The sequence below is a fragment of the Roseateles subflavus genome (assembly GCF_030285365.1).
Taxonomy (GTDB): Bacteria; Pseudomonadota; Gammaproteobacteria; order Burkholderiales; family Burkholderiaceae_C; genus Roseateles_B; species Roseateles_B subflavus.
In genome coordinates this window covers 508,917-734,407 of record NZ_JASVDS010000002.1, presented here as the reverse complement: position 1 = coordinate 734,407, position 225,491 = coordinate 508,917, and the positions used below count along the sequence as shown (strand labels likewise).

The 225,491-nt window shown below is 70.3% G+C and carries 203 protein-coding genes, 4 tRNA genes and 2 pseudogenes (2 of these 209 cut by a window edge); 104 read left to right on the top strand and 105 right to left on the bottom strand.

The window, feature by feature from the left end; translation table 11 throughout:
• On the bottom strand, positions 1-254 hold the start of the coding sequence (locus QRD43_RS09100) for a DNA recombination protein RmuC (RefSeq protein ID WP_285982166.1). Its footprint begins 1,237 nt before the window's first position; the window shows 254 of its 1,491 coding nt (coding positions 1-254); it begins with the start codon at positions 252-254; its stop codon lies beyond the left edge, outside the window.
• 109 nt (positions 255-363) lie between these two features.
• On the opposite strand from QRD43_RS09100, the gene QRD43_RS09095 reads away from it, so the two are divergent.
• Positions 364-1,419 carry an RNA methyltransferase gene (locus QRD43_RS09095; protein ID WP_285982165.1) on the top strand — a complete coding sequence of 352 codons (1,056 nt, stop codon included), beginning with the start codon at positions 364-366 and terminating at the stop codon, positions 1,417-1,419.
• A 34-nt stretch (positions 1,420-1,453) separates the two neighbouring features.
• Here QRD43_RS09095 and QRD43_RS09090 read toward each other — a convergent pair whose 3' ends face one another.
• The 5 genes from QRD43_RS09090 to QRD43_RS09070 form a co-directional block, all read right to left on the bottom strand.
• Positions 1,454-1,873 (bottom strand): VOC family protein, encoded by a 420-nt coding sequence (locus tag QRD43_RS09090; protein WP_285982164.1) that lies wholly within the window; start codon positions 1,871-1,873, stop codon positions 1,454-1,456.
• A gap of 132 nt (positions 1,874-2,005) precedes the next feature.
• The gene (locus QRD43_RS09085) at positions 2,006-2,977 is read right to left on the bottom strand and encodes a 2-hydroxyacid dehydrogenase (protein WP_285982163.1); all 972 of its coding nucleotides are present in this window, start codon (positions 2,975-2,977) and stop codon (positions 2,006-2,008) included.
• 8 nt (positions 2,978-2,985) lie between these two features.
• Positions 2,986-3,699, bottom strand: coding sequence for a nitroreductase (locus QRD43_RS09080; RefSeq protein ID WP_285982162.1), 714 nt, complete (start codon positions 3,697-3,699; stop codon positions 2,986-2,988).
• Entirely contained in the window at positions 3,696-4,172 is a 477-nt protein-coding gene (locus QRD43_RS09075; protein WP_285982161.1) for an acyl-CoA thioesterase, read from the bottom strand. Before QRD43_RS09075 ends, QRD43_RS09080 begins: the two co-directional genes overlap by 4 nt.
• Positions 4,169-5,128 (bottom strand): histone deacetylase family protein, encoded by a 960-nt coding sequence (locus tag QRD43_RS09070; RefSeq protein WP_285982160.1) that lies wholly within the window; start codon positions 5,126-5,128, stop codon positions 4,169-4,171. Before QRD43_RS09070 ends, QRD43_RS09075 begins: the two co-directional genes overlap by 4 nt.
• A 272-nt stretch (positions 5,129-5,400) precedes the next feature.
• On the opposite strand from QRD43_RS09070, the gene phaP reads away from it, so the two are divergent.
• On the top strand, positions 5,401-5,958 hold the full coding sequence (gene phaP, locus QRD43_RS09065) for a TIGR01841 family phasin (RefSeq protein ID WP_285982159.1): 558 nt from the start codon (positions 5,401-5,403) through the stop codon (positions 5,956-5,958).
• Positions 5,959-6,319: 361 nt separating this feature from the next.
• A complete protein-coding gene (locus QRD43_RS09060) occupies positions 6,320-7,336 on the top strand; it encodes a DUF3667 domain-containing protein (protein WP_285982158.1) in 1,017 nt (338 codons plus the stop codon).
• Here QRD43_RS09060 and QRD43_RS09055 read toward each other — a convergent pair.
• Entirely contained in the window at positions 7,314-8,303 is a 990-nt protein-coding gene (locus QRD43_RS09055) for a patatin-like phospholipase family protein (RefSeq protein ID WP_285982157.1), read from the bottom strand. The genes QRD43_RS09060 and QRD43_RS09055 overlap by 23 nt on opposite strands.
• 185 nt (positions 8,304-8,488) lie before the next feature.
• On the opposite strand from QRD43_RS09055, the gene QRD43_RS09050 reads away from it, so the two are divergent.
• The 3 genes from QRD43_RS09050 to QRD43_RS09040 are packed head-to-tail and all read left to right on the top strand — an operon-like array spanning position 8,489 to position 14,894.
• Positions 8,489-10,348, top strand: a complete 1,860-nt coding sequence (locus QRD43_RS09050; RefSeq protein WP_285982156.1) for a patatin-like phospholipase family protein — start codon at positions 8,489-8,491, stop codon at positions 10,346-10,348.
• Positions 10,345-14,178 carry a non-ribosomal peptide synthetase gene (locus QRD43_RS09045; RefSeq protein WP_285982155.1) on the top strand — a complete coding sequence of 1,278 codons (3,834 nt, stop codon included), beginning with the start codon at positions 10,345-10,347 and terminating at the stop codon, positions 14,176-14,178. The genes QRD43_RS09050 and QRD43_RS09045 overlap by 4 nt, the downstream gene beginning before the upstream one ends.
• On the top strand, positions 14,175-14,894 hold the full coding sequence (locus QRD43_RS09040; protein WP_285982154.1) for a TVP38/TMEM64 family protein: 720 nt from the start codon (positions 14,175-14,177) through the stop codon (positions 14,892-14,894). The genes QRD43_RS09045 and QRD43_RS09040 overlap by 4 nt, the downstream gene beginning before the upstream one ends.
• On the opposite strand, the gene QRD43_RS09035 is transcribed toward QRD43_RS09040, so the two are convergent.
• Both QRD43_RS09035 and QRD43_RS09030 read right to left on the bottom strand, forming a co-directional pair.
• A complete protein-coding gene (locus QRD43_RS09035) occupies positions 14,873-15,727 on the bottom strand; it encodes a fumarylacetoacetate hydrolase family protein (protein ID WP_285982153.1) in 855 nt (284 codons plus the stop codon). The genes QRD43_RS09040 and QRD43_RS09035 overlap by 22 nt on opposite strands.
• A gap of 51 nt (positions 15,728-15,778) precedes the next feature.
• The gene (locus QRD43_RS09030; RefSeq protein WP_269629795.1) at positions 15,779-16,204 is read right to left on the bottom strand and encodes an Lrp/AsnC family transcriptional regulator; all 426 of its coding nucleotides are present in this window, start codon (positions 16,202-16,204) and stop codon (positions 15,779-15,781) included.
• 193 nt (positions 16,205-16,397) lie between these two features.
• Here QRD43_RS09030 and ocd point away from each other — a divergent pair, with 193 nt between their 5' ends.
• Entirely contained in the window at positions 16,398-17,441 is a 1,044-nt protein-coding gene (gene ocd, locus QRD43_RS09025; RefSeq protein WP_285982152.1) for an ornithine cyclodeaminase, read from the top strand.
• Positions 17,442-17,554: 113 nt separating this feature from the next.
• On the opposite strand, the gene QRD43_RS09020 is transcribed toward ocd, so the two are convergent.
• Complete coding sequence (locus QRD43_RS09020) at positions 17,555-18,082, bottom strand: hypothetical protein (protein WP_285982151.1); 528 nt, start codon at positions 18,080-18,082, stop codon at positions 17,555-17,557.
• Between the two features lie 290 nt (positions 18,083-18,372).
• Here QRD43_RS09020 and QRD43_RS09015 point away from each other — a divergent pair, with 290 nt between their 5' ends.
• The 3 genes from QRD43_RS09015 (at position 18,373) to QRD43_RS09005 (ending at position 23,114) form a co-directional block, all read left to right on the top strand.
• Complete coding sequence (locus tag QRD43_RS09015; protein ID WP_285982150.1) at positions 18,373-19,005, top strand: thiol:disulfide interchange protein DsbA/DsbL; 633 nt, start codon at positions 18,373-18,375, stop codon at positions 19,003-19,005.
• A 4-nt stretch (positions 19,006-19,009) separates the two neighbouring features.
• Entirely contained in the window at positions 19,010-19,933 is a 924-nt protein-coding gene (gene ybiB / locus QRD43_RS09010) for a DNA-binding protein YbiB (RefSeq protein WP_285982149.1), read from the top strand.
• Positions 19,934-20,366: 433 nt separating this feature from the next.
• On the top strand, positions 20,367-23,114 hold the full coding sequence (locus QRD43_RS09005) for a collagenase (RefSeq protein WP_285982148.1): 2,748 nt from the start codon (positions 20,367-20,369) through the stop codon (positions 23,112-23,114).
• 164 nt (positions 23,115-23,278) lie between these two features.
• Here QRD43_RS09005 and QRD43_RS09000 read toward each other — a convergent pair whose 3' ends face one another.
• The 4 genes from QRD43_RS09000 to QRD43_RS08985 form a co-directional block, all read right to left on the bottom strand.
• Positions 23,279-23,845 (bottom strand): DUF6891 domain-containing protein, encoded by a 567-nt coding sequence (locus tag QRD43_RS09000; RefSeq protein WP_285982147.1) that lies wholly within the window; start codon positions 23,843-23,845, stop codon positions 23,279-23,281.
• Positions 23,846-23,892: 47 nt separating this feature from the next.
• Entirely contained in the window at positions 23,893-25,605 is a 1,713-nt protein-coding gene (locus QRD43_RS08995; RefSeq protein WP_285982146.1) for a LeoA/HP0731 family dynamin-like GTPase, read from the bottom strand.
• Positions 25,605-27,833, bottom strand: a complete 2,229-nt coding sequence (locus tag QRD43_RS08990; RefSeq protein WP_285982145.1) for a hypothetical protein — start codon at positions 27,831-27,833, stop codon at positions 25,605-25,607. The genes QRD43_RS08995 and QRD43_RS08990 overlap by 1 nt, the downstream gene beginning before the upstream one ends.
• 199 nt (positions 27,834-28,032) lie before the next feature.
• Positions 28,033-28,182 carry a hypothetical protein gene (locus tag QRD43_RS08985; RefSeq protein WP_285982144.1) on the bottom strand — a complete coding sequence of 50 codons (150 nt, stop codon included), beginning with the start codon at positions 28,180-28,182 and terminating at the stop codon, positions 28,033-28,035.
• 64 nt (positions 28,183-28,246) lie between these two features.
• Here QRD43_RS08985 and QRD43_RS08980 point away from each other — a divergent pair, with 64 nt between their 5' ends.
• The 12 genes from QRD43_RS08980 (at position 28,247) to QRD43_RS08925 (ending at position 39,952) form a co-directional block, all read left to right on the top strand.
• Complete coding sequence (locus QRD43_RS08980) at positions 28,247-28,867, top strand: GNAT family N-acetyltransferase (protein ID WP_285982143.1); 621 nt, start codon at positions 28,247-28,249, stop codon at positions 28,865-28,867.
• A 90-nt stretch (positions 28,868-28,957) separates the two neighbouring features.
• Positions 28,958-29,725 carry a sulfite exporter TauE/SafE family protein gene (locus tag QRD43_RS08975; protein ID WP_285982142.1) on the top strand — a complete coding sequence of 256 codons (768 nt, stop codon included), beginning with the start codon at positions 28,958-28,960 and terminating at the stop codon, positions 29,723-29,725.
• A 19-nt stretch (positions 29,726-29,744) separates the two neighbouring features.
• Entirely contained in the window at positions 29,745-31,436 is a 1,692-nt protein-coding gene (locus QRD43_RS08970; protein ID WP_285982141.1) for a nitrite/sulfite reductase, read from the top strand.
• A 20-nt stretch (positions 31,437-31,456) separates the two neighbouring features.
• A complete protein-coding gene (locus QRD43_RS08965) occupies positions 31,457-31,954 on the top strand; it encodes a DUF934 domain-containing protein (protein ID WP_285982140.1) in 498 nt (165 codons plus the stop codon).
• Between the two features lie 11 nt (positions 31,955-31,965).
• Entirely contained in the window at positions 31,966-32,769 is an 804-nt protein-coding gene (locus QRD43_RS08960; protein ID WP_285982139.1) for a phosphoadenylyl-sulfate reductase, read from the top strand.
• Positions 32,766-33,725, top strand: coding sequence for a sulfate adenylyltransferase subunit CysD (cysD, locus tag QRD43_RS08955; RefSeq protein WP_285982138.1), 960 nt, complete (start codon positions 32,766-32,768; stop codon positions 33,723-33,725). Before QRD43_RS08960 ends, cysD begins: the two co-directional genes overlap by 4 nt.
• A gap of 90 nt (positions 33,726-33,815) precedes the next feature.
• Positions 33,816-35,123 (top strand): sulfate adenylyltransferase subunit 1, encoded by a 1,308-nt coding sequence (locus QRD43_RS08950; RefSeq protein WP_285982137.1) that lies wholly within the window; start codon positions 33,816-33,818, stop codon positions 35,121-35,123.
• A 40-nt stretch (positions 35,124-35,163) separates the two neighbouring features.
• Positions 35,164-35,940, top strand: a complete 777-nt coding sequence (cobA, locus tag QRD43_RS08945; RefSeq protein WP_285982136.1) for a uroporphyrinogen-III C-methyltransferase — start codon at positions 35,164-35,166, stop codon at positions 35,938-35,940.
• A 71-nt stretch (positions 35,941-36,011) separates the two neighbouring features.
• The gene (fdxA, locus tag QRD43_RS08940) at positions 36,012-36,335 is read left to right on the top strand and encodes a ferredoxin FdxA (protein ID WP_269629811.1); all 324 of its coding nucleotides are present in this window, start codon (positions 36,012-36,014) and stop codon (positions 36,333-36,335) included.
• A gap of 55 nt (positions 36,336-36,390) precedes the next feature.
• Entirely contained in the window at positions 36,391-37,485 is a 1,095-nt protein-coding gene (locus QRD43_RS08935) for an NAD(P)/FAD-dependent oxidoreductase (protein ID WP_434063845.1), read from the top strand.
• 184 nt (positions 37,486-37,669) lie between these two features.
• On the top strand, positions 37,670-38,002 hold the full coding sequence (locus QRD43_RS08930) for a DUF1484 family protein (RefSeq protein ID WP_285982134.1): 333 nt from the start codon (positions 37,670-37,672) through the stop codon (positions 38,000-38,002).
• 285 nt (positions 38,003-38,287) lie between these two features.
• Positions 38,288-39,952 carry an ATP-dependent nuclease gene (locus tag QRD43_RS08925; RefSeq protein ID WP_285982133.1) on the top strand — a complete coding sequence of 555 codons (1,665 nt, stop codon included), beginning with the start codon at positions 38,288-38,290 and terminating at the stop codon, positions 39,950-39,952.
• A 932-nt stretch (positions 39,953-40,884) separates the two neighbouring features.
• Here the strand turns inward: QRD43_RS08925 and QRD43_RS08920 are convergent.
• On the bottom strand, positions 40,885-41,472 hold the full coding sequence (locus QRD43_RS08920) for a hypothetical protein (RefSeq protein ID WP_285982132.1): 588 nt from the start codon (positions 41,470-41,472) through the stop codon (positions 40,885-40,887).
• A gap of 683 nt (positions 41,473-42,155) precedes the next feature.
• Here QRD43_RS08920 and QRD43_RS08915 point away from each other — a divergent pair.
• The 9 genes from QRD43_RS08915 to QRD43_RS08875 all read left to right on the top strand — a co-directional run bounded on the left by QRD43_RS08915 (position 42,156) and on the right by QRD43_RS08875 (position 51,615).
• Positions 42,156-42,353 carry a hypothetical protein gene (locus QRD43_RS08915; RefSeq protein ID WP_285982131.1) on the top strand — a complete coding sequence of 66 codons (198 nt, stop codon included), beginning with the start codon at positions 42,156-42,158 and terminating at the stop codon, positions 42,351-42,353.
• A 184-nt stretch (positions 42,354-42,537) separates the two neighbouring features.
• Positions 42,538-43,422 (top strand): REP-associated tyrosine transposase, encoded by an 885-nt coding sequence (locus QRD43_RS08910; RefSeq protein ID WP_285982130.1) that lies wholly within the window; start codon positions 42,538-42,540, stop codon positions 43,420-43,422.
• 254 nt (positions 43,423-43,676) lie between these two features.
• On the top strand, positions 43,677-45,335 hold the full coding sequence (locus QRD43_RS08905) for a serine hydrolase domain-containing protein (protein ID WP_285982129.1): 1,659 nt from the start codon (positions 43,677-43,679) through the stop codon (positions 45,333-45,335).
• A 414-nt stretch (positions 45,336-45,749) separates the two neighbouring features.
• Positions 45,750-47,909, top strand: a complete 2,160-nt coding sequence (locus tag QRD43_RS08900) for a TonB-dependent siderophore receptor (protein WP_285982128.1) — start codon at positions 45,750-45,752, stop codon at positions 47,907-47,909.
• A 106-nt stretch (positions 47,910-48,015) separates the two neighbouring features.
• Positions 48,016-48,091, top strand: a tRNA-Asn gene (locus tag QRD43_RS08895).
• 141 nt (positions 48,092-48,232) lie between these two features.
• Positions 48,233-48,308 (top strand) — tRNA-Asn (locus QRD43_RS08890).
• Positions 48,309-48,355: 47 nt separating this feature from the next.
• A tRNA-Asn gene (locus QRD43_RS08885) sits at positions 48,356-48,431 on the top strand.
• Between the two features lie 417 nt (positions 48,432-48,848).
• Positions 48,849-51,017 (top strand): hypothetical protein, encoded by a 2,169-nt coding sequence (locus QRD43_RS08880; RefSeq protein ID WP_285982127.1) that lies wholly within the window; start codon positions 48,849-48,851, stop codon positions 51,015-51,017.
• Positions 51,018-51,270: 253 nt separating this feature from the next.
• Positions 51,271-51,615: a zinc ribbon domain-containing protein YjdM gene (locus QRD43_RS08875; protein ID WP_285982126.1), complete on the top strand. Its 345-nt coding sequence runs from the start codon at positions 51,271-51,273 to the stop codon at positions 51,613-51,615.
• A gap of 9 nt (positions 51,616-51,624) precedes the next feature.
• Here QRD43_RS08875 and QRD43_RS08870 read toward each other — a convergent pair whose 3' ends face one another.
• Positions 51,625-52,527 (bottom strand): AraC family transcriptional regulator, encoded by a 903-nt coding sequence (locus tag QRD43_RS08870; RefSeq protein WP_285982125.1) that lies wholly within the window; start codon positions 52,525-52,527, stop codon positions 51,625-51,627.
• Positions 52,528-52,716: 189 nt separating this feature from the next.
• Between QRD43_RS08870 and QRD43_RS08865 the strand changes: the two genes are divergently transcribed.
• Positions 52,717-53,262 (top strand): carboxymuconolactone decarboxylase family protein, encoded by a 546-nt coding sequence (locus tag QRD43_RS08865; RefSeq protein ID WP_285982124.1) that lies wholly within the window; start codon positions 52,717-52,719, stop codon positions 53,260-53,262.
• A 10-nt stretch (positions 53,263-53,272) separates the two neighbouring features.
• Here QRD43_RS08865 and selD read toward each other — a convergent pair whose 3' ends face one another.
• Entirely contained in the window at positions 53,273-54,331 is a 1,059-nt protein-coding gene (gene selD, locus QRD43_RS08860) for a selenide, water dikinase SelD (protein ID WP_285982123.1), read from the bottom strand.
• Between the two features lie 59 nt (positions 54,332-54,390).
• On the opposite strand from selD, the gene mnmH reads away from it, so the two are divergent.
• The 7 genes from mnmH (at position 54,391) to QRD43_RS08825 (ending at position 63,381) form a co-directional block, all read left to right on the top strand.
• Positions 54,391-55,443: a tRNA 2-selenouridine(34) synthase MnmH gene (gene mnmH / locus QRD43_RS08855; protein WP_285982122.1), complete on the top strand. Its 1,053-nt coding sequence runs from the start codon at positions 54,391-54,393 to the stop codon at positions 55,441-55,443.
• 110 nt (positions 55,444-55,553) lie between these two features.
• Entirely contained in the window at positions 55,554-57,797 is a 2,244-nt protein-coding gene (locus QRD43_RS08850) for a M1 family metallopeptidase (RefSeq protein WP_285982121.1), read from the top strand.
• The gene (locus tag QRD43_RS08845) at positions 57,794-58,696 is read left to right on the top strand and encodes a hypothetical protein (protein WP_285982120.1); all 903 of its coding nucleotides are present in this window, start codon (positions 57,794-57,796) and stop codon (positions 58,694-58,696) included. Before QRD43_RS08850 ends, QRD43_RS08845 begins: the two co-directional genes overlap by 4 nt.
• 60 nt (positions 58,697-58,756) lie before the next feature.
• Positions 58,757-60,343 carry an FAD-binding domain-containing protein gene (locus QRD43_RS08840; RefSeq protein ID WP_285982119.1) on the top strand — a complete coding sequence of 529 codons (1,587 nt, stop codon included), beginning with the start codon at positions 58,757-58,759 and terminating at the stop codon, positions 60,341-60,343.
• A gap of 1 nt (position 60,344) precedes the next feature.
• Positions 60,345-60,518: a DUF2256 domain-containing protein gene (locus QRD43_RS08835; RefSeq protein ID WP_434063844.1), complete on the top strand. Its 174-nt coding sequence runs from the start codon at positions 60,345-60,347 to the stop codon at positions 60,516-60,518.
• The gene (locus QRD43_RS08830) at positions 60,515-61,828 is read left to right on the top strand and encodes a DASH family cryptochrome (protein WP_285982118.1); all 1,314 of its coding nucleotides are present in this window, start codon (positions 60,515-60,517) and stop codon (positions 61,826-61,828) included. The genes QRD43_RS08835 and QRD43_RS08830 overlap by 4 nt, the downstream gene beginning before the upstream one ends.
• Positions 61,825-63,381: a cryptochrome/photolyase family protein gene (locus QRD43_RS08825; protein WP_285982117.1), complete on the top strand. Its 1,557-nt coding sequence runs from the start codon at positions 61,825-61,827 to the stop codon at positions 63,379-63,381. The genes QRD43_RS08830 and QRD43_RS08825 overlap by 4 nt, the downstream gene beginning before the upstream one ends.
• A gap of 67 nt (positions 63,382-63,448) precedes the next feature.
• Here QRD43_RS08825 and QRD43_RS08820 read toward each other — a convergent pair whose 3' ends face one another.
• Positions 63,449-65,647: a M3 family metallopeptidase gene (locus QRD43_RS08820; protein WP_285982116.1), complete on the bottom strand. Its 2,199-nt coding sequence runs from the start codon at positions 65,645-65,647 to the stop codon at positions 63,449-63,451.
• A gap of 87 nt (positions 65,648-65,734) precedes the next feature.
• Complete coding sequence (chrA, locus tag QRD43_RS08815) at positions 65,735-67,126, bottom strand: chromate efflux transporter (RefSeq protein ID WP_285982115.1); 1,392 nt, start codon at positions 67,124-67,126, stop codon at positions 65,735-65,737.
• Positions 67,127-67,277: 151 nt separating this feature from the next.
• Between chrA and QRD43_RS08810 the strand changes: the two genes are divergently transcribed.
• The 3 genes from QRD43_RS08810 to QRD43_RS08800 all read left to right on the top strand — a co-directional run bounded on the left by QRD43_RS08810 (position 67,278) and on the right by QRD43_RS08800 (position 70,026).
• Complete coding sequence (locus QRD43_RS08810; RefSeq protein ID WP_285982114.1) at positions 67,278-68,594, top strand: O-acetylhomoserine aminocarboxypropyltransferase/cysteine synthase family protein; 1,317 nt, start codon at positions 67,278-67,280, stop codon at positions 68,592-68,594.
• 55 nt (positions 68,595-68,649) lie between these two features.
• Entirely contained in the window at positions 68,650-69,255 is a 606-nt protein-coding gene (locus tag QRD43_RS08805; protein ID WP_285982113.1) for a nucleotidyltransferase family protein, read from the top strand.
• Positions 69,256-69,480: 225 nt separating this feature from the next.
• The gene (locus QRD43_RS08800) at positions 69,481-70,026 is read left to right on the top strand and encodes a PEP-CTERM sorting domain-containing protein (RefSeq protein ID WP_285982112.1); all 546 of its coding nucleotides are present in this window, start codon (positions 69,481-69,483) and stop codon (positions 70,024-70,026) included.
• Between the two features lie 82 nt (positions 70,027-70,108).
• Here QRD43_RS08800 and QRD43_RS08795 read toward each other — a convergent pair whose 3' ends face one another.
• Both QRD43_RS08795 and QRD43_RS08790 read right to left on the bottom strand, forming a co-directional pair.
• A complete protein-coding gene (locus QRD43_RS08795; protein WP_285982111.1) occupies positions 70,109-70,579 on the bottom strand; it encodes a GNAT family N-acetyltransferase in 471 nt (156 codons plus the stop codon).
• A gap of 68 nt (positions 70,580-70,647) precedes the next feature.
• The gene (locus tag QRD43_RS08790) at positions 70,648-70,860 is read right to left on the bottom strand and encodes a putative motility protein (RefSeq protein WP_285982110.1); all 213 of its coding nucleotides are present in this window, start codon (positions 70,858-70,860) and stop codon (positions 70,648-70,650) included.
• Between the two features lie 170 nt (positions 70,861-71,030).
• Here QRD43_RS08790 and QRD43_RS08785 point away from each other — a divergent pair, with 170 nt between their 5' ends.
• The 8 genes from QRD43_RS08785 to QRD43_RS08750 all read left to right on the top strand — a co-directional run bounded on the left by QRD43_RS08785 (position 71,031) and on the right by QRD43_RS08750 (position 80,535).
• Positions 71,031-72,056, top strand: a complete 1,026-nt coding sequence (locus tag QRD43_RS08785) for a sulfate ABC transporter substrate-binding protein (protein ID WP_285982109.1) — start codon at positions 71,031-71,033, stop codon at positions 72,054-72,056.
• A gap of 22 nt (positions 72,057-72,078) precedes the next feature.
• Positions 72,079-72,960: a sulfate ABC transporter permease subunit CysT gene (gene cysT, locus QRD43_RS08780; protein ID WP_285982108.1), complete on the top strand. Its 882-nt coding sequence runs from the start codon at positions 72,079-72,081 to the stop codon at positions 72,958-72,960.
• Positions 72,957-73,856, top strand: a complete 900-nt coding sequence (cysW, locus tag QRD43_RS08775) for a sulfate ABC transporter permease subunit CysW (protein WP_285982107.1) — start codon at positions 72,957-72,959, stop codon at positions 73,854-73,856. The genes cysT and cysW overlap by 4 nt, the downstream gene beginning before the upstream one ends.
• A complete protein-coding gene (locus tag QRD43_RS08770; protein WP_285982106.1) occupies positions 73,853-74,905 on the top strand; it encodes a sulfate/molybdate ABC transporter ATP-binding protein in 1,053 nt (350 codons plus the stop codon). The genes cysW and QRD43_RS08770 overlap by 4 nt, the downstream gene beginning before the upstream one ends.
• Before the next feature lie 19 nt (positions 74,906-74,924).
• Entirely contained in the window at positions 74,925-75,848 is a 924-nt protein-coding gene (locus QRD43_RS08765; protein ID WP_285982105.1) for a CysB family HTH-type transcriptional regulator, read from the top strand.
• 125 nt (positions 75,849-75,973) lie between these two features.
• A complete protein-coding gene (locus QRD43_RS08760) occupies positions 75,974-76,990 on the top strand; it encodes a sulfate ABC transporter substrate-binding protein (protein WP_285982104.1) in 1,017 nt (338 codons plus the stop codon).
• Between the two features lie 653 nt (positions 76,991-77,643).
• Complete coding sequence (locus QRD43_RS08755) at positions 77,644-79,980, top strand: TonB-dependent receptor plug domain-containing protein (protein ID WP_285982103.1); 2,337 nt, start codon at positions 77,644-77,646, stop codon at positions 79,978-79,980.
• A 72-nt stretch (positions 79,981-80,052) separates the two neighbouring features.
• Positions 80,053-80,535: an ExbD/TolR family protein gene (locus tag QRD43_RS08750; RefSeq protein WP_285982102.1), complete on the top strand. Its 483-nt coding sequence runs from the start codon at positions 80,053-80,055 to the stop codon at positions 80,533-80,535.
• Positions 80,536-80,667: 132 nt separating this feature from the next.
• Here QRD43_RS08750 and QRD43_RS08745 read toward each other — a convergent pair whose 3' ends face one another.
• Positions 80,668-81,375, bottom strand: coding sequence for a Bax inhibitor-1/YccA family protein (locus QRD43_RS08745; protein ID WP_285982101.1), 708 nt, complete (start codon positions 81,373-81,375; stop codon positions 80,668-80,670).
• 23 nt (positions 81,376-81,398) lie between these two features.
• Positions 81,399-81,740: an HPF/RaiA family ribosome-associated protein gene (locus tag QRD43_RS08740; RefSeq protein WP_285982100.1), complete on the bottom strand. Its 342-nt coding sequence runs from the start codon at positions 81,738-81,740 to the stop codon at positions 81,399-81,401.
• 267 nt (positions 81,741-82,007) lie between these two features.
• Between QRD43_RS08740 and QRD43_RS08735 the strand changes: the two genes are divergently transcribed.
• The 8 genes from QRD43_RS08735 (at position 82,008) to QRD43_RS08700 (ending at position 90,867) form a co-directional block, all read left to right on the top strand.
• Entirely contained in the window at positions 82,008-83,054 is a 1,047-nt protein-coding gene (locus QRD43_RS08735; RefSeq protein ID WP_285982099.1) for an SPFH domain-containing protein, read from the top strand.
• Between the two features lie 71 nt (positions 83,055-83,125).
• The gene (locus QRD43_RS08730) at positions 83,126-84,712 is read left to right on the top strand and encodes a DUF4178 domain-containing protein (RefSeq protein ID WP_285982098.1); all 1,587 of its coding nucleotides are present in this window, start codon (positions 83,126-83,128) and stop codon (positions 84,710-84,712) included.
• A 58-nt stretch (positions 84,713-84,770) separates the two neighbouring features.
• Complete coding sequence (locus QRD43_RS08725) at positions 84,771-84,995, top strand: DUF350 domain-containing protein (RefSeq protein WP_285982097.1); 225 nt, start codon at positions 84,771-84,773, stop codon at positions 84,993-84,995.
• Positions 84,996-85,079: 84 nt separating this feature from the next.
• Positions 85,080-85,376: a YciI family protein gene (locus tag QRD43_RS08720; RefSeq protein ID WP_285982096.1), complete on the top strand. Its 297-nt coding sequence runs from the start codon at positions 85,080-85,082 to the stop codon at positions 85,374-85,376.
• 1 nt (position 85,377) lies between these two features.
• Positions 85,378-86,952 carry a polyamine aminopropyltransferase gene (locus QRD43_RS08715; protein ID WP_285982095.1) on the top strand — a complete coding sequence of 525 codons (1,575 nt, stop codon included), beginning with the start codon at positions 85,378-85,380 and terminating at the stop codon, positions 86,950-86,952.
• A gap of 2 nt (positions 86,953-86,954) precedes the next feature.
• Complete coding sequence (locus QRD43_RS08710; protein WP_285982094.1) at positions 86,955-88,565, top strand: flavin monoamine oxidase family protein; 1,611 nt, start codon at positions 86,955-86,957, stop codon at positions 88,563-88,565.
• Positions 88,566-88,754: 189 nt separating this feature from the next.
• The gene (locus QRD43_RS08705; RefSeq protein WP_285982093.1) at positions 88,755-90,026 is read left to right on the top strand and encodes an NAD(P)/FAD-dependent oxidoreductase; all 1,272 of its coding nucleotides are present in this window, start codon (positions 88,755-88,757) and stop codon (positions 90,024-90,026) included.
• Positions 90,027-90,072: 46 nt separating this feature from the next.
• Positions 90,073-90,867, top strand: coding sequence for a hypothetical protein (locus QRD43_RS08700; protein ID WP_285982092.1), 795 nt, complete (start codon positions 90,073-90,075; stop codon positions 90,865-90,867).
• Positions 90,868-90,888: 21 nt separating this feature from the next.
• On the opposite strand, the gene QRD43_RS08695 is transcribed toward QRD43_RS08700, so the two are convergent.
• The 6 genes from QRD43_RS08695 to QRD43_RS08670 all read right to left on the bottom strand — a co-directional run bounded on the left by QRD43_RS08695 (position 90,889) and on the right by QRD43_RS08670 (position 97,684).
• Positions 90,889-91,542 (bottom strand): nucleotidyltransferase family protein, encoded by a 654-nt coding sequence (locus QRD43_RS08695; protein ID WP_285982091.1) that lies wholly within the window; start codon positions 91,540-91,542, stop codon positions 90,889-90,891.
• Positions 91,524-92,579 carry an XdhC family protein gene (locus QRD43_RS08690; RefSeq protein WP_285982090.1) on the bottom strand — a complete coding sequence of 352 codons (1,056 nt, stop codon included), beginning with the start codon at positions 92,577-92,579 and terminating at the stop codon, positions 91,524-91,526. Before QRD43_RS08690 ends, QRD43_RS08695 begins: the two co-directional genes overlap by 19 nt.
• Before the next feature lie 12 nt (positions 92,580-92,591).
• Entirely contained in the window at positions 92,592-94,856 is a 2,265-nt protein-coding gene (locus tag QRD43_RS08685; protein WP_285982089.1) for a xanthine dehydrogenase family protein molybdopterin-binding subunit, read from the bottom strand.
• 11 nt (positions 94,857-94,867) lie between these two features.
• Complete coding sequence (locus tag QRD43_RS08680) at positions 94,868-95,341, bottom strand: (2Fe-2S)-binding protein (RefSeq protein WP_285982088.1); 474 nt, start codon at positions 95,339-95,341, stop codon at positions 94,868-94,870.
• 160 nt (positions 95,342-95,501) lie between these two features.
• Positions 95,502-96,479: a LysR family transcriptional regulator gene (locus tag QRD43_RS08675; protein WP_285982087.1), complete on the bottom strand. Its 978-nt coding sequence runs from the start codon at positions 96,477-96,479 to the stop codon at positions 95,502-95,504.
• Between the two features lie 41 nt (positions 96,480-96,520).
• Complete coding sequence (locus tag QRD43_RS08670) at positions 96,521-97,684, bottom strand: questin oxidase family protein (protein ID WP_285982086.1); 1,164 nt, start codon at positions 97,682-97,684, stop codon at positions 96,521-96,523.
• 107 nt (positions 97,685-97,791) lie between these two features.
• Between QRD43_RS08670 and soxR the strand changes: the two genes are divergently transcribed.
• On the top strand, positions 97,792-98,277 hold the full coding sequence (gene soxR, locus QRD43_RS08665; RefSeq protein WP_285982085.1) for a redox-sensitive transcriptional activator SoxR: 486 nt from the start codon (positions 97,792-97,794) through the stop codon (positions 98,275-98,277).
• Positions 98,278-98,298: 21 nt separating this feature from the next.
• Here soxR and QRD43_RS08660 read toward each other — a convergent pair whose 3' ends face one another.
• A complete protein-coding gene (locus QRD43_RS08660) occupies positions 98,299-99,132 on the bottom strand; it encodes an inositol monophosphatase family protein (RefSeq protein ID WP_285982084.1) in 834 nt (277 codons plus the stop codon).
• Positions 99,133-99,238: 106 nt separating this feature from the next.
• Here QRD43_RS08660 and QRD43_RS08655 point away from each other — a divergent pair, with 106 nt between their 5' ends.
• A complete protein-coding gene (locus tag QRD43_RS08655) occupies positions 99,239-99,982 on the top strand; it encodes a helix-turn-helix domain-containing protein (RefSeq protein ID WP_285982083.1) in 744 nt (247 codons plus the stop codon).
• A gap of 25 nt (positions 99,983-100,007) precedes the next feature.
• Here QRD43_RS08655 and speD read toward each other — a convergent pair whose 3' ends face one another.
• The 8 genes from speD to QRD43_RS08615 are packed head-to-tail and all read right to left on the bottom strand — an operon-like array spanning position 100,008 to position 108,797.
• Entirely contained in the window at positions 100,008-100,382 is a 375-nt protein-coding gene (gene speD, locus QRD43_RS08650) for an adenosylmethionine decarboxylase (protein WP_285982082.1), read from the bottom strand.
• Between the two features lie 19 nt (positions 100,383-100,401).
• A complete protein-coding gene (gene moaD / locus QRD43_RS08645) occupies positions 100,402-100,656 on the bottom strand; it encodes a molybdopterin converting factor subunit 1 (RefSeq protein WP_285982081.1) in 255 nt (84 codons plus the stop codon).
• Entirely contained in the window at positions 100,653-101,918 is a 1,266-nt protein-coding gene (locus QRD43_RS08640; protein WP_285982080.1) for a molybdopterin molybdotransferase MoeA, read from the bottom strand. Before QRD43_RS08640 ends, moaD begins: the two co-directional genes overlap by 4 nt.
• Positions 101,908-103,317: a threonine synthase gene (thrC, locus tag QRD43_RS08635; RefSeq protein WP_285982079.1), complete on the bottom strand. Its 1,410-nt coding sequence runs from the start codon at positions 103,315-103,317 to the stop codon at positions 101,908-101,910. The genes QRD43_RS08640 and thrC overlap by 11 nt, the downstream gene beginning before the upstream one ends.
• Positions 103,314-104,807, bottom strand: coding sequence for a hypothetical protein (locus tag QRD43_RS08630; RefSeq protein ID WP_285982078.1), 1,494 nt, complete (start codon positions 104,805-104,807; stop codon positions 103,314-103,316). The genes thrC and QRD43_RS08630 overlap by 4 nt, the downstream gene beginning before the upstream one ends.
• Positions 104,804-106,159: a hypothetical protein gene (locus QRD43_RS08625; protein ID WP_285982077.1), complete on the bottom strand. Its 1,356-nt coding sequence runs from the start codon at positions 106,157-106,159 to the stop codon at positions 104,804-104,806. Before QRD43_RS08625 ends, QRD43_RS08630 begins: the two co-directional genes overlap by 4 nt.
• 53 nt (positions 106,160-106,212) lie before the next feature.
• Positions 106,213-107,535 (bottom strand): homoserine dehydrogenase, encoded by a 1,323-nt coding sequence (locus QRD43_RS08620; protein ID WP_285982076.1) that lies wholly within the window; start codon positions 107,533-107,535, stop codon positions 106,213-106,215.
• 35 nt (positions 107,536-107,570) lie between these two features.
• Positions 107,571-108,797, bottom strand: coding sequence for a pyridoxal phosphate-dependent aminotransferase (locus QRD43_RS08615; protein ID WP_285982075.1), 1,227 nt, complete (start codon positions 108,795-108,797; stop codon positions 107,571-107,573).
• A gap of 168 nt (positions 108,798-108,965) precedes the next feature.
• Here QRD43_RS08615 and QRD43_RS08610 point away from each other — a divergent pair, with 168 nt between their 5' ends.
• The 4 genes from QRD43_RS08610 to QRD43_RS08595 all read left to right on the top strand — a co-directional run bounded on the left by QRD43_RS08610 (position 108,966) and on the right by QRD43_RS08595 (position 113,014).
• Complete coding sequence (locus QRD43_RS08610) at positions 108,966-109,358, top strand: Mth938-like domain-containing protein (protein WP_285982074.1); 393 nt, start codon at positions 108,966-108,968, stop codon at positions 109,356-109,358.
• Between the two features lie 205 nt (positions 109,359-109,563).
• Complete coding sequence (locus QRD43_RS08605; RefSeq protein WP_285982073.1) at positions 109,564-110,043, top strand: peroxiredoxin; 480 nt, start codon at positions 109,564-109,566, stop codon at positions 110,041-110,043.
• Positions 110,044-110,331: 288 nt separating this feature from the next.
• Positions 110,332-112,110, top strand: coding sequence for a PhoH family protein (locus QRD43_RS08600; protein WP_285982072.1), 1,779 nt, complete (start codon positions 110,332-110,334; stop codon positions 112,108-112,110).
• 61 nt (positions 112,111-112,171) lie between these two features.
• Entirely contained in the window at positions 112,172-113,014 is an 843-nt protein-coding gene (locus tag QRD43_RS08595) for an HAD family hydrolase (RefSeq protein ID WP_285982071.1), read from the top strand.
• A 748-nt stretch (positions 113,015-113,762) separates the two neighbouring features.
• On the opposite strand, the gene QRD43_RS08590 is transcribed toward QRD43_RS08595, so the two are convergent.
• From QRD43_RS08590 to QRD43_RS08555, 8 genes are all read right to left on the bottom strand, one after another.
• Positions 113,763-114,782 carry a 2-dehydropantoate 2-reductase gene (locus tag QRD43_RS08590; protein WP_285982070.1) on the bottom strand — a complete coding sequence of 340 codons (1,020 nt, stop codon included), beginning with the start codon at positions 114,780-114,782 and terminating at the stop codon, positions 113,763-113,765.
• Entirely contained in the window at positions 114,779-116,290 is a 1,512-nt protein-coding gene (locus QRD43_RS08585; RefSeq protein ID WP_285982069.1) for a tripartite tricarboxylate transporter permease, read from the bottom strand. Before QRD43_RS08585 ends, QRD43_RS08590 begins: the two co-directional genes overlap by 4 nt.
• A 9-nt stretch (positions 116,291-116,299) precedes the next feature.
• Positions 116,300-116,830 (bottom strand): tripartite tricarboxylate transporter TctB family protein, encoded by a 531-nt coding sequence (locus tag QRD43_RS08580; RefSeq protein WP_285982068.1) that lies wholly within the window; start codon positions 116,828-116,830, stop codon positions 116,300-116,302.
• A gap of 581 nt (positions 116,831-117,411) precedes the next feature.
• Positions 117,412-118,416, bottom strand: a complete 1,005-nt coding sequence (locus QRD43_RS08575; protein WP_434063861.1) for a Bug family tripartite tricarboxylate transporter substrate binding protein — start codon at positions 118,414-118,416, stop codon at positions 117,412-117,414.
• A gap of 146 nt (positions 118,417-118,562) precedes the next feature.
• Positions 118,563-120,080, bottom strand: a complete 1,518-nt coding sequence (locus QRD43_RS08570; RefSeq protein ID WP_285982066.1) for an acyl--CoA ligase — start codon at positions 120,078-120,080, stop codon at positions 118,563-118,565.
• Between the two features lie 43 nt (positions 120,081-120,123).
• A complete protein-coding gene (locus tag QRD43_RS08565) occupies positions 120,124-120,948 on the bottom strand; it encodes a phosphate/phosphite/phosphonate ABC transporter substrate-binding protein (protein WP_285982065.1) in 825 nt (274 codons plus the stop codon).
• A gap of 326 nt (positions 120,949-121,274) precedes the next feature.
• The gene (locus tag QRD43_RS08560; RefSeq protein ID WP_285982064.1) at positions 121,275-123,281 is read right to left on the bottom strand and encodes a M3 family metallopeptidase; all 2,007 of its coding nucleotides are present in this window, start codon (positions 123,279-123,281) and stop codon (positions 121,275-121,277) included.
• Positions 123,282-123,451: 170 nt separating this feature from the next.
• A complete protein-coding gene (locus tag QRD43_RS08555; RefSeq protein ID WP_285982063.1) occupies positions 123,452-125,371 on the bottom strand; it encodes a propionate--CoA ligase in 1,920 nt (639 codons plus the stop codon).
• Positions 125,372-125,628: 257 nt separating this feature from the next.
• Between QRD43_RS08555 and QRD43_RS22745 the strand changes: the two genes are divergently transcribed.
• Entirely contained in the window at positions 125,629-126,531 is a 903-nt protein-coding gene (locus QRD43_RS22745; RefSeq protein WP_434063843.1) for a C40 family peptidase, read from the top strand.
• Between the two features lie 66 nt (positions 126,532-126,597).
• Here QRD43_RS22745 and QRD43_RS08545 read toward each other — a convergent pair whose 3' ends face one another.
• From QRD43_RS08545 to QRD43_RS08510, 8 genes are all read right to left on the bottom strand, one after another.
• Complete coding sequence (locus QRD43_RS08545) at positions 126,598-126,969, bottom strand: ankyrin repeat domain-containing protein (RefSeq protein WP_285982062.1); 372 nt, start codon at positions 126,967-126,969, stop codon at positions 126,598-126,600.
• Positions 126,970-127,094: 125 nt separating this feature from the next.
• Complete coding sequence (locus tag QRD43_RS08540) at positions 127,095-129,080, bottom strand: S9 family peptidase (RefSeq protein ID WP_285982061.1); 1,986 nt, start codon at positions 129,078-129,080, stop codon at positions 127,095-127,097.
• Between the two features lie 220 nt (positions 129,081-129,300).
• Positions 129,301-130,467 carry a BMP family ABC transporter substrate-binding protein gene (locus tag QRD43_RS08535; protein ID WP_285982060.1) on the bottom strand — a complete coding sequence of 389 codons (1,167 nt, stop codon included), beginning with the start codon at positions 130,465-130,467 and terminating at the stop codon, positions 129,301-129,303.
• Between the two features lie 68 nt (positions 130,468-130,535).
• A complete protein-coding gene (locus tag QRD43_RS08530; protein ID WP_434063842.1) occupies positions 130,536-131,462 on the bottom strand; it encodes an ABC transporter permease in 927 nt (308 codons plus the stop codon).
• A 9-nt stretch (positions 131,463-131,471) separates the two neighbouring features.
• Positions 131,472-132,536, bottom strand: a complete 1,065-nt coding sequence (locus QRD43_RS08525) for an ABC transporter permease (RefSeq protein WP_285982059.1) — start codon at positions 132,534-132,536, stop codon at positions 131,472-131,474.
• The gene (locus QRD43_RS08520; protein WP_285982058.1) at positions 132,523-134,070 is read right to left on the bottom strand and encodes an ABC transporter ATP-binding protein; all 1,548 of its coding nucleotides are present in this window, start codon (positions 134,068-134,070) and stop codon (positions 132,523-132,525) included. The genes QRD43_RS08525 and QRD43_RS08520 overlap by 14 nt, the downstream gene beginning before the upstream one ends.
• Positions 134,071-134,094: 24 nt before the next feature.
• A complete protein-coding gene (gene guaD, locus QRD43_RS08515; RefSeq protein WP_285982057.1) occupies positions 134,095-135,453 on the bottom strand; it encodes a guanine deaminase in 1,359 nt (452 codons plus the stop codon).
• Positions 135,450-136,418 (bottom strand): LysR family transcriptional regulator, encoded by a 969-nt coding sequence (locus QRD43_RS08510; protein ID WP_285982056.1) that lies wholly within the window; start codon positions 136,416-136,418, stop codon positions 135,450-135,452. The genes guaD and QRD43_RS08510 overlap by 4 nt, the downstream gene beginning before the upstream one ends.
• An 87-nt stretch (positions 136,419-136,505) precedes the next feature.
• Between QRD43_RS08510 and xdhA the strand changes: the two genes are divergently transcribed.
• Together xdhA and xdhB are read left to right on the top strand one after the other, a co-directional pair.
• Positions 136,506-138,062 carry a xanthine dehydrogenase small subunit gene (gene xdhA, locus QRD43_RS08505; protein ID WP_285982055.1) on the top strand — a complete coding sequence of 519 codons (1,557 nt, stop codon included), beginning with the start codon at positions 136,506-136,508 and terminating at the stop codon, positions 138,060-138,062.
• Complete coding sequence (gene xdhB, locus QRD43_RS08500) at positions 138,059-140,407, top strand: xanthine dehydrogenase molybdopterin binding subunit (protein WP_285982054.1); 2,349 nt, start codon at positions 138,059-138,061, stop codon at positions 140,405-140,407. The genes xdhA and xdhB overlap by 4 nt, the downstream gene beginning before the upstream one ends.
• A gap of 60 nt (positions 140,408-140,467) precedes the next feature.
• Here the strand turns inward: xdhB and QRD43_RS08495 are convergent, their stop codons facing one another.
• Together QRD43_RS08495 and QRD43_RS08490 are read right to left on the bottom strand one after the other, a co-directional pair.
• The gene (locus QRD43_RS08495; protein ID WP_285982053.1) at positions 140,468-141,298 is read right to left on the bottom strand and encodes an HDOD domain-containing protein; all 831 of its coding nucleotides are present in this window, start codon (positions 141,296-141,298) and stop codon (positions 140,468-140,470) included.
• 196 nt (positions 141,299-141,494) lie between these two features.
• A complete protein-coding gene (locus tag QRD43_RS08490) occupies positions 141,495-142,247 on the bottom strand; it encodes a Crp/Fnr family transcriptional regulator (protein ID WP_285982052.1) in 753 nt (250 codons plus the stop codon).
• A gap of 119 nt (positions 142,248-142,366) precedes the next feature.
• Between QRD43_RS08490 and QRD43_RS08485 the strand changes: the two genes are divergently transcribed.
• Entirely contained in the window at positions 142,367-142,954 is a 588-nt protein-coding gene (locus QRD43_RS08485; RefSeq protein WP_285982051.1) for a hemerythrin domain-containing protein, read from the top strand.
• A 19-nt stretch (positions 142,955-142,973) separates the two neighbouring features.
• On the opposite strand, the gene QRD43_RS08480 is transcribed toward QRD43_RS08485, so the two are convergent.
• Together QRD43_RS08480 and QRD43_RS08475 are read right to left on the bottom strand one after the other, a co-directional pair.
• Positions 142,974-144,296 (bottom strand): glycerate kinase type-2 family protein, encoded by a 1,323-nt coding sequence (locus QRD43_RS08480; RefSeq protein WP_285982050.1) that lies wholly within the window; start codon positions 144,294-144,296, stop codon positions 142,974-142,976.
• A 41-nt stretch (positions 144,297-144,337) separates the two neighbouring features.
• Positions 144,338-145,531: a urate hydroxylase PuuD gene (locus QRD43_RS08475; RefSeq protein ID WP_285982049.1), complete on the bottom strand. Its 1,194-nt coding sequence runs from the start codon at positions 145,529-145,531 to the stop codon at positions 144,338-144,340.
• Positions 145,532-145,768: 237 nt separating this feature from the next.
• Between QRD43_RS08475 and QRD43_RS08470 the strand changes: the two genes are divergently transcribed.
• Positions 145,769-146,290 carry a copper chaperone PCu(A)C gene (locus QRD43_RS08470; RefSeq protein WP_285982048.1) on the top strand — a complete coding sequence of 174 codons (522 nt, stop codon included), beginning with the start codon at positions 145,769-145,771 and terminating at the stop codon, positions 146,288-146,290.
• A gap of 24 nt (positions 146,291-146,314) precedes the next feature.
• Here QRD43_RS08470 and xdhC read toward each other — a convergent pair whose 3' ends face one another.
• Together xdhC and uraH are read right to left on the bottom strand one after the other, a co-directional pair.
• Positions 146,315-147,127, bottom strand: a complete 813-nt coding sequence (gene xdhC / locus QRD43_RS08465) for a xanthine dehydrogenase accessory protein XdhC (protein ID WP_285982047.1) — start codon at positions 147,125-147,127, stop codon at positions 146,315-146,317.
• Positions 147,128-147,130: 3 nt separating this feature from the next.
• On the bottom strand, positions 147,131-147,493 hold the full coding sequence (uraH, locus tag QRD43_RS08460) for a hydroxyisourate hydrolase (protein ID WP_285982046.1): 363 nt from the start codon (positions 147,491-147,493) through the stop codon (positions 147,131-147,133).
• 83 nt (positions 147,494-147,576) lie between these two features.
• On the opposite strand from uraH, the gene QRD43_RS08455 reads away from it, so the two are divergent.
• From QRD43_RS08455 to QRD43_RS08415, 9 genes are all read left to right on the top strand, one after another.
• Positions 147,577-148,281, top strand: a complete 705-nt coding sequence (locus tag QRD43_RS08455; RefSeq protein WP_285982045.1) for a GntR family transcriptional regulator — start codon at positions 147,577-147,579, stop codon at positions 148,279-148,281.
• On the top strand, positions 148,278-149,222 hold the full coding sequence (gene puuE / locus QRD43_RS08450; protein WP_285982044.1) for an allantoinase PuuE: 945 nt from the start codon (positions 148,278-148,280) through the stop codon (positions 149,220-149,222). The genes QRD43_RS08455 and puuE overlap by 4 nt, the downstream gene beginning before the upstream one ends.
• A 3-nt stretch (positions 149,223-149,225) precedes the next feature.
• The gene (gene uraD, locus QRD43_RS08445; RefSeq protein ID WP_285982043.1) at positions 149,226-151,019 is read left to right on the top strand and encodes a 2-oxo-4-hydroxy-4-carboxy-5-ureidoimidazoline decarboxylase; all 1,794 of its coding nucleotides are present in this window, start codon (positions 149,226-149,228) and stop codon (positions 151,017-151,019) included.
• Positions 151,016-152,254, top strand: coding sequence for a M20 family metallopeptidase (locus QRD43_RS08440; RefSeq protein ID WP_285982042.1), 1,239 nt, complete (start codon positions 151,016-151,018; stop codon positions 152,252-152,254). The genes uraD and QRD43_RS08440 overlap by 4 nt, the downstream gene beginning before the upstream one ends.
• 130 nt (positions 152,255-152,384) lie before the next feature.
• Positions 152,385-153,170 carry a substrate-binding periplasmic protein gene (locus QRD43_RS08435; protein WP_285982041.1) on the top strand — a complete coding sequence of 262 codons (786 nt, stop codon included), beginning with the start codon at positions 152,385-152,387 and terminating at the stop codon, positions 153,168-153,170.
• Positions 153,171-153,229: 59 nt separating this feature from the next.
• On the top strand, positions 153,230-153,637 hold the full coding sequence (locus tag QRD43_RS08430) for a DUF2946 domain-containing protein (RefSeq protein WP_285982040.1): 408 nt from the start codon (positions 153,230-153,232) through the stop codon (positions 153,635-153,637).
• 176 nt (positions 153,638-153,813) lie between these two features.
• Positions 153,814-156,225, top strand: a complete 2,412-nt coding sequence (locus tag QRD43_RS08425) for a TonB-dependent receptor (RefSeq protein WP_285982039.1) — start codon at positions 153,814-153,816, stop codon at positions 156,223-156,225.
• A 16-nt stretch (positions 156,226-156,241) separates the two neighbouring features.
• A complete protein-coding gene (locus QRD43_RS08420; RefSeq protein ID WP_285982038.1) occupies positions 156,242-156,802 on the top strand; it encodes a YcnI family copper-binding membrane protein in 561 nt (186 codons plus the stop codon).
• A 588-nt stretch (positions 156,803-157,390) separates the two neighbouring features.
• The gene (locus QRD43_RS08415; protein ID WP_285982037.1) at positions 157,391-159,106 is read left to right on the top strand and encodes an MFS transporter; all 1,716 of its coding nucleotides are present in this window, start codon (positions 157,391-157,393) and stop codon (positions 159,104-159,106) included.
• 85 nt (positions 159,107-159,191) lie between these two features.
• Here QRD43_RS08415 and QRD43_RS08410 read toward each other — a convergent pair whose 3' ends face one another.
• Positions 159,192-160,442 (bottom strand): class I SAM-dependent methyltransferase, encoded by a 1,251-nt coding sequence (locus QRD43_RS08410; protein ID WP_285982036.1) that lies wholly within the window; start codon positions 160,440-160,442, stop codon positions 159,192-159,194.
• Positions 160,443-160,706: 264 nt separating this feature from the next.
• Between QRD43_RS08410 and QRD43_RS08405 the strand changes: the two genes are divergently transcribed.
• Positions 160,707-162,236, top strand: coding sequence for a hypothetical protein (locus tag QRD43_RS08405; RefSeq protein WP_285982035.1), 1,530 nt, complete (start codon positions 160,707-160,709; stop codon positions 162,234-162,236).
• Between the two features lie 43 nt (positions 162,237-162,279).
• Here QRD43_RS08405 and argJ read toward each other — a convergent pair whose 3' ends face one another.
• The 4 genes from argJ to secA form a co-directional block, all read right to left on the bottom strand.
• Positions 162,280-163,509, bottom strand: coding sequence for a bifunctional glutamate N-acetyltransferase/amino-acid acetyltransferase ArgJ (gene argJ / locus QRD43_RS08400; protein ID WP_285982034.1), 1,230 nt, complete (start codon positions 163,507-163,509; stop codon positions 162,280-162,282).
• A 158-nt stretch (positions 163,510-163,667) separates the two neighbouring features.
• On the bottom strand, positions 163,668-164,321 hold the full coding sequence (locus QRD43_RS08395; RefSeq protein ID WP_285982033.1) for a PEP-CTERM sorting domain-containing protein: 654 nt from the start codon (positions 164,319-164,321) through the stop codon (positions 163,668-163,670).
• 25 nt (positions 164,322-164,346) lie between these two features.
• Positions 164,347-164,877: an FxDxF family PEP-CTERM protein gene (locus QRD43_RS08390; protein ID WP_285982032.1), complete on the bottom strand. Its 531-nt coding sequence runs from the start codon at positions 164,875-164,877 to the stop codon at positions 164,347-164,349.
• A 224-nt stretch (positions 164,878-165,101) separates the two neighbouring features.
• Entirely contained in the window at positions 165,102-167,846 is a 2,745-nt protein-coding gene (gene secA / locus QRD43_RS08385) for a preprotein translocase subunit SecA (protein WP_285982031.1), read from the bottom strand.
• A 372-nt stretch (positions 167,847-168,218) separates the two neighbouring features.
• Here secA and QRD43_RS08380 point away from each other — a divergent pair, with 372 nt between their 5' ends.
• Positions 168,219-168,557 (top strand): hypothetical protein, encoded by a 339-nt coding sequence (locus QRD43_RS08380; RefSeq protein WP_285982030.1) that lies wholly within the window; start codon positions 168,219-168,221, stop codon positions 168,555-168,557.
• 76 nt (positions 168,558-168,633) lie between these two features.
• Here the strand turns inward: QRD43_RS08380 and QRD43_RS08375 are convergent.
• The 6 genes from QRD43_RS08375 to petA form a co-directional block, all read right to left on the bottom strand.
• Positions 168,634-168,709: transfer RNA gene (locus tag QRD43_RS08375), tRNA-Thr, on the bottom strand.
• Positions 168,710-168,820: 111 nt separating this feature from the next.
• Positions 168,821-169,378: a ClpXP protease specificity-enhancing factor gene (locus tag QRD43_RS08370; protein ID WP_285982029.1), complete on the bottom strand. Its 558-nt coding sequence runs from the start codon at positions 169,376-169,378 to the stop codon at positions 168,821-168,823.
• Between the two features lie 12 nt (positions 169,379-169,390).
• Complete coding sequence (locus QRD43_RS08365; protein ID WP_183103385.1) at positions 169,391-170,008, bottom strand: glutathione S-transferase N-terminal domain-containing protein; 618 nt, start codon at positions 170,006-170,008, stop codon at positions 169,391-169,393.
• A gap of 142 nt (positions 170,009-170,150) precedes the next feature.
• Positions 170,151-170,921 carry a cytochrome c1 gene (locus tag QRD43_RS08360; protein ID WP_285982028.1) on the bottom strand — a complete coding sequence of 257 codons (771 nt, stop codon included), beginning with the start codon at positions 170,919-170,921 and terminating at the stop codon, positions 170,151-170,153.
• A gap of 21 nt (positions 170,922-170,942) precedes the next feature.
• Positions 170,943-172,343 carry a cytochrome b gene (locus QRD43_RS08355; protein WP_285982027.1) on the bottom strand — a complete coding sequence of 467 codons (1,401 nt, stop codon included), beginning with the start codon at positions 172,341-172,343 and terminating at the stop codon, positions 170,943-170,945.
• 20 nt (positions 172,344-172,363) lie between these two features.
• Positions 172,364-172,960: a ubiquinol-cytochrome c reductase iron-sulfur subunit gene (gene petA / locus QRD43_RS08350; protein WP_285982026.1), complete on the bottom strand. Its 597-nt coding sequence runs from the start codon at positions 172,958-172,960 to the stop codon at positions 172,364-172,366.
• A 239-nt stretch (positions 172,961-173,199) separates the two neighbouring features.
• On the opposite strand from petA, the gene mscL reads away from it, so the two are divergent.
• Complete coding sequence (mscL, locus tag QRD43_RS08345) at positions 173,200-173,637, top strand: large conductance mechanosensitive channel protein MscL (protein ID WP_285982025.1); 438 nt, start codon at positions 173,200-173,202, stop codon at positions 173,635-173,637.
• A 184-nt stretch (positions 173,638-173,821) separates the two neighbouring features.
• Positions 173,822-176,344 carry a DUF1631 family protein gene (locus tag QRD43_RS08340; RefSeq protein ID WP_285982024.1) on the top strand — a complete coding sequence of 841 codons (2,523 nt, stop codon included), beginning with the start codon at positions 173,822-173,824 and terminating at the stop codon, positions 176,342-176,344.
• 60 nt (positions 176,345-176,404) lie between these two features.
• On the opposite strand, the gene pdxA is transcribed toward QRD43_RS08340, so the two are convergent.
• Together pdxA and QRD43_RS08330 are read right to left on the bottom strand one after the other, a co-directional pair.
• On the bottom strand, positions 176,405-177,439 hold the full coding sequence (pdxA, locus tag QRD43_RS08335; protein ID WP_434063841.1) for a 4-hydroxythreonine-4-phosphate dehydrogenase PdxA: 1,035 nt from the start codon (positions 177,437-177,439) through the stop codon (positions 176,405-176,407).
• A complete protein-coding gene (locus QRD43_RS08330; RefSeq protein ID WP_285982023.1) occupies positions 177,439-178,233 on the bottom strand; it encodes a Nif3-like dinuclear metal center hexameric protein in 795 nt (264 codons plus the stop codon). The genes pdxA and QRD43_RS08330 overlap by 1 nt, the downstream gene beginning before the upstream one ends.
• Before the next feature lie 49 nt (positions 178,234-178,282).
• Between QRD43_RS08330 and QRD43_RS08325 the strand changes: the two genes are divergently transcribed.
• A complete protein-coding gene (locus QRD43_RS08325) occupies positions 178,283-179,422 on the top strand; it encodes a S1C family serine protease (protein WP_285982502.1) in 1,140 nt (379 codons plus the stop codon).
• A gap of 46 nt (positions 179,423-179,468) precedes the next feature.
• Here the strand turns inward: QRD43_RS08325 and tatC are convergent, their stop codons facing one another.
• The 14 genes and pseudogenes from tatC to argB all read right to left on the bottom strand — a co-directional run bounded on the left by tatC (position 179,469) and on the right by argB (position 187,496).
• Entirely contained in the window at positions 179,469-180,251 is a 783-nt protein-coding gene (gene tatC, locus QRD43_RS08320) for a twin-arginine translocase subunit TatC (protein ID WP_285982022.1), read from the bottom strand.
• Between the two features lie 39 nt (positions 180,252-180,290).
• A pseudogene (gene tatB, locus QRD43_RS22740) lies at positions 180,291-180,434 on the bottom strand (Sec-independent protein translocase protein TatB); the annotation flags it as partial.
• Positions 180,435-180,523: 89 nt separating this feature from the next.
• Positions 180,524-180,752: pseudogene (gene tatB / locus QRD43_RS22735) on the bottom strand (Sec-independent protein translocase protein TatB); the annotation flags it as partial.
• Positions 180,753-180,763: 11 nt separating this feature from the next.
• Positions 180,764-180,988 carry a Sec-independent protein translocase subunit TatA gene (gene tatA, locus QRD43_RS08310; RefSeq protein WP_285982020.1) on the bottom strand — a complete coding sequence of 75 codons (225 nt, stop codon included), beginning with the start codon at positions 180,986-180,988 and terminating at the stop codon, positions 180,764-180,766.
• A 101-nt stretch (positions 180,989-181,089) separates the two neighbouring features.
• Positions 181,090-181,437 carry a histidine triad nucleotide-binding protein gene (locus tag QRD43_RS08305; protein ID WP_285982019.1) on the bottom strand — a complete coding sequence of 116 codons (348 nt, stop codon included), beginning with the start codon at positions 181,435-181,437 and terminating at the stop codon, positions 181,090-181,092.
• 51 nt (positions 181,438-181,488) lie between these two features.
• A complete protein-coding gene (locus tag QRD43_RS08300) occupies positions 181,489-181,953 on the bottom strand; it encodes a DUF4870 family protein (RefSeq protein ID WP_285982018.1) in 465 nt (154 codons plus the stop codon).
• Positions 181,954-182,059: 106 nt separating this feature from the next.
• Complete coding sequence (locus tag QRD43_RS08295) at positions 182,060-182,395, bottom strand: phosphoribosyl-ATP diphosphatase (protein ID WP_285982017.1); 336 nt, start codon at positions 182,393-182,395, stop codon at positions 182,060-182,062.
• A gap of 19 nt (positions 182,396-182,414) precedes the next feature.
• Positions 182,415-182,807 carry a phosphoribosyl-AMP cyclohydrolase gene (gene hisI, locus QRD43_RS08290; RefSeq protein ID WP_285982016.1) on the bottom strand — a complete coding sequence of 131 codons (393 nt, stop codon included), beginning with the start codon at positions 182,805-182,807 and terminating at the stop codon, positions 182,415-182,417.
• A 13-nt stretch (positions 182,808-182,820) separates the two neighbouring features.
• Entirely contained in the window at positions 182,821-183,279 is a 459-nt protein-coding gene (locus QRD43_RS08285) for an NUDIX domain-containing protein (protein WP_285982015.1), read from the bottom strand.
• Positions 183,280-183,284: 5 nt separating this feature from the next.
• Complete coding sequence (locus tag QRD43_RS08280) at positions 183,285-184,217, bottom strand: ATP-binding protein (RefSeq protein WP_285982014.1); 933 nt, start codon at positions 184,215-184,217, stop codon at positions 183,285-183,287.
• 61 nt (positions 184,218-184,278) lie between these two features.
• Positions 184,279-184,944 carry a nucleoid occlusion factor SlmA gene (gene slmA / locus QRD43_RS08275; protein WP_285982013.1) on the bottom strand — a complete coding sequence of 222 codons (666 nt, stop codon included), beginning with the start codon at positions 184,942-184,944 and terminating at the stop codon, positions 184,279-184,281.
• Positions 184,945-185,011: 67 nt separating this feature from the next.
• Positions 185,012-185,695, bottom strand: a complete 684-nt coding sequence (locus QRD43_RS08270; RefSeq protein WP_285982012.1) for a response regulator — start codon at positions 185,693-185,695, stop codon at positions 185,012-185,014.
• A 108-nt stretch (positions 185,696-185,803) separates the two neighbouring features.
• Positions 185,804-186,571, bottom strand: coding sequence for a pyrimidine 5'-nucleotidase (locus QRD43_RS08265; RefSeq protein WP_285982011.1), 768 nt, complete (start codon positions 186,569-186,571; stop codon positions 185,804-185,806).
• Between the two features lie 13 nt (positions 186,572-186,584).
• A complete protein-coding gene (gene argB, locus QRD43_RS08260) occupies positions 186,585-187,496 on the bottom strand; it encodes an acetylglutamate kinase (protein WP_285982010.1) in 912 nt (303 codons plus the stop codon).
• 174 nt (positions 187,497-187,670) lie between these two features.
• Here argB and QRD43_RS08255 point away from each other — a divergent pair, with 174 nt between their 5' ends.
• From QRD43_RS08255 to QRD43_RS08240, 4 genes are read left to right on the top strand one after another with little or no spacing between them, the layout of a single operon-like run.
• Positions 187,671-188,573: a cation diffusion facilitator family transporter gene (locus tag QRD43_RS08255; protein ID WP_285982009.1), complete on the top strand. Its 903-nt coding sequence runs from the start codon at positions 187,671-187,673 to the stop codon at positions 188,571-188,573.
• The gene (dtd, locus tag QRD43_RS08250) at positions 188,570-189,010 is read left to right on the top strand and encodes a D-aminoacyl-tRNA deacylase (RefSeq protein WP_285982008.1); all 441 of its coding nucleotides are present in this window, start codon (positions 188,570-188,572) and stop codon (positions 189,008-189,010) included. Before QRD43_RS08255 ends, dtd begins: the two co-directional genes overlap by 4 nt.
• A gap of 16 nt (positions 189,011-189,026) precedes the next feature.
• Positions 189,027-189,416, top strand: a complete 390-nt coding sequence (locus QRD43_RS08245) for a VOC family protein (protein ID WP_285982007.1) — start codon at positions 189,027-189,029, stop codon at positions 189,414-189,416.
• Positions 189,417-189,433: 17 nt separating this feature from the next.
• Entirely contained in the window at positions 189,434-189,802 is a 369-nt protein-coding gene (locus QRD43_RS08240; protein WP_285982006.1) for a cupin domain-containing protein, read from the top strand.
• Positions 189,803-189,832: 30 nt separating this feature from the next.
• Here the strand turns inward: QRD43_RS08240 and QRD43_RS08235 are convergent, their stop codons facing one another.
• From QRD43_RS08235 to QRD43_RS08190, 10 genes are all read right to left on the bottom strand, one after another.
• Positions 189,833-190,753 (bottom strand): hypothetical protein, encoded by a 921-nt coding sequence (locus QRD43_RS08235; protein ID WP_285982005.1) that lies wholly within the window; start codon positions 190,751-190,753, stop codon positions 189,833-189,835.
• A gap of 129 nt (positions 190,754-190,882) precedes the next feature.
• On the bottom strand, positions 190,883-191,821 hold the full coding sequence (locus tag QRD43_RS08230) for a tripartite tricarboxylate transporter substrate-binding protein (protein ID WP_285982501.1): 939 nt from the start codon (positions 191,819-191,821) through the stop codon (positions 190,883-190,885).
• A gap of 180 nt (positions 191,822-192,001) precedes the next feature.
• Entirely contained in the window at positions 192,002-193,249 is a 1,248-nt protein-coding gene (locus QRD43_RS08225; RefSeq protein WP_285982004.1) for a phenylacetate--CoA ligase family protein, read from the bottom strand.
• Positions 193,242-193,541 carry a hypothetical protein gene (locus QRD43_RS08220; protein ID WP_285982003.1) on the bottom strand — a complete coding sequence of 100 codons (300 nt, stop codon included), beginning with the start codon at positions 193,539-193,541 and terminating at the stop codon, positions 193,242-193,244. The genes QRD43_RS08225 and QRD43_RS08220 overlap by 8 nt, the downstream gene beginning before the upstream one ends.
• 134 nt (positions 193,542-193,675) lie before the next feature.
• A complete protein-coding gene (locus tag QRD43_RS08215) occupies positions 193,676-194,482 on the bottom strand; it encodes an ABC transporter ATP-binding protein (RefSeq protein WP_285982002.1) in 807 nt (268 codons plus the stop codon).
• A gap of 209 nt (positions 194,483-194,691) precedes the next feature.
• Positions 194,692-196,020, bottom strand: a complete 1,329-nt coding sequence (locus tag QRD43_RS08210; RefSeq protein WP_285982500.1) for an ABC transporter substrate-binding protein — start codon at positions 196,018-196,020, stop codon at positions 194,692-194,694.
• A gap of 56 nt (positions 196,021-196,076) precedes the next feature.
• The gene (locus tag QRD43_RS08205) at positions 196,077-197,141 is read right to left on the bottom strand and encodes a branched-chain amino acid ABC transporter permease (protein ID WP_285982001.1); all 1,065 of its coding nucleotides are present in this window, start codon (positions 197,139-197,141) and stop codon (positions 196,077-196,079) included.
• A 30-nt stretch (positions 197,142-197,171) separates the two neighbouring features.
• Positions 197,172-198,101 carry a branched-chain amino acid ABC transporter permease gene (locus QRD43_RS08200; protein ID WP_285982000.1) on the bottom strand — a complete coding sequence of 310 codons (930 nt, stop codon included), beginning with the start codon at positions 198,099-198,101 and terminating at the stop codon, positions 197,172-197,174.
• A 12-nt stretch (positions 198,102-198,113) separates the two neighbouring features.
• Entirely contained in the window at positions 198,114-198,920 is an 807-nt protein-coding gene (locus tag QRD43_RS08195; RefSeq protein ID WP_285981999.1) for an ABC transporter ATP-binding protein, read from the bottom strand.
• 35 nt (positions 198,921-198,955) lie between these two features.
• Positions 198,956-200,914, bottom strand: coding sequence for an AMP-dependent synthetase/ligase (locus QRD43_RS08190; protein WP_285981998.1), 1,959 nt, complete (start codon positions 200,912-200,914; stop codon positions 198,956-198,958).
• Positions 200,915-201,111: 197 nt separating this feature from the next.
• On the opposite strand from QRD43_RS08190, the gene QRD43_RS08185 reads away from it, so the two are divergent.
• Entirely contained in the window at positions 201,112-201,861 is a 750-nt protein-coding gene (locus QRD43_RS08185; protein ID WP_285981997.1) for a Crp/Fnr family transcriptional regulator, read from the top strand.
• A 10-nt stretch (positions 201,862-201,871) separates the two neighbouring features.
• Here the strand turns inward: QRD43_RS08185 and QRD43_RS08180 are convergent, their stop codons facing one another.
• Together QRD43_RS08180 and QRD43_RS08175 are read right to left on the bottom strand one after the other, a co-directional pair.
• Positions 201,872-202,522, bottom strand: a complete 651-nt coding sequence (locus QRD43_RS08180; RefSeq protein ID WP_285981996.1) for a class I SAM-dependent methyltransferase — start codon at positions 202,520-202,522, stop codon at positions 201,872-201,874.
• A gap of 61 nt (positions 202,523-202,583) precedes the next feature.
• Complete coding sequence (locus tag QRD43_RS08175; RefSeq protein WP_285981995.1) at positions 202,584-203,210, bottom strand: GNAT family N-acetyltransferase; 627 nt, start codon at positions 203,208-203,210, stop codon at positions 202,584-202,586.
• Positions 203,211-203,558: 348 nt separating this feature from the next.
• Between QRD43_RS08175 and QRD43_RS08170 the strand changes: the two genes are divergently transcribed.
• The 8 genes from QRD43_RS08170 to QRD43_RS08135 all read left to right on the top strand — a co-directional run bounded on the left by QRD43_RS08170 (position 203,559) and on the right by QRD43_RS08135 (position 213,184).
• Positions 203,559-204,452: a recombinase RecA gene (locus QRD43_RS08170; RefSeq protein WP_285981994.1), complete on the top strand. Its 894-nt coding sequence runs from the start codon at positions 203,559-203,561 to the stop codon at positions 204,450-204,452.
• A gap of 1 nt (position 204,453) precedes the next feature.
• A complete protein-coding gene (locus tag QRD43_RS08165) occupies positions 204,454-206,283 on the top strand; it encodes a Y-family DNA polymerase (RefSeq protein WP_285981993.1) in 1,830 nt (609 codons plus the stop codon).
• Positions 206,284-206,424: 141 nt separating this feature from the next.
• Positions 206,425-209,973, top strand: a complete 3,549-nt coding sequence (locus QRD43_RS08160; protein ID WP_285981992.1) for an error-prone DNA polymerase — start codon at positions 206,425-206,427, stop codon at positions 209,971-209,973.
• Between the two features lie 516 nt (positions 209,974-210,489).
• Positions 210,490-210,792, top strand: coding sequence for a hypothetical protein (locus QRD43_RS08155; protein ID WP_285981991.1), 303 nt, complete (start codon positions 210,490-210,492; stop codon positions 210,790-210,792).
• Between the two features lie 228 nt (positions 210,793-211,020).
• Positions 211,021-211,581 carry a TlpA family protein disulfide reductase gene (locus QRD43_RS08150; protein WP_285981990.1) on the top strand — a complete coding sequence of 187 codons (561 nt, stop codon included), beginning with the start codon at positions 211,021-211,023 and terminating at the stop codon, positions 211,579-211,581.
• 259 nt (positions 211,582-211,840) lie between these two features.
• Positions 211,841-212,266, top strand: a complete 426-nt coding sequence (locus QRD43_RS08145) for an MAPEG family protein (protein ID WP_285981989.1) — start codon at positions 211,841-211,843, stop codon at positions 212,264-212,266.
• 52 nt (positions 212,267-212,318) lie between these two features.
• Positions 212,319-212,789 carry a hypothetical protein gene (locus QRD43_RS08140; RefSeq protein WP_285981988.1) on the top strand — a complete coding sequence of 157 codons (471 nt, stop codon included), beginning with the start codon at positions 212,319-212,321 and terminating at the stop codon, positions 212,787-212,789.
• Positions 212,786-213,184 (top strand): hypothetical protein, encoded by a 399-nt coding sequence (locus QRD43_RS08135; protein WP_285981987.1) that lies wholly within the window; start codon positions 212,786-212,788, stop codon positions 213,182-213,184. Before QRD43_RS08140 ends, QRD43_RS08135 begins: the two co-directional genes overlap by 4 nt.
• Before the next feature lie 26 nt (positions 213,185-213,210).
• Here the strand turns inward: QRD43_RS08135 and QRD43_RS08130 are convergent, their stop codons facing one another.
• The 3 genes from QRD43_RS08130 to QRD43_RS08120 all read right to left on the bottom strand — a co-directional run bounded on the left by QRD43_RS08130 (position 213,211) and on the right by QRD43_RS08120 (position 215,779).
• Positions 213,211-214,380, bottom strand: coding sequence for a lysophospholipid acyltransferase family protein (locus QRD43_RS08130; RefSeq protein WP_285981986.1), 1,170 nt, complete (start codon positions 214,378-214,380; stop codon positions 213,211-213,213).
• Entirely contained in the window at positions 214,377-215,522 is a 1,146-nt protein-coding gene (locus QRD43_RS08125; protein WP_285981985.1) for a hypothetical protein, read from the bottom strand. Before QRD43_RS08125 ends, QRD43_RS08130 begins: the two co-directional genes overlap by 4 nt.
• Positions 215,523-215,608: 86 nt before the next feature.
• Positions 215,609-215,779 carry a hypothetical protein gene (locus QRD43_RS08120; RefSeq protein ID WP_285981984.1) on the bottom strand — a complete coding sequence of 57 codons (171 nt, stop codon included), beginning with the start codon at positions 215,777-215,779 and terminating at the stop codon, positions 215,609-215,611.
• 278 nt (positions 215,780-216,057) lie between these two features.
• Between QRD43_RS08120 and QRD43_RS08115 the strand changes: the two genes are divergently transcribed.
• From QRD43_RS08115 to QRD43_RS08095, 5 genes are all read left to right on the top strand, one after another.
• Positions 216,058-216,525 carry an energy transducer TonB gene (locus QRD43_RS08115; protein WP_285981983.1) on the top strand — a complete coding sequence of 156 codons (468 nt, stop codon included), beginning with the start codon at positions 216,058-216,060 and terminating at the stop codon, positions 216,523-216,525.
• 115 nt (positions 216,526-216,640) lie between these two features.
• Entirely contained in the window at positions 216,641-216,862 is a 222-nt protein-coding gene (locus QRD43_RS08110) for a SlyX family protein (protein WP_285981982.1), read from the top strand.
• Positions 216,863-216,878: 16 nt separating this feature from the next.
• Complete coding sequence (locus QRD43_RS08105; RefSeq protein ID WP_285981981.1) at positions 216,879-217,418, top strand: cysteine hydrolase family protein; 540 nt, start codon at positions 216,879-216,881, stop codon at positions 217,416-217,418.
• 67 nt (positions 217,419-217,485) lie between these two features.
• Positions 217,486-219,045, top strand: coding sequence for a hypothetical protein (locus QRD43_RS08100; protein ID WP_285981980.1), 1,560 nt, complete (start codon positions 217,486-217,488; stop codon positions 219,043-219,045).
• A gap of 69 nt (positions 219,046-219,114) precedes the next feature.
• Positions 219,115-220,020, top strand: a complete 906-nt coding sequence (locus tag QRD43_RS08095) for a penicillin-binding transpeptidase domain-containing protein (RefSeq protein ID WP_285981979.1) — start codon at positions 219,115-219,117, stop codon at positions 220,018-220,020.
• Positions 220,021-220,023: 3 nt separating this feature from the next.
• On the opposite strand, the gene nudC is transcribed toward QRD43_RS08095, so the two are convergent.
• Both nudC and QRD43_RS08085 read right to left on the bottom strand, forming a co-directional pair.
• Complete coding sequence (gene nudC / locus QRD43_RS08090) at positions 220,024-220,881, bottom strand: NAD(+) diphosphatase (protein ID WP_285981978.1); 858 nt, start codon at positions 220,879-220,881, stop codon at positions 220,024-220,026.
• Between the two features lie 19 nt (positions 220,882-220,900).
• Positions 220,901-221,890, bottom strand: a complete 990-nt coding sequence (locus QRD43_RS08085) for a LysR family transcriptional regulator (RefSeq protein ID WP_285981977.1) — start codon at positions 221,888-221,890, stop codon at positions 220,901-220,903.
• Positions 221,891-221,996: 106 nt separating this feature from the next.
• On the opposite strand from QRD43_RS08085, the gene QRD43_RS08080 reads away from it, so the two are divergent.
• Positions 221,997-223,031 (top strand): zinc-binding alcohol dehydrogenase family protein, encoded by a 1,035-nt coding sequence (locus QRD43_RS08080; protein ID WP_285981976.1) that lies wholly within the window; start codon positions 221,997-221,999, stop codon positions 223,029-223,031.
• Positions 223,032-223,316: 285 nt separating this feature from the next.
• Entirely contained in the window at positions 223,317-223,940 is a 624-nt protein-coding gene (locus tag QRD43_RS08075; protein WP_285981975.1) for a YdeI/OmpD-associated family protein, read from the top strand.
• 18 nt (positions 223,941-223,958) lie between these two features.
• Here QRD43_RS08075 and QRD43_RS08070 read toward each other — a convergent pair whose 3' ends face one another.
• Positions 223,959-225,197 carry a hypothetical protein gene (locus QRD43_RS08070; RefSeq protein WP_285981974.1) on the bottom strand — a complete coding sequence of 413 codons (1,239 nt, stop codon included), beginning with the start codon at positions 225,195-225,197 and terminating at the stop codon, positions 223,959-223,961.
• Between the two features lie 187 nt (positions 225,198-225,384).
• Here QRD43_RS08070 and QRD43_RS08065 point away from each other — a divergent pair, with 187 nt between their 5' ends.
• Positions 225,385-225,491: the 5' end (the start) of a YciI family protein gene (locus QRD43_RS08065; protein WP_285981973.1), read on the top strand. 235 nt of this gene lie beyond the right edge of the window; the window shows 107 of its 342 coding nt (coding positions 1-107); it begins with the start codon at positions 225,385-225,387; its stop codon lies beyond the right edge, outside the window.

Sequence of the window (225,491 nt, the reverse complement as noted above, 5' to 3'; positions counted from 1 at the left end):
CTCTGCCCCATCAGCGCCTGCTGGAACTGCGCCAGCTGGCCGAGCGTCTCCTGCCGCAGCGCCGTGCTGCTGCGCTGCAGCTCCTCGCGCAGCTCGCGCTCCAGGCGCTCCGTCTGGCGGCTCTGCGCTTCCTGTCCCTGCAGCAGGGCCTGCAGCTGCGGGGATTCCGAGGGCTGGCGCGGACGCAGGGCCAGCACGAGCAGGACGACGATCAGGGCCAGGCAGGCCAGCAGGAGCAGTTCGGCAAGAGTCATGGCGCGATTGTCTCAGGCACCCGGCTTGCCGGCCGTCCGTCACGCCGGCTGGCGCACGGCCCGGCACCGCGGCCAAGGCCGCGACGCCGCATAAAATCCGGCGCTCACCATGCCGCGCCTCCACAGCCTCCAAGACATCCGGGACCGCCTGCGCGCGCTCGGCGCCCTGCCGAAGCACGAGCACCGCGTCCTGCGGCTCTGGAGCCAGGCCCTGCCCCAGGCCACCGCCAAGCGCCCCATCGAGGACTTCCTGCCCAAGACCCTGCGCGAGGCGCTGCCCGCACTGGAGGCTGAGCTCGAGGCGCTGGCCCGCGTGCAGAGCGAGCACCCCGCACAGGACGGCTCCAGGCGTCTGCTCGTCGAGCTGGGCGACGGCCAGACGGTCGAGAGCGTGCTGCTGCCGCGGGACGGGCTGTGCGTCTCCAGCCAGGTCGGCTGCGCGGTGGGCTGCCAGTTCTGCATGACGGGCCGCTCGGGCCTGCTGCGCCAGGTCACCAGTGCCGAGATCGTCGCGCAGGTGGTGCTGGCCCGCCGCCAGCGGCCGGTGAAGAAGGTCGTGTTCATGGGCATGGGCGAGCCGGCCCACAACCTCGAGCACGTGATGGAGGCCATCGAGCTGCTGGGCACCGCGGGCAATATCGGCCACAAGAGCCTGGTGTTCTCGACGGTGGGCGACCCGCGCGTGTTCGAGCGCCTGCCGCAGGGGCCGGTGAAGCCCGCGCTGGCGCTGTCCCTGCACACGAGCAAGGCGGCGCTTCGCGAGCAGCTGCTGCCGCGCGCCCCCCGCCTTACGCCCGAGGAGATCGTGGCCGAGGGCGAGCGCTATGCGCGGCTCAGCGGCTACCCCATCCAGTACCAGTGGACGCTCATCGACGGCGTGAACGACGGCGAGGACGAGCTCGACGGCATCGTGCGCCTGCTCAAGGGCCGCTTTGGCGTGCTCAACATGATTCCCTACAACAGCGTGCCGGAGCTGCCCTTCCGGCGCCCGGCCTGGGAGCGGGCCGCCGAGATCGCCCGCCAGCTGCACCGCCGCGGCGTGCTGACCAAGCTGCGCAACTCCGCGGGACAGGACGTGGACGGCGGCTGCGGCCAGCTGCGCGCCCGCGCCCTCGACGGCACGGTGCCGGTGCGCGTCGTGCGCGGGCCTGCGCCCGCCGCCTGAGCGCCGACTGAGCGCCGCCGACCGCTCCGACCGCTCAGGCCGCGGCAGGCTCGGTGTTCACCATCCAGGGGACGCCGAAGCGGTCCACCAGCATGCCGAAGCCCGGGGACCAGAAGGTCGCGCCATAGGGCATCGTGACCTTGCCGCCGTCGGACAGGGCCCGGAACAGGCGTTCGCCCTCGGCCTTGTCGCGGGCAGGCACGGTGAGGGTGAAGCCCTTGTAGCCCTCGAAGGGCATGCCCGGCGGCATGTCCGAGCCCATCAGCGTCAGCCCGCAGGCCTCCAGGCGGGCGTGCATGATGCGGTCCTTCCAGGCGTCCGGCGGGGCCGGCATGTCGGGCGAGGCCGGCGCCTCCGCATAGGTGGACCGCATGGTCTTGCGGCCGCCGAGGCAGGCCGCATAGAAATCCAGGGCGGCGTCGCAGCAGCCGTCAAAGCTGAGATAGGCAATCATGGGAGGCTCCTCCTTCACAAGGGGTGAACACGGACGTGGCCTGACGCCTGTGTACCCTGAACGGCAGCACGGCGTCACGACGGAACGGGGGACGTCCCCTGGGCAAGGGGCACGCCCGGCCGCGCAGGCGCCTCAGTTCAGCGGCGTCTTCATCGCGCCCCCCGTCAGCGCGGCGATGAGGTTGTCCACCGCCAGGTCGCACATGGCGCGGCGCGTGGGAATGGAGGCGCTGGCGATGTGCGGCGTCAGCACGACGTTGCGGCAGGCCAGCAGGTCCGGGTGCACCTCGGGCTCGCCCTCGAACACGTCCAGGCCCGCCGCGGCCAGGCGACCGGCCTGCAGCGCCGCGGCCAGGGCGGCGTCGTCCACGATGCCGCCGCGCGCGATGTTGGTCAGCGTGGCCGTGGGCTTCATGAGCGCCAGGGCGTCCGCGTCCACCAGGTGATGGGCCTCGGGGCTGTAGGGCACGACGATGACCAGGTGGTCGGCCTCGCGCAGCAGCTCGTCCTTGCTGACCCAGCGTGCGCCCAGCGGCTGCTCCAGCGCGGGCGCGAGGCGGCTGCGGTTGTGATAGATCACCCGCATGCCGAAGCCCAGCGCGCCGCGCCGCGCAATGGCCTGCCCGATGCGGCCCATGCCCAGGATGCCCAGCGTGCGGCCGTGGATGTCCGCTCCCACGAGCAGGTCGACATGCCACTGCTGCCAGCGCCCCTCGCGCAGGTAGCGCTCCGCGTCGCTGATGCGGCGTGCCGCTGCCAGCATCAGTGCGAAGCCGAAGTCGGCGGTGGTCTCGGTCAGCACGTCCGGCGCATTGCTCACGCGCACGCCGCGGGCCGTGCAGGCCGCCAGGTCGACGTTGTTGTAGCCCACGGTCATCAGGCAGACGGCGCGCAGGTCCGGGCAGGCGTCCAGCAGCGCGGCGTCGATGCGCTCGGTGCCGGTGGCGAAGACGCCCGTCTTCCCCTGCAGGCGCCGGATCAGCTGCTCGGGCGGCAGCGGCTCGTCGCTGTCGGTCTCGTCGACGTCGGCGTGCGCGCGCAGCCGCTCCACGATGTCCGGGAAGATGCGGCGGGCCACGAACACGGCGGGCTTGGTGGGGCTCATGGGGCGCCTCAGGTGTCGAGGAAACGGACGAACTCGTCCAGCGAGGCGCGCTCGGTCACGAGGCTGTTCTCGATGGCCGCGGGGTCGGCGTAGCCCAGGGCCATGCCGCACACCAGCATCTGCTCGGGGGCGAACTGCAGCTCCTCGGCGATCAGGCGGTGGAACTGCGTGAAGGCCGCCTGCGGGCAGGTGTGCAGGCCGCGGCCGCGGGCGGCGACCATGAGGTTCTCGAGGAACATGCCGTAGTCGAGCCAGCTGCCCTGCTGCATCACGCGGTCGATGCTGAAGATCAGCCCGACCGGCGCATCGAAGAAGCGGTAGTTGCGGCCGTGCTGCGCGTGCATGCGGGCCTTGTCGCCCTTGGTGATCTCCAGCAGGCCGTACAGGTCCCAGCCGACCTTGCGGCGGCGGTCGATGTAGGGCGAGGTCCACTCGCGCGGGTAGTAGGCGTACTCCTCCTGGTGCTCGGCCAGGGCCGCCGGGTCGTTGTAGACGGCCATGATGCGGTCGCTCAGGCGCTGCAGCGCGGCGCCGGTGAGCACGTGCACCTGCCAGGGCTGGGTGTTGGTGCCGGACGGCGCGCGGGCGGCCACGCGCAGGAGGTCCTCCAGGGTCTCACGCGGGACGGGCGTGGGCAGGAAGGCCCGCATCGAATGGCGGGTGCGGATGGCCTCGTCCACGGCCGCCTGGGCCTCGGGGCTGGGTCGATCAAAGACGCTCACAGGGGAAATCCTTCCAGGGCTTGCAGGGCATTGAGGTAGGCCGCGGGCAGGGCCGGCACGGGGCGGCGCGACTCGCGGTCGACGTAGACATGGACGAAGTGGCCGCGCGCGGCGCTCAGCGGCGCGCCCTCGGCGAACAGGCCGATCTCGTAGCGCACGCTGGAGCGCCCGCGATGCGCCACGCGCAGGCCTGCTTCCACGCGCTGCGGGAAGGCCAGGGACTCGAAGTAGTTGCAGCGCGTCTCCACCACCAGGCCGATCACCGTGCCGCCGTGCAGGTCCAGAGCCCCCTGCTCGATGAGGTACTGGTTCACGGCCGTGTCGAAGAGGCTGTAGTAGATGACGTTGTTGAGATGGCCGTAGAGATCGTTGTCCATCCAGCGCGTGGTGAGCGGCACGAAGCGGGCGAAGGCACTGCGGGGCTCGGGGCCGGGCCGGGCGTCAGCGCGGGGGGCGGGGGCGGCGGTCGTCATGGGGCGATTGTTCCATCGGCTTCCTGCCAGCGCTGCCACGCGCGCGACGCGGCGCGCACGGTCGCGAACTGCACCTCGACCATGGCGGCGAGGTCCGCCCCGTAGCCGCCGGCCATGCTCAGGGCGACGGGCAGACGCCGCTGCCAGAGCCAGTCCAGCACGCGCTCGTCCCGCGCCAGCAGGCCCGCGGCGGTGAGCTTGAGCCGGCCGAGGCGGTCGCCCTCGTGCGGGTCGGCGCCGGCCAGGTAGAAGGCGAGCCCCGGCGGGTGCGCCTGCAGGCGCTGCGCCACCGCGGCCAGGGCCCCGTCCAGGGCCGCAAGATAGGCCTCATCGCCCGTGCCGTCCGGCAGCTCGACGTCCAGGCTGCTGGCCTCCTTGCGGAAGGGGAAGTTGCGCGCTCCGTGCAGCGAGAGGGTGAAGACGCTCGGGTCGTCCCGGAAGATGGCCGCCGTGCCGTTGCCCTGGTGCACGTCGAGGTCGATCATCAGCACGCGCAGGCCGGGCCGACTGCTGCCACGCGCCCGGTGCCACTCGGCCTGCATCAGACGCGCCGCCACCGCCACGTCATTGAACACGCAGTAGCCGCTGCCCTTGTGGGCATAGGCGTGATGCGTGCCCCCGGCCAGGTTCATGGCCACGCCCTCGGCCAGGGCGGCGCGGGCCGCCGCGATGGTCGCGCCCACCGAGTGCCGGGAGCGCACCGGCATGGCGGGCGACCATGGGAAGCCGATCTCGCGCTGCTCGGCCTCGCTCAGCTGGCCCTCCAGCACCCGGGCGATGTAGTCCGGCTCGTGCGCCAGGGCGAGCTCGGCCTCGCTCGCCGCCGGCGCGGGGCAGAGCCACACGGCGCCGGGATCGGCCTCGATGCGCTCGCGCAGCAGGCGGTACTTGGCCTGCGGAAAGCGGTGCTGCGCCGGCAGATTCAGCGCATGGGCGTCGGCATGGAAGGCCTGCATGGATCCCGTGTTCGTGCCTGGATGGGTTCTGGAGGTCTCCACAAGGCCGGGGCGCCACCCCAGCAGAGCGGGGTGACAGCGCTGTGAAGACGCCCGCGGATTGTGACCTGCCGCGACATTTGTCCCCTTTTGCTGCGGCGCAGCAAAAAGTGCTTGCAAGCGGCCGGCGAGCCCTTCACAATGCGATTCATGTTGCAGTGCAACATTATCGCTGTCACGACGTATCCATCAGGACACCCGCGGGTTCCCCCGCCCAGACTCAGGAGAGCATCATGCTGACTGCAGAACAAATCTTCGCCGCACACAAGGCCAATGTCGAAACCCTGTTCGGCCTGACCAACAAGGCCTTCGAAGGCGTCGAGAAGCTGGTCGAGCTGAACCTGCAGGTGGCCAAGGCCACCCTGGCCGAAGTCGCCGAGAACACCCAGGCCGCCCTGTCGGTGAAGGACGCCCAGGAGCTGCTGGCCCTGCAGACCTCGCTGCTGCAGCCGAGCGCCGAGAAGGCCGCCGCCTACAGCCGCCACCTCTACGACATCGCCACCGCCACCAATGCCGAAGTGGCCAAGGTCGCCGAGGCCCAGTTCGCTGACGTGCAGACCAAGTTCAACGCCGTGGTGGACAACGCCGCCAAGAACGCCCCGGCTGGCACGGAGAATGCCGTCGCCCTGGTGAAGTCCGCCGTGGCCGCCGCCAACAACGCCATCGAGAACATCCAGAAGGCGGCCAAGCAGGCCACCGAAGTGGCCGATGCCAACTTCCAGGCCGTGACCAACACCGCCGTGAAGGCCTCGCAGAACGGTGCGCGCGGCAAGCGCTCCACCGCCGCCTGAGATCCGCCGATGGTCAGCGCCCGCCGGCGCTGAATGGTTGTCTCCTCGGTACCCCGTGGGGCTCGGCAGCCTGCCGCGTCACCCAGGTACCCTTGAAGCCCGATGCCCCGCGCATCGGGCTTTTTTTATGCGCCGGCCGGGCGGTACGGGGCACGCGGCGCGGGCGGGAATCTCCCTGTGCGAATGGCGGCGTCGGGCCGGCATGGCGCTGCTAGCATCCGCGCCTGACCATGCATGCGCCCGCCCGTCCTCCCCTGACCGATCGCCTGAGCCGGCCCCCGGCGTGCGCGTCGCGGACCGGGGCCCCCCTCGTGCCGCCATTCGGCCGGTTCGTCCTCTCCCTGCTGTGGACGGTCGTCGCATGAACTGGTTTCGCAAGCAGCTGCAGGCGCCGTCCCCGGTGCCCGGCCACTGTGCCAACTGCGGCACGCCGCTCGCCTCGCCGCGCCCGCGCTTCTGCAGCGCCTGCGGCCAGGAAACGGAGATCAAGGCGCCCACGCTGGGCGAGTTCCTGCAGCAGTTCGGCGGCGCCTACTTCTCGACGGAGGGCGCGCTGTGGCGCACGCTCTGGCGCCTCGTCCTGCTGCCGGGGCAGCTGACCCTCGAGTACTGGGCGGGCCGCCGCCGCCATTACGTGCTGCCGCTGCGGCTGTACCTCACCGTCTCGCTCGTGCTGCTGCTGGCGCTGCGCTTCACGCAGCAGCTGGAGTGGACCGTCGAAGGCCCGGCATCCGCAGCCTCCGCGGCATCGGCCGCCTCCGCCGCGTCCGCCGCCGGTGCCTCGGCGTCCCCCGGCCTCCGGACCCAGCCCCAGGGGGGCGTGGTGATCGGACCGCAGCCGCCGCTGGTGATCGACGAGGGGGACCGCCGGGAGATGACGCTGATCGAGCTCGGGCCCTGGCGCGCGGGCACGCACGAGGGGAAGTTCTACTGCGAGGGGCTGAGCCCGCGCTTCTGCGAGCGCCTCGAGCGCCGCCTCATGGCCGACCAGGCCACGCTGATGCGCGAATTCGCGGACCTGCCCTCCCGGGCGCTGGACCACCTCGGGCAGGCGATGTTCGTCCTGCTGCCCGCATTCGCCCTGTGGCTGAAGCTCTTCTACGTGGACAAGCGCCGCCGCTACACCGAGCACCTCGTCTTCGCGCTGCACCAGCACGCGTTCTGGTTCGCGATGCTGGCGCTGCTGACGGTGAAGCTCGAGCCCGTGGCCGTGTTCTGCGGCATGGCGATCATGGTCCACCCCCTGATCGCCCTGCACCGCGCCTACGGCACCCGCTGGTGGAGCACGCTCCCCCGGGCGCTGGCCCTGATGATGGCCTACACCGTGAGCCTGGCCGTGGTGCTCGCGGCCATGTTCATCTACCTGTTCGCGTCTTAGCCGCGATCCGCTGGCGCAGCTGGGGCAGCGCCGCCTGCGCGGCGTCGCGCCCGGCCTGGATGCTGCGCTTGCGGGCGGAGAAGTCCGCGCTGCCCACGCCCTCCAGCTTCGGGCGGATGATGACGTCGGCCTCGCGCAGCTCGAAGTTGTTGATCGAGCGGCCCATGATCGAGAAGGTCTGCAGCAGCATGCGCATCGCATCACCGGGCGGCTTGGGCTCGGGCGGCTCGGAGATGTCGACCGCGATCACCAGCTCGGCCCCCATCTGCTTGGCATAGCGCACCGGCACCGGCGCGACGAGGCCGCCGTCCACGTACTCGCGCTGGCCGATCTTCACCGGCTGGAACACGGCCGGCACCGAGCTGGAGGCCCGGACCGCCGCGCCGGTGTCCCCGGTGCGGAAGAGGATGGGGGAGCCGTCGGAGAGGTCGGTCGCGACGATGCCCAGCGGCAGGGGCATCTGCTCGATCAGGCGGTTGCCCGTCTTCTCGCGCACGAAGCGCGCCAGCGCCTCGCCGCGGATCAGCCCGCGCGTGGGGAAGGCCCAGTCGGTGATGGCGCCCTCGTCCATGGACTCGGCCATCTGGGCCAGCTCCTTGCCGTTCTTGCCCGACGCATACATCGACGCCACCAGACTGCCCGCCGAGGTGCCCGCCACGAGGTCCACCTTGATGCCGTTCTCTTCCAGCACCTGGATCACGCCGATGTGCGCGAAGCCCCGCGCCGCGCCGCCGCCCAGGGCCAGGCCGACCTTGGGCGGCTTCGGCGGCGGCAGCGGGACGATGGGGTCCACCGGCTGCACGGGCTGGGCCGGCGGCGGCGTCTCGGGGGCAGCCTGGCGCGTGGGCGCCGTGGCACAGGCGGCCAGGCCCAGCGCCAGCAGCGCGGCCAGGGCGCCGCGGCGGGTGGCGGCCTGAGGGCCGGGGCGCCCGGAGGCGGCAGGAGTCGGGAAAGCAGACGTTCGCATGGCGCGGCATTCTATTGACCTCGCCGGTGCGCCCCGTGCCGGGCCCGGCCGGCCGAGCGCCGCTGCCGCGTCCCGCAGACAGGCTGCGGCGCCGGGGCCACGTCTTGCCCGCGACGCCAGAGGGGCGGTGCCACAATGCACCAGCGCCCGGCTGCGGGGCCGGCGCCCACCCCGGGGAGTCGCACGTGGACGAGTCGGCACAGGTCAGGGAACGCATCGCCGCCATGCTGCGCAGCAGCCCGGTGTTCGGCCCGCTGTCCGATGCCCTGCGGCTGGCCCTGGCGGCTGCCATGCGGCTGCACGCCGTCCCGGGCGGCAGCCCCCTCTTCCACGAGGGCGAGCCGGCGGACAGCATGGCCGTGGTGCTCAGCGGCGGCCTGCGGGCCTGGCGCCAGACACCGGCCGGCGAGCTGCTGCTCTACAACCAGTTCCATCCGGGCCAGAGCGTGGGCGAGCTGGCCATGATCCTGCAGCAGGCGCGCGCCCAGCACGTCACGGCCCTGCGCGATTCCGTCGTCGCGCTGCTGGACCGGCCGGCCTACGAAGGGCTGCTCCTGCAGCATCCGCTCGAGCTGAACCGGGTGATGATCAAGACGGTGGCCGACCGCCTGCGCGGCCCCTCGGACAGCGGCGAGCAGCGGCTGGCCCAGACCTTTCTGGTCGTGCCGCTGGCCCCCGATCCCGCGACCTGCCACGCCGCCGCCGCGCTTGCCCGCCGCCTGAGCGGCGCACTCGGGCGTCTGGGGCACGCCGGCCACCTGCTGGAGCGCGGTCCCGAGGCCACGCTGCAACTGGACGGCCAGCCCTGGCCGCGCGAGCGGCTGCTGGAACTCGACGACAGCCACGACTACCTGGTCTACGAGGCCGATGCCGTCTGCAGCGACTGGACCCGCTACGCCTTCCGCCACGCTGACCAGCTCGTGCTCGTGGGGCGCGCCGGCGCCCCTGCCGGGCTGAGCGCGATCGAGCGACAGTTGCAGCAGGAGACGGGCTGGTCACTCAAGCGCCAGCACCTGGCCCTGCTGCATCCGGCCGACGCGCGCGAGGCCGAGGCGCCGGCGCCCTGGGCCGGCGGGCGGTCACTGGAGCGCATCTATCCCCTGCGCGAGGGCCACGACGAGGACGTGGCGCGCCTGGCGCGCTTCCTCACCGGCCAGGCCGTGGGGCTCGTGCTGGGCGGCGGCGGTGCCCGCGGCTTCGCGCACCTGGGCGTGCTGCGCGCGCTGCGCGAGGCCGGCGTGCCGGTGGACCTGATCGGCGGCAACAGCATGGGCGCGCTGATCGGCGCCCAGCTGGCCCAGGGGCACGACATCGCCACGGTGCTGGCGCAGACGCGCCGCTTCGCCACCGGCGGCGAGCGACTGACGCTGCCGCTGGTCTCGCTCGTCGGCGGCCGGCGCATCGAGCGGGACCTGCGCGCGCTGTTCGGCGAGCAGCAGATCGAGCGCCTGTGGCGGCCCTTCTTCGCCGCCAGCTGCAACCTGAGCCGCGGCAGCACCACGGTGCTCGACCACGGCCCGCTGTGGCGCGCCGTGCTGGCCAGCAACTCCCCCGCCGGCCTGCTGCCCCCGGTGTTGCACGACGGCGAGCTGCTCGTGGACGGCGCCATCCTGGAGAACGTGCCCGTGCAGGCGATGCGCGTGCGCCTGGGCACACCCCTGGAGCGCCGGCGGGGCAACGGGCAGGTCATCGCCATCGATGTCGATGCCCGCGCCGAGCTGCGGGCAGACCCGCAGCTGCACCGGCTGAGCCCGGGTAGCCGGCTGCGCGCCCTGCTGCGGCGCGGCGCGCCGGCCGTGCCGGGCATCGCCGACATCCTCTATGCCGCGGGCCACGTCGGCGGAGCCAGCCAGCGCGGTCGCACGATTGCCCAGGCCGACGTCTACCTGCAGCCCGACCTGCGCCGCTATGCGCTGATGGCCTATGCCCGGGCCCAGGAAATCGCGGACGAAGGCTACCGCCATGCACTGGAGCAGATCGAGCAATGGCAAGACCTGACCCCGTCGTCCCCACCCACGAGCCAGCCGACGCCGGCGCGCGAATGAGCGAGGCTGCGCCGCTGCCCCTGTCACTGAGCCAGCGCGAGGTCTGGCTCGACCAGCGCGCCTGGCCCGGCAGCGCCCATCTGCACATCGGCGGCTTCGCCTTCCTGCACGGACCGCTGGACCCGGCCCTGCTGCGGCAGTCCCTGCAGCAGCTGGTGCAGGAGCACGAGGCCCTGCGCCTGCAGATCCGTCCGGAGGGCCGGCAGGTCCTGCTCGAACATTTCAGCGCCCCGCTGGAGATCCTGCCGCTGCCCCCCGACCAGGACCTGCGCGCCGCCATGATCGCGTGGTGGCACAACGAGTGCCACCAGCGCTTCGACCTCGACGCCGCGCCGCCCTGGCGCTGCGTGCTGCTGACGGACGGGCAGGCGCTGCACGGCCTGTCCATCCGCTTCCATCACCTCGTCATGGACGGCTGGTCCACCCAGCTCTTCATGCAGCGCTGGACCGAGCGCTACACGGCGCTGCAGGAGGGCTCGGATCCCCTTCGCCATCCGCCGGGCGACTACCTCGCCTTCATCGAGGGCGGGCAGGACTACCTGGCCAGCCCGGCCTGCGAGCGCGATGCCGCCTACTGGGCGGGGGTGTGGCCCGCACTGCACGAGACCGCCCTGCCCCCGCGCCATCCGCTGCGCGCGCCGGACCGGCTGCCCCGCGCCCACGTCGCGCGGCTGCCGGTCCCGCGGGCCGAGCTGCAGCGTCTGCAGTCGCAGCTGCAGCCCCTCGACGCCAGCCTCTTCGATGCCGCCCTCGCCGCCATCGCGCTGTACCTGCAGCGCAGCCGGGGCATCGAGCACCTGGCCGTCGGCATGCCCAGCCTCAACCGCGGCGGCGCACGCTGGCGGCAGACGCTGGGCATGTTCGTGAGTGTCCAGCCGCTGCTGCTGCGCCTGCAGCCGGACATGGCCGTGAGCGCCCTGCTGGCCGAGTGCCGGCACCAGGCGCGCACCGGCCTGCGCCATGCCCGCTACCCACTCAGCGAGACGGCCCACCGCCTGCAGCTGATGCGCAGCGGGCGGGACAGCCTGCTCGACGTCATGGTGTCCCTGGAGCGGCAGAGCTATGCCCTGGCTTTCGGCGGCTGTCGCCTGGAGCAGGCGCGCCAGAGCTTCGCCGAGGAGGCCCGCTATCCGCTGGCCCTGACGCTGTGCGAGTTCGGCGACGCCGCCGAGGTGGAGCTGGTGCTGGAGCTCTCCGAGCGCTGCTTCGAGGCGGACGAGGCCGAGCTGCTGCTGCGCCGCCTGTGGCACCTGATGCGCTGCGTGCCGGCTGCCCTGGCGCAGCCGCTGTCCGCGCCGCCCTTGCTCCCCGAGGACGAACGCTGGGCGCTGATCCACGGCCTGCACAAGAACCTCGCCAGCACGGAGACGCCGCGCCCGGTCTGGACGCAGTTCACGCGTCAGGCCGGCCTGAATCCGGACGCCACGGCACTGGTCTGGGACGAGACGCCGGACCGGGCGGGGTCGATGCGCTACGCCGAGCTCGCCCGGCGCAGCGAGCAGCTGCAGACTGCGCTGCGGGCGGCGGGGCTGATGCCGGGGCACGTCGTGGCCCTGCTGCTGGATCGCAGCCCGGCGCTGCTGGTGTCGCTGCTGGCGGCCTGGCAGTGCGGTGCCTGCGTGCTGCCGCTGTCGACGGACCTTCCGCAGGAGCGGCTGCAGGCGCTGCTGTCCATCGCGCGGCCGGCGCTGCTCCTGGGGCCCGCGGCGGCGGTGCTGCGCTGGTCGGGGCCGGCGCTGCCCGGCATCGCCCTGGACGCGCTGGGCACGCTCCTGGAGACCGGCGGACCGCGCCCCGCCATCACCGAGGCGCAGCGCCTGCACGACGCGGCCTACCTGCTCTTCACCTCCGGTTCCACGGGCCTGCCCAAGGGCGTGCGCGTGGGCCACGAAGCCCTGGCACGCCGTCTGGCGTGGCTGGCGCGGCGCTGGCACATCGGCCCGCAGGACCGCTCGGTGCAGCAGGTGCAGCCGAGCTTCGACCCGGCCCTCATCGAGCTGCTGCTGCCGCTCATCCAGGGCGGCAGCGTGGCGCTGATGCCGCCGGGTCGCCACCATCCCGAGCGCCTGGCGGCCTTCATGCAGCGGCACCGGGTGAGCTTCTGCGCCCTGGTGCCCTCGAGCCTCGCGGGCCTGCTGGCCGGCCTGCAGGCCCACCCGGTGCCCAGCCTGCGCGTAGCCTGCTGCGGCGGCGAGATCCTCGCGCCGGCGCTGGCCAATCGCTTCCTGGCCGAGACGGGCGCCGCGCTCTACAACGTCTACGGCCCGACCGAGGCCTGCATCTTCGCCAGTGCCTGGCCCTGCGAGCCCTGGCCCGCCACCGAGCCCCTGCCGCTCGGCCCCGCCGTCGATGACTCCCGCATCTACGTGCTCGACGCCCAGCGCCGACCGCAGCCCTTTGGGGTGACGGGCGAGATCTACCTCGCCGGTCCCACGCTGGCGCTGGGCTACCTCGACGAGCGGGACAGCGCGGCGGCCTTCGAGCCCGACCCCTTCCATCCCGGCGAGCGCATGTACCGCAGCGGGGACCGCGGCTGGCTGGACGTGCAGGGCCGCCTGCATTTCGCGGGCCGGCGCGACCGCCAGCTGAAGCTGCGCGGCTACCGCCTCGATCTGGGGGACATCGAGGCCGCCTGCCTGAATCTGCCCGGCGTGCACCAGGCCGCCGTGCAGTGCCTCGATGCGGGCGAGGGCCCTCGCCTGCACGCCTGGCTGGCCGGCCCGCGCCCGCAGGCGGCAGGCGCGCTGGCCGCCCTGCTGCGCCAGCGTCTGCCGGACTACATGGTCCCCGCCACGCTGACGCTGCTGCCGGAGCTGCCGCTCGGCCCCAGCGGCAAGCTGCTTCTCGAGCAGCTGCCCGCCCCCGCAAGACCTGACCCCACGCCCGGTCCGCAGCCGCCCGCCACGGCGACGGAGCGCGAGCTGCTGGCCCTGTGGCAGTCGCATCTGCACCGGGAGCACATCGGCCTGACGCAGAACTTCTTCGACCTGGGCGGCGACTCCCTGGCCGCACTGGCCATCCTGGGCGCCATGGAGGACCGCCTCGGGCGCCGGCTGCCGCTGCAGCTGATCGTGGACCACCCGAGCATCCGCCAGCTGGCCCTGGCGCTGGACGCTCCGCAGGCCGCCGCGGGCGTCCTGCTGCCCCTGAGCCGCGACATGCAGGCGCCGCGCCTCTATGTGGCGGCGTCCGGGCATGGCGACGTGCTGCGCCTGCAGGCCCTGGCCCGCGCACTGGAGGGCCGTGTGAGCCTGCTGATGCTGCAGCCGCCGCGCGAGGCGCCGGAGCAGATGCAGGCGCTGGCCGAGGTCTATGCCGACGCCATCGCCAGCGAGCAGCCGGCGCGCTTCTGGCTGGCCGGCTTCTCGGTGGGCGGCGTGAGCGCGTTGGCGGCCGCCCGGGTGCTGGAGGCGCGCGGACTCGTGCCACAGGGCCTCGTGCTGCTGGACAGCATCCACCCCGACGCCATCCTGGGCGGCACCAGCTCCTGGCGCGCCCTCGGCTGGCTGGTGCGCCGTCTGCATGTGCAGGATCTCAGCATGAACGGCCGGCGCCTGGGTGCCATGTTCGCGGACCCCGGCCTCGTCGCCCAGGTCATGGCCCTGCGCCGGCACCTCTGCGAGCCCTGTGCCTGCCCGGTATGGCTGGTGAAGACCACGGGGCTGCTGCGCTGGAGCCGCCTGCTGTTCCAGGGCTGGCAGCGGCTCTTCGGCGAACGCCTGCACAGCGTCGCGGTACGGGGGCTGCACGGGTCGATGTTCGAGCCCGAGCATGTCCAGGCCCTGGCGGACACCCTGGCCTCGCTGCTCATCCGCGGGCGGGCCCCATGACGCGCGCGCCCCGCCCGGCCTCGGCCCTGCCGCCGGCTCTCGTCGCGCGCCTGCTGGGGCTTGCGGCCCTGGCCGCGGGCCTGCTGCTGCTGGCCTGGGCCTGGCGGCAGGAGGACGTCCAGAGCTGGCTGCGCAGCGGCGCGGCGCTGGCCTGGCTGCGCGCGCAGGCCGATGCGCTGGGGCCGCTGGCCGTCTGGCTGCTGATGAGCACCGCGCTATGCCTCGCCCTGCCGCTGGTGGTGCTGAGCCTGCTCGTGATCGCGGCCTTCGGGCCCGGCTGGGGCATGGCGCTGTGCTTCGCGAGCGCGGGGCTGTCGGCGCTCGTCAGCCACCGCATCGGCCACGGGCTCGGCCACGCGCTGCTGCAGCGTCTCGCGGGGCCCCGCGTGCGCCTGCTCAGCGCGGCCCTCGGGCGGCGCGGGCTGCTGGCCGTCGTGCTGATGCGGCTGACGCCGGTGGCGCCGTTTGCCGTGGTCAACATGGTGGCCGGCGCCACGCACATCCGCGCCTGGCAGATGGTGCTCGGCACATGGATCGGCATGGCCCCCAGCACGCTGGTGATGGGGCTGTTCCTCGACCCCTTGCTGCACCTGCTCGGGCAGCTGGACCTGCCGCGCACGGCCGCGCTCGGCGCGGCACTGCTCGCGGTGCTCGGCCTCGTCGCCTGGCGCCGTCGCCGGGCCCGCCGGCAGGCTCAGCCCGGCGGCCGCGCCTGAACGTGCAGGGACTGCTCGCCCAAGCCGGCAATGCCCAGGCGCAGGTGGTCCCCTGCCTTCAGGTAGACCGGCTGCGGCTTGCGGCCCATGCCCACGCCGGGCGGGGTGCCCGTGGAGAGGAGGTCTCCGGGGTAGAGCGTCATGAAGCGGCTGATGTAGCTCACGAGATGCGCCACGCCGAAGACCATGGTGCGCGTGCTGCCGCGCTGCATGGGCTCGCCGTTGACGTCCAGCCAGAGGGTCAGGTCTTGCGGGTCCGGCACCTCGTCGGCGGTCACCAGCCAGGGGCCGACGGGACCAAAGGTGTCGCAGCCCTTGCCCTTGTCCCAGGTGCCGCCGCGCTCCAGCTGGAACTCCCGCTCCGAGAGGTCGTTGACCACGCAGTAGCCGGCCACGCAGGCCATCGCACGGGCCTCGTCGACATCGCGGGCCACCCGGCCGATCACCACGCCCAGCTCCACCTCCCAGTCCGTCTTGACCGAGCCGCGCGGCAGCCAGACGGCGTCCCGCGCGCCGATCGTGCAGGACGGCGGCTTCATGAAGAGCACGGGCTCGGCGGGCAGTGGCATGCCGGCCTCGGCCGCGTGATCGGCGTAGTTGAGGCCCACGCACAGGAACTTGCCCATGCCCCCCCAGGGCACCCCGAGACGCGTGCCGGGCGGCAGCAGCGGCAGCTGGGCGGGGTCCAGGGCGCGCAGGCGGTCCAGCATGGCGGGGGCCAGTGCGGCGCCATCCAGCGCCGGCACGTGCGCACTCAGATCCCGCAGCTGCCCGTCGGCATCGACCAGACCCGGGCGCTCGGCCCCGGGCTCGCCCCAGCGCATCAGCTTCATGCGAGCTCCTTGCTTTGATTGGCGGGCCAGTCTACGGCGCGCCGCCGCCGTTCAGGACAGCTTGTAGGTCTGCAGGTGGATGCTGGTCTCGGTGGCGCCGATGCCCTTGATGAGCCGCACCCGCTCCAGCACCTCGGCCAGCTCGCCCAGCGTCGCCGCGCGCAGCTCGGCCAGCAGGTCCCAGCGGCCATTGGTGTCGAAGAGGCCCGAGACGCCGGGCTCGCCCAGCAGGATGGCGATCACCTCGCGGGTCTTGTTGCCCTCGACCGCGATGCTCATCCAGGCCGTGATGGCATTGGGGGTCACGTCGGGCCGCAGCTTGACGGTGTAGCCCACGATCACGCCGCTGTCCTCCAGCTTGGCGATCCGGTTGGTGACCGTCCCGCGGGAGACCTTGAGCTTGGCGGCCAGCGTGGCGACGGTGGCGCGGGCGTCCTGGCGCAGCAGCGCCATCAATTGCTGGTCGAGTGTGTCCATGGGTGAGTTCAGTGGCGTTCAGAGGGAAGGCGCCGGTAGATGTGCCAAAGCGACAACTGCCAGCAATTTTGCCATTTTGCCAATTCATGCTGTCGATATGGCAACTTACCTTGAGTTTCTTTGCATTTTTTGCGCTTCTTTCTAACGCACGGCTTGAGAAGAATCAGGTCCATCAGAACAACGGAGACTTCTCATGGCCATGATGCTGAGCACCCACGACGTGGCGACGATGACCCGGCAGCTGGGCCTGCCCGCGCTGCTGGAGCGCCTGGTGGGCTATCTGGAAGCCGACTATCTGCGCTGGCAGGACTTCGACAAGACGCCCCGCGTGGCCGCCCATTCCGAGGACGGCGTGATCGAGCTGATGCCCATCGCCGACCACGAGCTCTACACCTTCAAGTACGTCAACGGCCATCCGCGCAACCACCGCTTCGGCCTGTCCACCGTGATGGCCTTCGGTGCCCTGGCCGACGTCGCCACCGGCACGCCGCAGCTGCTGTCCGAGCTCACCCTGAGCACGGCCCTGCGCACCGCCGCCACCTCCGCGATGGCCGCCAGGCGCCTCGCACGACCCGACGCCCGGTCCATGGCCCTGATCGGCAATGGCGCGCAAAGCGAATTCCAGGCCCTGGCCTTCCACCATCTGCTGGGCATCGAGGAGATCCGTCTCTTCGACATCGACCCGGCGGCCACCGCCAAGCTGATGCGCCATCTCCAATCCGTGCCGGGCCTGCGCCTGGTGGTCTGCAAGAGCACGGCCGAGGCCGTCAAGGGCGCCGACATCGTCACCACCGTGACGGCCGACAAGACCAACGCGACCATCCTGACGCCCGAGATGCTGGAGCCCGGCATGCACATCAACGGCGTGGGCGGGGACTGCCCCGGCAAGACCGAGCTGCACCGCGGCGTGCTGGAGGCGGCGAGCGTGTTCGTGGAATTCGAGCCGCAGTCCCGCATCGAGGGCGACATCCAGCAGATGCCGGCGGACTTCCCCGTGACGGAGTTCTGGCGCGTGCTGTCCGGCCAGGCGCCGGGCCGCCGCACGGCCGAGGAGATCACGGTGTTCGACTCCGTGGGCTTCGCGCTGGAGGACTTCTCCATGCTGCGCCTGCTGCGCGACGTCGCCCGCGAGCTGGGCCTGGGCAGCGAGATCAGCCTCGTGCCGCGCATGGCGGACCCGAAGGACCTGTTCGGCGAGCTGGGCCTGCCTGCGGTGGCACAGCGCCACGCCGCCTGAGCGGCACCGGACGGGCGCGTCCGCAACGCCGGCACCGGCCTGGCGCGCTCGCGACGCGCTCCGCCAAAAAAAAAGCGGCCTCCGAGGAGGCCGCTTGTCATGGCAGAGCGGGTTCAGGCCGCCAGGCTGGCCTTGAAGGCGCGCGCCTCACGGCGCTTGGCCTTGGTGGCCTCCTGACGGTACAGCTCCTCGGCCTCCTGACGCAGCACGACGGCCTTTTCCAGGGCCTGCATGTAGCGCTCCACGGTGTAGGTGGACTCGGACGCGATGTAGACGCTGCGACGGCGTGCGGCCTCACCATAGCGGGGCAGCAGCACGGTGAAGCTGCAGTCCCGCAGCTTGCCGCGACGCTGGCGCACGATGGGTCCGGAGATGCCCACCGGCAGCTCGCTCGTCTTGTTGGCGTTGGGTTCGGGCTTGAGGCGGGTCGGCGCGGGAAGCTTGGCGACGCGCTTCAGCAGTTCCTTGGTGGCCGCGGCGAGGGCCCCACCGGCACCGCCGGGGAACTTGCTGTCGGAATAGAACTTGGTGCCGCCGTAGCGGAGCTGCCAGCCATGGGTGGAGCGGGAATCAATGCGCTGCACGCCCTGCGGAACGGTGAACTGCTCACCGGTATAGATCTGTACTTCTCTCGTTTTCATGAGGTATCCCCAAACAACTGGATAACTCCCTGTGTGTGTCAGTGTAACGGTGATGTGACAGAAGCAGACTTGTGTCGTTAGGAAAGGGGACGCAAGGACGCAGTGGCTGCAGACTGGACGCCACACTGTCACCTGCGCGACAAGCGGGTGCCGAGTCGGGCAGTTCCCGTGCCCGCGGCGTCAATGCCGTCGAGGCGGTCGATCCTTAGGCGCCCCTGAAGCGCCTCACCCGCACCGCCGCGCGCCAGGTGCCTTCCTGCACAATGCGCCATCCACCACCGAGAGAAGCTATGCAACGGCGTCAATTCATCGTGAGCGGCAGCGCAGGCCTGTCCGCCCTGGCCCTCCCCGCCCTGAGCCAGGCCCAGGGCCGGCCCGTCGAAGGCCAGCAGTACCTCAAGCTCAGCACCCCGCTGCCCGGTGTCGCGGCGGAGGGCGAGGTCATCGAGTTCTTCTCCTACACCTGCCCGCACTGCCACGCCTTCGAGCCGATGCTGGGCCAGTGGGTGGCCCGCAAGCCGGCCAAGGTGCAGTTCCGTCGCGTGCCGGTGGTGATCAACGCCATCGCCAAGGTCACCCAGAAGGTCTACTACGCCCTGGAAGCGATGGGGCAGGTCGAGGCGCTGCATGCCCAGGTCTTCAATGCCGTGCAGGGCGACCTCAGCAAGTTCCAGTCGATCGAGAGCGCGCAGGCCGCGCTCGTGAAGATGGGCGTGGACGGCGCGCGGTTCAAGCAGGTCGCGGAGTCCTTTGGCGTGCAGTCCAAGTGTCAGCAGGCGACGAACCTGGCGCAGGCCATCACCAGCCACGGCGTGCCCACGGTCGTCGTCAACGGCCGCTGGGTGACCAGCCCGTCCATCGCCAAGGGCTACCCGGAGGCGCTGGCCGCCATCGACCACACCCTGACGCTGCCCCGGGCCTGAGCCCATGTCGCACTACGGCGCGCTCATCAAGGAAGTCGGGCGCGGCGCTCGCGGCGCCCGCAGCCTCGAGCGCGCCCCTGCCGCCGCCCTGTTCGGGGACCTCCTCGACGGCCGGGTGCCGGACATGGAGCTGGGCGCGCTCCTGATTGCCCTGCGCATCAAGGGCGAGAGCTGCGACGAGGTGCTCGGCTTCCACGACGCCCTGCAGGCGCGCACGGCCCGGGTCCACGTCCCCGACGGCCCCCGCCTCGTGGTGCTGCCGGCGCTCAACGGCGCGCGCAAGCTGGCCAACCTGATGCCGCTGGTGGCCCTGCTGCTGGCCCGGCGAGGCGTGCCGGTGCTGATCCACGGCCGGCACGACTTCGACAACCGCGTCGACTCCTTCGCCCTGCTGGATGCCCTCGACCTGCGTCGCGCCGGCAGTCTGGCCGAGATCGAACAGCAGCTGCAGGCGCGCCGCCTGGCCGTCGCTCCGCTGCCCCTGCTGTGCCCCGGGCTGGACGCGATGATGGCGCTGCGCACCCGGCTGGGCGTGCGCAACAGCGCGCACATCATGGCCAAGCTGCTCGACCCGGCCCCCGGGCGCAGCCTGCGCGTGGTCGCGGTCACCCACCCGGAATACCTCGACAGCATGACCGAGGCCCTCCCCGCGCTGTGCCGCGACAGCGGCGGGCAGGCGCTCCTGATGCGGGCCTGCGAGGGCGAGGCGCATGCCCACCTGCGCCGCAAGGCCTGGATGCGCCGCTTCGGTCCCGACGGCAGCACGGAGCTGCAGACCAGCGACGACGACCTCGCCCAGCCGCTGTTCGAGCAGGCGGCCACGGCGGACAACGCCGCCCTCGTCCGCACCCTGCTCACCCAGGACGCCCCGCTGCCGGCCCGCATCGTCGAGCAGGTGGACGCCCTCGAGGCGCTGGCCCGGGCCTGAGTCCGGCACCGGCCTCGGCCCGCTGACGCCCCGGCGGCCCTCCCGCCTCACGCGCCGGTCCTCCCGGCCTCCACCGGCCGCGTGTTGGTTACCAACTGTTCCGCCACGCCCTGCCCACCGACGCGCCCGATCCCCCGGCCACCGCCCCTGCGCCCTCGAGAGCACCGGCTCCCGAGGGCGCGCTCGTTTACAAGCGCACACCACGCCGCCCTGGGCCAACTGGCGCATGACGATACAAACCGTCACCCGCGCATCAGGGATTCCCTCTTGTTAAATATTTGTTGTGTACGTCAAATATATCTTCATCAGCAGATGTAGGGAGTTGTGCTACGCAGGACTGCTGATGTGCGGCTCGTTGCCCTCGGCGAGCTGGTGGCACCCGGTCCGGCCGACCGGGTGCCCTCCCCCCCTCTAACTGAATCGGAACCGTCCTATGCGAACCCCCACTCTGACGGGGCTTGGCCTCGCCATGTCCTTTTGCCTGACCCTGACCCTGGCCCATGCCGACGCGGTCGACCGGAGCCCCCAGGGCCCGATGCCGCAGATCCAGGAGTCCCCCCAGCAGCACGCGCTGCACCGCCACACGGAGTCGAAGCTGCAGGATGCGAAGGAGCGCCCGCCCGTGTCCGCCGAGCGCTCGCGGCCCCGCGTCGAGAGCGCCCGCCGCAGCGTCCTGAGCGCCGACCGCAAGGCCGCCGCCACCGCCAGCTGTGACGCCTCGCTCTTCACCTCGCGCACCGGCACCGCCCTGGTCGAGGCCGTGCGCACCAGCACCGCTGACTGCGTCAACGGGCTCTTCGGCCTGCGCGGCACCGAGGCGCAGAAGACCTTCAACGAGACCCAGATGCGCAGCGTCGCAGACGGCCTGCGGACCTACGCAGGCAGTTACGCAGGCAACAACGGCACGGGCCTGCTGCAGCTGATCCTCTTCCTGCGCGCCGGCTACTACGTGCAGTACAACGACACCGCCTCGGTGGGCACCTACGGCAGCACGCTCAAGAACGCCCTGCGTGGCGCGCTGGACACGCTCTTTGCCAATGCCAACATCTTCCTGGCCAACGACGCCAACGGCGAGGTGCTGGCCGAGTCCGTCATCCTGATCGACTCCTCGACCGAGAACGCGCGCTACAGCAGCGTCGTGAAGCGCCTGCTGGGCAGCTACACGAGCAGCTGGAACAGCTCGTACTACATGAAGACGGCCGTCAACAACACCTTCACGGTGCTGTGGCGCGGCCACCAGAACGACGACTTCCAGGCGCTGGTGAAGTCCGACGTCTCGCTGCAGACGGCCGTCAGCGATTTCGCCAACCGCAACTGGAGCCTGATCGGCACCACGGAGAGCTACCTCGTCAGCAATGCCGCCCGGGAACTCTCGCGATTCCTGCAGTACCCGACGCTGCTCCCGACCACCCGTCCGCAGGTGAAGGGCCTGATGAACCGCAGCGGCCTGGGCACGCCCAGCCAGGCCATCTGGGTCGGCCTTGCCGACATGACGGACTACTACGATCCGGGCCAGTGCAACACCTACGGCAGCTGCAACTGGAAGACCCGCGCCGAGGCCGCCATCCTGCCGCTCAAGCAGGTGTGCAGCCCGAGCCTGACGCTGCGCGCGCAGTCCATGAGCGCCGCGGACCTCAACGCCACCTGCACGTCCGTCGTCAACGAGGAAGCCTACTTCCACAACAAGCTGCAGACCGGCCGCGTGCCCGTCGCCAATGACAACAACACCAGCCTCGAGCTGGTGATCTTCGACAGCAGCTACGACTACCAGGACTACGCCGGCCCGCTCTTCGGCATCAGCACCAACAACGGCGGCATGTACATCGAGGGCAACCCCGCGCAGGCCGGCAACGTGCCGCGCTTCTATGCCTACGAGGCCGAGTGGGTGAAGCCGAGCTTCGAGGTCTGGAACCTCAACCACGAGTACACCCACTACCTCGACGGCCGCTTCGACATGTACGGCGACTTCAGCGCCGGCATGACACAGCCCTCCGTCTGGTGGGTCGAGGGCCTGGCCGAGCACGTGTCGTACTGCTACCGCAACGTGCGCTACAGCAACGCCCTCACCGAGGCCGGCACGTACCGCTACGCCCTGAGCACGCTGTTCGACACCACCTATGACAACGCCGACCAGACCCGCATCTACAACTGGGGCTACCTGGCCGTGAGCTTCATGCTGGAGAAGCACCGCGCGGACGTCACCTCGCTGCTGGGCTTCTACCGCAAGGGCGACTGGACCGGCGCGCGCACGCTGCTCAAGAGCACCATCGGCACGCGCTACGACGCCGAGTTCCGCACCTGGCTGGGCCAGGTCGGCACGGCCGGCGTCAACTGCGGCAACGCCACGTCGCAGGCCCCGGTCGCGTCCTTCAAGACCAGCATCTCGGGCCTGACCGTCGGCTTCACGGACACCTCGACCGACGCGGACGGCAGCATCGCCAGCCGCGTCTGGAGCTTCGGTGACGGCAGCAGCTCGACCGCCGCCAACCCCAGCAAGACCTACGCCGCCGCCGGCAGCTACACGGTCAAGCTCACGGTGACGGACAACAGCAATCTGAGCACCACCACGAGCCAGGTCGTCACCGTGTCGGCGCCGGCGTCCCTGCCCCCCGTGGCCTCGTTCAAGGTCGGCACCACCGGCCTGACGGCCTACTTCACGGACACCTCGACGGACCCCGACGGCAGCATCGCCAGCCGCCTGTGGGACTTCGGCGACGGCAGCACGTCGACGTATGCCAACCCGGCCAAGACCTATGCGGCCAACGGCACCTACACCGTCAAGCTCAAGGTGACGGACAACAGCGGCCTCTCGACCACGACCTCGCTGCCGGTGTCGGTCTCGGGCACGGTGCCCTCCACCTGCCCGACCCGCACCGACAGCATGAGCAACGGCTGCGTGCGCACGGGTCTGGCCGGCGCCGCGGGGGATCTGCAGTACTTCTGGATCTACGTCGACAAGCCCAATGTGCAGCTGAGCATCAGCACCAGCGGCGGCAGCGGCAACGCCGACCTCTACGTCAACACCCAGGGCTGGGCCTCGCCGACGGCCAACAACTACCGCTCCACGAGCAGCGGCAACACCGAGACGGTGACGGTGCCGGTCTACACCCCGGGCTACGTCTACCTGACGGTGCATGGCCAGGCGGCGTTCAGCGGGCTGAGCCTGAGCACGCGCTACTGAGCGCGCCTCGACCCGAGTGACGGATCACGCCCCCGGGCGTGAGGAGGAGACGGGCCGGGGCTGACCCGGCCCGATGAGAAAGCGGCGCCATTGCAGGACTGCAGTGGCGCCGCCTACTTTTTGAACCGGCCGCCGGGGCGGCAGCCGGACAAGGGGCTCGTTCCTTACCGACGCTTCCAGTCGATGCTCGGCACGAAGATCCGTTGATCGACGCTGCCGTTCCAGCGGACCTCGAAGCCGGCGGCACGCAGCTCGGCGGCAATCAGCGCCCCGACCTGGGCCCCTCCGGTCGACGTCTCGCTCGCGTCCATCGAACCGAAGGCCAGGTACAGGCCCTCGCCGCGCACCGCGCGCTCCAGGTCCTGCGAGTGATAGAAGCAGTAGCCGATGACCGCGGCCCGGTCCGGGTGGTCCTGGTAGACCTCGGACACATCATCGAACCCGTCGCTCTGCGTATGGCCGGCGAACTGCAGGGCGATGAGCCCCTTCCCCTCCAGGCTCGAGAAGACGGCGTCCAGGCGATCGCAGTCGGTCACGGCGGGCCAGGACTGCTGGTCGAGCGCGTGTCTGGCAACGGCGGCCTCCACGGCGGACGCCACCACGTCCGCGTCGAGCTCGCCCGGCTCGTACATCTCCTCGGTGAGGATCTCGACGATCCGGTCCCGATCCTCGAAGCCGCCGCGAACCAGCAGGTCGATGTCATTCAGGATGTCAGGGTCGAGCGTCGGCACGGGCAGTTCCTCGGGGGTGGCAGGCGGGCCAGTGTAGAGGCCCGGGGTCAGCGAGGCGCCTGGACCATCCTGAACTCCACATCGAGCGCCTCGGCCTGACCTCGCCAGGCCTTGAACTCCTGGCGCCTCGCCTCGCGGGCCTCCAGCTCGGTGGCGATCCCCTGGGCCTGCCTCTCCAGATCCTCGTATTCGGCGAAGAAGCGGCTCGCGAAGTCATCGCTGGCCAGCATGCTGAGCAACTCGGCGCGCTGCGTCTCAAAGTTCTCGATGAGCTTGGCAATCGACGCCTGGAAGGCCTTCTCCCGCTGGTTGCTCTCCCACAGATCCCAGACCTCGATGGCCAGCCCCACCACCACGAGGAGGCCATTCACGGTCTTGGCCAGGTTCACCGCCCCCCAGGGCTTGAACTTGAGCACCTTGGCCAGGTCGACCCCGACCACCTTGGCGATCGAGACGATGCCGTCGCGGGTGGCGAGGATGGTCTGGCCGTTGATCAGCTTCTGGCCGATCAGGTAGTTGACGCCCTGCTTGCCCATCGAGCGCACCCGGGTGTTGAAGTGGTTGATCTCCGACTCGACGCCGATCTGCAGATTGCTCAGCTCCAGCTTCACCGACGACATCTGCTGCTCGAACTCGCTCTGCAGCCTCGATGCCAGGACCACGCCTTCGTTGCCGATCTCGCGCTCGAAGAACTCGGCAAAGGTCTCCTGGTCCACCCGCTTCGCCTGCAGGATCAGATCGGTGAAGTAGGACGTGACGAAGTCGCGCAGGCCCTTGCGGACGTCCTGGATCCGGGCATGGACGCTGACCAGCTGCTTCTTGAGCCGGCGGTTGGCCTCCTCGAGCTTCTCGACTTCGGCGCCGATCTGCTCATCGGCCTGGACGGCCACGGGCAGTTCCTTGACCAGGACGTCCCGGATGATGGACTGCTTGGCGGCCAGGGCCACGGCCAGTGTGCCGCCGTTTCTCTCGACCGCGGCGCTGGTCTCCCGACGCAACGCCTCGATGTGGGAGAGCTGCTGGAACTGGTCCCGGTTCGACAGCCAGTGCTCGATCCCCAGGTCGAAGGGATTCGCGGCGACCGCGACGATGGCCAGCGACTGCTGCTCCGCGGGCGTCAGATGGATCAGCTCTCCGAGGCGCTTCGCCACCATGGCCCGCTTGACCTCGAGATGGCGCGCAAAGTCGTCCGCGTCCTCGACATCGGCCACGATGTCGAACCGGCTGAGCACAAAGACCGTGCGGGGCAGCAGGTTCAGCGCGCGGAACAGCCACTCCAGCTCGTCGCGGTGGCTCTCCTTGATGGGGTTCTTGGGATCCATCACGTAGATCACCAGGTGAGCTTCGCTGATGTACTTCCGCGTGATGTCCTTGTAGCGCTCGGCATCCTCGCGGTCGGCGCTGGTCTTCTCCTTGAAGCCGAACAGCCCCGGGGTGTCGAAGATGACGATGTCCTCGCCGACGACGTAGCTGGCGACGGCGTCGGACGATTCCTCATGGCTGATCTTCATCGTCGAGCGGTCGAGCCGGCCCAGCCACGCCGCCGCAATGGACGTCTTCCCCTCGGAGAAGCCGCCGATCAGCGCGATCTTGAGCCGGCCGGACTGCGTCTCGCGAAGGGCCGCCTCGACCTTCTCGGTCAAGGACGGATCGACGGGGATGCCCGCCTGGGCCCCCTGCTCGAGGAAGGCCTTGAGCTTGTGCAGCAGCGACGCCGCCTGGTCCTGCTGCTGTTTGAAGGCCTGCAGTGTTGCTTCCATCAGATGTCTCCCGGCGCCGCCATCGAGGCGGCAAGCAGTTTCAGTTTGTCGATCGAACGCTTCACGATCTTGTTGAGCGCCGTCGCGTTCTCCAGCGGCACGCGCATCGCGGCCTTCATGGTCTCCATCTCCGACTCGACGGACTCGACGCTGCGCTTGAGATCCGCGCGAATGCCCTCCAGCAGCGAGCCGCGCATCGAGTCGAGCTGCTGGTCGATGGCCTTGCACTGCTGGGCCTTCTTGTAGTCGCTGCTGAAGAATCCGATGAAGGACTTCGCGAGGCCGAGCAGCACCGTCGCGATGCCCGTGGCGAGGATGAGCCAGCCCCCCGGATTCCATGCCAGCAGCAGGCCGCCGATGGCCGTGGAGATCAGGCCGGTCCAGTCGATGCCCTGACTCAGGTCGAGCTTCAGCGGCGCCGTCGAGCCGGCGATCCGGATGGACCCGAACGAGGACTGCAGGTCGTTCGCGAAGTCGCGGAAGCGTTCCAGCGCATCCGCCACCTCCTCCCGGAATGACGCGAACTCGTGCTCCAGGGCGGACGTCAGGCTGGCCGTCGCCTCGGCCATCCGCCGGTCCCGAGCGTCCGCGAAGTAGCTGCGGAGCGCGTCGTTGCTCACATCGCCGTCGATGTAGTCATAGGCATCCTCGCGCAGCGCCTTGATGAACTGCCGGACCGCTGCGGAGGCCACGTTGTCCAGCCGGGTGGACAGCGCACGGACGCTCAGGTCCATCTGTTGCGTCGAGTCCTTCACGACCACCGCCAGCTCGGCCTTGAAGGGCTTCAGATGGTCCTCGTAGATGCCTTCGATGCCCGCCAGCGTCCGATGGACCAGCTGGCGACCCTTGAAGAGATTGGATCGCATGATCTTGTCCTGCTGGCCCTTGACGAGCGGGCCGGACAGCAGATCGACCAATGCCGGCAGGTTCGACTTCGCCAGGAGGCTGTCGCGGTCGAACTTGCCGAGGAACTTGTCCCGGGTGGCGGCGTCGGTCCCCCCGGGGACGAGGCACTCCGCGACGGCCAGAAAGGCCGGCCGGGCACTGATGGACAGCGTTCTGGCGTAGTGCGATCCCAGCTGCTCCCGGAGCTTTCTGTCCAGGTCCGCGAGGCTGCGCTGCTCGTCGGCATTCAGGAGCTCCGGCGCGCTCAAGGCCATCGGATTCGTCGCGCCCTTGTTGTAGAGCGTCCAGCCCTCCGTCTGGTCCCCGAGATGACGCTTGATCTTCTCCAGCGTGCCCGGCTTGCCGTCCTCCCCCTTCTGGGGCGCGGCGGGCTTGGGCGTCACGTAGAACACGGCGTGAGCCTTCTGCACCGCCTCCCAGATGGCCTGCTCGACCTTGCCTTCGCTCCCCTCGATCCCCGGCACGTCGATCAACGCGAAGCGCTGCCCCTGGACCTCGAAGCGGTAGAGCTGAGACTGGAGCGTGAAGTCCGATCGCCCGTTCCCGATGATGCGACCGTCGGCATGGGGCAGCAGCAAGTCCAGCTGCGCGCGGCGTCCGTCCAGCGCCTGCTGCCGGGACGCCAGCACATCGCGCAGACCGCTGATCCGGGCCTGATGGCTGTCCAGCGCCTGCGCCAGCGCCGCCTCGGCGGCCTTCAGGCGCTGCGTCTTCTGCAGCAGCACCGCGGCCGCCGGATCCTGCCGGAACAGGGCCAGGAAGCGCTGCCATCGGTTCATCGCGGCGCGCCGACGCGCCATCTCGGAGGCCGTGGCACGCAGCTCGGCCGAGGCGGCCTCGACCTCCCCCTCGCGCTCGGCCTGCTCCCGGGCGTGGGCCTGCGTGCAGTCCTCGCAGGCCTGCGCGGCCGTCTCGACCTCAAGCTGCGCCTGACGAAGCGAGTCAGCGCTCAGTCCGTATCGCTCCTGGATCTCACGAAAGGCGCGCCGCTCGTCCAGCTTGCCGGCTTCGCCGAGGAGGATGCGCAGCGTCTCGACGACCGTCGACTTGCCGGCGTTCGTCTCGCCATAGAAGCCGATGACGAAGGTGTCCCACTCCGCGTTGCGCGCCAGCTCCTGGATGCGGGCCTCCGACTCCTGGCTGAGGGGCTCCAGGACGGCATTGACGGTGCGCTTGACGCCGTTGGCCTGCGGGTCCTCCTGCAGCGCCTCGACGGAATGCAGGATGTGCCTGATTTCCGAAGCGAGCTCTTTGTAGAGTTCGCGAGAGTGCAGCCGCTTCATGTCGCGCCGGTGCAGCGGCGCCGTCTCGATGTCGGGCAAGGTCTGACGTTCCCTGTTAGGTGTGTGGCACGGTGGCTGGATGCTAGGGGCACCGCCGCGGGTGTGAGAGGACGTCGCAGGTGATGGCCCCGGCAAAGCGCCGAAAGGCGGCAATTTTTTGCACCCTGCCGCGAATCCGGCGTCCCCTGTGCTTCGTCAAGGACCGTCGAAGCGCGCGCACCCGCGCGGGCAGAATCCACTAGTCGGGGCGGTGCGGCGCCGCGCGGGCCGCCTGCCGCCGGACGTATCGGGTATAGGCCCCGAGGGCGGCCGAGGCGGCCATGCCGGCCACGAACGTCATCGCGAAGGCCGCCAGGTGCGCCAGCGGGGAACTGCTCTGGTGATTCATCGTTTCACTCCTGTGCGGGAACCGTTCCCGTTCAGGGCATTCTTTGGCCCGACAGGCTCACCAGATGAGCCAGCGGGCGGGCACACTTCACGCCGATGTCGATCTCTTCACCGAACAGGCAGCCTCCTCGCGACGCGCCACACCACCGCACATGACGCTCACGCCCTCGCGCAAGACAGCGGGCCTTTCGCTTCACCGCCCCGACGCCGCCTGCACCGCCGCCTACGAGCGCTTCTTCACCGACGGCAGCGCCTCCGACGGCTACGGCGGCGCACCGCTGTCAGTGGACGGCGCCCGCGCGCGGCTCGCGAAGGACCGCGAGGCCTGGGAGCGGCAGGGCTTCGGTCTGTGGGCGATCCATGACCACGGCGCCCCCATCGGCGCCTGCGGCTTCGCCCAGAAGCCCGGCTGGCCCCGCGAGCTCACCTGGTGGCTCCTGCCCGCCTTCCGCGGCCGCGGCATCGCCTTCGCGGCCTCGCGGGCCGCCCTCGCGCACGCCTACGACCACTTCCGCTGGCCCACCGTCGAGACCTACATGAAGGACAGCAACCGCGCCGCGCGGGCCCTGGCACTGCGGCTGGGGGGCGTGCCGATCGATCGCACCGTCTTTCCGGACGGCATCGCCCGCGATCGCTTCCGCCTGCCCCCGCCGCCGGCGGGCGCCTTTATTCCAATTCAGCCATAAGCAATCTACGATTCAGTAGTTCTCATATATATAAACAGCTTTTAAAGTCCGCCACCTGACTGCCAATGGGGGCAGTCCCGAGGAGCAGAAGTGGACGGACTTGCGGTTGCCAGCGGATTCGGCGTCGGCGCCATCGTCGGGATCACCGGCGTGGGCGGCGGCTCGCTGATGACGCCCCTGCTGCTGTCCGTTTTCAAGCTGAACCCGGCCGTGGCCATCGGCACGGACCTGTGGTTTGCGGGCCTGAGCAAGATGTCCGGCTCCGTCGCTCACGCCCGCCACGGCCAGGTGCGCTGGGACATCGTCCGCCAGCTGCTCGCCGGCAGCATTCCGGCCTCCATCGCCACCGTGGCGCTGATGCACTTCACGGGCATCACCAAGGGCTGGGCGAGCGCCCTCACCTTCTCCCTGGGCATCGCGCTCTTCCTGACCGCCCTCGTCGTGGCCTTCCGTCCGGCCTGGCAGCAGGTGGGCCTGCGCCTCGAGCGTCACATCCCCGATCACCGCAAGCCCGCCCTGACCGTCCTCAGCGGCCTGGTCCTCGGCGTGCTGGTCTCGCTCTCGTCCATCGGCGCCGGCGCGATCGGCGCGACGCTGATCCTCCTGATCCACCCGCGCCTGCCGGCCCGCTACATCGTGGGCAGCGACATCGCCCACGCGGTGCCGCTGACGCTCGTCGCCGGCCTCGGCCACGCCAGCCTGGGCAATGTCGACTGGGGCCTGCTGGGCTCGCTGCTGGTCGGCTCCATTCCCGGCATCTGGCTGGGCGCCCAGGCCACGCGCCGCCTGCCCGACGGGGTCATCCGCAGCCTGCTGTGCGCCTCGCTGCTGATGGCCGGATGGAAAGTGCTCCACTGAATTTCTAAGCTGAACTGACATGTACGCCTACACCGACTTCGACCGCCAGTTCGTCCACGCCCGCGCCGCGCAGTTCCGCGACCAGCTGGAGCGCAACCTCGCCGGCACGCTCACCGACGACGAGTTCCGCCCCCTGCGCCTGCAGAACGGCTGGTACGTCCAGCGCCACGCCCCCATGCTGCGCGTGGCCGTGCCCTATGGCGTGATGTCCTCGCGCCAGCTGCGCCAGCTGGCCCGCATCGCCCGCGAGTTCGACCGCGGCTACGGTCACTTCACCACGCGCCAGAACCTGCAGTACAACTGGATCCCGCTGCCCCAGGCGGCCGACGTGATGGACCTGCTGGCCGACGTGGACATGCACGGCATCCAGACCAGCGGCAACTGCATCCGCAACATCACCAGCGACGCCACCGCCGGCGTGGCGCCGGACGAGATCGTCGATCCGCGCCCCTACGCCGAAGTGCTGCGCCAATGGAGCACGCTGCACCCCGAGTTCGCCTTCCTGCCGCGCAAGTTCAAGATCGCCATCTCCGGCGCCCGCGAGGACCGCGCCGCCATCGCCTGGCATGACATCGGCCTGCAGCTCAAGAAGAACGAGGCCGGCGAGGTCGGCTTCGAGGTGCTGGTGGGCGGCGGCATGGGCCGCACGCCGGTGATCGGCACCTCGATCTGCGACTTCCTGCCCTGGAACCAGATCCTCGTCTACATCGAGGCCATCGTGCGCGTCTACAACCGCTACGGCCGCCGCGACAACGCCTACAAGGCCCGCATCAAGATCCTGGTGAAGGCCGAGGGCCAGGCCTTCATCGACGACGTCAACCGCGAGTTCGCGCAGATCCTGCAGGACGACCCGGCCGGCCACGAGCACATCATCCCGCAGGCCGAGCTGGACCGCGTGGCCGCCAGCTTCGTGGTGCCCGCTGGCGTGGCCGCGGTGCCAGGTCTTGACCTCTTCGCAGGCGTGCAGCCCGGCGCCTACAAGCGCTGGCTGGAGCGCAATGTGCATGGCCACCGCCTGAGCGGCTACCGCGCCGTGACGCTGTCGCTCAAGCGCGTGGGCCAGGCCCCCGGCGACGCGACGGACGCCCAGATGGACGCCGCCGCCCAGCTGGCCGACCAGTTCAGCCACGGCGAGCTGCGCGTGACGCACGACCAGAACCTGCTGCTGCCCTGGGTGCGCGAGAGCGACCTGCCGGCGCTGTTCGAGGCCGCCCGCGACAACAGCTTCGCCACGCCCAACATCGGCCTGCTGACCGACATGATCGCCTGCCCCGGCGGCGACTTCTGCGCGCTGGCCAATGCCCGCTCGATCCCCGTCGCAGCCGAGATCACCGAGCGCTTCCAGGACCTGGACGAGCAGTACGACATCGGCGACATCGACCTGCACATCAGCGGCTGCATCAACTCCTGCGGCCACCACCACAGCGGCCACATCGGCATCCTCGGCGTCGACAAGGACGGCACCGAGTGGTACCAGATCACGCTGGGCGGCTCGGACGGCTCCACGCTGTCCGGCCCCTGGCAGGCCGGCAAGGTGATCGGCCCCTCCTTCGCCGCCGATGAGGTGGGCGATGTGATCGAGTCCGTCGTCGGCACCTACAAGCGCGAGCGGCAGGCCGCCGAGCGCTTCATCGACACCGTGCGCCGCGTCGGCATCGAGCCCTTCAAGGCCGCCGCCAACGCCGTCCGTTCCTCTACCGCCGCCCGCTGAAGACTGCAGGAAAGATCGTCATGAAGTTCATCGACCCCCATCACGAGCAATGGCACCGCGTGGACGGCGAGGACGGCCCGCTGCCCCATCCGAGCGCCGCCCCGAACCTGCTGCTGACGCTGGAGCAGTGGCACGCCGTGCGCGACACCTGGCCGGCCGACCTGCCCGTGGGCGTGCAGCTCGCGAATGATTTCGACATCGAGGAGCTGGTCGCGGACCTGCCCCGCCTGGCGCTGATCGCGCTGCAGTTCCCGAAGTGGGTCGATGGCCGCGCCTACACCCAGGCTCGCCTGCTGCGCGTGCGCTACAAGTTCAGCGGCGAGATCCGCGCCGTGGGCGACGTCGTCGTGGACATGCTGCCCCTGCTGGCCCGCACCGGCTTCGACGCCGTGCAGCTGCGCGGCGACCAGCGCCGTGACGCCGCCGAGCGCGCGCTGACCTTCTTCCCCGGCCACTACCAGGGCGATGTGAGCGAGCCCCGCCCCCACTTCGCCCAGGTCCTGGCCGGCCAGGCCTGAGGAGCACGGTCATGAGCGACAGCGCCTCCGACGCCGTGTCCTTCCTGCCCCTGGGCAACGCACCGCAGAGCTCGGCCATCGGCCTCTATGCCCGCGCCACGGCCGGCTTCGACGCCCGCCTGGACGAGACCCGCGCCCTGCTGCGCGAGGCCCACGCCCAGTACGGCGACGGGCTGCTGCAGTCCAGCAGCCTGGGCGCCGAGGACATGGTCATCACCGCCCTGCTGGCCGAGCTGCAACTGCCCGTGGCCGTGGCCACGCTGGACACCGGCCGCCTGCACGCCGAGACGCTGGCGCTGATCCCGCAGATCCGCGCGCAATACGGCATCGAGGTGCAGGTCTTCACGCCCGTGGCGGATGCCGTCGTGCATTTCGTGAAGACCCGCGGCGAGAACGCCATGTACGAGAGCCTGGCCCTGCGCAAGGAGTGCTGCGGCATCCGCAAGCTGGAGCCGCTGTCCCGCATGCTGGCCGGCCGCAGCGCCTGGATCACCGGCCTGCGCCGCGAGCAGTCCGCCAACCGCGCCGAGGTGCCCTTCAGCGAGCCGGACGGCCAGGGCCGCACCAAGCTCAACCCGCTGGCCGCCTGGAGCTGGGCCGATGTCTGGTACTTCATCCAGACCCGCGCCGTGCCCTACAACGCCCTGCATGACCAGTTCATGCCCTCCATCGGCTGCGCGCCCTGCACCCGCGCCATCGCCGTCGGCGAGGACTTCCGCGCCGGCCGCTGGTGGTGGGAGGACGAGAACGCCAAGGAGTGCGGCCTGCACAAGTCCAAGAGCAACGAAGAACTGAAGTCTGGAGCGACTGCATGAACGCCCCCGTGAACCTGGAACAACTGGTCGCCACCGTCGATCACCGCCATCTGGACCACCTGGAGGAAGAGGCCATCTTCATCCTGCGCGAGGTCGCCGCCGCCTTCGAACGCCCGGGCCTGCTGTTTTCCAGCGGCAAGGATTCTTGCGTCGTGCTGCGCCTCGCGGAAAAGGCCTTCAAGCAGCGCGTCTCGGGCAATGAATTCAAGGGCAAGCTGCCCTTCCCCCTCGTGCATGTGGACACCGGCCACAACTTCCCCGAGGTGATCGAGTTCCGCGACCGCCGCGTGGCGGAGATGGGCGAGCGCCTGGTGGTGGGCCATCTGGAGGACTCGATCAAGAAGGGCACGATCCGCCTGGCCCACCCGCTGGAATCGCGCAACGGCCACCAGACCGTGACCTTGCTGGAGACCATCGAGGAGCACCGCTTCGACGTGCTGATCGGCGGGGCCCGTCGCGACGAGGAGAAGGCGCGCGCCAAGGAGCGCATCTTCAGCCACCGCGACAGCTTCGGCCAGTGGCAGCCCAAGGAGCAGCGCCCCGAGCTGTGGAACCTGTTCAACACCCGCATCCGCCCGGGCGAGCACTTCCGCGCCTTCCCCATCAGCAACTGGACCGAGCTCGATGTGTGGCTCTACATCCAGCGCGAGAACATCCCGCTGCCGCAGCTCTACTACGCCCACGAGCGCCAGGTGATCCGCCGCAAGGGCCTGCTGGTGCCGCTGACCGAGGTGACCCCGCCCGAGGCCGGCGAGACGGTCGAGACCGCCACCGTGCGCTTCCGCACCGTGGGCGACATGACCTGCACCTGCCCGGTGGAGAGCGACGCCGCCAGCGCCGCCGACATCGTGGCCGAGACCCTCACGGTGACGGTCAGCGAGCGTGGCGCCACGCGCATGGACGATCGCACCTCGGATGCCTCCATGGAACGCCGAAAGAAAGAGGGCTACTTCTGACGCCACCGCGCAGCGCCCCGGCGCCGCAGCCCGCCCCCGGTCCGGCAAGACCTGACCCCGGGCACCTGATGACTACAGATTGAGCAAGCCATGAGTGCAGTTCCCCACTTCGAGACGGTCCACCAGCAGGACGTGGACACCCAGCACCGCGCCCTGCGCTTCCTGACCGCGGGCAGCGTGGACGACGGCAAGAGCACCCTGATCGGCCGCCTGCTGTTCGACAGCCGCGCCATCCTCGCCGACCAGCTGGACACCCTGGAGCGCCGCGCCGCCGGCCAGCCCATCGACCTCTCCCTGCTGACCGACGGCCTGGAGGCCGAGCGCGAACAGGGCATCACCATCGACGTGGCCTACCGCTACTTCGCCACCAAGGCGCGCAAGTTCATCATTGCCGACGCCCCGGGCCACGAGCAGTACACCCGCAACATGGTCACCGCCGCCGCGGGCAGCGACGCCGCCGTGGTGCTGGTGGACATCACCAAGCTGGACCTGGCCCAGGCCGAGGTGCCCCTGCTGCCGCAGACCCGCCGCCACAGCCTGCTGGCCCACCTGCTGCGCGTGCCCAGCATCGTGTTCGCCGTCAACAAGATCGACGCCCTGGCCGCGAACGCCGCAGGCGAAGGCTTCGCCAAGGTCAGCGCCGCCCTGCGCCGCTTTGCCGAGGAAGCCGGCATCAGCGTGACGGCCATCGTGCCCGTCTCGGCCCTGAACGGCGACAACGTCACCCAGCCCCTGGACGCCGCCTGGTACAACGGCCCCTCCCTGCTGCAGGTGCTGGAAAGCCTGCCCACCGCGCAGGAGACCGTCGAAGGCCCGCTGCAGCAGCCGGTGCAGTACGTGAGCAAGGAAGGCGAAGGCACGGGCTACCAGCCGCGCACCTTCTGGGGCCGCATCGCGCAGGGCCAGGTGAAGGCGGGTGATGAGGTCGAGGTGCTGCCCAGCGGCGTCAAGGCCCTGATCGCCGAGGTCCGCCGCGCGGGCGAGACGGTGGCGCATGCCGTGGCCGGTGAATCCGCCGGCCTGGTCTTCGACCGCCAGGTGGACGTGAGCCGTGGCGACTGGATCGTCGCCCCCGGCAGCGCCGCGCCGCGCCAGCAGTTCGAGGCCACGCTGGCCTGGCTGGACACCGAGCCGGCCCAGATCGGCCGCAAGTACTGGGTGCGCCACGGCAACCGCTGGGTGCAGGCCCGCATCAGCGCCATCGAGCACCGCCTGGACATCCACACCCTGGCCGAGACCGAGGCCCACGAGCTGGCCGTCAACGAGATCGGCCACGTGGTGGTCGAGCTGCAGGCCCCCCTGCCTCTGGCCGCCTATGCGGACAACCGCGTGGCCGGCGCGCTGATCGTCGTCGACCCCACCAGCAACCGCACCTCGGGTGCGCTGCTGGTGCGCTGAGCCACCGGTTCCAGCAAGACCTGACCCCAAGGAGCTCCACATGGGACGCGTCATCTTCGTCAGTGCAGGCCCCGGCAGTGCCGACCTCATCACCCTGCGCGGCCTGCGGGCCCTGCAGCAGGCCGATGTGGTGCTGTTCGACGCCCTGACCGACCCGGCGCTGCGCGAGTTCGCCCCCCACGCCCGCTGGCTGGACGTGGGCAAACGCGGCTTCTGCGACTCCACCGCCCAGACCGCCATCAACGCCGCCCTGGTGCGCGAAGCCCGCCAGGCTGGCGTGGTGGTGCGGCTCAAGGGCGGGGACGCCAGCATCTTCGGCCGCCTGGAAGAAGAGCTGCTGGCGCTGGACGAAGCCGGCATCGATTCGGAAGTGGTGCCCGGCGTGACCGCCGCCATCGCCGCCGCCGCCCAGACCCGCCGCCCCCTGACCCGCCGCGGCCAGGGCCGCAGCGTGGCCCTGACCACCGCCATGACCAAGGACGGCGACCTCCAGGCCCTCAAGAGCGCCGACACGGAAGTCTTCTACATGGCCGGCCGCCAGCTCGGCGCCCTGGCGCGCAAGCTGGCCCTGGCCGGATGGGCAGGTGACACGCCGGTGATGGTGGTCTCCCGTGCCGGCTGTGCCGATGCCCTGAGCAGCGAGCACACCGTGGCCACCCTGCCCGCCGCCAGCCTGCTGCACCGCGGGCGGCCCACCGTCGTGACGGTCGGGGCCGGTGCCGCGCCCGTCCTCTCCACCCGCCGCGCGCGTTCCGCGGGCGATCAATGCCCCCAAGTTGAGCCCCATCAAGTGGAGCCGACGAGCGCGCACGATTAAAATCCGCCCTTTGCCGCCAAAGCGCCCGCGCCCAGGCGGTCCCCGGGCCCCCACAACTCTAGAGCTGCTCCATGACCCACGTCGTTACCGAAGCCTGCATTCGCTGCAAGTACACCGATTGCGTTGATGTCTGCCCCGTCGACTGCTTCCGTGAAGGTCCGAACTTCCTGACCATCGATCCGGACGAGTGCATCGACTGCGCCGTGTGCATCCCCGAGTGCCCCGTGAACGCCATCGTTCCCGAGGAAGACGTGCCGGGCAACCAGCAGCACATGATCAAGATCAACGCCGACCTGGCGAAGAAGTGGCCCAGCATCACCAAGCGCAAGGCCGCCCTGCCCGACGCGGACGAGTGGAAAGACAAGAGCGACAAGCTCTCCGAACTCATCCGCTGATTACCCCTGCGGGCCACGAACAAAGGGGCCCGGACTCGATAGATTGGATCCTCAAGTGACTCAAGCGACCTCCTCCGCCTCGGCTGGCGTGATCGAAACCGATGCCGTCATCGTTGGCGCCGGCCCCGTGGGCCTGTTCCAGGTGTTCGAACTCGGCCTTCTGGAGATCAAGGCCCACATCATTGACTCCCTGGCCTACCCCGGTGGCCAGTGCATCGAGCTCTACCCCGACAAGCCCATCTACGACATCCCCGCCCTGCCCGTCGTCACCGGCAAGGAGCTGACGGACAACCTGATGAAGCAGATCGAGCCCTTCGGCGCGACCTTCCATCTGGGCCAGGAAGTCACCACGGTGGAGAAGCAGGAAGACGGCCGCTTCTTCGTGGCCACCTCCAAGGGCACGCAGTTCCTGACCAAGACCATCTTCATCGCCGGCGGCGTGGGCTCCTTCCAGCCCCGCACCCTGAAGGTCGACGGCATCGACAAGCACGAGGGCTCGCAGGTCCACTACCGCGTGCGCAAGCCCGAGCAGTTCGCTGGCAAGAACCTGCTGATCGTCGGCGGCGGTGACTCCGCCCTCGACTGGGCCCTGAACTTCTGCGGCGGCAACGAAGACGGCAACCCGCACAAGGCCGAGAGCGTCATCCTGCTGCACCGCCGCGACGGCTTCCGCGCCGCCCCGGCCAGCGTGGCCACGATGAAGGAGCTCTGCGACAACTACGAGATGCAGTTCATCGTCGGCCAGGTCACGGACCTGGACGAGAGCGAGGACGGCGTGCTCAAGGGCGTGAAGGTCACCGGCGGCGACGGCGTGACCCGTGTCGTGCCCTGCGACCAGGTCCTCGTCTTCTTCGGCCTCTCCCCCAAGCTCGGCCCCATCGCCGAGTGGGGCCTGGCCCTGGAGCGCAAGCAGATCCTCGTGGACACCGAGAAGTTCCAGACCAGCGTGCCTGGCATCTTCGCCGTGGGTGACATCAACACCTACCCGGGCAAGAAGAAGCTGATCCTGTCGGGCTTCCATGAGGCTGCGCTGGCTGCCTTCGGTGCGATGCCGATCATCAATCCGGAGAAGCGGGTGCATCTGCAGTACACGACGACGAGTCCGAAGCTGCACAAGGTGCTGGGCGTTGAAACCCCGGTGTTCGACTGAGTCGGCACTGACTGAGATTGAAGAACCCGCCCGTGTGGCGGGTTTTTTGTTGGCTGGACGGAGAGTTTCAGCAGGCTTGGTGAGGCGCGTTGCGGTGGCAATGCCGACACTGGGCATGGCCCTGCCTACCAGGGCCAGGGATTGGCGTCCCGATGAGATCTGCGGGTAACCCGAAGGAGATCTCGTGGGCGAATCTGATCAATCCAACTCTGGGCGTGTTCTGCGCTTTGGGATTTCCGACATTCTTGATGAATTGGATCGGCTGCTGGAGATGCAGGCGGGGGATGCTGCTGCGTGGGCCGAATGGGGGCAAGGTGCGCGCGCGGGCTTGGCGGGGGCGTATCGGCAGCAGTTGGAGATACTAGAAGCGCTGGAAGTGATACTGGCTTTGCTCGGGGTGGATCCTGAGAATCGGGTGCGCTCGGGTGGGATGGTGTGTCTGCTGGGACCGTTGGCGGAGAAACTGGGAGCCGCCTGCCAACGCATCAGGGCGTCAAGCCAAGAAGCGGCAAGGTAATTCAGCGTAGTCGGCATTGCTGCGGTCTAGCAGCTGTTGTTGCCGTTAGCGAAGTGCATGCGGTTGGCCACTATCTGCCAGGAGCATTCGTTGACGAAAAGGCGCTTCAAGGTGCCCCTGCTCGCGACTCATGCGCAACTTGCCCAGTTTGCGTGCATGCTCCTGCGTATTAACGCGACGACGTGGTGCACGGGTTCTGCGTATGATCCAACGGCTAATGGCAAGTCACCACCCTAGCATGCGCAAGCCATCACCCAGCGTCATTGATTACAGTCGAGAAAATCCATGCTGAACCTTAAGTCCGTGGAAGTTCAGAACTTCCGATCCATCGTCGGAACGCCGCTGCGTATGGAGTTTGGAAATCTGACTTCCGTTGTCGGCCCAAACAACTCCGGCAAGTCCAACATCCTTCGAGCATTGAACCTATTCTTCACCGGTGATGTCGAAGGTGCTCCATACACAACGGACCTTGATTACCCGAAGGTTGGAAATCTTTCCAAGGGCGATCAGACGAAGATTACTGTGACGATCTCCTATGAGCCCAAGAAGGAAGTCCTAATTACTCGTGCATTGGATGAATTGGAAGCCGAGTCGACTCAGCTGCGATTGGATGGCGAACTACTTTCACTTCGCCTGTCCTATTCAAAGCACGGAGTCGAATCTTGGCAGTTCATCGGAAAGCTTGGCGTCAAGAATATCAATAGGACCTTGATTGAGAAGGTTCGCGACGCAGTTCGCCAGTCGGTGGCGTTCAAATACATTCCGGTCGGTCGTGACTCGCTAGAGAGCATCAACCGAGAGATCGGCTCTGAGTTGATACGGACGATCTTCAGCGGATGGAGCGGAGCTACGAAAAGTCGGCGAGAAATCAACGCCGCAATTGAAGTTCTGATGCAGAAACTACAACCGGAGCTTGAGTCCACCTCAACCTCCGTAACAGACTCTGTTCGCGAGGTGTTCAAAGAAATTCGGCATCTGAAGCTTCGGCTTCCATTTTCGAACTTAGAGGAGATGCTTCCAAGTTTAACGGCCGTTATCAGCGATACCGCCGAAACTGGTGTGCGATCAAAGGGCGCTGGAATCCAGACCAGCAGCTTGATATTTCTTCTCAAATTCCTTGCAGACAACCATCCGCAACGCCACAATTCGAGAGTTACTTTCATATGGGCCATCGAAGAACCTGAGTCTTTTCTTCACCCCAGCAAGCAGCGTGAAATGGCGGGCGTCATGGCGCGGTTCGCGCAAGAAGTACAAACGGTCATTACAACGCACTGCCCTCACTTCATAATTCGCGACAAAGTGTCATGCGCCACCTGGATCGTTGACAAACATTCGACCAGCCCCCACTCGACATATGTCGTTGGCAAGGACTACGATCTGGCGCGGCAGACTCTGGGAGTTTCCCTACTGGATTCAATGACCCTCTTTCCTTTGAATGTCGTCGTAGAAGGACCTAGTGATGAAATTCTCCTCTCTGGTGCATTGAAAAAGTTGTCCACTGAGTTTCCTCTCCCTTCGTACGACGTGAAGTTCTTTCCAGCAGGTAATGCGACCTCCGCGACCTACTTATTTGAATCGCTACGCTCTTACAGCGATGGCTCCACTGCAATTAGACTAATCATCGACGGTGACAGCGCCGGGGCGAAAGCGCTCAGTGGGTTGCTCGGGCGAGGGAAACGGGACGGCGTCACATGGAAGGCGAATTCGGACTACTTCCAGCTTCCAGCTGATATCGAGAATCTTTGTTCCGATCGAGTAAAACGCGCATTGGCCAAAGAGCGTCCCGCGCAGGTTGAGCTTGTGGAAGATACAAACGACAACATCACCTTCTTTGCATTCCGCGATACGTTTAAAAAGGGGTTGGCGGAGCGTGCAGTTGAACTGTCGGGCACGGCAGATCTCGCGGCCTTCAAAAAGGTGCTAAGTCGTGTTTTCGCAAGCATCTTATGAGGGCACCAGCCTGTAGAGCCTAGAGCCGTAGCGGGGGCATCGGGGCATCGGGCATCGGGGTCAGGCCTTAAATCTAAAGGCCTACAGATTTAAGGCCTGACCCCCGACTTGCCCCCCGCTTTCAGCGAACAAATCATGGCCTGGGAATACCGAGTGATGAACCGCGGTGGAGAGCTCGCCATCTATGATGATCTACTACCAGGACCGGGGTCAGGCCTTAAGTTTCAAGTCCCTACCACCCTCGCAGCACGGGGTCAGGTCTTGCATCCAAAGACCAACTGCTTCTAAGAAGCACCGCACCTGACGGGCGTAAAGCTTGTGCTGGAGCCGTGGTAGACAGAGCCGAGGTCAGGCCATAGATCTAAAGGCCTTCAGACTACAGTCCGCCCCGTCTCCACAAGGCCCCATCCGCACCAGGGTCAGGCCTTAAATCTAAAGGCCTACAGATTTAAGGCCTGACCCCTATGGCATTGGGGTCAGGTCTTGAATTAACAGTCCCCCATCCACCCGCCCAAGCCCCTCAAATGAACTTCCTCATCGAGACAAGCACCAGCGGAGCCGGGGTCAGGTCTTAAATTTCAAGCCCCCTGCCCACGCCTCGCGTCACCCTCGTCGAGCTCACCCTCATCAGGCCCTAAGCACCAGGGTCAGGCCTTAAATCTAAAGGCCTACAGATTTGCGGCCTGACCCCACCCCCGTGTTTCGTAACCATCGATACATGAAGCACCAGGGTCAGGCCTTAAATCTAAAGGCCTACAGATTTGCGGCCTGACCCCACCCCCGTGTTTCGTAACCATCGATACATGAAGCATCGGGGTCAGGCCTTAAATCTATAGGCCTACATATTTAAGGCCTGACCCCGCCTCTTGACCCCGCCTCTTGAATGACCCCGCCTCTTGATGAAAGCCGCCAACAGTGCAGCGCTAGAAATCCTACCGGCGGCGTGTCGCCCTCCAGGCTCGGTCCGTGGCCTCCATCTGGATGCGATATGCCAAGGACTGCCGCTGCTGGAGTTGCAGTTGCAGCTGAGCCGGCGTCAGCTGAGGCTCCTCCTGCAGTTCGGCCCTGGCCAGCGCCGACAAGCCTTCTCCATTCAAGTCGACCCAGCGCACGAACACCTGGATCTCCAAGACGTCAACACCGACCATGGCGCTGAACTGAGTCGGTTTGCCGTCCGCGCGCAGCTCCAGCCAGTCTCCAAGAGGGGCGTTGCATGACTCATCCAACAGCTGCCCTGTAGGCCGCACCGTGCCGTCCCGGAAGTCGTGCAGGATCAGGCTCAGGCATCCACCGTTGCTCAGGGGCCATGTCGTCGACGAGCGCTCGGGATTGGGCCACGTTCCGCTGACTGGAAACCGCAGCTGCATTGGAAGCGACTGGACCGTTCCCATCCGAGCTTGCACCTCCACAGCAAGGGTCTGACGCGGTGGCGGCGGCTTGTAGCCAATGGGTGGTGGCAACACATCCGCAGACGCATGCGTCGACACAGCAACGAACAACGGCAGCAACAGCTTGCGCAACTGGAGGGGCGTGGATCGACACATAGAGCGTCCGGTCAGGGTGGGAGACCAAACTCTAATTCACAGCGTGCGCCAAGCACCTGGAACCGGGGTCAGGCCTGAAATTTCAAGTCCCCCTGTCCCTCTCCCCCCAGCATCCTCTACCCGGTAGCCAGGGTCACACCGTAGCCAGGGTCAGGCCTTAAATCTAAAGGCCTACAGATTTAAGGCCTGACCCCCGACTTGCCCGAAGTCCTTCGGCAAGCAGAGAATCCAAAGTAGCATTCAAAAATAGTTTCGGGAGCCGGGGTCAGGCATGCGCCATCCGGCGGACATACCGCCAGACTGGCTGTGAGTGCCAGCCTCCACGGCTGACTCGGCGGGCAATCTCCGTCTTGTACTGCTCAGGGTCCGGCGGATGCTTGCGGCGGTGCCGCGTGCGATTGAGGGAGAGCCAGGGTCAGGCCTTAAATCTAAAGACCTACATATTTAAGGCCTGACCCTTGCCCCGGACTGGATGATCGATACACCGATGCCAGAATGAACTTCGGCGCCGCCATCACGATAAGAGCATGGGACCGGGGTCAGGCCTTAAGTTTCAAGTCCCCGTAGCCAGGGTCAGGCCTTAAATCCAAAGGCCTACAGATTTAAGGCCTGCCCCCCGACTTGCCCCCTGACTCCCGACTCCTTTCAGCGAACAAATCATGACCTGGGAATACCGAGTGATGGACCGCGATGGAGAGCTCGCCATCTACGAGGTCCACTACCACGACGACGGAAGCGTCCAGGGCTACAGCGAGACTCCGACGTTTCCTGCTGCCGACAGCATCTCCGCACTCCGCGCCAACTGCGACCTCTACCTTGCGGCGCTGCAGAAGCCGATCCTCACCTACGACGAATAGCATAGGCACCGGGGTCAGGCCTTAAATCCAGGAGCACCAGGGTCAGGCCTTAAATTTCAAGTCCCCCTGCCCCCTGTTCTCCCAGCATCCACTACCCTGCCCACGCCTCGCGTCACCCTCGTCGAGTTCACCCGCATCAGGCCCTAAATTCCAACTCCGACTGACGTTGAAATGGAGTGGCCCGATGACCCGCCCTCTGCGCATCGAATTCCCCGGTGCGATCTACCACGTGACCTCGCGCGGTGATCGCCGGGAGCCCATCTTTGATGACGATGTTGACCGGGATCGTCTCCTGGCCATCGTCGCCCAGACCCTGCAGCGCTGCGACGCCCAGATGCTGGCCTACTGCCTGATGGGCAACCACTACCACTTCGTGCTGTACACGCGCCGCGCCAATCTCTCGGCGCTGATGCAGCAGCTCAACGGCATCTACACGCAGGCGTACAACCGTCGGCATGCCAAGGTCGGGCATCTGTTCCAGGGGCGGTTCAAGGCAATTCTTGTCGATCGGGACAGCTATCTGCTGGAGGTCTGCCGCTATGTCGAGCTCAATCCGGTGCGGGCCGGCATGGTGGAGAGCCCTGGCGACTGGCAATGGTCCAGCTATCGCGCCCACTGCCTGCAATGCGATGCGCCGTGCTGGCTCAACGTGGATGGCCTGCACGGCTACCTGCTGGGCAAGGAGGCGAGCACGATGGCCTTGAGGCGGCGTGCAGTGCGGCGCTATGTGGAGCTGGTGGCGGCTCCGCAAGGGCGTTCTTTGTGGGAGCAGGCGCTCAGGCAGAAGATCTATCTTGGCGACGACGCGTTTGTTGCGCGCATGCAGGCGCGGGCGGGGACGGGCGCTGCGTTGGATCGGTCGAACGACGTCGCCAAGGTACAGCGTCAACAGCAGGATGCAAGGACGCTGCAGCAATACCTGGCCGTCTCGACCACACGCGAAGAGGCCCTGTGGCTCGCGCATGCAAAGTCCGCCATGACGATGACCCGAATCGGGCGTGAGTTGGGGCTGACGACGGCGCGGGTGAGCCAGTTGATCAAGAAGCACGGGGAGAGGATTGGGCCTTGAAATTTAAGGCCTGACCCTTGCGTCCCGGGTGAGCCAGTTGATCAAGAAGCACGGGGAGAGGATTGGGCCTTGAAATTTAAGGCCTGACCCTTGCGTCCTTGCGTCCCGTCACTCCTGGGCGATCCCTCATCAACTCCGACCATCCCCCCGCCCACGCAGTCCGTCGCACCGCCGCTGCGCGCCCGCGGACCGCCGGCCATAGTCGCGCCCATGCCGTGGCAAGGGCCACGGCAGCACAACATCGAGGAGACCCCATGCCTGCATTCACCCCGCGCCTGCGCGCCCTGCCCCTGCTGATGGCCACCGGCCTGGCGCTGGCCGCCGGCGCCACGCGCGCCGCCGAGCTGGACATCGCCAAGATCGACGCGGTGTTCGCCGCCTTCACCCAGGACACACCGGGCTGCGCCCTTGGTGTCTACCGGGAGGGTCAGGTCTTGCTGGAGCGCGGCTACGGCCTGGCCGACCTGAACCATCGCGTGCCGATCACGCCGGAGACCGTGTTCGACATCGGCTCCAGCTCCAAGCAGTTCACCGCCCTGGCCGTGCTGATGCTGGCCAAGGAGGGCAAGCTGAGCCTGCAGGACAAGGCGGCCAAGCACCTGCCGGAGCTCAAGGACCTGGGCCAGCGCTTCACCATCGACCAGATGCTCCACCACACGGCCGGCCTGCGGGACTACAACGAGCTGCTGCTCCTGGCCGGCCGCGACATGGGCGACGTCACGAGCTCCGACGACGCGTTGCGCCTGCTCGCCGCGCAGCAGGGCCTGAACTTCGAACCGGGCACGCGCTTCAGCTACAGCAACAGCGGCTACTTCCTGGCCGCCATGATCGTCGAACGCGTCAGCGGCCAGAGCCTGGACACCTTCCTGCAGGCCCACGTGTTCAAGCCGCTGGGCATGACGGCGACGCATGTGCGCACGGACCACACGGTCGTGGTGCCGCATCGCGCGACGGCTTACCGCCCCAACGGGCCGGCCGGCTTCGCGATCGACATGTCCAACTGGAACCAGCCGGGCGACGGCGCCGTGCAGACGCATGTGCGGGACCTCGCGCGCTGGGACGCCGAGCTGGCCCAGCCCAAGGTCATCGACCCGGCCCTGCTCAAGGCGATGCAGACCCCCGGCACGCTGGCCGACGGTTCGCCCATCCAGTACGGCCTGGGCCTCAGCATGGACCGCTACCGCGGCCTGCCTCGCGTGCAGCACGGCGGCGCCTGGGGCGGCTACCGGGCGGTCGTGATGCGCTTCCCCGCGCAGCACCTCGGCATGGCCCTGACCTGCAATGCCGCGCAATCCAGCCCGACGACGCTCGCGCAACGCGTCGCCGACATCGCGCTGGCGGGCCAGTTCCAGGACGCCCCTGTGGCGCAGGCCGCCCCGCCGGCCCCGCCCGCGGACTTCGATCCGGGCGTCTTCGTCGGCCTGTACGAGGGCGAACCGGGCGACATCCTGCGCATCGAGAAGCAGGCCTCGGGGCCCCTCACCATGCGCCGCGCCGGCGGTGGCGCGGCCCTGCGCGCGCTCGGCCTGCGTCGCGTGCAGAGCACCAGCGGCATCACCCAGCTGGACCTGGCGGACGACGGCAAGTCCCTCACGCTGACGCGCAATGACGACCCCAAGCCGGTGCTGTTCAAGCGCCTGCCCGAGTACCGCGCCAGCGCGGCGGAGCGGGGCGCGCTGGTCGGCCGCTATTACAGCGGAGAAGTGGGCGCGGAATGGACGCTGTCCCTCAAGCAGGACCAGCTCACGCTCAAGGGCCCGGGCGCCGAGGAAGCACCGGTCTCCGCCCTCAAGGCCGACCTGCTCGAAGGCCCCGGCTTCAGCCTGCAGGTGACGCGTGACGCCAAGGGCCAGCCGGTGGCGCTGGTCTACGACAGCGCTCGCACGCGCGGCCTGAAATTCGTGAAGCGCTGAAGACACGCACGGCACCCCAGACGCGGACAGCGCGTGCGCCGCAGCGGCAAGACCTGGCCCCCGCGGGCCCTCTTGCCGACGCTGCCCCTGCTGACCGCGCCGGCCGTGGACCTGGATCAATGCTCCTGCCTATCTCGCGCCAGACCTCGATGAACAGGGGCCTTTGCGCCCCGCTACAATCCGCGCCGTGGTGGCAATCGCCGCCCACCAATCGCTAGGGGTGCTGGCTCACGTGATGAGCCGGCTGAGAAAGTCCCTTTGAACCTGAATGGCGGCTTCGGCCGCCTTCTCGACCCCTCGGGGCCGAGACGAGTTAATCCTCGCGCAGGGAAGCACGCACGCCACGGCCTGAGCTCTCAGCAGGCCCTTGATGTGGCCGCTCGCCGCCCTGCCATCGCTAGAAGCAGTCCGACGATGGCCCGTATCACTTCGCGTATCTCCCGCTCCCTTCCCCATGTTGTCGCCACCGCGTGCGCGCTCGCCTGCGTGCAGGTTGCCAGCGCCCAATCCGCCGGCAACAGCCTCCCGAGCGTGGCCGTCAGCGGCCGCAGTGCCGATGCGCCCGTCAGCGTCGGCGGCTTTGGGGACACGCCCGCCGCCAAGTTGCCCTTCCAGGCCAGCGTGCTCAACGCGGACCGTCTGGCCGACGCCGGCCTGAGCAGCCTCGCCGGCCTCGTCAACCTCGACGCCTCGGTGCAGGACAGCTACAACGCCGCCGGCTACGTCTCCTACCTGAAGGTGCGCGGCTTCGACCTCGACAACCGCTTCAACTACCGCCGCGACGGCCTGCCGATCAACGCCGAGACGACGCTGGCGCTGGGCAACAAGAGCGGCGTCGAAGTCTTCAAGGGCACGAGCGGCATCCAGGCCGGCACGAGCAGCCCCGGCGGCCTCGTGAACCTCGTGGTGAAGCGCCCGACGACCAAGCTGCTGAGCGCCACGCTGAGCGTCTCGGAGCGCGGCACGGCGGAGGCCTCGCTGGACTGGAGCCAGCGCTTCGGCGCCGGCGAGGCCGTCGGCGTGCGCGTGAATGCGAGCGCCGCCACGCTGCGCCCCGAGCTGGACGACGCCCCCGGCAGCCGCCGCCTGCTGGCCGTGGCCACGGATGCGCGCCTGAGCCGTGACACGCTCGTCGAGGCCGAGTTCGAATGGAACCGCCAGTCGCAGCGCAGCCAGCCGGGCATGAGCCTGCTGGGCAGCAAGCTGCCCTCGGCCGAGGACATCGACCCGCGTCGCAACCTCAACAACCTGCCCTGGGCGCTGCCGACTGTGTTCGACAACACCCAAGGCTCGCTGCGCGTGCAGCATCAACTGGACGCCAACTGGAAGGCCCAGGCCCACCTCGGCTTCCAGCGCCTTAAGACGGACGACCGCCTGGCCTATGCCTACGGCTGCTCGGCCGAGAACCACTACGACCGCTACTGCAGCGACGGCAGCTTCGACCGCTACGACTTCCGCAGCGAGGGCGAGCGCCGCCACACCGAGGCCCTGGACCTGTCCGTGCAGGGTCGAGCACAGGCGCTGGGCCTCGCGCACCAGATCGCCGCCGGCGTGCTGACGACGCATGCCAAGAGCCGCTTCCATCAGCAGGCGTACAACTGGTCGGGCAACGGCAGCATCTATCCGGACAAGGACCAGGTCACGCCCGCGGACCCCACGCTCAGTGACGAGAGCACGAATCGCGACGAGCGCTCGACCGAGCTCTACGTGCGCGACGCCGTGCAGATCGACGCCCAGTGGCAGGCCTTCCTGGGCCTGCGCCACACGCGGATCCAGCGCGACAGCATCCGCACCAACGGCTCGCGCGCGACGAGCTACTCGCAGAGCCTCAACACGCCGTGGATCGGCCTCTCCTACGCGATCAGCCCGAGCCTGATGGCCTATGGCAGCTGGGGCCAGGGCATGGAGTCCGACGTCACGCCCAACCGCAAGCGCTTCGGTGCGCAGGCCGGTCAGGCGCTGCCCGCCATCAAGAGCCGGCAGGTCGAGCTGGGCCTCAAGTCCGGCAGCAGCACGGTGGACTGGTCCATCGCGTGGTTCGACATCCAGCGCCCCGTCTGGATCGATGCCGGCGCCTGTGACGACGCCACGCCCGGCTCCTGCACCCGCGTGGAGGACGGCCGCGCGCGCCACCGCGGCCTCGAGGCCCAGGCGGACCTGAAGTGGAGCGGCGGCGGCCTGCTCGGCAGCTGGATGGAGTTGAAGGCCCGACGCGAAGGCAGCGCCGACGCCGCCACCAACGGCCTCCAGCCCGTCAACGTGCCCAAGCGCAACATCAAGCTGCAGCTGCGTCAGACCGTGATCGCCGGCCTGCAGGGCCAGATCGGCCTCGTCTATGAAGGCCCGCGCGCCGTGCTGCCGGACAACAGCGTCCTGATCGGCGGCTGGTCCCGCCTCGACGCCGGCGTGCGCTACGAGCAGGCCATGGGCACGCGCCTCTACACCTGGCGTGTCGGCGTGGACAACCTCACCGACAAGCGCGCCTGGCGCGAAAGCCCCTACCAGTACGGTCACGCCTACCTCTACCCGCTCGCGCCGCGCACCTGGCGCGCAAGCCTGGAGGTGTCGCTCTGAACGACGGTCTCGGGCGAGGTGCGGGACGGCCCTAGGGGCTTTCCTGAGCTTCGACAGGCGGAGCTTGTAGAACCCCGAAATTTCTGTCTATAATCCAAGGCTCTGTTCCCCGATAGCTCAGTTGGTAGAGCGCCGGACTGTTAATCCGTAGGTCCCTGGTTCGAGCCCAGGTCGGGGAGCCAAGAACAGAAGGTGATGCAGGTCTTGACCTGCGGAACCGGCAGAAGCCACCGCGATCACATCAAGGTGGCTTTGCTATTTATGAAGGCCTGCAATTTTGCGCAGCAGTGAGTGCGCGAGAGAAGCGGGCAGTACCGATCAAATCCCCGATAGCTCAGTCGGTAGAGCGCCGGACTGTTAATCCGTAGGTCCCTGGTTCGAGCCCAGGTCGGGGAGCCAAATCAAGACGCGTGGTGCCACCGCTTGCCACGCCGACATCGAACGATTCCCCGATAGCTCAGTCGGTAGAGCGCCGGACTGTTAATCCGTAGGTCCCTGGTTCGAGCCCAGGTCGGGGAGCCAAATTCAAAGCCTCGTTGCGAAAGCAGCGGGGCTTTTTCTTTGGCCAGGACGTCGTCCCGCCCCTGTTTGGCTGCTCACGCCATTTGACGGCCCACCCGGCGACGGCCATTGACCGGATGCCGGCAGTCCGCCCCGGACCACGAGCAGCCGTCATTCACCTCGCCGCATTCGCCAGAGTGCGGCACGACCCCGAGCGCCACCACTCTCGACGTTTGGAAGCGGCCCACCTGCCCCGACGCGACCAGCCTCACATCTCTCGTGCTGACACCACCCCTCTGCGGGAAATCACGAGGGTGCAAGGCATCGATGGCCGGCTAACCTCCCGCCGCCGCAAGGGGATTGGCGCCGAACGCGGAGCCCTGCACGGCGGCAAACTTCAATAAAACACGACCGGCTCAAGACCGGGAGGGAGAGCCCATGCAATTGACCATGGACACACGGCGTGCCGTCTGCACGCTGTCGTTCGCTGCCGCCCTGCTTCTGCAGGGTTGTGGCGGGGGCGGGGGTGGCGGCTCAGGCACGGACCGGCCGGACACCGGAGGGAGCGGGACGGTACAGCCGCCGCCGGACCGCCACACGCCACTTCAGCTGAATGCCACCCATTTCGCCACCTTGTCGGAAAGAAGCGGCGCCTACCTTGAATCGCCGATGTATCTGGCACAGCTGGCCATCCGGGAGGTGACACGGCTGCGCCGCGCAGGCACGCTTCAACTCACCCGAGCATGCGCGAACTACACGCTGGTGGATTCGGACAACGACAAGCGCCCTTCTCCGGGCGACACCGTCAAGGTCGATTACAAGAAGTGTCTGGTCGACTACCTCGGCGAGGGCTACACGGGGACCCTGGCGATCCGGCTGTCCGCTGTGGATGACGATGCGGGCGGCGTGATGGCGGGAACCATCGAGCTGGGACAGGACGGGCTGTTCCCCGAGCGCAGCGAACTCACCGCCTGGAAAGGCAGCCTGAACTTCCGCCGTGAAATCACCCGGACCACCCAGCAACTGGACATCAGCCCGACAGCGGCTGACGACCTGCGGGGCACCTGGAGCCAGCGGGAGACAGGGCAGCCCATGGTCGAGGACTACATCGCCCCGCGGCTGACGCGTGCGCTGTTTCGCGATACGGCGCGCGTGAAGGTATCCGGCTCCGTCAGCGTAGCCAGCAGCCTTGTCAAGGGCAAGGTGGACGTGATGCTGGACCCGCCGATGACGAGCTCCTTCAACACCTTCCCGGATGCGGGGACTGTGCGTCTGCAGGGCGCGGGCCGCACTCGCATCACCGTGACTGCCGACCCCAAGGGTCAGGACACGGCCGCCGGCGAGCTGGACAGCGACGGGGACGGCAAGGCCGACAGCACAATGCCCCTTCGCTGGCGCGACCTGCAGATCGGCTATCTGCTGGACGTTCGGAACAATCGCTATGGCATCCTGCAGAACCGCGATGATGCCTATCTGCGTCTTGCCAGCGAGCCGGCAGACGACCAACTCAATGGCCTGGTCGTCTCCTCTCCCCTGCGGGTGCAGTTCGACAAGCCGCTGGCGCCCGACAACGTGTTGTACGCGCGCCTGGTCGACACGGGCAGCACCCGGCCGGACGAGCGACACGCCGACCCCGCCGGCCAGCTCCTCACCGAAGCCCGGCCCGTCACGGAGGCGGATGTGGAAGTCGTCGGCGCGATGCTGCTCATTCAGCCACGACAGTCGTTGAAGTACGGCCATTTCTATCAACTGCTGCTGTCCGGCAATGGCTTGTTCAATGAGCCCGAAGGGGTCGTGGTCCGCGCGCTGAACAATGGGGTCACCTTCCGGCTCAATGTGCAGTACGCCACCGTGAACACTGACGACATGCTCTGGACTGGCATCCGGGGCGCCGGCTATCGCTCGATGGTGATGCCTGGCGTGCCCGTCACCGTCACAGCAGGCCTCCCCAATGCGACCAGCCTGCCGCTGGCATACGAATGGTCCCAGGTCGGCGGCACTGCCCTTGAGCTGTCGTCCACGACCTCCGCCGCCGTCGAACTGCGGCTGCCGGCCAACAGCATGCCGGGCATCTCGTCGTCGGAACTTCAGTTGAAGGTGACAGATGCGCGCGGCCGTACGTCGATCACGCCCGTTCAGGTGCAGACGGCCAAGCTGACTGGCTTGACGTCGGTGCTCTACCTCAAGAGCGATCCGGGTGATTTCGTCGGCGCGGGACTCACGCGGGCCTTCTCCACCCAGACCGGGCAGTTCTCCGTCAGCACTGTGAGCAGCCCCTTGGATGTCAGGTACGAAGGCCAGCAGGGATCTGCGCCCGGGTGGATCCTGACTGCCGCCGACGCGAGCGGACGCACCCCCGACGTGGGGCAGTACACGGGCACGGAGCCGTTCGACTCGTCGACCGTCGCGCCACGGCTGTTGTTTGCTGGCGACGGGCGCGCCTGCAGCGCCAATGGCAACTTCACAGTGCTGGAGCGGGTGCTTGCCGCGGACGGCAGCGTGCAACGGTTGGCCATCGACTTCGACCAGCGCTGCATCCACTCCAATACGTCTGGCACGTTGCGCGGCGCGCTTCGGATCAACAGCAGCGTGCCCATCCAGCCCTGAAAGCCTGAGCGACAGCGAGGGCGGCTGGAGTCCTGCCGAAAAGCAGGGCCGCCGAGGCGCCTGGGAATGCGGCCGGGGTCGTCTGGACGGCAGCGGATAAACTGCGGGCCCGTTCCCACGTGAAGACGCACTGAACCGTGCGTGGCGCGCCCCCTGTCGCGCCCCCCCGCCCGCACCGAGAAGCCTGTCGCTGCTGGCAGGCACTTGGCGGCGGTCACGGGTCGCCCGTCGTCACCGCAGCTGAAAGTTCCCCATGAGCACCCTCCCCCCCTGCCCCCAATGCGCCTCCGCCTACACCTACGAGGACGGCGCCAACCTCGTGTGCCCCGAGTGCGGCCATGAATGGTCGGCCACGGCGGCTGCGGCGGACGGGGCCGAGGAGGCCCGCGTCATCAAGGACGCCGTGGGCAACGTGCTGCAGGACGGCGACACGGTCACCGTCATCAAGGACCTGAAGATCAAGGGCTCGTCGCTCGTGGTGAAGGTCGGCACCAAGGTCAAGAACATCCGCCTGGCCGACGGCGACCACGACATCGACTGCAAGATCGACGGCATCGGCGCCATGGGCCTGAAGTCGGAGTTCGTGAAGAAGGTCTGAGCGCCCGCCTCAGCCCCCCTGCCGCGCCAGCCACTCCCGCGGCGAGCATCCCAGCCGCTGCGCAAAGGCGCGCGAGAAGGCCGAGGGCGTGGCGTAGCCCAGCTCATCAGCCAGCTGCTTGACGGGCTGCCCGCGCCGCAAGGCCTGGCAGGCCAGGGTGAGGCGCCAGCTCAGGAGGTAGTCCGCGGGGGTGTCGCCCATCTCGGCCTTGAACAGCGCGGCAAACCGGCTGCGGGACACGCCCGCCACCTCGGCCAGGCGATCGAGGCTCCAGGCCTCGCCGGGCCGCTCGTGCACGGCCACCAGCGCGCGCGCAAGCTGCGGGTGGCTCAGCCCGCGCAGCAGGCCCGCCGGCAGGCCGCTGGACGCCGGGTGCGCCAGCATCCATCGCAGCAGCTGCATCAGGAGCACCTCGAAGAGGCGGTCCGCCATCAGGCGCTGGCCGCACTGCACGCGCTCGGTCTCGGCGAAGAGCAGCTCCAGGCAGGCCGTGAGCCCCGGCACTTGGGCCAAGGGCAGCACGATCAGCGGCGGGAGCGCTCGCACCAGCGGATGCGCGTCGCCGCCTTCGAACTCGAGCGTGGCGCAGGTGAAGTCCGAACCCTCGACGGGCGCGTTGTGGAAGTCGTGCGCCAAGGGGCGCGGATAGAACAGCAGGCTGGGTTCCCGCACCTGCAGGCGGCGCGGCGTGCCCTGTGCATCCGGATGGCTGAGGCTCATCTCGCCCCGGCGCATCACGTGCAGAAAGCCCCGGCCCGGCTCCGCCGCGAAATGGGTCGTGCCACACAGCGGCCCCGCATGGAACAGATGGGCGCGCACGCGGCATCGCTCCAGCAGGCCGGAGAGGCGGTCCAGGCCGGCCCCCTCGGGCGCCACGGCGGGGACAGGATGGTAGGGGTCAGGTCTTGCCATGGGCTTCATGCGCTTGCGTCTGGAGTGGCCATCCTCCGGGCCGGGCCGGCGCAGCGGGTGGGGTGACGGGTCATATTGTACCAATTGGACAGTTTCAAGGACGAAAAGAACCCTTTCATCCTGCCGGGGCGGACAAACTGGCGCCATGCCTCAGGGCATGCATCCCCCACGACGATGAAAGGATCGACCATGAACCGCCTCTCCCTCCCCACCCCCGCCCAGGCTCCGGCCGCCAGCCAGCCGCTGCTGGCCCAGATCCAGCAGGCCTTCGGCAGCACGCCGCAGATGTTCCGCACGGTGGCGCTTTCGCCGGCCGCGCTGCAGGCCCTGTGGGCCTTCTTCGGCGCCCTGGGCGGCGGCACGCTCGGCGCCAAGCTCGGCGAGCAGATTGCCGTCGCGGTGGCCGACCGCAACCGCTGCGAGTACTGCCTGGCGGCCCATACGGCGCTCGGGCGCAAGGCCGGCGCCTCGTCCGAGGAGCTGCGCGCGGCGCAGCAGGGCGAGTCCGCCGATCCGCGCACCGCGGCCGCCCTGCGCTTCGCGCTGCAGCTCGTGGAGCACCGCGGGCAGCTGTCGGACGCCGACCTGCAGGGCCTGCGCGCCGCCGGCTTCACGGAAGGCGAGACGGTGGAGATCCTCGCCCACGTGGCGCTGAATCTCTTCACGAACTACGTCAATGTGGCCTTCCGGGTGCCGGTCGACTTCCCGCCCGTGCCCCTGAGCCGCGCCGCCTGATCCGGGGCGCTCAGCGCAGCTGCAGCCGCGCCGCGCCGTCGGCCGGCGCCTGCAGCTCGCCGATTTCCGCCGCCTGCGCGAAGCCGGCGTCGCGGAAGCTCTGCAGCACCTGCGGCACGGCCTCGGGGCTGCAGCTCACGAGCAGGCCCCCGCTGGTCTGCGGGTCGGTGAGCAGCGCGCGCTGCCAGTCGGCCCAGGCCTCGACGCCGCCCACCTCGTGGCCATAGGCGGCCCAGTTGCGGGTGGATGCGCCCGTCCAGACGCCTTGCTGCGCAAAGACGAGCGCGCTGTGGATCAGGGGCATGTGCGCCCAGTCCACCGCCGCGCGCAGCTGCGAGCCGCGGCAGATCTCCAGCAGGTGGCCGGCGAGGCCAAAGCCGGTGACGTCGGTGATGGCGTGCACCGCGTCCAGCTGCGCCAGCGTCGCGCCGACCTTGTTGAGCCGCGTCGTGTGGGCCAGCATCTCCGCATAGCCTGGCGCGTCCAGCAGCCCCTTCTTCAGCGCGGCCGACAGCACGCCCACGCCCAGCGGCTTGCCCAGCACGAGGCGGTCGCCGGGCTTCGCGTCGGCGTTGCGCCGCACCCGCTTCGGATGCACCAGCCCCATCGCCACGAGGCCGTAGATCGGCTCGACCACGTCGATGGAATGCCCGCCTGCGATGGGGATGCCCGCCTCGCGGCAGACGCTCGCGCCCCCCTCGAGGATGCGGCCGATCACGTCCGGGCTCAGCGTGTTGATGGGCATGCCCACGAGGGCCAGCGCCATGATCGGCGTGCCGCCCATGGCGTAGACGTCGGACAGCGCGTTCGTCGCCGCGATGCGGCCGAAGTCGAAGGGATCGTCGACGATGGGCGTGAAGAAGTCCGTGGTGGCCACGAGTGCCTGCTCGTCGTTGAGCTGCCAGACCGCGGCGTCGTCGCTCGTCTCGGTGCCCACCAGCAGCTGCGGCGGCACGATGCCGGGCGCCGTGCGGGCCAGGATCTCGGACAGCAGCCCCGGGGCGATCTTGCAGCCGCAGCCGCCGCCGTGAGCCAGTTGGGTGAGTCGCGGTGCGGAGGGTTCGGTCATGGCGGTGCGTTGGCTGAAATTCTGCGAGGATTGTGCCGCTTCTCCGCTCCCTGCCCGCCATGTCCCGCCCCAGCCCCATCACGCCTGACCGCCTCGGCGAATTCGACTGCCTCATCGACGCCCGCTCGCCGGCCGAGTACGCGCTGGACCACCTGCCCGGTGCGATCAACTGCCCGGTGCTGGACGACGACGAGCGCCGCATCGTCGGCACGCTCTACAAGCAGCAGGGCGCCTTCGAGGCCAAGCGCGTGGGCGGCGCGATGGTCGCAGCGCAACTGGCGCGCCACCTGCGGGAATCGTTCGCGGACAAGCCGAAGTCCTGGCGTCCGCTCATCTACTGCTGGCGAGGTGGCATGCGCAGCGGGACGATGGTGCAATGGCTGCGCCTGGTCGGCTGGGATGCGCAGCAGCTGCAGGGCGGCTACAAGGCCTTCCGCGGCCACGTGATGGAGCGCATCGCCACGCTGACCCCGCAGCTGAAGCTGCAGGTGATCTGCGGGCCGACGGGCAGCGCCAAGACCGCGCTGCTGCATGCGCTGCGGGAGGCCGGCGCGCAGGTGCTCGACCTGGAGGCCCTGGCCCGGCACAAGGGCTCGATCCTCGGGCGCTGGCCCGGGCAGGAGCAGCCCTCGCAGAAGGCCTTCGAGACCGGGCTGGCGCTGGTGCTGCAGTCCCTGGATCCCGCCCGGCCGGTCTTTGTCGAGGCCGAGAGCCGCAAGATCGGCCGCCTGATGCTGCCGGACGCCGTGCTCGCCGCCCTGCGCGCCGCGGACTGCATCGCCATCGAGGCGCCGCTGCATGCCCGCCTGAGCTATCTGCTGCAGGACTACGCCTACCTCGGCCATGACGGCGAGGCCCTGGCCGCGCTCCTGGGGCAGCTCAATGCCAACACCGGCCTGCATGCCAACGAGACCATCACGCGCTGGCAGGCCTGGGCGCGTGCGGGGCAGATGGCCCCGCTGTTCGAGGCGCTGATGACGGCGCACTACGACCCGCTCTATGCCCGCTCCCAGCGCAGCCACTACCTGCGCCTGGCCGAGGCGCGGCCGCTGGTGCTCGAGCGGCTGGAGGGGCAAGACCTGGCACGGGCGGCGCAGTTGCTGCTGGCCTGAGGGCGCCCCCACCTCGGGCGGCCCATGCCCTTGGTCATAAGCGCAAGCCCGGCTTGTGGCCCCCCGGGGCCGCGGTATCCAATGCACGATCCGCATCCTGAGCCGCCCCCATGCCCACCCTGCCCGCCTGGACCCGACGCCGCCGCACCTGGCTGATCGCGACTGCCGCCGTGCTGGCCGCCCTGGCGGTCGGGATGCACCACGACAAGGACGAGGCCACGCCGGCCAGCCGCACGCCGCCCCTGGCCGACGCGCCCGATGCCCCGCCGTCCCCGGATGGCATCGCCCTGGCCGACGCGCTGGCCGCCGCCGTGCGCACGCCCAGCGCTGCCCTGGCCTGGGGCGGCCCGCGCACCGGGCAGGAGCCCACGCTGTCGGCGCGGGTGGTCGATTACCGCATCCAGGCAAGACTTGACCCCGTGCGCCACACGATCGACGGCCAGCAGCAGCTGACCTGGCGCAACCGCAGCGCACGCGAGGTCCGTGCGGTCTACCTGCACCTTTACCTCAACGCCTTCGAAGGCGAGGGCAGCACCTTCATGACGGAGAAGCGCCAGGGCTTCTCCTTCCGCAGCGACGTCGACTCGGACGAAGGCGGCTGGGGCCGCATGGAGCTGCGTCAGGTGCAGCAGGCCGGGCGCGCCGTGCCCTGGCATTTCGTCCACCCGGACGGCGGCCCGAAGTCCGACCGCACCGTGGTGCGCCTGGATCTGCCGCAGGCCGTGCCCCCCGGTGGCAGCACGACGCTGGACATCGCCTTCTTCGACCAGCTCCCCCGCGTGGTCGCCCGCACCGGCTACTACGGCAGCTTCCATCTCGTCGGCCAGTGGTTCCCCAAGATGGCCGTGCTGGAGCTGCCGGGCGAGCGCGGCGCCACCGAGCCGCGCTGGAACGCGCACGAATTCCATCTGCACAGCGAGTTCTACGCCGACTTCGGCGCCTACGACGTCACGCTGGACGTGCCCGAGGGCTATGTCGTCGGGGCCACCGGCGAGGAGCAGGGCGCGCCCCGCAAGGAGAACGGCCGCAGCATCCACCGCTTCACGCAGGGCGATGTGCACGATTTCGCCTGGACCGCCGACAAGCGCACCGCCGAGCCGCTGGCCGGGCGCTGGACCTTCCCGGGCAGCCCCGAGGTCACGATCAAGGTCCTCGCCCCGCCCGAGTACGCCCACACCCGCGAGGCGGTGCTCAAGGCCACGCAGGACGCGCTGAGCTGGTACTCCAAGGCCTTCGGCCCCTACCCCTACCGCACGGTGACCGCCGTGGTGCCGCCCTTCAACGCGGACGAGGCCGGCGGCATGGAGTACCCGACCTTCTTCACCACGGATGCGGTGTCCGACGCCTCGCCGGGCACCCTCGGCCGCCATGAGCTGGACTTCGTCACCATCCACGAGTTCGGCCACGGCTACTTCTACGGGATCCTGGCCTCCAACGAGTTCGAGGAGCCCATGCTCGACGAGGGCATGAACGAGTACTCGAACCAGCGCATGCTCAGCGCCGCCGGGCGCCGGCTGACGCTCAGCACCGGGCTGATGCAGCGCCTGGGCCTGACGCCCAGCCTGGACCTGTTCGACATGGAGCGCCTGGCCAGCCTCGGCGATCCGCCCGACGGCCTGGGGGGCAACGCCTGGCACCGCTACTCGAGCGGCAGCTACGGCAGCGTCTACGCCCGCACGGCCACGGTCATGCGCAGCCTCGAGCTCCAGCTCGGTTCCGAGGTCATGGACCGCGCGCTGAAGGTCTACTACCAGCGCTGGAAGTTCCGCCACCCGTCCGTCGCCGACCTGCGCGAGGTGCTGGCCGAGGTCTCAGGCAAGCCCGCCCTCGTGGCCCAGGTCTTCGACACGCACGTCTACGCCGCCGCCCGCGTGGACGACCGCATCGAGAAGCTGGAGAGCGAGGCCGTGCGCCCGCCGCTCGGCCTGTACGGCTCGCAGGCCGCGGAATGGACCGCCGAGCAGCGCAGTGCCTGGCTCAGCGGCCAGCGCAAGGCCTGGAAGAAGGCGCATCCCGAAGCCAAGGACGACGACAGCGGCCCCCTGCCCTACCGCACCACCGTCTCCCTGCGCCGGCGCGGCGCGGCCCAGCCTCAGACGCTGGTCGTCAAGTTCGCCGATGGCAGCGAGGAACGCGTGGTCTGGGACGATCAGACCCGCTGGAAGCGCTTCAGCTGGGTCAAGCCCGTGAAGGCCGTGTCCGCCGAGCTCGATCCGCTGCGGACCCAGCGCCTGGACGTGAGCTTTGCCGACAACAGCCGCCGCCTCGAGGCGGACGCCCGCGGCACCCGCCGCCTCCTGAACGACCTCGGCGCCGCACTGATGTCCTTCCTGGCCCTGCTGAGCGCGCTATGAACACCACTGCCATCGACGCGGGCAAGACCCGCCCCTCCTACCGCCGCACCGCCCTGGCAGCCGGCCTGCGCCTGGCCGCGCAGTGGCGCCTGCTGCTGAGCTGGCTGCTGGTGACCGGCCTGTGCGCCAGCCTGGCCCTGCTGCCTCTGAAGCTGGCCCTGGGTGACTACCTCAACCACTCGCTGATGGCCGACCGGCTGCTGGAGCGGCTCGATCCCGCGGTGCTCGCCGAGACCCTGTTCAACCTGCCGCAGCGCGGCTACAGCCCCGCCTCGGCCCTGCCCGGCCTGATCCTCTTCGCGCTGTGCCTGCCCTGGCTCAGCGGGCTGGTGCAGGCGGCGGCGCGCGTGCATGTCGGGCCGCTCAAGCTCGGCGCGCTGTGGCTGGGCGGCTGGCGCGAGTACCCGCAGATGGCGCGCCTGTGGCTCTGGACGCTTGTGCCCCTGGGCCTGACCGGCGCGCTGGTGAGCGCGGCCCTGCAGGCGCTGGACCATCAGGCGGAGCACTGGCTGCTGGCCTCGGACGTGTCGGACCACCGCCGCCTCATCGCGCTGGCCGGTCTCGCGCTGATGCTGCTCGTGCAGGCCAGTCTCGATGCCACCCGTGCGCAGCTCGTGCTCGAGCCCGGCCGCCGCTCGGTCGTGAAGGCCTGGGGCGCGGCCGTGCGCGGCTGCTGGCGCCAGCCCGGTCGCCTGCTGCTGCCGCTGCTGCCCGCGCTGCTGGGCCTCGCGCTGGCCCTGCTGCTGGCCTGGGCGCGCACGCAGGTGGCGCCCGTGAACGCCCTCGGCCTGATCGGTGCCACGCTGCTGACGCTGGCGCTGGTCACGGCCCTGGCGTGGACCCGCGCCGCTCGGGTGATGGCGCTGGTGCAGGCGGGGCGGGCCGGCGCGCTGCGCTGAGGCGCCGGACGCAAATCCCCAGGCCTGCAAAGGCCACGGCGCCTGGCGATACTGCCGGCCATGCGCCCCACCCTGCTCTGGTTCAAGCGGGACCTGCGCCTGCAGGACCACGCCGCCCTCTGCGATGCGGCCCGGCGCGGGCCGCTGCGCCCGCTGGCGATCATCGAGCCCAAGGCCTGGCGCCAGCCGGACGCCGCGCGGCAGCACTACGAGTTCATGAGCGAATGCCTGCAGGCGCTGCAGGCCGAGCTGGCCGAGGCGGGATGCCCGCTGCAGGTCCAGGTCGGCGAGGCCTGCGAGGTGCTGGAACGGCTGTGGCTGGCGGAGCCCTTCGAGACGCTGGTCTCGCACGAGGAGACGGGCAACGCCTGGAGCTACGCCCGTGACCGTGCCGTGGCGGCCTGGTGCCGCAGGCGCGGCGTGCACTGGGTGCAGCACCCCAGCAACGGCATCGTCCGGGCGCTGAAGGACCGGGACCACTGGCGGGCGCAGTGGGTCGAGCGCATGGACGGGACCCCGTGGGCGGTCCCGTCGCTGCGGTCCTCAGGGACGCCGTGCCCCCTGCCTGCGCAGGCGCTGCCTCGCTGGGCCGAGCTGGTGCCCGAGCGCGCCCAGGAGCCGCAGCCACCGCAGCGCCAGCGCGGCGGCCGGCGACTGGCGCTGCGCTATCTCCAGGGCTTTCTCGACGAGCGCGCCGCCCGGTACCGCGGCGGCATCTCCTCGCCGCTGAGCGCCCGCACGGCGTGCTCGCGGCTCTCGCCCTACCTCGCCTGGGGCTGCCTGAGCCTGCGCGAGGTCGTGCAGGCCACGCAGGCGCGCCTCGACGCCGCCGGGCCGGGCCGCCTCGCACAGGGCCTGCGGTCGTTCCAGAGCCGGCTGGCCTGGCATGACCACTTCATCCAGAAGCTCGAGAGCGAGCCGGCCCAGGAGTGGCGCAACCTGCACCCCGGCTACGACGGCTTGCGGGAGGCCGACTGGTGCGCCGGGCACTTCGAGGCGCTGCAGGCGGGGCGCACCGGCTGGCCGCTGGTCGACGCCTGCGTGGCGCAGCTGCGCGAGACCGGCTGGCTGAACTTCCGGATGCGCGCAATGCTGGTGTCCGTCGCGGCCTATCCGCTGTGGCTGCACTGGCGCGAGGTGGGCCTGTGGCTCGCGCGGCAGTTCCTCGACTACGAGCCCGGCATCCACTGGCCGCAGATGCAGATGCAGGCCGGCACCACCGGCATCAACACCACCCGCGTCTACAACCCCGTCAAGCAGGCGCAGGAGCAGGACCCGCAGGGCCATTACGTGCGGCACTGGCTTCCCTGGATGCGCCAGGTGCCGGACAGCTGGCTGTTCGAGCCCTGGCGCATGCCGCCCGCCATGCAGGAGCGGCTGGGCCTGGCGGGCGGGCAAGACCTGGCCCCCCTGTGCCGCCTGCCGCTGCCGCGGGTCGACCTCGAGCAGGCCAGTCGCGAGGCCAAGGCGCGCCTGCACGCCCGCCGTGCCGAGCCGCAGGTGCGCGCCGGCAAGGCCGACATCCTGCGCCGGCATGCCTCCCGGGACCCGGCCGGCTGGTCCGCACGCCTGGCATCGGACGCCCCGCGTGGCTCGAGGGCCGGCCGCACGGCGGGCGGCGCCGATCAACTCTCTCTGGAGCTCTGACATGGCCCGCATGCGCCAGAAGCAGGACCTGCCCAGCAAGCCCTGCCTGCACTGCGGACGCCCCTTCGCCTGGCGCCGCAAATGGGCCCGCGACTGGGAGCAGGTCCGCTACTGCTCCGAGCGCTGCCGGCGTGCGCGCGTCGAGCCGGCGCCGGACGGCAGGGAGCGCCCGTGAGGCAGGACCTCGTGGTGTGGTGGGTCCGCGAGGACCAGCGCCTGCATGACAACCCCGCCCTGTGCGCCGCCTGCGAGGACGCACGGGCGCGCGGCGTGCCGCTGCTGTGCCTCGCGACGGAGGCCCCGGGCGGGGTCACGCGCTGGGGCTTCGACCGTGTCGGGGCGCATCGGCGCTGGGTGACGTGGCGCCGTCTGCAGGGGCTGGCGGCGGCGCTGGGACGCCACGGCCAGGGCCTGCGCTGGCTGCCGCTGCCCGCGGTCGAGGCCCTGCGCGCCCTGCAGGCCGACCACCGACTCGTCGCGATCCACGCCCAGCAAGGCCTGGCACCGCAGGAGCGGGCGGAGGAGGACGCCTTGCTGGCTCAGGGGCTGCCCGTCCATCGGCATGAGAGCGGGGGGCTGTTCACCCGGGCGGCACTGCCGTTCGGCCAGGACGTTCGCACCGGCGCGCTGGCGCTGCCCCGCAGCTTCACGCCCTTCCGGGCCGCCATGGAGCACCGGTCGCCGCCCCCGCCGCTGGGCGAGCCGCCGCACTGGCCCCGGCGGCCGCAGGGCCCTGACGGCGCGCCGCCCCCGCCGGACTGCCCAAGCGCCGATCCCCGCAGCATCCACCCCTACACCACACCGGCCTGCGACCCGGGCGAGGCCGCGGCGCTGCAGCACCTCGAGCGCTACCTCGCCTCGCCCGCGGTCGCCGCCTACAAGCAGACGCGCAACGCGCCGTCCGACGCCGCCGCCTCGACCCGCTGGTCCCCGTGGCTGGCGGGCGGCGCCCTGTCGCCGCGCCAGGCCTGGGCCGCGCTCGACGCGCATGACGCCGCCTCCGGACGCAGCGAGGGCAGCCACTGGATCCGCGTCGAGCTGCTGTGGCGGGAGTACTTCCGCTGGCTCATGGCGGTCGAGGGGGCCCGGCTCTACCGCCCGACGGGCCTGCACGCTGACGCCCCGCCGCCTCGGCACGATGCCGGCGGATTCGAGCGCTGGCGGGCGGGCCGCACGGGGCTGCCGCTCGTCGATGCCGGCATGCGCGAGCTGGCCGCCACCGGCTGGCTGTCCAACCGCCTGCGCCAGGTCTGCGCCAGCGCGCTGCTGCACGAGATGGGCGGCGACTGGCGCGCCGGAGCCGCCTGGTTCGAGGCGCAGCTGATCGACTACGACCCCCAGAGCAACCAGGGCAACTGGGCCTACATCGCCGGCTATGGCACGGACCCTCGCGGCGGGCGACGCTTCGACCTCGCCTGGCAGGCCCGCCAGCACGATCCGGACGGGCGCTACGTCGCCCGCTGGCTGGACAATCCCGGGCCATGAACCGCCTCCCGCAAGACCTGGCCCCCGCGACCGTGCTGCGCCTCGTCCTGGGCGACCAGCTCGATCTGCTGCACCCCTGGTTCCAGGCAAGACCCGACCCCGCGGTGCTGGTCGTGCTGATGGAGATCCGCCAGGAGACGGACTACGCGCGGCATCATGCCCAGAAGGTGCTGGCGATCTTCGCGGCCATGCGCCGCTTCGCGCAGCAGCTGCAGGAGGCCGGCCATCGGGTGCACTACCTGCGGCTCGGGAACCCGCACAACCGGCAGTCGCTCACCGGCAATCTCGATGCCCTCGCCCAGGCCGTGGGCGCGGGGGTCGTGGAGGCGCAGCTGCCCGACGAATGGCGGCTCGACGCCCAGCTGCGCGCCCACGCCGCGCAGGCGCCCTACGCCCTGCGCCTGGTCGACAGCCACCATTTCCTCGGCGCGCGCGACGAGGCAGCGCGCTTCTTCGGCGACGGTCCATGGCTGATGGAGCGCTTCTACCGCCATCTGCGCCAGCGCGAGCGCGTGCTGATGGACGGCCGCCAGCCGGCCGGCGGCCGCTGGAACTTCGACACCGAGAACCGCAGCCGCTGGCCGGGGGATCCGCCCGAGCCGCCGGACACGCGCCGGCGCCACGACCTGCGCGCCCTGTGGGCGGAGATCGAGGCCGCCGGCGTGGTGACGATGGGCGCGCCTGGGGCCGAGGCGCTGCCCTGGCCGCTGGACCGCACCGAGGCCCTCGCGGACCTGCAGTCCTTCATCGCTCACGGCCTGCCGCATTTCGGCCCCTTCCAGGACGCCCTGAGCGATGGTCACGACCGGCTCTTCCACTCGCTGCTGTCCTTCGCGCTGAACACCAAGATGCTCCACCCGCGCGAGGTCATCGCCGCCGCGGAGGTGGCCTGGCGCGAGGGCCGGGCGCCGCTGGCGAGCGTCGAGGGCTTCATCCGGCAGATCCTCGGCTGGCGCGAGTACGTGCGGGGCGTGTACTGGGCCCGCATGCCGGACTATGTCGAACTCAACCACCTCGGTCACACGCGTGCGCTGCCGCCGTGGTTCTGGACCGGCGACACCCGCATGCGCTGCCTGCAGCGCGCCCTGGGGCAGTCCCTGCAGCAGGCCCATGCCCACCACATCCAGCGCCTGATGGTGATCGGCAACTTCGCGCTGCTGGCGGGCCTCGATCCGGCCGAGGTTCACCAGTGGTACCTCGGCGTCTACATCGACGCCTTCGAGTGGGTGGAGGCGCCCAACACGCTGGGCATGAGCCAGTTCGCCGATGGCGGCGGCATCACCACCAAGCCCTATGTGAGCAGCGCGGCCTACCTGGACCGCATGGGCGACCACTGCCGCCACTGCCCCTACGACAAGCGCCAGCGCCTGGGCGAGCGGGCCTGCCCGTTCAATGCGCTGTACTGGGACTTCATGGACCGGCATGCCGACCGGCTGCGGCACCTCCCGCGGCTGGCGCCGGTGTACCGGCAGCTGGAGCGGATGAGCGAGCCCGATCTCCTGGCCCTGCGCGAGCAGGCGCGCGTGCACCTGGCGCGGCTGGACCAGCTCTAGGTCCGGCCCCGCAAGAAAAAGGCCTGGCCACCCGAGGGGTGCCAGGCCTTGCGTGAGGCGCGAGGGCTCAGTTCGCCGTGGCGACCTTGCCGTCCGCGCCGCCCTTGACCTTCAGGCCACGGCGCTCCAGCAGCGGCTCGATCTTCGGCTCATGGCCGACGACGCCGCGGAACAGGTCCAGCGCATCCCGGCTGCCGCCCTGGCTGAGCAGCTTGGCGCGGAAGGCATCGCCCAGCTCGCGCTTGAGGCCGCCCTGGGCCTTGAACCAGTCCACGGTGTTGGCGTCCAGCACCTCGGACCAGATGTAGGCGTAGTAGCCGGCCGCGTAGCCGCCCATGATGTGGCTGAAGTACGGCGTGCGGTAGCGCGGCGGCACGGCCGCGTAGTCGAAGCCCTCCTCCTTCAGCACGCGGGCCTCGAAGGCCATGACCTGGTCGGCCTTGGGCACCTCGCCCGCCTTGAGCTGGTGCCAGCGCTGGTCCAGCACGGAGGACGCGAGGTACTCGGTGGTGGCCTGGCCCTGGTTGAACTTGCCGGCGGCGAGCACCTTGTCCAGCAGCGCGCGGGGCATGGTCTCGCCCGTCTTGTAGTGCTGGGCGTAGTGCGACAGGATCTCGGGCCAGTCCGCCCACATCTCGTTCACCTGCGAGGGGAACTCGACGAAGTCACGCGGCACCGCGGTGCCGGCGAAGGTGGGGTACTTCACCTGCGAGAACATGCCGTGCAGCGCATGGCCGAACTCGTGGAAGGTGGTGCGCACCTCGTCCCAGGTCATCAGCGTGGGTTCGCCGGCCGGCGGCTTGGGAATGTTGAGGTGGTTGGCCACGACGGGCAGCGTGCCTTCCAGGCCGTTCTGCGAGACGTAGGCGTTCATCCATGCACCGCCGCGCTTGGACGGGCGGGCGTACATGTCGGCGATGAAGATGGCCAGCTGCGAGCCGTCGGCGTTGAAGACGTCGTAGACGCGCACGTCCGGGTGGTAGACGGGCAGGTCCTTGCGCTCCTTGAAGCGCAGGCCGTAGACCTTCTCGGCGGCGTAGAACACGCCCTTCTCCAGCACGTTCGTCAGCTCGAGGTAGGGCTTGAGCTGGCTCTCGTCGAAGCCGAACTTGGCGGCGCGCAGGCGCTCGCTGTAGAAGGCCCAGTCCCAGGCTTCGAGCCGGAAGCTCGGCTGGCCCTTGGCGGCCTGTTCCTTGTCGATCAGCGCCTGCAGCTCGGCGCCCTCGCGGCGGGCGGCGGCCACGGCGGCGGGGGCCAGCTGGCGCAGCATGGCGTTGACGGCCTGCTGGTTCTTGGCGGTCTCCTCCTCGAGCACGAAGTCGGCGTGCGTGGCGTAGCCCAGCAGCTGGGCACGCTCGGCGCGCAGCGCGGCGACCTGCGCGACGATGGCGGTGGTGTCGTGCTCGTTGCCACGGCTGCCACGGGCCACGGAGGCCTTGTGCAGGCGCTCGCGCAGGGCGCGGTTCTCCAGCTGGGCCTCGAAGGGCTGGCCGGTGGTGTTCAGCAGGGCGATGACGAACTTGCCATCGAGGCCACGGGCCTTGGCGGCTTCGCGGGCGGCCGCGATCTGGCCGGCGGAGAGGCCCTTCAGTTCGGCCTCGCTGTCCACCACCACGGCGCTGGCGTTCACCTCGGCCAGCACGGCCTGGTTGAACTGGGCGCCCAGGCGGGCGAGGTCGGCGTTGATGGCCTTGATGCGGGTCTTCTGGGCCTCGTCCAGCTGGGCGCCGGAGCGCACCAGGCGCTTGTAGTAGCGCTCGGTCAGGCGCTGCTCGACGGCGCCGAACTTGTCACGCTGCTGATAGAGCGCCTGGATGCGCTGGAACAGCTTCGGGTTCAGCGAGATGGCGTCGCCGTGGGCAGCGAGCTTGGTGGCGTACTCGGCCTGCAGCTTCAGGCGGGCCGGGTTGGAATCGGCGCCCAGCAGGCTGAACAGGACGGTGGTGGCGCGATTCAGGGTGCGGCCCGAACGCTCCAGCGCGACGATCGTGTTCTCGAAGGTCGGCGCGGCCGGGTTGTCGGCGATGGCGGCCACTTCCTTCAGATGCTCGGCCATGCCGGCGTCCAGGGCCGGCGCGAAGTCGGCGTCACGGATCTTGTCGAAGGGCGGGTAGCGCAGCGGCAGCGGGCTTTCGCTGAGCAGCGCGTTCGGGGCGGTCGCAGGGGTCGTCACGGGAGCACTCGCAGAGGAGGTTTCGGCGGCCAGGGCGGCCGTGAGGGGCGTCGCCAGGCTCACGCCGGCGGCCAGGACATAGGAGAGCTTCACGTCAGGGTCACCTGTCTGGATGCAAAGCCGGGAGCCTAGCAAATGCGGGCGCCCCCTGCCGGGAGTCACGCTCCGGGCACGGGCGCCTCAGAGCACCAGCAGCCGCCAGGCCAGCCCCAGCAGGGCGCAGGCCCCCACGACCTCCAGCACGCCGCGCTTGAAGCGGATCAGCGCCAGGCCGGCGGCCAGCGTGAGCAGCAGCGCCGCCAGGTCCGGCGCGGCCTGCAACCCGTGCGGCCAGACGACATGCACGGCGAAGAACAGCGCCAGGTTGAGGATCACCCCCACCACCGCCGCCGTGATGGCCGTCAGCGGGCCGGTGATGCGCAGGTCCTGGTGCGTGGCCTCCACGAGCGGCGCGCCCGCCAGGATGAAGACGAAGGAGGGCAGGAAGGTGAACCAGGTCACCAGCAGCGCCGCGACGGTGCCGGCGGCGAGCGCCGCCCAGTCATGCCCGACCACGGCCGCCCAGCCGGCCTGCAGGGCCTCGGACTGCCAGCCCGCCACGAAGGCGATGAAGGTCACGACCATGATCAGCGGCCCCGGCGTGCTTTCGCCCAGCGCCAGACCGTCCATCACCTGCCCCGAGCTGAGCCAGCCGAAATGGCCGACCGCGGCCTGGGTGACGTAGGGCAGCACGGCATACGCGCCGCCGAAGGTCAGCAGCGCGGCCTTGGTGAAGAACCAGGCCATCTGGGTGTAGACGCCGCCCGCGCCCTGCCAGGCCCACAGCAGGCCGAAGGGCAGGCCCCACAGCAGGGCGGCAGCCAGCGCCTGCAGGGCCAGGCGCGAGGCGCGGAACCGGGCCCGCGGCGGCAAGGGGCTGTCGTCGTCAATGACCGTGGGGCGGTGCTCGCCCCCCGCCTGGGCGCCATGCCCGCCTCCGGCCTGCACGAGCGACGGACGCCAGCGGCCGAGCCCCCCGCCCAGCAGCGCCGCGCCGGCCACGATGGCCGGGAATGGCAGCTTCAGCACCGCCAGCCCCACGAAGGCGAGCCCCGCCACGCCCCACAAGAAGGCATTGCGCAGCGTGCGCTGGCCGATGCGCCAGGCCGCGTGCGCCACCAGGGCCGTGACGGCGGGCTTCACGCCCCAGAAGACGGCGGCGACCCAGTCCAGCTGACCGTAGGCCATGTAGACCCACGACAGCCCGATGAGCAGCGCCAGCGAAGGCAGCACGAACAGCGCCCCCGCCGCGATGCCGCCCACGGTGCCGTGCAGCAGCCAGCCGATGTAGGTCGCGAGCTGCTGGGCCTCGGGGCCGGGCAGCACCATGCAGTAGTTCAGCGCATGCAGGAAGCGCCGCTCGCTGATCCAGCGGCGGCGGCGCACCAGCTCCTCGTGCATCAGCGCGATCTGCCCGGCCGGCCCGCCGAAGCTGATGCAGCCGAGCTTGAGCCAGTAGCGCAGCGCCTCGCCCAGGCGGGGGTGCGCGGGCGCGGGGGCGTCGATGGCCTCGGGGTCGGGCGGGCGTGTCATGGCGGGGCCGATGCTACGCCAGGCCGCGTCCACGGGCGACGGTCAGGCTCCTCGGTTTGGAAACATCCATATGCAAAACCTGACAGGACGGCCACGGCTTTCAGGCGCTAGGCTAGCCCCGTTGCCTCGTTTCTTCCCACCAGGAGCCCCCATGAGCCAGAAGAACCCTCACGCCGCCGACTGGCGTTTCGAGACCCGCGCCGTGCACGCCGGCTACGCCCCGGACCCCACCACCCGTGCCGTCGCCGTGCCCATCTACCAGACGGTGGCCTACGCCTTCGACAGCGCCCAGCATGCGGCCGACCTCTTCGACCTCAAGGCCGAGGGCCACATCTACACCCGCATCAACAACCCGACCAATGCCGTGCTCGAGGAGCGTCTGGCGGCGCTGGAAGGCGGCATCGGCGCACTGGCCCTGGCCTCGGGGCAGGCGGCCGTCACCTATGCCATCCAGACGATCGCCGAGGCGGGCGACAACATCGTGGCCTCCAGCGCGCTCTACGGCGGCACCTACAACCTGTTCGCCCACACGCTGCCGCAGCTGGGCATCACCACCCGCTTTGCCGACTACCGCCGCCCCGAAAGCTTCGAAAGCCTGATCGACGAGCGCACCAAGGCCGTCTTCGTGGAGTCCCTCGGCAATCCGCAGGGCAACGTCACCGACATCGCCCGCATCGCCGAGGTGGCGCACCGCCACGGCGTGCCGCTGATCGTGGACAACACCGTGCCCAGCCCCTACCTGAGCCGCCCCATCGAGCATGGCGCGGACATCGTCGTGCATTCGCTGACCAAGTACCTCGGCGGCCACGGCGCGGCCGTGGGCGGCGCCATCATCGACTCGGGCCGTTTCCCCTGGGCCCAGCACGCGGCCCGCTTCAAGCGCCTGAACGAACCCGACCCGAGCTACCACGGCGTCGTCTACACCCAGGCCGCCGGCGCCGCGGCCTACATCACCCGGGCACGCGTCGTGCCCCTGCGCAACACGGGTGCGGCGCTGTCGCCCTTCAATGCCTTCCTGATCCTGCAGGGCATCGAGACCCTGGCCCTGCGCCTGGACCGCATCAGCCAGAACGCCCTGGCCGTGGCGCAGCATCTGAAGCAGCACGCCAAGGTGGCCTGGGTAAATTACGCCGGGCTGCCCGAGCACCCGGACCACGCGCTGGTGCAGAAGTACCTCTCCGGCCAGGGCTCCGGCCTGCTGACCTTCGGCCTGAAGTCCGTGCCGGGCCAGGACCCCCGCGCCGCCGGCGCCCGCTTCCTCGATGCCCTGCAGCTCTTCACGCGCCTCGTGAACATCGGCGACGCCAAGTCCCTGGCCACGCATCCGGCGTCCACCACGCACCGGCAGCTGTCGCCGGCCGAGCTGGACCAGGCGGGCGTGGGCGAAGACACGGTGCGCCTGTCCATCGGCATCGAGCACATCGACGACCTGCGCCGGGACCTCGACGCGGCGCTGGCGGCGGTCTGATCTCCCGGGCCTCTGCCGCCTCGCGCACGTGAGCGGGCCGACGAGAATGCGCGGCATGACCGCCGCGCCTTCCGTCGATCCCCTGCTCGCACGCTTCCTGGCCGACGTGCAGGCCAATGCCCACAACCGCGCCATCCTCGACCGCTGGGAGGCCCTGGCGCTGCCCGAGGGCTGGCTGGTGGCCGGCTGCCTGTTCCAGACCGTCTGGAACCTGCGCAGCGGCCAGCCGGCCACGGCCTCGATCAAGGACTACGACCTCTTCTACTTCGACCCGGACGACCTCAGCCGCGAGGCCGAGCAGCGCGTCCAGGCCCGGGTCGAGCACCTGCTCGGCGACCTGGGCGTGGCCGTCGAATGCGCCAACCAGGCACGGGTGCACCTCTGGTACGAGGCCGACTTCGGCGAGCCCTACCCGCCCCTGCAGAGCGCCCGGGACGGCATCGACCGCTTCCTCGTCCCCGCCACCTGCGTGGGCGTGCGCCCGGGCGAGGTGTATGCGCCGAACGGGCTGCAGGGACTCTACGACGGCATCCTCACGATGAATCCGCTGACGCCGCACCGGGCCCTGTTCGAGAAGAAGGTGGCGGCGTACCGGGCGCGATGGCCGTGGGTGACCGTCGCGTCGGCCGCGTCGGCCCCATCGGTCGCATCGGCGATCTGAACGAGGGCGGTCCCGCCCCGGGCCCCCACCAGGCCAGCGGCCGCGCCGCGCCGCGCCGCAGCGGCTTGTCGGGAAAGTTGACATCGCCCCTTCGAACCCTTGTGTGCCGTCGGCCGGCGAGCGCCTCAAGCCTCTGTGGCGGTTGACTTTTTTCTGTAACACGGGGGCCCTGGCAAGACTCTTGCGATGCGCTGAGCCACATCACCCCCCTGTGGAGCGTTTCCCATGAAGCTGAAATCCGCCGTCGCCGCCCTGGCCCTGTCAGGCCTGGCCTTCGCCGCCAGCGCTGCAACGCTGACCTACAACGTGTCTCGCACCATCGGTTCGGGCTCCGTCATGGGCACCATCACGACCGATGGCACCTTCGGGACGCTGAGCACCGGCAACATCACCGCCTGGTCGCTGACGTTCAATGACGGGACGAGCTCCTTCGTCTCGAACCAAGGCAATTCCCAGGTGGGCGTGTTCGGCCTCGGCTTCACCGCCGACATCGACTCGCTGGACTTCAACTTCGGCCAGGCGGGTGCCGCGGTCGACTTCCAGTCGCCGGTCATCGGCAGCGGTGTCGACTACTGGTGCTTCGACGGCACCAGCCTGTCCTGCACCGGCGGCCACAGCACCGAGAACGTCAACGGCGGGTCGGCGACGCTGTCGATCAGCCAGCAGGGCGTGATCGCCATGGCCACCCGCCAGGCCGTCCCCGAGCCGGCCTCCCTGGCCCTGGTGGGCCTGGCGCTCGTGGGCGCCGCCGCCAGCCGCCGCCGCCGCTGAGTCCCCGACGGCGGCAGCCCGCGGCCGCCCCCAACAGCTGCCTGCCCTGAGGTGATGCCACCGAAGGGCGGGCAGCGTCGCTTCAGCAGCCGCTGCGCCGCGCCTCGGGAACCTGCTCGCCGGTGGCGCCGGCCGGGAAGCCCAACAGCAGGTACGGCCCATGCGCCGACTCGCCGGCCTCCAGCGCCTCCCACCCCAGCCGCCGGTAGAACGCCAGCGCCTCCCCATTGCGGCTGACGCACTTGAGCCGCCAGGGACTGGGCAGCCAGGCCTGGAGCGCATCGAGCAGGGAACGCCCCACCCGCCGCCCTCGCGACGCCGGAGCCCCATAGAGGTGATGGATGAAGGCATCCGCCACCTGGACGGACACGAAGCCGACGACCCCATCCGCGGCGGTCTCGGCCAGGTGCAGCACCTCCCCCACCGTGACCTCTGCCAGGATCGGATCCCGTTTCGCGGACTCGGGCAGCCAGGTCGCCTCGGTCATGCAATGCGCATAGAGGGCCTGCAGGGCGGCGGCGTCGTCAGGGGTGGTGGGGCGGAGGGCGATCACGGGGCAGGGTCGTCTGGGACGACGCGCATTCTGCCAAGGCACGCCGCCCCCGGCGGCCGGGAGCCGGCTCAGGCGTAGGCGTTCAGGTGCCGCCCCAGAGAGCCTGTCGTCGCCAGGGCGGGCTGCGGCAGGGCTGCCAGCAGCTCGGCCGCACCCGACGCCTGGGCGTCGAGGGCCTTGCGCAGCACCAGCAGGCTGGCTTCCGCGCCGACCTCGCCGGGCGTGCTGTTGGAGGCGCTGCTGACCGCAGCGGCGACGCTGGAGGAATTGGCGATGTCCATGTCGGCTCTATCGGCCGCTCCCGCGCCCACTTGAGGACTGTTTGCGCCGTTGGACGGCTTATGCAGCCCTGGTTCATTACTTATTCCGGATAAGCAAATACAAAAACTATCGTTTATCGAATAAAGGACTTTGGGCACATTGGCGACTCCTGATTCATCGAGGCTCCGCCATGTCGTTCCTGCGCTCCCTGCCCCGCCGCTCCCTGCTGCTCGCCGCCGCCCTGCCCCTGGCCGCGGTCCTGATGCCAGCCCAGGCCGCCGAGCCCGGCTTGCTGAACGTCAGCTACGACGTCTCCCGCGAGCTCTACAAGCAGATCAACCCCGCCTTCGCCGCCGCCTGGAAGGCCAAGACCGGCCAGGCCGTGGTGCTGAACCAGTCGCACGGCGGCTCCAGCAAGCAGATCGGCTCGGTGATCGGCGGCCTCGAGGCCGATGTGGTCACCATGAACCAGGCGACGGACGTCGACCAGCTGGCCGAGAAGGGCCTGACCCCGGCCGACTGGCGCCAGCGCTTCCCCCACAACGCCGCGCCCTACACCTCCACCATCGTCTTCCTCGTGAAGAAGGGCAACCCCAAGGGCATCAAGGACTGGGGCGACCTGGCCAAGCCGGGCGTGCAGGTCATCATCCCGAACCCCAAGGTGACCGGCAACGGCCGCTACAGCTACCTCGCGGCCTGGGGCAGCGTGATCGCCAAGGGCGGCAGCGAGGCGCAGGCCCGTGAGCTCGTCGGCAAGATCTTCGCCAACGTGCCCGTGCTGGACGGCGGCGGCCGCGGCGCCACCACCACCTTCACCCAGCGTGGCATCGGCGACGTGCTGCTGACCTTCGAGGCCGAGGCCGAGCTGATCGAGAACGAGTTCGGCAAGGGCCTGTTCGACGTGGTCGCGCCCAGCGTCTCCATCGAGGCCGAGGCGCCCGTGGCCCTCGTGGACAAGGTCGCCGCCAAGAAGGGCAACACCGCCCTGGCCAAGGCCTACCTGGACTTCCTCTACACGCCCGAGGCCCAGGAGATCATCGCCAAGAACAACTTCCGCCCGCGCGACCCGGCCGTGTTCAAGCGCCACGCGCAGCGCTACGCCGACATCAAGCTCTTCAGCGTGGACCAGCTGCTGGGCGGCTGGCCCAAGGTCGGCAAGACCCACTTCGCCGATGGCGGCACCTACGACCAGATCGTCAGCACCCTCAAGCGTTGAGACCTGACCCCGCGCACATGCCATGACCACCGCCGTCCTCTCTCCCGCGCCGGCTGACGCCGTGCCGATCCCGAAGCGCCGCCGCGTGCTGCCGGGCTTCGGCCCGACGCTGGGCTTCACGCTGTTCTACCTCTCGCTGCTGGTGCTGATCCCGCTGGCGGCCGTGTTCCTGAAGTCCGCCGGCCATGGCTTCGAGGCCTTCTGGGCCGCGGCCACCTCGCCGCGGGTGCTGGCCTCCTACCGGCTCAGCTTCGGCGCGGCCCTGCTGGCGGCCGGCATCAACCTCGCCTTCGGCTTGATCCTGGCCTGGTGCCTGGTGCGCTACGAGTTCCCGGGCAAGAAGCTGGTGGATGCGCTCATCGACCTCCCCTTCGCCCTGCCCACCGCCGTCGCCGGCATCGCGCTCACGGCGCTGTATGCGCCCAACGGCTGGATCGGCTCGCTGCTGGCGCCGCATGACATCAAGGTCGCCTTCACGCCGCTGGGCGTGCTGGTGGCGCTGATCTTCATCGGCCTGCCCTTCATCGTGCGCACGGTGCAGCCGGTGCTCGAAGACATGGAGACGGAGCTGGAGGAGGCCGCCGCCTCGCTGGGCGCGCACCGCTGGCAGACCTTCCGCTACGTCGTGCTGCCCACGCTGACCCCGGCCCTGCTGACCGGCTTCGCGCTGGCCTTCGCCCGCGCGGTGGGCGAGTACGGCTCGGTGATCTTCATCGCCGGCAACATCCCGCTGGTCAGCGAGATCACGCCGCTGATGATCATCTCCAAGCTGGAGCAGTACGACTACGTGGGCGCTACCGCCATTGCCACGGTGATGCTGGGCTTCAGCTTCGTGCTGCTGCTGGGCATCAACGGGCTGCAGGCCTGGAGCTCGCGCCGCAACGGTCTGGAGGGTCGCAAATGAGCGGCGCCGTGTCATCCCTCGGCCATAGCCTCGCGGCCGGCGGCCGCTACGAGAGCAACCCCGCCACGCGCGAGGCCCCCTGGGTGCGCTGGACCCTGCTCACGCTGGGCCTGGGCTTCTTCGCCCTGTTCCTGATCCTGCCCCTGGTGGCCGTGTTCACCGAGGCTCTGCGCAAGGGCTTCGACGTCTACCTCGCCGCGCTGATCGAGGAAGACGCCGTCTCGGCGATCAAGCTCACCCTGATCGCCACGGTGATCGCCGTGCCGCTGAATCTCGTGTTCGGCGTCAGCGCGGCCTGGGCCATCGCCAAGCATGACTTCCGCGGCAAGCAGCTGCTCATCACGCTGATCGACCTGCCCTTCTCCGTCTCGCCCGTCGTGGCCGGCCTGATCTATGTGCTGCTGTTCGGCGCGCAGGGCTGGTTCGGGCCCTGGCTGCAGGCGCACGACGTGAAGATCATCTTCGCGGTCCCGGGCATCGTGCTGGCGACCGTCTTCGTGACCTTCCCCTTCGTGGCCCGCGAGCTGATCCCGCTGATGCAGGCCCAGGGCCGCGACGAGGAGGAGGCCGCCACCGTGCTGGGCGCGAGCGGCTGGCAGACCTTCTGGCACGTGACGCTGCCCAACATCAAGTGGGGCCTGCTGTACGGCGTGATCCTGTGCAACGCCCGCGCCATGGGCGAGTTCGGCGCGGTGTCGGTGGTCTCGGGCCACATCCGCGGCCAGACCAACACGCTGCCCCTGCACGTCGAGATCCTCTACAACGAGTACCAGTTCGCCGCCGCCTTCGCGGTCGCCTCGCTGCTGGCGCTGCTGGCGCTCGTCACCCTCGGTTTGAAGCAGTTCGTGGAGTGGCGCGCCGCCGTCGCCGCACGCACCGCAAAGGAAGAAGCATGAGCATCCAGGTCCGCAACATCCACAAGCAGTTCGGCGATTTCACCGCCCTGGGCGACGTGAGCCTGGACTTTCCCACCGGCGAGTTGGTCGCCCTGCTGGGCCCGTCCGGCTGCGGCAAGACCACGCTGCTGCGCATCATCGCCGGCCTGGAGACGCCCGACCGGGGTCAGGTCTTGCTCGACGGCGAGGACGCCTCCGACACCCATGTGCGCGAGCGCCAGGTGGGCTTCGTGTTCCAGCACTATGCGCTGTTCCGCCACATGACCGTCTTCGACAACGTGGCCTTCGGTCTGCGCGTGAAGCCGCGCAAGCAGCGGCCCAGCGAGGCCGAGATCAAGCGCAAGGTGCACGAGCTGCTGCAGCTGGTCCAGCTGGACTGGCTGGCCGACCGCTACCCGCCGCAGCTCTCGGGCGGCCAGCGTCAGCGCATCGCCCTGGCCCGCGCCCTGGCTGTCGAGCCCCGCGTGCTGCTGCTGGACGAGCCCTTCGGCGCGCTGGACGCCAAGGTGCGCAAGGAGCTGCGCCGCTGGCTGCGCCGCCTGCACGACGAGCTGCACATCACCAGCATCTTCGTCACCCATGACCAGGAAGAGGCCCTGGAGGTGGCGAACCGCATCGTGCTGATGGACCACGGCAAGGTCGAGCAGGTCGGCGCGCCGCAGGAAGTCTGGGAGCGCCCCGCCACGCCCTTCGTCTACGGCTTCCTGGGCGCGGTCAACCGCTTCGAGGGCGAGGCGCAGGGCAGCGTGCTGCACATCGGCGAGCAGCAGCTGCGCCATGGCGGCAGCCTGCAGGCCCAGGGCCGCGTGCTGGCCTATGCCCGCCCGCACGAGCTGCAGATCCTCACCGACGCCCAGGCCGGCGGCCTGCCCGCCACGGTGGACCGCGTGCTGAGCTTCGGCGCCGCCGCCCGCGTGGAGCTCAGCGGGCCCAACGGCCAGCATCTGGAGGCCGAGCTGACGCGCGAGCAGGCCTCGCAGCTGCAGCTGCAGCCGGGGCAGCGCGTGCAGCTGCAGGCCTCGCGCCTGTCGCTGTTCGAGGCCGCCTGATCCTGCAAGCTCACCCATCATGAACTTCCAGCAGCTGCGCATCATCCGCGAGGCCGTCCAGCAGAACTTCAACCTGACCGAGGTGGCGGCGGCGCTGTTCACCTCGCAGTCCGGCGTCTCCAAGCACATCAAGGATCTGGAGGACGAACTCGGCGTCGAGCTCTTCGTGCGACGCGGCAAGCGCCTGCTCGGGCTCACCGCGCCGGGCAAGGAGCTGGCGGTCATCGTCGACCGCATGCTGCAGGACGCGCGCAACATCAAGCGCCTGGCCGACCAGTTCGCCGATGCCGAGGCCGGCCAGCTGACCGTCGCGACCACCCACACGCAGGCCCGCTATGCACTGCCGCAGGTCGTGGCGCGCTTCAAGGCGGCCTTTCCCAAGGTGCACCTCGTGCTGCTGCAGGCCAATCCGGCGGAGATCGTCAGCCTGCTGCAGTCCGGCGAGGCCGACATCGGCATCGCCACCGAGGCGCTGGGCGAGGACCCGGCCTTCGTCACCTTTCCCTTCTACGACTGGCACCACAGCGTGGTCGTTCCCGAGGGGCACGCCCTGGCATCCGAGCCGCTGACGCTGGAAGCCCTGGCCGAGCACCCCCTGATCACCTACCACGAGGGCTTCACCGGCCGCGCCCGCATCGATGCCACCTTCGCGCAGGCCGGCCTGGCGCCGGACATCGTGCTCTCCGCGCTGGACGCCGACGTGATCAAGACCTATGTGCAGGTGGGCCTGGGCGTGGGCATCATCGCCTCCATGGCCTTCGAGCCCCAGCGCGACGCGGGCCTGCGCCTGCTGGACGCCTCCCACCTCTTCCCCACCAACACCACGCACCTGGCCCTGAAGAAGAGGCACTACCTGCGCGGCTATGCCTACCGCTTCCTGCAGGAATGCGTCGGTTCGCTCAGCGAGGAGCGCATCCGCGAGGCGCTGGGCGGCGAGGCCTGAGGGAGTCTTCGCTTTCCTCCATTGCTTAGCTGTTTTTCTTGGAGGACAGCGGCGACGGGCGCGGGAAGAATAGGCAACACAGGACGCAAGACCTGCCCCCCGAACCCCAGACCTCCCCGCTGTCCATGCACGCCTTCTCCCTTCTTCGCCGCCTGGCACTTGGCGCCACGCTCCTGGGCCTTGCCGGCACCTCGCTGGCGCAGACCCAGCTGCTCAACGTCTCCTACGACCCCACCCGCGAGCTCTACCAGGACTTCAACGCCGCCTTTGCCAAGCAATGGAAGGCGAAGTCCGGCGAGACCCTGTCCATCAAGCAGTCGCACGGCGGCTCGGGCAAGCAGGCCCGCTCCGTGATCGACGGGCTGGAGGCGGACGTCGTCACCCTGGCCCTGGCCTATGACATCGACGCCCTGCACGACGCCGCGAAGCTCGTGCCCGCGGACTGGCAGAAGCGCCTGCCCCACAACGCCAGCCCCTACACCTCGACCATCGTCTTCCTGGTGCGCAAGGGCAACCCGAAGAAGATCACGAACTGGCCGGACCTGGCCCGCAGCGGCATCGACATCATCACGCCCAATCCCAAGACCTCGGGCGGCGCACGCTGGAACTACCTCGCCGCCTGGGGCTATGCGCTCAAGCAGCCGGGCGGCAATGCCGACTCCGCCAAGGCCTTCGTCAAGCGCATCTACGCCAACACCAAGGTGCTGGACTCCGGCGCCCGCGGCTCGACCACCACCTTCGTCGAGCGCGGCATCGGCGACGTGCTGATCGCCTGGGAGAACGAGGCCTACCTCGCCGTGAAGGAGCTGGGCCGCGACAAATTCGAGATCGTCACGCCCAGCCTCTCCGTCCTGGCCGAGCCGCCGGTGGCCATCGTGGACAAGGTGGTCGACCGTCGCGGCACCCGCAAGCAGGCCCAGGCCTATCTGGACTACCTCTACAGCGCCGAGGGCCAGGAGATCGCCGCCCGCCACTACTACCGCCCCCGCGATGCCAAGGTGGCTGCGAAGTACACGAAGCAGTTCGCACCGGTGCAGCTCTTCACCATCGACGAGCTCTTCGGCGGCTGGCGCCAGGCGCAGAAGACCCACTTCGATGACGGCGGCGTCTTCGACCAGATCTACGCCCCCGGGAGCCGCTGAGGCCGCGAGGCGAGGCCAGTCAAGGGGGCAAGACCTGACCCTCCCTCGCCCCTTCGTCCTCATCCCGTACCGTTTGTCTCCTCGTCAGCCCCCCGCGCGCGGCCGCACGCATGTGCGTCGCTGCGCGGCCTGACCTTGAGCCTCCCCGGATCCACCGCCGGGGGGGCTTCTTTTTTGGCAGCCCCGCCGAACCCTTGCGATTCGTCAAATGCCTGACACAAACGGTGCGCACAATGCGAAGCATCAGGACGCGAGAAATCGGCTGCAACATAGGGCAGAGCACTGGAACCCGTGACCAGCGCGAAATGATCCGTCAGGGCCTTGTGCCCTGTCCGGTAGCAGGGCCACCCACGGTGGCCCTTTGCTTTTGTGGGCCGCAAAGCCCCCCCCGGCCCGATCGAAGACCCGATCGAAGGCTCCCGGCGGGCCCACGCCCCGGCGCTGTGAAGCGCCTGTAAAGAAGTTAAAAAAGGGGGCATGCCAAACGTCAGGGCGGGCGGCCCATGCGATGCTTCGCCCCAATTGCAGCACCCGCCGTGCCAAGCCGCGGTGCTGCCCGGCGGGTCGCCCCATCGCACCCGCCCGGCCCCCCTCCCGAGATCGCGCAGTCAGCCATCGCCGCTGTGCCCACGCCTACCGCCACCATGTCCCCGATGTACGTGCCCTCCGAGTCTTCCTCGCCCCGATTTGCCCTGCGCGGGCTCTGCCTGAGCCTCAGCCTGATGGGATTCGCCAGCCTCGCCCTGGCGCAGGAAGCCGCGCCAGCGCCGGCCCCCGCCGCGAGCGCACCGCGCGCACCGGCCAAGCCCGCCACCCCCGCCCGGCCGGCCTCCCCGGCCCCGGCGGAGCCGCGCCAGACGCTCGAGAAGGTCGAGGTCAGCGGCGGCGCCAGTGACGACGCCACGCGCCGTGCGTCCTCGGCGGCCAAGATCGTGATCGGCCGCGAGGAGATCGAGAAGTTCGGCGACAACAGCCTCGGCGAGGTGATGAAGCGCCTGCCCGGCGTCACCACCGGCGGGCGGCCCGGCCGCGGCGGCGAGATCCGCATGCGCGGCATGGGTGGCGGCTTCACGCAGATCCTGGTGAATGGCGAGCGCATGCCGCCCGGCTTCTCGCTGGACCAGTTGCCGCCCGAGCAGGTCGAGCGCATCGAGATCATGCGCGCGCCGACGGCCGAGTTCGGCGCCCGCGCCATCGCCGGCACCATCAACGTCGTGCTGCGCGAGGCCTACCAGCGCAAGGTCAACGACCTGCGCGCGGGGCTCACCATCGAGCGCTCGCAGGTCAACCCCAACCTCTCCTGGCAGCGCAACGACAAGCTCGACGACGCCGGCAGCAGCTACAACCTGGCCGTGAATGCCGGCCAGATGAAGCATGTGGACGACCAGAACGGCCGCACCGTCGCGGAGGACCTGCACGGCGGACCCACCCGCGTCTTGACGACCAGCGGCAGCGGCACCGACGAGCGCAAGATGCTCAACGCCACCGGCCGCGTGCAGTGGCGCCTGGGCGAGGGCGAGTCCTTTGCCCTCCAGCCCTTCCTGAGCCTCAACAAGGGCTCGAGCAGCAGCCAGCAGCGCCAGAGCGGCGACCGCAGCGACGGCCGCCCCCTGCCCTACGACAGCGCCCAGACCGACGGCACATCCGAGTTCAAGATGCTGCGCCTCAACACCCAGCTGCAGAAGAAGCTGGACGCGGACACCCGCCTCGACCTGCGCGCCGGTCTCGGGCGGGCGCTGATGGACTCCCACACCCTGCGCCAGGAATTCGCAGGCAGCGTCGGCACCCGCACGCAGGAAGACACCGTCAGCGGCCACGACAGCAACTGGAGCCTCATGGCCAAGGCCTCGCGCCAGCTGGAGAACGAGCACAGCCTCGTCGGCGGCCTCGAGGCCGAGAGCCAGACCCGCCACCAGACCCGCGTGAGCCTGCAGAACGGCCTGCCACGCCCCGAACTGGCGGACTTCGGCGACAACATCTCCGCCTCGGTGCGCCGCTTCGCCGCCTACGGCCAGGACGAATGGTCGATGGGCCCGCACTGGTCCTTCTACGCCGGCCTGCGCTGGGAAGGCATCGAGACGAAGAGCGACGCCGCCAACTACGCCGTCAGCAACAAGTCCAGCGTCTGGACACCCCTGCTGCACGCCGTCTGGAAGCCCGAGGAGAAGAGCCGCAACCAGGTCCGCATGAGCCTGACCCGCAGCTACCGCTCGCCGCAGCTGCAGGACCTGATCGCGCGGCCCAGCATCAACAGCGAGTACCCCTGCCCGGCCGACGGCCTGTGCGGCCCGAATGCCGTGCAGTACGCCGACCGCAGCGGCAACCCGGACCTGCGCCCCGAGATGGCCACGGGCCTCGAGGTGGCCTTCGAGCGCTACCTCGTCAAGGGCGGTCTGCTGAGCGCGAACTTCTTCTACCGCCACATCAACGACCTGATCCGCACCGAGACGCGCCTGGAGACCGTCTCCTGGGCCAATGTCCCGCGCTGGGTCGCGCGGCCGCAGAACATCGGCAGCGCCAAGACCTTCGGCGTGGAACTGGAAGCCAAGTTCCGCCTCGACGAGTTCGTCGACGAGGCCCTGCCGATCAACCTGCGCAGCAACCTGAGCCTCTTCAGCTCCAGCGTGGACGGCATCCCGGGGCCCAACAACCGCATCGACTCGCAGCCCAAGGCCACGGCCAACATCGGCTTCGACTACAAGCTGCGCGCCCTGCCCCTGACGCTGGCTGCCGGCCTGAACTGGACGCCCGGCGGCACGCTGCAGCAGACGCTGATCCAGCAGAGCGTCACGCCCACCAAGCGCGTGATCGACGCCTCCGCCACCTGGGCCATCGACCGCGACACGCAGCTGCGCCTCTCGGCCTCCAACCTGGCGCCGCTGGACTACAACACCAGCACGATCATCACGACGGCCGACAACCGCATCACCACCGACAACCTGGGGCGCAGCTTCACGGTGTGGCAGCTGCGCTGGGAGAAGAAGCTGTAAGGCGCTGACGGCCCCGGCGGGGCTCTGGCATCATGGCGTGGCGGCGCCGCCCGCGCGCCCCGGAGCCTCCGCATGCACGCCCTGAGCATCCCACCGGAATCCTGGCCCACGCCCACGCCGGGCCTGTGCACCGCGCCGCTGGCCGCCGTCCTGCTGGCGCTCATCAGCCTGTGGATGCTGGCCATGCCGGCGCCGACGCATGCCGTGGCCCTGCGCCTGGATGCCAGCTGCTCGGTGGAGGGCGCCCTGCCCTCGCCCGTCCACACGGTGCGCATCGCGGCAGACAGCACCGTTTTTCTGGACGGGCAGCGCCTGGAGGGCCGCACCGCGATCGAGGCCCGCCTGCAGGCGATCGCCTCCTCGCCGGACGGGCGGCCGCCCGTCGTGCAGGTCCTGCCGCATCCGGCGGCCGACTACCGCAGCACCGTGGCCGTGCTGGCCGCGGCGCAGCGCCAGAACATCGCCCACCTGCAGGTCCAGGCCGAGGGCGCCCTGCTGCCGATGGCCGCCTGCCCCGGACGCATCGATGACGAGGGCGCGCTGGTCCGCCGCTGAGGCGGGCTCCGGCGGTCGCGGCGATCCCCGCCCGGCGCGATCAGAAAAAAGCCCCCGCGCAGCGCGGAGCGCCGTGCGGGGGCCAAAGGACGGGGCTGGCGGCGTCTGGAAGCCCGCCCCGCCACCAGCAACTTACTCGTCCGAGCTGCCGAAGCCGAACAGCGCCAGCAGGCTCGTGAAGAGGTTGTAGACCGACACATACAGGCTGACGGTCGCCAGCACGTAGTTGCGCTCGCCGCCGTTCACGATGTTGCTCGTCTCGAACAGGATCAGGCCCGCCGAGAGCAGCGCCACCATGCCGGACACCGCCAGGCTCAGCGCCGGGATCTCAAAGAACATGGCGGCCAGGCCGGCCACCAGGGCGATGATCATCCCGGCGAACAGGAAGCCGCCCATGAAGCTGAAGTCCTTGCGGGTCGTCAGCACCCAGGCGGACAGGCCCAGGAAGGTGGCGCCCGTCGCGGCGAGGGCCAGCGCGATGGTCTGCCCGCCGCCCGGCAGCGACAGCGTATGGCTCAGCACCGGGCCCAGGCTGTAGCCCATGAAGCCCGTCAGCGAGAAGACCGCGGGCAGCGCCCAGCCGCTGTTCTGCAGGCGATGGATGGCGAACAGCAGGCCGAAGTAGACGCCCATCGTGATCAGCAGACCCGGCGCGGGCAGCCGCATCGCCACGCTGGCGGACGCCACGACGGCGCTGAAGAGCAGCGTCAGGGACAGCAGCGCGTAGGTGTTGCGCAGGACCCGGGTCGTGTCCGCAGGCACGGCCACGCTGGGCATCGTCACGACGGTGGGGGACGACGACGCGGAGGTCGTCAGGTTCAGGGGGTTCATCGAGCTCATGGCCTTTTCTCCTTCAATCGGGGTCATCGTTCGTCGCGCAGCAGGCGCTGGCGTAGCCGCCGGTCATCCCGGCCGCGCCGCCACTGGCGAACCAGGAAGCGGGCCGCCCGGGCCAGGGCCTGGTCCAGCGCCGTGCGCCAGTGGCGGGCCACGGAGGCCACGATCACCGTGCCGGCGCCGTCGGTCCGCAGGGCGATCTGGCAGCGCTTGTCGATCCCGCCCTTCGGCCCGTTGACGTCCGACAGCTGCACCTCGGCACGCGGCACCAGCCACTTCAGGCGGCGCAGGGCAAAGCGGACGCGGTGCTCGCTCAGGGCACGGAATTCGGCCGCCATCGGGTGGCGGGAGATGAACAGCACTTGCATGGGTGATCTCCTTGGCTGAGGGACACCCCCCGACTGTGCCCGCAGCATCGATTCCGAAAAACCAGCAATTAGAAGATCAATCAATCGGAAAAACCTGATGAATCACGCCAGAGCCCATGGACAGGCGCCTGGCCGCCTGCCCGAGGGGAGTGCCGCCCGTCACACACCCTCTGTGGGGGTCGGTCACCGCCCAAAACCCGCCCGCATCTGGTGGATACTCTGTCCCGCGGTCGACCTGACCGCATTGCCTGGAGCCTGGAGGGAATCATGGGTTTGATGGATTTCATCAAGAAACAGTTCATTGACGTCCTGCAATGGACGGAGGACGGGGACGGCACCCTGGCCTGGCGCTATCCCATGCAGGACTTCGAAATCCAGTACGGCGCCCAGCTGGTCGTGCGCGAGTCGCAGCTGGCGGTCTTCGTCAATGAAGGCAAGGTGGCGGACGTCTTCGGCCCGGGCACTCACAAGCTCACCACGCAGACCCTGCCCCTGCTGACCAACCTGAAGAACTGGGACAAGCTCTTCGAGTCCCCGTTCAAGAGCGACGTCTACTTCTTCAGCACGCGCCAGCAGATCGACCAGCGCTGGGGCACGCCGCAGCCCGTCACCATCCGCGACAAGGACTTCGGTGCCGTGCGCCTGCGCGCCTTCGGCAACTACGCCTACCGCATTGCCGACCCGAAGCGCTTCCACCAGGAGATCTCGGGCACCCGCGAGCGCTACACGGCGCAGGAGCTCGACGGCCAGCTGCGCGGCACCATCCTGCAGCACATCAGCGACGCCGTCGCGCAGAGCGGCATCCCCTTCCTGGACCTGGCCGCGAACCAGGTCGAGTTCGCCACGCAGCTGCAAGCCGCCACGGCGCCCGCCTTCGAGAAGCTGGGCCTGAAGCTGGAGTCGGTGACGCTGCAGAGCGTGTCCCTGCCCGAGGAGCTGCAGAAGATCCTCGACCAGAAGATCGGCATGGGCATGATCGGCCAGAACATGGGCCAGTTCATGCAGTACCAGACGGCGCAGGCCATCCCCAAGCTCGCCGAAGGCGTGGGCCAGGGCGGTGGCGGCATCGCGGGCGACGCCATGGGCCTGGGGGCAGGTCTTGCCCTCGGCCAGACGCTGGCGCAGCAGATGGCCGCCGGCCTCGCCGCCCAGCCGCAGGCCGCCGCCCAGCCGGCCGCCGCGGCACCGGTGGCGCAGAGCGCCGACGACATCATGTCCCTGCTGGAGAAGCTGGGCGAGCTCAAGGCCAAGGGCATCCTCACCGAGGAAGAGTTCGCGGCCAAGAAGGCCGACCTGCTCAAGAAGCTCGGCTGAGGCCGCTGCCAACACCGCACGCCGCGCCGGGGCCCTCGGGCCCGCGGCGCGCGTGCCCAGCCTGACACCGAGTGGCCCCCACCACCCCCCAACGCCGCTGGCAAGCGGCATGCCCGAATTGCGGTGCGCCCGTCGAGTTCGCCTCGGCGGCGTCGCACAGCGCCGTCTGCAGCTACTGCCGCGCCACGCTGCTGCGCGAAGGCGACGCCCTGCGCAAGATCGGCCAGAGCGCCGAGCTCTTCGAGGACTACTCCCCCTTGCAGCTGGGCGCCAGCGGCAAGTACCAGGGCGAGCCCTTCACCGTGCTCGGCCGCATTCAACTCCGGACCGAGGAAGCCAGCTGGAACGAGTGGCACATCCTCTTCGGCCACGGGCGCAGCGCCTGGCTCTCGGAGGACAACGGCGCCTTCGTGATCGGTTTCGAAGCCCCGCTGGAGGAGGCGCCGCCGCCGCTCGGCAATCTCATCGTCGGCGTGCCCGTCACCGTCGGCGGCAGCCGCTGGGAGGTGGCCTCCAAGGTCGATGCGACCGTGCTGGCCGCCGAGGGCGAGCTGCCCCGGCCGCCCGAGCTGCTCAAGAGCTACGGGGTCGTCGAGCTGCGCAGCAGCAAGGGCGAGGTCGGCAGCCTCGAGTTCAGCCAGCCGCAGGCCCCGGTCTGGACGGTGGGGCGAAGCGTACGCCTGGCCGACCTGGCCCTGAGCGGCCTGCGCGAGGACAGCAGCAAGACACTCTCGGGCAAGTCCCTGCCCTGCCCGGGCTGCGGCGCCTCGCTGACCCCGAAGCTCGACAGCACGCAGTCCATCGTCTGCCCGCAATGCCACACGGTCACGGACATCTCCAAGGGCGTCGGCCAGGACCTGGCCCACTATGCCCAGAGCAATGGCATGGAGCCGCTGATCCCCCTGGGCACCACGGGGAAGCTGGCGCTGATGGGCGGCACGCCCCAGGACTGGCAGGTCGTCGGCTACACGGAGCGCTGCGACCTGCCGCAGGGGGATGACGAGGAACAGACCTTCTGGCGCGAGTACCTCCTCTTCAACCGCCTGGAGGGCTTCGCCTTCCTCGTGGACACCGAGGACGGCTGGAGCGTGGTGCGCCCGCTCACCGGCGCCCCGACGGCCGACAAGGCCGGCGCCGTCACCTGGCAGACCAAGCGCTTCGCGCGGCGCTGGCAGTACACCGCCGTCATCACCTATGTGCTGGGCGAGTTCTACTGGCGCGTGAAGCGCGGCGAGAAGTGCCTCGTCACCGACTTCGAGTACCGCGCCGGCAGCCGCACCGAGCTGCTCAGCCGGGAACAGACGGGCAACGAGGTCACATGGAGCCACGGCCGCAAGCTGGACGCCGACGACGTGCTCAAGGGCTTCGCGCTGCCGGGCGATCGCCGGGCCGCCTTTGCCCGCGACGCCGGCGTGCGCGCGAGCGGCGATGCCCACAGCCTCTTCGCCAAGATCATCCTGGGCGCCTTCGTGGTCCTGGTGCTGCTCCTGCTCGTGCGGGCCTGCAGCAGCGATGATTGCCAGGCCTACAAGGACGGCTACGGCGAGTCCAGCGCCGAATACCAGAACTGCCGTCGCAACGGCGGCGTGCACTACAGCGGCGGATCGGGCGGTGGCTCGTATGGCGGCTACAGCAGCGGCGGCGGCGGTCACAAGTGAGCGCGGCCCGGATCACGAAAGACGACGAAATGATGGACTTCGAAAGGTCAGGCACCTCATGAACGGCTTCGAATACCTCAAGCCCGGCATCGTGCTGGGATCCATCCTCTACGCCCTGATCGGCGTGCTGGTGTTCTGGATCAGCTTCGTCATCATCGACAAGCTCACCCCCTACAAGCTGTGGGAGGAGATCGTCGAGCACAAGAACATGGCCCTGGCCGTGGTCGTGGCCGCGATGTGCATCTCCATCGGCCAGATCGTGGCCGCGGCGATCCACGGCTGACGCCTGCCGGCCCCCTGCCCGGCTCCCTGCCCGGCCCCGACCGCCGCATGGCCGGGGGCCGGTCGCTTCCCGAGCTTTTCTCCCATGCTGTTCATCGTCCGATTCCACGACCGCGAGGAGGCCCTGCCCCTGCGCCACGAGCATATGCAGGCGCACCTCGACTGGCTGGCCGCCCACGCCGCGCAGGTGCGCATCGCCGGCTCGCTGCGTGAAGACCCGGTGCTGCCGCCCGTCGGTGCCCTGTGGATCGTGGAGGCCCCGAGCCGCGAGGCCGTCCAGGCCCTGATCGCGACGGACCCCTTCTCCGTGGCCGGCCTGCGCGCGCGCTGCGAGATCCTGCACTGGTCCAAGGCCTTCCCGGGCCAGCAGGCGGTGATCTGACATGAGCCCTGCCCCGCACGACGAGCCCCTGCCAGCTGCCCAGCGCATCAGCCTGCAGGAGCTGCTGCTGCTCTCCAGCGTCTTTGTGATCGCTGCCTGCGGCCTGGTCTACGAGCTCACCGCCGGCGCGCTGGCCAGCTACCTGATGGGCGATTCGGTGCTGCAGTTCAGCACCATCATCGGCTGCTACCTCTTCGCCATGGGCCTCGGGTCCTGGCTCTCGCGCTTCGTGGAGCGGCAGCTGGTGGCGCAGTTCCTGCGCATCGAGCTGCTGGTGGGCGTGGTCGGCGGGCTGATGCCGGCCGGGCTCTTCGCCGCCCACAGCTGGCTGCCGCCGTCCGAGCTGACCCTCTTCCGCAGCATGCTCTACGGGCTCGTGCTGCTGGTGGGCATCCTCGTGGGCCTGGAGATCCCGCTGGTGATGCGCATCATCAAGCGCCAGGTGCGCCAGCGCTATGCGCTCAAGGATCTGGTCTCGCAGGTGCTGACCTTCGACTACCTCGGCGCGCTGGTCGTCGCGCTGGCCTTCCCGCTGCTGCTCGTGCCGCAGCTCGGGCTGGTGCGCACCGGGCTCGTCTTCGGCCTGCTGAACGTGGCCGTGGCCTGCTGGGCGCTGTGGATGTTCCGCGCGGAGCTGCGCGGCTGGCGCCAGCATGCGCTGGCCTGCGCGGGCTCGGCGGTGCTGCTGCTCGCGGCCCTCGCCGGCGCCGACCGGCTGACCACCTGGGCCGAGGACCGCTTCTACGGCGAGCACATCCTCATCAAGGAAACCAGCGCCTATCAGCGCATCGTCGTGACGCAGGGCAAGGCCGGCGTGCGGCTCTTCCTCAACGGCAATCTGCAGTTCCACTCGAAGGACGAGTACCGCTACCACGAGGCCCTCGTGCACCCGGCCATGGCCGCGCACGGGGCGCCGCGTCGCGTGCTCGTGCTGGGCGGCGGGGACGGCATGGCGGTGCGCGAGATCCTGCGCTATCCCTCGGTGCTCTCGGTCACGCTCGTCGAGCTGGACCCGCACATGACGCGGCTCTTCTCGACGCTGCCCCTGCTGCGCAGCCTCAACCACGACGCGCTGCGCAACCCCAAGCTGCGCGTCGTCAATGCGGACGCCTTCGGCTGGCTGGAGCAGCACGAGGAGCGCTTCGACGTCATCGTCATCGACTTCCCCGACCCCAGCAACTTCGCGCTGGGCAAGCTCTACACCAGCAGCTTCTACCAGCTGATCGACCAGCACCTCGATGCCGGCGGCTATGCGGTGGTGCAGACGACCTCGCCCCTCATCGCCCGGCGCAGCTTCTGGACCGTGGTGAACACGCTGGAGTCCGTCGGCCTGTCCACCACGCCGTACCACACGCATGTGCCGAGCTTCGGCGAATGGGGCTTCGTGCTGGCCGGGCGCCGCCCCTGGGCTGTGCCGCGCGGCCTGCCGCCGGGGCTGCGCTTCCTGACGCTGGACAGCCTGCCGACGATGATGAGCTTCCCCGCCGACATGAGCCGGGTCGAGACCGACATCAACCGTCTCTCCAACCAGGCGCTGGTGCGCGAGTTCGAGGCCGAGTGGGGCAAGGTGCACTGAGCATGCGGCGCCGCGACCTGCTGGGCGCCCTGACGGCCTCCTCGGCCGCGGTGGCCGCACCGGCGCTGCTGTCCGGCTGCGCGCCGCAGGAGCGGCCGGCGCTGGCGGGCGGCTGGGTCGGCGCAAATGCCGAGCGCGGCCACCGCCTGCGCGATCCCGACACCCGCGAACGCCTGCTGCGCGCGGCGCGCGAGGCCACGCCGCGGCGCACCGACACGCTGGTCGTCGGCGGCGGGGTGTCAGGTCTTGCCTGTGCCCGGCGCCTCGCGCAGGCCGGCCGGGACGTCGCGCTGCTGGAGCTCGAGGACGAGGCCGGCGGCAATGCCCGCGGTCATCGCCTGGGTGCACTGGCCTGCCCGCTCGGCGCCCACTACCTGCCGACGCCAGGCCCGGAGGCGCCCGAGGTGGCGCAGCTGCTCGAGGCGCTCGGGGTGAGCCGCCAGCACGCCGGACGCACGGTCTACGAGGAGCGCTTCCTGTGCCACAGCCCGCAGGAGCGCCTGTTCTTCGAGGGGCAGTGGTACGAGGGCCTGCTGCCGCCCGCCGAGAGCGCCGCCACGCGCGAGCAGTACCAGCGCTTCGGGCAGGCGGTCTCGCAGGCGCAGCGCCTGGGTTTCGCCATGCCCTCGCACCGCGCGCCATGGACGCCCGCCCACGCCGCGCTGGACGGCCGGACTTTCGCCCGCTGGCTGGACGAGCAGCAGCTCGACGACGCCCGGCTGCGCTGGTACCTCGACTATTGCTGCCGCGACGACTACGGCGCCGGGCTCGAGACGGTCAGCGCCTGGGCCGGCCTGCACTACTTCGCGAGCCGGCACGGCTTCCACGGAGGCGACGCGCGGACCGGCGACGAGGAACGCGACGCCGTGCTCACCTGGCCCGAGGGCAATGCCTGGCTGACCCGCCACATGGCCGCCGCCCTGGGCCCGCAACTGCACACCGGGCGTCTGGTGCTGCAGGTCGTGGAGGGCCGGCATGGCGTCGAGGCGTTCGCCTGGAACGCGGCCACCGGGACCGGCGAGCGCTGGCAGGCCCGCCAGGTCGTGATGGCCACGCCGCTCTTCATCGCCGCCCGGCTGCTGGAGACGCCGCCCGAGGCCCTGCGCGAGGTCGTCGCCCGCCAGCCGCATGCGCCCTGGCTCGTCGCCAATCTGCAGCTGTCGGCGCCGCTGCTGGAGCGCAGCGGGCCGGGCCTCAGCTGGGACAACGTCATCCACGGCAGCGAACAGCTGGGCTATGTGGACGCCGGCCACCAGCGCCTGGACCCGACCCCGGCCGCCACCGTGCTGACGGCCTACTGGGCTCTGCCCGCCGCGCAGCGCCCGGCCCTGCTCAGCGGCCCCTGGGAGACCTGGGCCCGTCAGGTGCTGGCCCCGCTGCAGGCCGTGCATCCGGACCTGCCCGGGAAGCTGCAGCGCATCGATCTCATGCGCTGGGGTCATGCCATGAGCATTCCCGTGCCCGGCCTGCGCGGCTCGACCGCGTTGCAGGCCCTGCGCGAGGCCCACGGCCGCCTGCACTTCGCGCACAGCGATCTCGCCGCCTACTCCGTGTTCGAGGAGGCCTACACGGCCGGCTGGGGCGTCGCCGGGCGGCTGCTGGGACGGCGCTGAGCCCCCGGGGCCGTGGACGCCGCCTCGCCCCCATCCTGCGAATTGCTACACCCCTGATCATCCAGGGCGGTTTTAACTTTTGTATTTGCGTATTTACTCAAATAGTATAAATTCGTGGGACGCGAGAAGCGCAGACAGAACCGCTGGCCGCCAGGCCCCTCGGCGCGACCGGCCTCACAGGAGACAGTCATGGCCCATATCGTCATCCTAGGCGCGGGTACCGGCGGCATGCCTGCAGCCTACGAACTGCGTGAAAAGCTGGACGGCAGTCATCGCATCACAGTGGTGAATGCTGTCGACTACTTCCAGTTCGTCCCCTCGAACCCCTGGGTCGCGGTGGGCTGGCGGTCCCGCGAAGACATCACCTTCCCCATCCGGCCCTACCTGGAAAAGAAGGGCATCGCCTTCGTGGCCCAGCGCGTGGATCGCATCGACGCCGAGGGCAACCGCCTGTCTCTGGCAGACGGCACCGAACTGGCCTACGACTACCTGGTCATCTGCACCGGCCCCAAGCTGGCCTTCGACGAGGTGCCGGGCGCCGGCCCCGAGGCCCACACCCACTCCATCTGCGCGGTCGACCATGCGGACAAGACCTGGGCCGCCTACCAGGCCTTCCTCGAGAACCCCGGCCCCGTGATCATCGGCGCCATGCCAGCCGCCTCCTGCTTCGGCCCGGCCTACGAGTTCGCCTTCATCATCAACCGCGACCTGCAGAAGCGCAAACTGCGCCACAAGGTCCCGATGACCTTCGTGACCAGTGAGCCCTACATCGGCCACCTGGGCCTCGGCGGCGTGGGCGACTCCAAGTCCATGCTGGAAAGCGACTTCCGCAACCACCACATCCAATGGATCACCAATGCCAAGGTGACCCAGGTCGAGGACGGCACCATGCACGTCACCGAGATGGACGAGATGGGCGGCATCAAGAAGGAGCACCAGCTGGCCTTCAAGTTCAGCATGATGCTGCCCGCCTTCCGCGGCGTGGATGCCGTGGCGCAGGTGGAAGGCCTGTGCAACCCGCGGGGCTTCGTGCTGATCGACGAATACCAACGCAGCAAGAAGTACCACAACATCTTCTCGGCCGGCGTCTGCGTGGCCATCCCGCCCGTGGAGGCCACCCCCGTGCCGACCGGGGCGCCCAAGACGGGCTACATGATCGAGACCATGGTGACCGCGATCGTCCAGAACATCGCAGACGAGATCGCCGGCAAGCCGGTCATCAGCAAGGGCACCTGGAACGCCATCTGTCTGGCCGACATGGGCGACACCGGCGCCGCCTTCGTCGCCCTGCCCCAGATCCCGCCCCGCAACGTCAACTGGTTCAAGAAGGGCAAGTGGGTGCACGTGGCCAAGATCGCCTTCGAGAAGTACTTCATGTACAAGATGAAGACCGGAAGCTCCGAGCCCATCTACGAAAAGTACGTGCTGAAGTCCCTCGGCATCGAGCGCCTGGAGCGCTGAGAGGCGCGGCCCCGCGGCCGCCCGGCATAGGCCAGAATGCAGGCCCATGAACCGTCTGCATGCCCAGTGGCAACGCCTCTTCCTGCCCTCCATCCAGCCGACGACCCCGCTCGACGTCAGCGGTGGCACGCCCGCGCTGCAGGACGCCGCGGGCCGCACCCGGGCCCTGATGATCGAGCTGGCCCGCCCGGCCGACTGGCCAGCGCTTGCCACCGTCTGGCAGGGCATGCAGCAGGACCTCGGCCTGCCGGCGCCCGCCATCGCGGTGTCCGGCGTCGACGGCTTCCAGCTGTGGCTCAGCCTCGCGGAGCCCGTGGATGCCGCATCGGGCCTCGACGTTCTCGATGCCTTGCGCCGGCGCTACTTGCCGGACGTGATGCCGCAGCGTCTGCATCTGCAGGCGGGTGACCGGGCACGGACAGGGACTCAGCGCGAAGCTGCCGCCCGGCCCTTGCCGCCCCAAGCACAAGCCGTCCCGGACCAGTGGTCGGCCTTCGTGAGTCAAGACCTGACCCTCGTGTTCGCCGACACGCCCTGGCTCGACATCCCGCCCGGTGTGGATGCGCAGGCCGACGTGCTGGCCGGTATCGCCTGCATCAGCACGGACGCCCTGCAGCGGGCGATGGCACAGCTGGCGCCGCCGAGCGAGGGCCATGCCGACGCCGCGCCAGCAAGCGTCCCGTCCGGCTCGGTGACGAGCGAGATCGACCACAGCGCCACCCCAGGGACCGAGGCCGCACAACGCGCCCGCGCCTTCCTGCTCCAGGTGATGGATGACAGCACCGTCGCCCTACCCTTGCGGATCGAGGCGGCAAAGGCCTTGCTGGCATCCGGAGGCTGAGCTAACGCTCCGACACAGGCTTCAAGGCCAGTCGACGCTCAACGGCACGCACGCCTGCCGTAGCGCCGCCAGCGCCTCGCCGGTGTCCAGGTCCTGCACCGGGCCGGCGCTGTCGATCTCCTGGAATCGGACCTGCGCCGACTGCGCCGCCAGCCAGTGCCGCACGCCCTGCTCCGCCGGCTGTGCGTCGATGGCGTGCAGCGCGCTCGGGCTCAGCAGCACGGGATGCCCGCGCTGCCCGGCCACGGTCGGCACCAGGGCCTCGATGCCCGCCTCGCGGGCTTCCCACGCTGCGCGCAACGTGAGCAGGTCGTCCGACGTCAGTGCCGTGAGATCCCCCAGCAGCAGCCACAGCGGGCGATTCGGCTGGGCGGCGATGTGGGCGCTGATGGCGAGGCGCTGGGAGTCGATGAGGGAAGGCTCAGCCCGCGTGTGACGCAGCGGCGTGAGGCCCGCGCGCTCGGCCAGCGACAGCAGGGTGTCGAGGTAGGGGCCGAGCACGACCTGCGGCTGCGCGACACCCGCCCCGCGCAAGGCAGCCGCCAGACGCTCGAGGAGGCTTTGATCGCCGATGTGCAGGGCCGCCTTGGGTCGGCCGCCGAGGCGGCGCCCGAGCCCCGCCGCGAGGATGACGGCGCCAGGCGCCGAGGCGTCGCTCAGCGGCCGCACACCCACGCGTCCGCCATCGCGGGCTCCAGGCCCAGCAGCGATTCTTCCGCGCCCTTGGCCTCGGCCACCTGCACCTGGGGCGGCAAGGCGATGCCGTTCTTGCAGGCCACGACCTCGGCCATGATGGACAGCGCAATCTCGGCGGGCGTCTTGCTGCCGATGTAGAGCCCGGCGGGGCTGCGCAGGCGCGCCATCTGTGCCGGCGTGAGGTCGAAGTGCTCCTGCAGGCGCTCACGGCGCTGCTGGGCGTTGCGGCGCGAGCCGATGGCGCCGACGTAGAAGGCCGGCGACTGCAGGGCGTCGATCAGGGCGAGGTCGTCCAGCTTGGGGTCGTGCGTCAGCGCGACGACGGCCGTGCGGGCGTCCGGGCGCAGGCGCTGGATGAGGTCGTCCGGCATCTCGTGGCTGAGCTGCACGCCCGGCAGGCTCCAGCCGGCGCGCTGCTCGGGCCGCGGGTCGCACACCACGATCTCGAAGCCGAGGCTCAGCGCCATCTCGGACATGAAGCGCGAGAGATCCCCTGCGCCGATCAGCACCAGCCGCGCGCGCGGACCGAAGTGGTTGACCAGCACGTCACCCTCGCACCGGGGCACGCCGTCCGTGCCACCGGGCAGGAGCGTGACGACCCCGCTGCGCAGGTCCAGGTGGCGCTCCGTGCCCTGGCGGGCGGCGCAGGCGGCGAGCAGCTCGGCCACCCGGCTGTGCGCCTGCAGCGGCTCCAGCACCAGCTCCACCGTGCCGCCGCAGGGCAGGCCGAAGCGATGGGCCTGGTCCGCGGAGATGCCGTAGCGCAGCACCGCGGGCAGGCCCTGCGCGCAGACGGCCTCGATACCTTCCTCGCGGATGCGCAGGATGAGGTCGTCCTCGATGCAGCCGCCCGAGACCGAGCCCACGGTCTCGCCCTGGCCGTTGATGGCCATCAGCGAGCCCGGCGGGCGCGGCGACGAGCCCCAGGTGCGCGCCACCGTCACCAGCAGTGCGGGCTCGCCCGCGGCCTGCCAGGCGGCCGCACGGCGCAGCACCAGGGTGTCGAGGTCTTCCATGGCGCGGCGGTCTCAGGCGAGCTTGAAGGGCAGCGAGCGCTGCGGCTTGCCGGTCACCCGGGCGATGGCGTTGGCAAAGGCCGGCGCCAGCGGCGGCAGGCCGGGCTCGCCCATGCCCTTGGGCGGCTCGGCGCTGGGCACGATGTGCACGGCGATGGCCGGCATGTCGGGCATGCGCGCCACCACGTAGTCGCCGAAGTTGCTCTGCTCGACCACGCCGTCCTTGAAGGTGATGGCCGCGCCGGGCAGGCACATGCCCAGGCCCATCAGCGCGGCGCCCTGCACCTGCGCCTCGATGGTGCGCGGGTTCACGGCCAGGTTGCAGTGCACGCCCGCCGTCACCTGGTGCAGCACCGGCTGGCCCTTCTTCACGGAGGCCTCGACCACGTAGGCCACCACCGTCTCGAAGGACTCGTGCACCGCCACGCCCCAGGCACGGCCCGCGGGCAGCTTGCGCTTGCCGTAGCCGCTCTGCGCCACGGCCAGCTCCAGCGCGGCCCGGTGGCGCGGGTGCTGGTCGCCGAACATCTTCAGGCGGTAGGCCACCGGGTCCTGCTTCGTCCGCGCGGCGATCTCGTCGACGAGCGTCTCCATCACGAAGGCCGTGTGGGTGGAGCCCACACTGCGCCACCACAGCACCGGCACGTTCTCCTTGGGGTGATGCACGCGCAGCCGCATCGGGAAGGGATACGGCTCCTTCATGCCCTCGATGGCCGTCTGGTCGATGCCGTTCTTGACCATGAAGCCCTCGAACATCGTGCCGCTCACGATGGACTGGCCGACGATGACGTGGTCCCAGGCGAGCACGTTGCCGGCCTTGTCGAAGCCCAGGTGCGCCTGGTGCAGGTGCATGGGGCGGTAGTAGCCGCCGCGCATGTCGTCCTCACGGCTCCACTGCGTCTTGATGGGCGCCTCCAGGCCCGCCGCCCGGGCGGCCTTGGCGACGGCGCAGGCGTCCACCACGAAGTCGCTCGTGGGCGTGGCGCGGCGGCCGAAGCCGCCGCCGGCCATCTGCACCTTCACCGCCACCTGCTCGGGCTTGAGTCCCAGCACGCCCGCCGCGGCCATGCCGTCCACGCCGGGGAACTGCGTGCCCACCCACAGCGTGGCGCCTCCGGGCGTCCACTGCACGGTGCAGTTGAGCGGCTCCATGGGTGCATGCGCGAGGTAGGGGAAGTGGAACTCCGCCTGGATCTTGTGCGGCGCCTTGGCCAGCGGGGCCATGTCGGCCTTGAAATGCTCGGGGCCGTCCTGGCGCGCCATCTGGCGGTAGGCCGCGAGCTGCTTCTGGCTGTCGACCTTCTCGACGCCGCTCGTGTCCCAGTCGATCTTCAGCGCGTCACGCCCCTGCTTGGCGGGCCAGTAGCCCTCGGCGATGACGGCAACACCCTCGGCGCCGCGGTCCAGCGGCACGCGCAGCACGGCCTTCACGCCGCGGATGGCGCGCGCCGCGGCCTCGTCCACCGTGCGCGGCTTCGCGCCGAACACCGGCGGGCGGGCGACCACGGCCGTCAGCTGACCGGGCAGGCGCACGTCGATGCCGAAGTCCTGCCGGCCGCTGCTCTTGGCCTTGCTGTCCAGGCGGTTCGTGGGCTTGCCGATCAGGCGGAAGTCCTTGGGATTCTTGAGCGTGACCTGCTCGGGCACCGGCTGGGCCATGGCGGCCTCGGCGAGGTCCCCATAGCCGGCGCGGCGGCCGTCGGCGGCGATGACCTGCCCCTGCTCCGTGCGCAGGCTGGCCACGGGCACGTTCCAGCGGGCAGCCGCGGCGCCCAGCAGCATCGCGCGGGCGCGGGCGCCCAGTTCGCGGTACTGCATGAAGCTGTTCTTGATGGAGTTCGAGCCGCCCGTGATGTGCATGCCGAAGCCCGGATCGACGAAGGCGGGATCGTTGCTGCCCAGCTCGCCGCGCACGCGGGACCAGTCGGCGTCGAGCTCCTCCGCGAGGATCATGGGCAGCGCCGTCTGCACCCCCTGGCCGAATTCCAGGCGGTTGATCATGACGGTGACCGTGCCGTCCGTGGCGATGCGCACGAAGGACGTCGGCTGCTGGAAGGGCTTCAGCCCGGCAGGCGCGGCCTCACCGGCCGCGTTGGCGGCCAGCGGGGCCAGGCCCAGCGCGAAGCCGGCGCCACCGCTGACCTTGAGGAAGCCGCGGCGGCTCAGGCCGGCGGATGCCGGCGCGGCGGACTGGCGGGCCAGGATGTGCTGCAGGGCGCGCGGCATCTCGAGCGGCAGCGCAGCGGTCTGGTCGGGCGACAGATGATGGTTCAGCATGGCGATCTCCTTCAGGCCAGGGCGCGGGCGGCGTCCGCCACGGCGGCACGGATGCGGGCGTAGGTGCCGCAGCGGCAGATGTTGCCGGCCATGGCCGCGTCGATCTCGGCGGCGCTCGGCTGCTTGCCCTTGGGCAGGCTCTTGAGGAAGGCGGTGGCCGACATGATCTGCCCGCTCTGGCAGTAGCCGCACTGCGCGACATCGTGCTTGACCCAGGCGGCATGGACGGCGTCCCCGACGCGATCGCCACCGGCCGTCACGGCTTCGATGGTGGTGATGGGCTTGCCTTCGACGGCGGAGACCGGCGTCACGCAGGAGCGGATCGCCTGGCCGTCCACATGCACCGTGCAGGCGCCGCACAGGGCCGCGCCGCAGCCGAACTTGCTGCCGCACAGGCCGAGGTTGTCTCGCAGGGCCCACAGGACGGGGGTGCCGGGGTCGATGTCGAGCTGGTGCTCGCGGCCGTTGACGTGAAGCTGGGTCATGGCGTCGGGTCTCCGCGGTGAGGGAATGACGGGAAAGGAGCGCCCCCGGACCGGTACCCGAACAAGGGTGCGGCCAGGGAATCAGCCGCTGAATGTAGGACGTTCCCCGCCCGGCGGATAGCCCGGGGCGCTTGCTGCACTGTCAAGCGCTGCTTGCGAATCAGCCAGCCGGGCGCAGGTGGCGCCGGCGCCCCTCGGCCTCCAGGCGCGCCAGCTCCTGCGCCGTCAGCACATAGTCCGTGTTGCCGGCCAGCCGTTCGATGGCGAGGTCGATGAAGGCCCGCACCCGCGCGGGCTGGGCGACGCGGCTGCCCCAGTAGATGTGCAGGCCATACTGGTCCGCCACGTGCGGGGTGAGCAGCGGCACGAGCCGCCCCGCGCGCAGGTGCGCCGCGCCCATGATCCCGCTGACCTGGCCGACGGCGCGCCCCGAGAGGATGGCCCCCAGCTCCAGCCCTTCCTCGTTGGTCGAGAAGCCGGCCAGCACCTCCTGCTCCGTCGTCACGCCCTCCACCTTGACGGGCCAGGCCATGAGCCGCCCCGTGGACGGCAGCCGGAAGCCGCTGCACACGTGCGAGGCCAGCGCGGCGAGGCTGTCCGGCGCGCCGTGGCGCTCCAGGTAGGCCGGGGCGGCGCAGATGATCATCTGCAGCGGGAACAGCCGCCGCGCGATGACGCCATCCGCCGGCGCCGAGCCCACGCGGAAGCCCACGTCGACGCGGTCCTCGACCCAGTTGCCGATGCGGTCGTCCAGCAGCACATCGGGGTGGGCGTCCGGGTGGCGGCGGCAGAACTCGTCCAGCAGGGCGTTGATCACGGGCTGGAAGCTGGAGCGGGGGCCCACGATGCGCAGCGGCCCCGCGACCTCGTCCCGGGCCTGACGCACGACCTGGAAGGCGCGCTCCAGGCCCTGCAACGCGGGGAGTGCGGCGTCCATGAACAGCCGGCCCTCGTCCGTCAGCGACATGTTGCGCGTGGTGCGGTGGAAGAGCCGCGCGCCCAGCTTCTGCTCCAGCTGGGCCAGCGCCTGGCTGGCGGCCTGGGGGCTGATGCCCTCGGCGGCCGCGGCGCGGCGCAGGCTGCCCAGCTCGGCGGTCTTGACGAAGACGGACAGGGTGCGCAGTTCGTTCTGGGCCATGGCGGGGTCTGGATCTGGATCAAGCCGGAAGGCCCCGATTATCAAGCCCGCCTTGCCAATTCACGCCCGCCCTCCAGCATCCGCGCCGCGACCCGCCGCCAGTACGGATGCGGCGCCCGCAGGTCCTCCTGCCAGCAGGCGTGCACGCCCTTGATCACGTGCTCGTCGGCCTGGGCCAGGGCCGCGCGGTGCAGGGCCGGCCATGCCGACGGCGCCGAGGGCGGCACCTCGTCCTGCCACTGTACGCGCCCCGCCAGCCAGCCCGCGACGGCGGCGCGGTCCAGCGCGGCGATCAGGGGCCGGGGATCGGTGTCCGGCGGCAGCGCCGGCAGCAGCACCCGCAGCGCCCGCAGGCCGGTGATCAGGTGGAGCACGGTGAAGTTGCGGCTGTGCAGGTAGGCCTCGCGCGCCACGCCCAGCAGCTGCTCGCGACGTTCCGCCAGGGAGGCGACGGGGGCCAGGCGCTCGGCCAGGGCCGCGTAGAGGGGCGTGCCGGCGGCGCTGCGCATGCGGAAGAGGATCATCGGCAGCTCGCTGCGCCAGCGCGGCGCCTGCGCGCGCAGGGTCTCGGCCCAGGCGGCGGGCGTCAGCGGCTCACCGCCGTGCGGGCCGGCGGGCAGCAGCTCCCACCAGGCGGTCCACGTCGCCAGCGCCGCCGCCAGCTCGGCGGTGTGCGCCCCCTCGGCGGCATGGGCCACCCGGATCAGGCCATGGAAGGCGAAGGCATGGGGCGAGGCCAGCAGCTCCGGCAGGTGTGCGGCCAACACCGCCCGGGGCGTCATGCGGGCCAGCAGGGCCGTGAAGTAGGCGTGCAGCCAGGGATAGGCGAACGGCTGCCCCCGGTGGGCGAGCCAGTCGTCGCCTCGGCCGAGGCCCGCCTGCAGCCGGTCCGCCGCGCGTCTCGCATCGGCCGCGAGGGCCCCCTCGGCGGGCACCGCCACGGTCAGCTTGCAGCGTTCGCCGTCCAGCAGCCGCTGCAGGCGTTCGGCGTCCGCGCCCAGGTCCCAGGCCGCATGCAGAGCCATCGGCAGGTGATTGCTCATGGCGCCGTCAAAGGCCGGGCCGAAGGCCTGCGCCTCGTCCAGCAGCTGGTGCAGCAGCGCCAGCGAACCGGTCCTGCCGGCCGCCTCACCGCCGGGCCGCCCTTCGCCGCCGCCCCCGGAGCGCCGCTGCGACATATGGGTTTGATTCAGCACTTCGTCCATCACCGATCTCCTGTTCAAGGTTTGACGCGATGACGGCATGGTGAAAGTTCAAGTGAACTTGAAGTCAAGCGCAAAATGGGGCTGCCTACCGACGCCGGAGTCCGCTCATGCCATCGCCCGTTTCCCTCCTGCCCATCGGGGACTTCTCGCGCCGTGCCGGCATCGCCGCCAGCGCCCTGCGCTTCTACGAGGAGCAGGGCCTGCTGCAGAGCCATCGCAGCGCGTCCGGCCGGCGCCAGTTCGCACGGGGAGACCTGCGCCGCGTGGCCTTCATCCGGGCGGCGCAGACCGTGGGGCTGAGCCTTGACCAGATCCGCGCCGCGCTCGCCACCCTCCCCGACGCCCGCACGCCCACGGCGCGCGACTGGGAGCGCCTCTCCCGCGCCTGGCAGCCGCTGCTGGAGGCGCGCATCGCCGAGCTCGAGCGCCTGCGGGACACCCTCGCCTCCTGCATCGGCTGCGGCTGCCTGTCGCTCAACCGGTGCCGGCTCTACAACCCGCAGGACGCCGCCGGCAGCCGCGGTCCGGGGGCGCGGTACTGGCTGGGTGATCGATCGGCGGACGTGCTCGCCGACGCCGCGGCCGACGAATGATGGTCCCGGCGCCCGGCAGACTCAGGGCGATGCCGGGCACGGCGGACGGCGCAGCAGGGCCTGCAGCGCCCCATGGATGGGTTCGGGCGCCACGACCAGGCCCGAGCCTGGCTCGCCGAGTGCTCGCCCGCCCAGGGCCGTGACCCGTGCCCCCGCCTCCTGCGCGATGAGCAGGCCGGGCAGCCAGTCGGCCAGATGGCGGCCGCATTCCCAGTAGGCATCGAGCCGGCCGCTGGCCACGAGCGCCAGCGACAGCGTCGCCGACCCGATCCAGCGCTGCGCCAGCACCGCCGGCACCACCCGCCCCAGACCGTGCAGAAAGGCCTCGAGCTCCGCCGGCGGTCGGCGCGGCCAGTTGGGGAAGCTCGTGCCGACGGTGGCCCATGCCAGCGAAGCCGGCGCCTGGCAGCGCAGGACCTCCCCGTTGCAGTGCGCGCCGCGGTGCCGCACGGCGTGGTAGGTGCGCTGGAGGCTGGGGTCGCTGACGACGGCCAGCAGCGGCGTCGCGCCGTGCATCAGCGTCAGCGTGACGGTCCACATGGGCAGGCCGGCCAGGTACTGGATCGCGCCGTCCAGGGGATCGCAGAGCCAGTAGGGGCCGCGAGCCTCGGGCAGGCGTTCCGGCGTGAGCCCGGCCTGGATGAGCGGCACGCCCGGGGTGCAGGCGGCCAGCGTCGCGCCCAGGTCCTGCAGCACCCGCGCGCAGGCCTCGGCAAAGCACCGGCGCATCCGGGCTTCCTCCGCCAGGGCACGTACGGGCTGTGCGGCGAGCAGCCGCTGGCCGGCGGCGGCCACCGCCGTGAGGAGGGAATCGATCGCCGGCGCATCGAGGCCGGCGGGAAGTTCAGCAGTCATCAGGCACTCCGTGGATGGGATGCCTGCAGTGTTCCCACGCCGGCCGCGCCATACTTGCGCCTTTGTTCCAACCCGTTATTGGATCGGGCCAAGGCGGCCCCTTGCCATGCTCCTCTCCCCCATCCACAGCGAGGCGCTGCGCCACGAGGGCACCGATGCCCCGGCGCCGCACCGCCACGCGGCCGGCCAGCTGCTGCGGGTCGAAACCGGGCTCGTGACCGTGCTCACCGAGCACTCGCGCTGGACGCTGCCCCCGGGCTGCGTGGGCTGGGTGCCGCCGCATGCGCTGCACGGCGCGGTCTTCCAGGGGCCGACGCGCGGTGTCAACTTCTATGTGGACGCGGACTGGGCCGCCTCGCACCTGCCGGGCGACTGGAAGGTCGTGCGCTGCACGCCGCTGCTGGACGCCCTGCTCACCGAGCTGCATCGCGAGGCCGAGCGCTGCCGGCCTCCGGCCTACCGGGACGTTCTCGCGGACCTGCTCCAGCGGGCGCCCCATGAGGCGCTGGGCGTCCCGATGCCCGTCGAGCCGCGGCTGCGGCGCCTGTGCGAGCAGCTGCTGGCCCGGCCGGACGACCGCTCGGACCTCGACGACTGGGCCGCGCGCCTGCATGTGAGCCGCCGCACGCTCACGCGGCGCTTCCTGGCCGAGACCGGCCTCAGCTGGGTGCAATGGCGGCAGCAGGCGCGGCTGATGCTGGCGCTGGAGCGCCTCGTGGCGGGGCAATCGGTCACGACGGTGGCGCTGGCCGTGGGCTACGAGAGCCTCAGCACCTTCGTCACGCTGTTCCGGGCGCGCATGGGGCTGTCGCCCACGGCCTGGCTGGCGCGCACCGCGGCCGGGCGTTGACGGGAGGCCCGGCCCGGCGAGTGGCTCAGGCGCCGCGGTGCAGCGCCTGCTGCAGCGCCTCGGCCGGCGCGAAGGCCGCGACGAGCGCATCCATCAGCCGGCGGGCCTTGGCGCTGTTGTCGGCCCCGTAGTTGCAGACGTAGACGTCCAGCGTCACCCCGCCCAGCTCCGGCCAGGTGTGGATGGCCAGGTGAGACTCCGCCAGCAGCACGACGCCCGTGATGCCGCTGGCCTCGCCCTCGACGGCCGGCGTGAAGCGGTGGAACAGCTCGGCAACGGCGCCCAGCCCCGAGGCAGCGACGGCCTGCGTGCAGGTCTCGCGCAGCGCGGCGGGCTGGGTCATCAGCGGCTGGTGCGGATCGCAGCCCCGCAGGTCGGCGGTGAGGTGCAGGCCTTGCATGGCGGACCGGGGCGGCGCGTCAGCCGCCCGTGACCGGCGGGAAGAAGGCCACTTCGGCGCCCGCGGGGATGGGCACCGATTCCTTGGCGAGCTGCTGGTTCAGGGCGCAGCGCACGGCACGCGTGCGGGCGAGCGCGCTGGCATGGGGCTCGCCGCGGGCCATCAGCGCATCACGCAGCTGGCCCAGGGTCTGGCCGTCCTGCCAGGGGAGAGTCTCCTGCTCGCCCAGGGCCTCGCGCAGGGAGGCGAAATAGCGGACGGTGATGGAGCTCATTGCAGGGCGCTGAAAGGGATGAAACGCACAGTATCGCCGCTGCGGATGGGCGTGCCGGGCGGCACGTCGACCAGGCCGTCGCCCCACACGGCCGAGCTGAGCACCCCCGAGCCCTGGTTCGCGAAGAGCTCCAGCCCGCCGGCGGCATTGAGCCGCGCGCGCAGGAATTCGCGGCGCTTGTCCGCCTTGAGCCAGTCGAAGTCGGCCCGCAGCGGATAGGCCTGCGGGGCCAGCACCGCCGCGCCCTGCAGTCGCAGGATGACGGGCCGCACGGCCAGCAGGAAGGTCACGAAGCTGGAGACGGGATTGCCCGGCAGGCCGATGAACCAGGCCTGGCGGCCGTCCTGCCCGGGCCGGCGCACGGCCCCGAAGGCCAGGGGCTTGCCCGGCTTGATGGCCATCTGCCAGAGGTCCAGCTGCCCTTCGGCCTGCACGGCGGGACGCAGGTGGTCCTCCTCGCCGACGGACACGCCGCCCGAGGTGAGGATCAGGTCGGCGCGGGCCGCGGCGGTGCGCAGCGCGGCGCGCGTGGCGTCCAGGGTGTCGGGCACGATGCCGAGGTCCTCCACCTCGCAGCCCAGCTGCTGGAGCAGGCCGCGCAGCGTGAAGCGGTTGCTGTTGTAGATCGCGCCGGGCTTGAGCGGCTCACCCGGCATCGCGAGCTCGTCCCCCGTCGAGAACAGGGCGACACGCACGCGGCGGGCGACGGTCAGCGAGGCCGCGCCCACGGTGGCGGCGAGGCCCAGCGCGGCCGGGTCGAGGCGATGACCGGCCGCGAGCACCACGCTGCCGGCCTGCACGTCCTCACCCCGGCGGCGGATGGCGGCGCCCGGGGCCGGGCGGTCCACCACGCGCACGGCGCCCAGCCCGTCGCCGGCCACGGTCTCGCAGTGCTCCTGCATCTGCACGGCATCGGCGCCAGCCGGCACGGGCGCGCCGGTGAAGATGCGGGCCGCGGTGCCCGGCTCCAGCGCCATCGGCACGCTGCCGGCGGGCACGCGCTGGCTCACGGGCAGCACGGTACCGTCGGCGGGCAGATCGGCCAGACGCAGCGCATAGCCGTCCATCGCGCTGTTGTCGTGCGGCGGCACGTCGAGCTGCGAGCGGACCTCGGCGGCGAGCACGCGGCCGAGGGCTTCGAATGGAGACAGCGTCTCGGTCTCGCCCAGCGGCTGGACGGTGGACAGCAGGCGCTCGAGCGCCTCGTCGAGGCTCAGCAGCGGCTGGCGGGCGGGCGCAATGGCAGGGGTTTCAGCGGACATGGGCGTGAATGTAATCCTTCACCTGCTGCGCGTCGGCCGGCATCAGCTGCACCCGCTTGGGCAGGGCCTCGATGCCCTGCAGGTGCGCGGGCCGCGGCGGCTCCTCGCCCAGGGCCTCGACGATGGTCGCGGCAAACTTGGCGGGCAGCGCCGTCTCCAGCACCAGCATGGGGATGCCGTCCTGGCGCCAGTCCTGCGCGACCTTCAGGCCGTCCGCCGTGTGCGTGTCGACGATGACACCGTACTGCTGCTGCGTGGCGCGGATCGTCGCCAGGCGGTCGGCATGGCTGCTGGCCCCGGAGACGAAGCCGTAGCCGGCGATGGCGGCCTTCTCTGCGGCGCTGATCTCGAAACGGCCGTCGCGCTCGAGGGCGTCCTTGAAGAGCGCCTTCACGCGGGCGCCGTCCCGGCCCAGGAGGTCGAACACGAAGCGCTCGAAGTTGCTGGCCTTGGAGATGTCCATCGAGGGGCTGGAGGTCTCATGCGTCTCGGCACTGCCGCGCGGGCGGTAGACGCCGGTGCGGAAGAACTCGTCCAGCACGTCGTTCTCGTTGGTGGCGACGACCAGGCGCTCGATCGGCAGGCCCATCATGCGGGCCACATGGCCGGCGCAGACGTTGCCGAAGTTGCCGGAGGGGACGCAGAAGCTGACCCGCTCCTCATTGGACTTCGTCGCGTAGAAGTAGCCCGCGAAGTAGTAGACGACCTGGGCCAGCAAGCGCGCCCAGTTGATCGAATTGACCGTGCCGATCTTGTGCTCGCGCTTGAAGGCCAGGTCGTTCGAGACCGCCTTGACGATGTCCTGGCAGTCGTCGAACACGCCCTCGACGGCGATGTTGTGGATGTTCTCGTCCTGCAGGCTGAACATCTGCGCCTGCTGGAAGGGGCTCATGCGGCCGTGCGGCGAGAGCATGAACACGCGCACGCCCGCCTTGCCGCGCATGGCGTACTCGGCCGCGCTGCCGGTGTCCCCGCTGGTGGCGCCAAGGATGTTGAGCGTCTCGCCCCGGCGCTGGAGCTCGTACTCGAAGAGCTGGCCCAGCAGCTGCATGGCCATGTCCTTGAAGGCCAGCGTCGGGCCGTTGGACAGCGCCTGCAGGGCAAGGCCGGGCGCCAGCGGCTTGAGCGGCGTGATCTCCGGCGTGCCGAAGACCTCGGCCGTGTAGGTGCGGGCGCAGATCGCGCGCAGGTCCTCGGCCGGGATGTCGTCGATGTAGAGCGAGAGGATCTCGAAGGCCAGCTCGGGGTAGGCCAGGCCGCGCCAGCGGGTGAGCGTGGCGGCATCGACCTGCGGATAGCGCACGGGCAGGTACAGGCCGCCGTCCGGCGCCAGGCCTTCGAGCAGGATGTCGCAGAAACGGCGTTCGGTCTTGTCACCGCGGGTGCTGAGGTAGTTCACGGGCTTGGGCTTCCAGCTTGAGGTTGAGAGGGGGAGCGGTCATCCGGCCGCGCGGCCAGGGGCTGGCGCAGCTGCATGGCCTCGTCATAGGCTTCGGCGCCGCGCGCCCAGTCGCCGAGGGCCTCGGCGACGCGGCCGATGCGATCCAGCGCGGCGGCAAGATCCTGGCGGGCGCGCGGGCTGCCGCCGAGGCGGTGGTCCACGACCTGCAGGATCGACAGGCATTCCTCGAAGGCGAGGCCGGCACGGTTCCAGTCTCCCTGGGATTGCGCGACCAGGCCGACGTGGTCCAGCGCCTGCGCGACCGCCCGCAGCGTGTCCGGCGTCTCGCCGTGGCGCAGGGCGATCGTCCGGCACTGGTCGAGGCAGGCCTCGCTCGCTTCGGCGGCCTCGCGCCAGGCGCCCTGGTGCCGAGCCTGCCGGGCGAGGTGGTCGAGCGCGCGGGCCAGATCGCGCAGGGCGGCCGGCGTCTCGCCCAGGCGCTCGACCAGCGTGCGACAGACGACGACGGCCTCGCGGCTGGCGGCCAGGGCGTCAGGCGCGCGGCCGGCCCGGTGGAGCGTCTCGGCCCATTGCATCAAGGCCATGGCGAGGTCACGGCCTGCCGCGATGTCCAGCAGGCCGGGGCCCTGCTCCTGGCGGTGCCGGGCCAGGCGGACCAGCTGCGCGCCGAGGTCCAGCGCCTCGTCCAGGCGCCCGAGCCCCGCCAGCGCCGCCTGCGCGCGCAGGCCGTCGGGCAGCGTCAGCGCCAGCAGCGCCTCGTCCTGCAGCGGGAGGGATTCGACCGGGCGGTCGCCGCGCAGGCGCGTCCAGCGCTGCAGCCAGTCCTGCGCCTCGGCCGCGTCGAACCCGGCCGCACGCGGCGTGGCCTCGGCGTACACCGGACCGCCGAGGCCGTCCGGCGGGTCGAGGGCGTCTGGTGAGGCGCCCGCGGCGTCCGACGTCGGCAGCGCCGAGGCCGCCGGGAGACGGGCGGACGGCGCGGCGGGGCCCGCCCCGGCGTCGCGGCTGAGGCTCAGGCCCAGGCTGCGGACATGCCACAGGTCCGGCGCCAGGGCCGCGGCGGCACGCTGCGCGCCGTCGGGCAGCACCAGGACCAGCGCCCCAGGCAGCTCGGCCTCCAGGCGCCCGCGACGTTCGTTGAGGCGGCTCAGCAACTCGGTGCGGGCCCGCTCCCAGGCGCCCTGCCCGGCGCCGCGCTGCGCCTCCAGCCAGACGAGACGCGGCGGCGGGACGGCCCCTGCCGCATCGAACACGGCCTGCATGCTGCGCTCGGCCAGCGACGCCGGCGCGGCCTCGCCCACCTCGGCCCAGGGCCAGTGACGCGCGGCCAGCCAGGCTGACAGCCGGGCCTTGAAGGGCGCCAGCAGCGTCGGATCCGCCACGAACAGCACGATGTAGCCGAAGCCCTGCAGCTGGCCCAGGCGACGGCTCAGGCGCGCCCAGGCGGCCTCGCCGGCGGCGTCCAGGGCCTCGGCAGCGGCGCTCATGGCGCGGGGCTCCCCGCCGGGGCCGGCAGTGCCGGCGAGGTCTGGCTCTGGTCGATCAGCTGCCAGAGCAGCGGGTTCAGGTCCAGCCAGTCCACGCCATTGCGGTAGTTCAGCACGGCGCGCACATCGAAGAAGTGCGCCACCACGGGCAGCTCGTCCCGGTGGCGGAGCTCGAGCGCGTTCTGCTCGGCAATGCCCTTGAGCAGCGGGTACTCGTCCTGCACGACGAGGCTCTCGAACTCCACGCGGTGGCGCTGCACCACGGTCTCGAGGATGGCATCGTCGGCGCGCAGCGGCAGGCGATCCAGGGCGAAGGAGGCCTCGTCGAGCGTGTCCAGCAGCAGGCGGCGCAGCAGCTGGCGCAGGTCGCCGCCGGAGGTCAGGATCAGGCGGTCGAGCGCCGCTTCCGTCAGCAGCTCCCGCCAGCGCGGGCAGCGGCGCTCCACCACCTGGCGCATGGCCTGCAGCCCGGCCTCGCGGGGCGAGCGCCGCGCGCGGAACGGCGGCTCGCACACACGGACCGAGGCCAGCATGAAGAGCTGCACCAGGGCCTTGATGTTGGTGAGGTAAGGCAGGTAGGGCGGCACGGCGTACACCATGTGCAGGCCGGGCACGCGCAGCTGGTTCAGGTCCCCGTCGAACACGCGGACGACGCGGTCGAACATCTCGGTGGCATCCTTGCCGATGCCCCGCAGCCGCTCCAGGGAGTCCACCATCAGCACGACCTTGCTGGCCTGCCAGCGCTGCTGCACCGCCGCGGCCAGATGACCGATGTGGGCGCGGCACTCCGCCATCACGCGCTCCTGGCGTGCGAGGTCGAAGGCGCGCAGGCGCTGCATGAGGCTCTGCTGCTGCTGCTTGAACTCGGCCTTCACGCCGCCCAGTGTCACGCCGGAGATCTCGACCTCCGTGGCCAGCCAGCGGGTGAAGCGCTGCAGCGGATTCTCGGGCCCGTCCGGCGGGTGGCCCAGGGCGTCGGCCTGGCTCAGGCGGTCGGCAAAGGCTGCGGCGGTGACGAGCAGGAGGTCCAGGGTGTCGATCGGGTGGGTGTCCCCGATGTAGTCCAGCGCGTCGATGATGTAGGCGCGCGTGCCCGCCTGACCGTTCAGCAGGATCTCGAGGCGGCGCAGCTCCGTGCTCTTGCCGGTGCCGCGCTGGCCGCTGAAGTAGTAGAGCTGGGCGTCGCCGTGGCTGCGCCGGATGGCCCGCCCCAGCAGCGCGACCACGTCCTCGGCCCCGGTGCCATGCAGATTGGGCACGTAGTAGCCGCTCTGCGTGGAGAGCGCGCCGGGGTCGTTGGCCAGCAGCGCGGAGAAGTCATCCAGCAGCTGGCCGGGGTCGCTCGTGGTCATGGCAGCACTTCAGCGTGGGGCCAAAGCCGTTCCGGCGGGCATCCGGGCAGGCTTCAGGCCAGCTCCTCCTTGCGCAGGCGCACGATGGGCGCGAGCACCGTGGGCAGGGCCTGCATCTGCGCGAGCGCCGTGTTCATGCGGCCTTCCTGCGTCTCGTGCGTCAGGATGATGAGGTCCGTCTGCCGCTCGCCCTCGGCCGACTCGCGCTGCAGCACGGCGTCGATGGAGATGTCGTGCTCGGCCAGGATGGTCGTGATGCGCGAGAGCACGCCGGCCTCGTCCGCCACGCGCAGGCGCAGGTAGAAGCTCGTCAGCACCTGCGCCATCGGCAGGATGGGCGTGTTGTTCATGGCATCCGGCTGGAAGGCCAGGTGCGGCACGCGGTGGTCGGGGTCGGCGGTGTGCAGGCGGGTGATGTCGACGAGGTCGGCGATCACGGCCGAGGCCGTGGGCTCGGCACCGGCGCCCTTGCCGTAGTAGAGCGTCGTGCCCACGGCGTCAGCCTGGACCACGACCGCGTTCATGGCGCCCTCGACATTGGCGATCAGGCGCTGCGTCGGGATCAGCGTCGGGTGCACGCGCAGCTCGATGCCGCCACCTGCGACGTCGCTGCGGCGGCGGGCGATGCCCAGCAGCTTGATGCGGTAACCGAGCTGCTCGGCGTACTTGATGTCCGTGGCCTGCAGCTGGCTGATGCCCTCCACATGCGCCTTGTCGAACTGCACCGGGATGCCGAAGGCGATGGCGCTCATGATCGTGGCCTTGTGCGCGGCGTCCACGCCCTCGATGTCGAAGGTGGGGTCGGACTCGGCATAGCCCAGGCGCTGCGCCTCCTTCAGCACGGTGGCGAAGTCCAGGCCCTTGCTGCGCATCTCGGACAGGATGAAGTTCGTCGTGCCGTTGATGATGCCGGCGAGCCACTCGATGCGGTTGGCGGTCAGGCCCTCGCGCAGGGCCTTGATGATGGGGATGCCCCCGGCCACGGCGGCCTCGAAGGCGACCATCACGCCCTTCTCGCGGGCGGCGGCGAAGATCTCGGTGCCGTGCACGGCCAGCAGGGCCTTGTTGGCGGTGACGACATGCTTGCCGGCCGCGATGGCCTCCAGCACCAGCTCGCGCGCCAGGCCGCAGCCGCCGATCAGCTCGACGATGATGTCGATCTCGGGGTTGGCGATGATCTCGCGCGGGTCGGCCACGACCTGCGCGGCGTCGCCCACGATCTCACGCGCCAGCGCCACGTTGCGGCGCGACACCATGGTGATCTCGATGCCCCGGCCGGCGCGGCCGCGGATCTCGGCCTGGTTGCGACGCAGCACGTTGAAGGTGCCGCTGCCTACGGTGCCGATGCCAAGGAGGCCGACTTTGATCGCTTTCATGGTGTGTGCTCGTTCTGACGGGGTGGGGGGGCGGCTCAGCGCCCGTGGCGTTTTCGGTAGTTCGACAGGAAGCGCTCGATCCGGCCCACGGCTTCACGCAGGTCGTCGGTGTTGGGCAGGAACACGAGGCGGAAGTGATCGGGGGCGCTCCAGTTGAAGCCCGTCCCCTGGACGATCAGCACCTTTTCCTCGGCCAGCAGCTCATAGGCGAAACGCTGGTCGTCCTCGATCGGGTAGATCTTGGGGTCCAGGCGGGGGAACATGTAGAGCGCGGCCTTGGGCTTGACGACGCTGACGCCCGGGATCTGGCTCAGCAGCTCATAGGCGAGGTCGCGCTGGCGGCACAGGCGGCCGGTGGGCGCCACGAGGTCCTTGATGCTCTGGTAGCCGCCCAGGGCGGTCTGGATGGCCAGCTGCCCCGGCGTGTTGGCGCACAGGCGCATCGAGGCCAGCATGTTCAGGCCCGTGATGTAGTCCTGGGCGTGGCGCTTCTCGCCCGAGACGACCATCCAGCCGGCACGGTAGCCGCAGCTGCGGTAGTTCTTGGACAGGCCGTTGAAGGTCAGCGTGAGGACGTCTTCCGAGAGCGAGGCGATGCTGGTGTGGACGTTGCCGTCGAACAGCGTCTTGTCGTAGATCTCGTCCGCCATGATGATCAGCTGGTGCTGGCGGGCGACCTCGATGATCTCGAGCAGGAGCGACTCCGGGTAGAGCGCGCCGGTGGGATTGTTCGGGTTGATGACGACGATCGCCCGGGTGCGCGGGGTGATCTTGCGCTTGATGTCCTCGATGTCGGGCATCCAGTCGCTCTGCTCGTCGCAGACGTAGTGCACCGGCGTGCCGCCCGAGAGCGCCACGGCGGCGGTGTACAGCGGGTAGTCGGGCGCGGGCAGCAGCACCTCGTCGCCGTTGTCCAGCAGGGCGTTCAGGGCCATCACGATCAGCTCGGAGGCGCCGTTGCCCAGATAGACGTCGTCCACCGTCACGCCGCGGATGTTCTTTTCCTGGCAGTAGTGCACCACCGCCTTGCGGGGGGCGAAGAGGCCCTTGGAGTCGGTGTAGCCGGCGGCGTCGGGCAGGTTGCGGATCATGTCCTGGACGATCTCGTCCGGGGGGGCGATGCCGAAGGCGGCGATGTTGCCGATGTTCAGCTTGATGATCTTCTGCCCCTCTTCCTCCATCTGCCGCGCCTTGTCCAGCACAGGACCACGGATGTCGTAGCAGACATTGGCAAGCTTGGCGGACTTGGAAATCGGGTTCAAGACAGGGACTCCTCGTGGATGCCGCGCATGCTGCGCCGCAAAACGTAGAATTTAACAGGGTAGCAGGGCTTTCCCTGGATGGAACGCTCCATGATTCGCAAGCCGCGCACCTAGGCTTCGTCCGCCCTGCCTTCGCCCCGTCACCCCTCCCAACTCCAGCGCTCCGGCATGAAATTCCAGCTCGACGAACAGCAAGGCGGCAACAGCATCTCCCGTCATGAGACCAACCGCGTGTGGGTCAATGGCCGGCCCCACGGCAGCAGCCTGCTGGTGCCCTGGCGCGGCGAGGTACAGGGCTGGGGCGTCGGGCGCTTCGAGGACCTGGACGAGCCCGCCTTCGAGCGCATCCTGGCCCTCAAGCCCGAACTCGTGATCTTCGGCAGCGGCGAGCGCCTGCGCTTCGTGCCGCCGGCGCGCTACCGGGCGCTGATCGAGGCCCGGATCGGCCTGGAGACGATGGACCTCGCCGCCGCCTGCCGCACCTACAACGTGCTGGCCGCGGAAGGCCGCGCCGTGCTGGCAGCCCTGCTGATCGAAGGCGCGGAGCCGCCGCAGGCCTGAGCCCGATCGGGACGGGGGTGCGGCTCGAGGCCTCCCGGAGCACACGGGGCAAGGCGCCCTGCGGCGCAGTCCGGAGGCTGGCGAGTGCAGCATTCCTGGCGCCTCCGGACAATCCCCTGAAGGGGTCGTCCGGACCGGCTTTGGCGTTCAACGTATAATTGCAGGCTATGCCCAGCCGGGCAGGCCCACTAGCAAAAACGCCCACATGACGCCAGCGCTCAACAAACCCCTCCCGGAAATTGAAGCTCTTGCTACCGGAGGCGTGAAGTTCACCCCCCAGGCCTTCCATGGCCAGACGGTGGTGCTTTACTTCTACCCCAAGGACAATACCCCGGGTTGCACCACCGAAGCCATGCAATTCCGCGACCGCCACAAGGACTTTGTGAAGGCCGGCGCCGTGGTGCTGGGGGTGTCGCGTGACAACATGGTGTCGCACGACAAGTTCAAGCAAGCCCTCGAACTGCCCTTCGAGCTGATCGCCGACACGGAAGAGAAGCTCTGCCACATGTTCGGCGTGGTCAAGAACAAGATCATGTACGGCAAGAAGGTGAAGGGCATCGAGCGCTCCACCTTCCTGATCGACGCCAGCGGCGTGCTGCGTGCCGAGTGGCGCGGCATCAAGGTGGCGGGCCACGTGGACGAAGTCCTGAAGGCCGTGAAGTCGCTCAAGAAGGAAGCCGCCTGATCGCGTGCTGAGTGCCGCGGGCAGCCCCGCAGTATCTCGCCCGAGCCGGTCCCGTTCATGACGAGGCCGGCTTTGTTGTATTTGGACGCCGCCCCACCCCGCCGTCGGGCAGCCCGGGCGACTTGTGCATAATCAATCCATGCCCTCGCGCCCCGGATCCCGTCCCGCCCCCAGAAGCCGCCTCACGACGAAGGCGGCTTTTTGCTTTTCTGGATGCCATCCCGGGCGCGAAGGGCGGTCTTCGCACCCACTATCCGGGACGGCTTGACCCGTCCCGCCATCGCTCACATGCCACTGCCCAAGCCCCCGACCAAGCGCGCTGCCCGTCTGGACGCCAGCGAATTCGCCACCAGCCTGGTCCCCAGCAAGAAGAAACCGGTGCTGGCCGCCCTTCCCGAGGCCAAGCCGATGGCGACGCCCGCGCTGAGCGTGGTGGCGCCGCCCGTGGCGGCCGCCGCGCCCGCCGGCCCCGCCAAGCCCCAGCGCACCGCCAAGGTCCTGCGCCCGGCCGCCGAGCTGGCCATGCCGGCGCCGGCCCCCGTGCAGGCGCGCACCCCCCAGGCCCCGGCGGCACCGGCTGCACCCGCCGTGCAGGTCACCCGCGCCGCCGCGCCCGCCACCCCCGCCAAGCCCCGCAGCAACAAGGCCGCGCGGCCGCGGGCCGGTGGTGCCACCAAGCTCTTCGTGCTGGACACGAATGTGCTGATGCACGACCCGATGTGCCTGTTCCGCTTCGAGGAACACGACATCTACCTGCCGATGATCACGCTGGAGGAGCTCGACGGCCACAAGAAGGGCATGACCGAGGTCGCCCGCAATGTGCGCCAGGTCAGCCGTGATCTCGACGCCTTGGCCGCCAGCCTCAAAAGCAGCACGCTGGAGGAAATGGCCAAGGGCCTGCCCCTGGACCAGACCGGCCACCGCGAGGCCGGCGGCAAGCTCTTCTTCCAGACGCAGCTGATCGACGCCCCCCTGCCCCAGGGCCTGCCGCAGGGCAAGGCGGACAACCAGATCCTGGGCGTCGTGCAGGCGCTCAAGGCGCAGCAACCGGAGCGCGAGGTCGTGCTGGTGTCCAAGGACATCAACATGCGGATCAAGGCCCGGGCGCTGGGCCTGCCCGCCGAGGACTACCGCAACGACAAGACGCTGGAAGACTCCGACCTCCTCTACACCGGCGTGCAGGCCCTGCCCGCCGATTTCTGGGAGCGCCATGGCAAGACCATGGAGAGCTGGCAACAGGGCGGCATCACCTTCTACCGCATCAGCGGCCCGCTGGTGCCCTCGCTGCTGGTCAACGAGCTGGTCTACCTGGAGGCGCCCGGCGCCGCGCCGCTGTATGCCAAGGTCACCGAGATCACCGGCAAGAGCGCCGTGCTGCGCACGCTGCGGGACTTCGGCCACCAGAAGAACGCCGTCTGGGGCGTGACCGCCCGCAACCGCGAGCAGAACTTCGCCCTGAACCTGCTGATGGACCCGGACGTCGACTTCGTCACCCTCACCGGCACCGCCGGCACGGGCAAGACGCTGATGACGCTGGCCGCCGGCCTCTCGCAGGTGCTGGACGAGCGCCGCTACAGCGAGATCATCGTCACCCGCGTGACGGTGCCCGTGGGCGAGGACATCGGCTTCCTGCCTGGCACCGAGGAAGAGAAGATGGGCCCCTGGATGGGCGCGCTGGACGACAACCTCGAAGTCCTGGCCCGCGGTGACAGCAGCGCCGGCGAGTGGGGCCGCGCGGCCACCAACGACCTCGTGCGCAGCAAGATCAAGATCAAGAGCCTGAACTTCATGCGCGGCCGGACCTTCCTGAACAAGTACGTCATCATCGACGAGGCCCAGAACCTGACGCCCAAGCAGATGAAGACGCTGATCACCCGGGCCGGCCCGGGCACCAAGATCGTCTGCCTGGGCAACCTCGCGCAGATCGACACGCCCTACCTCACCGAGGGCTCATCGGGCCTGACCTACGCCGTGGACCGCTTCAAGGGCTGGGCCCACAGCGGGCACGTCACCCTGGCCCGCGGCGAACGCTCGCGCCTGGCGGACTTCGCCTCCGAGGTGCTCTGACGCCCGGCGGGCGACGCCCTCCCCCGGCGGCGCTGCGGCGCCGCTTTTTCATGGAGAAGCGATGACGCTTTACGTCTCCGACCTCGATGGCACCCTGCTCGACCGGCGGGGCCAGCTCTCCGAGGCCACGCGCACCGGCCTTGGGGCACTGCTGGCCCAGGGGCTGGTCTTCACCGTGGCCAGCGCGCGCCATGTGGTGTCCATCCGCCAACTGCTGGCCGGGCTGCCGCTGAGCCTGCCGGTGATCTCGTCCAACGGCGCCTTCATCAGCGACCTCGCCACCGGCCGGCATGAGCTCGTGCACGGCATGGACGGCGCGCTGGGCGACGCGCTCTTCGCGCTGGTGCGGCGGCACGGGCAGCTGCCCTTTCTCTCGATCCACACGCCCGAGGGCGACCGGCTCTACTGGCAGGAGGTCGAGAACGAGGGCCAGCAGCACTTCGTCGACGAGCGGGTGCTCAACGGCGATCCGCGCCTGCGGGCCTGTGACGACCTGGCATGCGAACTGGGCGGCGGGCCGCTGATGACGCTCGTCGTGGTCGGCTCGCATGCGCCGCTGCAGGCCCTGTTTGACGACATCCAGGCCCAGTTCGGCGATGCCGTGCAATGCCACCTCAACGAGGATCTCTACCGTCCGGCCTGGCCCTGGCTGACCGTGCACGACCGCCGTGCGACCAAGGACCAGGCGATCCACATCCTCGCCCAGCGCTATGGCCTGAGCGACCGCGAGGTGGTGGTCTTCGGGGACCAGGTGAACGACATCACCATGCTGCGCGCCGCGCATCGGGGCGTGGCAATGGCCAATGCCATCGACGAGGTCAAGGCCGAGGCGCACACGGTGATCGGGCACCACGACGAGGACGCGGTGCTGCACTTCCTGCGCCAGGACTGGCGTCCGCGATAAGCCCCGGCCCGACGGCGTCACTGCTGCTGGGCGTCGCCGTGGCCGCGGCGTCGGTCAAGCTCGCCTGCACGGCGTGGTTGCTGCACCAGCGCCGGGTCGGCCGGCAGACGCCGGCTGACGAGGCGCTCTGGTAGGCCGGCAAGCTCAGCGCCCTGCTGCTGCTGGCGGCCTGCATCGCCCGGGCCTGGCGCCTCGGGGACGGGCCGACGTTCGAGGCGCTGGCGCTGCTGGGCGTCGTTGCCACGCCCGTGGCGCTGGTGATGATGCGGCGGCGCTGGGCGCGGACAGCTGGGGCTCGGCGCGAAGCCCATCGCCACGCCTGAGACTGGCGCGGGCGCTCGGCACGGCACCCGTCACTGAGCCAGTACCGATCCCGTCCCGATCCCATCATCGATCCCGCCATTGCGCCTGATGCCGCTTCTGGCGCCGCCAGCGGCCGCGGATGTGCCATCCCGCAGCCCGGCATGCCCTACACGCTGCGCATGCGCGGCATGCTCACGGCGCCCCTGGCGCTCAGGCCTGGCGCCCCGGGCCGACTGAACGGCAGCCGCGAACCGCCGGCAGCCCTGGCGAGACGCCCGCACGGCCGGCGCCTGCACCAAGCAGCACGATCCCCCTCTGAAATGCCGGCACCGGGCGACGTCGGGCCGCTGCGTGCCGGCACCGGGCCCAGCCGGCCCGCCGGTCCGGGTCACGCGGGCCCGCGCTCGTGATGGTCCAGGCCCTGGGCCGATCAACCCTGGGCCGATCAAGCCAGCGGCTGCACCGCCAGCCGCCCGCCCTGCGCCTGCAGGGTCTGCCCCAGCAGCCGGGTCAGGGCATACACGGCATCGAGATTCGGGCTCGGTGTGCCGGTGATCCGGGCCAGCTCCACGACGGCCCCCAGCAGCGCCTCCAGCTCCAGCGCACGGCCGGCTTCCACGTCCTGCAGCATGGACGTCTTGTGCGCGCCGACGGCCTCGGCCCCGGCGATGCGCTTGTCCAGCGAGATCTTGAACTGGACGCCCAGCTGCTCGCCGACGGCCTGTGCCTCAGTCATCATGCGCGCGGCCAGCTCACGGGACAGCGGGAAGCGGCAGATGTCCTCCAGCGTCGCGTGGGTCAGGGCCGAGATCGGGTTGAAGCTCAGGTTGCCCCACAGCTTGACCCACAGTTCGGAGCGGATGTCCCGGCTCACGGGCGCCTTGAAGCCCGCCTGCATCAGCACCTGGGCCAGGGCCTCGATGCGTTCGCTGCGGCTGCCATCAAGCTCGCCGAGCGAGAAGCGGTTGCCCTCGATCAGCCGCACCACGCCGGGCGCCTCGAGCTGCGCCGCCGGATAGACGATGCTGCCGATGACCTGCGCCGAGGGGATCGCGAGGGCCAGGGCGCCGCCCGGGTCGACGGACTCCAGCACCCGGCCTTCGTGCGGGCCCGCCAGCCCCTGGAAGTACCACCAGGGCAGGCCATTGATCATGCTGACGACCAGCGTCTGCGGGCCGATCAGCGCCGGCAGCTCCGCCAGCAGATCCGCGAGCTGATGGGCCTTGACCGTCAACAGGACGACCTCCTGCGGGCCGGCCTCGGCCATGCGCTGCACGGCGCGGAGGTGCTCACCGGCCGGGGCGTGCCGTGTGCTGCCGTCCTCCTCGATGAGCCGGAAGCCTTCGGCATTGATGGCCGCGAGGTTGCGGTTGCGGGCGATGAAGGTGACGGTATGGCCGGCCAGCGCCAGGCGCGTACCCAGCAGGCCGCCGATGGCACCGGCGCCGACGATTGCGAACTTCATGCACTCACCGCGATTTCATTGCGCGCCAGGCGGCGCTTGAGCAGCCCGTAGAGGGGCCAGACCAGCATGAGCAGGGCCAGGGCCGTCAGGCCGCCGACCAGCGCATTGGACCAGAAGATCCCCAGGCTGCCCTGGGACACGAGCATCGACTGCCGGAAGTTGGCCTCCGCCTTGTCCCCCAGCACCAGGGCCAGCACCAGCGGGGCCAGCGGGATGCGCAGCTTCTTGAACACATAGCCCATCACGCCGAAGACCAGCATCATGTAGACGTCGAACATGGCGCCATGCACCGTGTAGGCCCCGATGGCGCAGGTCACGATGATCACCGGCGCGATGATGGAGAAGGGAATGCGCAGGATGGCAGCCCAGAACGGCACGGTGGTCAGCACCACCAGCAGGCCCACGACGTTGCTGAGGTACATCGAGGCGATCAGGCCCCAGACGAAGTCCTTGTTCTCCGTGAACAGCATGGGGCCCGGTTGCAGGCCCCAGATCACGAGGCCGCCCAGCAGCACGGCGGCCGTGGGCGAGCCGGGAATGCCCAGCGTCAGCATCGGCAGCAGCGCCGAGGTGCCCGCCGCATGGGCCGCGGTCTCGGGGGCGACCACGCCGGCCAGCTCGCCCTTGCCGAAGCGCTCCGGATGGCGGGAGAGGCGCTGCGCCACGCCATAGCTCATGAAGGACGCGGGCGTCGCGCCGCCGGGCGTGATGCCCATCCAGCAGCCGATGGCCACCGAGCGCAGGAACAGCTTCCAGTGCTTGAGCAGCGCCCACCAGGTCTCGAAGACCACCTTGGGACTGATGCGCGCGCTCTGCCCCTTGAAGGCCAGGCCCTCTTCCATCGTCAGCAGGATCTCGCCGATGCCGAAGAGCCCGATCACGGCGATGAGGAAGTCGAAGCCCTTCAGCAGCTCGGTGAAGCCGAAGGTCATGCGCAGCTGCCCGGTCATGTCGTCCATGCCGATGGTGGCGAGCGCGAAGCCCAGCAGCATGGAGATGAGCGTCTTGACCGGGGCCTCCCGGCTCATGCCGACAAAGCTGCAGAAGGTCAGCAACTGCACGGCGAACAGCTCGGCAGGCCCGAACCGCAACGCGAAACGGGCGAGCAGCGGCGCAAGGAAGCTGATGAGCAGCGTGGCGAACAGGGCGCCGACGAAGGACGAGGTGAAGGCGGCCGTCAGCGCCTGCGCCGCCTCGCCGCGCTGCGCCATCGGATAGCCGTCGAAGGTGGTCGCCACGGACCAGGGCTCGCCGGGGATGTTGAAGAGGATGGAGGTGATGGCTCCCCCGAACAGGGCGCCCCAGTAGATGCACGACAGCATGATGATGGCCGTCGTGGGGTTCATCGTGAAGGTCAGGGGCAGCAGGATGGCGACACCGTTGGCACCGCCCAGGCCCGGCAGCACGCCGATGAGCACCCCCAGCAGCAGGCCCACCATCATGTAGCCGAGGTTGGGCAGGGTCGCCGCGACTGAGAAGCCATGCATCAGGCTGTTGAAATCGTCCATGTCCGCTCCTCAGAAACCCAGCCAGTGCTCCAGCGGCCCCTTGGGGAGCGGCTGCACGAACCAACGTTCGAAGAGCAGGAAGATCAGCACGACCAGCCCGACGGACACCGCGCCCACCTTGACCCAGGCGTAGCCGCCCTGCCGCCGCATGAACCAGGCGATCAGCAGGGCCGAGGGCACGTAGATGCCCAGCCAAGGGATCAGCGCCACATAGAGCACGGTGGGAAGAAAGACCGCCGTGACATCCAGCAGCGGCCCCCTCTCCACGAAGAGCTGCGTGGCGCTCGACCAGCACCGCAGCTGCTGCACGAGCAGCCAGCCGCTGCAGGCCGCCAGCCCCAGGCCGATGCGGAAGGGGAAGTAGCCGGACTGCGGGCCATCGTCCGCCCAGCCGGTGCCGAGGCGCAGGCTGTCCAGGATGAGCAGGCCAGCGAAGGCCAGCAGCATCGCCGCCGTGCCCAGTTCCACCCACCGCTGCGGCAGACCTCGCCGCTCGGTGGCCCCGCCGGCATCACCCGGTTGATCTTGTGCTTCCATCATGTCTCCCCTGCAGTTGACGGCCCCACGCCCGGGCCACGCATTCCCTCGATCGTCCTCACCGCCCGCCACGCGCCACGCGCCACCGGGCCGGGCGCTCGCGCCGGCGCGCGTCCCAAGCAGCGGACGCCGGCGTGCGCAGCGATCCGCGCGCGCCGCGGTCCTCCCCCACGACGGCACCTCAGCTGGCACCTCAGCCGACGCTTCGGCCAACACCTCAGCCGACACCTCACCTGCCATCTCACCTGGCTCCCCGAGCCTGCGCCCAGCCCACAGATCACCCGGGGCCGTGAACCCGCAGCGCTGATCCGCTCCCCTGCCGCGCAAGCCGACGGACCTCGGCCCGCCGCGCGTGGCCCCGCCGCATGAGCACAGGGGGCCCGGCGCCGTGGCGGGTGCCGACGGGCATCAGCGCCCAAATCAGCGCCCAAATCCGCACCGAAATCCGCGCTGAAAACTGCGCTGACCATCATGGGGACACTGACGCCGACGGTCAGCCCCCGCCTGTCTGGTCAGCATGCCCCAGCGGCCGACGGAGCCGCCGAGGCACGCGCCCCGGCGCCTGGCACACTGGCCATGCGCCCTTACTGGGCAATGAAGCCGGCTTCCTTCATCAGCACCCGGTGCAGCTGCTCATTGCGGCCCAGCCAGTCGAAGTAGGCCTCGCCCTGGAGCGCCTCCTGCCGGAAGGCGCCCTTGGCCATGAAGTCCTTCCACTCCGGCAGCTTGCGCAATTTGTCGAGCATCTCGACGTAGAAGGCCTTCTGGTCGGCGGTGACGCCCGGTGCCATGAAGATGCCGCGCAGCATCAGGTAGGACACGGGAATGCCCTGCGAGGCGCAGGTGGGCAGGTCCTGCCAGCTCTGAGCGGCGGTGACCTTCGCCGGATAGGGCATCGGCTTGTCGTCGAACACGCACAGCGCGCGGAGCTTGCCGGCGCGCCAGTGGGACTCGGCCTCGATGGGGTTGTTCACTGTGGAGTCGACATGCTTGCCGACCAGCTGCACCGCGACATCGCCACCGCCCTTGAAGGGCACGTAGATGATCTTCTTGCCCGCGGCCTTTTCCAGCATCACCGTGATGATCTGGTCTTCCTGCTTGGAGCCCGTGCCACCCATCTTGAAGGTGCCCGGCGGCTGGCTCTTGATGGCGTTGAAGTAGTCCCGGGCCGTCTTGTAGGGCGCGTCCTCGTTCACCCAGAGCACGAACTGGTCGAGGGCCATCATCGAGACGGGGGTCAGGTCCCGCCAGTTGAAGGGGACGCCCGTGGCCAGCGGCGTGGTGTAGAGGTTGGACAGGGTGATGACCAGCTTGTGCGGGTTGCCCTTGTCGCCCTTGACGTCCAGGAACCCTTCCGCCCCGGCGCCCCCGGCCTTGTTCACCACCACCACGGGCTGCGGCGACAGCTGATGCTTGGCCACCATGCCCTGGATGAAGCGGGCCATCTGGTCCGCGCCCCCGCCGGTGCCGGCCGGCACGACGAACTCGATGGGCTTGCTGGGCTGCCACGCAGCTGCCAGGGCATTTCCGCAGGCAGCCAGTGCCAGGACGCCGAGGGCCAGGCCTGCGCACGAGGCCCGGCGCGGCATCGAGGTGCCACGCGCGGCAGTTCGGGAGGGAACCCAGGGTGAACTCAGGCGCAGCGCGGCGCGCAGGGAGGCGTACTTCGGCATGACGATGGATCTCTTCCTCTGGTTGAACTTGTCTTGTGAATGGATCGGCCTGCGGGCCGATCTCAGGCCAGCCCGAGCTTCTGCGCCAGGCCGATGCGCTGCAGCTTGCCGGTCGCCCCCTTGGGAATCTCGGCCATGAACAAGATCTTGGCCGGCACCTTGAAGTCGGCCAGGCGCTGGGCCACGAACTGCTGCAGCTCGCGCTCCGTGGCCGCGAGCCCCTCGCGCAGCACGACCACGGCGCCGACTTCCTCGCCCAGCTTGGGATGCGGCAGGCCGAAGCACACCACCTGCGCCACCGCGGCATGGTCCATCAGGACTTCATCCACCTCGCGGGGGCTGATCTTCTCGCCGCCGCGGTTGATGATCTCCTTGAGACGGCCGGTGATCGAGACGTAGCCGTCGGCGTCCATGACGCCCTGGTCCCCCGTGCGGAACCAGCCGTTGAGGAAGGCCTCGGCATTGGCAGCCGGGTTGCTTTCGTAGCCCGCGGTGACGTTGGCGCCGCGGATGACGATCTCGCCGGTGTCGCCGGCCGGCAGCAGCTGACCGCCAGCGCCCATGATGGCGACCTCGGGCCCCGCGGCCAGGCCGACGGTGCCCGGCTTGCGGACGCCCGGCGGCAGCGGGTTGCTGGCCATCTGGTGGGTGGCCTCGGTCATGCCGTAGGCCTCGACCAGCGGAGCGCCGAAGACCTGCTCCAGCTCGCCGATGACCTGCGGCGGCATCGAGGACGAGGAAGAGCGCATGAAGCGCAGCGGGTGCCGCCGGATGACATCGGCGTTCTTGCCCGCGCGGGTCAGGATGGCCTGGTGCATGGTGGGCACGGCGGTGTACCAGGTGGGGGCCGCCTCGTCCATCCAGCCGAAGAACTTCAGCGCATTGAAGCCCGGCGTGCAAAAGACCTGCGAGCCCGCGCTCAGGGGCGCCAGCACCCCGGCGATCAGGCCATGGATGTGGAAGAGCGGCATGATGTTCAGCCCGCGGTCCGCAGCGGTGAACTGCAGCGTGTGGCGGATGTTGGCCGCCGAGGCGCACAGATTGCGCTGGGACAGCGGCACGATCTTCGGCCGGGAGGTGGTGCCGGAGGTGTGCAGCACCATGGAGATGTCCTCGGGCTGGGACATGCCCCCCGCCGCCGCCGCGCCGGCCGCCGCGAAGTCCCCATGCAGGCGGAAGTCCCCCGCGGCCTCCAGCGGCTCCAGCTCGATGAGCGGCACGCCCAGCGCCCGGGCCACGGCCACCGCGGGAGAGTCGCTGCCCTGCTCCACGATCAGTGCGCGGGCCTGGAGATCCCGCAGGTAGAACTCGAACTCGTCAGCCCGGTACGCGGGATTCAGCGGCGCGCTGGCCACGCCGCAGGCACAGGCCAGGAAGCTGGCGGCCATCTCCGGCCCGTTGGGCAGGACGAGGGCCACGCGGTCATTGCGGCCGATGCCCCAGGCATTGAGCTGCCGCACGCTGCGCTCGATCAGCGCCTGCAGGGCGCCATGGCTCAGTGGCGGGCGACCCGGTGCGCGCAGCGCGATGGCATCGGAGGGCAGAGACTGCAGCTGCAGCCAGAGGGAGTCTTGGGACATGGGTCGCACCTTATCGACAACTCAGGGACACGGCATCGCCAGGTCAGCGGACGTCCAGCCACTCGCCCAGCTTCATCATCTCGGCCTGGTCGAAGCGCTGGAAGCCCTTCCACTTGGTCGGTTCGAGCTTCTTGCGGCCCTCCTCGGTCGCGTCCAGGTTCGTGAGGTACTGCTGGACCTTCTCCAGCTGCTCGCTGGTGAGGCTGGGGCTCGCGATGATGTGCTTGATGGGCACGGGCCGCGTGTAGCCGAGGATCTTGCCGCCCTTGGCCTGCCAGGCCTTCAGCACGGCCCCGGAGGCGGTCACGCCGGCATGGGTGAGGTAGTTCTCGACGAAGAAGGGAACGGCGTCCTGGTAGCGCGTGTAGGTGATGCGCACCTGGGGCGCACTCATCTTGAGGTCCCGCAGCGTGGCTCTGAGCATCACGGAGGTGATGGAGTCCTCGTCCGGGGCACCCAGGTGCTGGCCGCGCAGATCCGTGAGCTGCGTCCAGGCGGCGTCGGAGCGCACCAGGAAGCCGGCCTTGTACTCGGTGAAGCCCTTGGTGACGGCCACCAGGCGGTAGCCGGCATGCTTCATGGCCTCGATGGACACATGGGCCGGGTGCACCATCGCCAGCTCCCAGCGCTTGTCGGCCAGGCCCTGGCGCAAGGTCTTGTAGTCGGCGATGGGCTCGATGGTGACGGGCTGCTGCAGCAGCTTCGACAGGTCGGTGGCCATGGCCGCATAGCGGGCCTGGATCTCGGCGTTGCTGACCCGGTAGGTCACGCCCTCGTTCACCGCAAAGCTCAACGCCTGCGCGGCAGACGCCATCGCCATCAACCCGGCCATCGCCAGGGTGGCGCTCCAATGCCTGCTCAAGTTCATACCACGCTCACTTCTGTCCTGCATCCCAACATGCCGGTTCACTGCAAGGCGCCCGGACTGTTATGCGCCCTCACCGGCAGTACCTCCCAGGTGAAGACGCGCGCATTTTGGCCATCTCACCCAGCCCCACAGTCCAGCAAAACCCTGACATGGACCGCAACCTGAAAGAGCTGACAGGGTAGCCAGGATTTCCTTGCAAATGCCACATTTGAAAGGTTTGGAAACAAATAAGCCGCTACACCTCGCCGTCAGGCGCGGGCGGTGGCCCACAAAGAAAAAAGCCCGCCGGAGGGCGGGCCTGGGAAGCGGGGGGTCAGCGGCGCCGATCAGTGCTTCAGGTAGTCGAAGAAGGCGGCATTGCTGGGATTGCGCCCCAGGAAGTCGCGGACCAGCTCCGGCGCCGGCTTCTGACCGCCCTGCGCCAGGACGCGCTCGCGGTAGCGGCGGCCGATCTCGGCGTCGAGCTTGCTGGCAGCGAAGGGGCTGCGCAGGTCCATGGCCAGCACCAGGCTCCACAGGTAGCCGTAGTAGCCCGCGCCATAGCCCCCCGCAATGTGGGAGAAGCCGGCCACGAACTTGCTGCCCGGGACGTGGCCCAGCGGCGTCGCGCCCTCCATCTTCGCCCACAGCGCCTGCGGGTCCTGCGGCTCCTTGCCGTGCAGGGCAAGGTCGTAGCTCGCGTAGAGGTGCTGACGGCCGTACTGCGTGCCCTTGCCGAAGTTCTTGGCCGCGACGACCTTGTCCACCAGCGCCTCGGGCATGGGCTTGCAGCTCGGGCAGACCTCCTGCATCAGCGGCAGCACCTGCTTGTTGACGACCCAGTCCTCCAGCATCTGCGAGGGCGCCTCCACGAAGTCGTGCATCACCGCCGTGCCGGCCTGTTGCACGTAGTAGGTGTTGCTGAGGTTGTTGTGCACGGCATGGCCCAGCTCGTGCAGCAGCGTCTCCATTTCGTCGATCGTCAGGCCCTTGCGGTTGAAGTTGACGACCAGCGCCGCAGCCGGCAGGCGGCCCACGCGCGTCGCGCTGCCTCGCAGCGGCCACACGGCGGCGTGGTTGTACTTGCCTTCGCGGGGGAACAGGTCCACGTAGAGATTGGCCAGCGGCTTGCCGGTGGCGGCGTCACTCACGGCGAAGGCCTTCACCTCGGGATGCCACAGATCGGCCGGCACCTCGGTGTACTTCACGCCCATCAGGCGCTCGATGATGCGCATGGCGAAGCGCAGGCTCTCCTGGGCCGGGAAGTACTCGCGCAGCGCTTCCTGGTCGACCTGGAAACGCGCCTGGCGCAGGCGCTCGGAGTAGAAGCTCGCGTCCCAGCGCTCGATCTTCACCTGCTCGGCCGGCACGCCCAGGTGCTGGGCCTTGGCCGCCTGCAGGTCCGCGACGTCGGCGCGCTCGCGCTCGGTCACCGTCGCCTGGACCTCGTCGAGGAACTTCCAGGCGGTCTGCGCGTTGCCCGCCATGCGGCGGCGCAGGTTGAAGTCCACGTAGTTGTCGTAGCCGAACAGGCCGGCGTACTCGCGGCGCAGCTGGGCGATCTCGGCCAGCAGGCGCAGATTGGCTTCGCCCCCTTCGTTGACCTTGGCCTCCCACATGCGGTGGCGGGCCTCGGCGTTCTCGGCGGACTGCAGCACCGGGCCGTAGCTCGGATAGTCCACGCCCAGCAGGACGCGGCCCTCGGCGTCACGGCGGGCGTTCTTCCAGACACCCTCCGGCACGCCCTGGAGCTCGGCCTCGGTGTAGGCGCGCTGGACGTTGGCATCGCGGATGTTCTTGTTGAACTGCTGGTCCAGCTCGCCCAGCTTGTCGATGATGGCCTTGGCGCGCTGGCGCTTGGCCGGGGGCAACGACACGCCGCTGTCCTCGAAGGCCCCCAGCGCCACGCGCTGCAGCTCGCGCTCACGCGCGGTGGGGGTCGGGGCGCGCTTCAGGGCCTTGTAGAGCAGCTCGTTCTGGGCGACGCCAGAGTTGAACTGCGTCCAGCGCATGGAGCAGGCCTGGGCGGCGTCGCGGCCGGCCTTGTCCGGGTGCACGTACTGGACGAAATCGACGGGGCCCTGGCCGTCTTCCACGGTGGCGGCGTAGTCGTCGAAGGCGGCCATCCAGGTGACGTCGACCTTGCGGCGCTCCAGCAGCGCCAGCGCCTTCTTGGCTGCGGCGAGGCCACCATCGCAGGCCTGGCGGATCTGCGCGGCGGTCTTCAGCGTGGGGAACGGCGGCGCGGGCAGGGTCGTCGCCGCGTCGGCCAGGGCGGCCGTGGAGGCCAGGCCGGACAGGCCGGCCAGGAGCAGCGCGCCGGCCAGGCGGCGGGAAGTCTGGATCGTGGTCATGGGGTTGCGGCGCAGGCCGCCAGGGCGCCCGCGCGGGTCAGCAGAAGGTGGGCGGATTGTGCCCGCCACCCCGCGTGCGCCCGGAGGTCATCGCACCGGGACAAACACCGACAAAACGATTGCGTCGCCCGGATCGAGGGGCGCACGCCCCCCGTGCCGACCCGCGGCGCTCAGCCGTTCACCAGCGTGCGGATCTGCTGGAGCGCAGTGGGGTCCTCGATGGTGGTGAGGTCGCCCGGATCGCGCTGCTCGCACACCGCCTGGATCGCGCGGCGCAGCAGCTTGCCCGAGCGCGTCTTGGGCAGCACCGTCACGAAGCGCACGCGGGCCGGGCGCGCGACGGCCCCGAGCTGTTCGTCCACGCGCTTCATGATCTCGGCCTCCTGCTGGCGGGCGCCGTCCTCGGTGGCCGCACGGCTGCCGTCCTTGAGCACGGCGAAGGCCATCGCGACCTGCCCCTTGAGCGCGTCCGCCACGCCCACCACGGCCACCTCCGCCACGTTGGGATGGCTGGCGATGCTCTCCTCGATCTCCCGGGTGCCCAGGCGGTGACCGGCGACGTTGATGACATCGTCGGTCCGGCCGAGGATGTAGTAGTAGCCGTCCGCATCGCGGATGCCCCAGTCGAAGGTCGAGTAGACGAGCTTGTCGGGGATGCTGGACCAGTAGGTGTTGACGAAGCGCGCGTCGTCGCCCCAGACCGTCTGCAGGCAGCCCGGCGGCAGCGGGCCCTCGATGGCGACCACGCCCTTCTGGTTCGCGCCCGTGAGCTCCTCGCCCGTGTTCTCGTTCAGCAGCTTGACCTGGTAGCCGTACATGGCCACGCCCGGCGAGCCGAACTTGCTGGGCTTCTTCTCCACGCCGTTGGCGATGGACAGGATGGGCCAGCCGGTCTCCGTCTGCCAGTAGTTGTCGATGATGGGTCGGCCCAGGCTCTGGGCGATCCAGGTGGCGGTGGGCTCGTCCAGCGGTTCGCCGGCCAGGAACAGCGCGCGCAGGCTGCTCAGGTCGTACTTGCCCAGGTAGGCCGGGTCCTGCTTCTTCAGCACGCGCACCGCCGTGGGGGCGCTGAACATCACCGTGACCTTGAAGCGCTCGACCAGCTGCCACCAGATGCCGGCATCCGGCACGGTGGGCAGGCCCTCGTACATGAGCGTGGCCATGCCGGCGATCAGCGGGCCGTAGATGATGTAGCTGTGGCCCACGACCCAGCCGATGTCGCTGGTGGAGAAGTAGGTCTCGCCGGCGTTGCCGCAGTAGATGTGCTTCATGCTGGCCGCCAGGGCCACGGCATAGCCGCCGACATCGCGCTGCACGCCCTTGGGCTTGCCCGTGGTGCCGCTGGTGTAGAGCGTGTAGCTGACGGCATTGGACTCCAGCCAGGCGCAGGGCACCTGGGCGTCCTGGTACTGCTCGCGCAGGGCGGCGTAGTCGAGGTCGCGGCCCGCCACGCGCTCGAAGGGCGCCAGGCCGCGGTCCACCATCAGCACGGCCTGCGGCTTGTGCTGCGCCAGCTGGATGGCCTCATCCAGCAGGTGCTTGTAGGGCACGACCTTGCCGGAGCGGCTGCCGGCGTCGGCACTCACGACAAGCTTGGGCGTGGCATCGTCGATGCGGCTCGCGAGGGAGACGCTGGCGAAGCCGCCGAACACCACGGAATGGATCGCCCCGATGCGCGCGCAGGCCAGCATCGCGAAGGCGGCCTCCGGGATCATCGGCATGTAGATCAGCACCCGGTCGCCCTGCCCCACGCCCTGCGCCTGCAGCATGGCGGCCATGCGCTCCACCTCGCGCTGCAGCTCGCGGAAGCTGTAGATGCGCTCCTGGTTCACCTCGGTCGAGACCCAGATCAGCGCGTTCTGCTCGCCCCGGTCCCGGGCGTGGCGGTCCACGGCGTTGTGGCACAGATTGGTCGTGCCGCCCACGAACCACTTCGCGAACGGGGGGCGGTCGTAGTCGCAGACCTGCCGGAAAGGCGTCTGCCACTCGATCAGCCCGGCCTGCTCGCGCCAGAAGTCGTCCGGCTGCGCCACCGAGCGGCGATAGAAGCTGGCGTAGTCGCCAGTGGACGGGCTGGAATTGCTGCTCATGGCCGACCTCTGTATTTCCATAATTACGAATTACGGCGAATTTCACGGTCATGGTCTGACGACAGCCTGACCCCGGGACGTCGCGCGGACGACAATTGCCCTGGCTCAAGACAGCGGCGCCTGGCGTGCGCTTGGACACATTTCCCGGCCGCCGCCTATGGTCCAATACCGGTCGGTCCCCAATTGAAACGCGGGGGAATTCGGCCGTCGAACGGCGCCCGGACTTACCCGCGGTTTGCCTCTGATTTGCCCCTGCCTTGCTTGACACTGCCAAGACCCGCTTCTTAAGCTGCGCGGCCGAGATCAAGTTCCCGATGCTGCCAGCCCGACGCCTCCCCCACCGCCAAGCTTCCCTGCGCCCCGCACTGGCCACGGCCGTGCTTGCGCTGGGTCTGTGTGCGGCGGGCGTGCAGGCCCAGCAGCAGCCTGCGGGCCAGGGGAGCCCGGGCAATGCGGCGATCGCGCCCCCGCCTGGCACCATGATGGGGGCCTACGGCCTGAGCCAGCAGGTGACGCCGCCGGCCACGACCGGTGCCGCAGGCCCCGCCCATGCGGCCGCCAAGACGCCCCCGGCCCCCGCCGACCTCGCCGCCGCGGCGGCGGCAGGCGCCGGCACTGCGGGCGCCGCCGCCGGCAATGACGCCATCACCCGCTTCCTCCAGGACACCGGGCTGATGAAGAACGCCAGCGAGAACCGGATCCTGAACCAGGTCCGGGACACCGCCTCCGACCTCGTCATGTCGGCCATGAACTTCCTGGGCGTGCCCTACAAGCGCGGCGGCAAGTCCCTCGAGAGCGGCTTCGACTGCAGCGGCTTCACCCGCCACATCTTCGAGATGTCCGTCGGCCTCGTGCTGCCGCATCGCGCCGACGAGCAGGCCCGCCTGTCCAGCCTCATTCCGATCAAGCAGGAAGAGCTCAAGCCCGGCGACCTCGTCTTCTTCAACACGATGAAGCGCACCTTCTCGCACGTGGGCATCTACGTGGGCGACGGCAAGTTCATCCACAGCCCCCGCGTGGGCAGCGCCGTGCGCGTCGAGGACCTGCGCGAGGCCTACTGGGCCAAGCGCTTCACCGGCGCCCGCCGGGCCGACCTCGCCGCCGCGCAGGCCTCGGCCGACAACCGCAGCGCCCAGGCACAGCCGGCAGTCATTCGCTGAGCGCGGGCCGGCCCCGGCCCCCCGCGCGGCGCCTGTCGCGCGCCCTCGCGCGAAGGCTGAAGTCCCTCAGGCCTTGGCGCCCGCGAACCAGTCCCCCAGCCAGCCCCCCAGGCGGCGGCGCTTCCCCACAGGCGGCGGCAGCGGCGTGGCGCCCGCGCGGAGCAGCGCCTCCTCCAGCGCCGGCAGGCCGACCCGGCGGGCCGCCAGCATCGGCGTTGCGCTGTCGAACTCGGACGGCAGGTCCGGATTCGCGCCGGACTGCAGCAGGTAGCGCGCGACCGCCTCCTGCCCGGCGAGGATGGCCGCCACCAAGGGCGTCGACAGGAACTCGGGGTGCGCGTAGTTGACGTCCACGCCAGCCCGCACGTGGTACTCGACCAGTGCCAGGTCCCCCTCGACGGCGGCGTTGAACATTTCCTTCCAGTTGCCTCCGGACATAGGCCCGCTCCTCATGCAGACACCCCTCGCGGGGCGGCAGGCCCAGGCGAGGGGTGGGGTTCGATGGACGGTTCGGCGCGAGGATTGGCGTGCGGTGCGACCGCCCGCCCCTCCCCGCGTCGCGCTCACTTCGGCGCGTTGGCCGTCTTCAGGTGCTTGTCGAGGAACTGCAGCATGCGGCCGCTGGCCTCGATGTTGTTCTTCTTCTTCGAGAAGCCGTGGCCCTCGTCGTCGAAGACCACGTACTCCACCGGCACGCCGTTCTTCTTGACGGCCTCGACGATCTCGTCGCTTTCGGGCTTGATCACGCGCGGGTCATTGGCGCCCTGGATCACCATCAGCGGCTTGCGGATCTCCTTGGCGTGGAACAGCGGCGAGGTGGCGATGAGGAAGTCCTTGTCCTTCACCGGGTCGCCGATCTCCTGGTACAGCGCCTGGCGGAAGCTCTCCCAGTACGGCGGGATGGACTCGAGGGTGCGCAGCCAGTTGGACACGCCGAAGATGTCGATGCCGACCTTGAAGGCCTCGGGGCGGAAGGCCATCGCCGCCAGGGTCATGTAGCCCCCGTAGGAGCCGCCGATGATGCCGATGCGCTCGGGGTCGATCACGCCGGTGCTGGCGAGGTAGGTCTTGGCCTCGATGCAGTCCCACAGCGGCTCGCGGCCGTGCTTGCCGTCATCAGCCGTGAAGAAGCTCTTGCCGTAGCCCGAGCTGCCGCGGTTGTTGATGCCCAGCACCGCATAGCCGTGGTTGGCGAAGTACTGCATCAGCGCCGAGTAGCCGCGCATGGTCTGGCCGCCGGGGCCGCCGTGCACCCACACCACGGCGGGCACCTTGTTCGTCGGCGAAGCTTCCTTGGGCTGGTAGTAGACCGAGGGGATGCTCAGGCCGTCGAAGGACTTGAAGCGCACGATTTTCGCGTCCACGAGGTCCTCGGGGTTCACCTCCTTGGACATGCTCTGCGTCAGCTGCTTGACCTGCTTGCTGGCGAAGTCGTAGACGAAGAGGTTGCTGGGCGAGCGGTCGCCGTTCACATAGAAGGCCATCTTGGTGCTGCTGCCCGAGAACTGCACGCCGCGGATCTCGCCGCCGGGCAGCTTGGGCAGGGCCACGTCGCGCTCGACGCCGTCCTTGCCCAGCTCGCGCAGCTTCAGCACGATGCTGGCGTCGGCGTTGATGCCGGTGACACGGAAGCGGCCGTCATTGGAGAAGTCGGTGTAGGCCACGTCCCAGTCGGCCTTCTCCAGCTCGCTCATCTTGCCGGTGGCCAGGTCATAGCTCATCAGGCGGGCGAACTCGGCGCCGTCGTTGCTGGTGAGCAGCAGGCGCTTCGAGGCCGGGTCGAAGCCGGCGGGCTGGTTGCTCGCCACGCCCTGGTGCGGCGTCAGGTGCTTGCTCTCCTTGGACTTCGTGTCGTAGAGGTAGACGTCCGAATCGGCCGTGGTGTTGGTCTTGCCGAAGGCGATCCAACGGCCGTCGTCGCTCACCTGGGCGACGTTCATGCCCGTCTCGTTCTTGTAGACCAGCTCGCGGGCATAGGTCTTGGCGTCGTAGCGGTAGACGTCGAAGAAGCGCGGATCGCGCTCGTTGGTGGCCACGTGGAAGCTGTTCTTGTCGCCGGACCAGCCCATGAACATGGCCTTGAGCTTGTCGCCGGGGGTCAGGTCTTTCTCGCTGCCGTCGAGCTCGCGCACATAGAGGTGGTTCAGCTCATTGCCGCCCTGGTCGCGGGTGTAGAGCACCCGGTCGTCCTTGGGGAAGTAGCTGACGGCGTAGTGACTGTCCTTGGTGGAGCTCGTCAGGGCCACGGGCTCGCCGCCGCTCACGGCGATGCTGTAGACGTTGAAGATGCCGGTCTTGTTGCTGTGGAAGAGGATGCGCTTCTCGTCGGCGCTGAAGGAGGCGCCACCGATGTTGGTCGTCGCCATGAACTGCTCGATGGTGTAGCGCTTGGGCGCCACGGGCGCGGCCGGCGCGCTGGTCTGCTTGGCGCTGGTGGCGGCCAGGACCGGCGCGCTCAGGAGCAGGCCGCTGCCGGCCAGCGTCAGGCACAGGGCCAGTTGCTTGAGGGCGGCGCGCGGGGCCGCGGACTTCCGATGTTGTGCGTTCAAGGGGCTCTCCTCGTTGAATCCGCCCGGCCATCGCCAGGCACCGCGCAAATGTAGTGAGGCCCCGGCCACTTGCCAATCCCTCCCGGACGATCTGCAGCCGCGCCCGATGAACAGCCGCCGGCCGCGGATGGCCTGCCGGCAGCGGAGGGCCTGACGGCCGGCATGAAAAAAGCCACCGGCCTCTCGGCGGGTGGCTGGGCTGCGCGGGAGGCGCCGGCGCTTACTTGCCGCCGGGCACCTTGCCCTCGACGCCCTTCACGTAGAAGTTGATGCCCGAGAGGAACTTGTCGTCCGCGACCTCGTCCTTCTTGAGCACGTCCTTGCCGTCCTGACCGACGATGGGGCCCTTCCAGATGGCGAAGCTGCCGTCCTTCAGACCGGCCTTGACCTTGTCGATCTGGGCGCGCGTGTCCGCCGGCACCGTCTCGGCGAGCGAGACCAGGTCGATCGCGCCTTCCTTGACGCCCCACCAGCTGTGGCTGCCTGCGCCGGCCGTCCACTTGCCGTCCAGCGCGTCACGCACGGCCTTGATGTAGTACGGGCCCCAGTTGATCACGGCCGAGGCCAGGTGGGCCTTGGGGCCGTAGGCCGTCATGTCGGAGTCCCAGCCGAAGGCGTACTTGCCGTTCTTCTCGGCCGTCTGCAGCACGGCGCTGGAGTCGGTGTTCTGCATCAGCACGTCGGCGCCGCCGTCGATCAGGGACTGGGCAGCCTCGGTCTCCTTGGGCGGATTGAACCACTCGTTGACCCAGGCCACGCGCACCTTCACCTTGGGGTTCACGCTCTGCGCACCCAGGGTGAAGCTGTTGATGTTGCGGATCACCTCGGGGATGGGGATCGAGCCGACGACGCCCAGCGTGCCGCTCTTGCTCATCTTGCCGGCCACCACGCCCGCCATGTAGGCGCCCTCGTAGGTGCGCGAGTCGTAGGTGCGCATGTTGGCGGCCTGCTTGTAGCCGGTGGCATGCTCGAACTTCACGTCCGGCGTGTCGGCGGCGACCTTGAGCATGGGCTCCATGTAGCCGAAGGTGGTGCCGAAGATCAGCTTGTTGCCCTGGCCGACCATGTCGCGGAAGACGCGCTCGGCATCGGCCGCCTCGGGGACCTTCTCGACGAAGCTGGTCTGGACCTTGTCGCCGAACTCCTTCTCGACGGCCTTGCGGGCGTTGTCATGCGCGAAGGTCCAGCCGCCGTCCCCCACCGGGCCGACGTAGGCGAAGGCGATCTTGAGCGGCTCGGCCTTGGGGGCCGGTGCCGAGGCGGCGGAGGCTGCCGGCGCGGGGGCGGCGCCCTCTTCCTTCTTGCCGCAACCGGCCAGCACGGCCACCGCGGCCAGGCTGGACCAGCCGGCCCACTTGATCAGATCACGCTTGCCAATGTGACGCATGGGTGCTCCTTGGAGGTTCGGCGCTGCAAGGCGCCGGTGAAAACTGCAGAAAAGTCCAGCCGACGATCTTAGCCGCCCGGATGGAAGGGCTTGCCGAGCGAGGCCGGCATGTTGGCGCGGATGAAGCCGCTGTTGCGCGAGATCAGCACCAGCACCACGATGGTCGCCACATAGGGCAGCATCGACAGCAGCTGGCTCGGCACCTCGACGCCCTGCCCCTGCAGGTGGAACTGCAGCATCGTGACGCCGCCGAAGAGGTAGGCACCGAGCAGCACGCGGGCCGGGCGCCAGGTGGCGAAGGTGGTCAGCGCCAGGGCGATCCAGCCCTTGCCGGCGATCATGCCCTCGACCCACAGCGGCGTGTAGGCCACCGACACATAGGCGCCCGCCAGCCCGCACAGCGCACCGCCGGCCAGCACGGCCAGCAGGCGGATGCGGCGCACCGGGTAGCCCAGCGCGTGAGCGGACTCCGGGGACTCGCCCACCGCACGCAGGACCAGGCCGGCCCGCGAGCGGTAGAGGAACCAGGCCAGGCCGGCCGTCAGCGCCATCGCGCCGTAGACCAGCGGATGCTGCCGGAACAGCGCCGTGCCCACGAAGGGCAGATCGCTCAGGACGGGGATGGCGAAGCTGGGCCGCGCGGTGAGCTTCTCCTGCACATAGCCCTGGCCGACGAAGGCCGAGAAGCCCGTGCCGAAGAGGCTCAGCGCGAGGCCGGCGGCGTACTGGTTGGTGTTGAGCCACAGCGCCAGCAGCGCGAAGACGCCAGCCAGCGCGGCCCCCGCGCCCATGCCGGCGACGAAGGCCAGCGTGTCGCTGCCGGTGTGCACCGCGGTGGCGAAGCCGGCGATGGCGGCCACGAGCATCATGCCCTCGGCCCCCAGGTTGACGACGCCGGCGCGTTCGTTGATGAGCAGGCCCAGGGCCGCCAGGGCCAGCAGCGTGCCGCCGTTGAGCGTGGCGGCGACGAGGGCGGCGAGTGCGTTCAGATCCATGGTGCGACCTCAGGCAGCCCGGCGCGCCCAGCGCACGCGGTAGTGAATGAGCGTGTCCGAGGCCAGCAGCGTGAACAGCAGCAGGCCCTGGAAGACACCGGTGATGGACTTGGGCAGGCCCAGGCGCGACTGCGCCAGCTCGCCGCCGATGTAGAACATGCTCATCAGCAGGCCCGAGCCCACGATGCCCACCGGATGCAGGCGCCCCACGAAGGCCACGATGATGGCCGCGAAGCCATAGCCCGCCGGCACGTGCGGCGTGAGCTGCCCCAGCGGCCCGGCGGCCTCCAGTGCGCCCGCGAGGCCCGCCATGCCGCCCGACAGCAGCAGCGCCGTCCACAGCGCCCGGCGCGAGGAGAAGCCCGCGTAGCGCGCCGCCGCGGGCGCGAGGCCGCCGACCTGCAGCGCGTAGCCCGCATAGCTGCGGAACATCAGCAGCCAGAAGCCGGCCACCGCGCCCAGGGCGATCAGCACGCCGATGTTGACGCGCCAGCCGCTGAAGAGCTTCGGGATCTTGGTGGCCGCGGCGAAGGTGACGGTCTGCGGGAAGTTGTAGCCGTTCGGGTCCTTCCAGGGCCCGTAGACGAGGTAGCCCAGCAGCAGGTCCGCCACGTACACGAGCATCAGGCTCACGAGGATCTCGTTGGCGTTGAAGCGGTCCCGCAGCAGCGCCGTGATCGCCGCCCAGGCCATGCCGCCCACCACGCCGGCCAGCAGCACGGGCACGACGATCGCGGCGCTCGTCTGCGCATCGGCCTGCATGGCGACCCAGCCGGCCGCCAGCGCGCCCGCGATGAACTGCCCCTCCGCGCCGATGTTCCAGACGTTGGAGCGGAAGCACAGGGCCAGCCCCAGGGCGATCAGGATCAGCGGCGTGGCCTTGAGGCCCAGCTCGCTCCAGGCATAGGCGCTGCGGATGGGCTCCCAGAAGAACATCTGCAGCCCGCGCACCGGGTCCTTGCCGAGCGCCACGAAGAGCAGCAGCCCCAGCAGCGTCGTGACGGCCAGCGCGATCAGGGGCGAGGCCAGGGCCATCAGCCGCGAGGGCTCGGGGCGGGTCTCAAGCCGCAGCATGATTCGCCTCCTGGCCTGCCGCGCATGCGCCGGACTCCCAGAGCCCGGACATCCACGCGCCGATGCGCTCCACCGTGGCTTCGGCCACGGGCAGGCTGGGCGACAGGCGGCCCTGCGCCATCACCACCAGGCGGTCACTGATCTCGAACAACTCGTCCAACTCCTCGCTGAAGACCAGGAGCGCGCAGCCGGCATCGCGCAGCTTGAGCAGCTCCCCCCGGATCTGGGCCGCCGCGCCCACGTCCACGCCCCAGGTGGGTTGGGCGATGAGCAGCAGCTTGGGGGCGGCGTCGATCTCGCGGCCCACGATGAATTTCTGCAGATTGCCGCCCGAGAGGCTGCGCGCCGCGGCGCCCGAGCCCCCGCAGCGCACGCCGAAGCGGGCGATGAGCTCCTCGGCCAGCCGGCGCGCCTCGCCCTTGGCCAGCCAGCCGCCGGCCTTCACGGACTCGGTGCGGGTCAGCAGGGTGTTGTCCGCCAGCGAGAGGCTGGGCACGGCGCCCCGACCCAGGCGCTCCTCCGGCACGAAATGCAGGCCCAGCCGGCGGCGCTTGCGGCAGCTGGCCCGGGCGATGTCGGTGTCGAAGAGGCGGATGCTGCCTCGCGGTGCCCGGGCATCCTCGCCCGACAGCGCCGCGAGCAGCTCCTGCTGCCCATTGCCGCTGACGCCGGCCACGCCGAGGATCTCGCCCGCGCGCAGCTCGAAGTCCAGGCCGCGCAGGGCCGTGCCGAAGGGGTTGTCCGTCGGCAGGTCCAGGCCCTGCACGCGCAGCACCGGGGCGCCGGCCTCGCGCGCGCCGGCCCGCAGGCGGGGCGGCTCGCTGCCGATCATGAGGCGCGACAGCGCGGCGTTGTCCACCGTGCGCGGGTCCACCTCGCCGGTGACCCGGCCACCGCGCAGCACCGTGCAGTGCTGGCACAGCGCGCGGATCTCGTCGAGCTTGTGGCTGATGTAGAGGATGGCGCAGCCCTCGGCGGCGAGGCGGCGCAGCACGTCGAAGAGCTTCTGCACGGCCTGCGGCGTGAGCACGGACGTGGGCTCGTCGAGGATCAGCAGGCGCGGGTTCGTGAGCAGCGCCCGCACGATCTCCACGCGCTGGCGCTCGCCCACCGAGAGCGTGTGCACCGGCCGGGCCGGATCCACCTCCAGCCCGTAGGCGGCCGAGAGCTCGCGGATGCGTTGCGACACCTCGGCGAGGCCGAGGGCCTTGTCCAGGCCCAGCCAGACGTTCTCGGCGGCGCTCAGCGTGTCGAACAGCGAGAAGTGCTGGTAGACCATGCTGATGCCGAGCTGGCGGGCCTGCGCCGGGCTGCGCACCTGCACCGGCTGCCCGTTCCACAGCAGGCGGCCCTCGTCGGGCTGGACCGCACCGTAGATGATCTTCATCAGCGTGGACTTGCCCGCGCCGTTCTCGCCCAGCACCGCGTGGATCTGCCCGGGCATCACCCGCAGCGAGACGCCATCGTTGGCCTTCACGGCCGGGTACTGCTTGCTGATGCCTTGGAGTTCGAGTCGGGGGACGGGTTCGGCCATGGCGATCAGCAAGACATCTGCGGTTCAGGGGTGTGGCGGGACGGGGGCGGCGCCTGGCCGGCGGTAGCGCGCCACGCCGGCCACATAGGCGGCGGCGAGGTTGCGCTCGTCCGACAGCGTCATCCAGGCAAAGACCTTCTCGTGCAGCTCGCGGGCGACCGCGAATCGCGCCTCGGCCACCGGACCGCAGGCCCAGTCCCAGATGCAGACGTCGGCCAGTGTACCCACGCCGAAGTGGCCGATCTCGTGGGACAGCCCCAATCCTTGCGCTGCGCCAAGCGTGGCGGCGTGCAGGCCGGCCCAGGCGGTCAGCCGGCGCCCGGCCAGGGCCTGGACCTTGTAGGCGTCGCCCAGGGTGCGCTGGGTGGAGAGCGAGGTACCGCCGCCGACGTCCGAGGCCAGGCTCACCGTGAAGCCGGCCTCGCGGGCGGCGACCCAGTCGAAGAGGCCGCTGCCCAGGAAGAGATTGGAGGACGGGCAGAAGGCCACCTGCGCGCCCCGCTCGGCGACGACGGCGCGATCCTGCGCGTCGAGCCAGATGCCGTGGGCCAGCACCGCCCGCTCATGCAGCAGGCCGACGCGATCGTAGACGTCGAGGTAGCTGCGCGCCTCGGGGAAGAGCTTCGCCACCCACTCGACCTCGGCGCGGTTCTCGGCCACGTGGGTCTGCATGTAGAGCGAGGCGTCCTGGCGGCACAGCGCGCCCGCCATCGCGAGCTGCGCCGGCGTGCTCGTCGGGGCGAAGCGCACGGTCACGGCATAGCCCAGGCGGTCCTGGCCATGGAAGCGCGAGATGAGGTCCTCGCAGTCGCGCCTCGCCTGCTCGACGTCGTCGCGCAGGCCGTCCGGCGCATGGCGGTCCATCAGCACCTTGCCGGTGAGCAGGCGCATGCCACGCGCACGGCCGGCCTCGAACAGCGTCTCGGCCGCGACCTTGTGCACCGTGGGGAAGACCATCGCCGAGGTCGTGCCGTGCGCCAGCAGCGCGTCGAGGAAGCGCTCGGCGCCGGCGCGCGCCACGGCGGGATCGGCATAGCGGCGCTCGGCGGGGAAGGTGTAGGTGTTGAGCCAGTCCAGCAGCTCCGTGCCGTAGCTGGCGATGACGTCCAGCTGCGGGCAGTGGACATGGGTGTCGATGAAGCCGGGCAGGATCAGGCGGCCGCGGTGGTCCTCGCACGTCCAGCTCGCGTCGGGCGCCTCGGCCTGGACGCCGGCCACGCGGCCGTCCTCGATCAGTAGCCAGTGGTCGGGCCGGAAACGCACGGCGGGGTCGTCGAGCCCGCCCCAGGCGGGCGGGCCGGTGAAGTCGAGCAGATCGCCGCGCAGGGCCAGGCGCGAAGGCCGGGCGGCGGCGGTGGAAGCGGTCAGGGAGGTCATCGTCATGGGGTCGGTCGCGCAGGCTCGCCGGTCAGCTCACGGGCGACCTCGAGCACCTGCTCGCGCAGCCAGCGGTGCGCCGGCGCGGTGTGGCCCAGCTCGTGCCAGAGCTGGTAGTAATGCATGGGCGGCAGCGCGACCGGGCAGCGCAGGATCTTCACCGGCAGCTGGTCCACGAAACGGCTGCAGAACTGGCGGCCCGTCGTCAGCACCAGCAGGCTGCGCGCCACCATCTGCGGCAGCTGCCCGAAATGTGCGCTGCGCACGGCGATGCTGCGGCGCAGGCCCAGGCTCGCCAGGTGCTGGTCCACGAAACCCGGCTGGGCGACGGCCAGCGGCATGGGCGCCAGGTGCTGGCAGGCGAGGTAGCGCTCGGGCGTCCAGCTGCGGGCCGGCGCGCGCGCCATGGGGTGGTCCCGGCTCATCAGCACCACGAGCTCGTCGCTGAACAGCCGGCCGAGGTGCAGCTCCTCCGGCGGCTCGGGCCAGTTGCCGATGACGAGATCCACCTCGCCGCGGGCCAGCGCGGCCCGGTAGTCGAAGTCGGCGGAGAGCGGCTGCAGGTCCAGCTGCACGCCCGGGGCGGCACGCTGCAGCCGGCCGACGAGCGCGGGCAGGAACAGCGGGTCGAGGTAGTCGCTCGCGGCGATGCGGAAGCGCTGGCGCGCGGTGGCGGGCTCGAAGGCCTGGCGGTGCTGGCGCGGGCTGAAGATGCGCTCGGCCTCCAGCAGCAGGCGCGCCGCGGGCTCCAGCAGGGCCAGGGCCGTCGGTGTCGGGGCCATGCCCTGGCCGCTGCGCACCAGGAGCGCATCGCCCGTGAGCGCGCGCAGACGCCGCAACTGGCCGGAGACGGCCGGTTGCGAGCTGCCGAGCCGCAGGGCGGCCCGGGAAACGCTGCGTTCGCTGATCAATGTGTGCAGGACCCGGATGAGCTGGAGCTCGATCTTGGCCAGTGCCGCCGCTTTCGCCATATTCGCCCGCTGATATCCACTATAGGAGTGAGCATATCCCGTTCGCGCGACCGCGCGCGTATGGTGCGAAGCTAGACCAGGACTCCCATGAACACACGCCCTCTCCGCTTCTTCTTCCGTGGCCAGATCCAGGAAGTGCGCGACCTGCCTCCCACCACCAGCGTGCTGCGCTGGCTGCGGGAGTCCGCCGATGCCTGCGGCACCAAGGAAGGCTGCGCCGAAGGCGACTGCGGCGCCTGCACGGTGCTGGTCGGCGAGCTCGACGATCACGAGCGCCTGCAGCTGCGCCATCTCAATGCCTGCATCCAGTTCCTGCCCATGCTGGACGGCAAGGCGCTGTTCACCGTCGAGGACCTCGGCGACGCCCGCGCGCTCAACCCGGTCCAGCAGGCCCTGGTGGACTGCCACGGCTCCCAGTGCGGCTTCTGCACGCCGGGCTTCGCCATGACGCTGCAGGCGATGTACGAGACGCACCAGGCGGAGGGCACCCGCCCGACGCGCCAGCAGCTGGCCGACGGCCTGGCCGGCAATCTGTGCCGTTGCACGGGCTACCGGCCGATCCTCGAGGCGGGCGAGCGCATGTTCGACGCCCCGGTGCAGCGCCTGGACCGCGCACCGGCCGAGCGCGCGCTGCAGCAGCTCAAGGCCGATCCGCCGCTGGCCTACGCGGCGTGGGACCCGGGCCTGGCCGCCGTCCGCGAGTTCCATGCGCCCCGCAGCCTCGAGGCGCTCGCCGCGCTGCGCCAGCAGCAGCCCGAGGCCCGGCTGGTGGCCGGCGCGACGGACATCGGCCTGTGGGTCAACAAGCAGCACCGCGACGTTGGCACGCTGATCAGCACGACTGCCGTCGGCGCCCTGCGGCAGCTGCAGGAGGTGCCGCTGGCCGACGGCCAGCCCGGGCTGTGGATCGGTGCCGGCGTTCCGCTGGAAGAAGCCTGGGCCGCGCTCGTGGCGCAGGTGCCCGCCCTGCGCGAGCTGTGGCTGCGCTTCGCCTCGCCGCCGGTGCGCCATGCCGGCACGCTGGGCGGCAACATCGCCAACGGCTCGCCCATCGGCGACGGCGCCCCGGCCCTCATCGCCCTGGGCGCGGAGATCGTGCTGCGCCGGGGCGAGGCACAGCGCCGCCTGCCGCTGCAGGATTTCTACCTCGACTACATGAAGAATGCCCTGCAGCCCGGCGAGTTCGTCGAGGCCCTGCACGTGCCCCTGCCCGCGGCCGACTGGCAGGTGCGCGGCTACAAGATCGCCAAGCGCTACGACAGCGACATCTCGGCCGTCTGCGCCGTCTTCGCGCTGCGCCTGGACGCCGGCCGGGTGGCGCAGGTGCGCCTGGCCTTCGGCGGCCTGGCGGGCATCGTCAAGCGGGCCGCGAAGGCCGAGGCGGCGCTCGTCGGCCAGGCCTGGGACGAGGCCGCGGCGCAGCGGGCCGGCGAGGCCCTGTCGCAGGACTTCCAGCCCCTCAGCGACCTGCGCGCCAGTGCCACCTACCGCCTGCAGGTCGCGAAGAACCTGCTGCGGCGCTGCTGGCTCGAGACACGGGCCGAGCAGCCGCTGCCGGCCTCGCAAAGCGGCGTCTGGTGGGCCACGCAGCTCGGGCGCGATGGCCACACGCCCGGCACCGCTGCCCGGGGAGGTGAGGCATGAACACGCGCGACACGCTGACGACGCCGCCCCCCGCGTCTGCCATCACGCCGGTCGCGGGCACGAGCCGCCCGCATGAGTCCGCCGCCCTGCACGTGAGCGGCGAGGCCCGCTACACGGACGATCTGCCCGAGCTGCGCGGCACGCTGCACGCGGCGCTGGGGCTGTCGCCCGTCGCCCATGGCCGCCTGCTGGGCGTGGATCGCGAGGCGCTGCTGGCCCTGCCCGGCATCGTGGCCGTGCTCACCGCCGAGGACATCCCCGGCGAGAACAACTGCGGCCCGCTGCTGCACGACGATCCCCTCCTGGCCCAGGGCACGCTGAGCTACCTGGGCCAGCCCGTCTTCGCCGTGATCGCCACGGACCGCCACCTCGCCCGCCGCGCGGCGGCCCAGGCCGCCCGCGTGATCCGCCACGAGGCGCTCCCCGCCGTGCTCACCGCGCGGGAGGCCCACGCCGCCGGCCAGTACGTCGTGCCGCCCATGCACCTGCAGCGCGGGGACGCCGCCGCCGCGCTGGCCGCCGCCCCGCTGCGATGGCAGGGTGAATGGTCCGTCGGCGGGCAGGAGCAGTTCTACCTCGAGGGCCAGATCAGCTACGCCCTGCCCCAGGAGGACCACGGCCTGCTGCTGCACTGCTCCACGCAGCACCCGTCCGAGATGCAGCAGCTCGTGGCGCACGCCCTGGGCTGGGAGAGCCACCGCGTGCAGGTCCAGTGCCGGCGCATGGGCGGCGGCTTCGGCGGCAAGGAGTCGCAGTCGGCGCTCTTCGCCTGCGTGGCCGCGCTGGCTGCGGACCGGCTGCAGCGCCCGGTCAAGCTGCGGCTCGATCGTGACGACGACTTCCTCATCACCGGCCGGCGCCACGGCTTCGACTACCGCTGGGATGTGGGCTACGACGCCGAGGGCCGCCTGCTGGCCGCCGAGGTGGACCTCATCGCCAACTGCGGCCATTCGGCGGACCTCTCCGCGCCGGTGATGACCCGCGCGCTGTGCCACTTCGACAACGCCTACTGGCTGCCGCACGTGGCCCTGCACGGCTTCTGCGCGCGCACGAACACGCAGAGCAACACCGCCTTCCGCGGCTTCGGCGGGCCGCAGGGCGCGCTGGCGATGGAGGTCATCCTCGACGGCATCGCGCGTCGCCTGGGCCTGGACCCGGCCGTCGTGCGGCAGCGCAACTTCTACGCCGACGAGGGCGGCCGCAACACCACGCCCTACGGCCAGGTCGTCGAGGACAACCTGATGCAGCCGCTCACCACCCAGCTGCTGCAGGACTGCGACTACGCCCGCCGGCGCGCCGAGATCGCCGCCTTCAACGCGGGGAGTCCGGTGCTCAAGCGCGGTCTGGCGTTCACGCCGCTGAAGTTCGGCATCTCGTTCAACGTGGTGCACCTGAACCAGGCGGGCGCGCTGGTGCACGTCTACACCGACGGCTCGGTCCTGGTGAACCACGGCGGCACCGAGATGGGCCAGGGCCTCAACACCAAGGTCGCCCAGGTGGTGGCGCAGACGCTGGGGCTGCCGCTTTCGGCGGTGCGAGCCTCCGCGACCGACACCAGCAAGGTCGCCAACACCTCGGCCACGGCGGCCTCCACCGGCGCGGATCTCAACGGCAAGGCCGCGCAGGACGCCGCGCGGCGCATCCGCGATCGCCTTGCACCGCTGGCCGCCGAGCTGCTCGGCGCGCCGGCCGACGCGCTGCAGTGGAGCGACGGCCGCATCGGCGTGGCAGGACGCCCCGAGGCCGCCCTGCCCTTCGGCCAGCTCGTGCAGCAGGCCTACCTGCGCCGCATCCAGCTCTGGAGCGAGGGCTTCTACGCCACGCCGGGCCTGCACTGGAACCGGCAGACGCTGCAGGGCCGCCCCTTCTACTACTTCGCCTTCGGGGCGGCCGTGGCCGAGGTGCTGGTGGACACGTTGACGGGTGAGTACCGCGTGCTGCGGGCCGATGCGCTGCATGACGTCGGCCAGTCGCTCAACCCGGCGCTGGACATCGGACAGGTCGAGGGCGCCTTCGTGCAGGGCCAGGGCTGGCTGACGACCGAGGAGCTGCGCTGGCATCCGCAGAGCGGCAAGCTGCTGACGCACGCGCCGAGCACCTACAAGATCCCGACGGCCAACGACATGCCGCTGGACTTTCGCGTGCACCTGTTCGGCCGGCCCAATGCCGCCGACAGCATCCACCGCTCCAAGGCCGTGGGCGAACCGCCGCTGCTGCTGCCCTTCGCGGTGCTGCTCGCGCTGCAGGATGCCGTCGCCAGTGTCCGGCCCGAGGCACCGCCGCTGCGGGCCCCGGCCACCGCCGAGCGCGTGCTGGCGGCGCTGCACGGCTTCGACAGCCCCTGACGAGACAACGCCCCGGCGCCTGGGGGCCACCGGGGCGCGGGAGGCGCGGTCGCGCCGGGCTCAGTGCAGCAGCAGGTCCGCGTCGGAGCTGAGATCGCCGGCGGCGTCCAGCTTGGCGCGCAGGTAGTCGAGGTCCAGGTGCACATGGGCCACGAGCTCGGGCACCGCCTCATTGAGGGCCTTGACCGGATCCTCGTGAGCCTGCTGCGCGTCGGCCAGCACCTCGGCCATGTGCAGCACCGCCGCCATCAGCGAGAAGGGCCGGATCTCCATGGGCGCGTTGGCGTCCTTGAAGGCCTCGACCATGGTGCTCGGGAAGTGCCAGTGCTGCGCGAGCGAGGCCGTGACATCGGCATGCGTGCAGGCAAAGCGATGCATCTCGAGCGAGAAGCGGCTGCCCGGCTCGGCGGCGTGCTTCTCGACGTCGGCCACCTGCCCGGGGTCGGACAGCGCCATCATCAGCTGCCCGGTGCGCATCATCAGGCCGGCGAGGTAGGTGGTGTCGGCGTCCAGCTGCAGCATGCGCGAGAGGATGCGGGCATAGCCGGCCGTGGCCAGGCTGTGGCGCCAGAACAGCGTCCGGTCCAGACCCGGGACCGAGGGAAAGGCCCCGCACATGCAGGCCGCCAGCGAGAGATTGCGCAGGCTGTCCATGCCCAGGGCCGCGGCGGCATCCTGCAGCGTGGAGATGTTGTGCGAGGGGCTGTAGCGCGCCGAGTTGGCGAGGCGCAGCACCTTGGCGGCCAGCGAGGCGTCCTTGGACACCAGCTCCGCGATCGCCCCGAGGCTGATGCGGTCGTCGTCGAAGCTGCGCAGCAGGCGGCTGGCAACCTCTGGCATGGTGGGCAGGGCGTTGTGGTTCGAGAAGAACTTTTCTGCAGCTGCAAGCACGGTGCGCTCCTTCCTGGACAAGTGAGGTCTCGGACTGACTGTCGACCCAGTCTAGATGAGCAACCCCACGGCGCGTGAGGCCTTGGCACCCCCGTTTTCAGCGCAGACGCAGTGATAAGTCACGCTTGCCGCGCCCGGATGCAGGGGCTTGGGCGATGCTGCGGCGCAGCAGCGTGCGCCCGTCGTGCAGCGACGCTCAGTCGCCGGCCAGCTCGCGCAGCGCGGGCAGGTCGAGCACGCGGACCTGGTAGCCCTGCACCTCGATCAGCCCCTTGCGGTTGAGCTGGCGCATCATGCGCGACAGCGTCTCCGGGGTGATGGCCAGCTGGGCCGCGATGTCCCGCTTGCGCTCCTTCAGCGCCACGCGGCCCTCGCGCTCGCTCACGGGCTCGCAGGACTGCAGCAGCCACGCGGCCAGACGCCGTTCGGCGTCCTTGTGCATGAGGTCGTGGGTGACGCTGGTGAGGCTGTGCACCGTGCCCGCCAGGGCGACGAGCAGGCGCTCCTGCAGCGCCGGCTGGCGCATCAGGAGCGTGCGCAGGGGCTGCAGCGGCAGGCTCACCACGCGGGCATCGTTGACGACCCGCGCGTCCTGCGCATGCTCGGCGCCCAGCCAGGCGCTGGCCAGATCCAGCCACTGCGGGCCGCGCACGGTGCGCTCCAGATTGAAGGGCTCGTCGGCTCGGGCCAGGCCCAGCCCCACGGAGCCGTCCAGCACCGCATACAGCTGCGTGGCCGGCTGCTGGCGCGTGAAGACGAAGCTGCCCGCCGGCACCCAGTGCTGGGTCGCCATCCCCTGCAGCGCCTGCAGCTCGGTGGTGCTCAGGGCCGGAGCCCCCAGCAGCGCCGCCCAGTCGGAGGGCAGGCACAGCACGGCGCCGGCATCAAAGCCGGCCGGACGCACGGTGGCGTGGGCGGATTGCAGGCTGCGGCTGTCGAGGGTGTCCACGTGTGGGTCAAGTGCCAGGATGATGCCCGGACTGTCCCGCATGCCCCGCCCGGCGTCCTTGCGCTGAATCAAAGGGACATGGCAGCCGGGGTCCCCCCACCACGGCCACAATGGGCCGCATGGCCCAGATCAAATTCCAGGCTCCGCAGAGCCAGTCGCCGGAGCAGCGCCTCGGCAGCAGCTACGACGAGCCCTTCGAGCTGCTCGGCGCCTGCCATGAGCGCGTCGAGCGCAGCCTGCAGCTGCTCATGCGCCTGTGCCTGCACCTGAAGCTCCAGGGCGTCGACGGCAGCGCCCGGGACGCCGCCCGGGACATCCGCCGCTATTTCGACATCGCCGCCCCCCTGCATCACGAGGACGAGGAGCTGCACGTCTTCCCGGTGCTCGAGCAGTCCGCCGACGAACGCCTGCAGGAGGCCTGCGCGCGGCTGCGCGACGAGCACCTGCGCATCCACGCGCAATGGCAGGTGCTGCGCACGCTGCTGGCCCAGCTCGACAGCACCCCCGAGGGGCCGATACCCGAAGGCCAGAGGGGCGTGCTGAGCCGTGCGGCCGACGCCTTCGTGGACCTCCACCAGGAGCACCTGCGCCTGGAAAACCAGCTGGTCTTCCCCTGCGCCCGCCAGGGCCTGAACGCCGCCCGGCAGCAGGCCATGGGCGAGGAGATGGCCAGCCGGCGCGGGCTGGACCTGCGGCAGCGGCGCTAAGCACCGGCTGGCCGGGCGCTCAGGGCAGCAGCAGCGCCCGGAAGTCGTTGACGTTGGTGAAGGTCGGCCCGGGGCTGAAGAGATCGCCCAGGGCCTCGAAGAAGTCATAGGCCCGGTGCTGCGCCAGCAGCCCGGCCGCCGAGACGCCCCGGGCCTGCGCCCGCGCCAGCGTGTCCGGGTCGACGAAGGCGCCGGCATTGGCCTCCGAGCCATCGATGCCGTCGGTGTCGGCCGCCAGCACGTGCACGCCCGGCTCGCCCCGCAGCGCCAGCGCGCAGCCGAGCAGGAATTCCGTGGCCCGCCCGCCCCGCCCCCGCAGGCCGGCCGGCAGCGTCACCGTGGTCTCGCCGCCGGACAGGATCACGCAGGGCCGCCGGAAGGGCTCGCCGTGGCGCGCGGCCGCACTCGCCAGCGCCGCGTGCATGCGGCCGATCTCGCGGGACTCCCCCTCGATCTCGTCCGACAGCACATGGGCCGCCAGCCCCATCGTGCGGGCCAGCTCGGCGGCGGCCTGCAGGCTCATGCGCGGCGTGGCGAGCATCTGCAGCCGGTGGCCGGCAAAGCGCGGGTCGCCGGGCTTGGGCGTCTCGAAGGCGCCGCTGCGCAGCCCCTCCCAGGCGGCCGGCGGCAGCTGCAGGCCGTGGCGCTCGCACAGCGCGAGGGCGTCCGCGCAGCGCGTGGGGTCCGGCACCGTGGGGCCGGAGGCGATCACCGCCGGGTCGTCGCCCGGCACGTCGGAGATCAGCAGCGTGACGACCCGGGCCGGCGCGCAGGCCACGGCCAGGTGCCCGCCCTTGATGGCCGAGAGGTGCTTGCGGATGCAGTTCATGGCCTCGATGGACGCCCCCGAGGCCAGCAGCTGGCGGTTCAGGGCCTGCTTGTCCGCGAGGCTCAGGCCCGGCTGCGGCACGCTCATCAGCGCCGAGCCGCCGCCGGAGATCAGGCAGATCACGCGGTCCTCGGGCCGCAGCCCCTGCACGGACTGCAGGATGCGCGCCGCCGCCTCGGCGCCGGCAGCGTCCGGCACGGGGTGGGACGCCTCGACGATCTCGATGCGCCCGTACCCGGCGGGCTTCGCCCAGGGCGGCGTGTGCGCGCGCCGCGTGATGACGAGCCCCTCGAGCGGCGCCTCCGCAGGCCAGTGGGCCTCCAGGGCTGCGGCCATGGCGGCAGAGGCCTTGCCCGCGCCGATCACCAGACAGCGGCCGGGCAGCGCCCGGGGCTCGGCGCCGAGCAGGCCGGGCCAGTCGATGCGGTCGGGCTGCAGCAGCTGCAGCGGCGCGGCGCGGTCGACGGCCGCCTGGAAGAGCCGCGTCAGCAGCTCGCGGGGGGTGAGGTCCATCGGGTCAGTGTAGGCCGGCCCGGCCTCCCGCCCTGATCGCGTCAGGGCTTGGCGCCAGCGGCCACCCAGCGGCCGATGAGCTCACGCTCCTCCTCGGTGATGCCGGTGGCGTTGTTCTGCGGCATCGTGCGCTGCACCACCACCTGCTGGCGGATCTGCGCCGCATGGGCCTGGATCGCCTCGCCGCTGTCCAGCCGCACGCCCTTCTGCGCGAGCTGCGCGTTGTGGCACATCACGCAGCGCTGGCCGACGACGGCCTGCACCTGCGCCAGCGTGGGGGCCGGCGCGCCGGCCGCCGCAGCCGCGGGCGCGACCGGCTTCACCAGCCACAGCAGCGCCGCCAGCATCGCCGCGACCCCCACCAGCAGCGGCCAGGCGTTGACACCCTTGTGGCGTTTCACGAACCACGTCCGCGTGAGCGCGCCGCCCAGCATCAGCAGGATCAGCACGACCCAGTTCCAGGCGTGGCCGTAGAGCATGCCGTAGTGGTTGGACAGCATGCTCACGAGGACCGGCGCGGTCAGGAAGGTGTTGTGCACGCTGCGCTGCTTGCCGCGCTGGCCGTGGATCGGGCTGACCGGGCGGCCGGCGCGCATGTCGGCGATCACCTGCTTCTGGCCGGGGATGATCCAGAAGAAGACGTTGGCACTCATGATCGTGGCGATCATCGCGCCCACGATCAGGAAGGCCGCGCGGCCCGCGAAGAGCTGGCAGGCCGCCCAGGCAGCGAAGGCCACGAAGACGGCGATCAGCCCCAGCACGAGGCCGTCGTTGCCGATGCTGCCGTCCTTGCGGTGGCCGAAGCGGCGGCAGATCTGGTCGTACACCAGCCAGCCGGCGGCGAGAAAGCCCAGCGCTCCCGCAATGGCGGCCGGGGCGGACCAGTCGTGCACGCGGCGGTCGATGAGGAAGGTGTCCGCATTGAAGAGGTAGAGCACCGTGAAGAGCGCGAAGCCGCTCATCCACGTCCAGTAACTCTCCCAGTAGAACCAATGCAGGTGCTGCGGCAGGTTCGGCGGGGCCACCAGGTACTTCTGCGGGTTGTAGAAGCCGCCGCCGTGCACGGCCCACAACTCGCCGTCCACGCCGCGGGCCTTGAGCTCGGGGGCCTCGGGCTTGAGCAGGTGGTTGTCCAGCCAGACGAAATAGAAGGACGCCCCGATCCAGGCGATGGCCGTGACGATGTGCAGCCAGCGCAGCAGCAGATTGGCCCAGTCCAGCAGATAGCTTTCCATGCGGTGTCAGCTCCGAGCCGGCCCACCACAGCGGGCCCTGTGAACCGAAGAAGGTCGCGATTGCGCTGCGGGCCGGGGCGACGAGACCCCGGGTGGCAGGCGGCCGCGGCGACCGAAGCGAAAGTGTATACAGTTTCCAGCCCGGGACGCCGCGGTGCGAAGGATGGACCTGGCGCAAGCCCGGCCGGCGCCGCTTGGGCATACTGCGGGCCATTGCACCCTCGACCGGAGTACCCCATGAGCACGTCCCTGCCCCGCACCCGCGGCCTCCTGCTGAGCCTGGCGCTCGGCACCGCCTGTCTCGCCGCCCACGCCCAGGTCAGCGTGAAGGACGCCTGGGTGCGCGCCACCGTGGCCCAGCAGAAGAGCACGGGCGCCTTCATGCAGCTCAGCAGCGCCAAGGCCGTCCGCCTCGTCGCGGTGAGCAGCCCCGTGGCCGGCATCGCCGAGGTCCACGAGATGAAGATGGACGGCGGCGTGATGAAGATGCGTGCCGTCGAGGCCCTGGACCTGGCCGCGGGCCAGCCGGTGGAGCTCCGGCCCGGCAGCTTCCACGTGATGCTCATGGAGCTGAAGTCGCCCATCAAGGACGGCGACAGCGTGCCGCTGAGCCTCGTCTTCGAAGGGGCCGACAAGAAGCGCGAGACGGTGGAAGTGAAGGCCAGCGCCCGCGGCATGGGCATGATGCAGGGCGGGATGGGCCACAAGCATGGCGCCACCTCCGCCTCGGCCCCCGCCGCCGAAGAGCACAAGCACTGAGGCGCACGGCGCCCGCCGCGGCGCTCAGGCCGGCGGCAGGCTCAGCAGCTGCGCCGCCACGGCGATCGCGATCACCTCGGGCTGCTTGCCCGCAATGCCCGGCAGCCCGATCGGGCAGTGGACGGCGGCCAGCTCCGCCTCGCTGAAGCCCCGTTCGCGCAGGCGGGCCTGGAACTTCGCCCACTTGCTGCGGCTGCCGATCAGCCCGATGAAGGGCAGGTCCGCATGCTCACGCCGGCGGCGCAGGCAGGCGGCGAGGATGTCCAGGTCCTCCGCGTGCGAGAAGCTCATGATCAGCACGCGGCTGCCCGGGGCAAGACCTGGCACCGCGCCCTGCACGGGCTCCGAGTGTTCGGTGTGCACCCGCTCCGGGAGGCCGGCGGGGAAGATCTCCTCGCGGCTGTCGACCCAGTGGAGGCGCATCGGCAGGCGCGTCAGCACCTCCATCAGCGCGCGGCCCACGTGGCCGCCGCCGAAGAGCGCCACCGGCGCCCATTGACCCTCCGTGCTGAGCCGCTCCCGCAGCGAGCCGATGTGCGCCGCGTCCAGCCAGTCGAAGCTCAGGTGCACGACGCCGCCGCAGCACTGCCCCAGGCTGGGGCCCAGCGCAACACGGCGCTGCGCCTGCAGCACGCGGCCGCTGGCGAGCCCCGCGCGCGCCTCGGCCATGGCCTCGTGCTCCAGCTGCCCGCCGCCGATGGTGCCGATCAGCCCCGAGGCGCTGACCGCCATCCAGGCGCCGACCTCCCGCGGCCCGCTGCCCTCCACCTTCGCCACACGCACGAGCACGGCGGGCGCGCGCGTCAGCCATCGGGCGAGCTCCTGCCAGGGCGTCATCGCTCAGCTGCCGCGGTAGGTGGAATAGCTCCACGGGCTCGCCAGCAGCGGCACGTGGTAGTGGGCGCCGGGGTCGGCGATGCCGAAATCCAGCGGCACCTCGTCCAGGAAGGCGGGCTCGGGCAGCACCTCGCCCCGCGCCCGGAAGTAGGCCGCGACGCCGAACACCAGCCGGTAGCGCCCGGCCTGCAGGGCCTCGCCCTCCAGCAGGGGCGCGTCGGCGCGGCCGTCGGCGTTGAGCTGCAGCGACTTGATCAGCTGTGCCTCGAGGCCCGGCCCGTCCCCGAGCCGGTACAGCCGCACCGCCATGGCGGCGGCCGGCCGGCCATGCATGGTGTCCAGCACGTGGGTGGTGAGCTTGCCCATGGGTTCCTCGTTCCTGAAGTGGGGGGCCGGCGAGCGGCGATGGGCAAAGTGTATACACTTCAGCACACAGCCAACGGATCACAATGCCCAGCCCGTCCCGCCGCAAGACTGCCGCTGCCCCGCCGGACCGGGACAGCGCCACCGACCGCATCGCCGGTGCCCTGACGCAGGCCATCATCGAGCGCCGCCTGATGCCCGGCACGCGGCTCGCCGAGCAGAAGCTGGCCGACCTGTTCCAGGTCTCCCGCACGCTGGTGCGCCAGGCCCTCAACCAGCTGAGCCGCGACCGCCTCGTCACGCTCACGCCCGCACGCGGCGCGTGCGTGGCGGAGCCCAGCGTGGAGGAGGCGCGCCAGGTCTTCGAGGTGCGCCGCATGCTGGAGGCCCAGCTCGCCCGCGAGCTGGCGGCGCGCATCACACCGGCCCAGGTCAGGCAGCTGCGCAGCCACCTGAAGGAGGAGCGCGCCGCCGTGAAGCGCCAGGACATCAGCGGCCGCACGCGCCTGCTGGCCGACTTCCATGTGCTGCTGGCCCGCCTGCTGGGCAATGAAGTGCTGGCCGAGCTGCTGCAGGAGCTGCTCTCGCGCTCCTCGCTGATCGCGCTGATGTACCAGAGCGGCCACTCCGCCGCCGAGAGCCAGGCCGAGCACGAGGCCCTGGTCGACGCGCTCGAGGCCGGTGATGCCGCCCGCGCCGAGCGCCTGATGCTCGGCCACCTCGGCCATGTCGAGGCGCATCTGCGCCTGCAGCAACCCTCTTCCGACCTCCGCACCGCCCTGCAGCTATGAACGCACGCTATCCCCGCGACCTCGTCGGCTACGGCCGCAACCCGCCCCAGGCGCAATGGCCCGGCCAGGCCCGCGTGGCCCTGCAGTTCGTACTGAACTACGAGGAGGGCGGCGAGAACTCCGTGCTGCACGGCGACGCCGCCTCCGAGCAGTTCCTCTCCGAGATGTTCAACCCGGCGGCCTATCCCGCGCGGCACCTGAGCATGGAGGGCATCTACGAGTACGGCTCGCGGGTGGGCGTGTGGCGCCTGCTGCGGGAGTTCGAGCGGCGTGGCCTGCCGCTGACGGTCTTCGGCGTGTCGATGGCCCTGGAGCGGCATCCCGAGCTCACGCAGGCCTTCGCCGAGCTGGGCCACGAGATCGCCTGCCACGGCTGGCGCTGGATCCACTACCAGGGCATGGACGAGGCCCTGGAGCGCGAGCACCTGCAGCGCGGCATGGCCATCATCGAGCGCCTCACCGGCCAGCGGCCCGAGGGCTGGTACACCGGGCGCGACAGCCCCAACACCCGCCGCCTCGTCGCCGAGCACGGCGGCTTCGCCTACGACAGCGACTACTACGGCGACGACCTCCCCTTCTGGCTGCAGGTGCGCAAGACCGACGGCACCCTGGCGCCGCACCTGGTCGTGCCCTACACGCTGGACTGCAACGACATGCGCTTCGCGCTGCCGCAGGGCTTCAGCCATGGCGATGAGTTCTTCGAGTACCTGCGGGACAGCTTCGACGTGCTCTACGCCGAGGGCGCCGAGACGCCGCGCATGATGAGCGTGGGCATGCACTGCCGCCTGCTGGGCCGCCCCGGCCGCATGAAGGCGCTGCAGCGCTTCCTGGACCATGTGCAGGCGCATGAGCAGGTGTGGATCTGCCGCCGCATCGACATCGCCCGGCACTGGCGCGCCACGCATCCCTTCGACCCCGCCACCGCCTTTGTCTGGGAGTGAGCCGTGAACCTGGACTTGCACCCCCTGAACACGCTGGACACCGAGGCCTTCGTGGCCGCGCTGGACGGCATCTACGAGCACTCGCCCTGGATTGCGCGGCGCGCCGCCGCCCTGCGGCCGTTCAGCAGCCTCGCCGGCCTCAAGCAGGGCCTGGCCCGCGTGGTGCGCGAGGCCTCGCTGGACGAGCAGCTGGGCCTGATCCGCGCCCACCCGGAACTGGCCGGCAAGGCGGCCGTTGCGGGGCAGCTCACGGCGGAATCGACCGATGAGCAGAGCCGCGCCGGTCTGCAGCACTGCAGCCCCGCCGAGTTCGAGCGCCTGCAGGTCCTGAACCGGGCCTACGGCGAGCGCTTCGGTTGGCCCTTCATCCTGGCCGTGCGCGGGCCGCGCGGGCAGGGCCTGTCGCGCCAGGCCATCATCGAGGCCTTCGAGCGCCGCCTCGCCGCGCCGCCGGATGTGGAGCGGTCCGAATGCCTGCGCAACATCCACCGCATCGCCGAGATCCGCCTGAACGACCGCTTCGGCGCCGAGCCGCGCCTGGGCAATGCCGTGCTGGACGCGGCGGACCGCCTCGCACGCCACTCCGAGCCGCCCTTCGCCGAGCAGGGCCAGCTCTGCGTGACCTACCTGACGCTTCCCCATCAGGCCGTCGCGCAAGACCTGGCCCTCGCCATGCGCGAGGCCGGCTTTGACGAGGTGGCGATCGACGCGCTGGGCAATGTGGTGGGCCTGCTGCACGCGAGCCGGCCCGATGCCCCCCGCCTCCTGACCGGCAGCCACTACGACACCGTGCGCAACGCCGGCCGCCACGACGGCCGCCTGGGCGTGCTGGCCACGATCGAGGCCGTGCGGCAGCTGCGACAGGAGGGGCGCCGCCTGCCTTTCGCGCTGGAGCTCGTCGCCTTCTCGGAGGAAGAGGGCCAGCGCTACGCCGCCACCTTCCTGAGCAGCAGCGCCCTCGTGGGCCGCTTCGATCCGGCCTGGCTGGACCAGCGGGACGCGGACGGCATCCGCCTGCAGGACGCGCTGCGTGCCGCGGGCCATCCCGGCACGCTGGGTTCCATCGAGGCGCTGCGCCGCGATCCGGCCCGCTACCTGGGCTATGTGGAGCTGCACATCGAGCAGGGCCCGGTGCTGTGCGAGCTGGACCTGCCCCTGGGCGTGGTCACCTCGATCAACGGCAGCCGGCGCTACACGGGCGAGATCCTCGGCCTGGCGAGCCATGCGGGCACGACGCCCATGGACCGCCGCCGGGACGCCGCCGCCGCGGCCGCCGAGCTGGTGCTGGCCGTCGAGCGGGAAGCGCTGGCAAGACCTGGCACCGTGGGGACGGTCGGCCTGCTGGAAGTGCCCGGCGGGTCGATCAACGTGGTGCCCGGGCGCTGCCGCTTCAGCCTGGACCTGCGGGCCGGGGACGACGCCGCGCGCGATGCGCTGGACGGCGCCGTGCGCGCCGCCCTGGCCTCGATCTGCGACCGCCGCGGCCTGCAGCACACGCTCACGCCGACGGTCGTCGCCTCGGCCGCACCCTGCGCGCCGGCCTGGCAGGCCCGCTGGGCGTCGGCCGTCGAGGCGCTGGGCCTGCCCGTGCACCGCCTGCCCTCGGGCGCCGGGCACGACGCCATGAAGATTCACGAGGCCCTGCCGCAGGCCATGCTCTTCGTGCGCGGCGGCAACCTCGGCATCAGCCACAACCCCCTGGAGACCGTCAGCAATGACGACGCCGACCTCGCCGTGCGCGCCCTGCGCGCGCTGCTGGACGGCCTGAGCCACGAACACGAAGGACACCCCGCATGAGCAAGGACGCCCTCTACCAGCAGCTGGACGCCTGGATCGAGGCCCACTTCGACGAGGAAGTGGCCTACCTGCAGGCGCTGGTGCAGGTCCCCACCGACACGCCGCCCGGCAACAACGCCCCGCATGCCCGCCGCACGGCCGAGCTCCTCGCCGCCATGGGCCTGCCGGCCGAGGCGCACGCCGTGCCGCAGGCCGAGGTCGAGGCCGCGGGTCTGCAGAGCATCACCAACCTGATCGTGCGGCGGCGCTACGGCGACGGCGGCCCGGTGGTGGCGCTCAATGCGCATGGCGACGTCGTCCCGCCCGGCGAGGGCTGGACGCATGGCCCCTACAGCGGCGATGTCGAGGACGGCCGGCTCTACGGCCGTGCCGCCGCCGTCAGCAAGAGCGACTTCGCGACCTACACCTTCGCCCTGCGCGCGCTCGAAGCCCTGCAGCGCCCGCTGAAGGGCGGCGTGGAGCTGCACTTCACCTACGACGAGGAGTTCGGCGGCGAGCTGGGGCCCGGCTGGCTGCTCAGGCAAGGCCTGACACGACCGGACCTGCTGCTGGCCGCCGGCTTCAGCTACCAGGTCGTGACCGCCCACAACGGCTGCCTGCAGATGGAGCTGACGGTGCACGGTCGCATGGCCCATGCCGCGATTCCGCACACCGGCATCGACGCGCTGCAGGGCGCCGTCACCATCCTCAACGCCCTCTACGCCCAGAACGAGCGCTACCGCCAGGTGCGCAGCCGGGTGCCAGGCATCGAGCATCCCTACCTCAACGTGGGTCGCATCGAGGGCGGCACCAACACCAACGTCGTGCCCGGCAAGGTCGTGCTCCGTCTCGACCGCCGCATGATCCCGGAGGAGGACCCAGTGGAGGTCGAGGCGACGCTGCGGCAGGTGATCGCCGATGCCGCCGCGGGCTTCGCGGGCACGGTGGAGGTCCGGCGCCTGCTGCTGGCGCGCTCGCTGCAGCCGCTGCCGGGGCATGAGCGGCTCGTGGCGCCGCTGCAGCGCCACGCGCAGGCCGTCTTCGGCGAGGCCATCCCCACATCCGGCACGCCGCTCTACACCGACGTGCGGCTTTATGGCGAACAGGGCATCCCGGCGGCCATCTACGGCGCGGGACCGCGCACGGTGCTGGAGTCCAACGCCAAGCGGGCCGACGAGCACCTGGTGCTGGCGGACCTGCGCCGGGCGACGCAGGTGGTGGCGCGCACGCTGCTGGACCTGCTCGCCCCCGACTGAGGTCCCTGCACCACGGCGGCCCCGGGGACGTCCAGGGCTTGCCCCGGGGACGACCGGTTTGCGCGGCATACTGCGCTGCGACGCGCCCCTAACGCGTCAAGACCGGTCCATCAGGAGCTGAGAAGTCGCCATGCCTGCGTTCCCCCTGAGCCGCCGCCACTGCCTGGCTCTCGCCCTGAGCCCCATGGCCGCGCCATCCGCACCCGCGGCGGGCGTCGACAGCCTGCCCGTGCTGAGCTACTACGACTACCCGCCCTTCTTCACAGGGCCGGGTCATGGACTGACGCAGGACCTGCTGCACCTGCTGCAGGCGCGCGCCGGCCCGCGGCTGCCGCCGCTGCAGTTGGAGCTCATGCCGCGCCGGCGCGTGGCCGCCATGGTGGCGCGCAGCAGCTGGCGCGGTCTCGTGCCCTGGGTCAGCCCCGCCTGGTTCCAGGACACCACCCGGCATCGCTTCGTCTGGTCGGAGCCGCTGATGAATGACGAGGACCTGGTGCTCTCGCTGAAGTCCCATCCGGTGGACTACCAGGGCCCCGCCTCGCTGGCGGGCCTGACGCTGGGCGGTGTCTTCGGCCACGTCTACCCGGAAACCGAGGCCATGGTGACGGCCGGCACGCTGCAGCGCCTGGACTCCTTCAGCCAGGAGGCCAGCCTGCGGATGCTGCTGATGGGGCGGGTCGAGGTGGTGTTCATCTCGCGCAGCGGCCTGGCCAGCTGGCGCAAGCGCCTGCCGGAGTTCGAGTCGCGGGTGCATGTCGCGGAGCAGCCTCGGCAGCGCTACCAGCGCCACCTGCTGCTGTCCCCGCTGATGCCGGCCGCGCCCCGCGAATGGCTGCGCCAGACGGTGGCCGGCCTGGGCCAGGACGCGGCCTGGCGCGGGCTGCTGCAGCAGTACGGCGTGGAGGTGCCGGCCTGACGCGGACTTGATCCAGTTCGTGTCGCCGGCCCCGCCCGGGCACTACACTGCCCCCCGTGATGACCCGCCGTCCGCCCGCCCTGCTGTTGCGCTGCCTCGTGCTGCTGAGCCTCTGGTTCGGCGCGCTGGCGCCTGCGCTGTCGCAGGTCATCGCGGCCGAGCGCGGTGAGCTCACGCCCTTCACCCAGGTCTGCCGTGCGAGCCTGGTGTCGCCCCGCGCGCAGCAGGGTGACTGGCCCGGCTCCCGGCGGCCGGCGGTGGAGGACCACGGGCTCTCGGCCCACTGCATGTTCTGCGCGGCCCATCAGCAGGACCTCGCCCTGCCGCCGCCCAGCCTCCAGGCACGTCCGGTGGCCGAGCAGGTGCTGGCCCTGGTGCCGGCGCGCTTCCTCAGTGCCCCTGCCCTGCGCAGCGTCTGGCAGCCGGCCCAGTCCCGCGGTCCCCCCACGGGCAGCATCCTTCTCTGATTGACACGCCGCCGGGGCTGGCTAGCCAGGCCCGGTCGGTGCCTCCCTGCCGACGCGCGACCGCCCGTGCGCCGTCCGCAGCCGTCCCCTGATGTCCGCCCTTCCCGCGCGGACCGCCGGATCCCGCTCGCCGCACGGTGATGTCGATCCTGGCCTGCCAGCTGCCCGTTCCGATCATGAACAAGCCCCTTCGCCCGCAGCCCCTGCTGCTGGTTCTTGCCCTCGCCTGCGCCCTTGACGCCCAGGCCCAGTCCACGCCCCCCTCGGCGGTCGCCGCTGCCGAGCAGCCCATGCCGCCAGGCGACTCCCAGACCAAGCAGCTGGGCGTCGTCACCGTGCATGGCAACTCGCCCACCTCGCTGCCGACCACCCTCCCCACCACCATCGAAGGCGTCGACGCGGCCACGCTCGCCCGCACGGTCAACGCCACCGATGCCGAGGACGCGCTGAAGTACTTCCCCAGCCTGCTCGTGCGCAAGCGCTACATCGGCGACTACAACCACGCCGTGCTCTCCACCCGCGCCTCGGGCACGGGCAACAGCGCCCGCTCGCTGGTCTACGCCGACGGGATCCAGCTCTCCAACCTGCTCGGCAACGGCGCCACCTTCGCGCCGCGCTGGGGCCTGGTCACGCCCGAGGAGATTGCCCGCGTCGATGTGCTGTACGGGCCCTTCTCGGCCGCCTATCCGGGCAATGCCGTCGGCGCGGTGGTCGACTACCAGACCCGCATGCCCCAGGCCTTCGAGGCCCATGGCCGCGTGGCCACGGCCCTCCAGCCGAACGATCTCTACGGCCAGCGCGACACCTACCGCGCCACCCAGGGCAGCCTCTCCGTCGGCAGCCGCGACGGCGCGCTCGCCTGGTGGGTGCACGGCAGCCGCAGCCAGAGCCACGGCCAGCCGCTGGTCTTCGCCACCAAACTCCTGAGCGCCGGCACCGCGCCCGTCGCGGGCCTGCCGGTCGTGAGCGGCGCGCTGCGGGACAGGAACCGCAGCGATCAGGACTGGTACCTCATCGGCAGCGCCACCGAGTACGACACCACCCAGGACCACCTCAAGGCCAAGCTCGCGTGGGACGTCAGCCCCACGCTGCGCCTGAGCTATGTGCTGGCCGACTGGAAGAACCACAGCGACGGCAACTCGCGGAGCTGGCTGCGTGATGCCCGAGGCCAGGCCGTGGACCACCGCTACGGCGGCGACATCAGCCAGGGCGTGCTCATCGACGGCAAGCGCTACACGCTCACGGCCGCCGACTTCGGCCGCAGCCATGACGAGCTGGAGCACCGCATGCAGGCGCTGACGCTGAAGTCCCACACCATGGGCTTCTTCGACTACAGCCTCGCCTGGAGCCAGTACGACTACACGAGCGACCTCAGCCGCAGCTACGCGCCGACGAGCAAGGCCCAGCCCGAGGCGGGCCGCCTGACAGACCAGCACGGCACCGGCTGGAAGACCTGGAGTGCCCGCGGCGTGTGGCGCCCCGGCGGCGCCCACGTGCTGGAGGCCGGCCTCTCGCGCGGGGAGGACACGCTGAGCACCCGCGTCGACACCACGGCGGACTGGCGCTGGGGCAGCGCCGCCCGCTTCGCCTCGCTCTTCGCCGGCCGCACGCGCACGGACGCCCTCTTCGCCCAGGACAGCTGGGCGCTCGGCCGCGACTGGCAGGCCGTGCTGGGCCTGCGCGGCGAGCACTGGCAGGCGATGGACGGCCGCACCGAGAACGCCTACACCGGCGTCGCCGACCAGGGCGCCTGCAGCCTGGCCCGCCAGCGCTGCGTGCTGAGCCACGCCGAGCGCAGCCTGCAGGCGCTCTCGCCCAAGGCCGCGCTGTCCCACCAGCTGAACGAGGACTGGATGCTCAAGGCCAGCACCGGCCGCGCCGTGCGCTTCCCGACGGTGAGCGAGCTCTACCAGGGCGGCTTCGACAGCAAGACCGGCGGCGTCATCAACAACAACCCCGACCTGCGCCCCGAGAAGGGCTGGACCACCGAGCTGAGCGCCGAGTGGGGCGTCGGCTTCCATCAGCTGCGCATGACCTACTTCCGCGAGGACACGCGGGACGCGCTCTACGCGCTGCTCAACGTGACGACGAACGCCAGCACCGTGCAGAACGTCGACTACGTGCGCACGCACGGCGTCGAGATCGCCTTCAGCAGCGAAGGCGGCTGGACCGATCGCCTGCTCAAGGGCCTCGGCGTGAACGGCAGCCTGACCTATGCCGACTCGCGCGTGCTGGCCAGCACCGGCTACGTGAGTGTGCCGGGCGACGTGATCGGCAAGTGGCAGCCGCGCGTGCCCCGCTGGCGCGCCACGGTGGTCGCGAGCTGGCAGGCCACGCCGGACCTCAGCCTCAGCTACGGCGCGCGCTACAGCGGCCGGCAGTTCAGCACGCTCGACAACAGCGACCCCAACGGCTTCGCCTACCAGGGCGCCAGCAAGTACTTCACCACGGACCTGCGCGTGCAGTGGCGCATCAACCGTCAGTGGCGCCTCGCCGGCGGCATCGACAACCTCAACAACGACCAGTACTGGAACTTCCACCCCTATCCGCAGCGGACCTTCCATGCGGAGCTGACGTTCGATCTCTGAGCCTGAAAGGACGACCATGTCGATGACCTCCTGTCTGCGCACCGGGGCGATGGCCCTCGCCCTCGGCGCCCTCGCGATGGCCCCGGCCGTTTCGCGCGCCCACATCACCCTCGAGCAGGGCGAGGCCGTGGCCGGCAGCCCCTACAAGGCCGTGCTGCGCGTGGGCCATGGCTGCGATGGCGCCGCGACCACGCAGATCACCGTGACCCTGCCCCCGGGCTTCCGCGGCGCCAAGCCCATGCCCAAGGAGGGCTGGACCCTGGCCATCCGCCGCCAGGCCCTGGCCCAGCCCTACGACAGCCACGGCAAGACCATCCGCGAGGACGTCACCGAGATCAGCTGGACCGCACGCGACGAGGCCCACGCCCTGCCGGACGCCTGGTACGACGAGTTCGTGCTGCGCGGCGGCACGCCCGAGGCCGTCGGGCCGGTGTGGTTCAAGGTGCACCAGCGCTGCACCCAGGGCGAGTGGTCCTGGAGCGAGGTCCCCGCCAGCGGCGCCAGCACCGCCGGGCTCAAGGCCCCGGCCGTGCGCCTGATGCTGAAGGCCCCCGGCAGCGCCGAACACAGCCATTGAGGCGCGCCGGGCGGCGCCTGCGGTGAGGCCCTCGGGCGGATCCGCGGCTCGCACGGCCGAGAGCCGCAAAGCGTGGAATTGCACCGGAAGTGCCGCGCATCTAAGTGGGCCGGCGCACCCGCCTTCTTCGGGCTTTTGACGGACGCCGGCGGCGCGAAGATGGCAGCCATGACGACGCGCTCCACACCACACGCCCTGCGCCGCGGCCCTGGCCGCAAGACCTGCCCCCACGGGGCCGATCCCTGCGCCCGGGCGTGTCCGTCGGGCTGAGTCGCCTGTCCCTCACACGACCGCGCCCGGACCGCGTGCCCGCAGGGGTTCGCCTGATCTGCGCGGCTCGGCGCCCCTGGCTTCCACCTCCACGCTGCGGCCCCACGGGCAGGCTTCGTCCTGCCACGTCCCTCGGGCAGCGTCTCTGCTGGCGCCTCCTGGCGGCCCCTTTGCCGGGGCCGCCTTTTTTATGTCCTGATCCGGCGCGGTCCGTCGAAGGTCATGGGCGGGATCACGCGGATGGGGCGGGGGCCGGGGCACCCGATAATCGCGGGCGTTTGGAATGAGGAACGCCGCATGGCGGCGTCGAGGACGAGAATGAGATTACCCAACCTGCTGGCCAGCCGGAACGGCCGCCTGGGCGCCTTCTTTGCGCTGTACGTGACCGAGGGCATCCCGTTGGGCTTTGCCGCCATCGCCGTCGCGACCCAGCTGCGCCGCATGGGCGTGGGCCCGGCGGCCATCGGCGCCTTCGTCGCGTCCTTCTACCTGCCCTGGGCCTTCAAGTGGGCCTTCGGACCGGTCATCGACGTGTTCCGCTCCCAGCGCTTCGGTCACCGTCGCGCCTGGATCCTGTTCACGCAGCTGATGATGGCCCTCACCATCCTCGCGCTGATGGCCATCCCGCTGCCTGCCAGCCTGGGGCTCTTCACGAGCGTCCTGCTGGTGCACAACACCTTCGGCGCGATGCAGGACGTGGCCATCGACTCCCTGGCCTGCAACACGCTGCATGAGGACGAGCGCGGGCTCGCCAACGGCCTGATGTTCGCCGGTGCCAACGTCGGCCAGGCGATCGGCGGCAGCGGCGTGCTCTACCTGATGGGCACGGTCGGCTTCCAGCCGAGCTTCGTGATGGTGGCGCTGTCCATCCTGCTCGTGACGGGCTTCATCGTGCTGCCCATGAAGGAGGCGCTGGCCGCGCAGCTCGAGCAGCTGCCGGCGGCTTCGGCCCCGGCCCGCGCCACGCTGAGCCAGGCGGCGGGCGAGATGAAGGCCTTCGCGGTCCAGTCCTTCCGCTCCTTCCTCGGCTCACGCGGCGCCTTCTCCGCCGTGTTCTTCGGCCTGCTGCCCGTGGGCGCGATGTGCCTGGGCCTCGCACTGCAGTCCAACCTCGCCGTCGAGTTCGGCATGGACGACGCCGGCGTGGCCCTGCTCAACCTCTGGTGCACCATCGCCGGCGCCTTCGCCATGGTCATCGGCGGCATGCTGTCCGACAAGTTCGGCCGCCGCCGCATGCTGGGCCTGTACATCGTGCTGATGAGCTTCCCGGTGCTCTACCTGTGGTGGCAGATGCGCCTGCACGGCTACGACATGCCGCGCCCCTCCGGCAGCACGGCCGTTCCGGCGCTGATCACGGCGCTGTGGATCGCCTCCATCAGCTACAACGTCTTCAACGGGATGATGTACGGCACGCGCGCCGCCATCTTCATGGACGTGACCAACCCCAAGGTCGCGGCCACGCAGTTCACGGCCTACATGGCGCTGATGAACCTCGCCATCGCCATCGCCGCCACCTGGCAGGGCGTGGTGTCGGAGGCCTTCGGCTACCGGCTGACGCTGCTGATCGACGTCGCCACGGGCCTCATCTGCCTGCTGGTGCTGCCCATGATGACCAAGCCCTCCGGCGATCGCATCAGCGACGACAAAACCGAGGGCCGCGCCCGCAAGTCGGCCATCGTGCTGGGCCTGTGCTGCCTCGCCTTCGTGCCGGCCTGGCACTACCGCGAGCAGCTGGGCGAAGGCGCGCCGCTGATGCAGACCTTCTTCACGCTGGTCTTCGTGTCGTCCGCGCTGTTCCTGCTCGCCGCGCGCGCGGTGATGGGTCTCGACACCGGCCGCTGGCGCGGCCCCATGCTGTGGTGCGCCCTGCTGCTGCTGGGCATCTACTTCCGCAAGGATCTGGGCCTGCTGGGAGACGGCACGGCGCTGAAGCAGGTCGCGGAAGCCGTGATCCTGGCCGTACCTGTGCTGGGCGGCGTGACGCTGCTGGCCCTGGCGAGCCGTTCGTGGGCGGCCCTGCACGAGGACGCCTGAGGGCAGCCGACGGCGCCGGACGGCGCCCCACTCGCGACCAGGGCCCGTGACGGGCCCTTTTTCTTGCGGGTGCGCGTTCGCCGGCTCAGGCCGCCAGCAGGGCCTGCAGCGCCTGCTCGCGGATGCCGTAGAAGCGCTTGATCTCGTCGATCTGCGCCAGCACCTGCGCACGGCGCTCGGCGCTGATGCCCTGGGGGCGCCGCACGGCCAGGATCATCTTGTTCTTGCTGGTGTGCTCCAGCGCGATGAACTCGAAGACCTGCGTGTCGTAGCCCTCCGACTCCAGCAGCAGCGCGCGCAGGCCGTCGGTGATCATCTCGGCCTCCTGGCCCAGGTGGATGCCGTGCTGCAGCAGCGGCTTGAGCAGCGCCGGGCTCTGCATCTGCGGCCGCAGCTGCTTGTGGCAGCAGGGCGAGCACATGATGATCTGCGCCTTCGCCCGCAGGCCCAGGTGGATGGCGAAGTCGGTGGCGATGTCGCAGGCATGCAGCGCGATCATCACGTCCAGGCGCTCGGGGCGGTACTCCCGCACGTCGCCCTGGTCGAAGCGCAGGCCCGTGCAGGCATTGCGCGTCGCGACGTCGTTGCACAGGCGGACCATGTCCTCGCGCAGCTCGACGCCCAGCACCTCCGGCGCCTTGCCCAGCTCGCGCAGGTAGTCGTGCATCGCGAAGGTGAGGTAGCCCTTGCCGGAGCCGAAGTCCGCCACATGGACGTCCGGCGAGGTGGCCAGGGCCGATTGCGACAGCGCCTTGCCGAAGATCTCGATGAACTTGTTGATCTGCTTCCACTTGCGGGACATGGCCGGCACCAGCTCCAGCCCCTGGCGCCCGTCGTGGGTCAGGCCGAGGTCGCGCCACACGGGGCGCTCGAGGGCCAGGTGGCGCTGCTTGCTGCGGTCGTGGCTGGCGCCGGCATCGGCCGGCTGCGGGGCGGCCTCGCCCGGCGCGGCGGCCTTGAGCTTGCCCACGCGCAGGGTGGGCCGGCCCTTGCGGCTGTAGGCCAGCTGCAACTCGCGGGTGTCGGTCAGCAGATGTGCGTTCTGGAACGGCGTGCCCAGCAGGCCGGCGAGCGCCTGCAGCCCCTCCTCGAGCCCGTGGTTCTTGGTGACGTCGCGGGTCTGGTAGCGCCACAGGAAGCTGAGCGCCCGCTCGCCGCGCAGCTCGATCTCGCGCACCATCAGGCGCTCCAGGCCGGCCTCGCCCCCTTCGGGCTTGCCCAGGCTCAGCTTGAAGCCCTGGCGTGCCGCGAGCACGCCTCGCAGGCTGTGCAGGAAGCGGGCGACGGCATCGTCGGCATCCGGGGCGGCGGTCGGGGCAATCAGGTGGCTGAACATGGGGGAGGCAGGCAGAGGCGGCAGGCGGCCGCGGCGAGGAAGCCGCGCGACGGCAAAGCCTGGATTGTCCCCCATGCGCCCTGCGCGCCTCGATCTGGCCGTGACCTGGCCGCCTATTCCGCGCATCAATCCCTGGCCCGGCCGCCGACACTGCGAAGACAATGCCTCCAGATCGGGCATCCGCGCCGCTGCGCGCGCCCGGCCTGACGCACAGACCTGAAGCGCCGGCCTCATTCCACAGGACTCCTACGCACGCCCCGTCCCATGCAAGCCCTGGAAACCTTGCTGTCCTCCCAGCTGGCCGCCTGGCACAACCGGCACCCGCTGGCCCGGCGCGTGCGCGCCGTGGACGTGCACACGATGGGGGTGATCGCCCTGCCCTTCATGCGCAGCGGGCCGCCCCGCGAGCCGCAGGAGCCCGTGCTGGGAGAGGCCGGGAGCTTCTCCGCCGAGCCCTCCTTCACGCAGCCGCCCCGGCCCGGCCTGCTGCAGCGCCTGCTGGCCTGGCGGCCCGGGCGCCAGCGTCCGCGTGACCGCTGGCCGGTGTTCAGCGAGCAGTTCGTCGTCGGCGTCTCCCCGCGGCAGGCGGGCGAGTTCGCGCGCCGCTACGGCTACAGCCAGCGGCCGGACGGCGGCAGCTGGCCGCTGCGCAGCATTCCCGTCGACGAAACGCTGGCGGCGCAGGATCCCGCGGATGGCGCGGGCGCCTGGCCCGAGGAGATCTACCTGCTCAGCGCGGCGCTCGATGCCGGCCCGGCCCGCACCCGCGTGCTCGTGGCGCAGGGCGCCGGTCTGCGGCTGTACATCACCGGCCCGCGCTGCCTGCATCCGCTGAAGGTGGGCCTGTTCGGGCTGCTGATGGCCCTGCTGCTGGGCCTGGTGCTGCTGGCCAGCCTGAGCCCGAAGAAGGCCTCCCCCGGCGCCGCCGCGCCTGCCGCAGCGGCCTCGGCGGCCCAGCCGGCCAGCGCCGCCACGCCGGCGGCGTCGGGCCCCATGGCCACCGAGGCGAGCGGCCATGAGCACGCTGCGTCGGCCCCCTTGCCTCCCGAGCTGCCGGCCAGCGCGGCCCACGTGACCGCGCCCCCTGCCGCCGCGAGCGCCCCTCCCGTGCCCAGCGCTGCGCCCGGCTCCGCGCCCACGCTGATGACGGCCAGCCAGCTGCCCGACAACATGGCCTCAGCACCGGACATCCGCCCGCGCCTCGTGCCCCGCCCGGAAGGCGGCACGTCCGCCAAGGACACGCCGGCGCCATCGAGCAAGGAATCCGGCAAGGACGGCACCAAGCCCCCGGCCCGGCCCACCGACGAAGTGATCGAACGGGCGCACAGCAGCGGCGTCGGCAATGGCGCCCTCGTCCGGCCGGCGCAAAAGACAGACCGACCGCCACTTCGCGACGGTGAGGCCAGCAGCTCAGCCAAGGCCGCCTCGGACGACAAGGCACCGCGAACGCCCGCCTCCGAAGCGAAGCCGGCGCCCGCCAGCACGGCCGATGCGCTCCGGCAGCGCCCGGGCAAGGGCGCGGAGGGCCGGGGCGGCCAGGACGTGGCCGGCACGCCGCTGGTCGCGCTCGTGGGGCCGGCCCTGCCCAGCAAGGCCGAGGCCGAGGCCTATCTCCAGAAGATGCAGCCGCTCATCCAGCCGCTGGTGGGCAAGCGCCCGCTGGAGCTGCAGGTCATCCAGACGCCCGAAGGCTGGCGCGCCGCCGCCTGGCCCTTCCCGAGCCGCGAGGAGGCACAGCTGATCAACGCAATGCTGGTCGCCCGCGGCCTGCGTACGCGGGCCGTGGACTTCTGAGCCGGCCGCACCGCCGCCACGGCGGCGGGGGGCGGCGCCGGGCTCAGCTGCGGTAGTCGGCGTTGATGGTCACGTAGTCGTGACTCAGGTCGCAGGTCCAGACCGTGGTCTGGGCCAGCCCGCGGTGCAGCTTGACGCGCACGGTGATCTCCGACTGCTTCATCACGCGCTGGCCGTCTTCCTCGCGGTACTCGGGATGGCGGCCGCCCTGGCGCACGACATGGACGTCGTCCAGGAAGAGGTCGATCAGCGTCTGGTCGAGGTCGGCGATGCCGGCGTAGCCCACGGCAGCGAGGATGCGGCCCAGGTTGGGGTCGCTGGCAAAGAAGGCCGTCTTGACCAGGGGCGAGTGGGCGATGGCGTATGCCGCGAGCTGGCACTCGGCCTCGTCCCGACCGCCTTCGATCTTCACGGTGATGAACTTCGTCGCGCCCTCGCCGTCGCGCACGATGGCCTGCGCCAGCTGCTGCGACACCGCGATCACGGCATCACGCAAGACCTGACCCTCGGGCGACGCCAGCGACTCGATCCGCGCATGGCCGGCCTGCTGCGTGGCGATGAGCACGAAGGAGTCGTTCGTGGAGGTGTCGCCGTCGATGGTGATGCGGTTGAAGGAGGCGTCGGCGGCATCGCGCACCAGGCCCTGCAGCAGCTCGGGGGCGATGCAGGCGTCGGTGGCCACATAGCCCAGCATCGTCGCCATGTTGGGGCGGATCATGCCCGCGCCCTTGGAGATGCCGGTGATGGTGACGGTCTTGCCGCCGATCTGCACCTGGCGGGAGGCCGCCTTGGGCAGCGTGTCCGTCGTCATGATGCCTTCGGCCGCCTCGGCCCAGGCGTCGGCGCGCAGGGCCGCCACGGCCTGGGGCAGGCCCGCGATGATGCGGTCCACCGGCAGCGTTTCCATGATCACGCCCGTCGAGAAGGGCAGCACCTGCGCGGGGTGGATGCCCATCAGGCCGGCCAGGGCGTCGCAGCTCTGGCGCGCACGGGCCAGGCCGTCCTCGCCGGTGCCGGCGTTCGCGTTGCCGGTGTTGACGAGGATGGCGCGCACGCCCTGCCCGGCTGCCAGGTGCTCGCGGCAGATCTGCACCGGGGCGGCGCAGAAGCGGTTCTTGGTGAACACGCCGGCCACCGAGCTGCCTTCATCCAGCGCGATCACGCTGAGGTCGCGGCGGTTGGCCTTGCGCACGCCCGCCATCGTGATGCCCAGGCGCACGCCGGGAACGGGGTGGAGCGAAGCGGGATCGGGAGCGGTGAGATTGACAGGCATGGTGCAGCAGGCTTCAGGTGGCGCCCCATGGCGCCGATCGCCCGCGATTGTAGGACCGCACCTCCGTCCGGGCACGGCGCCGCAGCAATGAAAAAGGGCGAAGCCCGCGTGGACTTCGCCCTGGTTCGTGTGCGTGTGTGTGTGTGCGCGGCAGGCGCTCAGCCGGCGCGACGGCGACGTGCGGCCACGAAGCCGACCACGCCCAGGCCGGCGGCCATCAGGGCCAGGCGGCTGGGTTCGGGCACGGGCTGGGCGATGATGTCCTGGAAGCTGTCGTTGTGCAGCGCCTGGAGCTGATAGAGGCTGGGCCCGGCGTAGTTGATCGCCGCCTGCAGATAGGTCTCGCCGATGTTGACCGCCTGCGTGACGGCCGCGAGGTCGTCGCCTCCCAGGACATAGAAGTTGCCGCCACCGGCAGCGCCGAACTGCACCTTCAGCCCGGAGGCGCCGCCGGCATCCAGCATGATCTCCCACACGGCCAGCTGGAAGCCGGCTTCCTTGACGACATCGCCGAAGGACTGGCTGTAGCTCGTGGAATACAGGTTGGAGAGCAGCGACTGCTGCGTCGACGTCAGCGTGCCCAGCGAGAACCCGGCCGGGTCGAAGTTGTTCGTCTGGCTCGGCTCGATGCAGTAGGCGAAGAACGACTGCCCCGTGCCGAGGTCACGATACTCCAGCGCCCCCGCGAAGCCGCTGGTCTTGCTGGTCGTGATCTGGAGCGCCGTCAGACGATCGCCGAGGAACTCGATGTTCAGCGCCTGGGCGCTGAACGCGAGTGCCCAGGCTGCCGCGGCAACACAGAGCTTCTTCATGACGGCACCTGCCGGTAGGCCGGAATCAGCGCTTGGCAGCGCGACGGCGCTGGACAGCGCCCATCAGGCCGGCAGCGCCGAGCAGCAGCGCCAGCGAGCCGGGCTCGGGCACGGCCTTGAGCTGGGTGAGCGCGCCGCTGAACAGGCCTGCGGACTTGGTGTCCTTCATCACGCCGGACACATAGAGCGTCCAGGTGCTGCCGGCACCCAGCATCACGGGGGCCAGGTCCCACACTTCCTGGAACGTGGGCATGCCCCAGGGCGTGGTTTCGGTGAAGTCGTAGCGCAGCGTGCCGTTCGACAGGTAGGCGCTCGTGATGTCGACGTAGATGCCTTCGGTCGGCTCCGTGGCCTTGAAGGCATGGAGGTGACCGCTGACCTGGCCGCCCGCCAGCGCGGCATCCACCACGAAGGACTGGGAGAACGCGGTCGGACGACGGACCGGTGCGAGGTTGGAGGAGGCGAAGTCCTGGACGATCGGCGTCGCCGATGCAGCCACGGCGGACAACGCAAGAGCCAGACCGGCCAGCAGCCGGGATGTAGTACCCAGAGTCATGAAGTGGGGTTCCCGTTCGACGTCCACCAAGTGCCGACCTGCGTCACCCGATGGCTATTTGTAAGATTTTGCGTTGCCATCATAGTGTGCCCCACCCCCCGCGGCGTCCCCCGCGTCCACGGGGGCAGGGCCCGGAATTCGTGAAGTTTGGCACTGACGCCGAGTGGCGCGACCGCCGCGGGGGCAGGTCTTGCCCCCCCGCAAGCGCCGCCCGGCGGCCCGGTTCAGCTCAGCTTGCCGTGGCAGGACTTGAACTTCTTGCCGCTGCCGCAGGGGCAGGGGTCGTTGCGACCCACATGGCCGAACTGCTCGACGATGGTGGCGGGGTCGATGTCCTGCGACACCGAACCATCCTCGTTGGGATGGGTGTAGGTCACGTTGCTGACGCTCTCGGCACGCTGCTCGATGGCTTCGGCCGCGGCATTGGCCTCTTCCTGGCTCTGGATGCGCACGTTCATCAGCACGCGGGTGACTTCCATCTTCACCACGTCCAGCAGCTGCGAGAACAGCTCGAAGGCCTCGCGCTTGTATTCCTGCTTGGGGTTCTTCTGGGCGTAGCCGCGCAGGTGGATGCCCTGGCGCAGGTAGTCCAGCGAGGCCAGGTGCTCGCGCCAGTGCTGGTCGATGGACTGCAGCAGCACCATGCGCATGAAGGGCGTGAACTGGTCCTCGCCGACGAGGGCCAGCTTGGACTCGAACACGGCGTCGCCGGCCTTGGTGACCATCTCGACGATGTCCTCGTCGGTCACGGCATCGCGCTTGGCGACCTCGGCGACCAGCGGCACGTCCAGCTGCCATTCATCCTTGAGCACGCGCTCGAGGGCCGGCAGGTCCCACTGCTCTTCCAGGCTCTCGGCCGGCACGAAGGTGCGGACCACGTCTTCCAGCGAGCTGCCGCGCAGGTTGCCGATCTGGGCGGTGAGCTTCTCGGCCTCGAGGATGTCGTTGCGCTGCTGGTAGATGACCTTGCGCTGGTCGTTCGACACGTCGTCGTACTCGAGCAGCTGCTTGCGGATGTCGAAGTTGCGGGCCTCGACCTTGCGCTGCGCGCCCTCGATGGAGCGGGTCACGATGCCCGCCTCGATGGCCTCGCCCTCGGGCATCTTCAGGCGGTCCATGATGGCGCGCACGCGGTCCCCCGCGAAGATGCGCATCAGCGGATCGTCCAGCGACAGGTAGAAGCGCGAGGAGCCCGGATCGCCCTGGCGGCCCGAACGGCCCCGCAGCTGGTTGTCGATCCGGCGGCTCTCGTGGCGCTCCGTGGCGATGATGCGCAGGCCGCCCTCGGCCTTCACCTTGGCATGCAGCGCCGCCCACTCATCCTTGAGCTTCTGGATGCGGGCCGCCTTCTCCTCGGCGGGCACCGACTCATCGGCCTCCAGGAACTCGACCTGCTTCTCGACGTTGCCGCCCAGCACGATGTCCGTGCCCCGGCCGGCCATATTGGTGGCGATGGTGATCACGCCCGGGCGACCGGCCTGGGCGACGATCTCGGCCTCCTTGGCGTGCTGCTTGGCGTTGAGCACCTGGTGCGGCAGCTTCGCCTTCGTCAGCAGCTGGGAGATCAGCTCGGAGTTCTCGATGGACGTCGTGCCCACCAGCACCGGCTGGCCGCGCTCGTGGCAGTCGCGGATGTCGGCGATGACGGCGTTGTACTTCTCCTGGGCGGTCTTGTAGACCAGGTCCAGCTCGTCCTTGCGGATGGTCGGGCGGTTCGGCGGGATCACCACGGTCTCGAGGCCGTAGATCTCCTGGAACTCGTAGGCTTCCGTGTCGGCCGTGCCGGTCATGCCGGACAGCTTGCCGTACATGCGGAAGTAGTTCTGGAAGGTGATGGAGGCCATCGTCTGGTTCTCGGCCTGGATGGCCACACCTTCCTTGGCTTCCACGGCCTGGTGCAGGCCGTCGCTCCAGCGGCGCCCCGTCATCAGGCGGCCGGTGAACTCGTCGACGATGGTGACTTCGCCGTTCTGCACGACGTAGTGCTGGTCGCGGTGATACACGTGGTGCGCGCGCAGGGCGGCGTACAGGTGGTGCATCAGCGTGATGTTGGCGGCGTCGTAGAGGCTGGCGCCCTCGGCCAGCAGGCCGGCCTCGGACAGCAGGCGCTCGGCGTTCTCGTGGCCGTCTTCGGTCAGGTAGATCTGGTGGGACTTCTCGTCCACGGTGAAGTCGCCCGGCTCGATGACGCCCTCGCCCGTGCGCGGGTCCAGCTCGCCGATCTGCTTCTTGAGCCGCGGCGCGACCTTGTTGATGGCCAGGTAGACGTCGGTCTGGTCCTCGGCCTGGCCGGAGATGATCAGCGGCGTGCGGGCCTCGTCGATCAGGATGGAGTCCACCTCGTCAACGATGGCGTAGGCAAGCGGGCGCTGCACACGGTCACGCACGTCGTGGACCATGTTGTCGCGCAGGTAGTCGAAGCCGTACTCGTTGTTCGTGCCGTAGGTGATGTCGGCGGCGTAGGCGGCCTGCTTCTCCTCGCGGCTGGTCTGCGGCAGGTTGATGCCGACGCTCAGGCCCAGGAAGTTGTACAGGCGGGCCATCCACTCGGCGTCGCGACGGGCCAGGTAGTCGTTGACCGTCACCACGTGCACGCCCTTGCCGGTCAGGGCATTGAGGTAGACCGGCAGCGTGGCCATCAGCGTCTTGCCTTCGCCGGTGCGCATTTCGGCGACCTTGCCGGCATTGAGCACCATGCCGCCGATCAGCTGCACGTCGAAGTGGCGCATCTTCAGGGCGCGCTTGCCGCCCTCGCGCACCACGGCAAAGGCTTCCGGCAGGATCTGGTCCACCGTCTCGCCCTTGGCGATGCGGTCCTTGAATTCCTGGGTCTTGGCCCGCAGCGCCTCGTCGTCCAGCGCCTCCATCTGGGGCTCCAGCGCGTTGATCTGCTGGACGGTGCGGCGGTATTGCTTCAGCAGGCGCTCGTTGCGGCTACCGAAGATCTTGGTGAGAAGCGAGGGCAACATGCAGTGATTCTTGGACGGTAAGAGCTGGCACCAGGCCCGCCAGGCTCGTGATTCTTCTGTGCTGGGCAGGCTGCTGGCACGGCAGGCCCGCTGCGCCTGGGCGCGACGGACCCGTGAAACCTTGTTCTGGTCCTCCATCTCGGGGCATGACGGCCGCTTGCAAGCCCGCTCGACGCACCTCCTGTATCCGGCGGTGCCTGAAGCCATTCAGACATCGTCGCGTCAGGCGCCAGGAAAGGCACCGGGAGGCCGCCCGCAGGGCCCGCCAGCCGGCAAGACCAGGGCGGAGGACAACCGGCGGAGTTTAGCACCCGGCATCCCTCCCTTTGCCTCGGGACGCCGGGCGGGCGCTCCGGGTCTACACTGAGGCGCATGCGCAGACCCGATGCCTCCACGACCGCCCCTGCCGGCGGCCCCGCCGTGCCCGACCCGACCCCCATCGGCCAGGCGCTGGCCCAGCACCAGGGCCTGGCGCGGCTGGGGGTGCTGATGCAGGAGTCGCAGCGCCGCATGGCCCTCGTCGCCCCGGCCCTGCCGGGCGCGATGACGCGCTTCGTGAAGCCCGGCCCGATCGACGAGGACGGCTGGACCCTCCTGGCCGCCAATGCCGCCGTGGCCGCCAAGCTGCGCCAGTTGCAGCCGCGCCTGGAGGCTCGCCTGCAGGAGCAGGGCCTCCAGCCCAGCCGCGTGCGGATCAAGGTGCAGGGCTGAGCGGTGCCGCAGGGGGCGCCTGAATGTCGCACCCACAAAGAAAAACACAGGCGCAAGGCCTGTGTCTTCATGGGTGTGGTGCCGGCTATCGGATTCGAACTGATGACCTACCGCTTACAAGGCGGTTGCTCTACCAACTGAGCTAAGCCGGCTGTGCGCCCCGGGCCATGAGCCCAAGGCAGGCGCGGATTGTAGGGGCAAATCGGCACCCTCGAACCCGCCCGCAGCCTCGACGGCCGAGGGGATCCGGGCGCCGCCCGTCCCTACTTGATCCGCTTGAGCGTCGGACGCGGTCCGGGGCCGTCCCCCGGGCCTTCGCCCGGCGCGCCGCCAGTCTCTTCGCCGGAGGTTTCCACCACCGGCGAGGCCGGCGCTTCCGCCACGGCCGGCGCTGGCGCCAGGCGCAGCCCCTTGGCAGCCGGCTTGGCCGCCGGGCGCGCCTCGGGCGCCGCGGGCTCGACCGCCGCCGGTGCCGTTTCAGCCACCGGCGCGGGGAAGGCCATGCCCTGCCCGTTCTCGCGGGCATAGATGGCCACCACGTGATCCACCGGCACGACGATCTCGCGGGCGACGCCGCCGAAGCGCGCCTTGAACTGGATGAACTCGTTGCCGAGGTCCAGGCCGTTCGTGGCATCGAAGCCGACGTTCAGCACGATCTCGTTGTTGCTGACGTACTCCATCGGCACCTGAACCGTGCCATCGACCTGCACCGCGATGTACGGCGTGAAGCCGTTGTCGGTGCACCAGTCATGCAGGGCGCGGATCAGATAGGGTCGCGTGGAGGTGCCGGCGGGCGCGCCGCCGTCTGGGGTCTGGTCCATGGCTCGCGTCGCTTACTTGCGCATCACCTTTTCCGAGGGCGTCAGCGCCTCGATATAGGCGGGGCGCGAGAAGATGCGTTCCGCATACTTCAGCAGCGGCAGCGCATTCTTGGACATGTCGATGCCGTAGTAGTCCAGGCGCCACAGCAGCGGAGCGATGGCCACGTCCAGCATGGAGAAGTCGTCCCCCAGCATGTACTTGTTCTTCAGGAAGATCGGTGCCAGCTGCGTCAGGCGGTCGCGGATCTGCGAACGGGCCTTCTCCAGCTGCTTGTCCGTCGGCTTGACGGCCTGGCCGCGGTTCTCCAGCACGTTGACGTGGGCGAACAGCTCCTTCTCGAAGTTCAGCAGGAACAGGCGCACGCGGGCACGGGCGACCGGGTCCCCGGGCATCAGCTGCGGATGCGGGAAGCGCTCGTCGATGTACTCGTTGATGATGTGCGACTCATACAGGATCAGGTCGCGCTCGACGAGGATGGGCACCTCGTTGTACGGATTCATCAGCGCGATGTCTTCCGGCTTGGCGAACAGGTCCACATCACGGATTTCGAAGTCCATGCCCTTTTCGAACAGCACGAAGCGGCAACGGTGCGAGTAGGGGCAAGTGGTTCCAGAATAAAGCACCATCATGGCGGCGGACTCCTGAGTTCAGGTCAACAATCGATTCCGTGTGCCCGACATGGTAGCGGCACACAAAAGGCAAACGCAGTGGGTGCCCGCGAAGGCCTCCCACTGCGCAACAGGGCCCGGCTCGCAGGCTGGGCCCGAAGGCTTACTTCACGTCCTTCCAGTAGGACGCATTCAGGCGCCAGGCAAACAGGGTGAAGATACCCAGACCCAGCAGCACGAGCACGCCCAGACGGAAGCGCTGCGCCTGTGCCGGCTCACCCATCCACTGCAGATAGGCGACCAGGTCACCCACGGCATTGTCGTAGGCGCGGGCGTCCAGGGTGCCCGGGGTCAGCTGCTCGAAGCCCTTGAAGACGTGGATCTTCTTGGCATGGTCATGCGGATCGGCTTCCTCGACGAACTTGGCGGCACGCTGGCCCTGCAGTTCCCACAGCACGTGCGGCATGGCGACGCTCGGGAAGGCCAGGTTGTTCCAACCGGTGGCCTTGGTCTCGTCGCGGTAGAAGGTCCGCATGTAGGTGTAGAGGTAGTCGGCACCGGAGCCCTTGGCGCCGTCGGCGCGCGAGCGGGCGATCACGGTCAGGTCCGGCGGGGTGGCGCCGAACCAGTCCTTGGCCTGCTTCGGGTCCAGCGAGACCTTCATGGTGTCGCCCACCTTCTCGGTGGCGAACATCAGGTTGCCCTTGATCTGGGCTTCCGTCAGGCCGATGTCCCGCAGGCGGTTGTAGCGCATGTAGGCTGCCGAGTGGCAGTTCAGGCAGTAGTTGACGAAGAGCTTGGCGCCGTTCTGCAGGGACGCCACGTCCGTCATCTTTTCCTTCGGGAACTTGTCCCACTCCATGCCGCCGGAGTTGGCCATGGCACCCGAGGCCAGGCCCAGACCGATCAGCAGCGTAGCGATGAATTTCTTCATGAGATTCGACTCCTGGACTGATCAGTGGGGGTGGAAAGTGACGCGGTCAGGCACAGGCTTGAACGTGCCTTGCTTGCTCCACCACGGCATCAGCAGGAAGAAACCGAAGTAGTACAGGGTACCGACCTGGGCGACGAGCGTGCCGATTTCCGTCGGGGGCTGGATACCGAGGTAGGCCAGCACCAGGAAGAAGATGACGAACACGCCGTAGACGTACTTGTGCCAGCTCGGACGGTAGCGGATCGACTTGACCGGGCTGTGGTCCAGCCAGGGCAGGAAGAACAGGATGATCACGGCACCGCCCATCACCACCACACCCCAGAACTTCGCGTCGAAGGTCTTGAGCAGGAAGATGGCCACGACGGCGATGGCCAGCGTCGCCACCTTGCCCTTGCCGGAGAACGTGCCCTTGAGCACGGCCAGCACGGCACCCAGACCGAGGATGACCGACAGCACGTTGACCATCACATCGGTCGTGGCGCGCAGCATCGAGTAGAAGGGCGTGAAGTACCAGACCGGCGCGATGTGCGGCGGCGTCTTCAGCGGGTCGGCCGGGATGAAGTTGTTGTACTCCAGGAAGTAGCCGCCCAGCTCAGGCGCGAAGAAGATGATGGCCGAGAACACCATCAGGAACAGGCCCACGCCGAAGATGTCGTGCACGCTGTAGTAGGGATGGAAGGGGATGCCGTCCAGCGGGCGGCCCTGCGCATCCTTCTTGGCCTTGATCTCGACGCCGTCCGGGTTGTTCGAACCCACTTCGTGCAGCGCGATGATGTGCGCCACCACCAGGCCCAGCAGGACCAGGGGCACGGCGATCACGTGGAAGCTGAAGAAGCGGTTCAGGGTGGCGTCACCGACGACGTAGTCGCCGCGGATCATCAGGGCCAGGTCGTTGCCGACGAAGGGCACGGCAGCGAACAGGTTCACGATCACCTGGGCGCCCCAGTAGGACATCTGGCCCCAGGGCAGCAGGTAGCCCATGAAGGCTTCAGCCATCAGGCACAGGAAGATCGCGCAGCCGAAGATCCAGACCAGCTCGCGGGGCTTGCGGTACGAGCCGTACAGCAGGCCACGGAACATGTGCAGGTACACGACCACGAAGAAGGCGGAGGCACCCGTCGAGTGCATGTAGCGGATCAGCCAGCCCCAGGGCACATCGCGCATGATGTACTCGACCGAGGCGAAGGCCACGGCGGCATCCGGCTTGTAGTGCATCACCAGGAAGATGCCGGTGACGATCTGGATCACCAGCACCAGCATGGCCAGCGAGCCGAAGATGTACCACCAGTTGAAGTTCTTCGGAGCGTAGTACTCCGACATGTGCTCCCGGTACATCTTGCTGAGCGGGAAGCGGTTGTCCACCCAGGTCAGCACTTGCTCGCCCACGGAGGCGCCAGCGGGAGCTTCTTTGAATTCAGCCATATCGACCTCTGTCCTCTCGCTTAGGCAGCCTTGTCCTCACCAATCAGGAGCTTGGTGTCGGACAGATACATATGGGGAGGCACCTCGAGGTTGTCGGGTGCGGGCTTGTTCTTGAACACGCGGCCAGCCAGGTCGAAGGTCGAGCCGTGGCAAGGGCAGAGGAAGCCGCCGTTCCAGTCGTCCGGCAGCGAAGGCTGCGGGCCGGCCTGGAACTTGTCGGAGGGAGAGCAGCCCAGATGCGAGCAGATGCCCACGCCCACGAAGTACTCCGGCTTGATCGAGCGGTGCTCGTTCTTGGCGTACGCCGGGGTCGGGTAGGCGGTGCGCTTGGAGTCCGGATCAGCCAGCTGCGTGTCGTTCTTGGGCAGGGCGGCCAGCTGCTCGGGCGTGCGACGCACGATCCAGACGGGCTTGCCGCGCCATTCCACCGTCAGCTTCTCGCCCGGCTTCAGGCTGCTGATATCGACTTCCACGGCTGCACCGGCAGCCTTGGCGCGCTCGGACGGCGCGAAGGTACTGACAAAGGGCACGGCGGTCGCAACGCCTACGCCGGCACCGGCGCAACTCGTGGCGATGAGCCAGGTGCGCTTGCCTTGGTCCACTTGCTGGTCACTCATGAGGGTCCTCAAAGGAGACTTCTGATCGGGAGCAACCGCAGATTCTAGCGGACGCCCACCCCCACCCCGACTTGATGCAACTCGGGGATTACGCAAATCGTCTCGTCGAGGCATCAAATCCCGACCCCGAAGGACACCCGGGACAAAAATCCCCGTGTTTGGCCCGATTTGCGACTCCTGCAAACGTAGACAATAGCGCCCAGCACATTCGGGGCCCGCCCCCGCAGGAGTAGACGAAGATGGGAATGCTGAGCGAGTTCAGGGAGTTTGCCGTCAAGGGCAATGTGGTGGATCTCGCCGTGGGCGTGATCATCGGCGGTGCCTTCGGCAAGATCGTCGACTCGATGGTCAAGGACCTGATCATGCCGCTGGTCGGCAAGGTGGTCGGCGGCCTGGATTTCTCCAACTACTTCGTCGTGCTCGGCACCGTCCCGGCGGACTTCAAGGGCCCGCAGACCTACGAGGCCCTGACCAAGGCCGGCATCCCGCTCTTTGCCTACGGCAGCTTCCTGACCGTGCTGCTGAACTTCATCATCCTGGCCTTCATCATCTTCATGATGGTCAAGCAGATCAATCGCCTGAAGCGCAGCGAGCCGGCCCCCGCGCCGGCCGCCGATCCCGTGACGCCGGAGGACATCGTCCTGCTGCGCGAGATCCGCGACTCGCTCAAGCGCTGATCCGGATCCATCGCGTCGGCCGGGCCGGCGGCGTCGGAGGCATGGAGCGCGGCGGGTGCGAAGCCCGCAATTCCATGCAATCCGACGCGCGCTCTGCGCTTGGTCACAACATGAGACCTCAAATCCACGGATACTTGGCCCACGCAGCACGTCCCCACGAGGCGTGCGCCCCGTTTCCCTGTCCATGAACCAGCCCGAGTCACGACTCAACCCGCACCTCGAAGCCGCCTTCCAGCGCATCCGGGCCGCCGCCGAACAGGCGGCCGAGCGCGGTGCTGAAGGCCTGGGCCTGGCAGCGCTGTCGGCCGCCTTCGCCAAGCGCCGCGACGCCCTGCTGGCGGCGCAGTTCGTCTTCCGCGAGCACCTGGCGACGTTCCTCCAGGAGTTCAACGCCAGCCTGCGCCGCCAGATGGCGGGCGAGCAGCGCGACAAGGCGGCCGCTCCCGCGAAGAAGGCCTGGGACGAGCTCTCCCTGATGGACGACGAGCAGGTCGACGCCATGGTGGCGGCGGACCGCATCGGCATGGCCATCGGCCATCAGAGCGAATGGGAGCTGCGGGACGTCGAATCCTTCCTGGCCGGCCTGAGCTCCTCCGAGGGGGGCCTCGACCGCAACCCCCTGCGCCCCGAGCTGATCGCGCAGGCGTTGCTGGACGGCGTGTACGCCATGACGGACGACCAGGAGATCCGTCAGTCCCTCATCGACGAGCTCACCCGCGCCTTCACGACGGAGATGCGGAGCTGCTACACCGACATCGCCGCCCTCTTCCGCAGCCGCGGCCTGCGCCAGCAGGACCTGCGCGTGCGCTCGCTGAATCCCGCCGGCGGCATGGCCGGCATGGGAGGCATGAACAGCGGCCCGAGCAGCGTCGCGGGCGACCTCGGCGGCCCCATCGGCAACTCCCGCTTTGGCGGGCTCGGCCCGCAGGCCAGCGGCTTCGGCGGCGTCGGCGGCTATGGGCAGCCGGGCTATGGCATGCCGTCCGGCGGCGGCGTGCAGAGCACCTTCACCGGCGGCTACGGCCAGGCCTATGGCGGCTACGCCGGGGCCGGCGTCATGGGCAATGTCGATCCCCAGCTGATGGAGCTGCTGCGGCGGCTCTCGACGCTCCCGCTCCCGGCCGGTGGCATCGCCGGTGGGATGACGGGCCATGGCGGGTCCGGCTTCGGCAGCACCGTCTCCGGCGCCCTGCCCGGCGGCATCTCCATCAGCGGCGCCCTGGCAGGCATGCAGCAGGCCGGCGAATGGGGAGAGGACACCGCCCCCGGCGGCGTCTACCCGCTGCCGCCCAACCTCATCCACCTGCACCGCGACGCCCTGCGCCAGGCCGCCACCGGCTCCCTCGACCACATGGTCATCGACGTGGTGGGCAGCCTGTTCGACCACATCCTGTCGGACGCCAAGGTGCCGCCCCAGATGGCGCGCCTGCTGGCCCAGCTGCAGCTGCCCGTGCTGCGCGCCGCGCTGGGGGACAACACCTTCTTCTCGTCGCGCCGCCACCCGGTGCGCCGCTTCATCAACCGCCTGGCGTCGCTGGCCTGTGCCTACGATGACTTCGGCGACTCCCCCGGCAAGGAATTCCTCGAGCACGTGCGCTCGCTGGTCCATGACGTCAGCGGCGGCGACTTCGAGCGCATCGAGATCTACGAGCAGAAGCTCGACGATCTCGAGGCCTTCATCAGCGCCCAGACGGCCCAGACCCTGCAGGCCCACGGGAATGCCGCGGCGCTGGTTGAGCGCAAGGAGACCGATCTCCGCCTGCAGCAGCGCTATGCCAAGCAGCTCGCCCAGAACCTCGCCAAGGTGCCGATGCCGGACTTCCTGCGCGAGTTCCTGGCCCAGACCTGGAGCGGCGCCATCGTGCAGGCGACGCGCCACGAGGGGGGCAGCGAGGACCGCGAGAAGCGCTTCCGCCAGTTCGGCCGTGACCTCGTCCTGAGCGTGCAGCCCAAGGCCGCCGGGCCGCAGCGCCAGGCCTTCCTGAGCGCCCTGCCCCGCATGATGCAGACGCTCAACGAAGGCCTGGATCTGATTGCCTGGCCGGAGTCGATGCGCAAGCCCTTCATCGGCCAGCTGCTGCCGGTGCATGCCGAGTCGCTGAAGGGCCAGGGGCTCTCCGCACTGGACTACAACCTGCTGGTCAAGCAGCTCGAGGCCGTCTTTGGCATCGAGGCCCCCAAGGAGCAGGACCTCCCGCCGGTGCAGCCCGAGGAGTTCCGGGACACGGAGTCCGGCGACGTCGACATCGACCTCGCCCAGGGGCTCAATGCCAAGGAGGCCTCCAGCCTGGGTCTGATCCAGGACGCGGCCGTCGACTGGGCGGGTCATGTCGACATCGACATCACCGCCCAGGAAGCCCCGCTGCAGGCCGTGGACATCAGCATCGACGGCCTCCCCGCCGCCACCGACGAACCCGAGCCCAGCTCCGGCGTCCTGCTGATCGAGCATCTGCAGCTGGGTTTCGCCTACCAGATGAACACGGGCGAGCAGTGGCGCAAGGTCCGCCTGGCCCACATCAGCGCCGGCCGCAGCTTCTTCATCTTCACCCAGGGCCACAAGCACCAGCAGACGGTCACCATGACCGCGCGCATGCTGCGCAAGCTCTGCGAGACCGGCCGCCTGCGCGCCTTCGAGAACGCCTACCTGCTCGAGCGGGCCACCGCGCGCGCCCGCAAGCAGCTCGCCGCGCTCAACACGCAGCAGTGACCCGGCGGCCGGCCACCCGGGCCGGCCCCACGCCTCCCCCGCCGCGCCCGCAGGTGGCGCTCAGCCCCGGCTCAGCTGCCAGGCCATGCGCAGCGCCGCCCGCATGCTGGAGGCGTCCGCCCGGCGCTGGCCCACGATGTCGAAGGCGGTGCCATGGTCGGGGCTCGTGCGCACGAAAGGCAGGCCCAGCGTGACGTTCACGCCCTGCTCGACGCCGAGGTACTTCACGGGGATGAGGCCGTGGTCGTGCGTCATCGCCACCACGGCATCGAACTCGCCCGGGTGGGCGGGCGGCGCGTGACGGGCGCGCATGAAGACCGTGTCCGGGGCAAACGGGCCCTGGGCGTCGATGCCCTCGGCCCGGGCCGCCGCGATGGCCGGCGCGATCTCGCGAAGCTCCTCGTCCCCGAACAGGCCGCCCTCGCCCGCATGCGGATTGAGCCCGGCCACGGCGATGCGCGGCGACGCAATGCCGAAGCGCCGCAGCGAGGCCTGCGTGATGCGCACCGTCTCGAGCACGGCCTGGGCCGTCACCAGGTCCAGCGCCCGGCGCAGCGAGACGTGGATCGTCACCAGCACCGTCCTCAGCTCCTCGTTGGCCAGCATCATGCGCACCGGCGGCGGCGCAGCGCCCGGCGGCGTCGCCAGGGCCTGCAGCATCTCGGTGTGGCCCGGGAACGGCACGCCGGCGGCATGCAGGGCCTCCTTGTGGATCGGCGCGGTGACGAGGCCCGCGCCCTCGCCCGCCAGCACGCGCGCGACGGCCGCCTCGATGCAGCGGGCCGCTGCCGCGCCGGCCTTGGCGCTGATCCGCCCCGGCGGCTCGGCGGCGAGGTCCGCCGGCAGCCCGGGCGGCTGCCACACGGGCAGGCAGCGGGGCGGCACGGCGGCCGCCTCACCCGGCGCGTCCAGCACGGCGACCGGCAGGTCCAGGCCCGCCCATTGAACGGCACGGCGCCACACGGCCACGTCGCCCACCAGGCACAGCGGCGGCAGGCCCGGCGCGGCGTGTTCGGCCGCCCAGGCGGCCACGGCAATCTCGGGACCGATGCCACAGGCATCGCCCTGGGTGATCAGCAGGGGCAGCATCGGCATCACGCGGGGTTGTGGAGGTCCAGGAACTCGACCGCGACGCCCAGCTCCTCGGCCAGGCGACGGCCCACGGCCTGCACGCCGTAGCGCTCCGTGGCGTGGTGACCGGCCGCCACGAAGGCGACCCCGGTCTCCGCGGCGTAATGCGCCTGGGGCTCGGAGATCTCCCCCGTGACGAAGACATCGGCCCCGCTGGCGATGGCCGCCTCGAAGAAGCCCTGCGCTCCGCCCGTGCACCAGGCCACGCGCCGCAGTGGGCGGCCATCCCCCGGGACGGCCACCACCGGCCGGGCCAGCTGCCGCTCCAGCACCGCCTGCAGGCCGGCGAGCGTCTGCTGATCGGCAGGCAAGGGGCCGGCAAAGCCCAGGTCCTGGTCGCCGAAGCGGGCATCGGCCTCCCAGCCGAACTGGCGCCCGAGCTGCGCGTTGTTGCCCAGCTCGGCATGCGCGTCCAGCGGCAGGTGGTAGGCGATGAGGTTGATGTCGTGGGCCAGCAGGCGCTGCAGGCGGGTCTTCATCCAGCCCGTCAGGCGCTGCTCCTGGCCGCGCCAGAACAGGCCATGGTGAACCAGCAGGGTGTCCGCCCCGCGCTCGATGGCGGCGTCGATCAGCGCCAGGCTGGCGGTCACGCCACACAGCACCCGGCGGACCCCGGGTTGACCCTCAACCTGCAGGCCGTTGGGCCCATAATCCTTGAAGCGACCCGGCTCCAGCCAGCCGTCCAGCAGGCGCAGCAGCGCTTCGCGGGGCAAGGCCTGCCCCCCTTCATGACCGGTCGCCTGGGTACTGTCCTTCATGTCCACACCATCCTCGTCTTCGTCACCGGCTTCGGGAGCGCCCTCGCCCCTGCGCCGTTCGTGGCTGATTTTCTCCCAGGCCACGACCGTTGCGCTGGCCGGCTACTTCGTGGTGGCCACGCTCAAGCCGCAGTGGCTCCAGGGCAGCCTCCATCCGGCCCCGAGCCTGCAGCTGGGCGCGAGCCAGGGCAAGCGTCCCGGCTACGCCGACGCCGCCCGCCTCGCCGCACCCGCCGTGGTCAGCATCAGCGCCAGCAAGCCCGGGCAGCCCATGAGCGAGGAAGAGGAAGCCTGGCTGCGCTACCACGGCGGCAGCCCCGATGACGACGAGCGCGACGGCCCGCGCGGCACCGGCTCCGGCGTGATCGTGTCACCCGAAGGCTATGTGCTGACCAACAACCACGTGGTGGAGAACGCCACGGAGATCCTCATCCAGCTGAGCGACGGCCGCGAGACCACCGCCGAGCTGATCGGCACCGACCCCGACACCGACCTCGCCGTGCTGCGCATCCGCCTGCCCAACCTGCCGGTGATGCGCCTGGGCGAGGCCGACACCCTGCAGGTCGGCGATGCCGTGCTGGCCATCGGCAATCCCTTCAACGTGGGCCAGACGGTGACCTCGGGCATCGTGAGCGCCCTGGGGCGCAAGCAGCTGGGTCTCTCGACCTTCGAGAACTTCATCCAGACGGACGCAGCCATCAATCCCGGCAACTCGGGCGGCGCGCTGGTGGACACCCAGGGGCAGCTGCTGGGCATCAACACCGCCATCTACTCGCGCAGCGGCGGCAGCATGGGCATCGGCTTCGCCATTCCCGTGAGCCTCGCCCGTGAAGTCATGGAGGCCCTGATCAAGCAGGGGCAGGTCTCGCGCGGTTGGGTGGGGGTGCAGACCCGCGAACTGACGCCCGAAGTGCTCGAGGCTTTCCACCTGCCGCAGCTGCGCGGGGTGATGGTCAGCGGCGTGATTCTCAAGGGCCCGGCCGAGGCGGCGGGCATCAAGCCGGGAGACGTGGTGATCAACGTGGCCGGCAAGGCCGTGCAGAGCCCCGCCGAGCTGCTGACGGCCGTGGCCGCCCTGACGCCCGGCAGCCAGGCGAAGCTCGAGGTGCAGCGGGGGCCGGAGCGCAAGTCCTTCGTGCTGAAGATCGGCCTGCGGCCGCGACCCAAGGCCGAGGACAACCCGAACTGATCGCGCGCCGGGCCGGTGATGCCCCCCGCAGCCCGGCGGTCCCGCGTCAGGACGTGGCGTCCGATTCCTCGTCCGGCGCGCGGGTCGTGCGAATGAAGGTGCCGGCGGCCCAGATGCCGAGCTCGTACAGCACGCACATGGGAATGGCCAGGGCCAGCTGCGACACGATGTCCGGCGGCGTGATCACCGCCGCGATGATGAAGGCCAGCACGATGAAGTAGCCGCGGAATTCCTTCAGCTTCTCCACCGTCACCAGCCCCATGCGGGCCAGCACCACCACCACCACCGGCACCTCGAAGGCGGCCCCGAAGGCGATGAACATCGTCATCACGAAGCCCAGGTAGGCCTCGATGTCCGGCGCCGCCATGATGCTCTTGGGCGCGAAGCCCTGGATGAACTTGAAGACCTGGCCGAAGACGAAGAAGTAGCTGAAGGCCACCCCCACGAAGAACAGCACCGTGCTGGAGATCACCAGCGGCAGGACCAGGCGCTTCTCGTGCGAATACAGCCCCGGCGCCACAAAGGCCCAGACCTGGTAGAGCACCACGGGCAGCGCCACGAGGAAACCGGCCAGCAGCGTGATCTTCAGCGGCACCAGGAAGGGCGAGAGCACGTTGGTGGCGATCATCGACGAGCCCTTGGGCAGATGCGCCACCAGCGGCGCCGCCAGCAGGTCGTAGAGACCGGCCGGGCCCGGGTAGAGGCACAGCAGGCCGAAGGCCACGCCGACGGCCAGCATCGCGCGGATCAGGCGATCACGCAGCTCGATCAAATGCGACACGAAGGGCTGCTCGGTGCCGGCCAGTTCGTCTTCGGGGGAAGCACTCATGGGGGGAGGCGCTCTCGAAAGGCGCGGTCAGAGGCGCAATCAGTAGCGCGTGGGGGGGCGGAAGCGCGCCACGCGGGCCGCGCCGGACTGGACGTGGCGGCGCACGCCTTGCTGCTGCTTGTACCAGAGCGGCATGGCGCCGCGCTTGACGCGCCACTTCTTGCCGGGATGGCGGTAGCTCGGGGGCAGCGGCTCGTAGCTGCTGCCCTCGCCGCCGATGCTCTGCCAGGTCTGGTCAAAGGCCTGGGTGGCGGCATTGACTTCCTGCTGGACGCTCTGCTCGACGTCGCGCGCGGCGTCCTCGAACTGGCCCTTCATCTTCTTAAGCTCCTCGAGCTCCATCGACCGGTTGACCTCGGCCTTGACGTCCGCCACGTAGCGCCGGGCCTTGCCCATGAGGTGCCCGGCCGTGCGCGCCACCTTGGGCAGCCGCTCAGGACCGATCACGATGAGGGCGACGGCGCCGATCAGCGCCAGTTTGTCGAAGCCGAAATCAAGCATCCGTACTCAGCTCAGGACTTGGTCTTGGCGTCCACGTCGACCGTGTTCGGGTCTTGCGCCTTGTTGTGGCTCACCTGCTGGGCCGGTGCGTCAGCCGAACCGTCCTTCATGCCGTCCTTGAAGCCCTTCACCGCGGCGCCCAGATCGGAGCCCACGTTGCGCAGCTTCTTGGTGCCGAAAATCACCACCACCACCAGCAGAACGATCAGCCAGTGTCCAATGCTCAGTCCACCCATAGTGGTCTCCTCAAAAACGAATAGCGGATTCTAGGCGCCGTCCGTGACAGTCCTTTGCGACTGAACAGATGACCCTCATTCATCAGTATTTCAAGAGGGGGTCAACCCTTCAGCCACGGACGCGGCCCGCCCATGGCGTGCATATGGAGGTGGTACACCTCCTGCCCGCCGTCCGGGCCGGTGTTGACCACCGTCCGGAAGCCGTTGTTCACGCCCAGCTCCTTCATCAGCTTCGGCGCCAGCACGCTCATCTTGCCCAGGAGCGGCGCATGCTCGTCCGTCAGATCGGCCATGCTGGCGAGATGCAGCTTGGGAATGATCAGCACATGCACCGGTGCCCAGGGATGGATGTCATGGAAGGCCAGCAGGTCCGCATCCTCGTAGACCTTCTTCGAGGGAATCTGGCCGGCGATGATCTTGCAGAAGATGCAGTTCGGATCGTGGGACATGGGTACTCCAAATGCGACAGTGACAGGCAGGGTCGAGGCGGGACGCCGGCGTCAGCCCGGCATCGCGAGGTGATCATTCCAGTTCAGGAGGCCGCGCACCAGCCGCGTGACGACCCACAGCCAATCCAGGAACAGCACCGCCGCGGCCAGGAAGAAGCTGACGATCCCGAACACGCGGTAGTCGTGGTCGACGTAGGCGTTGGAGGCGCCGATGCTCCCACTGGCCATGCCGGCCACCAGCAGGGCGCCGCCGAACAGCAGCCAGAACAGCCCCCACCAGAAGGTGCGCAGCAGCCAGCGCAGGTGGCTGTCATACAACGTCCCGCGGCTCTCCGCCAGACGGGCATAGTTGAGGACGAGGGCCAGCAGCACCGGCAGGCCCGTCACCAGGCTCAGGCCGTAGAGCACGTAGACCACCAGCGTCAGGTTGCGCAGGCTTTGCTCCTGCTGCGGGCTGCGGGCGATTGGCCGGGGCCGGCGGCGGGCCGGCTGCGGCCCCTTCGTGTGGTCGATCATGGTGTCCTCCCAGACATTGGTGATGGCTTTCCTCTGGGCGGCGGGCTGTCCTGCGACTCGTGTGTCCGACTCGTTCCTGCAGCCCGCTCGCCCCTCCTGCGCCCCGTCAGCCCTTGGGCCGCGCGGCGAACTCCTCCAGGCCCGACAGCCCTTCCCGGCGCGCCAGCTCGTTCAGCACGTCCGCCGGCTTCAGTCCCAGGGCGCTGAGCGCGATCATGGAATGGAACCAGAGGTCGGCCACCTCGTAGGTCAGCTTGGCGGGGTCGCCGTCCTTGGCGGCCAGCACCACCTCGGTGGCTTCCTCGCCGACCTTCTTCAGGATGCTGTCCAGGCCCTTGTGAAAGAGCTTGGCCACGTAGCTGGCGGACGGGTCGCCACCCGCCTCGGGCTTGCGGGAATCGATGGTCTCGCCCAGGCGGGCCAGGATGTCATTGCCGTTCATGCCGTGGTCTCGCAGTCGATCACTTGCTGTAGATGTGGTCCGGGTCCTTGAGCACCGGCTCGACCGTCGTCCACTGCTGCCCGTCCAGGCGCTGGAAGAAGCAGCTGTGCCGGCCCGTGTGGCAGGCGATGCCGGGCTCGTGGCCGCGCTGCGTGATCTTCAGCAGGACGACGTCGTGGTCGCAGTCCAGGCGCATCTCGTGCACCTGCTGGCTGTGGCCGGACTCCTCGCCCTTGTGCCACAGCTTCTGGCGCGAGCGGCTCCAGTACACGGCCTCGCCGCGCTCGGCCGTCAGGCGCAGGGCCTCGCGGTTCATCCAGGCGAACATGAGCACATCGCCCGTGTCGCGCTCCTGGGCGATGACGGGCACCAGGCCCTGCTCGTCCCACTTGATCTGATCCAGCCAATCCATGCCGGCAGTGTACTCAGCCACGGTGCGTCGCCCCCTGGAAGCCGCGCTCGGCGGCGAACCAGTCCAGGACGGGGATGGTGCCCGGCAGCACCGGCCGCACCGTCACCGGCAGGCCCTGCCAGGCCATCTGCTGGGCCTCGCGCATCTCGAACTCGCCCTGCCAGTCGTAGACCTTGCAGAAGTGCAGGCGCACCCGGGCGTGCGGGTAGTCCATCACCTCGACCTTCCACGGATGCGCGGCGCCGATGGTGATGCCCAGCTCCTCCTGGAGCTCGCGTCGCAGGGCCTGTTCCACGCTCTCGCCGGCCTCCAGCTTGCCGCCCGGGTACTCCCAGTAGCCGGCATACACCTTGCCCTCGGGGCGCGAGGTGAGCAGGAAGTCGCCTTCGCGGCCGTCGGCATCGCGCTTCACCAGCACGCCCACGGCCACGTCCACCGGCACGCGGTCCGTCGTCATCGTCTCGTTCGTCATCGGGTTCAGACCTCGTCCAGGCCGTCGGGAATGGGTGCATCGCCCGGCGCGGCCTGCATGGCCGTGCCGGCGCCCCCGCGACCGGCCAGATCGCGGGCGAACTGGTAGGCCACGCGCCCGGAGCGCGAGCCCCGCTCCAGCGCCCAGATGAGCGCCGGCTGGCGGGCCGCGGCGATGGCCGCCTCGTCGAGGCCGAAATGGCGCAGCCACTGGCCCGCGATGGCGAGGTACTCCTGCTGGCTGAAGGGATAGAAGCTGATCCACAGCCCGAAGCGCTCGGACAGGCTCACCTTCTCCTCGATGGCCTCGCCCGGGTGCAGCTCGCCGTTCTCGTCCACCTTCGCGGCGAGGTTGTCCCGCATCTGCTCGGGCAGCAGGTGGCGGCGGTTGCTGGTGGCGTAGATCAGCACGTTGTCGCTCGCCGCGGCGATGGAGCCATCCAGCATCGACTTCAGTGCCTTGTAGCCGGCCTCGCCCTCCTCGAAGCTGAGGTCGTCGCAGAAGACGATGAATCGCTCGGGCCGCTCGGCCACCAGGTCCACGAGGTCGGGCAGATCGACGAGATCGGCCTTGTCCACCTCGATCAGGCGCAGGCCCTGGGGTGCGAACTCGTTCAGCACGGCCTTGATCAGCGAGCTCTTGCCCGTGCCGCGCGCGCCCGTCAGCAGCACATTGTTCGCCGGGCGGCCCTGCACGAACTGGCGGCTGTTCTGCAGCAGCCGCTCCTTCTGGGCGTCGACCTCCTTCAGCGCCTCGAGGCGGATCGTGGCCACGTGGCGCACCGGCTCGAGCACCGGCACGCCCCGGCGGCGGCGGTAGCGGAAGGCGCTGGAGGCAGCCCAGTCCGGCGCGCCCAGCGCGGGCGGCAGCAGGGACTCGGCACGGGCCAGGAGGCGTTCCGCGCGGCTCAGGAACTGGGCAAGGGCGTCGGTGGACATGGCGGTCTTCCCGGCGAACCGGGGCATGAGAGATGAAGGACGGCCGGCGCGGGCCGCGGACTCAGCGCGTCAGCAGCGCCAGGGCGACGTCCAGCTGCTCGGTGGGCATGCGCTTGAAGCCCGAGCGGGCATAGCGCTGCAGGCGGCCGATGATGAAGCTCACCAGCACCGAGGCCTGGGCGTTGGCCTGCACCGTCGGCGTGTCCGAGCCGTCGGCCTCGGCCGCCTGGCGCAGGACCTGCCGCAGCGTGGCCTCGACGCGGTCGAAGAAGAGGTTCATGCGCTGGATCAGCCGCTCGTTCTCGTAGACGAGGGCGTCCCCCACCATCACCCGGCTCATGCCCGGGTTGCGCTCGCCGAACTGCAGCAGCACCGAGACGATGCGCTGCGCCTGCACCAGGCCCCCGGCCTCGCGCTCGGTGATCTGGTTCAGCAGGGTGTAGATGCTGGACTCGATGAATTCGATGAGGCCCTCGAACATCTGGGCCTTGCTCGCGAAATGCCGGTACAGCGCGGCTTCGCTGACCTCCAGGCGGCCCGCTAGGGCGGCCGTGGTGACGCGCTCGGCGCCCGGCTGCTCCAGCATGCTGGCGAGAGTCTGCAGGATCTGCACGCGGCGCTCGCCGGGCTTGGGGCGCGTGCGGCGCTTGGTCTCGGGCGCTGCCGCGGCGGCGGGGCCGGCGGCAGGGTCTTCGGGGTCCAGATCGGGGGTGGCGGCGACGTGCATGGCGCTGTGGATTCTGGCACAGGCCCGCAGGTCCCCCGGCCGGTGCGAGACCGGAAGCGCGCGACGCTCAGTCGCGCAGCCAGCCCAGCCGGCGTGCCTCGTAGATGGCCTCGACCTTGGAGCGCACCTGCAGCTTGCGGTAGATGCGCTTGACATAGGTCATGACCGTATGCGGCGACACCTGCAGGAACTGTGCGATCTCATCAAAGGTGAAGCCCTTGGCCGCCAGGTGCAGCACGCGCGACTCCTGTTCGGAGAGCGCAATGACGTTCTCGTCCAGCGGCGCGGCGCCGGTCTCCGCAGGCAGGCCGTGCAGATGCTGGGTGCCGGCATTCAGGCGCAGCAGCAGGCGCCGTGCGATGACCGGGCTGATGGGGCTGCCACCGCTGCGCAGCGCGCGCAGCTGGTCGGGGAGGTCGAGGGCGAGGCTGTCCTTGAGCAGGTAGCCGGTGGCGCCGGCCTCGATGCTGGAGAGCACGTGCTGCTCGTCACCAAAGACCGAGATCACCATCACTTCGCAGTCGGGGTGCGCCTGTGCGGCGTGGCGGATGAGCTCGATGCCGCTGCCGCCCGGCAGGTCCAGGTCCACCAGCAGCACGTCGGGGCGCAGCTGATCGAACATTCGGCGCCCCTGTTGCAGGTCAGACGCCATGCCCAGAAGGCGGATGTCCCCAGCTTGGGACAAGGACTTCTCGAAGGCTTCCCGGAAACGAACCTGGTCTTCGACAATCAGAACGCTGAACAATGACATGAGCTTGTCGTTCTTCTGTACCCGGCTATGCGGGGCAGGTGCACCGCCGCCACTGCGAGCCGGATGCTACCGTCAAAAGCAGGCCGGCGGCATCGGGCGATCAGGGGGCTATGGAAAACCCCCTCCGGCGTTCTCCGTAATGTGGACAAGTGCAGGCCAGCGCAGGGCGCTCAGCCCGCTGATGCGCGCGTCCACATAGGCCGGGCAGCGACGCAGCGGCAGATGCGCTTCGGGGCCGTGCACAGAGGCCCGCAACCAGCGCTGGACCCACACCGTGCGCAGGCCCAGCGAGCGGGCCGCCTTCTGGTGCATCAGGCTGTCCTCCACGAGGATGCACTGTGCCGGGCGCAGGTCGAGCCGGGCCAGCAGATGGCGGAACATGCGGCGGTCCGGCTTGGGCCGCAGCACGCCGAAGACGCGCATCTGCTCCAGCGCGATCACGCCCTCGAAGTCCTGCGCCAGCCCCACCGCACGCAGCACGCGCCATGCATAGGCCTCGGGGCCGTTCGTCAGGAGAAACTTGCGTCCGGGCAGACGGCGCAGCGCCGCCAGGTCATGGGCATGGCCATGCAGATGCCGCTCCATGCCCGGCAGCGCATGCGTCTCGGCCAGGAAGTGGGCCGCGTCGACGCCGTGGTGGCGCACCAGGCCGGTGAGCGTCGCGCCGTAGCGGGCCCAGTAGAGGCGGCGCAGGCGGTTCGCCTCCGCGGTGTCGACGCCGAGGTGCTGCTCGATGTAGCGCGTCATGGCCACGTTGAGCGCGCCGAAGACGCGGTCCGAGGCGTTGTGCAGCGTGTTGTCGAGATCGAAGAACCACACCGGCCCCTCGCCCCGCTGGCGAGCCCGGCCGACATGGCGCAGCGGGGGGCGCCGCATCAACGACCCGCGCTCAGTGCGAGCGGATCATCGTGCCGTAGGCCTGGTCGGAGAGGATCTCCAGCAGCATGGCGTGCGGCACGCGGCCGTCGATGATGTGCACGGCGTTCACGCCGCTCTTGGCCGCATCGATGGCGCCGGCGATCTTGGGGATCATGCCGCCGCTGATGGTGCCGTCCGCCACCAGCTCGTCGATGCGGCGGGGCGTCAGCTCGGTCATCAGCTGGCCTTCCTTGTCCAGCACGCCGCGGATGTTGGTCAGCATCAGCAGCTTCTCGGCCTGCAGCACCGTGGCCAGCTTGGCGGCGACCACGTCGGCGTTGATGTTGTAGCTCTCGTTGTTCTCGCCGAAGCCGATGGGGCTCACGACGGGGATGAACTGGTCGTCCTGCAGCGCCTTCACCACGCTCGGGTCGATGGAGACGATGTCCCCGACCTGGCCGATGTCGTGTTCCTTGCTGGGGTCGTCCTTGTCCTGGACCTTCAGCTGCTTGGCGCGGATCATCCCGCCGTCCCGGCCCGTCAGGCCCACGGCCTTGCCGCCGGCGGCGTTGATCAGGCCCACGACGTCCTGCTGCACCTCGCCGGCCAGCACCCACTCGACCACGTCCATGGTCTCCTTGTCGGTGACGCGCATGCCCTGGATGAACTGGCCCTTCTTGCCGAGCTTGGTCAGCAGCTCCTCGATCTGCGGGCCGCCGCCGTGCACCACCACGGGGTTCATGCCGACCAGCTTGAGCAGGACCACGTCCTCGGCGAAGTCCTGCTGCAGCACCGGATCGGTCATGGCGTTGCCGCCGTACTTGATCACGATGGTCTTGCCGTGGAACTTGCGGATGTAGGGCAGCGCCTGGGAGAGGATCTCGGCCTTCTCGCGCGGGGCGATGTGGGACACGTCGGTGTGCAGGGCGGAGTCGTTCTTCATGGGGCTGCTCGGCAGGAAGGCGCGGGAAAAAACGGAAATCGGGCGAGCCCGCGCGGAACTCGCGGCGATTGTAGGACCGTGCCCGCCGCCTCCGCGCGGAGCCGGTCTTCACAAAAGGAGAACGCTTCGCATTGCATTCGGGCCCGGCCGGGAACGGCGAGAATGCCGTCCATCATGCAAGTCTCCAGCTACCTCAAGCTCTCCGTCGCGGTGGCGGCCGTCACCATCGCCCTGAAGACCGGGGCGTGGTACTGGACCGGCTCCGTCTCCCTGCTCTCGGACGCCCTGGAGTCCCTCGTCAACCTCGCCGGCGCCATGTTCGCCCTGGCCATGGTGACCGTGGCGCAGCGCCCGCCCGACGACGACCACCCCTTCGGCCACCACAAGGCCGAGTACTTCTCCAGCGGCTTCGAGGGCGTGCTGATCTTCGCGGCCGCGGCCGGCATCATCTGGGCCGCCGTGCACCGCCTGCTGAGTCCGCAGCCGGTGGAGCAGCTGGGCCTGGGCATGGTGCTCTCGCTCGTGAGCTCGGCGCTCAACGGTGGACTGGCCTTCGCGATGATGAAGAAGGCCCGCGAACACCGCTCCAAGGCGCTCGAGGCCGATGCCCGCCACCTCTTCACCGATGTCTGGACCTCCATCGGCGTCGTCGCCGGCCTGATCGGCGTGATGGCCACGGGCTGGCTCTGGCTGGACCCGGTGATCGCCGTGCTCGTGGCGCTGAACATCCTGCGCGAGGGCGCGCTGCTGGTGATGGAGTCCGCCGCCGGCTTGATGGACGAGGCGCTGGACAGCGAGAGCCAGGCGGCCATCCACGCCGTGCTGGAGCGCTGCAGCCATCAGCAGGTCCGCTTCGACCACATCGCCACGCGCGTCTCGGGCCAGCGCCGCTACGTGGACATGCACATGCACATGCCCTCGGGCTGGTCCCTCGGCCAGGCCGCGGCCGAGCGCGGGGCCGTCGAGCGTGCGTTGATGGAGGCCGTGCCCGGCCTGCGCGCCAGCATCCAGCTGCTGCCGATGGACGTCGAGGCGCACTTCAACGACCCCAAGGACACGGAGGGCATCGGCCCATGATCGCGATCCTGCAGCGCGTGCGCGAGGCCCGCGTCGAGGTGGCCGGCCGCACCATCGGCCAGATCGGCGCCGGCTTCCTGATGCTGGTCTGCGCCGAACCCGGCGACACCGAGGCCGTGGCCGAGAAGCTCGTCCAGAAGGTGCTCAAGCTGCGCGTCTTCAGCGACGACGCCGGCAAGATGAACCGCAGCGTGCAGGACGTGGGCGGCGGCCTGCTGATCGTCTCGCAGTTCACGCTCGCGGCGGACACCAGCGGCGGCAACCGCCCGAGCTTCACCGGGGCGGCCCCCGCCGAGCTCGGCCGGCGCCTGTACGAGCACTGCCTGAGCGTCGCCCGCAGCCAGCACCCGCTGGTGCAGTGCGGCGAGTTCGGCGCCGACATGCAGGTGCACCTGGTCAACGACGGCCCGGTGACCATTCCCCTGCGCATGACCTGACCCCCGAGGAGATCCCATGCTTTCCTACGCCACCCTGGGCAGCAACGACCGCCAGGCCGCCCGCCGCTTCTACGACGCCACCCTCGCGCCGCTGGGCCTCAAGAGCACCTATGCCGACGACGAGTTCTGCGGCTACGGCCCCGATGCGCCGGACGCCAAGGCCTTCCTGTGGATCTGCAAGCCCTATGACGACGCCCCCGCCACGGTCGGCAACGGCAGCATGCTGGCCCTGGCCGCCGCCACGCGCGCCCAGGTGGACGCCGTGCACGCCGCCGCCCTGGCCGCCGGGGGGCGCTGCGAGGGCCGCCCCGGGCTGCGCGACTACGGCCCGAACTTCTACGCCGCCTACTTCCGCGACCTCGACGGCAACAAGCTCGCCGTGGTCTGCACCGCGGCCGAGGCCTGAGCCAGGAGATGCGCCCCATGAGCACCGCGCCTCGCATCATCCCCATCACCGGCACCGAGGGCCAGACCCCGCAGTGGGACCAGCCGCGCGAAGACCGCCGCGTCGAGGGCGCCCCGATGCGCCAGACCTGGCTGATGCATGAGGCCGGCCCCATGAGCGCGGGCATCTGGGCCTGCGAGGTCGGCCGCTGGCGGATCGAGTTCCCGGCCGGCAAGCAGGAGTACTTCCATGTGCTCGAGGGTCGGATCCGCCTGCATGGCCCGGACGGCCAACGCACCGAGGTCGGGCCAGGCGAAGGCGCGGTCATCCCGCCGGGATTCCGGGGCGAGTTCGAGGTGCTGGTGCCCGTGCGCAAGCACTTCGTGCTGGTGGACCTGCCCGGCTGAGCCGCCGGGCCGGGCGGCGTCAGGTCCGGCTCAGAGCCGCGTCCACCCCGCCACCCGGGCGTTGAAGAAGCCGCACTGCTCGTAGGCGCGGCGCAGGATGCCCTGCTGGCGCAGCGCCGCCAGGCCCGCATTGAGCTGCGTCCGCAGCCGGGGGCCCTGCTCGTGCGTGGCGGAGATGAGCACATGTCGCGTGCCGCGCAGGCGGATCTTCAGCCCGGGCACCGGCACCAGACGCACGCCCTCGACGGTCATCGACAGATCCGGCGTCGGCTGGAACGGCGCCAGGATCACATCGGCCCGGTCCTGCTGCACCATGCGCGGCATCAGGTTCCAGCTGGCCACATGCTGGAGCCGCGAGAAGCCCAGCTGCTCCAGCGTCTGCCAGTCCACGCGCCAGCTGCGGTTGCTCAGCACGCGCAGCTGCTGCAGGTCCTGCAGGCTGCGGGCCGCCAGGGCGCGGGCGTTGCCGGGCGCCGTGTAGAAGCCGGCCTCGAATTCGCCCTCGTCGAGCAGCGGGTCGCTGAACAGCAGGCCCTCCGGCTGCGGAAAGTCTTCGCGCCAGTAGCTCGTGGCGCTGCAGGCCGCATGGCCCGAGCGCAGTTCCGCCTGCAGCCGCTGGCTGGTGGGCATGGGCGAGAGGCTCAGGCGCAGCGCGCCGTCCTGCCGGGCCAGGGCCTGCTGGATCAGCAGCACCTCGATGACGTCACGCCGGGCATGCGGCCCGCTGTAGTCGGTGACGGCCCGCGGATCACGACCGGCCAGGAAGCGCTGGTAGTCCAGCAGCACGTCGTCGGGGATCAGGGCCGGCAGCAGACGGGTCGCCTCGCCCGCCTGGGCGTCGCGCCCGCACAGCGCGGCTGCGACGACCGCCAGGCCGAGGCCTTGGCGCAGAAACCCGCGGCGCGGCTGGCACGCCGGGGCATGGGCCGAGGCAACACGGGAACAGGACATCAGGAACGGCCCCGGCGAGGGGCAGGAAGAGGGAGTCGGGACGGCCGGCCCGCATGGGCAGGCCTCCGGCATCAAGAATACTGCAGCCGCGTCACCGTTCCAGGCGGAAGGCGCCGCCCGCCCGGCCTGTCAGTCCGCGTACTGGCCAGCCGCCTTGATCACCGTGCCCCACTTGGCGATCTCATCCGACACGAACTTCTTGTGCTCGGCCGGGTTGTTGCGGGCATCGGAGACGATCACGGCGCCCAGCGCCTCCTGGCGCTTGTGCAGGTCCGGATCCTGCAGGGCCTTCTTCAGGCCGGCATTGAGCTTGTCCAGCACCGGCTTCGGCGTGCCCCGGGGGGCGTAGAGCCCGTGCCAGATGGCGACGTTGAAGCCCTTGAGCCCGAGCTCGTCCAGCGTCGGCAGCTTGGCCAGCGCCGGGCTCGTCAGGCGCTTGGTCGAGGTCACGGCATAGGCCTTGATCTTGCCGCCCTCGATCTGCGAGGTCGTGTTGGTGGTCTGGTCGCACATGATGTCGACCTGCCCGCCGATGAGGTCCGTCATGGCCGGGCCGGTGCCCTTGTACGGGACCGTGGTCATGTCGATCTTGATGGTGCTCTGGAACAGCAGGCCGCACAGGTGCGAGGCCGAGCCCAGGCCGGCATTGGCCAGGTTGACCTTTTCCTTGTTGGTGGCGATCCACTTGGCCAGGTCACCGTAGCTGGCGGCCGTCATGGACGGGCGCGCCACCAGCGTCATGGGCACCTCGTTGATGAGGCCCAGGTACTCGAAGTCGTCCAGCGTCTTGTACTGCAGGTTGCGGTACAGCGCGGGCGAGGTGGCCATGCCGATGTGGTGCAGCAGCACGGTGTAGCCGTCCGGCGCGGCCTTGGCCACCTTGGTCGCCCCCAGCGTGCCGCCGGCACCGCCGACGTTCTCGATCACCAGCGTGGCATTGAGCGTCTTGCGCAGGGACTCCGCCAGGTCCCGGGCCACCTTGTCGGTCGGGCCGCCGGCCGAGAAGGGCACGACGATGGTGATGGGCTTCTCGGGGTACTCGGCCCGGGCGGCCAGCGGCAGCGCCATCAGGCTGGCGAGGGTGATCAGGCCGAGGGCGGTCGGGCGTGTGCGCATGGCTGTCTCCATTGGTGTGGCTTGTATCAGCGCGATGCTAGTGGAGCTGATCCGGAGCTGCACTTCGGAAACTACCGATGTGGCGTCGGAGTGCGCACAAGTGAACGTCAGGCGCCCGCAAGTCAGGTCGCGTCAGTCGAACCGGCGCCGGTCCTCGATCACCCGGCCGTCGTTGGGCAGGCTGCCGGGCGGCACGAACTGCACCTCGCCACGCAGCTTGGTCACATCGCGCAGCGCGGCCACGAGCGGCTCGGACAGGCCGTCCGGCGCACCGGCCAGCTCGACGTGCAGGCACATGCGGTCCTGCGCCAGCTCGCCCTCCACCACGAGGCGGCCGCGGCCCAGCGCGGGGAAGCGCTTGAGCACCTCCCCCACCTGCCCCGCGTGCACGAACATGCCGCGCACCTTGGCGCTCTGGTCGGCGCGGCCCATCCAGCCCCGGATGCGGGCATTGGTGCGGCCCGTGGGGCAGACGCCGGGCATCAGCGCCGAGAGGTCGCCCGTGCCGAAGCGGATCAGCGGATAGTCCGGATTCAGCGTGGTGACCACCACCTCGCCGACCTCGCCTTCCGCCACGGGATCCCCGGTGCCCGGGCGCACGATCTCGACGATCACGCCCTCGTCCAGCACCAGGCCCTCGCGCGCCGGCGTCTCGTAGGCGATGAGCCCGAGATCGGCCGTGGCGTAGCACTGGTAGCCGGCGATGCCGCGCTCCAGCAGCCAGTCGCGCAGCGCGGAGGGGAAGGCCTCGCCGCTCACCAGCGCCCGGCGCAGGCTCAGCGTCTGGCCCGCCTCCGCAGCCTTCTCCACGAGGATCTTGAGGAAGCTGGGCGTGCCGATGTAGCCGGACGGCCGCAGCTCGGCCATCGCCTGCAGCTGCAGTTCCGTGTTGCCCACGCCGCCCGGAAATACGGTGCAGCCCAGGGCGTGGGCGCCGCCTTCCATCATCGAACCGGCGGGGGTGAGGTGGTAGCTGAAGCTGTTGTGCAGCAGCTCGCCCGCGCGCAGGCCGGCCGCGTGCAGGGCCCGGGCCGCACGCCAGTAGTCGGGGCGAGCGCCTTCAGGTTCGTAGATCGTGCCGGGGGACTGGAACACGCGCCGCGCCGCGCCCCAGCCGATGGCCGAGAAGCCTCCGAAGGCATCGCCCCCCGCGGCCCGCTCCGCCTGCTGCCGGGCCAGCAGCTCGGACTTGCGTGTGACCGGCAGCTGCGCCAGCGCGGCGCGCGACGTGATGGCGGCGGCATCCACCTCCGCCAGCAGCGCCGCGAAGGCCGTGGTGCGCTGCTGTGCCAGCGCGATCTGCCGCGGCAGCGCCGCCATCAGCGCGGCCTCGCGCACCTCGGGGTCGCGGGCTTCGAGACTGTCGTAGAACTCACTCATCGGCATCACTCCAGCCGGACAGGTTTTTCTTCACCAGTGCCAGGAAGTCGCGCTGCTGCGCGCCGTCCTTGACCGTCTTCTCGATCCATTCCGGCGTGCGCGCCGGCCGCTTCACGATCGCGACCTTCAGCACCTCGCCGTCCACCGCCACCCGGGCGATGGACGTGCCGCGCCGCTCGAAGCGCCCTTCCCGCTCCACCAGTCCCAGCTCGCGCAGGTCCCGCCGCAGCTTCAGCAGCGCCTCCTCCGGCTTGAAGGCCGGCAGGGCAAAACTCCAGTTCTCTTCACTCATGGCAAGTCACCTGCTCTGTACAAAGAGCGCTCGGCGCAGCCGGCGCTCGCCCCGCACGAACACCGCCGATCCGGCTCCGCCGGGCGGCCGGTGTTGCCCCCTTGAGGGGGCCGGCGAAGCCGGTAGGGGGTGGGTCAAGCCAACCACCGCTTGCGCCGCTTGTAGCTCTTGACGTCCTTGAAGCTCTTGCGGTCCCCGCCGCCCATGCCCAGGTAGAACTCCTTGACGTCCTCGTTCTCGCGCAGGTCCTTCGCCTCGCCGTCCATCACCACCCGCCCGTTCTCGAGGATGTAGCCGTAGTCGGCATAGCGCAGGGCCATGTTGGTGTTCTGCTCGGCCAGCAGGAAGGTCGTGCCCTCCTTGGCGTTGAGGTCCTTCACGATCTCGAAGACCTCCTCGACGATCTGCGGCGCGAGACCCATGGACGGCTCGTCCAGCAGCACCATCTTCGGATTGGCCATCAGCGCGCGGCCGATGGCGCACATCTGCTGCTCGCCGCCGGAGGTGTAGGCCGCCTGGCTCGTGCGCCGGGTCTTGAGGCGCGGGAAGTAGTTGTAGACCTTGTCCAGCGTCTGCTGCACCGCGGCCTTGCCGTCGCGGCGCGTGTAGGCGCCGGTCATCAGGTTCTCCTCGATGCTCAGGTGGGCGAAGCAGTGCCGCCCCTCCATCACCTGCACCACGCCGCGGTTGACCATGTCGGCGGTGGAGAGCTTCTCGATGCGTTCCCCGCGCAGCTCGATCGAGCCCTTGGTCACCTCGCCCCGCTCGCCTTCGAGCAGGTTCGAGACGGCCCGCAGCGTGGTCGTCTTGCCCGCGCCATTGCCGCCCAGCAGGGCCACGATGCCGCCCTCCTTCACCTGCAGCGACACGCCCTTGAGCACGAGGATCACATGGTTGTAGATCACCTCGATGCCGTTGACGTTCAGAAGCACATTGCTCATAGCTGGCCTTTCCATTCGGCACGAATCACTCGAGACAGCACCGCCCGCGATGCTGTGTCCAGTCCCCCGCAACCCGGGGCAGGAAGTGCCCCTCCCCGCGGGGGAGGGGTCAGGGGTGGGGTCACTGTGCCCCGCCCTCCTGGAGGGCGGGGATGGGGTGGGAGCCCACGGAGCCCCCCGGCGAGGACGCCGGAAGGCGGCCAGTCCGATCAGGACTGGCAGTCTTCGGGCGTTCTCCGCTGCATCTTCTTCTCGGCCGCGTACTTGTCCGCCGTGCTCTTCACCAGCGGCTTGATGATCTGCTCATCCGCCTGGTACCAGTCGCCGACGAAGTTCCACTTCTTGCCGTCCCAGGTGTGCACGCGGGCCCAGTTCGCGCCCATGTGGTCCATGCAGGACGTGGACACCGGGCGCATCACGCCGGCGAGGCCGAGGCCGTCGAGCTTTTTCTGGTCCAGCGCCAGGTTCTCCAGGCCCCAGCGGACCTGGTCGCCCGTCATGACCTTGCCCTTGCCGAAGCGCTCCTGCGCACGGCGCACGCCCTCGACGCCCATGGCGGCGGACAGCAGGCCGCGCATGTACAGCACCTGGCCCACCTCCTCCTTCGGACCCGTGCCCTGGCCCTTGGCGTGCAGCTCCTTGAGGATGTCCTGCGCGACCTTGGACTGCGGCTCGGCGCCGTGCTGCATGGTCACGGCGCTGTAGCCCTTGGCCCCATCGCCCACGTCCTTCACGTCCGGCTCGGCGCCGGCCCACCACACGCCGTACATCTTCTCGCGCGGGTAGCCCGTGGCCTGGGCTTCCTTCAGTGCGGTGGAGTTCATCACCCCCCAGCCCCACAGGAAGACGAAGTCCGGACGGCTCTGGCGCACCTGCAGCCAGGTGGCCTTCTGCTCCACGCCCGGCGCCGTCACCGGCAACAGCTGCAGCTCGAAGCCGTGCAGCTTGGCGCGCTCCTGCAGCAGCGGGATCGGCTCCTTGCCATAGGGGCTGTCGTGGTAGACCAGGGCGATCTTCTTGCCCTTGATCTTGTCCCAGCCGCCTTCCTTCTTGACCACGTGCTGCAGCAGCACGTCGGCCGCGACCCAGTAGGTGCCCAGCAGGGGGAAGTTCCATTTGAAGACGCCGCCGTCCTGGCTCTCGCTGCGGCCGTAGCCGGCGGTGATCAGGGGGATCTTGTCCACGGGCGCCTTCTCGGTCAGCGCGAAGGTGGCGCCGGTCGAGAGCGGCTGGAACAGCGTCGCGCCCTTGCCCTTGAGACGCTCATAGCACTCCACCGAACGGTCGGTGGCATAGCCCGTCTCGCACTCCTCGAAGGTGATCTTCACGCCGTTGATGCCGCCCTTGGCGTTGATGAGCTTGAGGTAGTCCACATAGCCGTTGGCCCAGGGCGTGCCGTTGGGGGCGTAGGCGCCGGTGCGATACACCAGCACGGGGAAGAACTGCTCCTTGGCGTCCGCGGCAGCCACCGAGGTGGACAGCCCGGCCAGACATGCCGACACGACGGTGGCGGCGATTGCAAGCGACTTCAGTTTCAACATGGTGCCTGTCTCCTTGGCGTTTGCACTCGTGGTGCTGTTTTGAAGCGGTGTGATCAATGGGGGAAGGGCCAGAGGCGCAGCTTCTCTTTCGCGGTCGCCCAGAGCCGTGCGATGCCGTGCGGCTCGACGATCAGGAAGAAGACGATCAGCGCGCCGAAGATCATGAACTCCAGGTGCGCCGCCGTCTCGGTGCCCAGCGGAATGCCCAGCCAGTGCGGGATCTGGTTGAGCAGGATGGGCAGCACGATGATGAAGGCCGCGCCGAAGAAGGCGCCCGAGATCGAACCCAGGCCGCCGATGATGACCATGAACAGCAGCTGGAAGCTGCGGTCGATGGAGAAGGCGGCCGGCTCCCAGGAGCCCAGGTGCACGAAGCCCCACAGCGCGCCGGCCACGCCGACGATGAAGCTGGACACCGCGAAGGCGCTGAGCTTGGCGTAGACGGGGCGGATGCCGATCACGCTGGCGGCCACGTCCATGTCGCGCATGGCCATCCATTCGCGGCCCACGGCGGAGCGCACGAGATTCTTGGTCAGCAGCGCGAAGAGCACGAGGATGCTCAGGCAGAACAGGTACTTCTGCACCGGCGACTCGATCGGCAGGCCAAAGACCTGCAGGTCCGAGACCGAGACATTGCCGGAGGTGGAGTCATGCGTGAACCACTTGATCCGCAGGAAGGCCCAGTCGCAGAAGAACTGCGCCGCCAGCGTCGCCACCGCGAGATAGAGCCCGCGGATGCGCAGCGAGGGGATGCCGAAGAACACGCCCACCACCGTGGCGCAGAAGCCGCCGCCCAGCAGCGAGAGGATCAGGGGCAGGCCCTCGAGGCGCACATGGAAGTTGTAGGCCGCATAGGCGCCCACGGCCATGAAGGCGCCGGTGCCCAGCGAGATCTGGCCGCAGTAGCCCACCAGCACGTTGAGCCCGAGCGCGGCGAGGCCGAGGATCAGGAAGGGAATGAGGATGGCCCGAAACAGGTATTCCGAGGCCAGCAGCGGCACGCCGACGAAGGCCAGGGCCAGCAGCAGCAGGATGAAGATGGCATCCTGGCGGATGGGGAAGATCTGGCTGTCGGCGCTGTAGCTCGTCTTGAACTGGCCGTTCTCGCGGTAGAGCATGGGGGTCTCCTGCTTTCTTGTTCTTGTCGCTCAGACGCGGTCGATGATCTTCTCGCCGAAGAGGCCCTGCGGCCGCACCAGCAGGAAGACGAGGGCCAGCACATAGGCGAACCAGATCTCGATGCCGCCGCCCAGCAGCGGTCCGAGGTAGACCTCCGAGACCTTCTCGCCCACGCCGATCAGCAGGCCGCCGATGATGGCGCCCGGCACCGAGGTCAGGCCCCCGAGGATCACCACCGGCAGCGCCTTCAGCGCCACGAGCGAGAGCGAGAACTGCACGCCCAGCTTGGAGCCCCAGATGATGCCGGCCACCAGCGCGACGAAGCCCGCCACACTCCACACGATGATCCAGATGCGCGACAGCGGGATGCCGATGGACTGCGCCGCCTGGTGGTCATCCGCCACCGCACGCAGCGCGCGGCCGGTGGCCGTCTTCTGGAAGAAGAGCGCCAGCAGCGCCACGAGGCCCGCCGCGATCAGCGCGGCCACCAGGTCCTCCTTGTTGACCAGCACGCCGCCCTCGAAGGTCTGCTCGAAGAGGAACAGCGGATCCTTGGGCAGCCCGATGTCGATCTTGTAGATGTCCGAGCCGAACAGCGTCTGCCCGAGGCCCTCGAGGAAGTAGGTGATGCCCAGCGTGGCCATCAAGAGCGTGATGCCCTCCTGGTTCACCAGCTTGCCCAGCACAAAGCGCTCGATGGCCCAGGCCACCGCCACCATCACCGCGCAGGCCGCGGCGAAGGCCAGCACATTGGCCAGCACGGGGTTGTCGAAGCCCAGCCACTTCGGGATCCACTCCGAGAAGCGCGCCATGGCCAGGGCCGCGAACAGCACCATGGCACCTTGCGCGAAGTTGAAGACCCCCGAGGCCTTGAAGATCAGCACGAAGCCCAGGGCGATCAGGGAGTACAGCATGCCTGTCATCAGGCCGCCGAACACGGTTTCAATGAGGAATCCCATCGCTTCAGTCCTTCAGTGCGAGGTGCCCAGATAGGCGCGAATGACGTCTTCGTTGGCGCGGACTTCATCGGGGATGCCGTCCCCGATCTTCTTGCCGTAGTCCAGCACCACCACGCGGTCGGAGATGTCCATCACCACGCCCATGTCGTGCTCGATCAGCACGATGGTCGTGCCGAACTCGTCGTTCACGTCCAGGATGAAGCGGCACATGTCCTGCTTCTCCTCGACGTTCATGCCGGCCATGGGCTCGTCCAGCAGCAGCACCTGCGGCTCCATCGCCAGGGCGCGACCCAGGTCCACGCGCTTCTGCAGGCCGTAGGGCAGGCGTCCGACGGGTGTCTTGCGGAAGGGCTGGATCTCGAGGAAGTCGATGATGCGCTCGACCTTCTCGCGCTGCGCCACCTCCTCCGCCTCCGCCTTGCTGAAGCCGAAGGGGTTGCGGAAGGCCTGCTGGAAGAGGTTGCTCTTCATGTGCAGGGTGCGGCCGGCCATGATGTTGTCCAGCACGCTCATGCCCTTGAAGAGCGCGAGGTTCTGGAAGGTGCGGGCGACGCCCATCTCCGCCACCTGGCGCGAGTTCATGTGCCGGAAGGTCTGCCCCTTGAAGCTGATCTGCCCCTGCGTCGGGTGGTAGACCCCGTTGATGCAGTTGAGCATGGAGCTCTTGCCTGCGCCGTTGGGGCCGATGATGGAACGGATCTCGTGCTCGCGGACGTTGAAGCTGATGTCGGTCAGGGCCTTCACCCCGCCGAAGGCCAGGGAGATGTTCTTCACCTCCAGGATCACGTCGCCGATCTTCTTGCTGCTGCTCGTGCTCATGCGAATTGCTTTCGTGGCGAGGCGCCAGGCAGGGTTCAGGCCGCGCGGCCCACGGCCGGGAAGGTCTGCGTGTCGGCGATCTTCAGGTCCGCCGACACCTTGCCGGTGCGGCCATCCTCGAACTTCACCGCCGTCTCGATGAACTGGCTCGTGCGGCCCTCGTAGAGCGCGTCGATCAGCACACCGTACTTCTCGGCGATGGCGCCGCGCCGGACCTTGCGGGTGCGGGTCAGCTCGCCGTCATCGGCGTCCAGCTCCTTGTGCAGGATCAGGAAGCGCGTGATCTGGCTGCCAGCCAGCAGGGCGTCCTGCGCGAGGTCTGCATTGACCTGCTCCACGCAGCTCTTGATGAGCTCGTAGACCTCGGGCTTGGCCGCCAGGTCGGTGTAGCCGGCATAGGGCAGGTTGCGGCGCTCGGCCCAGTTGCCCACGGCCTCGAAGTCGATGTTGATGAAGGCGCAGACGCGGTCGCGGCGGTCCCCGAAGGCCACGGCCTCCTTGATGTGCGAGAAGAACTTCAGCTTGTTCTCGACGTACTTGGGCGCGAACATCGCGCCGTCGTTGGCGCCGCCCACGATGCGGCCCACGTCCTTGGCGCGGTCGATGATCTTGAGATGCCCGTGGGCATCGATGAAGCCGGCATCGCCCGTGTGGTACCAGCCCTCGGGCGTCAGCACCTCGGCCGTGGCGGCGTCGTTCTTGTAGTAGCCCTTGAGCAGGCCCGGCGACTTCACCAGGATCTCGCCCGACTCGGCCAGCTTGATCTCCACACCGTCGATGGGCACGCCGACCGTGTCGGCCCGCGCCTCGTGGTCGGGCTGCAGGCACACGAAGACGGCGGTCTCGGTGGAGCCGTAGAGCTGCTTGAGGTTGATGCCGATGGAGCGGTAGAAGCTGAACAGGTCCGGACCGATGGCCTCGCCCGCCGTGTAGGCCACCCGCACGCGCGAGAAGCCCAGGGTGTTGCGCAGCGGGCCGTAGATCAGCACGTCACCGAGCGCGTACTTGAGGCGGTCCAGCAGGCCCACGGCCTTGCCATCCATCAGCGTGGGGCCCACGCGGCGCGCCAGCTTCATGGCGCGGTGGAAGAGCCCGCGCTTGAGCGCCGAGGCATCCTCCATGCGGATCATCACGGTGGTGAGCAGGCCCTCGAAGACCCGCGGCGGCGCGAAGTAGTAGGTGGGGCCGATCTCCTTGAGGTCGATCGACACGGTGCTGGCCGACTCGGGGCAGTTCACCACGTAGCCGCAGGCCAGCCACTGGGCATAGCTGAAGATGTTCTGGCCGATCCAGGCCGGCGGCAGGTAGGCCAGCACTTCCTCGTGCGGGCCCAGCTTGTCGAAGCGGGCACCGGCCTGCGCACGGTCGATCAGCGTGGCGTGCGTGTGGACCACGCCCTTGGGATTGCCCGTGGTGCCCGAGGTGAAGAACATCGCGGCCACGTCGCCCGGCTGGCCGGACTCGACCCACTGCGCGAAGAGCTGCGGGTGCGCGCGGCTCTCGGCCTCGCCGGCGGCGATCAGCGCATCCAGCGGGTTCAGGCCGTGTTCATCGTAGTTGCGCAGCCCTCGCGGGTCGTCGAACCAGATGTGGCGCAGCTGCGGGCACTGCTCGCGGATCTCGAGCAGCTTGTCCACCTGCTCCTGGTCCTCGACGATGGCGAAGGCCACCTCGGCGTTGTTGAGCGGGTAGATGAACTCGGCCGCGACGGCATCCTGGTACAGCGGCACCGGGATCGCGCCCAGGCTCTGGGCCGCCAACATGCTGGCATAGAGGCGTGGCCGGTTCTCGCCCACCACCACCACGTGCTGGCCGCGCGCCAGGCCCGCCTGGTGCAGGCCGTGGGCCAGGGACTGCACCATGCCGGCGAGCTCGCGCCAGCTGAAGCTTTGCCAGATGCCGTACTCCTTCTCGCGCAGGGCCGCATCGGCCGGGCGATGCTGCGCATGGGCCAGCAAGAGGCGGGGGAAGGTCGTCGCCGCAGAACTGCTCACCGTTGTCTCCTGGTATTCGGGTCGTCGCCTGGATGGCGTCCGCCCGACTTTGTTGGCAGCAATGCTAGACCTTTGCTTTGACGTCGTGTTGTCGCTGCAACGACATTTGAGGCAAATCAGCCCCGGCGTTTTCCCGGGGGGGCCTGACACGCTCGCGTCAGGCTCCTGTCATGCGCAGCGGCGATGAATACGGGACCATGCGAACCAGTCCCCTGCACGACCTGCCCCCGCCGGCCATCCTCCCGCAACACCTGACCCTCCGCCAGCGCGCCCGCCCGGCGAGTGCCGGCGAGCTCGCCGCCATTCCGTGGCTGCAGGTGCTGGACGACGAGCACCGCCAGCTCGCCATCGCGCAGCTGCAGATCGGCGAGGCGGAGGTGGGCGAGCGCGTGTGCCGCATCGGCAAGCCGGCGAACTTCTGGTTCGGCGTGGTCGACGGCCTGCTGAAGATGAGCAACGACGACGCCGCCGCGCAGTCCATCACCTTCACCGGCGTTCCGCCCGGTGGCTGGTTCGGCGAGGGCACGCTGCTCAAGCGCGAGGTCTACCGCTACAACATCCAGGCCCTGCGCAAGAGCACGGTGGCGGGCCTGCCCATCGAGACCTTTCACACGCTGCTCGAGACCAGCCTCGCGTTCAACCGCTTCGTGCTGAACCAGCTCAACGAGCGACTGGGGCAGTTCATCGCGGCGCGCGAGATCGACCGCATCTCCGATCCGGACCTGCGCGTGGCGCGCAACCTCGCCGCGCTCTTCAACCCCCTGCTCTACCCCGGCGTGGGCGGCATGCTGCGCATCACGCAGCAGGAGCTGGCGCGGCTCGTGGGGCTCTCGCGCCAGCGGGTCAACGAGGCGCTCAAGCACCTGCAGGAGCACCAGCTGATCGCGGTGGACTACGGCGGCCTGCGCGTGCTGGACCTCGACGGGCTGCGCCGCTACCGGCCCTGAGGCGCCGCGCCTACAGCTCGTACTCGAAGAGCCAGAAGTTGTCGAGCCGCCGGTAGTGCGCGCGCTGCGCCCGGCCGGCCATGAGTGCCTGCAGCATGGCCTCGTCGGGGAAGTTCTTGAGCACGCGATGGACGCTGCCGTCGCGCAGCGGCCGGTGCTGCCAGGTGTTGCCCTGCGCATCGGTCTCGGCGATGGGGAAGTCCTCGCACTGGCGCTCGTGGTTGTCGATCCAGAGCACCCGTGCCCCGGGGCGCAGTCGGGCATGGAGCGAGGCGACGAAGGCCTCGCGGGCCTCGACGGGCACGTGAGAGAACCACAGCCCCGCGAAGGCCGCATCGAAGCTGCCCAGGCTCGCGGGCAGCGCGTAGGCATCCGCCTGCTCGAAGCGCACCGCCTCCACCCCCGGGCGCAGGCGCGCGAAGGCGAGCGGCTCGGCGGTGTAGTCCGTGGCCACCAGGCGGCGCGCCGCCGGGGCCAGCTCCTGCGTCCAGAAGCCGGTGCCGCAGGCCACCTCCAGCAGGTCCCGCCCCGCCAGGCGCTCCGCCAGATGCGTGCGCAGGAAGGCGATGTCCGCGGCGCGCTCGGGCTTCAGGTAGACGGCGTCGTAGTACGGCGCACGGGCGGCGTAGTAGGCCTGCATTTCGGCCGAGGCATGACTCATCGGGGACTCCCTCTCATTGGCTGATGTGGGCTCTTGTTCGATGGCGGCCCGTCGGCGGCTCTCAGCGCCCGGCGCGCTCCGGCATCCGGCAGCAGGCGCCGGCCTCGCGCTGCTCCAGGTAGCAGGCCTCGTTCATCTCGTAGATCAGGCTGGCGGCCTGCCCGGGCACATCCCCCCAGGCGCCGATCAGGCGCAGCCCGGCGCGCTCCAGGGTCCGGCGGGCGGGCTGGTTGGCCGGCCGCACCACGGACAGCACCTCGGCCTCGTGCAGCTGCTCGAAGGCCAGGGCCAGCGCGGCGCAGGCGGTCTCGGCGGCATAGCCCTGCCCCCAGGCCTGCGGATGGAAGCGGAAGTGCAGGTTCATGGCCTGGCGGTCGTCGATGCGCTTGCGCATGACGCCACCCACCCCCAGCACCTGCTCCGGCTGATCCCGCCGGCAGACCAGCCAGTAGCCGAAGCCGTGGTGCTGCCAGTGCAGCAGCCAGCGGTCCAGCTCGGCCTGCATGTCGGAGAGCGCATGCAGGCAGCCGGCGGGGTTGTAGCGGTGGGTCGCCGGGTCGGCGTGGAACTCGTGGAGGGCGGCGAGGTCCTGCTCCCGAGGGGCGCGCAGCCACAGCCGTTCGGTCAGGCGCTCGGCCGGCCCCAGGGCCTGGGGACTGGGTGGCAGGCCCGGCAGCGGGGGCAGCACGTCAGGCATCCCTCGGGAGACCGGCGTGCAGGCAGGCGCCCCCCGGAGCGCGCCGATGGGCGCAGGAATGGGCACAGCCGTCCGGAGGGCGGCACTGGCAGGAGCGGCATTGGACACGCAGAAATCCTTGCTGAGTCATGGCATCAGTCCCCCCTCAGACCCTTTTCGGGTTTTCCCTGATTATGCAAGCCCGCTGGCCGCCCGGCGGGCAACCCAGAAGGAGCACCCCCCAAATTCATGGGGGTTTGGCGCTCAACGGTACGCCTTGCGTACAGAAGGCCTGCCTCTGGACATCCTTGCTGCAGCTTCTATACTGTATTTTCATACAGTGTTTTTCTGTTTCGCGTCATGCCTGCCGCCCCGTCCGCCTCTCGCGCTGCCTTGCTCGACCACCCGCTGCTGCGGGAGGGCCGGCTGTGGCAGGCCGGCAGCCTCGGGCGCAGCCAGGCGCGCACGCTCGGCAGCGGCTTTGCCGCACTGGACGCCGAGCTGCCCGGGGGCGGCTGGCCCTGCCAGTCCCTTTGCGAGATCCTGCAGCCGCCGGGCCAGCACGCGGAATGGCGGCTGCTGGCGCCGGGCCTGCGCCAGCTGTTCTGCGGCACGCCCGGGCAGGTTGCGCGGCCGGCGCCGCCGGTCCTGCTGATCGCCCCGCCCTTCATCCCGCACGGCCCGGGCCTGCAGGACCTGGGCCTCGGGGCCGCACACTGGGTCTGCATCCAGCCTGACACGCCCGGCGCAGGCAGGCCCTCCGGCGCGCCCCGGGTCGCCCGGCAGGCGCAGCACGCGCCGCCGAACCCGTCCCTGCACCAGGCCTTGTGGGTCGCGGAGCAGGCCATCAAGTCCCAGGCGGCGGGCGCGGTGCTGGCGTGGCTGGACGGCGCGCGGCCGGAGCAGATCCGGCGGCTGCAGGCCGCGGCCCTGAACTCACCGGCGCCCGTCTTCCTGATGCGTCCGGACCTCGCGGCCTCGCAGTCCTCGGCCGCCCCCCTGCGCCTGCGCCTGAGCCAACCGGCCGCCACCCGCGGCCTCGCCCCGGGCCTCCTGGAGGTGCTGCTGCTCAAGCGGCGCGGCCCCGCCATGCTCGAGCCCCTGCTGCTGCACAGCCTGCCCCCGGCCCTGCAGCACTGCCTGCCCGGCCGGCTGCGTCAGGGCGTCGCACCGGCGCAGCGCCCGGCCCCCGCGCCGGCATCGCCGGCCGTGGTGCCCTCGCCCCTGCACCGCGCCGCGTCCGAGGTGGGCTGACATGAGCTCGCAGGATCAGAGCCCCACGGCGGCACCGGTGGCCCCCGGCATTGGCCCCGGCCTGGCGCCCCGGCCGCATGGCGCCCGGCCGCGGCCGGCGCCCGGCACGGCGGCCGCTCCTCACTGGCTGGCGCTCCGGCCTGCCGGGATCCCCCCCGACGCCGGGCGGGGCCAGCCCAGCCCGCAGCAGCAGCTCGCCTGGTGGGCCCTGCAGTTCAGCCCGCGCGTCTGCCTGCTGGAGGAGGCCGTGCTGCTGGAGCTGTCCAGCTGCCTGCGCCTGTTCGGCGGCCTGCGGGCGCTGCATGAGCGCATCCAGCGCGAGGGGCGCGCCCAGGGCCTGCTGCCGGCCGACACTCCCGCCATGGCCTGGGCCCCGAACAGCCTCGCCGCCCTGGCGCTGCTGCGCGGCGGCCGGCTCAACGGTCTGACCCGGGCCCTTGCGCCCCTGCTGGACGCCCTGCCCCTGCCCTGTCTCACGGCCGTGCAGGCCGAGTCCGCCATGCTGGCGCGCCTGGGGTGCCGCCGCCTGGGGGATGTCCGCCGCCTGCCGCGGGCCGGCCTGGCCCGACGCTTCGGGGCCGGGCTGCTGCTGGCCCTGGACCGGGCCTATGGCGAGGTGCAGCAGGCCCACGAGTGGGTCCGCCTGCCCGAGCGCTTCGAGGCCCGGCTGGAGCTGCCCTGGCGCCTGGACGACGCGCTCGCCCTCATGCCGCATGCCGAGCACCTGCTGCGCAGCGCCTGCGCCTGGCTCAGCGGCCACCACGCCGGCCTCAGCAGCCTGCGCCTGGGCTGGCAGCACGACGCCATGCGGGCCCGCGACTGCCCGCCCGGCGGCGAGCTGCTCCTGCGCAGCGCCGAGCTCACCCGCAGCGTCGAGCATCTGCAGGGCCTCCTGCGCGAACACCTGGCCCAGCTGTCCCTGCCCGCGCCCGTGGCCGAACTGCGGGTGGCCGTCGACCACATCGAGCCCCTGCGCCCGCCCAACGCCGACCTGCGCCTGGATGAGCACGCCCGCACACCCGCGCGGGAGCCGCTCGGCCTGCTGCTGGAGCGTTGCGCCGTGCGCCTGGGGCCGGCCCGCGTCTGCCAGTCCCGCCCGCAGGCCGATGCCCGCCCTGAGGCCATGCAGACGCTGGGCCCCTGGTCCGCGCCGGCCTCCGGCACGGCACGCACGCCGCCTCCCGAGATCGCCTGGGCCGGCCCCCAGCCCAGCTGGCTGCTGGAGCCGCCCCTGCGCCTGGTGATGAGCCGCAGCAGCGCGGGCTCGGCCCAGGAGCGCCCGATCTACCAGGGCGAGCTGCAGCTGCTGCTCGGGCCGCAACGGGTCGAAGGCGGGTGGTGGGGGTGGCCGGGGCAGGCCTTGCCCTCGGTCCCGGGCGCCCAGCCGCCCCAGGTCCAGCGGGACTACTACCTGGCCCGCAATCCGCAGGGGCAGCTGCTGTGGATCTTCCGCGCCCGGGGGACCCTGGCCCTGGCGCCGCAGCCCGGGGGGCCGGCGCTGACCAGGACGATGGCGAGGACGGAAGCAGCAGCGGGGGCCGCGGCAGCCCCCGGGCGCCCCGCCGGCGCGCCCACCCGGGCGGATGCGAGCCTCTCGAAGGGACCTTCGCCAGGGCAAACCGCGGCACCCGCCAGGGCCCTCCCCACAGGCACACGCCCCCCTCGCGCGGCGGCTGGTGCAGTGGCTGGTGCAGTGGCCGATGCAGCCGCTGGTGTGGCGGGAGGTGCAGTGGCCGATGCAGCGGCTGGTGTGGCGGTCTTCCCGTCGGCGCCCGAGCGCCCTCCCGCGGATGACGCCATCCACTGGTACCTGCATGGCCTCTTTGCCTGAGCGTCGAGCGCCATGCCCCCGCCCCCGTCTTCCCGCGATGACGGCGCGGCCCCGCCACCGGGGCCTCGCCCGACGGACCGTCCCCCGGACCGAGCGACTCACCGCCCGACCGACCGCTCGCTGCCGGCCGCCCTGCAGCGCATGCTGCAGGCACCCGGCGCCGCCGCGCGTTCGGGGGAGGCGCGGCCGGGCGCGCGCGTGCTGCCCGGCTATGCCGAGCTGCACTGCCTGAGCAACTTCAGCTTTCTGCGGGGGGCCTCCGATCCCGAGGAGCTGGTGCTGCGCGCCCAGCAGCTGGGCTACCGCGCGCTGGCCCTGGCCGATGAGTGCTCGCTGGCCGGCGTGGTCCGGGCCCATGTGGCCCTGAAGAAGCTGGTGGGTCGGCTGCGCGAGGAGTCGCCGGAGCTGGACCCCGAGCTGGACCTGGTGCAGCTGATCATCGGCAGCCAGTTCCAGGTGCACTGGCGCGCCGCGGACCTGCCGGAGCCCGCCGCGCCTCTCCCCGGCGCCCCCCGCGCGAGCCTCCCGAACGGCGAAGCAAGCGGTGGCGCGGCCGGCGCCCGGGCCGCCTCTTCGCCGGCCGCGCGCCCGGACGAGGGCTTCCAGCTCGTGCTCCTGGCCCGCCACCGGGAGGGTTATGGGCAGCTCAGCGAGTTCATCACCCGGCTGCGCCGCGCCTCGCCCGTGAAGGGCTGCTACCGCCTGGACGGGCCGCTGCTGCAGGAGACGCTCCGGGCGGGCGAGCTCTCGGGCTGCCTCGCCCTCCTGCTGCCGGACCGCCGTCTGGACGCCCCCGACGCGCTCCTGGCGCAGGCCCGGGCCCTGGCAGCGGCCTGCGCGCCCGGCCAGCTCCGGCTGGGGCTGACGCTGCTGCGCGAGCTCTCCGACGAAGCCTGGCTGCAGCAGCTGCGCGAGATCGGCGAGCAGCTGGCCCTGCCCCTGGTGGCCTGCGGCGACGTGCACTTCCACGTGCGCTCCCGCAAGCCGCTGCAGGACGTGATGACCGCCACGCGACTGAACCGGCCGCTGCACGACTGCGGCCTGGCCCTGCAGCCGCATGCGGAACGCCACCTGCGCAGCCGCCTGCGCCTGAGCCAGATCTACCCGGCCGACACCCTCGCCGAGACCCTGCAGGTCGCCTCGCTGTGCCACTTCTCGCTCGACGAGCTGCGCTACCAGTACCCCGAGGAAGTGGTGCCCGCCGGCCATACCGCCAAGACCTGGCTGCGCCACATGACGCTCGAGGGCATGGAGCGGCGCTGGCCGCAGGGCGTGCCGGCCGAGCACCGCCAGACCATCGAGGGCGAGCTCGACCTCATCTGCGAGCTGGGCTACGAGCACTACTTCCTCACCGTCGCGGACATCGTCCGCTTCGCCCGCTCCCGCGGCATCCTCTGCCAGGGCCGGGGCTCGGCGGCCAACAGCCTGGTCTGCTACAGCCTGCACATCACCAGCATCGGCCCGGAGCGCAGCCACCTGCTCTTCGGCCGCTTCATCAGCCGCGAGCGCAACGAGCCGCCGGACATCGACGTCGACTTCGAGCACGAGCGCCGCGAGGAAGTCATCCAGTACCTCTACGAGCGCTACGGCCGGGACCGCGCGGCGCTGACCGCCGTGGTGATCCGCTACCGCGCCCGCAGCGCCCTGCGCGACGTCGGCCGGGCCCTGGGGCTGGACGAGGCCCTCGTCGAGCGGCTCGCCAAGGACCACTCCGGCTGGAGCCACGAGATCCTGCCCGAGGACCGCCTGCAGGCGCTGCAGCAGGAGATCCTGGCCCGCCAGGGCCGGGACCTGGTGCAGGAGCTGCCGCTGCGCCAGCTGATCGTGCTGGCCCGCCAGCTGATGGGCATGCCCCGCCACCTGAGCCAGCACGTGGGCGGCTTCGTGCTGACCCAGGGCAAGCTCTCCCGCCTCGTGCCCATCGAGAACGCCACCATGCCCGGGCGCAGCGTCATCGAGTGGGACAAGGACGACCTCGACGCCTTGAACCTCCTCAAGGTGGACGTGCTGGCCCTGGGCATGCTCTCGGCGCTGCGGCGCTGCTTCGACCTCGTCAACGGCCTGCGCGCCGAGTACCGCGAGCGCCCGCTGGACCTCGCCGGCATTCCCGAGGGCGACGCCACCACCTACGACATGATCTGCGCGGCGGACACCGTCGGCACCTTCCAGATCGAGAGCCGGGCGCAGATGTCCATGCTGCCGCGCCTGCGACCGCGCTGCTTCTACGACCTCGTCGTGGAGGTGGCCATCGTGCGGCCCGGCCCCATCGAGGGCGGCATGGTCCACCCCTACCTGGAGGCCCGGCGCAAGGGCCGGGACGCGATCCGCTATCCCAAGGAGGACCTGAAGAAGGCCCTGGAACGCACCTATGGCATCCCGATCTTCCAGGAGCAGGTGATGCAGGTGGCCATGATCGCGGCCGGCTTCACCCCCGGCGAGGCCGACCAGCTGCGCCGCGCCATGGCGGCCTGGAAGCGCCCGGGCGACCTGGCGCAGTTCCATGCGCGCATCCTGAGCGGCATGCGGGAGCGCGGCTATGCGGACGAGTTCGCCGAGGCCATCTTCCGGCAGATCCAGGGCTTCGCGTCCTACGGCTTCCCGGAGTCGCATGCGGCCAGCTTCGCCCTGCTGACCTACGCCAGCTGCTGGTTCAAGCGGCACGAGCCCGCCGCCTTCCTGTGCGCGCTGCTCAACTCCCAGCCCCTGGGCTTCTACACCCCCGCGCAGCTGGTGCAGGACGCCCGCCGCCACGGCATCGAGGTGCGCCCGGCCGATGTGAACCTGAGCGACTGGGACTGCTCGCTGGAAGTCGCCCCGCGCCCCGGCGAGACGCCGCGCAGCTGGATGGATCAGGCCGAGTCCGCCGCCACCGCACCGGCCGCCATGCCGCCCCGCCGTCCCGCCCGGCCCGCGGCCGCGCGCGCCGCCGAGGCCGCCCGCGAGCACACGCGCCCGCAGCCCGCGGTCCGCCTGGGCCTGCGCATGGTGGCCGGGCTCTGCACCGAGAGCGGGCAGCGCCTCGTGGACATCCGGGAGGGACGATCGCCCGAGCCGGCCGGCCCCTACCGCGATGCGCAAGACCTGGCCCTGCGCGCACGGCTGGACGCGCGCGAGATGCAGCTGCTGGCCGCCGCCGACGCCCTGCACAGCCTCGCGGGCCACCGCCGCCAGCAGATCTGGGAGGCCAGTGCCCAGGGGCGCACGCCGGCCCTGCTGCGGGAGGCGCCGATCCACGAGGCGCCCTTGCAGCTGAGCCTGGCGCCCGAGGGCGAGGAGCTGCTGTGGGACTACCGCGCCCTGGGCCTGAGCCTGCGCCGCCACCCGCTGGCCCTGCTGCGCGAGCGGCTGCAGGGCCACGGCTTGCGCAGTTCGGCCCAGCTGGCGCAGGTGCCCAATGGCCGCCGCGTCTTCACGGGCGGACTGGTGACGGTCCGCCAGAAGCCGCAGACCGCCAAGGGCACGCTCTTCATCAGCCTGGAGGACGAGCACGGCAGCATCCAGGTCATCGTCTGGGCCGATGTGTACGCGCAGCACCGCAGCACCATCCTGGCAGCCCGCCTGCTCGCCGTGCGGGGCCGCTGGCAGCGCAGCCAGGACGGCATCTGCAACCTGCTGGCCGAAGGCTTCGAGGACCTCAGCCCCTGGCTCGGGCGCATGGCGGACGAGGCCGGGAGCCGGGACTTCCGCTGAGCTAAGCTGAGCCGGGCCGCGCCGACCCTGGCCTGCCCGCGCGGGGCCGCCTGCTTCTTCGTTATGCTCGCCCGCGGTGCGCCCGCGGACCGCGGCCGCAGGCCCTCCCACCGCCGCAGGAGTCACGACGCATGGGTGTCCAATCTCACATCACCAGGGCCGAACACCGGGCCGAGAACGCACACGCCCCGATCAGCCGCGAGGCATGGCTTCGCGACGTCGCCCCGGACCCGGCGCTGAGCCTCACCCCCTACAGCCGCTCGCCCGCCGTGCGCTGGTCCGGCCCGTCCCGGCACGAGGCCCCCCTGGCTGGACGGGTTCCAGGGCAAGGTCTACACGAAGTGGCCGGACACCGCGCTGTTCGAGAAGAGGCTGCGCATCGCCGACGCGCTGGGCACCCGGGTCCAGGACGGCGACGGCCCCCGCTACACCCAGCCGGGGGACTGGACCTGCGCCCCCTCGGAGCGCCGCACGCCGCCACCGCCACCGCCTTCGTCACGGCTGCTGGCAGCGACTGTGGGGCCGCTGTTCTCCGCCCTGCTGATGCTGCCCGTCCTGCTGCTGGCCGGCCTGCTGGTGATGGCCCTGGCGCGCCGCCTCGGGCGCCGCCGGGCCTGGCGCCTCGCCGCGGGCGCCCTGGCCGGCCTCCTCGGGATGGCGCTGGGCCTGTCCCCCCTGACGCGAGAGACGCTGACCGCCACCTGGCAGATCGGCGCCTACGCGCTCGCCCTGCTGATGGGGGCCGGGCTGGGGGCCGGGCTGTTCGAGGCGATCGCCACCTGGACCCGCCGCGGCAAGCCCACGGATTCGGCGCGCTAGCGGCAGGCCCGCACCGGGCCGGCAACGTGCGGACGGGCGGCGATCGAAGCCCCTCCGGCGCCGGTACACTGCGCCGCCAGGCCGTGGCCGAAGGCGCTGGCCGGGCATGCGGGGCTGACAATGCGGGCAGACCACGCGGGATGAACACACGGGAAGAACACGCGGACCGAAGGCGCTGATCGGAAACACCGACCCAAGCGGCCGGCCCGATCACGAGGAGGCGCATTCATGACGACCCTGACGACCTTCGCATGCGCGGCCGGCCTGGCCGCCGCGCTGCTGGGCGCCCCGAGCCATGCGCAGACGCCCGAGCGCCGGTACACGCCGATGGAAGCGTTTGCCCTGGCCGCCGGCAGCCCCTTTCCGCTGGACGCGCTGACCACCCCGGACGGCCAGCGCCTCGCTGCCGAGCCGCTGCGGGGCCAGCCGGTGCTCGTCAACTTCTTCACCCGCTTCTGTGCGCCCTGCATCAAGGAAGTCCCCAAGCTCAACCAGGTCCAGGCCCGGCATCCGGAGCTGCGGGTGCTGGCGATCACGCCGGACTCCCTCCCCGACGCCGGCCGCTACATCCAGCAGTACGGCCTGAACTGGCCGGTCGCGGCGAACGCGGGGGACGTGATGGCCCGCCAGCTCCATGTGAGCGCGTTCCCGTCCTTCGCCCTGCTCGACGCCCAAGGGCGGCTGATCACGACGGTCCTGGCCAACCAGCTGGGCGGCGAGGACGGCCACGCCACGGTCGAAGGCATCGAGGCCTGGGTGGCCGCCCATCTCCCGAGGCCGGCGCCTTGAGCCTCGGCCGACGGGCGGCCCTGGCGGGCCTTCTGGGCGGGCGCGACGGCTGCGTTGCCGTCGTGGGGCTGACGACGCCCGCGGACCTCAACGATCCCGCCCATCGCGCGGCGCCGGGCTGCTTCATGCCTTTCCCGCTGCGCTGAGGGGCCCAGCATCGGCGCGTTCGTCGGCCAGCTCACCCGCCAGCTCGCCCGTCAGCCCACCCGCACCGTCCCCTCCCCGCCATTCCTCGCCATTCCCCACAAGGACCCTTCCCATGGACCGTACCGCCCTGCTTGCCCCCGTCTTCGCGCTGGCCGCCTGGACCGGCGCCATCCTGCTGCTGCTCGCCTTCCGCCGCGTCCGCGCCGGCCTGCAGCGGCGGGTGCGGGTCCGGGACTTCCGCCTCGGCGAAGCCCCCGGCCTGCCGGACGAGCTGCTGCTGCCCAACCGCAACTACATGAACCTGCTGGAGCTGCCGCTGCTGTTCTACGTCGTGTGCCTGCTGGCCTGCACGATGGGGGCGATCACGCCGCTAGCCGTGGCTCTGGCCTGGACCTACACGGGCCTGCGCGTGGTGCACAGCCTCATCCACGTCACCTACAACCGCGTCATGCACCGCTTCGCGGCCTTCGCGCTGAGCAACGGCGTGCTGGCGACGCTGTGGGTCGTGGTGGGCCAGCAGGTCTTCGGCGGCCGCTGAGCGATCCGCCGAAGCACCCCTCCGATCGCCACTGGACATGCTCAAGACCGCCATGCATCACGCCTCTCCCTGGCGCCGCGCGCTCCTGCGCCTGCTGCCCCTGCCCTTCCTCGCCCTGCTCGCCCTGATGGCCGCCGCCTTCTGGCAGAACGACGCCGATTTCCTGCTGGGCCGCTACGAGACCTTCGAGGCCCGGCTGCTGGACCCCGGCCTGCCACAGACCCGGCGGGGGCGGCCGCACTACTTCCCGACCTTCCTGCGCAGCAATGGCGAGCGCCTGCACGTGGCGGTGGGCCAGCTGGCCACCGAGCTGCCCACCGTCGGCGAGCCCGTGAGCCTGCGCTGCAGCACGCAGCGCCCCGGCCTGTGCAAGATGCCCGGCGCGCCCGTGCTGGACCCGGTGTTCTATGGCATCGCCGCGGTGTGGACTGCCGGCACGCTCGCCCTCACCTTCGCGCTGTGGGGGCCGCGGCGCCAGCGCGGGCAGAGGTCGCCCGCAGCGTCGCCGGGCACGTCGTCATGAAGGCCCTCGCGCGCGGCGGAGCGCCCCTGCGGCGGATGCTCGTGACGGCGGCCCTGCTGCCGGCGGCGCTCGGGCCGGCCCGTGCCGAGGGACCGTCCACCGCCGAGAGTCAGGCGGTGCTGGATCTCACCGTGGCCCTGTGCAGCCGGGCCCTGCCCCACCAGGCCGCCGACTTCGAGAAGACGCGCCGGCCGCCCTACGCCTGCCTGGACGTCAGCGAGGCCCAGGTGCGGGCGGTGAGACAGTCCGCGCCCTACCAGGCGGCCTTGCGGCGCCTGACCGGCGAACTCGGCCTGATGCCGACGTCGGAGCGGCTCGCCGGGTGCCGATCACACCTGACGGCCCACTGCATCGACGAGCCGCCCCCGGCCTCCGGCGCCGCCTCGGACGACTGAGGCGCAGGCCTGGCCGGCCCGTCCCGTCAGGCCGGCCCGGCGTCCACCAGCAGGCCGCGCTGCACGAAGCCGGTCAGCGTGGCCCGGTTGAGCCCCGGCCAGCGCAGCAGCTCGGCGCCCGGGGTGGCGGCGCCGCGCAGGCGCTCCAGCGTGTCCGCCAGGGCGCCGCTGATCAGGAAGGAGCGCATCAGGCAGCGGTCGAAGAGCACGCGCGTGGTCGACCATCCCGTCTCGAGCAGGTAGCGCTGGCTGTGCAGGCGCCAGGTGCGCGCGGCGAGGTCCCCCGGCTCGCTGCCCGGCAGCAGGCGGGTCAGCGAGCGCGGGTCCAGCGAGCGGTCGACGTAGCGCCAGCATTCCCACGGCGCGGGGTCGTGGCGCAGGGCCTGCTCGAGCACCTGCCACAGCGCCTGCATGCTGGGCACGGCATGGGCGTGGCGGTCCGGCCCCGGCAGGATGGGATCGAAGCACTGCAGGCGCACGCGGGCCCGGCCCGGCGCCTCGCGCAGCGGCAGCAGGGGCACGATGGGCCGCTGGCCGAGGCAGGACAGGACGCTGGCGCCGGTGCGCGTCCACAGCCGGGCGCCGAGGAAGTCGACCGCGGCCTCGTGCGGCGACGGCTCGCCGTCTGCCGTGACGGCCGCCGGCTGCGTGCCGAGGTTTGCGTCCACGAACAGCAGCAGGCTGCGCCCCTGGCGGAGGTCCCGCAGCAGACGCAGCACCACCTGCCCGTCGCTCGTGTCGCGGATGATGAGATCCCCCGCGTTGCCACGCACGCGGGCGAACTCGGCCACCTTCTGCTGGAAGCTCTCGCCCTGCCCGGCCGCGACGCTGCGGTCGATCAGCATGGTGACGGCGCCCTTGGTCTCGAGCAGCCAGGGCAGCACCAGGCGGTAGCTGCCGTAGTGGAAGCTGCAGAAGATCGCGGGCTCCCCGCCTTGCGCCTGGGCAAGACCTGGCCCCTCGGCCTGCATGCCCGGGTAGATCTCCGCCCAGTGCTGCGGCTCCGCGGCGGCCAGGTGCTGGTGCAGCAGGATGTCCGCGATGAGCGCGTCATGGGCATCGATCGAGACCTCGGGCAGCAGGTGGAACAGGCTGCTCGAAATGCGCGCCTGCTCCAGCCCCCCGTAGGCCACGGTGCCGGCCTGGATGCGCGCGCGCAGCCCGGCGGCGACGGTGGAGATGGAGTCTTGAGTCATGGTGTCGAGAAGGAGAAGGAGGACCGGGCCAGGCGCCCGAGGGCGCGCAGCACGTGCAGCATCAGCAGCACCCCGAACAGGCTGCGCATGGGATGGCTGCAGGCCTCATGCAGCAGTTGCGACGGATCGGGCTGGCTGCCGATCCACGCCAGGCCCTGCCCCAGCACGCGCAGGGCGAGCAGGGCCAGGCCCAGCTGGAACAGCACGGCGGCCCAGGCGTAGGCGCGGAAGGCCCGCGGGTGACGGAACTCGCCCGCCGGGAGCGGCGCGAAGCCGGTGCGCAGGTCCCGCCAGACCTGGCGCGCGCAGCGCTGGTGCAGGCGGGGCATGTCCAGCCAGTCCACCACCACCCAGTAGCCGTCCAGGCGGCTGAAGGGCAGCAGGTTCACCAGGCAGCTCACGAGGCTGGCCGAGACCAGCAGGCGCAGGAACTGCGCGCCGTCCCCCGGCGCCAGCGCTCCGGCCACGGCCAGGAGCAGCGCATTCGCGGCCAGCTGGGCGAGCGCCCCCGCCAGGTTGACGACCATGCGCTCGCGCGCCGGCAGCGTCCAGATGCGGGTGACGTCGGTGTAGAGCGCGGGAAAGACCCAGAAGAGGCCGATGCCGATGTCCTGCGGCGGCGCACCGAAGCGCTGGGCCGCCGCCGCGTGGCCCAGCTCGTGGACGAGCATGAGCCCCAGCAGGGCCAGCGGCAGCCCCCACCAGGCCTGCGCCGGCAGCGTGCCCTGCACGGGCAGGCCGGCCAGCAGGCCGAGGTTCAGGCCCAGCAGGAGCAGCAGCAGGCCGGGCGCCCACGCCGGTCCCGGCACGAGCGGCGCCAGGCCGCGCGCCAGCCCGGCCACGCAGGGGGCCTTCAGCACGGGCCGGCGCAGCCACAGCGCCGGGCGGGGCGCCCCGGTGGCCGTGAGATAGCCGCGCAGCGGTGCCGCGGCGCGCTCGACGTCCGCCAGCGCCGGCCGCGGCGAGCGGGGATGCGCGGCGGCGAGGCGGTCCGTCAGTGCCGCACTGTCCTCGCCCGCGGCCAGCCCCTGCAGCAGCAGATGGGCTGTCGCGGACAGCTCCAGCACCCGTTCGCCGACGCGCACGAGCACCCGCTCGGGGCGCTGCCGCGACGAGCCCAGGACTTCGATGGGAGTGGCCATGGCCGTCAGATCAGTGGCAGGAGGGGTCGGGGGAAGGCCGGTGCGGCCGTGCAGCGGACGCGTGCCGCGCCGCACGGCTCAGCGCTTCAGCGGGACAGCTCGTCCTCCGGCTCGGGCTGGCAGGGGACCGGCTCGTCGGGGATGCCGCAGCACATGGAGCTCTGGGCGACTTCCATTTCCAGGCGCTGCTCAAGCTCGCGGACGGAGATGCTGTTGTCGAGGTTGAGTTCCTGCAGGAAGTCGATGGGTTCGTTCATGATGAAGGTTTCCTTGTTGCCTACTCTGGACAGTTTTCGGCATCCCTGTACGACGAGACGATCAGAGAGCAATACCCTTCGCGACTGCGCCGGACGCCGCGGGCGGGTCCGGCCGGATATCATTTCCGACCACGGTCCGGACCTGCCGCCCGGGAGCGCCTTCTCAGCGTTAGCTGGCGTCTTCCCGGACTCATCTCCAGACATGAATGAATGCTATCGACGCCCCCTCGGCAGCGGTACTAGCGAATCTGTTAGCGGCCTCCCCAGGATCCCCGCCCATGACCCACGCCCTGCCCCACGGCCTGCCCCACGGCCTGCGTCCCCGCGCCCGACCGGTCCTGCCCCTCGCGCTGGCCCTGCTCCTGCTGGCGCCTGCCACGCGGGCCGACCCGCCGCGCGGCTATGCGCTGAGCTTCCATCCCGTGGGCAGCCCGGATACCGGCATCGGCCCGAACCGCGTCGGCGAGCCGGGCTTCGTGCCGCCGGTCGCGCTGTCCCTGCACCTGCCGCCGGAAGCCGCCTGCCTGGCCCGCAAGGGCGCGGGCTCCTACGAGGCCCTGATCCGGGCGGATGGCACGGTGGCGGGCGTCCACTCGCACTACGAGCCCGTGGACGGGGACCGCTGCGAACGGACGCGGCTCTTCCCCTACCTCCGGCAGTGGCGCTTCACCCCGGCCACCTACGAGGGCCGGGCGATTGCGGTCTACCTGTGGATCGGCCTCGAGGGCACCGAGGCGCGGCCCTGAGCGCACAGAACGCTCGGACCGCCCACCCCCCGGCCGCACGGCGCTCCGCGTGCGGGCGTCGTGCCGGGCACAATGCCACTCATCGCCCGCCCCGCGGGCCTGCCCGCCCTGCCCCATGGACACCCAAGACCCCCACGACCACCGCCTCACCGAGCTGGAAATCAAGGCCGCCTACACGGAGGACATGCTCGACGAGCTGAACCGCGTGATCGTGCGCCAGCAGCAGCAGATCGACGCCCTGCTGCGGGAGATGCTGCAGCTGCGGGACCGCCTGCCGGAAAGCGGCAGCGGCGCCGGCGTGCGCAACCTGCGCGACGAACTGCCGCCCCACTACTGAACCCGAGCCCGCATCCATGAGCCCCACGCCCGCCGAGGCCCTGCTGATCATCGACGTGCAGCAGGCGCTGTTCGACCCGCCCCCCGCCGACGCCGCCGCCGTGATCGGCCACATCAACGCCCTCGCCGTGCGCTTCCGTGCCGCGGGCCGGCCCGTCTTTCTGGTCCAGCACGAGAGTCCGCAGGGCGCGCTGAGGGCCGGCACGCCGGGCTGGGCCTTCGCCGCCGGCCTACAGCAGGCGCCCTCGGACCTCGTGATCGCCAAGACCACGCCGGACGCCTACCTGCGCACGCCGCTCGAGGCCGCCCTGCGCGAGCGTGGCATCCGCCATGTGGCCGTGTGCGGCTATGCGAGCGAGTTCTGCGTGGACACGACCGTGCGGCGTTCCGCGGCGCTGGGCTTCGAGGTCACGCTGGCCGCCGACGCCCACACCACGCACGACAAGCCGCATGCCAGCGGCGCGCAGATCCGCGCCCACGAGAACGCCACGCTGCCCGACATCACCAGCTTCGGCCATCCCATCCGCGCCCTGGCGGGCGCCTCGATCGCGCTGTAACGCCTGTAACGCCGCGCGGCGGGATGCGAAGATCGGGCCGCCGGACGCCCCGGACCACAATCCCGCCGTGAGCCACGATCCCCGCCCCGCCCCGCCGCCCCTGGCGTCCCCCGCCGCGCCTTCAGCCGCCGCCCCCGGCGCCTGCCCGCTGAAGATCGACCTCGACAGCCAGCAGCTGCTGATCCGCGGGAGCGATCCGGCGGCACCGCAGGGCGTGCTGCGGCTGCGCAGCCGCCTGCTGCCGCGCCTGCTCGCGGCCCTGCTGCTGGCGCGCGCCGAGGGTCAGGCATGCGCCGCCCGCCCCTGCAGCCGCAAGGCCCTGCAGCAGCGGCTGGGCGACCGCGCCGAGCTGCACCGCACGCAGCTGTGGCGTGCCTTGCAGACGCTGGACGCCAGCCCCCTGGCCGGACTGGTCCGCCACAGCGCGCGATCGGCCGGGCCGTTCTGGCTGGACGACGCCCTGCTGGCGCGCTGCGAATGGTGGCAGGGCGGACAGGCGCTGGACAGCGCCGGCCTGCGCGCGCTCCTGAGCCAGGCGGCCGTGGACGGCGCGCCGCCCGTGCCCGCGCTGCCGCGTCATCGCCTGCCCCTGGCCTATGTGCAGGCCCTCTCGCGGGCGGATCTCGCGCTGGACCGCGGCGAGCTCTACCCGGCCCGGCTCGCCCTCGCCCAGGCCACGGAGCACGCGCCGCCCGAGGACCTGGCCGCGCAGCTCTCCCTGAGCCTGCGCCGCGCCCGCATCGCCCGCCGCCTTGGCGACTGGGCCACGCTGCAGCAGGAGCTGCGCACGCTGCGCCAGGGGCTGGAGCTCCCCGGCCTGCCCGCCGGCCAGGCCCGCCAGATCGGCTGGCGCCTGGCCGTGCTCGAGGCCTGGCACTGCCACGGCAGCCTGGGCGAGAGCGCCGTGGCGCTGCAGAAGCTCGCCCAGCTGGACGAGGATGTGCTGTCCCTCGACGCCGGCCTGCTGGTCGACTACCTCAACCTGCGCGGCATGGCCGGTCGCGAGCTGGCCCTGCAGGCCCCCTGCGAGCGCCAGGCCGCCGCCGCGCTGGACGATCTCGCCGCGGCACTGCGCCAGGCCAGCCTCGCGGGGCTGCCGGACGCACTGCAGGTGAGCGCCGCCAACCTCGCCAATGCCCTGTGCCTGCTGCAGAGCGCGGGCCTGGTGCCGGCCTCGCGCGGCGCCGAGGCCTGGGGCTGGCTGCTGCTGAGCGAGAGCGTCTGCGAGCGCTGGGGCCTCGCGCGCCATTCGCTGCTCAACACCATCTTCCTGCTGCGCATCGCCGAGCAGCAGGGCTGGACCTTCGCGCAGGCGCAGCAGCGGGCCGAGGCGGAGGGCCTGCCGCTGGCGGGCGACAGCTTCCGCAGCCTGGCCGCCGAACGCTGGGAAGCCTGCCGCCGGCTGCACTCGCAGCTGCCGGCGGAGCAGCGCTGCGCCTTCCTGCTGCTGTGGGCGCGGCACGCCTGGCGCGAGGGCGACGCCCTGTGCGCCGCCGAGCTCGTGCAGCAGGCGCGCCACCACGCGCGCAAGCTGCGAGCCGCCTCCCAGCGGGATCGCTACGAGGGCGAGGCACGGCAGCTGCTGGGCGCGCTGGGCCTGGCGCCCCCGCAGGCGCAACAGGCGTAACGCCGCATTCGCACTGACATCTCGGGGCCGGCGGGACACACTGCCATCACCCCTACACGAGGAGATTCCATGGCAATGACCGCCCCCCTGACCCGCACCCGTCCGATGTCGATCCTGTTCACCGCGCTGGCCCTCGCCGCCGGCGCCCACCCCGCACAGGCCGCGGGAGCCGCAACGCCGGCCGAGAGCTTCCGCGTCGCGCCCGAGCTGGGCCAGGGCTTCCAGGCCCTCGGCACGCGCGGCGTGATCGCGATCTACGACGACCAGTCCCGGCGCTGGACGGTGTCGGACCCCGCCCGCGCCTACCAGGCCTTCAGCCCCGCCTCCACCTTCAAGATTCCCAACACCCTGATCGCCCTGGAGACGGGCGTCGCACAGGACGAGGCCCAGGTGTTCAAGTGGGACGGCAAGAAGCGCTGGAACGAGGACTGGAACCAGGACCAGACCCTGCAGACGGCCTTCCGCTTCTCGACGGTGTGGGTCTACCAGGAGATCGCCCGCCGCGTCGGCGCCGAAGGCCTGCAGTCCCGCCTCTGGGCCTGGCGCTACGGCAATGCCGTGGCCGGCCCGAAGCACGACAGCTTCTGGCTTGACGGCAGCGTGCGCATCACCGCCATCGAGCAGATCGACTTCCTGCGCCGCTTCGCCGAGCACCGCCTGCCGATCAGCGAGCGCACCGAGACCCTCGGCCGCCGGGTGTTCCTGCGGGACGAGACCCCCACGTGGCAGCTCTTCGCGAAGACCGGCTGGGACGGCAGCGGGCCCGTGGAGCTCGGCTGGTTCGTGGGCTGGACCGAGCGCAAGGCGGGCACGGGCCGCTGCTTCTTCGCGCTGAACATGGACATGCAGGTCGACCCCAAGGCCCTGCCCAAGGGCGCGAAGCAGCCCTCGCAGCACACGCTGATCGGCCAGCTGGGCCCGCATCGCGAGCGGCTGGCACGCCAGGCGCTGCAGGCGCAGGGCTGCCTGGACTGACGCTCAGGCCGCCGGGCCGTCGCCCCCGGCCCGCAGCCACGCCAGGGTGTCGCCGATCAGATGGCCGGCGATGCTGAAACGCGGCGGCAGGCCTGGCAGCTCGTCGAGGTCGAACCACGCGGCATGCTCGATCTCGCCGGGCTGCTCGCGGACCTCGCCGCCCGCCCACTCGCAGCGGAAGGCGAGCATCAGGCTGTGCGGGAAGGGCCAGCTCTGGCTGGCGTAGTAGTGCAGGCGCTGCACCTGCACGCCCACCTCCTCCGCCACCTCGCGATGCACGCAGGCTTCCAGCGATTCACCGGCCTCCACGAAGCCGGCCAGTGCGCTGTAGAAGCCCGGCTTGAAGTTCGGGGACCGGGCCAGCAGCAGCTGCGGCCGGCCCTCGTGGCGGCGCCACACCAGCGCCATCATGGCCGGGCTGATGCGGGGATAGGCCACATGGCTGCAGGAGGGGCAGCGGCGCGCGCGCTCGTGCGGCTGGCGTTCGGTGGGCGTGCCGCAGACGCCGCAGAAGCGGTGGGCGCGGTCCCACTCCATCACCTGGGCGGCGCGGCTGGCGAGGTGCAGCAGCGGATCGTCCAGCTGCATCATGGCCGCGCGCAGCCCCTGGGGCGCCCAGCCCTCGGGCGCGGCGCTCGCCTGCTGGGCCCAGCAGTCGCGGCCATCCAGCTGCCCGAGGTAGTGCCGCTCCCGCGCCGCCGTGAAGGCGTCCGGCTGCGGGGTCAGGACTTGCCCCTCCGCGGCGTCGGCCAGCAGCAGCAGCTGGCCCTCGATGAAGACCAGGTGCCAGCCCTCGGCGCTGGGCGTGGTGGGCGCCTCGATGCCGGGCGTGAATCCAGGGATGCAGTGCAGGCTCGTCATGCCCGCACTGTAGAGGCATTCAGCGCGGCGTGCCGCGTGGGGCGGGCTTGCCCCTGCCCTTCGCCGTGCGAGGAGCGGGCAAGGCGGCGAAGCCGGCCACGAGGTGGTCCACCAGCGCCCGCACGCGCAGAGGGAGGAAACGCTGGCTCGGCATCACGGCATGCAGCGGGAGCTCGTCGCCCACCCAGCCTGGCAGCACGCGCACCAGCGTGCCCTCCCGCAGCGCCCGGCGCACGTCGAGCTCGCTCTTGTGGATCAGGCCCAGCCCCTCCAGCGCCCAGCGGTGGGCGATCTCGCCGTCATCCGTGCTCAGGCGGCCCTGCACCGGCACGCTCACCGGCTCGGCGTCCGGCGTCTCGGCGGGTCGCAGGCGCCAGGCGCGCTCATGGCGGTTGCGGATGCGGAAAGTGATGCAGTCGTGCTTCGCCAGGTCCTCCAGCGAGCGGGGCGTGCCCGCACGCTTCAGGTAGGCGGGGCTCGCGACGATCTCCCGCCGCACGAGCGCCAGGCGGCGGGCCACCAGGCTGGAGTCCGGCAGCTGCCCGTAGCGCAGCGCGACGTCGATCTCGTCCTTGAAGATGTCCTGCAGCGAGTCGCTCACGCTCAGGTGCAGCTCGACGGCCGGGTGCTGCGCGAGGAAGTCCTCCAGCATCGGCAGCAGCCACTGACGCGTCAGGTCGCTCGAGGCACTCAGGCGGATCCGGCCGCGCAGCCGCTCGCCGGCACGCCCCTTGAGCGCGAGCGGCGCCTCGCTGACCTGCGCCAGGCCCTCGTCGAGCAGCTCCAGCGCGCGCTGCGCGTACTCCCGCAGCTGCTCGCCCGCGGCCGTGAGGCGCAGCGCCCGCGTGCTGCGCTCCATCAGGCGCACCCCGAGGCGCGTCTCCAGGCGCTTGAGCATGGCGCTCGCGGCGGCCGGGCTCAGCTGCATCTCCCGCGAGGCGGCGCTCAGGCTGCCGCGGCGGGCGCATTCCACCAGCAGGCGGAGCTCGGAGGTATTTTCAATTTTCATTTGAAGCTGAATGATGCCAGAACCGCTGGTTTGAAAGTCCCGTTCGCCGCACAGTTCCGGTCATGCACACCACCGTGGTCTGCAACGCAACACCAGGAGTCCTTCCATGAAAGCCGTCGGCTACTACCAGTCCCTGCCCATCAGCGCCCCCGAGTCCCTCATCGACCTCACCCTGCCCGAGCCGCAGCCGGGCCCGCAGGACCTGCTCGTCGAGGTCCGCGCCATCGCCGTCAACCCCGTGGACGTGAAGGTGCGCCAGCGCCGCGCTTCGGCCGACGGGCAGGCGCAGATCCTGGGCTGGGACGGCGTGGGCGTGGTGCGCGCCCTGGGCAGCGCGGTGAGCGGCTTTGCCGTCGGCGACCGCGTGTGGTGGGCGGGCGAGATCAACCGCCCGGGCAGCTATGCCGAGTGGCAGGCCGTGGACCACCGCATCGCCGCCCACGCCCCCGCACGCTGGACCGACGCGCAGGCCGCCGCCCTGCCCCTCACCGGCATCACCGCCTGGGAGCTGCTCTTTGACCGCCTGCAGGTGCAGCAGTCCCCCGAGCGCCCGGTGGCCCTGCTGGTCACGGCCGCGGCCGGCGGCGTGGGCTCCATCCTGCTGCAGCTGGCGCGCCGGCAGCCCCACCTGACCGTGATCGCGACGCTGGGCGATGCCGGCTCGCGCCCGCAGGAGGTGGCGCGGCTGAAGGCGCTGGGCGCGCATCACGTCATCGACCATCGCCAGCCGCTGGCGCCGCAGGTCGCCGCGCTGGCGGCCCAGGGCGTGCCGCCGGTGCGCCACATCGCCAGCCTCTCGCACACGCCGCAGCACTTCGCGGACTTCATCGCCCTCATCGAGCCGCAGGGCCGCCTGGCCCTGATCGACGACTTCGAGGCCGGCGCACTCGACGTCATGCAGCTCAAGGGCAAGGCCGTGTCCCTGCACTGGGAGATGATGTTCGCCCGCCCGCTGCACCAGACGCACGACATCGCCGAGCAGGGCCGCCTGTTGGCGCAGCTGGCACAGTGGGCCGACGCCGGCACGCTGCACAGCACGCTCAGCGAGGTGCTGGGGCCCGTCGACGCCCATCACCTGAAGCGGGCCCACGCCCAGCTGGAGAGCGGGCACACGCAGGGCAAGCTGGTTCTGGAGTGGTGATCCCCCTTTGACCTTCGGCGCCTGGCCGGCCGCACCGGGCCCGAGGCCCGGTCCTTCGTCCGGCACAGACGCCGGGCGTTGGTGGCGCGTTGGTGGCGCGTTGGTGCACAGCCTCAGCCCCCCAGGGGGCCCACCCGCAGGGCCGGTGAAGCCGGCCCTTCGGGTGTCGTGCCGGGGCGAGCGCCGGGCGCTCTGGGTTAGGCGCTCTGGATTGGGCCCTCGTGCTGGGGTGGGCGAGGCGGCGCGAGGGCGCCTGGCGCAGGAGGATTGCGGCACACTCGCACGATGCCTGCCCTCAAGCCCGACTCCGTCAGTCAGGACGCGCCGTCCTTGTTCAAGAACGCCCGCGCCTTCGAGACCTGGCTGCGCAAGCACCACGCCACGTCCGACGGGCTGTGGCTGCAGATCGCCAAGAAGGGCGCGGCCGAGCCCAGCGTCACCTACGCGGAGGCGGTGGAGATCGCGCTGTGCTGGGGCTGGATCGACGGCCAGAAGAAGAGCCTCGACGCGCAGCACTTCCTGCAGCGCTTCACGCCCCGGCGCGCGCGCAGCCTCTGGTCCAAGGTCAATGTCGAGAAGGTGGCCGCGCTGATCGAGGCCGGCCGCATGCAGGCGCCGGGCCATGCGCAGATCGAGGCCGCCAAGGCGGACGGGCGCTGGGCCCAGGCCTACGACAGCGCGCGCACGGCCACGGTGCCCGAGGACCTGCGGGCGGCCCTGGACGCCGAGCCGGCCGCCCGGGACTTCTTCGCCACCCTCAACGCGGCGAATCGCTACGCCGTGCTGTGGCGCATCCAGACCGCCGTGAAGCCCGAGACCCGCGCCCGGCGCATCGCCCAGCTCGTGGCGATGCTCGCGCGGGGCGAGACGGTGCACCTCTTCAAGCCCAAGCCCACGTCCAGGGCCTGACCGGGGCGACGATCGCGCCTACCAGCTCGCCTGGAACGAGTCGCCCCGGAAGCGGCTGTCACCCGTGATGGCGCCCAGGTCCACGAATTCGAAGTCCGAGGCCTTGAGCGTCTTCAGCTGGGAGATCGTCGCGTCCTGCCACTGCGCGCTGGGCTCGCCCTGCACGTAGAGGTCGGAGCCGATGTCCGCCACGTAGAGCCCGTAACGCTGCATGGCCAGGGCCAGCGCCTTGGCCTGTGCGCTCCAGGCCGCGGGCGGCGTGAAGCCGGCCTTCAGCCGCAGGACGGCGCCGAAGGGCACGCCGCCGGGCGTGTCTCCCCCGGCATGGTGGCGGGCGGGCCAGACGTGGCTGCGAGCCATCACGCTGTCGCGCAGCGTGATGCGCAAGGCATGGCGGATCTCCCCGGCCGTCGCCTCGGCGGCGCGCGCCAGCAGCGGCAGCATCGGCAGGCCGGCGGCATCGCCCGAGGTCCAGGTGTCCGGCCGCATCGCGGGGCTCTTCAGGTCCCAGGCGGCGGTCGAGTAGGCGTACCACTGGCCATTGAGCTGGTAGCTGGCATAGCTCTCCCACAGCCGGCACCGGCCCTGCTCGACGACGAGGACATGCCGGTCGCCGCACTGCCGCGCATCGTTGCAGGCGCCGCCCTCGGCCTTCAGCAGCTCGTCGCGCGGGAAGGGAAAGCGGCGGCCCGACGCCGGCAGCGTGCTGCAGTTGCGCGTGATCTCGTAGCCACCCGCCGCCGGCGCCGCGCAGTCACTTTCGTCGGGGGCGCCGTCGCCGCTGCCGGCCCGCGGGTCCATCGGGTGGAAGGACACCGTCGGCCAGGCCGTGGTGGCCGAGGGCGTGCTGCTGCCGTCGACCACGTTGAAGGGGATGCCGTAGTAATCGACCGTCTGCTGCGGGTTCTCGTTCGTGCCCCAGTCCGGATGGAAAGCGCGCGTCGTGCCGATGCTGGCGATCCAGGTGGCGCTGCTGGCGTGCACGGGGAAGCGCTGCGCGTCGTCGATGCGCGTGTTGAAGACGGCGGTGGCGGGGAAGACGTCGCAGCCGCCCAGCTGCGGGGCAGCGCCGGGCGTGGGCGTGGGCGTGGGCGTGGGCGTGGGTGTCGGTGTCGGTGTCGGCGAAGGCGAAGGCGTTGGTGCAGGTGCAGGTGCAGGTGCAGGCGAGTCTGCACCGCCACCGCCGCAGGCGGCCAGGGCCATCGAACAGGCCAGCAGGCCGGCCTGGCCCGTCTGCTTGATCTTGTTGCGTCGCATCACTCACTCCGCGCGGCGAGGGGCCGCCGCCGTTCGGCTCGCATTGAAGCAGGGGGATTGAGGGCCCGCTGCAAACATTTGTGACAGCGCCGGCCTGCACGGCAGGGCGAGGCGGCCCCGCGCCGCCCCCTTGCCGTCCGCATGGGACGGTTTCCCCGACAATGCCGATGATCCCGGAGGACGAACGATGACGAAGTTTCTGATCTCCTTCCCCGCCCCCGCCATGACTGTCCCCGCCGAGGACCTGCCCGCTGTCGGCGAGGCCGCGCGCCAGGTCATCCGCGCGGCCAAGGC

Excerpts from the sequence above, each read along its gene's own strand:
- QRD43_RS08525 (WP_285982059.1), bottom strand. The coding sequence starts at position 132,536 with ATGCTGCGGCTTGAGACCCGCCCCGAGCCCTCGCGGCTGATGGCCCTG.
- QRD43_RS08220 (WP_285982003.1), bottom strand. The coding sequence starts at position 193,541 with ATGAGTGAAGAGAACTGGAGTTTTGCCCTGCCGGCCTTCAAGCCGGAG.
- QRD43_RS08630 (WP_285982078.1), bottom strand. The coding sequence starts at position 104,807 with ATGAGCGCCGCTGCCGAGGCCCTGGACGCCGCCGGCGAGGCCGCCTGG.
- moaD (WP_285982081.1), bottom strand. The coding sequence starts at position 100,656 with ATGAGCTCCATCACCGTCCGCTATTTCGCCTCCCTGCGCGAGGCCCTG.
- QRD43_RS09075 (WP_285982161.1), bottom strand. The coding sequence starts at position 4,172 with ATGACGACCGCCGCCCCCGCCCCCCGCGCTGACGCCCGGCCCGGCCCC.
- QRD43_RS08680 (WP_285982088.1), bottom strand. The coding sequence starts at position 95,341 with ATGACCCAGCTTCACGTCAACGGCCGCGAGCACCAGCTCGACATCGAC.
- QRD43_RS08110 (WP_285981982.1), top strand. The coding sequence starts at position 216,641 with ATGGACACCCAAGACCCCCACGACCACCGCCTCACCGAGCTGGAAATC.
- QRD43_RS08205 (WP_285982001.1), bottom strand. The coding sequence starts at position 197,141 with ATGCTCTACCGCGAGAACGGCCAGTTCAAGACGAGCTACAGCGCCGAC.
- QRD43_RS08905 (WP_285982129.1), top strand. The coding sequence starts at position 43,677 with ATGCCTGCATTCACCCCGCGCCTGCGCGCCCTGCCCCTGCTGATGGCC.
- QRD43_RS09030 (WP_269629795.1), bottom strand. The coding sequence starts at position 16,204 with ATGGACACACTCGACCAGCAATTGATGGCGCTGCTGCGCCAGGACGCC.
- QRD43_RS08720 (WP_285982096.1), top strand. The coding sequence starts at position 85,080 with ATGCTGTTCATCGTCCGATTCCACGACCGCGAGGAGGCCCTGCCCCTG.
- QRD43_RS08985 (WP_285982144.1), bottom strand. The coding sequence starts at position 28,182 with ATGAATCACCAGAGCAGTTCCCCGCTGGCGCACCTGGCGGCCTTCGCG.
- QRD43_RS08605 (WP_285982073.1), top strand. The coding sequence starts at position 109,564 with ATGACGCCAGCGCTCAACAAACCCCTCCCGGAAATTGAAGCTCTTGCT.
- QRD43_RS08265 (WP_285982011.1), bottom strand. The coding sequence starts at position 186,571 with ATGCGGCGCCCCCCGCTGCGCCATGTCGGCCGGGCTCGCCAGCGGGGC.
- QRD43_RS08130 (WP_285981986.1), bottom strand. The coding sequence starts at position 214,380 with ATGACTCAAGACTCCATCTCCACCGTCGCCGCCGGGCTGCGCGCGCGC.
- QRD43_RS08660 (WP_285982084.1), bottom strand. The coding sequence starts at position 99,132 with ATGACTGCTGAACTTCCCGCCGGCCTCGATGCGCCGGCGATCGATTCC.
- QRD43_RS08825 (WP_285982117.1), top strand. The coding sequence starts at position 61,825 with ATGAACCGCCTCCCGCAAGACCTGGCCCCCGCGACCGTGCTGCGCCTC.
- mnmH (WP_285982122.1), top strand. The coding sequence starts at position 54,391 with ATGTCCCGCCCCAGCCCCATCACGCCTGACCGCCTCGGCGAATTCGAC.
- petA (WP_285982026.1), bottom strand. The coding sequence starts at position 172,960 with ATGAGTGACCAGCAAGTGGACCAAGGCAAGCGCACCTGGCTCATCGCC.
- QRD43_RS08240 (WP_285982006.1), top strand. The coding sequence starts at position 189,434 with ATGAGCACCGCGCCTCGCATCATCCCCATCACCGGCACCGAGGGCCAG.
- QRD43_RS09005 (WP_285982148.1), top strand. The coding sequence starts at position 20,367 with ATGCGAACCCCCACTCTGACGGGGCTTGGCCTCGCCATGTCCTTTTGC.
- QRD43_RS08440 (WP_285982042.1), top strand. The coding sequence starts at position 151,016 with ATGAGCAAGGACGCCCTCTACCAGCAGCTGGACGCCTGGATCGAGGCC.
- QRD43_RS08840 (WP_285982119.1), top strand. The coding sequence starts at position 58,757 with ATGCGCCCCACCCTGCTCTGGTTCAAGCGGGACCTGCGCCTGCAGGAC.
- QRD43_RS08805 (WP_285982113.1), top strand. The coding sequence starts at position 68,650 with ATGACCGCCGCGCCTTCCGTCGATCCCCTGCTCGCACGCTTCCTGGCC.
- QRD43_RS09035 (WP_285982153.1), bottom strand. The coding sequence starts at position 15,727 with ATGAAGCTGATGCGCTGGGGCGAGCCCGGGGCCGAGCGCCCGGGTCTG.
- QRD43_RS08360 (WP_285982028.1), bottom strand. The coding sequence starts at position 170,921 with ATGAAGAAATTCATCGCTACGCTGCTGATCGGTCTGGGCCTGGCCTCG.
- QRD43_RS08590 (WP_285982070.1), bottom strand. The coding sequence starts at position 114,782 with ATGAAGTTCGCAATCGTCGGCGCCGGTGCCATCGGCGGCCTGCTGGGT.
- QRD43_RS08125 (WP_285981985.1), bottom strand. The coding sequence starts at position 215,522 with ATGGCCACTCCCATCGAAGTCCTGGGCTCGTCGCGGCAGCGCCCCGAG.
- QRD43_RS08410 (WP_285982036.1), bottom strand. The coding sequence starts at position 160,442 with ATGTTCAGCCACCTGATTGCCCCGACCGCCGCCCCGGATGCCGACGAT.
- QRD43_RS08115 (WP_285981983.1), top strand. The coding sequence starts at position 216,058 with ATGACCCACGCCCTGCCCCACGGCCTGCCCCACGGCCTGCGTCCCCGC.
- QRD43_RS08430 (WP_285982040.1), top strand. The coding sequence starts at position 153,230 with ATGACCCGCCGTCCGCCCGCCCTGCTGTTGCGCTGCCTCGTGCTGCTG.
- QRD43_RS08235 (WP_285982005.1), bottom strand. The coding sequence starts at position 190,753 with ATGTCCTGTTCCCGTGTTGCCTCGGCCCATGCCCCGGCGTGCCAGCCG.
- QRD43_RS08910 (WP_285982130.1), top strand. The coding sequence starts at position 42,538 with ATGACCCGCCCTCTGCGCATCGAATTCCCCGGTGCGATCTACCACGTG.
- QRD43_RS08180 (WP_285981996.1), bottom strand. The coding sequence starts at position 202,522 with ATGAGTCATGCCTCGGCCGAAATGCAGGCCTACTACGCCGCCCGTGCG.
- QRD43_RS08485 (WP_285982051.1), top strand. The coding sequence starts at position 142,367 with ATGGCCCAGATCAAATTCCAGGCTCCGCAGAGCCAGTCGCCGGAGCAG.
- QRD43_RS08105 (WP_285981981.1), top strand. The coding sequence starts at position 216,879 with ATGAGCCCCACGCCCGCCGAGGCCCTGCTGATCATCGACGTGCAGCAG.
- QRD43_RS09095 (WP_285982165.1), top strand. The coding sequence starts at position 364 with ATGCCGCGCCTCCACAGCCTCCAAGACATCCGGGACCGCCTGCGCGCG.
- QRD43_RS08530 (WP_434063842.1), bottom strand. The coding sequence starts at position 131,462 with ATGGATCTGAACGCACTCGCCGCCCTCGTCGCCGCCACGCTCAACGGC.
- QRD43_RS08545 (WP_285982062.1), bottom strand. The coding sequence starts at position 126,969 with ATGTCCGGAGGCAACTGGAAGGAAATGTTCAACGCCGCCGTCGAGGGG.
- hisI (WP_285982016.1), bottom strand. The coding sequence starts at position 182,807 with ATGGATTGGCTGGATCAGATCAAGTGGGACGAGCAGGGCCTGGTGCCC.
- QRD43_RS08685 (WP_285982089.1), bottom strand. The coding sequence starts at position 94,856 with ATGCTGAACCATCATCTGTCGCCCGACCAGACCGCTGCGCTGCCGCTC.
- ocd (WP_285982152.1), top strand. The coding sequence starts at position 16,398 with ATGGCCATGATGCTGAGCACCCACGACGTGGCGACGATGACCCGGCAG.
- QRD43_RS08915 (WP_285982131.1), top strand. The coding sequence starts at position 42,156 with ATGACCTGGGAATACCGAGTGATGGACCGCGATGGAGAGCTCGCCATC.
- QRD43_RS08750 (WP_285982102.1), top strand. The coding sequence starts at position 80,053 with ATGCACGCCCTGAGCATCCCACCGGAATCCTGGCCCACGCCCACGCCG.
- chrA (WP_285982115.1), bottom strand. The coding sequence starts at position 67,126 with ATGACACGCCCGCCCGACCCCGAGGCCATCGACGCCCCCGCGCCCGCG.
- QRD43_RS08520 (WP_285982058.1), bottom strand. The coding sequence starts at position 134,070 with ATGGCCGAACCCGTCCCCCGACTCGAACTCCAAGGCATCAGCAAGCAG.
- QRD43_RS09015 (WP_285982150.1), top strand. The coding sequence starts at position 18,373 with ATGCAACGGCGTCAATTCATCGTGAGCGGCAGCGCAGGCCTGTCCGCC.
- QRD43_RS08230 (WP_285982501.1), bottom strand. The coding sequence starts at position 191,821 with ATGGCGCTGCCGCTGGCCGCCCGGGCCGAGTACCCCGAGAAGCCCATC.
- QRD43_RS08270 (WP_285982012.1), bottom strand. The coding sequence starts at position 185,695 with ATGTCATTGTTCAGCGTTCTGATTGTCGAAGACCAGGTTCGTTTCCGG.
- QRD43_RS08575 (WP_434063861.1), bottom strand. The coding sequence starts at position 118,416 with ATGCCGCGCCGGGCCTCGTGCGCAGGCCTGGCCCTCGGCGTCCTGGCA.
- QRD43_RS08095 (WP_285981979.1), top strand. The coding sequence starts at position 219,115 with ATGGCAATGACCGCCCCCCTGACCCGCACCCGTCCGATGTCGATCCTG.
- QRD43_RS08225 (WP_285982004.1), bottom strand. The coding sequence starts at position 193,249 with ATGAGTGAGTTCTACGACAGTCTCGAAGCCCGCGACCCCGAGGTGCGC.
- QRD43_RS08405 (WP_285982035.1), top strand. The coding sequence starts at position 160,707 with ATGCAAGCCCTGGAAACCTTGCTGTCCTCCCAGCTGGCCGCCTGGCAC.
- QRD43_RS08355 (WP_285982027.1), bottom strand. The coding sequence starts at position 172,343 with ATGGCTGAATTCAAAGAAGCTCCCGCTGGCGCCTCCGTGGGCGAGCAA.
- QRD43_RS08710 (WP_285982094.1), top strand. The coding sequence starts at position 86,955 with ATGCGGCGCCGCGACCTGCTGGGCGCCCTGACGGCCTCCTCGGCCGCG.
- QRD43_RS08875 (WP_285982126.1), top strand. The coding sequence starts at position 51,271 with ATGAGCACCCTCCCCCCCTGCCCCCAATGCGCCTCCGCCTACACCTAC.
- QRD43_RS08390 (WP_285982032.1), bottom strand. The coding sequence starts at position 164,877 with ATGACTCTGGGTACTACATCCCGGCTGCTGGCCGGTCTGGCTCTTGCG.
- QRD43_RS08120 (WP_285981984.1), bottom strand. The coding sequence starts at position 215,779 with ATGAACGAACCCATCGACTTCCTGCAGGAACTCAACCTCGACAACAGC.
- QRD43_RS08980 (WP_285982143.1), top strand. The coding sequence starts at position 28,247 with ATGAGCCAGCGGGCGGGCACACTTCACGCCGATGTCGATCTCTTCACC.
- argJ (WP_285982034.1), bottom strand. The coding sequence starts at position 163,509 with ATGCCTGTCAATCTCACCGCTCCCGATCCCGCTTCGCTCCACCCCGTT.
- tatA (WP_285982020.1), bottom strand. The coding sequence starts at position 180,988 with ATGGGTGGACTGAGCATTGGACACTGGCTGATCGTTCTGCTGGTGGTG.
- QRD43_RS08995 (WP_285982146.1), bottom strand. The coding sequence starts at position 25,605 with ATGGAAGCAACACTGCAGGCCTTCAAACAGCAGCAGGACCAGGCGGCG.
- slmA (WP_285982013.1), bottom strand. The coding sequence starts at position 184,944 with ATGCACGTCGCCGCCACCCCCGATCTGGACCCCGAAGACCCTGCCGCC.
- QRD43_RS08085 (WP_285981977.1), bottom strand. The coding sequence starts at position 221,890 with ATGAAAATTGAAAATACCTCCGAGCTCCGCCTGCTGGTGGAATGCGCC.
- QRD43_RS08870 (WP_285982125.1), bottom strand. The coding sequence starts at position 52,527 with ATGGCAAGACCTGACCCCTACCATCCTGTCCCCGCCGTGGCGCCCGAG.
- QRD43_RS08415 (WP_285982037.1), top strand. The coding sequence starts at position 157,391 with ATGAGATTACCCAACCTGCTGGCCAGCCGGAACGGCCGCCTGGGCGCC.
- QRD43_RS08950 (WP_285982137.1), top strand. The coding sequence starts at position 33,816 with ATGAGTGCAGTTCCCCACTTCGAGACGGTCCACCAGCAGGACGTGGAC.
- QRD43_RS09055 (WP_285982157.1), bottom strand. The coding sequence starts at position 8,303 with ATGCGAACGTCTGCTTTCCCGACTCCTGCCGCCTCCGGGCGCCCCGGC.
- xdhB (WP_285982054.1), top strand. The coding sequence starts at position 138,059 with ATGAACACGCGCGACACGCTGACGACGCCGCCCCCCGCGTCTGCCATC.
- QRD43_RS09045 (WP_285982155.1), top strand. The coding sequence starts at position 10,345 with ATGAGCGAGGCTGCGCCGCTGCCCCTGTCACTGAGCCAGCGCGAGGTC.
- QRD43_RS08570 (WP_285982066.1), bottom strand. The coding sequence starts at position 120,080 with ATGTCCCAAGACTCCCTCTGGCTGCAGCTGCAGTCTCTGCCCTCCGAT.
- QRD43_RS08145 (WP_285981989.1), top strand. The coding sequence starts at position 211,841 with ATGGACCGTACCGCCCTGCTTGCCCCCGTCTTCGCGCTGGCCGCCTGG.
- QRD43_RS08810 (WP_285982114.1), top strand. The coding sequence starts at position 67,278 with ATGAGCCAGAAGAACCCTCACGCCGCCGACTGGCGTTTCGAGACCCGC.
- QRD43_RS08845 (WP_285982120.1), top strand. The coding sequence starts at position 57,794 with ATGAACACCACTGCCATCGACGCGGGCAAGACCCGCCCCTCCTACCGC.
- argB (WP_285982010.1), bottom strand. The coding sequence starts at position 187,496 with ATGAAGAACGACTCCGCCCTGCACACCGACGTGTCCCACATCGCCCCG.
- QRD43_RS08800 (WP_285982112.1), top strand. The coding sequence starts at position 69,481 with ATGAAGCTGAAATCCGCCGTCGCCGCCCTGGCCCTGTCAGGCCTGGCC.
- QRD43_RS09085 (WP_285982163.1), bottom strand. The coding sequence starts at position 2,977 with ATGAGCCCCACCAAGCCCGCCGTGTTCGTGGCCCGCCGCATCTTCCCG.
- QRD43_RS08340 (WP_285982024.1), top strand. The coding sequence starts at position 173,822 with ATGAACCAGCCCGAGTCACGACTCAACCCGCACCTCGAAGCCGCCTTC.
- cysW (WP_285982107.1), top strand. The coding sequence starts at position 72,957 with ATGAGCGGCGCCGTGTCATCCCTCGGCCATAGCCTCGCGGCCGGCGGC.
- QRD43_RS08600 (WP_285982072.1), top strand. The coding sequence starts at position 110,332 with ATGCCACTGCCCAAGCCCCCGACCAAGCGCGCTGCCCGTCTGGACGCC.
- speD (WP_285982082.1), bottom strand. The coding sequence starts at position 100,382 with ATGCAAGGCCTGCACCTCACCGCCGACCTGCGGGGCTGCGATCCGCAC.
- QRD43_RS08850 (WP_285982121.1), top strand. The coding sequence starts at position 55,554 with ATGCCCACCCTGCCCGCCTGGACCCGACGCCGCCGCACCTGGCTGATC.
- QRD43_RS08580 (WP_285982068.1), bottom strand. The coding sequence starts at position 116,830 with ATGATGGAAGCACAAGATCAACCGGGTGATGCCGGCGGGGCCACCGAG.
- QRD43_RS08300 (WP_285982018.1), bottom strand. The coding sequence starts at position 181,953 with ATGATCGACCACACGAAGGGGCCGCAGCCGGCCCGCCGCCGGCCCCGG.
- QRD43_RS08425 (WP_285982039.1), top strand. The coding sequence starts at position 153,814 with ATGAACAAGCCCCTTCGCCCGCAGCCCCTGCTGCTGGTTCTTGCCCTC.
- QRD43_RS08765 (WP_285982105.1), top strand. The coding sequence starts at position 74,925 with ATGAACTTCCAGCAGCTGCGCATCATCCGCGAGGCCGTCCAGCAGAAC.
- QRD43_RS08330 (WP_285982023.1), bottom strand. The coding sequence starts at position 178,233 with ATGAAGGACAGTACCCAGGCGACCGGTCATGAAGGGGGGCAGGCCTTG.
- QRD43_RS08560 (WP_285982064.1), bottom strand. The coding sequence starts at position 123,281 with ATGACCACGATCCAGACTTCCCGCCGCCTGGCCGGCGCGCTGCTCCTG.
- QRD43_RS08670 (WP_285982086.1), bottom strand. The coding sequence starts at position 97,684 with ATGGACGAAGTGCTGAATCAAACCCATATGTCGCAGCGGCGCTCCGGG.
- QRD43_RS08150 (WP_285981990.1), top strand. The coding sequence starts at position 211,021 with ATGACGACCCTGACGACCTTCGCATGCGCGGCCGGCCTGGCCGCCGCG.
- QRD43_RS08965 (WP_285982140.1), top strand. The coding sequence starts at position 31,457 with ATGAAGTTCATCGACCCCCATCACGAGCAATGGCACCGCGTGGACGGC.
- QRD43_RS08140 (WP_285981988.1), top strand. The coding sequence starts at position 212,319 with ATGCATCACGCCTCTCCCTGGCGCCGCGCGCTCCTGCGCCTGCTGCCC.
- QRD43_RS08470 (WP_285982048.1), top strand. The coding sequence starts at position 145,769 with ATGAGCACGTCCCTGCCCCGCACCCGCGGCCTCCTGCTGAGCCTGGCG.
- QRD43_RS08690 (WP_285982090.1), bottom strand. The coding sequence starts at position 92,579 with ATGGAAGACCTCGACACCCTGGTGCTGCGCCGTGCGGCCGCCTGGCAG.
- nudC (WP_285981978.1), bottom strand. The coding sequence starts at position 220,881 with ATGACGAGCCTGCACTGCATCCCTGGATTCACGCCCGGCATCGAGGCG.
- QRD43_RS08960 (WP_285982139.1), top strand. The coding sequence starts at position 31,966 with ATGAGCGACAGCGCCTCCGACGCCGTGTCCTTCCTGCCCCTGGGCAAC.
- QRD43_RS09090 (WP_285982164.1), bottom strand. The coding sequence starts at position 1,873 with ATGATTGCCTATCTCAGCTTTGACGGCTGCTGCGACGCCGCCCTGGAT.
- QRD43_RS08675 (WP_285982087.1), bottom strand. The coding sequence starts at position 96,479 with ATGGCCCAGAACGAACTGCGCACCCTGTCCGTCTTCGTCAAGACCGCC.
- QRD43_RS08165 (WP_285981993.1), top strand. The coding sequence starts at position 204,454 with ATGAGCTCGCAGGATCAGAGCCCCACGGCGGCACCGGTGGCCCCCGGC.
- QRD43_RS08610 (WP_285982074.1), top strand. The coding sequence starts at position 108,966 with ATGAAATTCCAGCTCGACGAACAGCAAGGCGGCAACAGCATCTCCCGT.
- QRD43_RS08725 (WP_285982097.1), top strand. The coding sequence starts at position 84,771 with ATGAACGGCTTCGAATACCTCAAGCCCGGCATCGTGCTGGGATCCATC.
- QRD43_RS08370 (WP_285982029.1), bottom strand. The coding sequence starts at position 169,378 with ATGGACCAGACCCCAGACGGCGGCGCGCCCGCCGGCACCTCCACGCGA.
- phaP (WP_285982159.1), top strand. The coding sequence starts at position 5,401 with ATGCTGACTGCAGAACAAATCTTCGCCGCACACAAGGCCAATGTCGAA.
- QRD43_RS08160 (WP_285981992.1), top strand. The coding sequence starts at position 206,425 with ATGCTGCAGGCACCCGGCGCCGCCGCGCGTTCGGGGGAGGCGCGGCCG.
- QRD43_RS08900 (WP_285982128.1), top strand. The coding sequence starts at position 45,750 with ATGGCCCGTATCACTTCGCGTATCTCCCGCTCCCTTCCCCATGTTGTC.
- cobA (WP_285982136.1), top strand. The coding sequence starts at position 35,164 with ATGGGACGCGTCATCTTCGTCAGTGCAGGCCCCGGCAGTGCCGACCTC.
- cysT (WP_285982108.1), top strand. The coding sequence starts at position 72,079 with ATGACCACCGCCGTCCTCTCTCCCGCGCCGGCTGACGCCGTGCCGATC.
- puuE (WP_285982044.1), top strand. The coding sequence starts at position 148,278 with ATGAACGCACGCTATCCCCGCGACCTCGTCGGCTACGGCCGCAACCCG.
- QRD43_RS08365 (WP_183103385.1), bottom strand. The coding sequence starts at position 170,008 with ATGATGGTGCTTTATTCTGGAACCACTTGCCCCTACTCGCACCGTTGC.
- QRD43_RS08170 (WP_285981994.1), top strand. The coding sequence starts at position 203,559 with ATGCCTGCCGCCCCGTCCGCCTCTCGCGCTGCCTTGCTCGACCACCCG.
- QRD43_RS08595 (WP_285982071.1), top strand. The coding sequence starts at position 112,172 with ATGACGCTTTACGTCTCCGACCTCGATGGCACCCTGCTCGACCGGCGG.
- QRD43_RS08745 (WP_285982101.1), bottom strand. The coding sequence starts at position 81,375 with ATGAGCTCGATGAACCCCCTGAACCTGACGACCTCCGCGTCGTCGTCC.
- QRD43_RS08735 (WP_285982099.1), top strand. The coding sequence starts at position 82,008 with ATGGGTTTGATGGATTTCATCAAGAAACAGTTCATTGACGTCCTGCAA.
- uraH (WP_285982046.1), bottom strand. The coding sequence starts at position 147,493 with ATGGGCAAGCTCACCACCCACGTGCTGGACACCATGCATGGCCGGCCG.
- QRD43_RS08200 (WP_285982000.1), bottom strand. The coding sequence starts at position 198,101 with ATGGGATTCCTCATTGAAACCGTGTTCGGCGGCCTGATGACAGGCATG.
- QRD43_RS08655 (WP_285982083.1), top strand. The coding sequence starts at position 99,239 with ATGCTCCTCTCCCCCATCCACAGCGAGGCGCTGCGCCACGAGGGCACC.
- QRD43_RS08790 (WP_285982110.1), bottom strand. The coding sequence starts at position 70,860 with ATGGACATCGCCAATTCCTCCAGCGTCGCCGCTGCGGTCAGCAGCGCC.
- QRD43_RS08480 (WP_285982050.1), bottom strand. The coding sequence starts at position 144,296 with ATGGACCTCACCCCCCGCGAGCTGCTGACGCGGCTCTTCCAGGCGGCC.
- QRD43_RS08135 (WP_285981987.1), top strand. The coding sequence starts at position 212,786 with ATGAAGGCCCTCGCGCGCGGCGGAGCGCCCCTGCGGCGGATGCTCGTG.
- QRD43_RS09040 (WP_285982154.1), top strand. The coding sequence starts at position 14,175 with ATGACGCGCGCGCCCCGCCCGGCCTCGGCCCTGCCGCCGGCTCTCGTC.
- QRD43_RS08700 (WP_285982092.1), top strand. The coding sequence starts at position 90,073 with ATGAACCGTCTGCATGCCCAGTGGCAACGCCTCTTCCTGCCCTCCATC.
- QRD43_RS08185 (WP_285981997.1), top strand. The coding sequence starts at position 201,112 with ATGCGAACCAGTCCCCTGCACGACCTGCCCCCGCCGGCCATCCTCCCG.
- QRD43_RS08195 (WP_285981999.1), bottom strand. The coding sequence starts at position 198,920 with ATGAGCACGAGCAGCAGCAAGAAGATCGGCGACGTGATCCTGGAGGTG.
- QRD43_RS08565 (WP_285982065.1), bottom strand. The coding sequence starts at position 120,948 with ATGAACTTGAGCAGGCATTGGAGCGCCACCCTGGCGATGGCCGGGTTG.
- QRD43_RS08585 (WP_285982069.1), bottom strand. The coding sequence starts at position 116,290 with ATGGACGATTTCAACAGCCTGATGCATGGCTTCTCAGTCGCGGCGACC.
- mscL (WP_285982025.1), top strand. The coding sequence starts at position 173,200 with ATGGGAATGCTGAGCGAGTTCAGGGAGTTTGCCGTCAAGGGCAATGTG.
- secA (WP_285982031.1), bottom strand. The coding sequence starts at position 167,846 with ATGTTGCCCTCGCTTCTCACCAAGATCTTCGGTAGCCGCAACGAGCGC.
- QRD43_RS09070 (WP_285982160.1), bottom strand. The coding sequence starts at position 5,128 with ATGCAGGCCTTCCATGCCGACGCCCATGCGCTGAATCTGCCGGCGCAG.
- QRD43_RS08535 (WP_285982060.1), bottom strand. The coding sequence starts at position 130,467 with ATGCGTCACATTGGCAAGCGTGATCTGATCAAGTGGGCCGGCTGGTCC.
- QRD43_RS08865 (WP_285982124.1), top strand. The coding sequence starts at position 52,717 with ATGAACCGCCTCTCCCTCCCCACCCCCGCCCAGGCTCCGGCCGCCAGC.
- QRD43_RS08715 (WP_285982095.1), top strand. The coding sequence starts at position 85,378 with ATGAGCCCTGCCCCGCACGACGAGCCCCTGCCAGCTGCCCAGCGCATC.
- QRD43_RS08295 (WP_285982017.1), bottom strand. The coding sequence starts at position 182,395 with ATGAACGGCAATGACATCCTGGCCCGCCTGGGCGAGACCATCGATTCC.
- QRD43_RS08285 (WP_285982015.1), bottom strand. The coding sequence starts at position 183,279 with ATGACGAACGAGACGATGACGACGGACCGCGTGCCGGTGGACGTGGCC.
- QRD43_RS08435 (WP_285982041.1), top strand. The coding sequence starts at position 152,385 with ATGCCTGCGTTCCCCCTGAGCCGCCGCCACTGCCTGGCTCTCGCCCTG.
- QRD43_RS08740 (WP_285982100.1), bottom strand. The coding sequence starts at position 81,740 with ATGCAAGTGCTGTTCATCTCCCGCCACCCGATGGCGGCCGAATTCCGT.
- QRD43_RS08880 (WP_285982127.1), top strand. The coding sequence starts at position 48,849 with ATGCAATTGACCATGGACACACGGCGTGCCGTCTGCACGCTGTCGTTC.
- QRD43_RS09020 (WP_285982151.1), bottom strand. The coding sequence starts at position 18,082 with ATGAAAACGAGAGAAGTACAGATCTATACCGGTGAGCAGTTCACCGTT.
- QRD43_RS08255 (WP_285982009.1), top strand. The coding sequence starts at position 187,671 with ATGCAAGTCTCCAGCTACCTCAAGCTCTCCGTCGCGGTGGCGGCCGTC.
- QRD43_RS08705 (WP_285982093.1), top strand. The coding sequence starts at position 88,755 with ATGGCCCATATCGTCATCCTAGGCGCGGGTACCGGCGGCATGCCTGCA.
- soxR (WP_285982085.1), top strand. The coding sequence starts at position 97,792 with ATGCCATCGCCCGTTTCCCTCCTGCCCATCGGGGACTTCTCGCGCCGT.
- QRD43_RS08770 (WP_285982106.1), top strand. The coding sequence starts at position 73,853 with ATGAGCATCCAGGTCCGCAACATCCACAAGCAGTTCGGCGATTTCACC.
- QRD43_RS08280 (WP_285982014.1), bottom strand. The coding sequence starts at position 184,217 with ATGTCCACCGACGCCCTTGCCCAGTTCCTGAGCCGCGCGGAACGCCTC.
- QRD43_RS08080 (WP_285981976.1), top strand. The coding sequence starts at position 221,997 with ATGAAAGCCGTCGGCTACTACCAGTCCCTGCCCATCAGCGCCCCCGAG.
- QRD43_RS08755 (WP_285982103.1), top strand. The coding sequence starts at position 77,644 with ATGTACGTGCCCTCCGAGTCTTCCTCGCCCCGATTTGCCCTGCGCGGG.
- QRD43_RS08925 (WP_285982133.1), top strand. The coding sequence starts at position 38,288 with ATGCTGAACCTTAAGTCCGTGGAAGTTCAGAACTTCCGATCCATCGTC.
- QRD43_RS08475 (WP_285982049.1), bottom strand. The coding sequence starts at position 145,531 with ATGGAAAGCTATCTGCTGGACTGGGCCAATCTGCTGCTGCGCTGGCTG.
- QRD43_RS08075 (WP_285981975.1), top strand. The coding sequence starts at position 223,317 with ATGCCTGCCCTCAAGCCCGACTCCGTCAGTCAGGACGCGCCGTCCTTG.
- guaD (WP_285982057.1), bottom strand. The coding sequence starts at position 135,453 with ATGACGATGACCTCCCTGACCGCTTCCACCGCCGCCGCCCGGCCTTCG.
- QRD43_RS08395 (WP_285982033.1), bottom strand. The coding sequence starts at position 164,321 with ATGAAGAAGCTCTGTGTTGCCGCGGCAGCCTGGGCACTCGCGTTCAGC.
- QRD43_RS08380 (WP_285982030.1), top strand. The coding sequence starts at position 168,219 with ATGCGCAGACCCGATGCCTCCACGACCGCCCCTGCCGGCGGCCCCGCC.
- tatC (WP_285982022.1), bottom strand. The coding sequence starts at position 180,251 with ATGAGTGCTTCCCCCGAAGACGAACTGGCCGGCACCGAGCAGCCCTTC.
- QRD43_RS08420 (WP_285982038.1), top strand. The coding sequence starts at position 156,242 with ATGTCGATGACCTCCTGTCTGCGCACCGGGGCGATGGCCCTCGCCCTC.
- QRD43_RS08640 (WP_285982080.1), bottom strand. The coding sequence starts at position 101,918 with ATGTCCGCTGAAACCCCTGCCATTGCGCCCGCCCGCCAGCCGCTGCTG.
- QRD43_RS08215 (WP_285982002.1), bottom strand. The coding sequence starts at position 194,482 with ATGAGCAATGTGCTTCTGAACGTCAACGGCATCGAGGTGATCTACAAC.
- selD (WP_285982123.1), bottom strand. The coding sequence starts at position 54,331 with ATGACCGAACCCTCCGCACCGCGACTCACCCAACTGGCTCACGGCGGC.
- QRD43_RS08835 (WP_434063844.1), top strand. The coding sequence starts at position 60,345 with ATGGCCCGCATGCGCCAGAAGCAGGACCTGCCCAGCAAGCCCTGCCTG.
- QRD43_RS08455 (WP_285982045.1), top strand. The coding sequence starts at position 147,577 with ATGCCCAGCCCGTCCCGCCGCAAGACTGCCGCTGCCCCGCCGGACCGG.
- QRD43_RS08070 (WP_285981974.1), bottom strand. The coding sequence starts at position 225,197 with ATGCGACGCAACAAGATCAAGCAGACGGGCCAGGCCGGCCTGCTGGCC.
- QRD43_RS08510 (WP_285982056.1), bottom strand. The coding sequence starts at position 136,418 with ATGGCGAAAGCGGCGGCACTGGCCAAGATCGAGCTCCAGCTCATCCGG.
- dtd (WP_285982008.1), top strand. The coding sequence starts at position 188,570 with ATGATCGCGATCCTGCAGCGCGTGCGCGAGGCCCGCGTCGAGGTGGCC.
- pdxA (WP_434063841.1), bottom strand. The coding sequence starts at position 177,439 with ATGCCGATGCTGCCCCTGCTGATCACCCAGGGCGATGCCTGTGGCATC.
- QRD43_RS08760 (WP_285982104.1), top strand. The coding sequence starts at position 75,974 with ATGCACGCCTTCTCCCTTCTTCGCCGCCTGGCACTTGGCGCCACGCTC.
- QRD43_RS09060 (WP_285982158.1), top strand. The coding sequence starts at position 6,320 with ATGAACTGGTTTCGCAAGCAGCTGCAGGCGCCGTCCCCGGTGCCCGGC.
- xdhA (WP_285982055.1), top strand. The coding sequence starts at position 136,506 with ATGAACACACGCCCTCTCCGCTTCTTCTTCCGTGGCCAGATCCAGGAA.
- QRD43_RS08620 (WP_285982076.1), bottom strand. The coding sequence starts at position 107,535 with ATGAAAGCGATCAAAGTCGGCCTCCTTGGCATCGGCACCGTAGGCAGC.
- cysD (WP_285982138.1), top strand. The coding sequence starts at position 32,766 with ATGAACGCCCCCGTGAACCTGGAACAACTGGTCGCCACCGTCGATCAC.
- QRD43_RS08245 (WP_285982007.1), top strand. The coding sequence starts at position 189,027 with ATGCTTTCCTACGCCACCCTGGGCAGCAACGACCGCCAGGCCGCCCGC.
- xdhC (WP_285982047.1), bottom strand. The coding sequence starts at position 147,127 with ATGACGCCCTGGCAGGAGCTCGCCCGATGGCTGACGCGCGCGCCCGCC.
- QRD43_RS08625 (WP_285982077.1), bottom strand. The coding sequence starts at position 106,159 with ATGACCACGAGCGACCCCGGCCAGCTGCTGGATGACTTCTCCGCGCTG.
- QRD43_RS08785 (WP_285982109.1), top strand. The coding sequence starts at position 71,031 with ATGTCGTTCCTGCGCTCCCTGCCCCGCCGCTCCCTGCTGCTCGCCGCC.
- QRD43_RS08970 (WP_285982141.1), top strand. The coding sequence starts at position 29,745 with ATGTACGCCTACACCGACTTCGACCGCCAGTTCGTCCACGCCCGCGCC.
- QRD43_RS08555 (WP_285982063.1), bottom strand. The coding sequence starts at position 125,371 with ATGAGCAGCAATTCCAGCCCGTCCACTGGCGACTACGCCAGCTTCTAT.
- fdxA (WP_269629811.1), top strand. The coding sequence starts at position 36,012 with ATGACCCACGTCGTTACCGAAGCCTGCATTCGCTGCAAGTACACCGAT.
- ybiB (WP_285982149.1), top strand. The coding sequence starts at position 19,010 with ATGTCGCACTACGGCGCGCTCATCAAGGAAGTCGGGCGCGGCGCTCGC.
- QRD43_RS08305 (WP_285982019.1), bottom strand. The coding sequence starts at position 181,437 with ATGTCCCACGATCCGAACTGCATCTTCTGCAAGATCATCGCCGGCCAG.